This window comes from Citrobacter freundii complex sp. 2025EL-00176 (genome assembly GCF_053309355.1).
Genome location: NZ_JBRYHT010000002.1, coordinates 54699 through 285384, shown reverse-complemented (window position 1 = coordinate 285384; position 230686 = coordinate 54699). Strand labels below are relative to the sequence as shown.

At 51.6% G+C, this 230686-nt stretch carries 227 protein-coding genes, 1 pseudogene, 2 riboswitches and 1 other annotated feature (2 of these 231 only partly in view); of the genes and pseudogenes, 143 read left to right on the top strand and 85 right to left on the bottom strand.

What is annotated here, in order from left to right:
* The 3 genes from mglB to mglC all read left to right on the top strand — a co-directional run.
* Positions 1-522, top strand: partial view of a galactose/glucose ABC transporter substrate-binding protein MglB gene (mglB, locus tag ACVXHP_RS08465; RefSeq protein ID WP_003027399.1) — the 3' portion only. Its footprint begins 477 nt before the window's first position; the window shows 522 of its 999 coding nt (coding positions 478-999); the start codon falls outside the window, past its left edge; its stop codon occupies positions 520-522.
* Between the two features lie 70 nt (positions 523-592).
* Entirely contained in the window at positions 593-2113 is a 1521-nt protein-coding gene (mglA, locus tag ACVXHP_RS08460) for a galactose/methyl galactoside ABC transporter ATP-binding protein MglA (protein WP_005129207.1), read from the top strand.
* Between the two features lie 15 nt (positions 2114-2128).
* Positions 2129-3139, top strand: a complete 1011-nt coding sequence (mglC, locus tag ACVXHP_RS08455) for a galactose/methyl galactoside ABC transporter permease MglC (protein WP_003027393.1) — start codon at positions 2129-2131, stop codon at positions 3137-3139.
* A 58-nt stretch (positions 3140-3197) separates the two neighbouring features.
* On the opposite strand, the gene preA is transcribed toward mglC, so the two are convergent.
* The 8 genes from preA to ACVXHP_RS08415 all read right to left on the bottom strand — a co-directional run bounded on the left by preA (position 3198) and on the right by ACVXHP_RS08415 (position 10174).
* Positions 3198-4433 carry an NAD-dependent dihydropyrimidine dehydrogenase subunit PreA gene (gene preA, locus ACVXHP_RS08450; protein WP_447571274.1) on the bottom strand — a complete coding sequence of 412 codons (1236 nt, stop codon included), beginning with the start codon at positions 4431-4433 and terminating at the stop codon, positions 3198-3200.
* Positions 4427-5668, bottom strand: coding sequence for an NAD(P)-dependent oxidoreductase (locus ACVXHP_RS08445; protein ID WP_447571273.1), 1242 nt, complete (start codon positions 5666-5668; stop codon positions 4427-4429). The genes preA and ACVXHP_RS08445 overlap by 7 nt, the downstream gene beginning before the upstream one ends.
* A gap of 233 nt (positions 5669-5901) precedes the next feature.
* Entirely contained in the window at positions 5902-6141 is a 240-nt protein-coding gene (locus tag ACVXHP_RS08440) for a DUF2542 family protein (protein WP_200005846.1), read from the bottom strand.
* Positions 6142-6143: 2 nt separating this feature from the next.
* The gene (gene sanA / locus ACVXHP_RS08435; RefSeq protein WP_016153714.1) at positions 6144-6863 is read right to left on the bottom strand and encodes an outer membrane permeability protein SanA; all 720 of its coding nucleotides are present in this window, start codon (positions 6861-6863) and stop codon (positions 6144-6146) included.
* 157 nt (positions 6864-7020) lie between these two features.
* Positions 7021-7905, bottom strand: coding sequence for a cytidine deaminase (gene cdd / locus ACVXHP_RS08430; RefSeq protein WP_304700700.1), 885 nt, complete (start codon positions 7903-7905; stop codon positions 7021-7023).
* 148 nt (positions 7906-8053) lie between these two features.
* The gene (locus ACVXHP_RS08425) at positions 8054-8749 is read right to left on the bottom strand and encodes a CidB/LrgB family autolysis modulator (protein ID WP_038641977.1); all 696 of its coding nucleotides are present in this window, start codon (positions 8747-8749) and stop codon (positions 8054-8056) included.
* The gene (locus tag ACVXHP_RS08420) at positions 8746-9144 is read right to left on the bottom strand and encodes a CidA/LrgA family protein (RefSeq protein WP_038641975.1); all 399 of its coding nucleotides are present in this window, start codon (positions 9142-9144) and stop codon (positions 8746-8748) included. The genes ACVXHP_RS08425 and ACVXHP_RS08420 overlap by 4 nt, the downstream gene beginning before the upstream one ends.
* A 121-nt stretch (positions 9145-9265) precedes the next feature.
* A complete protein-coding gene (locus tag ACVXHP_RS08415; RefSeq protein WP_061382064.1) occupies positions 9266-10174 on the bottom strand; it encodes a LysR substrate-binding domain-containing protein in 909 nt (302 codons plus the stop codon).
* Positions 10175-10300: 126 nt separating this feature from the next.
* Here ACVXHP_RS08415 and mhbT point away from each other — a divergent pair, with 126 nt between their 5' ends.
* From mhbT to dusC, 6 genes are all read left to right on the top strand, one after another.
* The gene (gene mhbT, locus ACVXHP_RS08410; RefSeq protein WP_447571272.1) at positions 10301-11659 is read left to right on the top strand and encodes a 3-hydroxybenzoate transporter MhbT; all 1359 of its coding nucleotides are present in this window, start codon (positions 10301-10303) and stop codon (positions 11657-11659) included.
* Between the two features lie 11 nt (positions 11660-11670).
* Complete coding sequence (gene gtdA, locus ACVXHP_RS08405) at positions 11671-12708, top strand: gentisate 1,2-dioxygenase (RefSeq protein ID WP_200005850.1); 1038 nt, start codon at positions 11671-11673, stop codon at positions 12706-12708.
* A gap of 15 nt (positions 12709-12723) precedes the next feature.
* The gene (locus ACVXHP_RS08400; RefSeq protein ID WP_200005851.1) at positions 12724-13425 is read left to right on the top strand and encodes a fumarylacetoacetate hydrolase family protein; all 702 of its coding nucleotides are present in this window, start codon (positions 12724-12726) and stop codon (positions 13423-13425) included.
* Between the two features lie 8 nt (positions 13426-13433).
* Positions 13434-14078, top strand: coding sequence for a maleylacetoacetate isomerase (maiA, locus tag ACVXHP_RS08395; protein WP_447571310.1), 645 nt, complete (start codon positions 13434-13436; stop codon positions 14076-14078).
* 14 nt (positions 14079-14092) lie between these two features.
* Complete coding sequence (locus ACVXHP_RS08390) at positions 14093-15286, top strand: 3-hydroxybenzoate 6-monooxygenase (RefSeq protein WP_447571271.1); 1194 nt, start codon at positions 14093-14095, stop codon at positions 15284-15286.
* Between the two features lie 61 nt (positions 15287-15347).
* Positions 15348-16292 (top strand): tRNA dihydrouridine(16) synthase DusC, encoded by a 945-nt coding sequence (gene dusC, locus ACVXHP_RS08385; RefSeq protein ID WP_200005858.1) that lies wholly within the window; start codon positions 15348-15350, stop codon positions 16290-16292.
* Positions 16293-16395: 103 nt separating this feature from the next.
* On the opposite strand, the gene yohP is transcribed toward dusC, so the two are convergent.
* A complete protein-coding gene (gene yohP / locus ACVXHP_RS08380) occupies positions 16396-16479 on the bottom strand; it encodes a small membrane protein YohP (protein ID WP_087855921.1) in 84 nt (27 codons plus the stop codon).
* Positions 16480-16549: 70 nt separating this feature from the next.
* Entirely contained in the window at positions 16550-17284 is a 735-nt protein-coding gene (locus tag ACVXHP_RS08375; protein WP_447571270.1) for a class I SAM-dependent methyltransferase, read from the bottom strand.
* A gap of 169 nt (positions 17285-17453) precedes the next feature.
* Between ACVXHP_RS08375 and mdtQ the strand changes: the two genes are divergently transcribed.
* Complete coding sequence (mdtQ, locus tag ACVXHP_RS08370; protein ID WP_447571269.1) at positions 17454-18887, top strand: multidrug resistance outer membrane protein MdtQ; 1434 nt, start codon at positions 17454-17456, stop codon at positions 18885-18887.
* Between the two features lie 24 nt (positions 18888-18911).
* Here the strand turns inward: mdtQ and ACVXHP_RS08365 are convergent, their stop codons facing one another.
* A complete protein-coding gene (locus tag ACVXHP_RS08365) occupies positions 18912-19484 on the bottom strand; it encodes a DedA family protein (RefSeq protein WP_038641956.1) in 573 nt (190 codons plus the stop codon).
* 163 nt (positions 19485-19647) lie between these two features.
* On the opposite strand from ACVXHP_RS08365, the gene ACVXHP_RS08360 reads away from it, so the two are divergent.
* A complete protein-coding gene (locus ACVXHP_RS08360) occupies positions 19648-20235 on the top strand; it encodes a Yip1 family protein (protein ID WP_200005865.1) in 588 nt (195 codons plus the stop codon).
* Between the two features lie 181 nt (positions 20236-20416).
* Positions 20417-21364: a D-alanyl-D-alanine endopeptidase gene (gene pbpG, locus ACVXHP_RS08355; RefSeq protein ID WP_200005867.1), complete on the top strand. Its 948-nt coding sequence runs from the start codon at positions 20417-20419 to the stop codon at positions 21362-21364.
* Between the two features lie 64 nt (positions 21365-21428).
* On the opposite strand, the gene dld is transcribed toward pbpG, so the two are convergent.
* The gene (gene dld / locus ACVXHP_RS08350; RefSeq protein ID WP_447571268.1) at positions 21429-23138 is read right to left on the bottom strand and encodes a D-lactate dehydrogenase; all 1710 of its coding nucleotides are present in this window, start codon (positions 23136-23138) and stop codon (positions 21429-21431) included.
* 232 nt (positions 23139-23370) lie between these two features.
* Here dld and bglX point away from each other — a divergent pair, with 232 nt between their 5' ends.
* The 5 genes from bglX to ACVXHP_RS08325 all read left to right on the top strand — a co-directional run bounded on the left by bglX (position 23371) and on the right by ACVXHP_RS08325 (position 29646).
* Complete coding sequence (bglX, locus tag ACVXHP_RS08345; RefSeq protein WP_447571267.1) at positions 23371-25668, top strand: beta-glucosidase BglX; 2298 nt, start codon at positions 23371-23373, stop codon at positions 25666-25668.
* A 223-nt stretch (positions 25669-25891) separates the two neighbouring features.
* Entirely contained in the window at positions 25892-26809 is a 918-nt protein-coding gene (gene osmF, locus ACVXHP_RS08340) for a glycine betaine ABC transporter substrate-binding protein OsmF (protein ID WP_200005870.1), read from the top strand.
* Between the two features lie 15 nt (positions 26810-26824).
* A complete protein-coding gene (locus tag ACVXHP_RS08335) occupies positions 26825-27991 on the top strand; it encodes an ABC transporter permease (protein ID WP_316130630.1) in 1167 nt (388 codons plus the stop codon).
* Positions 27984-28931, top strand: coding sequence for an ABC transporter ATP-binding protein (locus ACVXHP_RS08330; protein ID WP_447571266.1), 948 nt, complete (start codon positions 27984-27986; stop codon positions 28929-28931). Before ACVXHP_RS08335 ends, ACVXHP_RS08330 begins: the two co-directional genes overlap by 8 nt.
* Positions 28915-29646, top strand: a complete 732-nt coding sequence (locus ACVXHP_RS08325; RefSeq protein WP_447571265.1) for an ABC transporter permease — start codon at positions 28915-28917, stop codon at positions 29644-29646. Before ACVXHP_RS08330 ends, ACVXHP_RS08325 begins: the two co-directional genes overlap by 17 nt.
* On the opposite strand, the gene ACVXHP_RS08320 is transcribed toward ACVXHP_RS08325, so the two are convergent.
* Complete coding sequence (locus ACVXHP_RS08320; protein ID WP_003027354.1) at positions 29627-29734, bottom strand: protein YohO; 108 nt, start codon at positions 29732-29734, stop codon at positions 29627-29629. The genes ACVXHP_RS08325 and ACVXHP_RS08320 overlap by 20 nt on opposite strands.
* A 199-nt stretch (positions 29735-29933) precedes the next feature.
* Positions 29934-30665: an HTH-type transcriptional regulator MlrA gene (mlrA, locus tag ACVXHP_RS08315; RefSeq protein WP_042307362.1), complete on the bottom strand. Its 732-nt coding sequence runs from the start codon at positions 30663-30665 to the stop codon at positions 29934-29936.
* Positions 30666-30890: 225 nt separating this feature from the next.
* On the opposite strand from mlrA, the gene ACVXHP_RS08310 reads away from it, so the two are divergent.
* Genes ACVXHP_RS08310 through ACVXHP_RS08300 form a run of 3 tightly spaced genes read left to right on the top strand, consistent with a single transcriptional unit; the run spans position 30891 to position 33809 of the window.
* The gene (locus ACVXHP_RS08310; protein ID WP_042307365.1) at positions 30891-32576 is read left to right on the top strand and encodes a sensor histidine kinase; all 1686 of its coding nucleotides are present in this window, start codon (positions 30891-30893) and stop codon (positions 32574-32576) included.
* Entirely contained in the window at positions 32573-33292 is a 720-nt protein-coding gene (gene btsR, locus ACVXHP_RS08305) for a two-component system response regulator BtsR (protein WP_200005875.1), read from the top strand. Before ACVXHP_RS08310 ends, btsR begins: the two co-directional genes overlap by 4 nt.
* Positions 33293-33338: 46 nt before the next feature.
* Complete coding sequence (locus ACVXHP_RS08300) at positions 33339-33809, top strand: YehS family protein (RefSeq protein WP_137397488.1); 471 nt, start codon at positions 33339-33341, stop codon at positions 33807-33809.
* Positions 33810-33853: 44 nt separating this feature from the next.
* Here ACVXHP_RS08300 and ACVXHP_RS08295 read toward each other — a convergent pair whose 3' ends face one another.
* Both ACVXHP_RS08295 and metG read right to left on the bottom strand, forming a co-directional pair.
* Positions 33854-34312, bottom strand: a complete 459-nt coding sequence (locus tag ACVXHP_RS08295) for a YehR family lipoprotein (protein WP_316130125.1) — start codon at positions 34310-34312, stop codon at positions 33854-33856.
* Between the two features lie 208 nt (positions 34313-34520).
* Complete coding sequence (gene metG / locus ACVXHP_RS08290) at positions 34521-36554, bottom strand: methionine--tRNA ligase (RefSeq protein ID WP_079223487.1); 2034 nt, start codon at positions 36552-36554, stop codon at positions 34521-34523.
* A 164-nt stretch (positions 36555-36718) separates the two neighbouring features.
* Here metG and apbC point away from each other — a divergent pair, with 164 nt between their 5' ends.
* From apbC to ACVXHP_RS08260, 6 genes are all read left to right on the top strand, one after another.
* Positions 36719-37828, top strand: coding sequence for an iron-sulfur cluster carrier protein ApbC (gene apbC / locus ACVXHP_RS08285; protein ID WP_200005878.1), 1110 nt, complete (start codon positions 36719-36721; stop codon positions 37826-37828).
* Between the two features lie 266 nt (positions 37829-38094).
* On the top strand, positions 38095-38376 hold the full coding sequence (locus tag ACVXHP_RS08280; protein ID WP_316130124.1) for a DUF2574 family protein: 282 nt from the start codon (positions 38095-38097) through the stop codon (positions 38374-38376).
* 278 nt (positions 38377-38654) lie between these two features.
* The gene (locus ACVXHP_RS08275) at positions 38655-39221 is read left to right on the top strand and encodes a fimbrial protein (protein WP_316130123.1); all 567 of its coding nucleotides are present in this window, start codon (positions 38655-38657) and stop codon (positions 39219-39221) included.
* Positions 39222-39266: 45 nt separating this feature from the next.
* Complete coding sequence (locus ACVXHP_RS08270; protein ID WP_304700657.1) at positions 39267-39950, top strand: fimbria/pilus periplasmic chaperone; 684 nt, start codon at positions 39267-39269, stop codon at positions 39948-39950.
* A gap of 12 nt (positions 39951-39962) precedes the next feature.
* Positions 39963-42443 (top strand): fimbrial biogenesis outer membrane usher protein, encoded by a 2481-nt coding sequence (locus tag ACVXHP_RS08265; RefSeq protein ID WP_316130122.1) that lies wholly within the window; start codon positions 39963-39965, stop codon positions 42441-42443.
* A gap of 73 nt (positions 42444-42516) precedes the next feature.
* A complete protein-coding gene (locus ACVXHP_RS08260) occupies positions 42517-43413 on the top strand; it encodes a fimbrial protein (RefSeq protein WP_316130121.1) in 897 nt (298 codons plus the stop codon).
* 46 nt (positions 43414-43459) lie between these two features.
* On the opposite strand, the gene ACVXHP_RS08255 is transcribed toward ACVXHP_RS08260, so the two are convergent.
* Complete coding sequence (locus tag ACVXHP_RS08255; RefSeq protein WP_032941982.1) at positions 43460-43786, bottom strand: RcnB family protein; 327 nt, start codon at positions 43784-43786, stop codon at positions 43460-43462.
* Positions 43787-44601: 815 nt separating this feature from the next.
* Between ACVXHP_RS08255 and ACVXHP_RS08250 the strand changes: the two genes are divergently transcribed.
* The 5 genes from ACVXHP_RS08250 (at position 44602) to ACVXHP_RS08230 (ending at position 51059) form a co-directional block, all read left to right on the top strand.
* Positions 44602-47727 (top strand): efflux RND transporter permease subunit, encoded by a 3126-nt coding sequence (locus ACVXHP_RS08250; RefSeq protein ID WP_447571264.1) that lies wholly within the window; start codon positions 44602-44604, stop codon positions 47725-47727.
* Positions 47720-48337, top strand: a complete 618-nt coding sequence (locus ACVXHP_RS08245; RefSeq protein ID WP_304700649.1) for a TetR/AcrR family transcriptional regulator — start codon at positions 47720-47722, stop codon at positions 48335-48337. Before ACVXHP_RS08250 ends, ACVXHP_RS08245 begins: the two co-directional genes overlap by 8 nt.
* Before the next feature lie 220 nt (positions 48338-48557).
* Positions 48558-48654, top strand: a riboswitch (TPP riboswitch).
* Positions 48655-48685: 31 nt separating this feature from the next.
* The gene (thiM, locus tag ACVXHP_RS08240; RefSeq protein ID WP_447571263.1) at positions 48686-49474 is read left to right on the top strand and encodes a hydroxyethylthiazole kinase; all 789 of its coding nucleotides are present in this window, start codon (positions 48686-48688) and stop codon (positions 49472-49474) included.
* Positions 49471-50271 carry a bifunctional hydroxymethylpyrimidine kinase/phosphomethylpyrimidine kinase gene (gene thiD, locus ACVXHP_RS08235; protein WP_447571262.1) on the top strand — a complete coding sequence of 267 codons (801 nt, stop codon included), beginning with the start codon at positions 49471-49473 and terminating at the stop codon, positions 50269-50271. The genes thiM and thiD overlap by 4 nt, the downstream gene beginning before the upstream one ends.
* A gap of 41 nt (positions 50272-50312) precedes the next feature.
* Complete coding sequence (locus ACVXHP_RS08230; RefSeq protein ID WP_447571261.1) at positions 50313-51059, top strand: GntR family transcriptional regulator; 747 nt, start codon at positions 50313-50315, stop codon at positions 51057-51059.
* Here the strand turns inward: ACVXHP_RS08230 and ACVXHP_RS08225 are convergent.
* From ACVXHP_RS08225 to ACVXHP_RS08215, 3 genes are read right to left on the bottom strand one after another with little or no spacing between them, the layout of a single operon-like run.
* Complete coding sequence (locus ACVXHP_RS08225; protein ID WP_447571260.1) at positions 51033-52001, bottom strand: PfkB family carbohydrate kinase; 969 nt, start codon at positions 51999-52001, stop codon at positions 51033-51035. The two genes, ACVXHP_RS08230 and ACVXHP_RS08225, sit on opposite strands and share 27 nt — an antisense overlap.
* Positions 51998-53002: an ADP-ribosylglycohydrolase family protein gene (locus ACVXHP_RS08220; protein ID WP_316130115.1), complete on the bottom strand. Its 1005-nt coding sequence runs from the start codon at positions 53000-53002 to the stop codon at positions 51998-52000. Before ACVXHP_RS08220 ends, ACVXHP_RS08225 begins: the two co-directional genes overlap by 4 nt.
* Positions 52999-54276 (bottom strand): nucleoside permease, encoded by a 1278-nt coding sequence (locus ACVXHP_RS08215; RefSeq protein ID WP_316130114.1) that lies wholly within the window; start codon positions 54274-54276, stop codon positions 52999-53001. The genes ACVXHP_RS08220 and ACVXHP_RS08215 overlap by 4 nt, the downstream gene beginning before the upstream one ends.
* A gap of 252 nt (positions 54277-54528) precedes the next feature.
* Between ACVXHP_RS08215 and fbaB the strand changes: the two genes are divergently transcribed.
* On the top strand, positions 54529-55581 hold the full coding sequence (fbaB, locus tag ACVXHP_RS08210) for a class I fructose-bisphosphate aldolase (RefSeq protein ID WP_316130113.1): 1053 nt from the start codon (positions 54529-54531) through the stop codon (positions 55579-55581).
* Positions 55582-55602: 21 nt separating this feature from the next.
* Here the strand turns inward: fbaB and yegS are convergent, their stop codons facing one another.
* The 7 genes from yegS to ACVXHP_RS08175 all read right to left on the bottom strand — a co-directional run bounded on the left by yegS (position 55603) and on the right by ACVXHP_RS08175 (position 61153).
* Positions 55603-56502, bottom strand: coding sequence for a lipid kinase YegS (yegS, locus tag ACVXHP_RS08205; RefSeq protein ID WP_447571259.1), 900 nt, complete (start codon positions 56500-56502; stop codon positions 55603-55605).
* Positions 56503-56632: 130 nt separating this feature from the next.
* Positions 56633-57364, bottom strand: coding sequence for an arginine ABC transporter substrate-binding protein ArtJ (gene artJ, locus ACVXHP_RS08200; RefSeq protein WP_042307394.1), 732 nt, complete (start codon positions 57362-57364; stop codon positions 56633-56635).
* A 178-nt stretch (positions 57365-57542) separates the two neighbouring features.
* A complete protein-coding gene (gene artM / locus ACVXHP_RS08195) occupies positions 57543-58211 on the bottom strand; it encodes an arginine ABC transporter permease ArtM (protein WP_447571258.1) in 669 nt (222 codons plus the stop codon).
* Positions 58211-58927: an arginine ABC transporter permease ArtQ gene (artQ, locus tag ACVXHP_RS08190; protein ID WP_316130111.1), complete on the bottom strand. Its 717-nt coding sequence runs from the start codon at positions 58925-58927 to the stop codon at positions 58211-58213. The genes artM and artQ overlap by 1 nt, the downstream gene beginning before the upstream one ends.
* 6 nt (positions 58928-58933) lie before the next feature.
* Complete coding sequence (gene artI, locus ACVXHP_RS08185; RefSeq protein WP_003027298.1) at positions 58934-59665, bottom strand: arginine ABC transporter substrate-binding protein ArtI; 732 nt, start codon at positions 59663-59665, stop codon at positions 58934-58936.
* A gap of 16 nt (positions 59666-59681) precedes the next feature.
* Positions 59682-60410 carry an arginine ABC transporter ATP-binding protein ArtP gene (artP, locus tag ACVXHP_RS08180; RefSeq protein ID WP_003027295.1) on the bottom strand — a complete coding sequence of 243 codons (729 nt, stop codon included), beginning with the start codon at positions 60408-60410 and terminating at the stop codon, positions 59682-59684.
* Positions 60411-60637: 227 nt separating this feature from the next.
* The gene (locus ACVXHP_RS08175) at positions 60638-61153 is read right to left on the bottom strand and encodes a lipoprotein (protein WP_447571257.1); all 516 of its coding nucleotides are present in this window, start codon (positions 61151-61153) and stop codon (positions 60638-60640) included.
* A 521-nt stretch (positions 61154-61674) separates the two neighbouring features.
* On the opposite strand from ACVXHP_RS08175, the gene cspE reads away from it, so the two are divergent.
* The 4 genes from cspE (at position 61675) to ACVXHP_RS08155 (ending at position 63442) form a co-directional block, all read left to right on the top strand.
* Positions 61675-61887 carry a transcription antiterminator/RNA stability regulator CspE gene (gene cspE / locus ACVXHP_RS08170; RefSeq protein ID WP_087855939.1) on the top strand — a complete coding sequence of 71 codons (213 nt, stop codon included), beginning with the start codon at positions 61675-61677 and terminating at the stop codon, positions 61885-61887.
* A gap of 10 nt (positions 61888-61897) precedes the next feature.
* Positions 61898-62086 (top strand): cold shock small protein YmcF, encoded by a 189-nt coding sequence (gene ymcF / locus ACVXHP_RS08165; RefSeq protein WP_071888153.1) that lies wholly within the window; start codon positions 61898-61900, stop codon positions 62084-62086.
* Positions 62087-62291: 205 nt separating this feature from the next.
* Complete coding sequence (locus ACVXHP_RS08160; RefSeq protein ID WP_001160725.1) at positions 62292-62615, top strand: heavy metal-binding domain-containing protein; 324 nt, start codon at positions 62292-62294, stop codon at positions 62613-62615.
* Positions 62612-63442, top strand: coding sequence for an N-acetylmuramoyl-L-alanine amidase (locus tag ACVXHP_RS08155; RefSeq protein ID WP_447571256.1), 831 nt, complete (start codon positions 62612-62614; stop codon positions 63440-63442). The genes ACVXHP_RS08160 and ACVXHP_RS08155 overlap by 4 nt, the downstream gene beginning before the upstream one ends.
* Here the strand turns inward: ACVXHP_RS08155 and ACVXHP_RS08150 are convergent.
* From ACVXHP_RS08150 to poxB, 4 genes are all read right to left on the bottom strand, one after another.
* On the bottom strand, positions 63439-64452 hold the full coding sequence (locus ACVXHP_RS08150) for an NAD-dependent epimerase/dehydratase family protein (RefSeq protein ID WP_079223497.1): 1014 nt from the start codon (positions 64450-64452) through the stop codon (positions 63439-63441). The genes ACVXHP_RS08155 and ACVXHP_RS08150 overlap by 4 nt on opposite strands.
* A 97-nt stretch (positions 64453-64549) precedes the next feature.
* Entirely contained in the window at positions 64550-65980 is a 1431-nt protein-coding gene (locus ACVXHP_RS08145; RefSeq protein WP_447571255.1) for a DUF2867 domain-containing protein, read from the bottom strand.
* 10 nt (positions 65981-65990) lie between these two features.
* Positions 65991-66992, bottom strand: a complete 1002-nt coding sequence (gene ltaE / locus ACVXHP_RS08140) for a low-specificity L-threonine aldolase (RefSeq protein ID WP_316128846.1) — start codon at positions 66990-66992, stop codon at positions 65991-65993.
* A 36-nt stretch (positions 66993-67028) separates the two neighbouring features.
* On the bottom strand, positions 67029-68747 hold the full coding sequence (gene poxB, locus ACVXHP_RS08135; RefSeq protein WP_447571254.1) for a ubiquinone-dependent pyruvate dehydrogenase: 1719 nt from the start codon (positions 68745-68747) through the stop codon (positions 67029-67031).
* A gap of 153 nt (positions 68748-68900) precedes the next feature.
* Here poxB and ACVXHP_RS08130 point away from each other — a divergent pair, with 153 nt between their 5' ends.
* Entirely contained in the window at positions 68901-69335 is a 435-nt protein-coding gene (locus ACVXHP_RS08130) for a DoxX family protein (RefSeq protein WP_447571253.1), read from the top strand.
* 67 nt (positions 69336-69402) lie between these two features.
* Here ACVXHP_RS08130 and hcr read toward each other — a convergent pair whose 3' ends face one another.
* The 4 genes from hcr to aqpZ form a co-directional block, all read right to left on the bottom strand.
* Positions 69403-70371 (bottom strand): NADH oxidoreductase, encoded by a 969-nt coding sequence (hcr, locus tag ACVXHP_RS08125; RefSeq protein ID WP_447571252.1) that lies wholly within the window; start codon positions 70369-70371, stop codon positions 69403-69405.
* Between the two features lie 10 nt (positions 70372-70381).
* Positions 70382-72034, bottom strand: a complete 1653-nt coding sequence (hcp, locus tag ACVXHP_RS08120) for a hydroxylamine reductase (protein ID WP_316128842.1) — start codon at positions 72032-72034, stop codon at positions 70382-70384.
* A gap of 155 nt (positions 72035-72189) precedes the next feature.
* Positions 72190-73089 (bottom strand): lysine exporter LysO family protein, encoded by a 900-nt coding sequence (locus ACVXHP_RS08115; RefSeq protein ID WP_316128841.1) that lies wholly within the window; start codon positions 73087-73089, stop codon positions 72190-72192.
* Between the two features lie 143 nt (positions 73090-73232).
* Complete coding sequence (gene aqpZ / locus ACVXHP_RS08110; protein ID WP_042307410.1) at positions 73233-73928, bottom strand: aquaporin Z; 696 nt, start codon at positions 73926-73928, stop codon at positions 73233-73235.
* 371 nt (positions 73929-74299) lie between these two features.
* On the opposite strand from aqpZ, the gene ACVXHP_RS08105 reads away from it, so the two are divergent.
* A complete protein-coding gene (locus tag ACVXHP_RS08105; protein ID WP_316128840.1) occupies positions 74300-75958 on the top strand; it encodes an ATP-dependent endonuclease in 1659 nt (552 codons plus the stop codon).
* Here the strand turns inward: ACVXHP_RS08105 and ACVXHP_RS08100 are convergent.
* Positions 75955-76902 carry a VirK/YbjX family protein gene (locus ACVXHP_RS08100; RefSeq protein WP_447571251.1) on the bottom strand — a complete coding sequence of 316 codons (948 nt, stop codon included), beginning with the start codon at positions 76900-76902 and terminating at the stop codon, positions 75955-75957. The two genes, ACVXHP_RS08105 and ACVXHP_RS08100, sit on opposite strands and share 4 nt — an antisense overlap.
* Before the next feature lie 160 nt (positions 76903-77062).
* Here ACVXHP_RS08100 and macA point away from each other — a divergent pair, with 160 nt between their 5' ends.
* Positions 77063-78178 carry a macrolide transporter subunit MacA gene (gene macA, locus ACVXHP_RS08095; RefSeq protein WP_447571250.1) on the top strand — a complete coding sequence of 372 codons (1116 nt, stop codon included), beginning with the start codon at positions 77063-77065 and terminating at the stop codon, positions 78176-78178.
* A complete protein-coding gene (macB, locus tag ACVXHP_RS08090; RefSeq protein WP_304700392.1) occupies positions 78175-80121 on the top strand; it encodes a macrolide ABC transporter ATP-binding protein/permease MacB in 1947 nt (648 codons plus the stop codon). Before macA ends, macB begins: the two co-directional genes overlap by 4 nt.
* Positions 80122-80195: 74 nt before the next feature.
* On the opposite strand, the gene cspD is transcribed toward macB, so the two are convergent.
* A complete protein-coding gene (gene cspD / locus ACVXHP_RS08085) occupies positions 80196-80420 on the bottom strand; it encodes a cold shock-like protein CspD (protein WP_003036813.1) in 225 nt (74 codons plus the stop codon).
* Between the two features lie 323 nt (positions 80421-80743).
* Here cspD and clpS point away from each other — a divergent pair, with 323 nt between their 5' ends.
* Together clpS and clpA are read left to right on the top strand one after the other, a co-directional pair.
* Complete coding sequence (clpS, locus tag ACVXHP_RS08080) at positions 80744-81064, top strand: ATP-dependent Clp protease adapter ClpS (protein ID WP_006683877.1); 321 nt, start codon at positions 80744-80746, stop codon at positions 81062-81064.
* Between the two features lie 30 nt (positions 81065-81094).
* A complete protein-coding gene (gene clpA, locus ACVXHP_RS08075) occupies positions 81095-83371 on the top strand; it encodes an ATP-dependent Clp protease ATP-binding subunit ClpA (protein ID WP_200005906.1) in 2277 nt (758 codons plus the stop codon).
* A 204-nt stretch (positions 83372-83575) separates the two neighbouring features.
* Here clpA and ACVXHP_RS08070 read toward each other — a convergent pair whose 3' ends face one another.
* Together ACVXHP_RS08070 and ACVXHP_RS08065 are read right to left on the bottom strand one after the other, a co-directional pair.
* On the bottom strand, positions 83576-84589 hold the full coding sequence (locus ACVXHP_RS08070) for a phage integrase (protein ID WP_447571249.1): 1014 nt from the start codon (positions 84587-84589) through the stop codon (positions 83576-83578).
* A gap of 145 nt (positions 84590-84734) precedes the next feature.
* Positions 84735-85034: a helix-turn-helix domain-containing protein gene (locus ACVXHP_RS08065; protein ID WP_000106734.1), complete on the bottom strand. Its 300-nt coding sequence runs from the start codon at positions 85032-85034 to the stop codon at positions 84735-84737.
* A gap of 123 nt (positions 85035-85157) precedes the next feature.
* Here ACVXHP_RS08065 and ACVXHP_RS08060 point away from each other — a divergent pair, with 123 nt between their 5' ends.
* From ACVXHP_RS08060 to ACVXHP_RS08040, 5 genes are read left to right on the top strand one after another with little or no spacing between them, the layout of a single operon-like run.
* Positions 85158-85433: a regulatory phage cox family protein gene (locus ACVXHP_RS08060; protein WP_313848826.1), complete on the top strand. Its 276-nt coding sequence runs from the start codon at positions 85158-85160 to the stop codon at positions 85431-85433.
* Positions 85430-85762: a hypothetical protein gene (locus ACVXHP_RS08055; RefSeq protein ID WP_447571248.1), complete on the top strand. Its 333-nt coding sequence runs from the start codon at positions 85430-85432 to the stop codon at positions 85760-85762. The genes ACVXHP_RS08060 and ACVXHP_RS08055 overlap by 4 nt, the downstream gene beginning before the upstream one ends.
* A 6-nt stretch (positions 85763-85768) precedes the next feature.
* Complete coding sequence (locus ACVXHP_RS08050) at positions 85769-86341, top strand: 3'-5' exonuclease (RefSeq protein ID WP_447571247.1); 573 nt, start codon at positions 85769-85771, stop codon at positions 86339-86341.
* A gap of 2 nt (positions 86342-86343) precedes the next feature.
* Positions 86344-86562: a ParE family toxin-like protein gene (locus ACVXHP_RS08045; RefSeq protein WP_044713224.1), complete on the top strand. Its 219-nt coding sequence runs from the start codon at positions 86344-86346 to the stop codon at positions 86560-86562.
* A 39-nt stretch (positions 86563-86601) separates the two neighbouring features.
* The gene (locus ACVXHP_RS08040) at positions 86602-89259 is read left to right on the top strand and encodes a toprim domain-containing protein (protein WP_447571246.1); all 2658 of its coding nucleotides are present in this window, start codon (positions 86602-86604) and stop codon (positions 89257-89259) included.
* A 66-nt stretch (positions 89260-89325) separates the two neighbouring features.
* Here ACVXHP_RS08040 and ACVXHP_RS08035 read toward each other — a convergent pair whose 3' ends face one another.
* The 4 genes from ACVXHP_RS08035 to ACVXHP_RS08020 form a co-directional block, all read right to left on the bottom strand.
* A complete protein-coding gene (locus tag ACVXHP_RS08035) occupies positions 89326-91086 on the bottom strand; it encodes an ATP-dependent nuclease (protein ID WP_447571245.1) in 1761 nt (586 codons plus the stop codon).
* 269 nt (positions 91087-91355) lie between these two features.
* The gene (locus tag ACVXHP_RS08030) at positions 91356-91685 is read right to left on the bottom strand and encodes an ogr/Delta-like zinc finger family protein (RefSeq protein WP_044713218.1); all 330 of its coding nucleotides are present in this window, start codon (positions 91683-91685) and stop codon (positions 91356-91358) included.
* Entirely contained in the window at positions 91685-92704 is a 1020-nt protein-coding gene (locus ACVXHP_RS08025; RefSeq protein ID WP_033574056.1) for a phage portal protein, read from the bottom strand. Before ACVXHP_RS08025 ends, ACVXHP_RS08030 begins: the two co-directional genes overlap by 1 nt.
* On the bottom strand, positions 92701-94485 hold the full coding sequence (locus ACVXHP_RS08020) for a terminase large subunit domain-containing protein (protein ID WP_447571244.1): 1785 nt from the start codon (positions 94483-94485) through the stop codon (positions 92701-92703). Before ACVXHP_RS08020 ends, ACVXHP_RS08025 begins: the two co-directional genes overlap by 4 nt.
* Before the next feature lie 143 nt (positions 94486-94628).
* On the opposite strand from ACVXHP_RS08020, the gene ACVXHP_RS08015 reads away from it, so the two are divergent.
* The 26 genes from ACVXHP_RS08015 (at position 94629) to ACVXHP_RS07890 (ending at position 114298) form a co-directional block, all read left to right on the top strand.
* Positions 94629-95447 (top strand): GPO family capsid scaffolding protein, encoded by an 819-nt coding sequence (locus ACVXHP_RS08015; RefSeq protein ID WP_447571243.1) that lies wholly within the window; start codon positions 94629-94631, stop codon positions 95445-95447.
* 34 nt (positions 95448-95481) lie between these two features.
* Positions 95482-96510 carry a phage major capsid protein, P2 family gene (locus ACVXHP_RS08010; protein WP_447571242.1) on the top strand — a complete coding sequence of 343 codons (1029 nt, stop codon included), beginning with the start codon at positions 95482-95484 and terminating at the stop codon, positions 96508-96510.
* 10 nt (positions 96511-96520) lie between these two features.
* Entirely contained in the window at positions 96521-97219 is a 699-nt protein-coding gene (gene gpM, locus ACVXHP_RS08005; RefSeq protein ID WP_044713213.1) for a phage terminase small subunit, read from the top strand.
* An 18-nt stretch (positions 97220-97237) separates the two neighbouring features.
* Positions 97238-97429: a hypothetical protein gene (locus tag ACVXHP_RS08000; protein WP_044713212.1), complete on the top strand. Its 192-nt coding sequence runs from the start codon at positions 97238-97240 to the stop codon at positions 97427-97429.
* Between the two features lie 93 nt (positions 97430-97522).
* Positions 97523-97975 (top strand): head completion/stabilization protein, encoded by a 453-nt coding sequence (locus ACVXHP_RS07995; RefSeq protein ID WP_000491223.1) that lies wholly within the window; start codon positions 97523-97525, stop codon positions 97973-97975.
* Entirely contained in the window at positions 97972-98454 is a 483-nt protein-coding gene (locus ACVXHP_RS07990; RefSeq protein WP_045719146.1) for a phage tail protein, read from the top strand. Before ACVXHP_RS07995 ends, ACVXHP_RS07990 begins: the two co-directional genes overlap by 4 nt.
* On the top strand, positions 98451-99155 hold the full coding sequence (locus ACVXHP_RS07985; RefSeq protein WP_367157440.1) for a hypothetical protein: 705 nt from the start codon (positions 98451-98453) through the stop codon (positions 99153-99155). The genes ACVXHP_RS07990 and ACVXHP_RS07985 overlap by 4 nt, the downstream gene beginning before the upstream one ends.
* Positions 99152-100279 carry a DUF2586 domain-containing protein gene (locus ACVXHP_RS07980; RefSeq protein ID WP_213168803.1) on the top strand — a complete coding sequence of 376 codons (1128 nt, stop codon included), beginning with the start codon at positions 99152-99154 and terminating at the stop codon, positions 100277-100279. The genes ACVXHP_RS07985 and ACVXHP_RS07980 overlap by 4 nt, the downstream gene beginning before the upstream one ends.
* Positions 100276-100731 carry a phage protein gene (locus ACVXHP_RS07975; protein ID WP_023185863.1) on the top strand — a complete coding sequence of 152 codons (456 nt, stop codon included), beginning with the start codon at positions 100276-100278 and terminating at the stop codon, positions 100729-100731. Before ACVXHP_RS07980 ends, ACVXHP_RS07975 begins: the two co-directional genes overlap by 4 nt.
* Positions 100732-100743: 12 nt before the next feature.
* A complete protein-coding gene (locus tag ACVXHP_RS07970) occupies positions 100744-101040 on the top strand; it encodes a phage holin family protein (protein ID WP_044713199.1) in 297 nt (98 codons plus the stop codon).
* Positions 101037-101378, top strand: coding sequence for a M15 family metallopeptidase (locus tag ACVXHP_RS07965; protein WP_044713197.1), 342 nt, complete (start codon positions 101037-101039; stop codon positions 101376-101378). Before ACVXHP_RS07970 ends, ACVXHP_RS07965 begins: the two co-directional genes overlap by 4 nt.
* Positions 101378-101710, top strand: a complete 333-nt coding sequence (locus ACVXHP_RS07960) for a hypothetical protein (protein ID WP_044713196.1) — start codon at positions 101378-101380, stop codon at positions 101708-101710. Before ACVXHP_RS07965 ends, ACVXHP_RS07960 begins: the two co-directional genes overlap by 1 nt.
* Complete coding sequence (locus ACVXHP_RS07955) at positions 101637-101870, top strand: hypothetical protein (protein ID WP_045719149.1); 234 nt, start codon at positions 101637-101639, stop codon at positions 101868-101870. The genes ACVXHP_RS07960 and ACVXHP_RS07955 overlap by 74 nt, the downstream gene beginning before the upstream one ends.
* Positions 101857-102114 (top strand): putative phage tail assembly chaperone, encoded by a 258-nt coding sequence (locus ACVXHP_RS07950; RefSeq protein WP_143759641.1) that lies wholly within the window; start codon positions 101857-101859, stop codon positions 102112-102114. Before ACVXHP_RS07955 ends, ACVXHP_RS07950 begins: the two co-directional genes overlap by 14 nt.
* The gene (locus tag ACVXHP_RS07945) at positions 102111-102305 is read left to right on the top strand and encodes a DUF6890 family protein (RefSeq protein WP_373688233.1); all 195 of its coding nucleotides are present in this window, start codon (positions 102111-102113) and stop codon (positions 102303-102305) included. Before ACVXHP_RS07950 ends, ACVXHP_RS07945 begins: the two co-directional genes overlap by 4 nt.
* A complete protein-coding gene (locus ACVXHP_RS07940; RefSeq protein WP_447571241.1) occupies positions 102302-104341 on the top strand; it encodes a phage tail tape measure protein in 2040 nt (679 codons plus the stop codon). Before ACVXHP_RS07945 ends, ACVXHP_RS07940 begins: the two co-directional genes overlap by 4 nt.
* Entirely contained in the window at positions 104338-104667 is a 330-nt protein-coding gene (locus tag ACVXHP_RS07935; protein WP_044713189.1) for a DUF2590 family protein, read from the top strand. The genes ACVXHP_RS07940 and ACVXHP_RS07935 overlap by 4 nt, the downstream gene beginning before the upstream one ends.
* The gene (locus tag ACVXHP_RS07930; protein WP_447571240.1) at positions 104664-105848 is read left to right on the top strand and encodes a baseplate J/gp47 family protein; all 1185 of its coding nucleotides are present in this window, start codon (positions 104664-104666) and stop codon (positions 105846-105848) included. Before ACVXHP_RS07935 ends, ACVXHP_RS07930 begins: the two co-directional genes overlap by 4 nt.
* Positions 105841-106428, top strand: coding sequence for a phage tail protein (locus tag ACVXHP_RS07925; RefSeq protein WP_071698597.1), 588 nt, complete (start codon positions 105841-105843; stop codon positions 106426-106428). Before ACVXHP_RS07930 ends, ACVXHP_RS07925 begins: the two co-directional genes overlap by 8 nt.
* Before the next feature lie 10 nt (positions 106429-106438).
* Positions 106439-108397 carry a phage tail-collar fiber domain-containing protein gene (locus ACVXHP_RS07920; protein ID WP_447571239.1) on the top strand — a complete coding sequence of 653 codons (1959 nt, stop codon included), beginning with the start codon at positions 106439-106441 and terminating at the stop codon, positions 108395-108397.
* Complete coding sequence (locus ACVXHP_RS07915) at positions 108397-108981, top strand: tail fiber assembly protein (RefSeq protein WP_447571238.1); 585 nt, start codon at positions 108397-108399, stop codon at positions 108979-108981. The genes ACVXHP_RS07920 and ACVXHP_RS07915 overlap by 1 nt, the downstream gene beginning before the upstream one ends.
* Complete coding sequence (locus tag ACVXHP_RS07910; RefSeq protein ID WP_447571237.1) at positions 108971-109696, top strand: hypothetical protein; 726 nt, start codon at positions 108971-108973, stop codon at positions 109694-109696. The genes ACVXHP_RS07915 and ACVXHP_RS07910 overlap by 11 nt, the downstream gene beginning before the upstream one ends.
* A complete protein-coding gene (locus tag ACVXHP_RS07905) occupies positions 109668-110213 on the top strand; it encodes a baseplate complex protein (RefSeq protein WP_044713177.1) in 546 nt (181 codons plus the stop codon). The genes ACVXHP_RS07910 and ACVXHP_RS07905 overlap by 29 nt, the downstream gene beginning before the upstream one ends.
* Entirely contained in the window at positions 110213-111916 is a 1704-nt protein-coding gene (locus ACVXHP_RS07900; protein ID WP_447571236.1) for a hypothetical protein, read from the top strand. The genes ACVXHP_RS07905 and ACVXHP_RS07900 overlap by 1 nt, the downstream gene beginning before the upstream one ends.
* 214 nt (positions 111917-112130) lie before the next feature.
* The gene (locus tag ACVXHP_RS07895; RefSeq protein ID WP_447571235.1) at positions 112131-112274 is read left to right on the top strand and encodes a hypothetical protein; all 144 of its coding nucleotides are present in this window, start codon (positions 112131-112133) and stop codon (positions 112272-112274) included.
* 671 nt (positions 112275-112945) lie between these two features.
* Positions 112946-114298 carry an FRG domain-containing protein gene (locus ACVXHP_RS07890; RefSeq protein WP_447571234.1) on the top strand — a complete coding sequence of 451 codons (1353 nt, stop codon included), beginning with the start codon at positions 112946-112948 and terminating at the stop codon, positions 114296-114298.
* Between the two features lie 281 nt (positions 114299-114579).
* Here the strand turns inward: ACVXHP_RS07890 and trhP are convergent, their stop codons facing one another.
* The 7 genes from trhP to ACVXHP_RS07855 form a co-directional block, all read right to left on the bottom strand.
* On the bottom strand, positions 114580-115941 hold the full coding sequence (gene trhP / locus ACVXHP_RS07885; RefSeq protein WP_200005907.1) for a prephenate-dependent tRNA uridine(34) hydroxylase TrhP: 1362 nt from the start codon (positions 115939-115941) through the stop codon (positions 114580-114582).
* Positions 115942-116107: 166 nt separating this feature from the next.
* The gene (gene baeR, locus ACVXHP_RS07880; RefSeq protein ID WP_200005908.1) at positions 116108-116830 is read right to left on the bottom strand and encodes an envelope stress response regulator BaeR; all 723 of its coding nucleotides are present in this window, start codon (positions 116828-116830) and stop codon (positions 116108-116110) included.
* Complete coding sequence (gene baeS / locus ACVXHP_RS07875; protein ID WP_200005909.1) at positions 116827-118230, bottom strand: envelope stress sensor histidine kinase BaeS; 1404 nt, start codon at positions 118228-118230, stop codon at positions 116827-116829. The genes baeR and baeS overlap by 4 nt, the downstream gene beginning before the upstream one ends.
* On the bottom strand, positions 118230-119642 hold the full coding sequence (gene mdtD / locus ACVXHP_RS07870; protein ID WP_200005910.1) for an MFS transporter: 1413 nt from the start codon (positions 119640-119642) through the stop codon (positions 118230-118232). Before mdtD ends, baeS begins: the two co-directional genes overlap by 1 nt.
* Entirely contained in the window at positions 119639-122719 is a 3081-nt protein-coding gene (gene mdtC, locus ACVXHP_RS07865) for a multidrug efflux RND transporter permease subunit MdtC (protein ID WP_447571233.1), read from the bottom strand. Before mdtC ends, mdtD begins: the two co-directional genes overlap by 4 nt.
* Positions 122720-125842, bottom strand: coding sequence for an MdtB/MuxB family multidrug efflux RND transporter permease subunit (locus ACVXHP_RS07860; RefSeq protein WP_447571232.1), 3123 nt, complete (start codon positions 125840-125842; stop codon positions 122720-122722). It lies immediately after the preceding gene.
* On the bottom strand, positions 125842-127089 hold the full coding sequence (locus ACVXHP_RS07855) for an MdtA/MuxA family multidrug efflux RND transporter periplasmic adaptor subunit (RefSeq protein WP_447571231.1): 1248 nt from the start codon (positions 127087-127089) through the stop codon (positions 125842-125844). The genes ACVXHP_RS07860 and ACVXHP_RS07855 overlap by 1 nt, the downstream gene beginning before the upstream one ends.
* A gap of 279 nt (positions 127090-127368) precedes the next feature.
* Between ACVXHP_RS07855 and ibsA the strand changes: the two genes are divergently transcribed.
* Positions 127369-127428, top strand: coding sequence for a type I toxin-antitoxin system Ibs family toxin (ibsA, locus tag ACVXHP_RS07850; RefSeq protein WP_103770573.1), 60 nt, complete (start codon positions 127369-127371; stop codon positions 127426-127428).
* A 99-nt stretch (positions 127429-127527) separates the two neighbouring features.
* Here ibsA and yegD read toward each other — a convergent pair whose 3' ends face one another.
* Positions 127528-128880 (bottom strand): molecular chaperone, encoded by a 1353-nt coding sequence (gene yegD / locus ACVXHP_RS07845; RefSeq protein ID WP_447571230.1) that lies wholly within the window; start codon positions 128878-128880, stop codon positions 127528-127530.
* A gap of 136 nt (positions 128881-129016) precedes the next feature.
* Here yegD and alkA point away from each other — a divergent pair, with 136 nt between their 5' ends.
* Positions 129017-129886 carry a DNA-3-methyladenine glycosylase 2 gene (gene alkA / locus ACVXHP_RS07840; protein WP_447571229.1) on the top strand — a complete coding sequence of 290 codons (870 nt, stop codon included), beginning with the start codon at positions 129017-129019 and terminating at the stop codon, positions 129884-129886.
* Here the strand turns inward: alkA and ACVXHP_RS07835 are convergent.
* Positions 129854-133183 carry a diguanylate cyclase gene (locus ACVXHP_RS07835; protein WP_447571228.1) on the bottom strand — a complete coding sequence of 1110 codons (3330 nt, stop codon included), beginning with the start codon at positions 133181-133183 and terminating at the stop codon, positions 129854-129856. The genes alkA and ACVXHP_RS07835 overlap by 33 nt on opposite strands.
* A 315-nt stretch (positions 133184-133498) precedes the next feature.
* Between ACVXHP_RS07835 and udk the strand changes: the two genes are divergently transcribed.
* The 3 genes from udk (at position 133499) to asmA (ending at position 136692) form a co-directional block, all read left to right on the top strand.
* A complete protein-coding gene (gene udk, locus ACVXHP_RS07830; protein WP_003036776.1) occupies positions 133499-134140 on the top strand; it encodes a uridine kinase in 642 nt (213 codons plus the stop codon).
* Between the two features lie 91 nt (positions 134141-134231).
* Complete coding sequence (gene dcd / locus ACVXHP_RS07825; protein WP_003834269.1) at positions 134232-134813, top strand: dCTP deaminase; 582 nt, start codon at positions 134232-134234, stop codon at positions 134811-134813.
* Positions 134814-134838: 25 nt separating this feature from the next.
* Complete coding sequence (gene asmA, locus ACVXHP_RS07820) at positions 134839-136692, top strand: outer membrane assembly protein AsmA (protein WP_447571227.1); 1854 nt, start codon at positions 134839-134841, stop codon at positions 136690-136692.
* A 44-nt stretch (positions 136693-136736) separates the two neighbouring features.
* Here asmA and ACVXHP_RS07815 read toward each other — a convergent pair whose 3' ends face one another.
* Entirely contained in the window at positions 136737-138320 is a 1584-nt protein-coding gene (locus ACVXHP_RS07815; protein ID WP_316128832.1) for a TerC family protein, read from the bottom strand.
* Positions 138321-138976: 656 nt separating this feature from the next.
* Here ACVXHP_RS07815 and ACVXHP_RS07810 point away from each other — a divergent pair.
* The 29 genes from ACVXHP_RS07810 (at position 138977) to ugd (ending at position 171109) form a co-directional block, all read left to right on the top strand.
* Positions 138977-140116 (top strand): polysaccharide export protein, encoded by a 1140-nt coding sequence (locus ACVXHP_RS07810; protein ID WP_447571226.1) that lies wholly within the window; start codon positions 138977-138979, stop codon positions 140114-140116.
* A gap of 5 nt (positions 140117-140121) precedes the next feature.
* Positions 140122-140571 (top strand): low molecular weight protein-tyrosine-phosphatase Wzb, encoded by a 450-nt coding sequence (gene wzb / locus ACVXHP_RS07805; RefSeq protein ID WP_447571225.1) that lies wholly within the window; start codon positions 140122-140124, stop codon positions 140569-140571.
* On the top strand, positions 140568-142730 hold the full coding sequence (gene wzc, locus ACVXHP_RS07800; RefSeq protein ID WP_447571224.1) for a tyrosine-protein kinase Wzc: 2163 nt from the start codon (positions 140568-140570) through the stop codon (positions 142728-142730). Before wzb ends, wzc begins: the two co-directional genes overlap by 4 nt.
* A 181-nt stretch (positions 142731-142911) precedes the next feature.
* Positions 142912-143754 carry a colanic acid biosynthesis glycosyltransferase WcaA gene (gene wcaA, locus ACVXHP_RS07795; protein WP_042307450.1) on the top strand — a complete coding sequence of 281 codons (843 nt, stop codon included), beginning with the start codon at positions 142912-142914 and terminating at the stop codon, positions 143752-143754.
* Between the two features lie 2 nt (positions 143755-143756).
* On the top strand, positions 143757-144245 hold the full coding sequence (gene wcaB, locus ACVXHP_RS07790) for a colanic acid biosynthesis acetyltransferase WcaB (RefSeq protein WP_304700347.1): 489 nt from the start codon (positions 143757-143759) through the stop codon (positions 144243-144245).
* Complete coding sequence (gene wcaC / locus ACVXHP_RS07785; protein ID WP_447571223.1) at positions 144242-145459, top strand: colanic acid biosynthesis glycosyltransferase WcaC; 1218 nt, start codon at positions 144242-144244, stop codon at positions 145457-145459. Before wcaB ends, wcaC begins: the two co-directional genes overlap by 4 nt.
* Complete coding sequence (gene wcaD, locus ACVXHP_RS07780) at positions 145434-146651, top strand: colanic acid polymerase WcaD (protein ID WP_447571222.1); 1218 nt, start codon at positions 145434-145436, stop codon at positions 146649-146651. The genes wcaC and wcaD overlap by 26 nt, the downstream gene beginning before the upstream one ends.
* Before the next feature lie 5 nt (positions 146652-146656).
* A complete protein-coding gene (gene wcaE / locus ACVXHP_RS07775; protein ID WP_447571221.1) occupies positions 146657-147403 on the top strand; it encodes a colanic acid biosynthesis glycosyltransferase WcaE in 747 nt (248 codons plus the stop codon).
* A 9-nt stretch (positions 147404-147412) separates the two neighbouring features.
* Entirely contained in the window at positions 147413-147967 is a 555-nt protein-coding gene (gene wcaF, locus ACVXHP_RS07770; RefSeq protein ID WP_199950553.1) for a colanic acid biosynthesis acetyltransferase WcaF, read from the top strand.
* 24 nt (positions 147968-147991) lie between these two features.
* Entirely contained in the window at positions 147992-149113 is a 1122-nt protein-coding gene (gene gmd, locus ACVXHP_RS07765; RefSeq protein ID WP_447571220.1) for a GDP-mannose 4,6-dehydratase, read from the top strand.
* A gap of 2 nt (positions 149114-149115) precedes the next feature.
* Entirely contained in the window at positions 149116-150081 is a 966-nt protein-coding gene (gene fcl / locus ACVXHP_RS07760; protein WP_447571219.1) for a GDP-L-fucose synthase, read from the top strand.
* Between the two features lie 2 nt (positions 150082-150083).
* Positions 150084-150563, top strand: a complete 480-nt coding sequence (locus tag ACVXHP_RS07755; protein ID WP_447571218.1) for a GDP-mannose mannosyl hydrolase — start codon at positions 150084-150086, stop codon at positions 150561-150563.
* Entirely contained in the window at positions 150560-151786 is a 1227-nt protein-coding gene (wcaI, locus tag ACVXHP_RS07750) for a colanic acid biosynthesis fucosyltransferase WcaI (protein ID WP_447571217.1), read from the top strand. The genes ACVXHP_RS07755 and wcaI overlap by 4 nt, the downstream gene beginning before the upstream one ends.
* Complete coding sequence (gene cpsB, locus ACVXHP_RS07745) at positions 151786-153222, top strand: mannose-1-phosphate guanyltransferase (protein WP_200005931.1); 1437 nt, start codon at positions 151786-151788, stop codon at positions 153220-153222. The genes wcaI and cpsB overlap by 1 nt, the downstream gene beginning before the upstream one ends.
* 98 nt (positions 153223-153320) lie before the next feature.
* The gene (gene cpsG, locus ACVXHP_RS07740; RefSeq protein WP_447571216.1) at positions 153321-154691 is read left to right on the top strand and encodes a colanic acid biosynthesis phosphomannomutase CpsG; all 1371 of its coding nucleotides are present in this window, start codon (positions 153321-153323) and stop codon (positions 154689-154691) included.
* 54 nt (positions 154692-154745) lie between these two features.
* Positions 154746-156140, top strand: a complete 1395-nt coding sequence (gene wcaJ / locus ACVXHP_RS07735) for an undecaprenyl-phosphate glucose phosphotransferase (RefSeq protein ID WP_200005933.1) — start codon at positions 154746-154748, stop codon at positions 156138-156140.
* Between the two features lies 1 nt (position 156141).
* On the top strand, positions 156142-157620 hold the full coding sequence (gene wzxC, locus ACVXHP_RS07730) for a colanic acid undecaprenyl disphosphate flippase WzxC (protein ID WP_447571215.1): 1479 nt from the start codon (positions 156142-156144) through the stop codon (positions 157618-157620).
* A 23-nt stretch (positions 157621-157643) separates the two neighbouring features.
* Positions 157644-158924, top strand: a complete 1281-nt coding sequence (wcaK, locus tag ACVXHP_RS07725) for a colanic acid biosynthesis pyruvyl transferase WcaK (RefSeq protein WP_447571214.1) — start codon at positions 157644-157646, stop codon at positions 158922-158924.
* Complete coding sequence (gene wcaL / locus ACVXHP_RS07720; RefSeq protein ID WP_447571213.1) at positions 158921-160141, top strand: colanic acid biosynthesis glycosyltransferase WcaL; 1221 nt, start codon at positions 158921-158923, stop codon at positions 160139-160141. The genes wcaK and wcaL overlap by 4 nt, the downstream gene beginning before the upstream one ends.
* An 11-nt stretch (positions 160142-160152) precedes the next feature.
* The gene (wcaM, locus tag ACVXHP_RS07715; RefSeq protein ID WP_447571212.1) at positions 160153-161547 is read left to right on the top strand and encodes a colanic acid biosynthesis protein WcaM; all 1395 of its coding nucleotides are present in this window, start codon (positions 160153-160155) and stop codon (positions 161545-161547) included.
* Positions 161548-161712: 165 nt separating this feature from the next.
* Positions 161713-162606 (top strand): UTP--glucose-1-phosphate uridylyltransferase GalF, encoded by an 894-nt coding sequence (gene galF, locus ACVXHP_RS07710; protein WP_447571211.1) that lies wholly within the window; start codon positions 161713-161715, stop codon positions 162604-162606.
* A 293-nt stretch (positions 162607-162899) separates the two neighbouring features.
* Positions 162900-163295 (top strand): adenylyltransferase/cytidyltransferase family protein, encoded by a 396-nt coding sequence (locus tag ACVXHP_RS07705; RefSeq protein WP_137360895.1) that lies wholly within the window; start codon positions 162900-162902, stop codon positions 163293-163295.
* A 101-nt stretch (positions 163296-163396) separates the two neighbouring features.
* Positions 163397-164488, top strand: a complete 1092-nt coding sequence (locus ACVXHP_RS07700; RefSeq protein WP_447571210.1) for a CDP-glycerol glycerophosphotransferase family protein — start codon at positions 163397-163399, stop codon at positions 164486-164488.
* Positions 164472-165254 (top strand): glycosyltransferase family 2 protein, encoded by a 783-nt coding sequence (locus tag ACVXHP_RS07695; protein ID WP_447571209.1) that lies wholly within the window; start codon positions 164472-164474, stop codon positions 165252-165254. Before ACVXHP_RS07700 ends, ACVXHP_RS07695 begins: the two co-directional genes overlap by 17 nt.
* A gap of 1 nt (position 165255) precedes the next feature.
* Positions 165256-166563, top strand: coding sequence for a hypothetical protein (locus ACVXHP_RS07690; RefSeq protein ID WP_447571208.1), 1308 nt, complete (start codon positions 165256-165258; stop codon positions 166561-166563).
* Positions 166560-167303 carry a lipid II flippase family protein gene (locus tag ACVXHP_RS07685; protein WP_447571207.1) on the top strand — a complete coding sequence of 248 codons (744 nt, stop codon included), beginning with the start codon at positions 166560-166562 and terminating at the stop codon, positions 167301-167303. The genes ACVXHP_RS07690 and ACVXHP_RS07685 overlap by 4 nt, the downstream gene beginning before the upstream one ends.
* Before the next feature lie 3 nt (positions 167304-167306).
* On the top strand, positions 167307-168242 hold the full coding sequence (locus ACVXHP_RS07680) for a glycosyltransferase family 2 protein (RefSeq protein WP_447571206.1): 936 nt from the start codon (positions 167307-167309) through the stop codon (positions 168240-168242).
* Positions 168243-168338: 96 nt separating this feature from the next.
* Complete coding sequence (gene gndA / locus ACVXHP_RS07675) at positions 168339-169745, top strand: NADP-dependent phosphogluconate dehydrogenase (RefSeq protein ID WP_447571205.1); 1407 nt, start codon at positions 168339-168341, stop codon at positions 169743-169745.
* Between the two features lie 197 nt (positions 169746-169942).
* Entirely contained in the window at positions 169943-171109 is a 1167-nt protein-coding gene (gene ugd, locus ACVXHP_RS07670; RefSeq protein WP_447571204.1) for a UDP-glucose 6-dehydrogenase, read from the top strand.
* A gap of 59 nt (positions 171110-171168) precedes the next feature.
* On the opposite strand, the gene ACVXHP_RS07665 is transcribed toward ugd, so the two are convergent.
* The gene (locus ACVXHP_RS07665; RefSeq protein WP_447571203.1) at positions 171169-172173 is read right to left on the bottom strand and encodes an NAD-dependent epimerase; all 1005 of its coding nucleotides are present in this window, start codon (positions 172171-172173) and stop codon (positions 171169-171171) included.
* A 395-nt stretch (positions 172174-172568) separates the two neighbouring features.
* Between ACVXHP_RS07665 and wzzB the strand changes: the two genes are divergently transcribed.
* Positions 172569-173549: an LPS O-antigen chain length determinant protein WzzB gene (gene wzzB / locus ACVXHP_RS07660; RefSeq protein ID WP_447571202.1), complete on the top strand. Its 981-nt coding sequence runs from the start codon at positions 172569-172571 to the stop codon at positions 173547-173549.
* A 75-nt stretch (positions 173550-173624) separates the two neighbouring features.
* Here the strand turns inward: wzzB and hisIE are convergent, their stop codons facing one another.
* The 9 genes from hisIE to hisL form a co-directional block, all read right to left on the bottom strand.
* Positions 173625-174236, bottom strand: coding sequence for a bifunctional phosphoribosyl-AMP cyclohydrolase/phosphoribosyl-ATP diphosphatase HisIE (hisIE, locus tag ACVXHP_RS07655; RefSeq protein WP_447571201.1), 612 nt, complete (start codon positions 174234-174236; stop codon positions 173625-173627).
* Positions 174230-175006 (bottom strand): imidazole glycerol phosphate synthase subunit HisF, encoded by a 777-nt coding sequence (gene hisF, locus ACVXHP_RS07650; RefSeq protein ID WP_061381996.1) that lies wholly within the window; start codon positions 175004-175006, stop codon positions 174230-174232. The genes hisIE and hisF overlap by 7 nt, the downstream gene beginning before the upstream one ends.
* Positions 174988-175725, bottom strand: coding sequence for a 1-(5-phosphoribosyl)-5-[(5-phosphoribosylamino)methylideneamino]imidazole-4-carboxamide isomerase (hisA, locus tag ACVXHP_RS07645; RefSeq protein WP_447571200.1), 738 nt, complete (start codon positions 175723-175725; stop codon positions 174988-174990). The genes hisF and hisA overlap by 19 nt, the downstream gene beginning before the upstream one ends.
* Entirely contained in the window at positions 175725-176315 is a 591-nt protein-coding gene (gene hisH, locus ACVXHP_RS07640; RefSeq protein WP_447571199.1) for an imidazole glycerol phosphate synthase subunit HisH, read from the bottom strand. Before hisH ends, hisA begins: the two co-directional genes overlap by 1 nt.
* Positions 176315-177382 carry a bifunctional histidinol-phosphatase/imidazoleglycerol-phosphate dehydratase HisB gene (hisB, locus tag ACVXHP_RS07635; RefSeq protein WP_447571198.1) on the bottom strand — a complete coding sequence of 356 codons (1068 nt, stop codon included), beginning with the start codon at positions 177380-177382 and terminating at the stop codon, positions 176315-176317. Before hisB ends, hisH begins: the two co-directional genes overlap by 1 nt.
* Complete coding sequence (gene hisC, locus ACVXHP_RS07630) at positions 177379-178458, bottom strand: histidinol-phosphate transaminase (protein WP_447571197.1); 1080 nt, start codon at positions 178456-178458, stop codon at positions 177379-177381. The genes hisB and hisC overlap by 4 nt, the downstream gene beginning before the upstream one ends.
* Positions 178455-179759, bottom strand: a complete 1305-nt coding sequence (hisD, locus tag ACVXHP_RS07625; protein ID WP_447571196.1) for a histidinol dehydrogenase — start codon at positions 179757-179759, stop codon at positions 178455-178457. Before hisD ends, hisC begins: the two co-directional genes overlap by 4 nt.
* Positions 179760-179764: 5 nt before the next feature.
* Entirely contained in the window at positions 179765-180664 is a 900-nt protein-coding gene (gene hisG / locus ACVXHP_RS07620) for an ATP phosphoribosyltransferase (protein WP_137360858.1), read from the bottom strand.
* Positions 180665-180709: 45 nt separating this feature from the next.
* Positions 180710-180832 (bottom strand) — a sequence feature (His leader region).
* Entirely contained in the window at positions 180808-180855 is a 48-nt protein-coding gene (gene hisL, locus ACVXHP_RS07615; RefSeq protein WP_100250077.1) for a his operon leader peptide, read from the bottom strand. It overlaps the preceding feature by 25 nt.
* Before the next feature lie 174 nt (positions 180856-181029).
* On the opposite strand from hisL, the gene ACVXHP_RS07610 reads away from it, so the two are divergent.
* The 6 genes and pseudogenes from ACVXHP_RS07610 to tsuB all read left to right on the top strand — a co-directional run bounded on the left by ACVXHP_RS07610 (position 181030) and on the right by tsuB (position 185935).
* Positions 181030-181854 (top strand): SDR family oxidoreductase, encoded by an 825-nt coding sequence (locus tag ACVXHP_RS07610; RefSeq protein WP_200005961.1) that lies wholly within the window; start codon positions 181030-181032, stop codon positions 181852-181854.
* A 41-nt stretch (positions 181855-181895) separates the two neighbouring features.
* Positions 181896-182880, top strand: a pseudogene (locus ACVXHP_RS07605) (LysR substrate-binding domain-containing protein).
* Between the two features lie 162 nt (positions 182881-183042).
* Positions 183043-183105: a membrane protein YoeI gene (gene yoeI, locus ACVXHP_RS07600; RefSeq protein ID WP_099045591.1), complete on the top strand. Its 63-nt coding sequence runs from the start codon at positions 183043-183045 to the stop codon at positions 183103-183105.
* Complete coding sequence (plaP, locus tag ACVXHP_RS07595; protein WP_181562106.1) at positions 183095-184456, top strand: putrescine/proton symporter PlaP; 1362 nt, start codon at positions 183095-183097, stop codon at positions 184454-184456. The genes yoeI and plaP overlap by 11 nt, the downstream gene beginning before the upstream one ends.
* 176 nt (positions 184457-184632) lie before the next feature.
* On the top strand, positions 184633-185691 hold the full coding sequence (tsuA, locus tag ACVXHP_RS07590) for a thiosulfate utilization transporter TsuA/YeeE (RefSeq protein ID WP_447571195.1): 1059 nt from the start codon (positions 184633-184635) through the stop codon (positions 185689-185691).
* Between the two features lie 16 nt (positions 185692-185707).
* Positions 185708-185935 (top strand): thiosulfate utilization sulfurtransferase TsuB/YeeD, encoded by a 228-nt coding sequence (gene tsuB, locus ACVXHP_RS07585; protein ID WP_200005963.1) that lies wholly within the window; start codon positions 185708-185710, stop codon positions 185933-185935.
* 39 nt (positions 185936-185974) lie between these two features.
* On the opposite strand, the gene sbcB is transcribed toward tsuB, so the two are convergent.
* Positions 185975-187399 (bottom strand): exodeoxyribonuclease I, encoded by a 1425-nt coding sequence (sbcB, locus tag ACVXHP_RS07580; protein WP_447571194.1) that lies wholly within the window; start codon positions 187397-187399, stop codon positions 185975-185977.
* Positions 187400-187797: 398 nt separating this feature from the next.
* Between sbcB and phsA the strand changes: the two genes are divergently transcribed.
* From phsA to ACVXHP_RS07545, 7 genes are all read left to right on the top strand, one after another.
* A complete protein-coding gene (gene phsA, locus ACVXHP_RS07575; RefSeq protein WP_447571193.1) occupies positions 187798-190071 on the top strand; it encodes a thiosulfate reductase PhsA in 2274 nt (757 codons plus the stop codon).
* Positions 190072-190085: 14 nt separating this feature from the next.
* A complete protein-coding gene (gene phsB, locus ACVXHP_RS07570; protein WP_200005966.1) occupies positions 190086-190664 on the top strand; it encodes a thiosulfate reductase electron transport protein PhsB in 579 nt (192 codons plus the stop codon).
* The gene (gene phsC / locus ACVXHP_RS07565; protein WP_447571192.1) at positions 190661-191428 is read left to right on the top strand and encodes a thiosulfate reductase cytochrome B subunit; all 768 of its coding nucleotides are present in this window, start codon (positions 190661-190663) and stop codon (positions 191426-191428) included. The genes phsB and phsC overlap by 4 nt, the downstream gene beginning before the upstream one ends.
* 139 nt (positions 191429-191567) lie before the next feature.
* Positions 191568-192740 carry a serine-type D-Ala-D-Ala carboxypeptidase DacD gene (gene dacD, locus ACVXHP_RS07560; protein WP_069323527.1) on the top strand — a complete coding sequence of 391 codons (1173 nt, stop codon included), beginning with the start codon at positions 191568-191570 and terminating at the stop codon, positions 192738-192740.
* A gap of 124 nt (positions 192741-192864) precedes the next feature.
* Positions 192865-193332, top strand: coding sequence for a DNA gyrase inhibitor SbmC (gene sbmC / locus ACVXHP_RS07555; RefSeq protein WP_316129955.1), 468 nt, complete (start codon positions 192865-192867; stop codon positions 193330-193332).
* Positions 193333-193418: 86 nt separating this feature from the next.
* Positions 193419-194477, top strand: coding sequence for an FUSC family protein (locus tag ACVXHP_RS07550; protein ID WP_447571191.1), 1059 nt, complete (start codon positions 193419-193421; stop codon positions 194475-194477).
* Between the two features lie 238 nt (positions 194478-194715).
* Positions 194716-195051, top strand: a complete 336-nt coding sequence (locus tag ACVXHP_RS07545; RefSeq protein WP_032939582.1) for a DUF496 family protein — start codon at positions 194716-194718, stop codon at positions 195049-195051.
* A 40-nt stretch (positions 195052-195091) separates the two neighbouring features.
* On the opposite strand, the gene ACVXHP_RS07540 is transcribed toward ACVXHP_RS07545, so the two are convergent.
* The 21 genes from ACVXHP_RS07540 to pduA all read right to left on the bottom strand — a co-directional run bounded on the left by ACVXHP_RS07540 (position 195092) and on the right by pduA (position 211852).
* Positions 195092-195958, bottom strand: a complete 867-nt coding sequence (locus ACVXHP_RS07540; RefSeq protein WP_447571190.1) for an L-threonine kinase — start codon at positions 195956-195958, stop codon at positions 195092-195094.
* Positions 195959-196050: 92 nt separating this feature from the next.
* On the bottom strand, positions 196051-197265 hold the full coding sequence (locus tag ACVXHP_RS07535; protein ID WP_447571189.1) for an acetate/propionate family kinase: 1215 nt from the start codon (positions 197263-197265) through the stop codon (positions 196051-196053).
* Positions 197250-197702, bottom strand: coding sequence for a propanediol utilization protein PduV (gene pduV / locus ACVXHP_RS07530; RefSeq protein ID WP_304700257.1), 453 nt, complete (start codon positions 197700-197702; stop codon positions 197250-197252). Before pduV ends, ACVXHP_RS07535 begins: the two co-directional genes overlap by 16 nt.
* Positions 197703-197706: 4 nt before the next feature.
* Positions 197707-198057: a propanediol utilization microcompartment protein PduU gene (gene pduU, locus ACVXHP_RS07525; protein WP_032939586.1), complete on the bottom strand. Its 351-nt coding sequence runs from the start codon at positions 198055-198057 to the stop codon at positions 197707-197709.
* Complete coding sequence (gene pduT, locus ACVXHP_RS07520; RefSeq protein ID WP_447571188.1) at positions 198057-198611, bottom strand: propanediol utilization microcompartment protein PduT; 555 nt, start codon at positions 198609-198611, stop codon at positions 198057-198059. The genes pduU and pduT overlap by 1 nt, the downstream gene beginning before the upstream one ends.
* 2 nt (positions 198612-198613) lie before the next feature.
* Complete coding sequence (pduS, locus tag ACVXHP_RS07515; protein ID WP_447571187.1) at positions 198614-199969, bottom strand: cobalamin reductase PduS; 1356 nt, start codon at positions 199967-199969, stop codon at positions 198614-198616.
* Entirely contained in the window at positions 199966-201078 is a 1113-nt protein-coding gene (locus ACVXHP_RS07510) for a 1-propanol dehydrogenase PduQ (protein WP_447571186.1), read from the bottom strand. The genes pduS and ACVXHP_RS07510 overlap by 4 nt, the downstream gene beginning before the upstream one ends.
* A gap of 10 nt (positions 201079-201088) precedes the next feature.
* A complete protein-coding gene (gene pduP, locus ACVXHP_RS07505) occupies positions 201089-202474 on the bottom strand; it encodes a CoA-acylating propionaldehyde dehydrogenase PduP (protein ID WP_447571185.1) in 1386 nt (461 codons plus the stop codon).
* Complete coding sequence (pduO, locus tag ACVXHP_RS07500; RefSeq protein WP_316129953.1) at positions 202471-203478, bottom strand: two-domain cob(I)yrinic acid a,c-diamide adenosyltransferase PduO; 1008 nt, start codon at positions 203476-203478, stop codon at positions 202471-202473. The genes pduP and pduO overlap by 4 nt, the downstream gene beginning before the upstream one ends.
* A gap of 8 nt (positions 203479-203486) precedes the next feature.
* Positions 203487-203762, bottom strand: a complete 276-nt coding sequence (locus ACVXHP_RS07495; protein ID WP_042307565.1) for a EutN/CcmL family microcompartment protein — start codon at positions 203760-203762, stop codon at positions 203487-203489.
* Between the two features lie 3 nt (positions 203763-203765).
* Positions 203766-204257 carry a microcompartment protein PduM gene (pduM, locus tag ACVXHP_RS07490; RefSeq protein ID WP_447571184.1) on the bottom strand — a complete coding sequence of 164 codons (492 nt, stop codon included), beginning with the start codon at positions 204255-204257 and terminating at the stop codon, positions 203766-203768.
* A complete protein-coding gene (locus tag ACVXHP_RS07485; protein ID WP_200005980.1) occupies positions 204254-204886 on the bottom strand; it encodes a phosphate propanoyltransferase in 633 nt (210 codons plus the stop codon). Before ACVXHP_RS07485 ends, pduM begins: the two co-directional genes overlap by 4 nt.
* Positions 204886-205350 (bottom strand): BMC domain-containing protein, encoded by a 465-nt coding sequence (locus tag ACVXHP_RS07480; protein WP_447571183.1) that lies wholly within the window; start codon positions 205348-205350, stop codon positions 204886-204888. The genes ACVXHP_RS07485 and ACVXHP_RS07480 overlap by 1 nt, the downstream gene beginning before the upstream one ends.
* Before the next feature lie 24 nt (positions 205351-205374).
* Complete coding sequence (gene pduJ / locus ACVXHP_RS07475) at positions 205375-205650, bottom strand: propanediol utilization microcompartment protein PduJ (RefSeq protein WP_181500258.1); 276 nt, start codon at positions 205648-205650, stop codon at positions 205375-205377.
* Positions 205651-205669: 19 nt separating this feature from the next.
* Positions 205670-206020, bottom strand: a complete 351-nt coding sequence (locus ACVXHP_RS07470) for a glycerol dehydratase reactivase beta/small subunit family protein (RefSeq protein ID WP_304700242.1) — start codon at positions 206018-206020, stop codon at positions 205670-205672.
* Positions 206010-207842, bottom strand: a complete 1833-nt coding sequence (locus ACVXHP_RS07465; RefSeq protein WP_447571182.1) for a diol dehydratase reactivase subunit alpha — start codon at positions 207840-207842, stop codon at positions 206010-206012. The genes ACVXHP_RS07470 and ACVXHP_RS07465 overlap by 11 nt, the downstream gene beginning before the upstream one ends.
* Positions 207843-207857: 15 nt before the next feature.
* The gene (gene pduE / locus ACVXHP_RS07460) at positions 207858-208376 is read right to left on the bottom strand and encodes a propanediol dehydratase small subunit PduE (RefSeq protein ID WP_016153529.1); all 519 of its coding nucleotides are present in this window, start codon (positions 208374-208376) and stop codon (positions 207858-207860) included.
* Positions 208377-208390: 14 nt separating this feature from the next.
* Positions 208391-209065 carry a propanediol dehydratase medium subunit PduD gene (gene pduD, locus ACVXHP_RS07455; RefSeq protein WP_200005984.1) on the bottom strand — a complete coding sequence of 225 codons (675 nt, stop codon included), beginning with the start codon at positions 209063-209065 and terminating at the stop codon, positions 208391-208393.
* Positions 209066-209075: 10 nt separating this feature from the next.
* Positions 209076-210740, bottom strand: coding sequence for a propanediol dehydratase large subunit PduC (pduC, locus tag ACVXHP_RS07450; RefSeq protein WP_262798680.1), 1665 nt, complete (start codon positions 210738-210740; stop codon positions 209076-209078).
* An 18-nt stretch (positions 210741-210758) separates the two neighbouring features.
* Positions 210759-211571, bottom strand: coding sequence for a propanediol utilization microcompartment protein PduB (pduB, locus tag ACVXHP_RS07445; RefSeq protein ID WP_003030252.1), 813 nt, complete (start codon positions 211569-211571; stop codon positions 210759-210761).
* A complete protein-coding gene (pduA, locus tag ACVXHP_RS07440) occupies positions 211571-211852 on the bottom strand; it encodes a propanediol utilization microcompartment protein PduA (protein WP_003030255.1) in 282 nt (93 codons plus the stop codon). The genes pduB and pduA overlap by 1 nt, the downstream gene beginning before the upstream one ends.
* 525 nt (positions 211853-212377) lie before the next feature.
* Here pduA and pduF point away from each other — a divergent pair.
* The 22 genes from pduF to cobT form a co-directional block, all read left to right on the top strand.
* A complete protein-coding gene (gene pduF / locus ACVXHP_RS07435) occupies positions 212378-213187 on the top strand; it encodes a propanediol diffusion facilitator PduF (RefSeq protein WP_006683983.1) in 810 nt (269 codons plus the stop codon).
* A 203-nt stretch (positions 213188-213390) separates the two neighbouring features.
* Positions 213391-214302, top strand: a complete 912-nt coding sequence (gene pocR, locus ACVXHP_RS07430; protein WP_006683984.1) for a transcriptional regulator PocR — start codon at positions 213391-213393, stop codon at positions 214300-214302.
* Positions 214303-214631: 329 nt separating this feature from the next.
* Positions 214632-214806: riboswitch (cobalamin riboswitch) on the top strand.
* 88 nt (positions 214807-214894) lie between these two features.
* Positions 214895-216274 carry a cobyrinate a,c-diamide synthase gene (locus ACVXHP_RS07425; protein ID WP_447571181.1) on the top strand — a complete coding sequence of 460 codons (1380 nt, stop codon included), beginning with the start codon at positions 214895-214897 and terminating at the stop codon, positions 216272-216274.
* Complete coding sequence (gene cbiB / locus ACVXHP_RS07420; RefSeq protein WP_447571180.1) at positions 216271-217230, top strand: adenosylcobinamide-phosphate synthase CbiB; 960 nt, start codon at positions 216271-216273, stop codon at positions 217228-217230. Before ACVXHP_RS07425 ends, cbiB begins: the two co-directional genes overlap by 4 nt.
* 10 nt (positions 217231-217240) lie before the next feature.
* A complete protein-coding gene (locus tag ACVXHP_RS07415) occupies positions 217241-217873 on the top strand; it encodes a cobalt-precorrin-8 methylmutase (protein WP_447571179.1) in 633 nt (210 codons plus the stop codon).
* Positions 217870-219006, top strand: a complete 1137-nt coding sequence (cbiD, locus tag ACVXHP_RS07410) for a cobalt-precorrin-5B (C(1))-methyltransferase CbiD (RefSeq protein WP_304700223.1) — start codon at positions 217870-217872, stop codon at positions 219004-219006. The genes ACVXHP_RS07415 and cbiD overlap by 4 nt, the downstream gene beginning before the upstream one ends.
* Positions 219000-219605, top strand: coding sequence for a cobalt-precorrin-7 (C(5))-methyltransferase (locus tag ACVXHP_RS07405; RefSeq protein ID WP_447571178.1), 606 nt, complete (start codon positions 219000-219002; stop codon positions 219603-219605). Before cbiD ends, ACVXHP_RS07405 begins: the two co-directional genes overlap by 7 nt.
* Positions 219595-220164, top strand: a complete 570-nt coding sequence (locus ACVXHP_RS07400) for a decarboxylating cobalt-precorrin-6B (C(15))-methyltransferase (protein ID WP_304700219.1) — start codon at positions 219595-219597, stop codon at positions 220162-220164. The genes ACVXHP_RS07405 and ACVXHP_RS07400 overlap by 11 nt, the downstream gene beginning before the upstream one ends.
* Positions 220157-220930 (top strand): cobalt-precorrin-4 methyltransferase, encoded by a 774-nt coding sequence (locus ACVXHP_RS07395; protein WP_042307599.1) that lies wholly within the window; start codon positions 220157-220159, stop codon positions 220928-220930. Before ACVXHP_RS07400 ends, ACVXHP_RS07395 begins: the two co-directional genes overlap by 8 nt.
* Positions 220911-221966: a cobalt-precorrin 5A hydrolase gene (cbiG, locus tag ACVXHP_RS07390; protein ID WP_304700216.1), complete on the top strand. Its 1056-nt coding sequence runs from the start codon at positions 220911-220913 to the stop codon at positions 221964-221966. Before ACVXHP_RS07395 ends, cbiG begins: the two co-directional genes overlap by 20 nt.
* On the top strand, positions 221966-222691 hold the full coding sequence (locus ACVXHP_RS07385; protein WP_003030278.1) for a precorrin-3B C(17)-methyltransferase: 726 nt from the start codon (positions 221966-221968) through the stop codon (positions 222689-222691). Before cbiG ends, ACVXHP_RS07385 begins: the two co-directional genes overlap by 1 nt.
* A complete protein-coding gene (locus ACVXHP_RS07380; RefSeq protein ID WP_204560780.1) occupies positions 222688-223473 on the top strand; it encodes a cobalt-precorrin-6A reductase in 786 nt (261 codons plus the stop codon). The genes ACVXHP_RS07385 and ACVXHP_RS07380 overlap by 4 nt, the downstream gene beginning before the upstream one ends.
* Before the next feature lie 10 nt (positions 223474-223483).
* Positions 223484-224278 carry a sirohydrochlorin cobaltochelatase gene (gene cbiK, locus ACVXHP_RS07375; RefSeq protein ID WP_447571177.1) on the top strand — a complete coding sequence of 265 codons (795 nt, stop codon included), beginning with the start codon at positions 223484-223486 and terminating at the stop codon, positions 224276-224278.
* Positions 224275-224988 (top strand): cobalt-factor II C(20)-methyltransferase, encoded by a 714-nt coding sequence (locus ACVXHP_RS07370; RefSeq protein ID WP_316130192.1) that lies wholly within the window; start codon positions 224275-224277, stop codon positions 224986-224988. Before cbiK ends, ACVXHP_RS07370 begins: the two co-directional genes overlap by 4 nt.
* On the top strand, positions 224985-225722 hold the full coding sequence (cbiM, locus tag ACVXHP_RS07365) for a cobalt ECF transporter S component CbiM (RefSeq protein WP_038641642.1): 738 nt from the start codon (positions 224985-224987) through the stop codon (positions 225720-225722). Before ACVXHP_RS07370 ends, cbiM begins: the two co-directional genes overlap by 4 nt.
* A 2-nt stretch (positions 225723-225724) precedes the next feature.
* The gene (locus ACVXHP_RS07360) at positions 225725-226006 is read left to right on the top strand and encodes an energy-coupling factor ABC transporter substrate-binding protein (RefSeq protein WP_006683999.1); all 282 of its coding nucleotides are present in this window, start codon (positions 225725-225727) and stop codon (positions 226004-226006) included.
* Entirely contained in the window at positions 225993-226670 is a 678-nt protein-coding gene (locus ACVXHP_RS07355) for an energy-coupling factor ABC transporter transmembrane protein (protein ID WP_304701279.1), read from the top strand. The genes ACVXHP_RS07360 and ACVXHP_RS07355 overlap by 14 nt, the downstream gene beginning before the upstream one ends.
* A gap of 8 nt (positions 226671-226678) precedes the next feature.
* Positions 226679-227494, top strand: a complete 816-nt coding sequence (locus ACVXHP_RS07350) for an energy-coupling factor ABC transporter ATP-binding protein (protein WP_200005997.1) — start codon at positions 226679-226681, stop codon at positions 227492-227494.
* A complete protein-coding gene (locus ACVXHP_RS07345; RefSeq protein ID WP_447571176.1) occupies positions 227491-229011 on the top strand; it encodes a cobyric acid synthase in 1521 nt (506 codons plus the stop codon). The genes ACVXHP_RS07350 and ACVXHP_RS07345 overlap by 4 nt, the downstream gene beginning before the upstream one ends.
* Complete coding sequence (cobU, locus tag ACVXHP_RS07340; RefSeq protein ID WP_262798689.1) at positions 229008-229553, top strand: bifunctional adenosylcobinamide kinase/adenosylcobinamide-phosphate guanylyltransferase; 546 nt, start codon at positions 229008-229010, stop codon at positions 229551-229553. The genes ACVXHP_RS07345 and cobU overlap by 4 nt, the downstream gene beginning before the upstream one ends.
* Positions 229550-230293, top strand: coding sequence for an adenosylcobinamide-GDP ribazoletransferase (gene cobS / locus ACVXHP_RS07335; protein ID WP_447571175.1), 744 nt, complete (start codon positions 229550-229552; stop codon positions 230291-230293). Before cobU ends, cobS begins: the two co-directional genes overlap by 4 nt.
* A 24-nt stretch (positions 230294-230317) precedes the next feature.
* Positions 230318-230686, top strand: the beginning of a protein-coding gene (cobT, locus tag ACVXHP_RS07330; protein WP_447571174.1) for a nicotinate-nucleotide--dimethylbenzimidazole phosphoribosyltransferase. Its footprint extends 696 nt past the window's final position; the window shows 369 of its 1065 coding nt (coding positions 1-369); its start codon is at positions 230318-230320; its stop codon lies beyond the right edge, outside the window.

Below are 230686 nucleotides of genomic sequence, written 5' to 3'. Positions count from 1 at the left end.
AAAGACGGTAAAATCCAGTTTGTTCTGCTGAAAGGCGAACCGGGACACCCGGATGCTGAAGCACGTACCACTTACGTGATCAAAGAGCTGAACGACAAGGGCATTAAAACTGAGCAACTGCAGTTAGATACCGCAATGTGGGATACCGCTCAGGCGAAAGATAAGATGGATGCGTGGATGTCCGGTCCTAACGCAAACAAAATTGAAGTGGTTATCGCCAACAACGATGCGATGGCAATGGGCGCAGTTGAAGCACTGAAAGCGCACAACAAAACCAGCGTACCGGTATTTGGCGTGGATGCGCTGCCTGAAGCGCTGGCCCTGGTGAAATCTGGCGCCATGGCCGGTACCGTGCTGAACGATGCCAACAACCAGGCGAAAGCGACCTTCGATTTGGCGAAAAACCTGGCTGATGGCAAAGGCGCAGCAGACGGCACTAACTGGAAAATTGAGAACAAAATTGTTCGCGTTCCGTACGTCGGTGTCGATAAAGATAATCTTGCTGAGTTTACTAATAAATAAATCTCCGTCTAAGGGCGCAATGTCATTGCGCCCTTAATAACGCGCTTTGCAAGGCCAACAAGGTATATTTATGGTCAGCACACATACTCAGTCGTCAGGCGAATACTTGTTGGAAATGACCGGCATCAACAAGTCTTTTCCCGGCGTTAAGGCTCTTGATAATGTTAATTTAAAAGTCCGTCCACATTCGATTCACGCCTTAATGGGCGAGAATGGTGCGGGGAAATCCACATTATTGAAATGTCTTTTCGGCATCTATCAAAAAGATTCCGGTAGTATTTTATTTCAGGGTAAAGAAATCGATTTTCATTCGGCGAAGGAAGCGCTTGAAAATGGTATTTCTATGGTACACCAGGAATTAAACCTGGTATTACAACGTTCCGTGATGGACAACATGTGGCTGGGGCGTTATCCCACCAAAGGTATGTTTGTCGATCAGGAAAAAATGTACCGTGATACCAAAGCGATATTTGATGAGCTGGATATTGATATCGATCCGCGGGCGCGCGTCGGTACATTATCCGTTTCACAAATGCAGATGATCGAAATTGCCAAAGCCTTTTCCTATGATGCCAAAATCGTCATTATGGATGAGCCGACTTCATCGTTAACCGAGAAAGAAGTTAATCATCTGTTCACCATCATTCGTAAGCTGAAAGAGCGTGGATGCGGTATCGTTTATATTTCTCATAAAATGGAAGAAATCTTCCAGCTGTGTGATGAAATTACCGTGCTGCGCGACGGGCAGTGGATCGCAACCCAGCCGCTGGAAGGGCTGGATATGGACAAGATCATCGCCATGATGGTTGGACGTTCGCTGAACCAACGTTTTCCCGATAAAGAAAACAAACCTGGTGAAGTGATTCTGCAAGTGCGTAACCTGACCTCGCTGCGTCAGCCGTCGATTCGTGATGTCTCGTTTGATTTGCACAAAGGAGAAATCCTCGGAATCGCCGGTCTGGTAGGCGCAAAACGCACTGATATCGTTGAAACGCTTTTTGGTATTCGTGAGAAATCATCGGGTACGATTACGTTACACGGCAAAAAAATTAATAACCACAGCGCGAATGAAGCCATCAACCATGGCTTTGCACTGGTCACGGAAGAGCGCCGCTCAACCGGTATTTATGCGTATCTGGACATTGGTTTTAACTCGTTAATCTCCAATATCCAAAACTATAAAAATAAAGTCGGTCTGCTGGATAATTCCCGCATGAAGAGCGATACCCAGTGGGTGATTGACTCCATGCGGGTGAAAACGCCGGGCCATCGTACACAAATCGGTTCACTTTCCGGGGGGAATCAGCAAAAGGTGGTTATTGGCCGCTGGCTATTAACGCAGCCAGAAATCCTGATGCTGGATGAGCCTACCCGTGGTATTGATGTCGGCGCAAAATTTGAAATTTATCAACTGATTGCCGAACTCGCGAAAAAAGATAAGGGGATTATTATTATTTCCTCTGAAATGCCGGAGCTGCTGGGTATTACCGATCGTATTCTGGTGATGAGCAATGGTCTCGTTGCCGGAATTGTTGACACTAAAACGACAACGCAAAACGAAATCCTCCGTCTTGCGTCTTTGCACCTTTAAGATTAGGGGCTCCTCATGAGTGCGTTAAATAAGAAAAGTTTTCTTACTTATCTGAAAGAAGGCGGAATATACGTTGTTCTTTTGGTTTTGCTGGCAATTATTATTTTCCAGGATCCCACTTTCTTAAGTTTACTCAACCTGAGTAATATTCTGACGCAATCCTCGGTGCGTATTATTATCGCATTGGGTGTTGCCGGACTGATTGTTACGCAAGGGACAGACCTGTCGGCAGGGCGTCAGGTTGGTCTGGCGGCTGTGGTGGCGGCAACCTTACTGCAGTCGATGGAGAACGCCAACAAGGTATTCCCGGAAATGGCGACGATGCCGATCATCGTGGTGGTGCTGATTGTCTGCGTCATCGGCGCGATTATCGGTCTGGTGAACGGTATCATCATCGCTTATCTGAACGTGACGCCGTTTATTACCACGTTGGGTACGATGATTATTGTCTACGGGATCAACTCCCTGTACTACGATTTTGTCGGCGCATCGCCTATTTCTGGCTTTGACAGCGGATTCTCAACCTTTGCGCAGGGCTTTATCGCGCTGGGCAGCTTCCGACTCTCTTACATCACCTTCTATGCGCTGATAGCCGTGGCCTTTGTGTGGGTGCTGTGGAACAAGACCCGCTTTGGTAAAAACATTTTCGCTATCGGCGGTAACCCAGAGGCGGCGAAAGTGTCTGGCGTAAACGTCGCGCTGAACCTGCTGATTATCTATGCGTTGTCTGGTGTGTTCTATGCCTTCGGTGGTTTGCTGGAAGCGGGACGTATCGGCTCGGCGACCAACAACCTCGGTTTTATGTATGAGCTGGATGCGATTGCGGCGTGTGTGGTTGGCGGCGTGTCGTTTAGCGGTGGGGTAGGGACCGTCTTCGGCGTGGTGACCGGTGTGATTATCTTTACCGTCATCAACTACGGTCTGACTTACATCGGCGTTAACCCATACTGGCAGTACATTATTAAGGGCGGCATCATCATCTTCGCGGTAGCGCTGGACTCACTGAAGTACGCGCGTAAGAAGTAACGATAAAAGGCTAAAAGGCCGGTGCAGCGCAATCTGCACCGGCCTTTTTTTGTCAGCGTTACAATGTTAACGCGTGCTCTTTCTCTCCGGGTTTAAATTTTACTTCACCCAGGTCGATACAGGCGACCGGGCAAACGTGGCCGCACAGCAAGCATCCCACACATTTTTCCGTGTCGCAGTGAGGGGTGCGGGTTTGCTCATTCCATTCCATCGCCTGATGCCCGCCGTCATAACAGGAAATGTAGCAGCGGCCACAGCCAACGCATTTATCGAGATGGATGTTTGGGTAGACGATGTAGCTACGGTCAAGGTCTTCAGCGGGGATGATATTGGCATTGGCAAGGCCCACCATCTCCTCCAGTGAGTCAAACCCTTGATCGGCGAGGTAATGCGACAGCCCGCTGGCCATGTCTTCCACAATCCGATAACCATACTGCATGATCCCGGTGGTCACCTGCAGCGTGGCTGCGCCTAACAGTAAAAACTCGGCGGCGTCTTCCCAGGTTTCAATTCCCCCGATGCCGCTAATCGGGAAATCGCGTAGTTCAGGGTGCATGCGCAGTTGCTGAATAAATCGCAGGGCGATAGGTTTAACGGCTTTGCCGGAGTAGCCGGAAATACTGGATTTGCCGTTGACGACCGGCATCCCAATTTTCCGGTTCAAATCGATGTTGGTGATGGATTTAACCGTATTGATGGTTGCGATACCGTCGGCGCCACCGCGTTTTGCCGCCAGCGCGACCTCACACATATCACCGATATTCGGTGTCATTTTAGCCAGCATCGGCAGGGAAGAGCCGCGTTTAACTGCCCGACAATATTTCTCGACCAGCTCAGGGCTTTGCCCAACATCGCTACCCATGGCATGTGAGGTCATTTGCGGGCAAGAGAAGTTGCATTCGATCATGTCTGCACCCGCCTCTTCGACCAGGCGTGCCAGCTCCTGCCACTGCTGTTCATTTTCTCCCATGATCGATGCAATCAGAACGTTGTCCGGGTAGTCCTGTTTCAGCCGGCGAATAGCGGCCAGATTTTCCTCCAGCGGATGCTCGGCAATTTGCTCCATATTTTTGAAGCCAACAAAGCCGGTATCTTCTTTGGTCAGATGGTCAAAGCGTGGGGAGACTTCATTCGCAATAAAGAAACCGATGGTTTTAAAAACAATACCGCCCCAGCCGGTATCATAGGCTTTGGCGCACATGTCATAGCAGTTGCCCACCGGAGAAGAAGAGAGGCAGAACGGGTTGGGGAATTTGACGCCGCAAAAAGTAATAGAAAGATCTTTCGTTAACATGAGCAAGCTCCCTCTAAATAGTGATGAATGGCCTGAGCGGCTTCTTTTCCGGTTTTCACGGCGTAAACCACCGTTTTATCGCCTTTTACAATATCGCCCGCGGCAAACAGAGCGGGATCGGCGGTTTGATAATTATGCGTGTCGATAAGATTGCGCTGTGGTTTTAACGCGGCGAAATGCTCAAGCTGAGCATGTTGGCCGACGGCGAGAATAATATGTTCGGCTTCAAGCGTCAGTTCTCCCGGCAGGCGAACGTGCTTAAACGTAACCCGATTTCCGCTAACCGCCACAGGCGTGAAACCGTCAATAATCGATACCCCTAACGCTTGTGTACTGCTGAACTCTTTATCGCTGGCTGGGAAATCGGCCAGCTCTTCACGGGCGACACAGGTAACTGACGGGCAGCCCAACAGTTTCAACGTACTGGCGACATCCATCGCGACATCGCCGCCGCCGATGATCAATGCGCTTTGCGCGACGGTAATATCGCCTTCTGACTGCCTGGCCCGCTGCAGGAAGTCGACGGCAATTTCAACGTGATTGGCTTTCTCAAACAGCGGTAACGTTGAACCGTAAGACATCCCTACGGTAACCAGTACGGCGCGGTATTCGGCTTTAAGTTGCTCAACGGAAAGGGCATTGCCGACTTCACAATTACATTTGATGGTTACGCCCATTTCAACGATACGAGCAATTTCGTTATCTAAAACAGAATGCGGCAAACGAAACTCTGGAATGCCATAGCGTAACCAGCCGCCAGGTTGGGCCTGCTTTTCATAGATAGTAACGTCATAGCCCAAATTGCTCAGCGTTACGCTGGCTTGTAATCCTGCCGGGCCTGCGCCAATGATGGCGATCTTGCCCCGTGTTTTTGTGGCAGGTTGGTAAATTTTCATTGCGGTCTGCTGCTCAAAGTCGGTAATAAAGCGTTGCAGACGTGCAATATCAATCGGCTTATCAATGCCTGAGCGCGTACACCCGCGTTGGCATAACTTTTCGGTTGGGCAAACCCGGGCGCAGACTGCCCCAAGTGCATTATTTTCTCGAATAGTTTCGGCCGCCCCCTTAAAATTACGAAAATAAATGGAGCGAATAAACTTTCCCGGGTCAGTTTGCGCCGGACAATCTTGGCTACAGGGGGCGTCGTGACATAATAAACAGCGGGAAGCCTCTTTTATGGCTAATAATGGGGTAAAAGCAGGCGTGAGCTCATCCAGGTAATTTTGTTGTGGCATATTTTCTTCCTTAATGCGTGAGTAAATTAAGGCAAACCGTTAATAACAAAATATAAAAAGTGAAAGGTTATTCTTAAGGCTAAGCACTGTAGGAAGAGTATTCTGTGAAAGGATTCACAAATAGAAGAGTGTTGGCGGGAAATGCTGGTGGGCAGCATTAATCCCTTACTTTGAAATGGTAACCGTTATCATAATATTATCTATTCTCAAGCGCTAATATAAAGAGAATATCTTTATCGATAAAAAACCAAGTAAATAACCATACCGAAGGATAAACATCCGCATCCGGCATAAACCAATACATAGGACCAAAATTGCAGGGGTTCTTGATGGCGATAAGCGTATACCGGTTCGCGCGCATTCTTCTTAATTTTATCTACGGCCCCGGTGCGCCAACCTTTCCAGGCCTCACGGAAACAAAACACAGGAATGAGCAGAAAAGCCAACACGACGAAGAGGGTTTGTACATCCATGCTTATTTTCCTTGTTTCTTTTGTAATTCGAGTAATTGTTCAGGCGTAACCGCCGGATACCCCTGCGCATCGTCGGGTACCTGATGCATGGTAGGGATGGGGACCAGGGGGCCTAAAAAACGGGGTTCACGTTTAAAAATGTAGAGATCGGCGAGTGCGCCAAAACGCGCGCCAAATTCGCGTACCCGCACGGTAAGCATATCTTTTGGTGAAGGCACCGCATAGCACTGGGCCTGAATGCCCATATGCAGCGCAATAAACAAGGCGCGTTCACAGTGGAATCGCTGCGTAATAATGATGAAATCGTTGGTATCGAATACCTTGCGGGTACGCACAATAGAATCAAGCGTACGAAAGCCGGCGTAATCAAGCACGATGTCAGCCGGATCGACGCCTGCGGCAATCAGATCCTTACGCATCGTCATGGGTTCGTTATAGCTTTGCTGCGCGTTGTCGCCGCTCAGCAGCAGATAGTTTACCTTGCCGCTGTTATAGGCGTTCAATGCGCCCTGAATACGGTAGCGGTAATACTGGTTGATAACGCCGGTTCGATAGTATTTTGCCGTACCCAGCACCACGCCGACCTGGCGGTAGGGTAAATCCTGTAATTCGTCGTAGATGTAGGGGGCAGTCTTCCAGCTCATCCATCTGTCGAGTCCAAGCACAGTCAACAGCAGCAAGCCTACCAGGACTAACAGGCTGTAAAACACGCGCTTTAACATGCAGAAAACTCGTTATTGGGATGGAATTTCAATCAGGCTACTGTACCCGAAGACGTAGCGCAAGAAACAGCAATCTGATTGAGGGGATTTTCAGCAATATTATTGCGGTTTTGTAGGCCAGATGGCGACGTTGCCCGACCCGGCCTACAAGACCCGTTTACGCTAACAAAACGCGCTCAATATTGTTGCAGCCCAGCGCCTTCAGGGTGGCGGAGGTCGCATCCCACTGGATTAACGGCGCATCGGCTTTTTCAGCCAGCACCGCGCGCTGAATGTCCGGATAGTCATAACCGTTCAGATTCAGCAGGTTTAACGCGCCTTGCAGCGGTGGGAGAGTTGGGTTAAAGGCGGCGTTCTCAGCATAGCTACCGCTAAAAATTTGCCCGTCTTTACACTCGAGCGCCACGCCGCTTGGCGATTTGCTGTACGGCATATGACATCTGTTGGCGGCGGTAATTGCCGCCTGGGTCAGCGCATCGCCCTGTAGCGCGAAGCCGTGATCCTGGTCGTCCATCAGCAGCGTTTTAATCTCCAGATCTTTCGGGCCGAAAGCATCTGGCAGATAATCGCGCAGCACGTGTGGTTCGCGCCCCGGCAGATGAATACGTAAATCCAACCCGCTGTTCAGTTCGTTCATAAACTGGCGGCAGTGGCCGCAAGGGGTGTAGTTAACGGTGATGGCGGCGAGGCCTTTTTCACCGCGCAGCCAGGCGTGGCTGATGGCGCTTTGCTCGGCATGAACGGTTTGCTGCATTGTTGCGCCCAGGAACTCCATGTTCCCACCGAAGTACCAGGTGCCGCTAATGCCGCGAGAGATCGCGCCCACGTTGAAGTTGGAAAGCGGGGTTCGTGCGCAGGCCGCAGCCAGCGGCAGCAGAGCGAATGCCAGCGCGTCTTCGTCCAGTCCCGATTCGCGTTTCAGCAAAGAGACCTGCTCAGCAGTCAGCATGGCGGGGAAATGCGCATCCGCCAGAACAGGAGCCAGGGCTGATTGCAAGTTATCCGCGAGTTGGGCAAAAGCAGTTTGAAAACGTGGATGCATGGCGATGCCTCATAACAATGTAATGGAATCGTAGTTTACGGGCCTGTTACGGCTTTATATGTGATCCAAATCTCATTGTGTGTGCAACTTATGAAACTTAAATGAAAAATGTGCAACGCATCGCAAATAAATAACCAAAAAGTGAAGGTTAGCCGACCACTGCCAGAATAACCGGGAACAGAAACGGGGCGACCAACGAGGTGATAATGCCGCAAATGACCAGCGCCAGAGAGCTAAACGCGCCTTCCTGATAATCCAGTTCTGCGCAACGCGCGGTACCCAGGGCGTGTGAAGCGGTACCCATTGCCAGTCCTCGCGCGGCCTTCGTGCGAATGCGCATGGCATTGAGCAAAGTATGACCAAACACCGCCCCGAGAATGCCGACGAAAATGACGCACACCGCGCTGATGGCCGGAATACCGCCAATACTGCCTCCCACCGCCATAGCGATAGGTGTGGTGACAGATTTCGGCATGATTGACGCAGCAATTTCCGGCGATGCGCCCATCAACAGGGCGATTGTTGTGCCGGTAACCATCGCCACGACGCTCCCGGCAAAGCAGATAGCGATAATCGATTTCCAGCGTGCGCGAATTTGGTGCAGCTGTTCGTATAACGGATAGGCCAGCGCGACCACGGCAGGTTGCAGTAAATCGTTTAGCACCTCACTGCCTTTGAAATAGTGATCGTAGGGAATTCCGGTCAGCATCAGAATGGGAATAATCACCACCATCGCGACCAGCAGTGGATTCAGCAACGGCATTTTAAAGCGTGCTGCCAGCTTACGTGCGCCAAAGAACACCGCGAGAGTAAGGGGTAACGACCACCAGATATACGTCATCATTCTTTAGACCCTTTTTGGCCAACGATTTTGCGTTCACCGTGTACAAGGTGCGAGCTCCAGCTCACCACGAGGAAAACAACCAGCGTACTGATGGTGCATGACACCACCACCGGGCCAAATTGTGCGCGGAGTAAATCAAAGTACTGCATGATTCCCACGCCAATCGGGACAAATAACAGGGCCATGTAGCGAATCAGGACGTAACAGCCAGGATTAACCCATTTTGCCGGTAATACCTGCAATGCCAGTAAGACAAACAGAATCAGCATGCCGATGATGCTGCCCGGAATAGTGATCGGCAGCAGCGAAGCGATAAAAATACCTGCATAGAGGCAGGCATAGATCAGGACGAATGCGCGCAAGTATTGCCAGATAATGTTCAGTGATTTGCTCATAATTGAAACCCTTGACGAGACTGATTCATCATACAATTAAACTTCAAAACGTGCTACCGATCACATCATGAATTCTAAGCATAGAGGAAATAGACATCTGGAACATTGCGCAAATGACCGCCTAAACCTGCGCCAGGTAATACAAAAAACGATTCAGGGCGGTGGTGGGCGTTTCATTGTTGCGCCAGAATACGCCTACGCTGCCTTTTTGTTCAATCTTCGGCAGATTCAGGATAGCCAGTTGTCCCTGGGCGGCATAACGCTGTGCCAGACGCAGAGAAAGAATAGAAACCATGTCGCTACTTTGCAGCAGGTTGGTGCTGACGTTTATCGACGCTGATTCAATGGTGTTTTCCGGCAGCATTACGCCATTATCGACCAGCGCGTTGTCAATGCTAATCCGAATGGGGGTGCCTGTCGGCCACACAATCCAGCGCCAGTTAGCCAGATCGTTCCAGGTGAGCAGGGGATATTTAGCCAGCGGATGGTCGGGGCGGGCGACAAAACAGACCGGCTCGGTATAGAGCACCTGGTAATTGAGCGGCAGTTGAAGCGCCCGGCCGCCAACGCGACCGACGACGACATCCACCGAACCCGCCAGCAGATCGTGCAGTAACGGGGTCATCACTTTCTCTTCAATATTGAGATGCAGAGTGGGTAGCTCCGTAAGCAAACCCAGTATTGCCTGTGAAACGCAGTCGGTCGCCACCGGCGAGCAGCCAATCTTCAGACTTCCCACCAGACCGCCTTGCTTGAAACGGGCAATTTCATACTGCGAACGCTCCATATCATTGATCAGGCGCTGAGCATGTTGCAGCAACAGCTTGCCACCTTCCGAGGGGCGTAAGCCTTTACTATGTCGTTCAAAGAGCGTGATGCCAATCTCATCTTCGAGCTGTGATAACCATTTGGACAACGCTGGCTGGGTGATATTCATCATCCGGGCGACGTGAGTCAAATTTCCCTGTTCCCCAAGCGCGACCAGCGTTTGCAGGTGTTGCAACTTCAGTTTCTGCGCCCAGTTAGCCATTTGCTATAACCTCCAGGTTATGCCTCTGCATGAAAAGCCATTGTACATTTCATCTCCAAAGATACAAAGTCGCAACATACCTAAAACAAAACAGACATCTACTCTACCTGCACTGAGGCATTCACTATGACTCAACAACGTGATCTACAAGCACTGATCGATTCCGCCCCCGTCGGCAAGACGCAGTGGCGCGTGATTATTTGCTGTTTCCTGGTCGTCATGCTCGACGGTTTTGATACCGCGGCGATTGGTTTTATCGCTCCCGATATACGCACTCACTGGCAATTGACTGCCGGGGATCTGGCGCCGCTTTTTGGCGCAGGACTGCTGGGGCTAACTGCGGGCGCGTTGCTCTGCGGCCCGCTGTCCGATCGTTTTGGCCGTAAACGAGTGATTGAGCTTTGCGTGGCGCTGTTTGGCGCGCTGAGTCTGATCTCCGCTTTTTCGCCCGATCTGCAAACGCTGGTTATTTTGCGTTTCCTTACCGGGTTAGGTCTGGGCGGCGCAATGCCTAATACCATCACCATGACGTCGGAATACCTGCCTGCCCGTCGACGTGGCGCCTTGGTCACCATGATGTTCTGCGGCTTTACGCTCGGATCGGCTATGGGCGGCATCGTCAGCGCTCAACTGGTGTCGGTTATTGGTTGGCACGGCATTCTGGTGCTGGGCGGCGTTTTGCCGCTCATGCTGTTTGTCGCCCTGCTGTTTGCGCTACCGGAATCCCCGCGCTGGCAGGTTCGTCGCCAGCTACCGCAAAACGTGATTGCCAGAACCGTCAGCGCGATTACCCGCGAACGTTATGACGATACCCATTTTTATCTCAACGAGGGCGCAGCGATTGCCAAAGGCAGTATCCGCCAGCTGTTCGTCGGGCGACAACTGCCCATTACCCTGATGTTATGGGTGGTGTTCTTTATGAGCCTGCTGATCATTTATCTGCTCTCCAGTTGGATGCCAACGCTGCTTAACCATCGCGGAATCGACCTGCAACACGCTTCCTGGGTAACCGCGGCCTTCCAGATTGGCGGAACGTTAGGCGCGCTGGCGCTGGGCGTACTGATGGATAAATACAATCCTTTTCGCGTGCTGGCAGTGAGCTATGCGCTGGGTGCGGTGTGTATCGTCATGATTGGCCTGAGCGAAAACGGTCTGTGGCTGATGGCGTTGGCGATTTTTGGCACCGGCATCGGGATTAGCGGTTCTCAGGTTGGTCTCAATGCGTTAACCGCCACCCTTTATCCGACGCAAAGCCGTGCGACGGGCGTCAGTTGGTCTAATGCCATTGGCCGCTGCGGCGCGATTGTCGGTTCGCTTTCTGGCGGCGTGATGATGGCGATGAATTTCTCGTTCGATAACCTGTTTTTCATTATTGCCGTTCCGGCGGCCATCAGCGCGGTGATGCTTACGCTGCTGACGGTTGTTGTTCGCCAGTCGGCCTCTGTCCCTGACGCCTTGCCACGCGCAGGCATCGTGAACGAATAAGGAGAATCCCTATGTCTGAACTGAATCAGGAAGTTAAGAACAGCCGCCAGCAGTTTTACCAGCATATTTCCGGGCAGAATCTGACCCCGCTGTGGGAGTCGCTGCATCGTCTGGTGCCGCCAACGCCGAACGCGCATTGCGCGCCTGCGTACTGGAACTATCAGGAGATCCGCCCGCTGCTGCTGGAAAGCGGCGATCTGATTGGCGCGAAAGAGGCGATTCGCCGCGTGCTGGTGCTGGAAAACCCAACGCTGCGCGGACAGTCATCAATCACCCCAACGCTGTATGCCGGGTTACAGCTGATTATGCCGGGTGAGGTTGCGCCGAGCCACCGTCATAATCAGTCTGCGCTGCGCTTTATTGTCGAAGGGAAAGGGGCATTTACCGCCGTGGATGGCGAGCGTACTCAGATGCATGAAGGCGATTTTATTCTGACGCCGCAGTGGCGCTGGCACGATCACGGCAATCCGGGTACGGAGCCGGTGGTGTGGCTGGATGGTCTGGATCTGCCGCTGGTGAATCTGCTGGGCTGTGGCTTTGCGGAAGACTACCCGGAGGATCAGCAGCCGGTCACGCGCAAGGAAGGGGATTACTTACCGCGCTATGCGGCCAATATGCTGCCGCTGCGTCATCAGAAGGGCAACTCATCGCCTATTTTCAACTATCGCTACGATCGTAGCCGTGAAGCACTGCATGACCTGACCCGCCTGGGTGAGGCCGATGAGTGGGACGGTTACAAGATGCGCTACGTTAACCCGGTAACCGGCGGTTATCCCATGCCGTCAATGGGGACCTTCCTGCAATTGTTGCCAAAAGGCTTTTCTTCACGGATGGCGCGTACCACTGACAGCACTATCTACCATGTGGTGGAAGGAAGCGGGCAGGTCACCATCGGCAACGAAACCTTCAATTTTTCGCCAAAAGATATCTTCGTGGTGCCGACCTGGCACGGTGTGTCGTTCCAGGCCAGCGAAGATGCCGTCTTATTCAGTTTTTCGGACAGACCGGTTCAGGAAGCGCTGGGGTTGTTCCGTGAAGCACGCTATTAATTTGGGAGAGAGAAAATGACGCAATACGTATTCGAACCACAAGCGCCTGTTACCGTTCCGGTGGTTGGCAGTGATGAACAATTTCCCGTGCGCCGCGTTTACTGCGTGGGCCGAAACTATGCCGCACACGCGCGTGAAATGGGCTTTGACCCGGATCGCGAACCGCCGTTCTTCTTCTGTAAACCTGCCGACGCGGTGGTTCCGGTGGCGGCTGGTCAAACCCTTGAACTGCCTTATCCATCGCAAACCGATAACTATCACTATGAGATAGAGCTGGTGGTGGCGATTGGTAAAAAGGGCAGCGATATACCGCTGGAAAACGCGCACGAATATATCTGGGGCTATGCCACCGGTCTGGATATGACCCGTCGCGACAGGCAGATGGAGATGCGCCAGATGGGGCGTCCGTGGGAAATCGGCAAAGCGTTTGATCTCTCTGCGCCCATCGCGCCGCTGCATAAAGCCAGTGAAAGCTTGGATGTTAACAATGCGCCTATCTGGCTGCAGGTTAACGGCGACGATCATCAGCGGAGCGATATTCGCCACCTTATCTGGTCTGTGAATGAAACCATCAGCTATCTGTCCGGATTTTTCGAACTGCAGCCGGGCGATTTGATCTACACCGGTACCCCGGAAGGCGTGGGGGCGGTAGTGAAAGGCGATGTGATCACCGGCAACGTAGACGGTTTAACCCCCATCGCCGTGAAGATTGTCTGAGGTGGATGATGAAGCTGTACAGTTTCTTTAATAGCTCTGCGTCATATCGCGTGCGTATTGCGCTGGCGCTGAAGGGGCTCGATTTCCAGACGGTGGGCGTCAACATTCGCATCGGTCAGCAGAACGAACTGGCCTATCGGCGGATGAATCCGCTGGGGCTGGTGCCGACGCTGGTAACCGACGACGGAGAATCGCTTGGACAATCGCTGGCGATAACCGACTGGCTGGATGGCCACTTTCCGCAGTCGCCGCTGCTGCCTGCTGACTTCCCGATGCGCAGTCGGGTGCTGGAAATTGTCTATGCCATCGCCTGTGATATCCATCCAGTGAATAACATGCGGGTGCTGCGCTACCTGAGCGACGAGTTAAAGATCAGTGAAGAGGATAAAAAACGCTGGTATGCGCACTGGATCCAGCAAGGGTTAAGCGCAGTGGAACAGATGCTGCGCCAGAGTCATTCGGGGGCGTTCTGCGTGGGGGATGCGCCGACGCTGGCGGATTGCTGCCTGATCCCGCAATGGGCGAACGCCCTGCGTATGGGCTGCGATTTGAGCGCATATCCACGCTGTAAGGCGGTCTATGATGCCTGTACCCAGCTTCCGACGTTTATCGCCGCCGCGCCCGAGAACCAACAAGACAAAATTCCAGCCTGATAAGGAGAACGACAATGGCTAAAGTGACACGCGCAATTATCGTGGGTGGTGGGATTGGCGGCGCGGCGACCGCGTTATCGCTGGCCCGTCAGGGAATCAAAGTGATGTTGCTGGAGAAAGCGCATGAGATTGGTGAAATTGGCGCGGGCATTCAGCTCGGACCAAACGCGTTCTCTGCGCTCGACAGCCTTGGTGTGGGAGAGGTTGCCCGCCAGCGCGCCGTTTTTACCGATCATATCACCATGATGGATGCGGTAAATGCGCAGGAAGTCGTGCGTATTGAAACCGGACAGGCGTTCCGCGATCACTTTGGCGGTCCTTATGCGGTTATCCATCGGGTGGATATTCATGCTTCTGTCTGGGAAGCGGCGCTGGTTCATCCCAACGTTGAGTATCGCACTTCAACTAACGTGGTTGATATTCGCCAGACCGAGAATGACGTGACGGTATTTGACGAGCAAGGCAACAGCTGGACGGCGGATATTTTGGTCGGCTGTGACGGTGTGAAGTCGGTTGTCCGTCAGTCTCTGATTGGCGATGCGCCACGCGTGACCGGGCACGTGGTCTATCGCGCTGTGATTGATTGCGATGATATGCCGGAAGATTTGCGCATTAACGCGCCGGTGCTGTGGGCCGGACCGCACTGTCACCTGGTGCACTATCCGCTGCGCGGCGGCAAACAATACAATCTGGTGGTGACCTTTCATAGTCGTCAGCAGGAAGAGTGGGGCGTGAAGGATGGCAGTAAAGAGGAGGTACTTTCCTATTTTGCCGGTGTTCATCCACGTCCGCGCCAGATGCTGGATAAACCGACGTCATGGCGGCGCTGGTCCACCGCTGACCGCGAGCCGGTAGAAAAATGGGGTACCGACCGCATTACGCTGGTGGGCGATGCCGCGCATCCGGTGGCGCAATATATGGCGCAGGGAGCCTGTATGGCGCTGGAAGATGCCGTCACGCTCGGGAAGGCGTTACAGCAGTGTGATGGCGATGCGGCTGATGCCTTTGCCCTGTATGAGTCGGTGCGCATTCCGCGTACGGCGCGGATTGTCTGGTCGACGCGCGAAATGGGCCGTGTCTACCACGCCGCGGGCGTCGAGCGCCAGGTGCGTAATCTGCTGTGGAAAGGTAAATCACAGGCGGAGTTTTATCGTGGTATGGAGTGGCTGTACGGCTGGAAAGAAGATAACTGCCTGTTGCCGCGCTGAGCCTCTTTAATCTCCCGAACGGAGGCGCTACCATAGCGCCTCTTTTTTTGCGGGTGACGATATGCGTGTTTTACTGGCGCCGATGGAAGGCGTGCTCGATTCCCTGGTGCGCGAGCTGCTGACCGAAGTGAATGATTACGATCTGTGCATCACCGAGTTTGTGCGCGTGGTGGATCAGCTCCTGCCGGCAAAAGTATTCCACCGGCTCTGCCCGGAACTGCATAACAACAGCCGCACGCCATCCGGCACGCGGGTGCGCATACAGCTGTTGGGCCAGTATCCGCAGTGGCTGGCGGAGAACGCCGCGCGCGCGGTAGAACTGGGATCTTACGGCGTCGATCTGAACTGCGGCTGTCCGTCGAAGCTGGTCAACGGCAGCGGCGGCGGTGCGACGTTATTGAAAGATCCTGAGCTTATCTACCGCGGCGCAAAAGCCATGCGCGAGGCGGTGCCGGACCATCTCCCCGTGACGGTGAAAGTGCGCCTGGGTTGGGACAACAGCGACCGGCAGTTTGAAATTGCCGATGCCGTCCAGCAGGCTGGTGCCAGTGAACTGGCGGTACATGGTCGTACAAAAGAGCAGGGCTATAAGGCCGAACATATTAACTGGCAGGCGATTGGCGAAATTCGCCAGCGACTGACTATTCCGGTTATCGCAAATGGTGAAATCTGGGACTGGCAGAGCGCTCAGGATTGTATGGCCATCAGCGGGTGCGATGCGGTGATGATCGGTCGTGGCGCGTTAAATATCCCGAACCTGAGTCGTGTGGTGAAGTACAACGAGCCGCGTATGCCGTGGCCTGATGTCGTGAAACTGCTGCAAAAATATACCCGTCTCGAAAAGCAGGGCGACACGGGGTTGTATCATGTGGCGCGTATTAAGCAGTGGTTAGGGTATTTGCGTAAAGAATATTCAGAGGCAACGGCGCTGTTTCAGGAGATTCGCGCGTTAAATAATTCACCGGATATCGCGCGGGCAATTCAGGCTATCGAGATTACCGCCTGACATCAGTTCCGGTAGGCCGGATAAGGCGTTTACGCCGCCATCCGGCATCAGAGAGAATGATAGCCTGACATTTCTGCTATCAGGCCAGGGCGAAATAACGACATCAGAAAATCATCTTAAACACGCCCGTTACCACCAACAGCCCAATCAGAAAAATAATTAGAATAATCCACAGCAGAATTTTCATTAACTTTCCTTTTTTTGGTAAATACAGATTGAGTATAGGAAAGTATCAATCATTCTGCCTGGTAGCGCTGTTATGCGGGTTTACGTGCGCTCAGCAGAAACACCATTGGCCGCTCTTTTTCTTCATCCAGCGCCGGGTTTTCAGCAATCTGTTGAGCAGAAGGGCCCCATTCATCAACACACACTATTTCGAATCCGGCGGCAATGAGCGCGTTAATCCAGGTCGCCAGCTTACGGTGCTGTTTTTTAACGCCTTCAGCAAACCAGTTACTGATACGCTCGCCTTCTTGTTGATAATGATTAACCGGCCAGGACAGTTGCCCGGTTTTGTCTTTTATCCAGCCCTGGTTAAGCGGTGCGGTATAAATCGGGTGCTCGGCAGAGAAAACCAACATGCCTCCCGGTGTTAATGCCTGGTAAATCGTTACGAATAATCGTTCAATATCGTGTAAATAGTGCAGGGCAAGGGAGCTATACGCCAGGTCGAAAGACGCCGGCTGAAGCGTAAGCGTTTCGGGATCTTCACGGCGATAGACGATGCCATTGCCGTGAGTCATATTGTGCGCCTGGGTCAGCATCTTTTGTGAGATATCCAGCCCCACTACGCTTGCGGCATGGTTTTCGCGCGCATAGCGGCAAAACCAGCCATATCCGCAGCCCAAATCGAGAATGTTTTTACCCTGCAGAGAGGGGAGCATAGCTTGTATCGCTGGCCATTCCGGTGCGCCATCAAGCCCTTTTACTGAACGATCCAGCGTGGCATAGCCGGCAAAGAATTCCGGGTCATCATAAATATTCTGTGACATAAGGTTTCCATCCATAAATTATTAAAATTATTTAAACTGTATTATTTGTGTGGCGTATATTTTTCTGATTATATATTTTTATTGCCAAAGATGTATTGCCACGCGTAACTAAAAAAGTAAAAGCGACAAGTCGTAATCTCTGCGCATCTTTTCTTACCTGTATATCTCCATGAATCGTAATTCTGTTTTTGCCGCGACGGCATTGTTGCCTCTTTTTATTCTGATGGCAGGCTGTGCACCTATGCATGATGACCGCCAGTCTCTGTCACAGCAGCCCCCTGCTGCGAATGTCGATTCCGCATTACCTGCGGCGTTAAAAAATGGCTGGCCGGACAGCCAATGGTGGAAGGCATACCACGATCCTCAGCTTAATGCGCTGATTGACAGCACGTTGCGAAACTCTCCTGATATGCAGGTAGCGGAACAGCGCATTCAACTGGCGGAGGCGCAGGCGAAGGCCGTTGAGGCGCAGGATGGTCCGGAGATCGATTTCTCTGCGGACGTTGAGCGTCAGAGAATGTCAGCTGAAGGGCTGATGGGACCGTTTGCTACTGATTTGGATGGAAATACAGGCCCGTGGTACACCAACGGTACCTTTGGTTTAACCGCCGGTTGGAATCTGGATCTGTGGGGGAAAAATCGGGCCGAAGTGACGGCGCGTATTGGGGCCGTTAAAGCGCGAGAAGCTGAGCGTGAACAAACCCGCCAACTGCTGGCGAGCGGTGTTTCACGTCTGTACTGGGAATGGCAGACGCAGGCGGCGCTGAAAAGCGTGCTGACGCAAATCGAAACCGAGCAGCAGAACGTGATAACCGTCGATCGTCAGTTGTATCAAAACGGTATTACCTCCTCGGTGGAAGGCGTTGAGACCGATATTGATTCCAGTAAAACGCAGCAGCAACTGAACGATGTTAACGGCAAAATGAAAGTGATTGAAGCGCGGCTGAGCGCCCTGACTAATTCACAGTCTACCGTTCTGAAACTGCATACCAGTAAGTTACCTACCGTAGAAAGCCAGCTCCCGTCCCAGTTAGGTTATTCGCTGCTGGCCCGTCGACCGGATTTACAGGCGGCGCACTGGTACATTGAGTCGTCGCTGAGCAGTATTGATGCGGCGAAAGCCGCGTTTTATCCGGACGTGAATTTGATGGCATTCTTACAACAGGATGCGTTACATCTGAGCGATCTGTTCCGCCATTCCGCGCAGCAAATGGGCGTCACAGCCGGGCTCACGCTGCCAATTTTCGACAGCGGCAGACTGAATGCCAATCTCGATATCACTAAAGCGCAAAACAACCTGACGGTGGCGAATTACAACAAAGCCGTGGTGGATGCGGTGAATGACGTGGCGCGAGCGGCATCGCAGGTGGAAACACTGGCGCAGAAGAATCAGCATCAGCAGCAGATCGAACATGATGCACAGCGAGTAGTGGGGTTAGCGCAGGCGCGATTTAACGCCGGTATTATTGCGGGTTCGCGGGTCAGCGAAGCAAAGATCCCGGCGTTACGTGAGCAGTGCAACGGTCTGGTACTGCAAGGCCAGTGGCTGGATGCTTCCATTCAGTTGACCAGCGCCCTGGGCGGCGGTTACCACGCGTCGTAACACACCTGCCCGGTAGACCCCGTTCTACCGGGCCGTCTTCTTGCTGCTGCGTTTTTTCAACCACCAGCGTGCGCCTACCACCAGAACAATCACCAGAACCAGCCATATCCAGTGCTTAATGTGCTGGTCGAGATTGTGCAGCCACGGCGCGATGACTTCTCCCCCCACATAACCCAGGGTGGTAAATATCAGCGCCCACACCAGTGCCCCGAGAATATTGAGCGGTAAAAAGATCTTCGGTGGCAGGTGACTGGCACCAATCAGCAAAGGGCCAATAACGCGAAAACCGTACATAAAACGCGTGCCGACCACGAACAGATAAGGACGCCGTTGGATCATCTTCTGCGCGTAATCAATTTTTGCCTGATGTCGCGAAAAACGGCGCAGAATTTTGCCGCCAAAACGACGTCCGAGTAAATAGAGCAACTGATCGCCAATCATCCCGCCCAGCGCGACGGAGAGCACCACCAGCGGAAATTTTAGTACTCCCTGATGTGCCGCGACGCCACCCAGCAGGGTAATGGTTTCCCCTTCAGCCAGACTGCCAATCACTAATGCGGCATAGCCGTATTGCGCAACATAATGATTTATATCCATACGATTGTATGACCTCCACCGCTTATAGCATACACCCTATGAATATTTGATGCCGGAAAAGCCGCGCCGTAGCGATCCGGTATTTTCTCTGTGTACATAAAATAATCAAAAGCTGAATTATACTTGAAGTGTTGAGGTCCGGAGCTGACAAGAAGGGGGCGGTATGAACCATGTCTGGGGGCTGTTTTCCCATCCCGATCGTGAAATGCACGTTATCAACAGCGAAAACGAAAGCGTTTCGCATCACTATACCCATCATGTACTGCTGATGGCGGCAATCCCGGTGGTTTGCGCGTTTATCGGTACCACACAAATCGGCTGGAATTTTGGCGACGGCAATATACTGCAGTTATCCCTGTTGACCGGACTGGCGATGGCCATTCTGTTTTACGGCGTGATGCTGGCGGGCGTGGCTGTAATGGGCCGGGTTATCTGGTGGATGGCGCGTAATTACCCGCAGCGTCCGTCGTTGGCGCACTGTATGGTCTTTGCCGGATATGTCGCGACTCCGCTGTTTTTAAGCGGTCTGGTCGCACTTTATCCGCTGGTCTGGCTATGTGCGTTGGTGGGAACTATCGCGCTGTTTTACACCGGTTATTTACTCTATCTCGGTATTCCGACGTTCCTGAATATCACTCGCGAGGAAGGGTTAAGTTTTTCCAGTTCCACACTGGCTATTGGTGTGCTGGTACTTGAGGTTCTGCTGGCGATTACGGTAATCCTGTGGGGGTACGGCTATCGCTTATTCTGACCTGTAAAAATCCTCTGCGCTGCGTTGTTGACGTAAAAGTCAGCAACGCAGCATTTCGAGACGATTCTCCTGTAGCGGCAAACCTGCCGGATCGCTATGATGCCTGAGCTAGCTTGAGAAAATACTTAATCTCGGGCGGTGTGCGTTGTGACGTGCGTGAACCCTTATCAGAAATCTCATCATGCTGAAATTCCGAGTTTCATTATTAAGCCTTGCCCTGGTGCTGGCTGTACCTTTTGCACCCCAAGCCGTGGCGAAAACGGCAACTACCGCAGCGGCTTCTCAACCTGAGATCGCGTCCGGTAGCGCGATGATTGTTGATCTGAATACCAACAAGGTTATCTATTCGAACCATCCGGACCTGGTGCGTCCGATTGCGTCGATTACCAAATTAATGACGGCGATGGTGGTGCTTGATGCGCGACTGCCGCTGGATGAAAAACTGAAAGTTGATATCAGTCAGACGCCTGAGATGAAAGGTATTTACTCTCGCGTACGGCTGAACAGTGAAATCAGCCGTAAAGATATGCTATTGCTGGCGCTGATGTCATCTGAAAACCGTGCGGCAGCCAGTCTGGCGCATCATTACCCTGGCGGCTATAACGCGTTTATCAAGGCGATGAATGCGAAAGCGAAAGCGCTGGGCATGACCCATACCCGTTTTGTTGAGCCAACCGGGTTATCGATTCATAACGTCTCAACCGCGCGTGATTTAACGAAGTTACTGATTGCCAGCAAACAGTATCCGCTGATTGGTCAGCTAAGTACCACGCGTGAAGATATGGCAACGTTTGCCAATCCGGCTTATACATTGCCGTTCCGTAATACCAACCATCTGGTGTATCGCGATAACTGGAATATTCAGTTGACTAAAACCGGGTTTACCAATGCGGCGGGCCACTGTCTGGTGATGCGCACGGTGATTAATAACAAACCGGTGGCGCTGGTGGTGATGGATGCCTTTGGGAAATATACCCACTTTGCCGATGCCAGCCGTTTACGCACCTGGATTGAAACCGGCAAGGTGATGCCGGTTCCGGCAGCGGCGCTGAGCTACAAAAAGCAAAAAGCGGCGCAGATGGCGGCGGCAGGTTCAGCTACGGGTGAGCAAACCGCGCAGAACGATTAAACCGTAGGCCGGGCAAGCGAAGCGCCCCCGGCAACGTGCCCGATGGCGCTTACGCTTATCGGGCCTAGGACTCTTTCCAGAACTTCCGCTTACTCGTTTTCCCAATACCCGGGTTCATACTGTTGGTTGGGTCATTCTCGCGGTAAAAGCGGGTCAAGGTTTCTGGTGCCTGGTATAGGTGCCCGACGTTATGCTCCGCCGGATACTGTGCCCCACGTTCGCGCAGTAACTCCAGCATCTGCTCTTTTAGCGCATGAGCATCCACGCCTTTTTTGACGATGTAATCCTGATGGAATACATAGCACATAAAGTGCCCGTAATAGAGCTTATGCACCAGCTGACTGTCGATTTCTGGCGGTAGATGTTCATACCATTCGGTGTCGTTACGACGCAGCGCGATATCCAGCGCCAGAATATCTTCCACTTCATCCGCATGAACGGCCTGATAACGAATAGCCGCGCCAGCCGCCGCAAAGCGGTGCAGGAACGCCTTGCTGCCTTCTTCCGGCGTACAGGCAAAGAAGTCACCCTCAGCCGTTTTGAAAAACTCGTTTAGCCAGTTTTGCGCTTCAGCCACGCCGCCACCGGCCATTTTTAACAGCAGGTGATGCTCGTACTTGTCGCGCCAGCTTTTCATACGCGCCGGTAAGTGGCTGGGGAATAAATGGCCAAACTTCTGCATCGCCCGGTCGGTGAAGTGCGGACGGAAAAATTTCACTTTTTCCAGCATCGCATCGGTGCGGCCTTTCAGGGTGAAGAAAAACGGCATTTTGTCGGTGCCGAGTTTGTCAATCATCAAAAACGTATCTTTGCCGTACTGCTCTGCGATGTCGTAAATATCGCGATGCATATATTCACCGGCAACCGGCAGATGTTCAAACTTCGCCAGAATATGACGGCGGATCTCCGTCAGCACCTCAGGCTGGTTGGTGCCGATATAAAAGACCTGCTGATTTTTCTCGGCTTCGAAGGTGTCCAGACGCACGGCGAAAACGGCGAGCTTTCCGGCACAACCGGACGATTCAAACAAGCGGTCCGGGTCGGCGTTATAGCGTGCGGGCGTATCCGCCTCAATATCTCTGACGCGGGTCACGTAGTCGTGATCGTGGGCATGACGTCCGTCGTGGCGAACATCGTCATCTTTGATACGCTCGTCATCAAGTTTGCTGAGGATCTGCTCTGGGGTTTGACCAAGATCGATGCCCAGATGGTTAACCAGCTGTAATTTGCCCTGTTCATCAATACGCGCAAACAGCGACATCTCTGTGTATGCCGGGCCTCGTTGCACCAGCGAGCCGCCGGAGTTGTTGCAAATGCCGCCAATCACGGAAGCACCGATGCAGGAAGAACCGATCACAGAATGCGGTTCACGACCAAAAGGTTTGAGCGCTTTTTCCAGCGAATAGAGCGTCGTTCCAGGCCAGGCCAGCACCTGTTCGCCTTTGCCGATAACGTGCAGTTTATCGAGACGCAGGGTGCTGATGATGACAATCTCACGGTCGTAATCATTGCCGCTTGGCGTAGAACCTTCGGTCAGGCCGGTATTGGCGGCCTGCATCAGAATGATTTTGTCTGCGGCGACGCAGGCGTTCAGGACGCGCCACAATTCTAAAAGCGAGCCCGGAAAAACGACGGCGAGCGCATCGCCTTGGCCGGAGCGGAATCCCTTGCGATAGCGGGCGGTTTTAGCGGGTTCAGTGAGCAGGTGCGAATGACCCACCAGGCGGGTCAGTTCATTCAGGAAAGCTTTATTATCTGTTGTAATGGAAGACATTCTCCACTCCTTGTGGTGGGACTCAATATCAGGAACAAGCATAGCGCTTTGTATGACAATACGCTTTCTCATTCATATTGTCTCTGGCTTGTCTTTCATTGATTCACGCTGGTTTTGAAAATTAGGAGAATAACCTTAGCTTTCTTTAGCGCTCCCGTTTAGTCTTACGGCAAATTGCGGTTTTTGTTATATTTTCGCTGACGCGTCAGGAAAAAATAAAGAGAGAATCAACATGAAATGGCTATGTTCTGTAGGTGTTGCGGTGAGTCTGGCGGTGCAACCTGCGCTGGCGGACACTCTGTTTGGTAACCATCCGCTGACGCCAGAAGCGCGGGATGCATTTGTTACCGATTTACTCAAACAGATGACCGTGGATGAGAAAATTGGTCAGTTACGCTTAATCAGCGTCGGGCCTGATAATCCGAAAGAAGCCATCCGCGAGATGATCAAAGACGGGCAGGTTGGGGCAATTTTTAACACCGTCACGCGCCAGGATATCCGCAAAATGCAGGATCAGGTGATGGAACTCAGCCGCCTGAAAATTCCTCTCTTTTTTGCCTACGACGTATTGCACGGTCAGCGTACCGTGTTCCCGATAAGCCTCGGTCTGGCGTCCTCCTTTAATCTCGATGCGGTCAGAACCGTCGGTCGCGTTTCAGCGTATGAAGCCGCCGATGATGGCCTGAATATGACCTGGGCGCCGATGGTTGATGTCTCCCGCGATCCGCGCTGGGGCCGGGCATCGGAAGGGTTTGGCGAAGACACGTATTTGACCGCCACGATGGGTAAAACCATGGTGGAAGCGATGCAGGGGAAAAGCCCGGCCGATCGCTATTCGGTGATGACCAGCGTCAAGCACTTCGCCGCCTATGGCGCGGTAGAGGGCGGGAAAGAGTACAACACCGTCGATATGAGCCCGCAGCGTCTGTTCAATGACTACATGCCGCCGTACAAAGCCGGGCTGGATGCCGGTAGCGGCGCGGTGATGGTAGGACTTAATTCACTCAACGGTACACCGGCGACGTCGGATGCCTGGCTGTTGAAAGACGTGCTGCGCGATGAGTGGGGCTTTAAAGGCATCACCGTTTCCGATCACGGCGCGATTAAGGAACTGATTAAACACGGCACCGCCTCCGATCCTGAGGATGCGGTACGCGTGGCGATCAAGTCCGGCATCAACATGAGTATGAGCGATGAGTATTACAGCAAATACCTGCCGGGGCTGATTAAATCAGGCAAAGTGACGATGGCGGAGCTGGACGACGCTGCGCGCCACGTGCTGAACGTGAAATATGATATGGGGCTGTTTAACGATCCGTACAGCCATCTGGGAGCCAAAGAATCTGACCCGGTGGATACCAATGCCGAAAGCCGTTTGCACCGCAAAGAAGCGCGTGAAGTGGCGCGTGAAAGCCTGGTGCTGCTGAAAAATCATCTGGAAACCTTGCCGCTGAAAAAATCCGCCACCGTGGCGGTTGTCGGGCCACTGGCCGACAGCAAGCGTGATGTGATGGGCAGTTGGTCCGCCGCCGGGGTTGCCGATCAGTCGGTAACGGTGCTGACGGGGATTAAAAATGCCATTGGCGAGCAGGGCAAAGTGGTATACGCCAAAGGGGCGAATATCACCAACGATAAAGGCATTGTCGATTTCCTGAATCTGTATGAAGAAGCGGTGAAAGTTGACCCGCGTTCGCCGCAGGCGATGATTGATGAAGCCGTTAACGCGGCAAAACAGTCTGACGTGGTGGTTGCGGTGGTCGGTGAAGCACAGGGAATGGCGCATGAAGCCTCCAGCCGTACGGATATCACCATTCCGCAGAGCCAACGCGATCTGATTGCCGCATTGAAAGCAACGGGCAAACCGCTGGTGCTGGTGTTGATGAACGGCCGTCCGTTGGCGCTGGTTAAGGAAGATCAACAGGCTGATGCGATCCTCGAAACCTGGTTTGCCGGGACGGAGGGCGGTAACGCCATCGCCGATGTATTGTTTGGCGATTACAACCCATCAGGCAAGCTGCCGATGTCTTTCCCACGCTCTGTCGGACAGATCCCGGTCTATTACAGCCATCTCAATACCGGTCGTCCGTATAACGCCGATAAGCCAAATAAGTACACCTCGCGTTATTTTGACGAGGCAAACGGTCCGTTGTATCCCTTTGGCTATGGCCTGAGCTACACCACCTTTACCGTTTCGGATGTGAAACTCTCTGCACCGACGATGAAACGTGACGGGACCGTGACGGCCAGCGTCCAGGTGACCAACACCGGCAAGCGCGAAGGTGCGACGGTGATTCAGATGTATTTGCAGGATGTGACCGCCTCCATGAGCCGTCCGGTAAAACAGTTGAAAGGCTTTGAGAAAGTGAACCTTAAACCGGGCGAAACGCAGACCGTTAGCTTCCCGATTGACATCGAAGCGCTGAAATTCTGGAACCAGCGTATGAAATACGATGCCGAGCCGGGTAAATTTAACGTCTTTATCGGCGTGGATTCCGCCAGAGTGAAACAGGGTGAATTTGAACTGCTGTAGTTGATGAAGAAAGCCACGCATCATGCCTGATGGCGCAATGCTTATCAGGTCTATGAAATAACGCTATCCGGCAAATTCACTTTGGGTTTGCCGGATTTTTTTATCGCCTTACTGCTAATAACCCACAGTGTTACTACCCAATTGCCAGGTTAAGGCCTGATTTTTCGACTATGCTTTTTCCTCAAGTCTCTGAAAAGGGCCGCAAAAGGATGAGGAGCACAGCATGATAATCTCAAAGTTTGGGGTAGGGTCGTTGGCATTGTTAGCCGCGATAAGTATGCCCTTGCAGGCCGCGTCACCTGTTACGGTTGGGTCAAAAATTGATACCGAAGGGGCGTTGCTCGGCAATATTATTTTGCAGGTGCTCGAAAGCCATGGCGTGAAAACCGTCAATAAAGTGCAACTGGGTACTACGCCAGTGGTGCGTGGCGCCATCACATCTGGTGAGCTGGATATTTACCCGGAATATACCGGCAATGGCGCCTTCTTCTTTAAAGATGAGAATGATCCGGCGTGGAAAAATGCGCAGGCTGGTTTCGACAAAGTGAAAAAGCTGGACGCAGAGAAAAATAAACTGGTCTGGCTAACGCCTGCGCCCGCCAACAATACGTGGACCATTGCGGTCCGCAAGGATGTTGCCGAAAAGAATAAACTGGTTTCGCTTGCCGACTTAGGGCGCTACCTGAAAGAGGGCGGCACCTTCAAACTGGCCGCCTCCGCGGAGTTTATCGAACGTGCGGACGCGCTGCCCGCGTTTGAAAAAGCTTATGATTTTAAACTGAATCAGAATCAGCTTTTATCACTGGCCGGAGGTGATACCGCCGTGACGATTAAAGCCGCAGCGCAGCAAACCTCCGGCGTCAATGCCGCGATGGCCTACGGTACCGATGGTCCGGTCGCCGCGCTGGGGCTGCAAACGCTAAGCGATCCGCAAGGCGTTCAGCCGATTTATGCGCCTGCGCCAGTGGTGCGTGAGTCGGTACTCAAAGCCTATCCGCAAATGGAAGAATGGCTGCAGCCTGTTTTTGCCAGTCTGGATGAGAAAACGCTCCAACAGCTCAACGCCAGCATTGCCGTAGAGGGGCTGGATGCAAAAAAAGTTGCAGCAGATTATCTGAAGCAAAAAGGATGGGTTAAGTAACGGAATTTACGGCGGGTGGGTGTTTTGTCCAATATCTCGGTTAATCGGGTGCTGTTGCTGCTGGTTCTTCTGACCTTCGCAGCAGCTGCGCTTCCTTTCATTAGCTATGCTCCCAATCGCCTGGTTTCCGGCGAAGGTCGCCAACTCTGGGATATCAGGCCCGACCTGGCGTGGGGACTGGCAGTGGCATGTCTGCTACTGTTTGTTCTGAGTTTTGTGTCGGGCAAATCCGGCAATATATTGACGCTTGTTATTAGCCAGCTGTTGGTGATTGCGGCGCTGGTAACCGCAGGTACAACGGCAACGTATCTGGCGCAGACGGGCAGTACGTTGGCCAGAACCAGTCTTGGGAGCGGGTTCTGGTTGGGACTCGGATTCATGTTGCTGGCTGCCAGTGACGCCATTCGTCGCATCACCCGTCAGATGTTGTGGCGATGGGTGCTGCATGCGCAACTTTTTGTTATGCCGATAGTGTTATTACTGTCCGGCACGTTTAACGATCTTTCTCTGCTTAAAGAGTATGCCAACCGCCAGGATGTCTTCAACGACGCACTGGCGCAGCATCTGACTATTCTGTTCGGCACCGTGATACCCGCGCTATTCCTTGGCGTGCCGCTGGGCGTTTGGTGCTCTTTTTCTGACTCGCGTCAGGGGCCCGTTTTCGCCGTACTGAACATTATCCAGACCATCCCCTCGGTGGCCTTGTTTGGCCTGTTGATTGCGCCGCTCGCTGGGCTGGTTAAGCATTTTCCTTGGTTAAGCTCACTCGGCGTTGCGGGAACCGGCCTGACCCCCGCGCTTATTGCGTTGGTACTGTATGCGCTCTTACCGTTGGTACGTGGCGTCGTGGCTGGACTGAATCAGGTTCCAGTGGATGTACTGGAAAGCGCCCGAGCGATGGGGATGAGCGCGCGTCAACGGTTTATCTCGGTGCAGTTGCCGCTGGCGCTGCCGGTCTTCTTGCGCAGTTTACGGGTGGTGATGATCCAGACGGTAGGGATGGCGGTGATTGCCGCGCTGATCGGCGCCGGGGGCTTTGGTGCGCTGGTCTTTCAGGGATTGCTCAGTAGCGCCGTTGATTTAGTGCTGCTGGGCGTGATCCCGGTAGTTGTGTTGGCAGTGTTGATTGATGCGCTGTTTGATTTAGGGCTAGCGCTGCTGAAGGGAACGAAGAATGATTGAATTTAGTCATGTCAGTAAAACCTACGGTCAGCAAAAAGCCGTCGATGACCTTAATCTGCATTTGGCGGAGGGGAGCTTTTCGGTGCTGATTGGCACGTCGGGTTCCGGGAAATCTACCACACTGAAGATGATCAACCGACTGGTCGAGCATGACAGCGGGCAGATTCGTTTTGCGGGGGAAGAGATCCGCAGTCTGCCGGTTCTGGAGTTAAGGCGGCGTATGGGGTACGCGATCCAGTCTATCGGTTTGTTCCCGCACTGGACCGTCGCGCAGAACATCTCCACCGTGCCGCACTTACAAAAGTGGTCGCGCTCGCGTATTGATGATCGCACAGATGAACTTATGGCGCTGTTGGGGCTGGAGGCGAATTTGCGTCACCGTTATCCGCATCAGCTTTCCGGTGGACAGCAGCAGCGGGTCGGGGTTGCGCGCGCCCTGGCGGCAGATCCGCAGGTGCTACTGATGGATGAGCCTTTTGGCGCGCTGGATCCCGTCACCCGCGGTGCGTTGCAGCAGGAGATGACCCGTATTCATCGTCTGCTGGGGCGTACCATCGTATTGGTGACGCATGATATTGATGAGGCGCTGAGGCTGGCGGAACATCTGGTCCTGATGGACGCGGGTAAGGTCGTGCAGCAAGGGACGCCGCTGTCGATGCTGACCGCGCCAGCGAACGATTTCGTACAAACGTTCTTTGGCCGCAGCGAACTGGGCGTGCGGTTACTGTCGCTGCGTACGGTGGGTGATTTTATCCGTCGCGGCGAACATTCAGACGGTGAGCCGCTGGTGGCTGAAATGACGCTGCGTGATGCGCTGTCGATGTTTGTGGCGCGCGGGTGCGATGTCCTGCCGGTTGTGACGCCGCAGGGCGTGTCCTGCGGTACGCTTCACTTTCGCGATCTGCTTTCGGAGATACCGCCCCGTGAAACGTCTTGCTGATCCACTGCTGTGGCTGGTTGTCCTGTTCCTGATCCTGTTGGTCGGGTTGCCGCACAGTCAGGCCCTGTTTAGTTCGCTGTTTCCAGAGTTACCGCGTCCCGTGTATCAGCAGGAAAGTTTTACGGCGCTGGCGCTGAGTCATTTTGCGCTGGTGGGAATATCGAGTCTTATTGCCGTACTCATCGGCACCGGGGCCGGGATTGCGGTAACCCGGCCCTGGGGGGCAGAGTTCAGGCCGATGGTGGAAACTATCGCCGCCGTGGGGCAGACTTTTCCTCCCGTCGCGGTGCTGGCGATTGCCGTGCCGGTGATGGGATTTGGTCTTGAGCCGGCGGTCATCGCGCTGATCCTGTATGGCGTGTTACCTATCCTGCAGGCAACCCTGGCGGGACTGGGAGGCATCTCTGCCAGCGTCATGGATATCGCCAGCGGAATGGGGATGAGTCGCGGGCAGCGCCTGCGTAAAGTGGAATTGCCGCTGGCGGCGCCGGTTATTCTGGCGGGGATCCGCACGTCGGTGATTATTAATATCGGCACCGCAACGATAGCCTCAACCGTCGGGGCGAACACGCTGGGTACGCCGATAATCATCGGACTTAGCGGATTCAATACCGCGTATGTGATTCAGGGGGCGCTGCTGGTCGCGTTGGCGGCAGTGATTGTCGATCGCGGATTTGAGCGATTAGCGAGCTACCTTACCCGGCACGTAAAATGAAGGTGTAGCCTGCCAGCATGACTCCGCCGATACCGCCGATAGCCATCAGCAGGAAGAGGGTTATGACACCGATTTTAGCTGCGCTCATTATGCACTCCTTATGTGAATCTAAGGATTGTACACGGTTGTTAATGAAATATTAAGAGCCTGGTGCAGTAGGTGTTATTGGCGCAGACAGTTTGAACACGGCCAGCGCGGAAGAACCGGAGCGTACATGTAGTACGTGAGGATTCTGAGCACTGCCCTGGTTCGAAATGGCAAGCAAAATAGCCCTAATGGGCCAGGCTCTAAATACCGAGTGGATAAATATCGTGACCTAACGCCCGCCATTCACTCAACTGTTGTTGCTGAGCGGGCGTTTGGTTCTCGCCGCACCAGACAAGTAAGGTTCGACCTTCGAACATTTCAGGTCGCAGTTGGTTCAGTGAGTGGGCCAAAACGTCAACGCGCCATCCCTGCTGACTGGCAACCCAACCCTCCAGCCATAAGCGGGTGGTGTCGTGAATGTTCCAGCCGACAACCAGCGCATCTTTACCCTGTTTCTTGCGCGCCGAGGCCAGACATATCGCGATGTAGTTGATGAGGACGCCGTCAAGGATCCCGAGTAACGCCTGGAGGATCGGCTGCTGACACTGCAGACGGCGGCGTAACGGTGTGAACAAATGGGTGTTGAGCGTTTGTGCGGGATAATCCTGGCCGCGCTCTTTGATCCACATTCTCAGACTATGCAAATTATTGCTTTGCAAATAGCTTAATAGCGTCTCTTGCTGTTCGCGCCAGCCGTTATGTACATCAATGTTCTCATTGCTGAGCAACATTTTCACCTTACTGACCTGAACGCCGTTGTTTATCCACCGTTTTATCTCACGGATCCTGTCGATATCCGCATCGTTAAACAGGCGATGTCCGCCGTCTGTCCGCTGTGGTTTGAGTAATCCGTAACGCCTCTGCCATGCACGTAAAGTGACAGGGTTGATATCACAAAGCAAAGCCACTTCACCGATTGTGTAAAGCGCCATCGTTGTCTCACTCTTGCTTGCGAGGTCCCAGTTTAACTTTAGACGCTCTTTTACGAACCAGGTAGTTTTGTCTGTTTTTTGATCAAGGAAGGGGTGAGATTGCCGTCATGCTCGCGCTTTCGAGTGATCGTTCTCACAAATTCCTGTTTTTTTGCAACACTTCAAAGAAAGTTACGCGCAGCCCATGTATGTTACGCGCTTTTAAGTGATGTGTGGTTGGCGCGTATGTACGAGTTTAATCTGGTGTTGCTGCTGCTTCAGCAGATGTGCGTGTTTCTCGTTATCGCGTGGCTGATGAGCAAAACGCGTTTGTTTATCCCGCTGATGCAGGTCACTATCCGGCTCCCGCACAAACTGCTGTGCTATGTCACCTTTTCCATTTTCTGCATTTTGGGCACCTATTTCGGGTTGCACATTGATGACTCTATTGCTAACACGCGTGCTATCGGCGCGGTGATGGGCGGACTGCTCGGCGGTCCCGTAGTCGGTGGTTTAGTCGGTCTGACCGGTGGCTTGCACCGTTATTCAATGGGCGGTATGACGGCGCTAAGCTGCATGATTTCGACCATTGTGGAGGGTTTACTCGGCGGGCTGGTGCACAGCGTGCTCACCCGTCGCGGTCGTACCGATAAAGTCTTTAGCCCCCTGACGGCGGGCGCCATTACCTTTGTGGCCGAACTGGTGCAGATGCTGATTATCTTATTAATTGCGCGTCCGTTTGATGATGCGTTTCGGTTGGTCAGCAATATTGCCGCGCCGATGATGGTCACCAATACCGTGGGTGCCGCCCTGTTTATGCGTATCTTGCTCGATAAACGAGCGATGTTTGAAAAATATACCTCGGCTTTTTCTGCCACCGCGCTCAAAGTTGCCGCCTCGACGGAAGGTATTTTGCGTCAGGGGTTCAACGAGGTTAATAGCATGAAGGTGGCTCAGGTGCTGTACGAAGAGCTGGATATCGGCGCGGTGGCGATTACCGATCGTGAGAAGCTGCTGGCATTTACCGGCATTGGTGACGATCACCACCTGCCTGGTAAACCGATTTCGTCGTCGTACACCCTACGGGCGATAGAAACCGGAGAGGTGGTGTATGCCGACGGGAATGAAGTTCCTTACCGTTGTTCTTTGCATCCGCAATGCAAATTAGGTTCAACGCTGGTGATTCCGCTGCGGGGTGAAAACCAGCGGGTGATGGGGACCATCAAATTGTATGAGGCAAAAAACCGCCTCTTTAGCTCGATCAACCGCACATTGGGGGAGGGGATCGCTCAGCTACTTTCGGCGCAAATTCTGGCCGGACAGTACGAGCGGCAAAAAGCGATGCTGACGCAGTCGGAAATAAAACTCCTGCATGCCCAGGTGAATCCCCATTTTCTGTTCAATGCGCTCAACACCATCAAAGCTGTGATCCGCCGCGATAGCGAGCAGGCCAGTCAACTGGTGCAGTACCTGTCGACCTTCTTTCGCAAAAACTTAAAACGCCCGTCGGAGATTGTCACACTGGCCGATGAAATTGAGCACGTGAACGCCTATTTGCAAATTGAAAAGGCGCGATTCCAGTCACGTCTGCAGGTGACCTTAACGGTGCCTGATGAACTTTCGTATCAGCAATTACCGGCTTTTACCCTGCAGCCCATCGTGGAGAATGCCATTAAGCACGGTACCTCTCAGCTACTGGATACCGGAGAGGTGTCGATTACCGCCCGTCGCGAAGGGCAGTATCTGATGCTGGATATTGAAGATAATGCCGGGCTGTATCAGCCAACGTCTGAGGCCAGCGGGTTGGGTATGAATCTGGTCGATAAGCGACTGCGCGAGCGGTTTGGCGATGATTTTGGCATCAGCGTAGCGTGCGAACCTGACCGCTTTACCCGAATTACTTTACGACTTCCTCTGGAGGAACAGGCATGATCAAAGTGCTGATTGTCGATGATGAACCGTTAGCGCGGGAGAATCTGCGGATCCTGTTGCAGGAGCAAAGCGACATCGAGATTGTCGGAGAATGTTCGAATGCGGTGGAAGCCATCGGCGCGGTACATAAACTGCACCCGGATGTCCTGTTTCTCGATATTCAGATGCCGCGTATCAGCGGTCTGGAAATGGTCGGTATGCTTGATCCCGAACATCGCCCATACATTGTTTTCCTGACCGCGTTTGATGAGTATGCGGTTAAAGCCTTTGAAGAACACGCGTTTGATTATCTGCTCAAGCCGATTGAAGAGGCGCGGCTGGAAAAAACGCTGAGCCGTTTACGTCAGGAACGCACGAAGCAAGATGTATCGCTACTGCCCGAGCATCAGCAGGCGCTGAAGTTTATTCCGTGCAGCGGTCATAGCCGTATTTATTTGCTGCAAATGGATGATGTGGCGTTTATCAGCAGCCGTATGAGCGGCGTGTATGTCACCAGTAGCGATGGCAAAGAAGGGTTCACAGAGTTGACGCTCAGAACGCTGGAAAGCCGTACGCCGCTACTGCGCTGCCACCGCCAATATCTGGTGAATATGGCGCAATTGCAGGAAATCCGACTGGAAGATAATGGCCAGGCCGAGCTGATTTTGCGTAACGGGCTGACCGTGCCGGTGAGTCGTCGTTATCTTAAAAGCCTAAAAGAGGCGATTGGACTGTAAAACTGATACACTGCGCGCCATTGCATCACCGACTGTTGAAGGCTCTATGCTAAGTAACGATATTCTTCGTAGCCTGCGCTACACCCTGAAAGCGAACAATAACGACATGGTGCGTATTCTTGCGCTTGCTGACATGGAATCCACCTCCGCGGGTTTTGATACCTGGATGACAAAAGAAGATGAAGACGGGTTTGTGCGCTGCCCGGATATCATTCTTTCCGGGTTTTTAAACGGCCTGATTTATCATCTGCGCGGGAAAGATGATTCAGCACCGGAACTGGCGCTTGAGCGTCGTGTTAATAACAATACGGTGTTGAAAAAGCTGCGTATCGCCTTTTCGCTGAAAACCGATGATATTCTGGCCATTATGACCGAGCAGAAATTTCGCGTGTCGATGCCGGAAATTACCGCCATGATGCGCGCGCCGGATCATAAAAACTATCGCGAATGCGGCGATCAGTTCCTGCGTTATTTCCTGCGCGGTTTGACCTCACGCGTGCATAGCGCGAAAGCATAACGAGAAAAACGGGCGACCACGATTAACGTCGGGTCGCCGACGGTTTACTTCACTTCTTTAAAACCCGCCGCTTCCATTACCGTTTGCATTTGCTTCATGCTGATGTTTTTATCGGCACTCTCAGACAGCTTCATACCGGAAATTGCCTGCAACGATTTTATATCGACTTTTTCCATATCGATAGTGACGTTTTCCTGCGCATAGGTGTCTGAATAGGTGAGCTTTTCTTCTATGCCAGGAATATTTTGATATTTAGCGCTTAAGGCGTCGAATACTTTTGCTGCTTCTTCTTTATTGCTGGCCCCGACTGACGCATAGCTGATTTTACTTTCTGATGTTTGTTTCAGAACTTTGTCACCTTTAAAGGTGTAAGAGACCGTAATATCAGAACCGTTAAGGTTGGCATTGAATGTTTTCGTCTCTTCTTTATCGCCACATCCCGCGAGGGAAAAAACCAGAATCGATGCCGCGATGAGTGAAAATAATTTTTGTAACGCTGTCATGTAAAACTCCATATTCATGAATATCTGATGCTAAATAATAGCGCCCATGAATTAGATGGGCCCGTACGACCTTAATAGCAAAGCAGTATAGAATAAATCTAATCAGCGATGGTTGAGCAGTCCGAAAATGGAGTGAAGGGACGAGTTTGAGATTAGGGGAATAGCTAACGCATAAAAAAAGCGCTGCCATTGCAGCGCTTGATCGGTCTTACTTCACCTGCTGACCAGGCTTTGCGCCTTCGTCAGGACTTAACAGGAAGATATCTTTCCCGCCAGGACCTGCCGCCATCACCATACCTTCGGAAATACCGAAGCGCATTTTGCGCGGTGCCAGGTTGGCGACCATGATGGTCTGGCGTCCAATCAGGACCTGCGGATCCGGATAAGCAGAACGAATACCGGAGAAGACGTTACGCTTCTCGCCACCGAGATCCAGCGTCAAACGCAGCAGTTTGTCAGACCCGTCTACGAACTCGGCGTTTTCAATCAACGCTACGCGCAGGTCAACTTTGGCGAAATCGTCAAAGGTGATGGTTTCCTGAATCGGATCGTCCGCCAGCGGGCCGGTAACCGGTGCGGCTGCGGCTTTCACCTCTTCTTTAGACGCTTCAACCAGCGCTTCAACTTGTTTCATGTCGATACGATTGTAGAGCGCCTTAAAGGTGTTGACCTTGTGACCGAGCAGCGGCTGCTCGATAGCATCCCAGTTCAGTTCGCTGTTCAGGAAGGCTTCAACGCGTTCAGCCAGCGTCGGCAGTACCGGTTTCAGGTAAGTCATCAGCACGCGGAACAGGTTGATGCCCATCGAGCAAATTGCCTGCAGGTCCGCGTCGCGGCCTTCCTGTTTAGCCACAACCCACGGGGCCTGTTCGTCAACGTAGCGGTTTGCCACGTCAGCCAGCGCCATGATTTCACGGATAGCTTTACCGAATTCACGGCTTTCCCACGCCTCGCCAATGACTGCAGCGGCATCGGTAAAGGTTTTATACAGTGCCGGATCGGCCAGTTCAGCCGCCAGCACGCCGTCAAAACGCTTGGCAATAAAACCAGCGTTACGGGAGGCCAGGTTAACCACCTTGTTGACGATATCGGCGTTAACGCGCTGGACAAAGTCTTCCAGGTTCAGGTCGATGTCATCAATACGTGAAGAGAGCTTCGCCGTGTAGTAGTAACGCAGGCTGTCGGCGTCAAAGTGCTTCAGCCAGGTGCTGGCCTTAATAAAGGTGCCGCGAGATTTGGACATCTTCGCGCCGTTCACCGTCACATAACCGTGTACGAACAGGTTGGTCGGCTTACGGAAGTTGCTGCCTTCCAGCATGGCAGGCCAGAACAGACTGTGGAAGTAGACGATGTCCTTGCCGATGAAGTGATACAGCTCGGCGTCGGAGTCTTTTTTCCAGTACTCATCAAAACTGGTGGTGTCGCCGCGCTTGTCGCACAGGTTTTTGAACGACCCCATATAGCCAATTGGCGCATCCAGCCAGACGTAGAAGTACTTGCCAGGCGCATTCGGGATTTCAAAACCGAAGTACGGTGAGTCGCGGGAGATATCCCACTGCTGCAGGCCGGATTCAAACCATTCCTGCATTTTGTTGGCGACCTGCTCCTGCAGCGCGCCGCTGCGCGTCCACGCCTGCAGCATTTCGCTGAATGACGGCAGGTCAAAGAAGAAGTGTTCTGAGTCACGCATCACTGGGGTTGCGCCAGAAACAACGGATTTCGGCTCGATAAGTTCGGTCGGGCTGTAGGTTGCGCCGCAGACTTCACAGTTATCGCCGTACTGATCCGGAGACTTACATTTCGGGCAGGTGCCTTTAACGAAACGGTCCGGCAGGAACATGCCTTTTTCCGGATCGTACAGCTGGGAGATAGTGCGGTTTTTAATAAAACCGTTCTCCTTCAGGCGTGTGTAAATCAGCTCAGACAGCTCGCGGTTCTCTTCGCTATGCGTAGAGTGGTAATTGTCGTAGCTGATGTCAAAACCTGCAAAATCAGTCTGATGCTCCTGACTCATTTCACCGATCATCTGCTCTGGCGTGATCCCAAGCTGCTGTGCTTTCAGCATGATTGGCGTACCGTGGGCGTCGTCGGCGCAGATGAAGTTTACCTGGTGGCCGCGCATTCGCTGGTAACGGACCCAGACATCAGCCTGGATGTGCTCCAGCATATGGCCGAGGTGGATAGAGCCGTTGGCGTACGGCAGCGCGCACGTTACCAGAATTTTCTTCGCGACTTGAGTCATAGTGGGCAATTACTTCTTTTGTAGTGAAAAGGGCTTTGATAGTACCAAAATGGTAATTACTGCGCCAAGCGATAAGGGCATTTATCCGTAAATGAATAATTGTTGCGGTTGGAGTAAACTACCTGGTGACTATTGTATTTTCAGAACAACAAAAAGGAGTCGGGATGAACCCACAATCCCAGGCCAAATCACCAGAAGCCCTGCGCGCGATGGTCGCCGGGACGCTGGCGAATTTTCAGCATTCAACCCTGAAGCATAATCTGACGACGCTTAAAGCGTTGCACCACGTCGCCTGGATGGATGACACGTTGCACGTTGAGCTGGTCATGCCGTTCGTCTGGCAGAGCGCGTTTGAAGAGCTAAAAGAGCAATGCAGTGCCGATCTACTGCGTATTACCGGCGCAAAAGCGATTGACTGGAAGTTGTCACATAACATCGCGACGCTGAAGCGCGTGAAAAACCAGCCGGGTATTAATGGTGTGAAGAACATCATTGCCGTTAGCTCGGGTAAAGGTGGCGTAGGCAAATCCTCGACCGCGGTGAACCTGGCGTTGGCGCTGGCCGCGGAAGGGGCGAAGGTGGGCATTCTTGACGCTGATATTTATGGCCCGTCCATCCCGACGATGCTCGGTGCGGAAAACCAGCGTCCCACTTCGCCGGACGGCACCCATATGGCGCCGATCATGTCTCACGGTCTGGCGACCAACTCCATTGGATATCTGGTCACCGACGATAACGCCATGGTGTGGCGCGGGCCGATGGCCAGTAAAGCGCTGTTGCAGATGCTGCAGGAAACCTTATGGCCGGATCTCGATTATCTGGTACTGGATATGCCGCCGGGCACCGGTGACATCCAACTGACGCTGGCGCAGAACATTCCGGTAACGGGGGCGGTTGTGGTGACCACGCCGCAGGATATCGCGCTGATCGATGCGAAAAAAGGCATTGTGATGTTCGAAAAAGTCGAAGTGCCGGTGTTGGGTATTGTTGAGAATATGAGTATGCATATTTGCAGCAACTGCGGACATCATGAGCCCATCTTTGGCACCGGTGGCGCGCAGAAACTGGCCGAGCAGTACCACACCCAGTTGCTGGGGCAAATGCCGCTGCATATTTCTCTGCGTGAAGACCTCGATCGCGGTACGCCGACGGTTATCAGCCGTCCAGACAGCGAATTTACCACCATTTACCGTGACCTTGCAGGGCGCGTAGCAGCGCAGCTGTACTGGCAGGGGGAAGTTATTCCGGGCGAGATTGCCTTCCGCGCGGTGTAATTTCTGGCGTTAAATATTATTCACCGCATTAATGATATATTGATGCGGTGAATATATAGAGTTAAAGATCTTTGCAGTATTTTTTATCCCGCCTGTATGATTCATGTCTTTTTCTGAATAATTCACCTCAATGCATCATTTGAATTGATCAAACCTATCTCATTAATCTACCATTTCAATTGGTTTTAGCAGGGATGTTAATACATAATTCAACGGACAAATAGCTTGTACGCTGTTTTCCACTTAAAACAGGAATAATGAACGCAATGAAGAAAGGTTTATTCTTGGGATTTATAACTCTGGCTTATGGAATGAGTTTACAGGCTTTGGCTTCTGATACGGCAACCTTAACCATTACCGGGAGAGTTGTTGAACTAACATGCAGTACTGATGTTGTGAATAATACGGTGGAGCATCGATGCGGTCAGACTCTTCATCATACAGATATCAACAATGTTAATTCCGCTTCTGTTCAAGGCATAGTTACTGAAATTGTCGCTGTTCCTGGGGATTCCACACGACAGATAGTGTTAAATCACTACGACTAAGAAAATGTATCACTTATTAAGCCTCTATCATTTTAATGAATGATGGAGGCTTTTTTATTTGCATAACAAATGATTTTTATCGATTAATTACGCTAATTTATTAAAATTAAAAATAGTACTTACCTTCACTTATTTGCTACAACTATATTGATATTTGTAACTTGTTTTAAATCAATAAAACAACGCGTTTACATTGCGGTAACGTTTCTGGTGTGCGAATTTAAATCCAAGAGTTAACTCTCTTAACAAATAGAAAATATTTTATTAAGGAAGATATTATGAAACGTTCAATTATTTCTGCTGCTGTACTGTCTGCTGTATTTATGAGTGCTGGGGCGTTTGCTGCTGGGGTTGAAGAAGGTACGTTAACAATTACCGGTATGGTGTCAGGTACCGCTTGTAAGTTCCTTGATACAGCAAATACCGCGACTATTACATTAGACGATATTCCCGCTACAATACTTACTCCACTGGCCGCGGGTCAGGATACGGGGTATGGTGAAAATGAAGCAGATAAGAATTTAATTCTTGAGTGTAATACTAGTGATAATGTCAAAATAAAAGTTGATGGTAGTGCTTTTGATTATAATAGTGTTATTGAAAATAAAGGTGCAGGTCCTGCAGAGGTCGGTTTTAAATTGTTTCACAAGAATGTTTTAATTACAAAAGATGGTCAGGATGAATTTAAGCTTTCGGATCTTGAACGGTTGGGAACAACTGAGGGTAATACTCAATACGGGCTTCGACTTTCGGCTCGTTATGCAAAAGCTATAGGTGCTGCAGGTGCTCCCGTTGGTACAGGTGAAGTAAAAGCAAATATAAAACTGATTGTTGTTCAGGAATAGTGTTATACCGGCAACCTTGGTTGCCGGTATAAAAAGGGAATAAAAATGAAAATATTAGGCGCGGTAATTACATTATCACTTATGACACCGGCTCAAGCAGGGATAGTGATTTATGGTACAAGAGTAATTTACCCTGCAGAAAAAAATGAAATAGTTATACAGTTGATGAACCAAGAAAAAAGCGCTTCTCTGATACAGGCCTGGATTGATGATGGTAATACAACACTGCCACCTGAGAAGATTCAGGTGCCTTTTTTGCTGACGCCTCCAGTAGCTAAGGTGCCGGGAAATTCAGGGCAGCAGCTTAAAATTAAGAAAATGCCTAATATGCTACCAAATAATAAAGAGAGTCTGTTTTATCTCAATGTGTTGGATATACCACCCAATAATCCGGCATATGATGGTAAAAATGTACTTAAATTTGCCATGCAGAACCGGATTAAGCTCTTTTATCGTCCTGCAGGTGTTGCGCCAGTTAATAAAGAAATTTTTAAAAAACTATCGTTAACCCATAGTGGAAAAAACTTCTCTATAAAAAATAGCAGTGCTAACTGGATAACGGTCACGGAAGTTAAAGCTGGCAGTATCAAGATAAATAATGACTCGGTGATGGTTGCGCCATTATCTAGCGAATCTTTTACAGTGAAAAATAGTAATGCCAGTCAATATAAATTAACTATTATTGATGATCATGGCAATTATATAAGTGATAACGTCAGCCTGAGATAACGGGAGCTGATTATGTTAAGGATGACCCCGCTTGCTTCTGCAATCTTATTGTCATTGTTGCCTTTTTCTGTCCTGTCGGCAGAAGAAACTTTTGATACACACTTTATGATGGGCGGGATGAAGGGCGAAAAAGTTTCTGCTTTACGCGTTGATGATAATCATCCTTTACCTGGCCAATATGACGTGGATATCTACGTTAATAAACAGTGGCGCGGCAAATATGAGATTACAGTTAAAGATACGGCTGCTGAAACCTGCCTGCCTCGCGACAGCATCACGCGTTTAGGGATTAATACCGATAAGCTTGATAAAACCAAAAACTGCCTTTCTCTAGAGCAAGCGGTGCAGGGTGGGAGTTATCGCTGGAACATAGGAAAATTTCAGTTAGATCTTAGCGTACCCCAAGCCTACGTTGACGAGCTGGAAAATGGCTATGTGCCGCCGGAAAGCTGGGATCGCGGTATCAATGCCCTTTATACCTCCTATTATCTCAACCAGTACTATAGCGACTATAAGAATTCTGGTAACAGCAAAAGTACCTATGCGCGCTTTACCAGTGGATTAAACCTGCTGGGCTGGCAGTTGCATTCCGATGCCAGCTACAACAAAACGGATGACAGCAGCGGGGAATGGAAAAGTAACACCCTTTATCTGGAGTACGGTATTCCACAAATTCTCGGCACGTTACGCGCCGGAGATATGTACACCTCATCTGATATTTTTGACTCGGTACGCTTTCGTGGGGTGCGTTTATACCGCGATATGCAGATGTTACCCAACTCAAAACAAAGCTTTACCCCGGTGGTGCAGGGGATTGCGCAGAGCAATGCGCTGGTCACTATTGAGCAGAACGGTTTTGTGGTGTATCAGAAAGAAGTACCACCAGGCCCGTTTTCTATCGCGGATTTGCAGTTAGCAGGGGGAGGTGCAGATCTTGATGTTAGCATCAAAGAAGCTGATGGATCGGTCACCACCTATCTGGTGCCATATGCAGCGGTACCCAACATGTTGCAACCGGGCGTCTCAAAATATGATTTTGTCGCTGGACGCAGCCATATTGAGGGTGCGCGTAATCAAACCGATTTTACGCAGATGAGCTATCAGTATGGGCTGAATAATTTATTAACGCTGTATGGCGGCACCATGCTGGCGCAAAATTATAATGCTTTTACTCTTGGTACCGGTTGGAACACACGCATCGGTGCTATTTCGGTGGATGCCACAAAATCGCATAGTAAGCAGGACAATGGCGATACCTTTGACGGTCAGAGCTATCAGATTGCCTATAACAAATATCTGACGCAGACGGCGACGCGTTTTGGTCTGGCAGCGTATCGCTACTCTTCCAAAGACTATCGCACGTTTAACGATCACGTCTGGGCCAATAACAAAGACAGCTATTATCGTGATGAAAATGATGTGTATGACATCGCGGATTATTATCAGAACGATTTTGGTCGTAAGAACAGTTTTTCGGCTAACGTTAGCCAATCTTTGCCACAGGGCTGGGGTTCATTCTCGCTCAGTACGCTGTGGCGAGACTACTGGGGGCGTAGCGGTAGCAGCAAAGATTATCAGTTGAGTTATACCAATAACTGGCAACGTATTAGCTATACCTTTTCGGCCAGCCAGACCTATGACGAGGATCATCGCGAGGATAAGCGTTTTAACCTTTTAATTTCTGTTCCGTTTGACTGGGGGGATGATATTACCTCAAGACGCCGCCAGATATATTTATCTAACTCAACGACCTTTAATAACGATGGGTTTTCCTCAAACAATACCGGACTTTCCGGGACGATGGGCGATCGCGACCAGTTTAACTATGGCGTTAACCTGAGCCATCAGCGCCAGGACAGCGAAACGACGGCAGGCGGTAACTTAACCTGGAACGCACCGCTTGCTAAACTAAGCGGCAGCTATAGCCAGTCTAATAAATACCGGCAGGCGGGCGGTAATATTTCGGGCGGGATAGTGGCCTGGTCTGGCGGGGTAAATCTGGCGAACCGACTTTCCGATACTTTTGCAGTAATGCAGGCGCCGGGACTGGAAGGCGCCTACGTCAACGGGCAACGTTACCGCACCACTAACCGCAGCGGTGTGGTGCTATATGATATGTTGACCCCGTACCGGGAAAATAGCCTGACGCTGGACGTTTCTAATACCGACAGTAAAACCGAGCTATTGGGTAACCGACACAGTGCCGCGCCTTATCGCGGCGCCGTGGTGCTGGTTAAATTTGAGACCGACCAACGGCAGCCCTGGTTTATTCGCGCCCAGCGCCCGGATGGTTCGCCCTTAACTTTTGGTTATGAGGTGGAAGATAACCAAGGGAATAATGTTGGCCTGGTCGGTCAGGGCAGCCAGCTCTTTATTCGTACCGACAGCGTGCCGCCGGAAATTAAAGTCGCAGTGGATAAACAACAGGGACTTTCATGCTCAATCTCCTTCGGTAAAACGATTGATGAAAGTAAAGTTTATATTTGTCGGTGAGGGGGGAAGTATGAAATTGTACATATGTATACCTATGTTATTTATTTCATTCTGTTCATTTGGCGCATGCAGAATGAGTACTGGAAATAACGAACGCATTGAATTAAATGTTGAGTTTGAACCTGTAGAGAATACAGCAGAGAAAAATGTAACATTGAATTTCAAAAATGACTTCAAGTGTCGATTATCTTCGGATCAAATGAATCTTCATAATAATATAAAAGGAAATACATATTCTGTTAATGGTATCCGTTTTAACATTGATACAGTCGATCCAACAGGTTTCCCTGTAACTGACCTTCAATATGAATTTTGGAATGGGAAGAATAACTCAGTGAGCAGCATAAATAAGACATTGACATTGTCATTTAATTATGAGTTAAGTGGTCGTAATACTCCTTCTATAAAACAAGAAAGTGAAACTCTTCTGATCAAAGATGCTTTCGTGATAAATTCAGAAAAATGTTCAACATTTGGATGTTGGCTTTTGGGATCCGAAAGTGATTATAACGTTGATCTTAATGTTTCTGTAAAACATAGAAAAACAACCTGTAAATTCTCTTCTTCGGACTACTTTATCAAAATGGAAGATGTTACGGTACAAGAATTAATATCAGGCAGCAAAAAAAGAAGCGGCATAGAAAATATTGTGCTTCAGTGTAATGATATAAATGGATTAGCAAGTAATCCAGTATCAGTGAAAATCGTTGATGGAGATTGGGATGCTGATGGTTTGGTATTGGTTAATACAATTTTATCAGGTGGAAAAAATGTAGGGTTTAAGTTATTTAGAGGCGCCGAATCAGCAAGCTTACATAAAAATGACTCATTATTATCTGTCAGTAAATACTCATCGTTGAGTTCTGAGTATACCTTTCCGATATCAGCAGAATATGTTTTGCTTGGCAGTGGAAAACCGACTATAGGAGAAATATCAAGCAAGGTTATTTTCAGAGTTGATTATCAATGACATATTGAAAACCAAGCACTCTCTTAATTAAGAGAGTGCTTGGTTTTTACCGGTGATAAAAAATCTCGCCGTCGTAGGCTTTAATGATCTTAGCATCGGCATCATTGACCAGCACATACGCGCCGCCCATGTAGGTCCAGTGGGTGCCTGCAGTCGGTGCGGGCAGGTTGCGCAGATTCCATTGTTTAATGGTGTATTCTTCGGTGAGATACAGTGGTGGAACCTTGTCACCGGGTTTGAAATGGGTAAAGTCAGCGATAAAACTTTTTAGCTCATATTGATCAATACCCTTTGCGGCAGCAGTAGCTGTAGGCGCGGCCCAGACGGTGCTGGTTACAAGCAACAGCGCGCCCAGCAACATTTTCTTCTTCATACCCATCCTCTCTACCTGTTCGGGTTATCGAAATCAGTCATCTATCATTCCAGGCTTACTGGACATCTGACAAGGACTTTTTTGTTATCACTCCAGTAATTTCGTAAAAAGTGTAAATGAATGTACAGGATTGCGACAATTTAGCGATGAGGTATCACGTTTTTGCATATCAACTCAGAGTACCGCTGTTATACAGCATACATGAGTTGCTCCGGTTTCTGTGACCCGGAACAATGGTCTTCAAGAAATCCCACTAATGGAATGGAGTAAAAAGTTGATGCTTGTTTAATCAATTTATTTACTTTACTGTAAAGTAAATAAATTGGCGAGGCTTTACTATGACGAACTTTAGTAAATGGGAAAAGTTATTAATTTTCATATTGTTAATGACTTTTTCATGTCAGCTTAACGCATCTCTGCCTGGAGGGGGGGCTGTAGAGCCAAAGACCGTTGATCACTGTCTTGTTACGCGGGACCGGGAGCAGGCTTGCTCTCAGTGTACTGATTTGAATTATCAGCACATGCAGTTACGACTCAGCTATTTACGTTTTTTACTACTCCAAAATAGTTTCACTATCCAAACCTATGACTATCTATGGCGTGAACATCAACGAACAATGTCTTGCCTCGAAATCAGCAGATACATTGTCGCAAAAGCAATCAATATTCTGCTATGCCCTGCAACGGTCACATTACCCAGGCCTCAACCTGTTTTTAGTTTGTGGCAAACATCGCATATGGCTTTTATTCAACGAGCCAGGCCTCCGCACGTGTTTTCACTGCGCGACCCCATTGACTAAACGGAGGAAAACACGATGCTGGCTCACTTCTTTATTTTCCGTCCTGTCTTCGCCGCGGTCATTGCTATTTGCATCGTTTCTGCTGGTATTCTGGCTCTTTTAACACTACCTGTTGAGCAGTATCCGGATATTGCGCCACCGGGGGTGAACGTTACGGCAAACTACCCCGGTGCTTCCGCGCAAAACGTTGAGGACAGCGTAACGCAGCTACTTGAACAGCAAATCAAAGGAATTGATGGCCTGCTTTATTTTTCTTCAACCAGCAGTTCTGCTGGTCAGTCACGTATTAGCCTTACTTTTGAACAAGGTATCAATCCCGATATAGCCCAGGTCCAGGTACAAAATGCTGTAAACCAGGCTATGACGCGGCTACCGCAGGAAGTGCAACAACAGGGGCTTTCTGTGACCAAATCACAGGGAGATAGCCTGATGGTTATCTCCTTATATGACCAGAACGATCGTTTAACCAGTGTCGATATTAGCGACTTCCTTATCAACACTTTGCAGGAGCCCTTAAGTCGAGTTAAGGGGGTGGGAGAAACAACTGTTTTTGGTGCGCAATATGCTATGCGGATTTGGCTCAACCCACATCAGCTCAATAATTATGGTTTGATGCCCTCTGATGTACAAACGGCTATCGAGGCACAAAATTCGCAAGTTACCAGCGGAGAGATTGGCTCTCTGCCTTCTCTCAACGATCAGTATCTGAATGCGACGGTGACTGCCCAGTCCCGCCTGGAAACAACGACGCAATTTGAAAGTATCATTCTTCGGACAAATAATGATGGCTCAGCTGTATATTTGCGAGATGTTGCTCGAGTCGAACTCGGGGCTGAAAACTATCAGAATCTGACCACACTGAATGGTCATCCTGCTGCTGGAATATCTATTCAACTCGCATCCGGCGCTAATGCTCTGGAAACTGCTGAAAAGGTTCGTGCTGAAGTTAACAGATTAAAAGATCGATTTCCGCAAGGCATTGTAGTTGCCTATCCTCGCGACAGTACACCGTTTGTGACGGTGTCCATCGAAAATGTTGTGCAGACGCTTATTGAAGCGATCGTTTTTGTTGTGGCGGTAATGTATCTGTTCTTACAAAACTGGAGAGCCACATTAATCCCTTCATTGACGGTGCCTGTCGTATTATTGGGCACATTCGGCATCCTCAGCTTGCTCGGTTATAGCATCAATACCTTAACACTCTTTGCCATGGTGCTTGCCATTGGACTACTTGTCGACGACGCGATTGTCGTAGTCGAGAATGTCGAACGCGTGATGGAAGAAGAACATCTCGATCCGCTGCAGGCTACGCTAAACTCCATGCGGGAAATAACCGGTGCATTAATAGGTATCGCGCTGGTCTTGTCCGCAGTTTTTATTCCCATTGCGTTTTTTGGTGGCTCAGTCGGCATTATTTACCGCCAGTTCACGGTCACCATTGTTTCTGCTATGGCGCTTTCCGTGCTGGTTGCACTCACTTTAACTCCTACGTTGTGCGCTCATTTGCTTAAAAGTCGAAATAAGAAGAAAGGGAAATTCTTCACTCATTTCAACAGGTATGTCGAAAAAAGTCAGCATCGCTATATGAATGTGCTCACGCAAATATCAGCACGTCCTGTGAGAATCATTATTCTCGCTTTTCTGATGTCGATTTTCATGGTTTGGCAATATCAAAAACTCGCGACCAGTTTTCTTCCGGAGGAGGACCAGGGGGCAATATCAATCCAGTTCACTCTTCCTCCAGGGGCGCCAATGTCAATGACTCAAAAGGTTGGAGATGAAATCACACGCTATTTTATGACTCAGGAGAATGCCAATCTTAACGCTATATTTACAGTCGCTGGACGAAATAACGCAGGTAGCGGGCAAAATGTGGGAATGTCCGTTGCTGAGTTAAAGCACTGGGACGAACGTCAGGGGGAAACTAACAGCGCTCAGGCTATTATCGCAAGAGCTACTCAATATTTTAATCAAACGTCTCAGAATGCCTCTATCAGCATTGTATCTCCACCCACAGTTCGTGGGTTAGGACAATCCAGCGGGTTCGAATTATGGCTTCAGGACATTTCAGACCGCGGTTACCATAGTCTTAATCAGGCGCAAACAATGTTACTTACGGCAGCCAGAGAAAACCAAAATCTGAGCGCTGTGCGAATGAACAGCCTTGCCGCGAAGGCGTTGCTGCAGGTAGATATTGACAGACAAAAAGCACAAGCTCACGGCCTTGAACAGGCGGATATCAACGAAACGCTTTCTGCTGCATGGGGAGGAATTTACGTTAATGACTTTATTGACCGTGGCCGTGTAAAAAGGGTTTATATACAAGGTGATGCGCCATGGCGTTCAATACCTGAAAACTTATCCACCTGGTTTGTACGCAACAGTAGCGATAATATGACCTCATTCGCCAGTTTTGCCTCCTTCCGCTGGACTACTGGTCCACAAATGCTTCAGCGATTCAATGGATTACCTGCTGTGCAATTTCAAGGAGCCGCAGTCCCGGGAATAAGTTCTGGGGTAGCAATGGCTGAAATGGCCAAGCTGATAGCGCCAATCGAAGGATTTGATCTGCAGTGGAGCGGCATATCATGGCAGGAACAGGCTTCATCGGCTCAGACACTATGGGTATATCTTGCCTCCGTTGCGTTTGTATTTTTGTGTCTGGCTGCCTTATATGAAAGCTGGTCTGTGCCCATTGCTGTGCTGCTGATTATCCCACTTGGGGTTCTCGGCGCAGTAAGTGCAGCCTTAATCGCCGGATTTGAAAATGATGTCTACTTCCAGGTGGGTATACTCACAACGATGGGGCTCTCAGCAAAAAATGCAATTCTCATTATTGAATTCGCTCTGGCGCAAATCCGCAAGGGTAAGCCGTTGACCCAGGCCGCTTTTGAAGGCGCAAGATTACGCTTACGTCCTGTCATCATGACGTCTCTGGCATTTGTTGTTGGTGTTATCCCTCTGGTACTCTCTACTGGCGCAGGGGCCTCCAGCCAAAAAGAGATTGGAACGTCGGTAATCGGCGGTATGCTCACAGGCACGTTACTGACGCTGCTCTTTGTCCCAATGTTTTTTATTCTCATTCAGCAGGGAATCTCGAGACTGAAAAAAGGCAAACGTAAGGAATGCAATAATGGTTAATCAACGCGGGCGGCCAATGAAGTCCCGCCCTCGCATTTTACAAACGGCATGTGAGCTGTTTCTCAAGCATGGCATTGATGTGTCTCTTGATACTATTGCCAGTGAAGCAGGGACAACGCGGCCGACACTTTATAGCCATTTCCCTGGGGGAAAGGATGCTCTCCTGCTGGCGACGTTTGAATTTCTGAATGACAAAATGCAGCCGCCTTTACGCCAGTTACTCCAGGAGCAACTGGATTTTCCCGATCTCCTGAGAGGGTTTGCCCGGGTTGTACAAAATCATTTCTACACTCCGGAGAATATCCATTTCCAGCGTTTATTGATTCAAGTGCTGGTTCAAAAGCCTGATTTACATTCCATGCTGGAGCAAAGAAACTCTGGACGCGTTTTGCAGGCGTTGACAGAAATTCTGCAACAGAAAAATGATGAAGGAATAGTAACGTTAGATAATCCGGAATTACAGGCTACTGCTTTCCTCGGGTCCATTATGGGATATCTGCTTCCTGGTGCAATAATTGCGCAAAAAGCAGTTGATCCCCATAAACTTGAGAAATTGGCTGAATGTTCAGTTGCAACGTTTCTGTCTGCCTGGGAATTTAAGCGGGGATGATCGTTGTGTCTCAGCAATGAGAGGCTATACGAAATGCCTGAGTGGATAACATCGCCTTCGGCAATGATCACCCTTTCCAGAATCAACCCCTGCTGTTCACTTCCCTCGCTGACTGGTAAAGTATGGGGTGTGGATACATTCCGCCATTCAGTAAATGGATAGCAGGGGCTCGAGTATGTAAGTTTCTCTCGCTATCCTTTAATATTATTGAGTTTTATGTAACAACGACTCGGGGTGCCCTTCCTGGTGAAGGCTGAGAAATACCCGTACCACCTGATCTGGATAATGCCAGCGTAGGGAAGTCTGACACTGCTCGTGTCCCTTCTTCGCGCGGGCAGGAGCTGAACCATGCAGCCTGACCTGCACAGCCGCGCGCTCGCGGCCCACGCCTTACACCAATTTAGAACGCTTTCCCCCCTTACGCACTGTATGACCAATGAGGTCGTGCAAAACTTTACCGCCAATGCGCTGTTGGCGTTAGGCGCATCACCTGCGATGGTGATTGAGCCCGAGGAAGCCAGCCAGTTTGCGGCTATCGCCAGCGCGTTGCTGGTTAACGTCGGCACGCTTACTCGTGACCGGGCCACGGCGATGCGCGCTGCCGTTGAGCAGGCACACCTTGCCAGAACTCCCTGGGCGCTCGATCCCGTTGCCGTGGGCGCACTCGATTTTCGCCGCCGCTTTTGTCTGGATTTACTGTCGCTACAGCCAGCCGTAATTCGCGGTAATGCCTCAGAAATACTGGCGCTGGCGGGGATTAATAGCGGGGGACGTGGCGTGGACACGACCGATACGCCAGCCGCTGCGCTTGGCGCTGCCCAAGCGCTGGCTCGTCGGGTTGGAACCATTGTCGTGGTGACCGGCGAAGTGGACTATGTTACCGATGGTCAGCGTACCGTCTGCGTGAATGGTGGCGATATATTGATGACGCGCGTAGTCGGCACAGGATGCGCGCTATCTGCGGTCGTTGCGGCCAGCTGTGCATTGCCCGGTGATCGGCTTGATAACGTCGCTTCCGCCTGCAGCTGGATGAAACAGGCCGGACAAATCGCCACGCAACAATCGACCGGACCGGGCAGTTTTGTCCCGGCATTTCTCGACGCCCTCTATAACCTGAACGCGCAGGAGCAAGCATGAAACGGATTAACGCATTAACGATCGCCGGAACCGATCCAAGCGGTGGCGCGGGTATTCAGGCTGATTTAAAAACTTTCTCCGCGCTTGGCGCTTATGGCTGTTCGGTGATCACCGCGTTGGTGGCGCAAAATACGCGTGGGGTGCAGTCGGTGTATCGCATTGAACCTGACTTTGTTGCCGCACAACTGGACTCGGTGTTCAGCGATGTACGTATCGATACCACCAAAATCGGTATGCTGGCGGAAGCGGATATTGTTGAAGCGGTCGCCGAACGTTTGCACCGCCATCGGATGCAAAATGTGGTGCTGGATACGGTGATGCTGGCGAAAAGCGGCGATCCATTACTGTCGCCCGCGGCGGTAGAAACGATGCGCACCCGTTTGCTGCCACAGGTTTCAATTATCACCCCAAATTTGCCGGAGGCAGCGGCATTGCTCGGCGCATCGCATGCGCAAACTGAGCAGGAGATGTTAGAACAGGGAAGGGCGCTGCGAGCGCTGGGCTGTGAGGCGGTGCTGATGAAAGGCGGTCATCTGGAAGATGCGCAAAGCCCGGACTGGCTGTTTACCCGTGATGGCGAACAGCGTTTTACTGCACCAAGGGTGTTGACCAAAAATACCCACGGTACCGGTTGTACTCTTTCCGCAGCGCTGGCGGCGCTACGTCCACGGCATAACAATTGGGCTGATACGGTACAGGAAGCCAAACTGTGGCTTTCGGCGGCGCTGGCACAGGCCGACACGCTGGAAGTGGGTGAGGGAATTGGTCCGGTGCATCATTTCCACGCGTGGTGGTAATGAGTATACTGGCTGCAGAAACGGCTGCAGGAAAAAGATAAATGGAACAAGCGCATACCCAGCTTATCGCGCAATTGAATGAACGCATTGCAGCGGCAGATAACACGCCGCTGTATATGAAATTTGCGCAAACGGTGAAGAACGCTGTGCGCAGCGGGATCCTTGAGCATGGCAATATCCTGCCCGGCGAGCGCGATCTCAGTCAGTTGACCGGCGTGTCGCGAATTACGGTACGCAAGGCGATGCAGGCTCTGGAGGAAGAAGGCGTGGTGACACGCGCCCGCGGTTACGGGACGCAGATCAACAACATCTTCGAGTATTCGCTCAAAGAAGCGCGGGGTTTTTCGCAGCAGGTCGTTTTACGCGGAAAAAAACCGGATACGCTGTGGGTCAACAAGCGCATAGTGCCTTGTCCGGAAGAGGTGGCACAGCAGTTGGCTGTTGCCGTCGGCAGTGAGGTCTTCCTGCTCAAACGTATTCGCTATGTTGATGAAGGCGCCGTTTCTATTGAAGAGTCATGGGTACCGGCCCAACTAATCCATGATGTGGATGCTATCGGCGTTTCGCTGTATGACTATTTCCGCAGCCAGCATATCTTCCCGCAGCGTACGCGTTCACGCGTCAGCGCGCGGATGCCAGACGCGGAGTTCCAGGCGCATATTCAAATGGACAGCAAAGTGCCGGTGCTGGTGATCAAGCAGGTAGCGCTTGACCAGCAGCAACGGCCCATTGAATACAGCATCAGCTATTGCCGAAGCGATCTATACGTGTTTGTGTGCGAGGAGTAACGTCTCTCGCGAGGGGGCGCAATCGCCGCCGCGATGCCCGACTACCCAGGACGCCACCGCATTGCCCAGAAGTACCGCATCAGCCAGCGCCCAGCCTGACGCCAGTCCGGCCAGCATGCCGCCGGCGTGACTGTCTCCTGCGCCAATGGTATCAACGACGGTGGTCTTAAATGCTGGCACACAACCGGATGTTTGTGCGCTGAAATACCACGCGCCGTCCTTATCGTGGCGTATCACCACCGGTGCGGCGAAACGGCGTACCCATTCTGCGCCGAAACCTTCTACATCCAGGCTTAATGCAAACCGCTCGGCGGCAATTTCGGCCTCCTGTCGATTGAGTGATACCAGTGGACGGCAGGCCATAATTCGCGCCATTAAGGCGTCTGAAATATCGCCGATTCGCGGACCAAAATCGATAAACGGCGTCACATCCTCCAGACCTTCCAGCCACTGTACCAGCAGCTCGCCACACCCGGAGGCTAACTGATAGCCTGACAGATAAACCAGGCTGTTACGCGGGATGTTCAGTCGTGCCAGCCAGTCGGCGTTCCACTGGTTTTCGACGCCGCTAAAAGACATAAAAGTACGTTCGCCATCCGGTTCCACCAGCGCCAGACACCAGCCGTTATCGCCTTCTGCGTTGTCGATCAGGCTATGCAAGCCCTCTTTTGCCATCCGGTTGCGGATAATATCGGCCCATACCCCCTGACCCAGCGGCAGCGCATTGCTGGCGCTGATCTCTAAACGCCTGAGCGCCACAGCAATATTGAGCGCACAGCCGCCAATGTTAACGCCTTGCTGTTTAAGCTCGATGTCACATCCGCGCCAGGGGAGGGCATACGCATCGGCAATCACATCAATGACCGCCGCCCCCACCACCGTGACCGGCCTGTGTGAACCTAACTGCGGGAGAAGGTGTTGCAGACGCGTGGTGCTGTTCATAGCGCCTCCCGCTGCCCGCGCAGTCGCAGTAATCCGCTGGCGTAGCGGGTAAAGTCCAGCTGATTTACCGCATCCAGTTCCTGTTTCAATGCCGGGTCAATCGCGCTTACCCCGTGCAATGCACCGCAAATGGCGGTCGCCATCGCCCCGATGGTGTCGGTATCGCCCCCAAGATTCGCGCACAGAATCGCGCAGCGGTTAGGATCGGTCTGCGCCAGTTCGACCATTGCGATGGCGCAAGGTACGGATTCAATGGTGCTGGTTCCGGCGCCCACCACCTGATACAGCTGCTCGCAGGCGGACTCAATGCCATCGGCATGACGGACGATTTTTAGCGCCAGTTCAAGGCGGGCAGAGAGCGATGCGCTAAAGGTGGTGATCCGTTTTTGCTGCGCATGTCGGGCAATGGCAGGCAGCGCGTCAACAATCTCCGACCATTTTCCTCCGTCGATAGCGCGCGACACCGCCCACGCGATGACGACTGCACCGGCGGTAGCCAGATCCGATTTATGCGTCGGGCTGGAGGCCAGTGCCACGTCATCAATAAAGGTATCGAGATCGCGCGCGGGCAGCAGACACCCCAGCGGCGAGACACGCATTGCGGCTCCGTTAGTGACGCCATTATTTTCCAGTTCGGCAACAGGTTTGCCGTTGCGAATGGCATTTAGCGCAATTTTTGACGTTGGGCCGAGCACGTTTTTATTAAAGGCATCGAAACGTTCGGCCCAGGCCAGAATATTGCGACCAATAACGTCTGGAACTATCTTTCCGTCACATTCAAGCAAGGCATCAGCCAGACACAGGGCCATTGATGTGTCATCGGTAAACTCCGCCTGGTTAAAATAGCAGGCGGCATTATTTTCCGCAGGTCCAGGCAAGAAACGGTCGATCCAACCGAAGTGTGCTTTTACCCGCGTTCTTGGCCACAGTTCCGACGGCATGCCCATCGCATCCCCTAACGCCTGCCCATAAAGAGCACCGAGAATACGTTCTGCTTTCATTTCACTTCCCCTTGTTTCAACGCTACATCGCGATCGTCCACCTTAATGGCGGTAATTTCTTTGTCTGATTCGCGAAAGAAAATCATAAACAGCACGGCAATGACGGCGATCATGATCGCGCCAAATCCCCACATGCCCGCCCAGTTGAAGGTGAGACCATTAACCGGTTCCTTATAGGCAAACATTTTTTCCATCATTACGCCGCCCAGACGGTAACCGAGCAGGCTACCGAACCCCTGGCAGCAGAGTGTAATAAGCCCTTGTGCTGCGGTGCGCATGTGTACCGGCGCTTTTTTATCGACATAGATATAGGCCGTAACGTAATAGAAGTCGTAACTGACGCCGTGTAGCAGAATGCCGAGAAACAGCAGGGCGTAAGTGAAATATTCTTCCGCGCCGCCGTATACGAAAAATCCGTAGCGGATCGCCGCAGTGATAAGACCAAGCAGTAATACCTTTTTGATGCCAAAGCGTTTGGTGAAGAACGGCAGCGCCAGCATAAAGAAGATTTCAGAGAACTGGCCCAGCGTCATCCAACCGGTGGCATTTTTCATTCCAACTTCTGTCAGGTAACCGTTGGCGAAGATGTAATAAAACGCCAGCGGCATGGCAAACAAGAATGAGCAAAAGAAAAAGACGAGGAAGTTCTTATCCCGCAGCAGGATCAACGCATCCAGCCCCAGCATGACTTTGAAATCCATCTTGCCGGTACTTTTCGGTGGCGTATCCGGTAAAAAGAACGCAAAGACGCCCAACAGCGCGGAACTTCCGGCCGTGATAAGCAGGGGGATATTGGTGGGGGAGATATCGTTATAGCCGAGCATTTGCGGTAGGAAACCGCAGGCTAAACCAGACGCAATCCAGCCAATGGTACCCATGACGCGGATGCGCGGGAAATCACGCTCAACGTCCGGTACGTTGGCAAAAGCGATACTGTTGGTTAACGCAATTGTCGGCATATAGGTCAGTGAATAGGCCAGCAGCAGCGGGAAGAATCCGCTGAAGGTGGTTTGCTGCGCGGCGAAGTACATCAGGATAGCGCCGACAAACATCAACACGGCGAGGACTTTTTGCGCTGAGAAGAAGCGGTCAGTGATAGAGCCGACCAGAATCGGCGACAGGATCGCCGCAATGGCGGTACAGGCGTAAGACCAACCAATTTCACCCGCGGTAAAGCCACTTTTGCTGAGCCACAGCCAAAGCGGGACAAACCAGGCGCCCCAGATAAACCACTCAACAAACATCATGAACGACAGCTTAACTGTAGTTTTCATCTTTAAATCCTTCATGACAGGTAAGGTACGCATTGATAGTACCACCTGATAATACCTTTAAAATACCTTTGCGCTCTAAATTTGACCGCCTTAACACTATTTCTTCCTGAATCGTTCCAGCGGAAATCGCTGAAAAGTGCGCTAAAGATGGAAAAAAAGCGCAGTCGGTACCAGGCTTATGGCTGCCCGCAAAAAAGCGGGTCAGGATAATTCACATTCCGATTATTAATCGGAACTTACGGGAGCATAGCTATGACTGATATTGCGCAGTTGCTTGGCAAAGATGCCGACAGCCTTTTACAGCATCGTTGTATGACCATTCCTTCTGACCAACTTTACCTGCCAGGACATGATTACGTCGATCGCGTAATGGTTGATAACAACCGTCCGCCAGCCGTACTGAGAAATATGCAGACGCTGTATAACACGGGGCGCCTGGCCGGAACAGGGTACCTGTCGATTCTTCCGGTGGACCAGGGCGTGGAGCACTCCGCCGGGGCATCGTTTGCGGCTAACCCGTTGTACTTTGATCCAAAGAATATCGTGGAACTGGCTATCGAAGCGGGGTGTAACTGCGTGGCATCGACCTATGGTGTGCTGGCTTCTGTTTCCCGCCGTTACGCGCACCGTATTCCGTTCCTTGTGAAGATTAACCACAACGAAACGCTCAGTTATCCCAATACGTTTGACCAGACGTTATACGCCAGCGTCGAGCAGGCGTTCAATATGGGCGCGGTTGCAGTCGGGGCGACAATCTATTTCGGTTCTGAGGAGTCTCGCCGTCAGATTGAAGAGATTTCCGCCGCGTTTGAGCGTGCCCATGAGCTGGGTATGGTCACCGTACTGTGGGCTTATCTGCGTAACCCCGCGTTTAAGAAAGACGGCGTGGATTATCATGTCTCCGCCGATCTCACTGGGCAGGCTAACCATCTGGCGGCCACGATTGGGGCGGATATCGTGAAGCAGAAAATGGCGGAAAATAACGGCGGATACAAAGCTGTTAACTTTGGTTACACCGACGATCGCGTCTACAGCAAGCTGGCCAGCGACAACCCGATTGACCTGGTACGTTATCAGTTGGCAAACTGCTATATGGGGCGCGCCGGATTAATTAACTCTGGCGGTGCGGCCGGTGGAGAAACCGATCTGAGCGATGCGGTACGTACGGCGGTCATTAATAAACGCGCAGGCGGTATGGGGCTGATCCTTGGACGTAAAGCATTCAAGAAAACCATGGCCGACGGCGTTAAGCTGATTAACGCCGTGCAGGATGTTTATCTGGACAGCAAAGTCACCATTGCCTGATTCCGGCCGGGTGCCGTTTTGTTAGCGCAACAACGGGCAACCTGGAGGCAGTCTGCAACGTAGCGCCGCGGGCAGGATTTCAATATGAAACTCCTGCCCGCTGAGCGGTTCGCCATCAAGATTAAAGGTAATTTCGTGTGGGGCGCGGATATCAAACCACGATGAAGCGCCATCAATTATATTAGGGTTGTCTTCGGATTGCGTTAACGCTGAAAGCAGCCCAGGCAACAACTCCTCGCCGGTAAAAATGCGCAGTTGCAGCAGACCGTCGTTAATCAGCGCAGTCGGGCAAAGCTGTTGTCCACCACCGGCCTGGCGGCCATTACCAATCCCAATCACCAGCGCTTTGCCCTGCCAGTGAAAATCATCTCCACGGATGTCGCAGACGTCGGGCTTAAGCGTATCCATGCGCATTAAACCGTGAATAAAATACGATACGCCGCCCAACGCCGCCTTGAGTTTTTCTGGCGTTTCGGTGGTGATACGCGTGCCAAAGCCGCCGGTCGCCATATTGATAAAACAGGTTTTATCATTGACCTGCACCATATCGATCTCTGTCGCATTTCCGGCGATAGCCAGTTTTAACGCTTTATCAAGGTCGTCGGGTATACCCACGCTGGTGGCAAAGTCATTCGCCGTTCCCAACGGTAAAATACCCAGGGCGGGAATATTGCCGCCCTGCGACTGGATTAGCGCTGTAGAGACTTCGTTGATCGTGCCGTCGCCGCCGCCGGCAATCACCGTTGCAACGCCTAATCGACGCGCTTCATCAACGTAACGTTGAGCGTCGCCTTTTTCCCAGGTGACGCGTACATGAATTTCCACGCCCTCATCGCGAAGTTGCGCAATAGTTTCACGCAGAGGGAGATTATCAGCACTTTTTCCATTGAGGATCAGCAAGCTGGCAGGAAACGCTATCATCCTTATGCCTCATTCTTTATCGTTTTAACTAGTGTATGCCATGAATGCATTTCTGGCGTAAGAACTGACTGAAAGCGCAGGCGAAGAGATAAAAAAAGCCGCGGTTGCGGCTTTTCAGATAAAGCGGAAATTACTGCGGGAACCACTGATCGCTGATCTTTTGGTAGGTGCCATCCGCTTTGATGGCGGCCAGCGCGTTATTCAGTTTTTCCAGCAGGGCTTTGTTATCCGGGCGAACCGCAATGCCAAGACCAGTACCGAAGTATTGTGGATCGGTCACTTTGTCGGTAGCCACGCCTAACTGCGGGTTAGTTTTCAGCCATTCGTTAACGACGGCGGTATCGCCAAATACGCCATCAATACGGCCATTTTTCAGGTCGATAATCGCATTCTGATAGCTATCGTAGGCCACGGTTTTCACTTCAGGATGTTTATCCTGCAGGTATTTTTGGTGCGTGGTGCCGTTTTCCATACCGATGCGTTTCCCTTTCAGATCGGCAAAGGTTTTATAGGTGTCTTTTTTGGCAATAACCAGCGCGGAGTTAGCATAGTAAGGTTGAGTGAACGCAACCTGTTTGCTGCGCTCTGGCGTGATATCCATTCCGGAAATCACTGCATCATATTTTTTGAATTTCAGCGCGGGGATCAGGCTGTCGAAAGCATGATTGGTAAAAGTACATTCCGCCTGCATTTGTTTGCACAGCGCCGTTGCCAGGTCAATGTCAAAACCGACAATTTTGTTGCTCGCGTCCAGCGATTCAAATGGCGGATAAGTCGCTGATACACCAAAGCTAATTTTATCAGCGGCTGAGGCGCCAGCGGCGAAAGTAGCCAGTAATGCGGCCAGTACTAACTTTTTCATGGTGGAACTCCCGTCTGTCAATCTTATGATGATTTACCGTGTCTGCGGCGTGAAGTAACAATGCCATTTAATGAATTTATATGCAATAAAAACGATTAAGTATTTTGTTGATATAAAAAAAGACGGGCGGTTGTTAGACTTGCCCGTCTTTTGTTTTTCGCTTTATGCAGTTATCGGCTTAATTTCGATGTTCAAACGCCAGCGCTTTACGTTCGATTAAGCGCATCATCAGCGTCAGCAAACCGTTGACGAGCAGGTAAATCACGCCCGCCGCGCCGAAGACCATGACGTCATAAGTGCGACCATACAGCAGCTGGCTGTAGCCCATGACTTCCATCAGCGTGATGGTGTAAGCCAGTGAGGTACTTTTAAACACCAGCACCACTTCGTTGGAATACGAGGAGAGGGCGCGTTTAAAGGCGTATGGCAACAGAATCGCCAGCGTATCCTTTTTGCTCATCCCCAATGCACCGCATGACTGCCACTGGCCTTCCGGGATGGCGCGGATAGCGCCGTAGAACAGCTGTGTGGTATAAGCCGCACTGTTCAGCGACAGCGCAATTAACGCGCACAGCCACGGTTCGGAGAGCAGATGCCACAGTACCGGATATTCCTGCAGCGTCGGGAACTGCCCTGGTCCGTAGTAGATCAGGAAGATTTGCACCAGCAATGGCGTACCGGTAAACAGCGTGATATAGGCGCGGACCAGCCAGACCAGTACCGGCGTTTTCAGCGTCAGGATGACGGTGAAAATCAGCGCCAGCACCAGAGCAACTACGATGGAGGCGACCGTCAGCGTCAGGCTGGTATGCAGCCCTTTCAACAATTCAGGTAAATACTCAAGCATCAGCCTGGTCTCCGCTCAAAACGTGTCGCGCGCAGGTCAATGCGTTTGAGAATGTACTGACTCACCAGCGTAATCACCAGGTAAATAGCCGCCGCCACAATGTACCAGGTAAATGGCTCCTGGGTACGCGTGGCAATGCTTTTGGTTTGCAGCATCAGATCGTTCACGCTGATCAGGCTGACCAGCGCGGTATCTTTCAGCAATACCAGCCACTGGTTACCCAGTCCCGGCAGAGCATGACGCCACATCTGTGGCATCACCAGGCGAAAGAAGATCGCGGCTTTAGATAAACCCAACGCCTGACCGGATTCCCATTGTCCGAGTGGAACGGCTTTCAATGCGCCACGCAGCGTTTGCGACGCATAGGCGGCGTACAGTAAAGACAGCGCAATCACACCGCACAGGAACGGACTGACGTCGAAGTTTTCGATCTGCATCTGTACCGGGATCTCTACAAACCCGAGATTGATCGTAAAACCATCGGCCAGCGTCAGCAGCAGTTGCGAGGAGCCGAAATAGATAAACAGAACCACCAGAATTTCTGGTAACCCGCGCAGAAGGGTGACCAGCGCTGAACCTGCCCATGCCACCGGACGCCATTTTACGGACTCCCAGACGGCAAAAAACATGGCGAGCGCGAGGCCGATGATCAGCGCACAAACCGCAAGGCCGACGGTCATCCCGGCGGCGCTTGCTAAAGGAAAAAATTCATTCATCAAATATTACTTCTGGAACCATTTGTTGTAGATGGTCTCGTAAGTCCCATCTTTCTTCACTTTTTCCAGCGCAGCGTTAAATTTCTGCTGCAGCTCAGTGTTGCCCTGACGCACCGCGATGCCCAGACCTGTTCCGAAGTAATCTTTATCCGTCACTTTGTCGCCAACTGCGGCCAGTTTCGGATTGTCTTTCAGCCATTCGGTTACGACTGCGGTATCACCGAAGACGCCGTCAATGCGACCGTTTTGCAGATCGAGTTTGGCATTCTGGTAGCTGTCATACGGCACGGTGGTCACTTCCGGATGCTTATCCATGATGAATTTCTGGTGCGTCGTCCCGTTTTGTACGCCAACTTTTTTGCCTTTCAGTTGATCAATGCTGGTGTATTTACCCTGCTGGCCAACAAAAAGTGCAGAGTTGTCGTAGTAAGGGGTAGTAAACAGGACCTGTTTTTCACGCTCAGGCGTGATGTCCATACCGGCCATCACCGCGTCAAAACGACGGAATTTCAGGCTCGGGATCAGGCTGTCGAATGCCTGATTGGTAAACGTACAGGTAGCATCGATCTCTTTACACAGCGCGTTCGCCAGATCAACGTCAAAACCCACGATCTTGTTATTAGCATCGATAGATTCAAACGGAGGATAAGACGCTTCGGTGGCGAAACGAATGGTTTGGGCTGCGGTAGCGGAAAGGCTAAAACCTGCGATTAGCGCGGCAATCAGAACTTTTTTCATTGTATTGTCCCGAATCTTAGTGAGAAAGATAGTTTTTAAACGCTTCGGTTTGCGGGTTGGCAAAGCAGCTCGCATCCCCAAACTCGACGATATGACCGTTTTCCATATACACCACACGACTTGCCGTTTTACGAGCAACTTCCACTTCGTGGGTGACGATCACCTGAGTAATGTTGGTTTCCGCCAGCTCACGAATGATGCTGACGATTTGCGCGGTAATTTCCGGATCAAGCGCGGCGGTCGGTTCATCAAACAGCAGCACCTGCGGTTCCATCATTAATGCGCGGGCAATGGCCACACGCTGCTGCTGGCCGCCGGAGAGATGCAGCGGATAACGATCGCTGTAGGGCTTCAGACGCAGACGTTCGAGCAGTTTCTCGGCGCGCGCCATTGCTTGCTCTTTTGTCAGACCAAGCACACGGCAGGGCGCTTCAATCAGATTCTGTACAACCGTGAGGTGCGGCCAAAGATTATATTGCTGAAAAACCATACCCACGTTCTGGCGCAGATCGCGAATAGCTTTATCTGACGGTGTTTTCGTGAAGTCGAAACGGTTACCCGCAATAGAGAGCGTGCCCGAGCGCGGCATCTCAAGCAGGTTGAGTACGCGCAGTAGCGAGCTTTTCCCGGCTCCACTAGGGCCAAGTAACACCAGTGTTTCACCCTGAGGGCAATCCAGCGTGATATCGAACAGCGCCTGATGTGCGCCGTAGAAGCAGTTAATGCCGTTTAATTGAATACTCATTGACACTCGTATGCTGGCAGTCTGATAGCTATTGAAGCCGCAGATACTACCTTTGACAGAATAGTTATGCAATATTTATGCGTTAAAAGTTAAATGCAAACCGCATTCTTATCTAAACATAGCACAAAATAGCGGGGCCACCAGCGGGCAAGAATAATTGTCGGCATTCTATGCAGAATGCCAGACAATTTATGGGGTTTATGAAACAGGCGGGTGAATGGGGGCGACTAGCGGTTTTCCACAGACTGGCGCAGCGTCCCGGCTGACGCGTGTACGCTGCCGCCCAGATAGCGGACGTCGTCCACTACCCAGCACTGGCCTTCGCGGATCATCAATACTTCATCACGCCAGCTCTGATCACCCTGTTTCAGCTCTACGCGCAGTGGAATGTTGCGTGCATCACTATTCGGAATGGTTGATGCGCTGGCGACGCTGGCGCTATCCGGTAAGGTCGTGCGACTGGAGAACGGATCGCTGTTAAACAGGTCGCGATGCGCGTTATCACGGCTGGCATCGGTCAGCAGTTTAGCCAGGTTGTCGCTAAGGTATGGACGAAGGGCGGTAATGTCATTGTTTCGATGCTGAATACGGTAATCATAGAATTGTTGAGCCACGCTGTCTGGCCCGCCTTCTACGCATGCACCGCTCCGCGTGCCGTTATCTTTATAGGCCGGAGTCACGGTAGTACAGGCGCTGAGAAGTAGTGCACATGGAACCAGCAGAGAGAGTTTCGAGTAGCGCATAATGATTTCCTTATAAGCTTCCTACTAATTGTGTTCTACGATGAACAATTCTGTCTCGTTAAAAATTGTATGATCGATTAACACATTGTTTTTGCTAAAGCAAATTCGCGGGCACCCCACCTGAAGCATGTTGGTGGCGCTCGTTGCCAGCTTCAGCTTCAGTATATCAACCTGCAACGGGGCGTTGGCGGCCATTCATGCTTCTTATACTGTATAGACCATATGAGCATTTGCATGTTCCATTTGCCGCGCTTTACGCTTGGGCAAACAAACCCCGTGCCGCGTTGTTGGCTATAAGGGACTCCGGACGGCTAAAATAACAGTTGCTTAATCTCAGTGCCCGTGCGTTAATGATCTGGTCGGTTTGAATAACAGACGATATACAAAGTAGTTTACTCAAGCAGTTCTCATTTTCAGGTGTAATCCATTTATCCCCTCTTTGAGTCTCTTCATTAAGCACTACGAAGTTTCTGTCATAAAAACCATGCTTGCCGAAAGGCTCAAATTAAGGAATAAAATATATGTCTACTAAAATGACTGGTTTAGTTAAATGGTTCAATCCTGAAAAAGGTTTTGGCTTCATCACGCCTGCAGATGGCAGCAAAGATGTCTTTGTCCATTTTTCAGCGATTCAAAGTAATGATTTCAAAACGCTGAATGAAAACCAGAAAGTTGAATTCGGTGTGGAGCAGGGGCCTAAAGGTCCATCCGCAGTTAATGTTGTGGCGCTGTGAGGTAACTATTATTACTAATCATATTCACTTTCGCTGCCCATGTTGCCATGGTTCCCAATACAGAACATCAACCTTTGATGTGACTGAAGGAAATCCATTCGGTGCAAAATGTATTTTTTGTAAATCTAAAATGATTACATTCGATAACGTTGCAATGTACATCCAGTCCGGTCAGACACCATTAGATTTCAGAAAATAATAACTTCAGGCCCCCAAAATCAGGGGGCTTTTTTATTTCTGGCGGAATGCCGGTCAAATAAAAATAAATAAAACGCGCCACCTGAAACCGCTACACATCGACACGGATAGCAGTTTTATTTGGCGGGTTCTCCTTTGAGTGTCATAGTATATTGGTTTGAAAACGTTGTTAAGGCAGCGTTGTTAGCACAATAAGGAGATGAATCATGCAGTTTTCAACTACCCCAACGCTTGAAGGGCAGAGCATCGTGGAATACTGCGGTGTGGTTACGGGTGAAGCCATTTTAGGCGCGAATATCTTCCGTGATTTCTTCGCTGGCATTCGCGATATTGTCGGCGGTCGCTCCGGCGCGTATGAAAAGGAGCTGCGCAAAGCGCGCGAAATTGCTTTTCAGGAGCTGGGTGAACAGGCGAAAGCGCTGGGTGCTGATGCGGTCGTCGGTATCGACATTGATTACGAAACCGTGGGTAAAGATGGCAGCATGTTGATGGTGAGCGTCAGCGGCACTGCGGTGAAAACTCGCCGATGAAGCGTCTGTTGTGGCTGCTGGCATTGACGCTGCTGCTGGCGGGCTGTGCTGGCGAAAAAGGGATAGTCGATAAAGACGGATATCAGTTGGATACCCGACGTCAGGCGCAGGCCGCTTATCCGCGTATTAAAGTGCTGGTTATCCATTACACGGCCGATGATTTTGACTCTTCTCTGGCTACGCTGACCGATAAAAACGTCAGTTCGCACTATCTGATCCCGGCTGTGCCGCCGCTCTACCACGGCAAGCCGCGTATCTGGCAACTGGTCCCGGAAAAAGATCTGGCCTGGCATGCCGGGATTAGCTTCTGGCGCGGCGCTACGAGGATTAACGATACCTCGATTGGCATTGAGCTGGAAAACCGCGGCTGGCAAAAATCGGCGGGAACGAAATATTTTGCCCCCTTTGAGCCAGCGCAAATTCAGGCGTTGATCCCACTGGCGAAGGACATTATTGCTCGCTACGATATCAAGCCGCAAAACGTGGTGGCCCATGCGGACGTCGCACCGCAGCGTAAGGACGATCCTGGCCCATTGTTTCCTTGGCAAGCGCTGGCAGCACAGGGAATAGGCGCATGGCCGGATGCGCAGCGTGTGGCGTTTTATCTTGGCGGTAGAGCGCCTCATACACCAGTAGACACCGCATCGTTACTCGATTTACTGTCGCGCTATGGCTATGAGGTCAAACCCGAAATGACGCCGCGTGAACAGCAGCGGGTGATTATGGCATTCCAGATGCACTTCCGCCCGACGTTGTGGAACGGCGTGGCGGATGCAGAAACGCAGGCGATTGCCGAAGCGTTACTGGAGAAATACGGGCAGGGTTAGCGCGGTAGCTTACCGTGGTCGCGCAGCCAGGCTGCGGTACGCTCAATCCCTTCATCCAGCGTGACGATGGGCTGATAACCTAACTCTTCCTGTGCGCGGCTGGTATCCAGCGTAAAGTCAAAATTCAGCTTCGAGACGCCGTAGTGCGTAAGCTTTGGCTCTTTTGCTGATTTATTGCCCAGACGCTCCATGCTGCGGGCAATCATGTCCAGCATCGGGTAGGGCACCGAGCGGATTCGGCAATCAATATTCAATTCGTCGATCAGCTTCTGCACGATACTGCGCAGCGTTCGATGCTCACCGTTAGTAATGTTGTATGCGCGGCCTGACGGCAGCTTATCGCAGGCTTCCTGGCTTACCAGCCACATTGCGTGTACCGCGTTCTCATAATAGGTCATATCCACCAACGCACTGCCACCGTGCGGCAACAGGATGCTGCCGTAGTGGTACATCATGTGGGCCAGGCGGGGGATAAAAACTTTATCATGAGGTCCGAACAGACTTTGTGGACGCAATACCGTGAAGCGTGTCTGCGGGTTAGCCTGCGCGAGCAGCGCAATCACATCTTCACCAGCCGCTTTACTGCGGGCGAATTCATTGGCGAAGCGATGTGGTCGGAAGTCTTCTTTGATATCCCGATGATGGTGATAGTCAAAATAGAGTGACGGAGAGGAGATATGGATAAAGTTACGTACGCCCCAGGCAACGGCCCATTCGCCCAGACGGCGGGTAGCACGAACGTTGGCCAGATCGAAGGCTTCCTGCGTTCCCCACGGCGAGGTAAAACTGGAGCAGTGCCACAGCGTGTCGATACCTGCGAGCATGACTTTTGCCTGCGAAGAGACCAGTTCAGTCAGATCCGCATGCACAAATTCTGCGCCCATTTTCTCCAGCAGCTTGCCCATCGCTTCGTTGCGACCGGTGGCTCTGACGCTGACGCCTTTGCTGCATAGAAACTCAACCGCGTTTCGGCCCAAGCCGCTGGTGGCTCCGGTAACCAGTACCTTCATATCAATCCACTGTGTTTAAAAAACATCGTGCGCATTCTTCCGTGAAATACGACTGTATGCAATGGGAAACGTGAAAGAATACAGTCTCTTTTTGTCATTAGTCTGTGATTTGTTCTGCAAGTTTGGCGATACGCTTCGCCATCCCTCTGAAAATGAACAGATGAGCCGGAATCATCAACAACCAGTAGAAAAGACCGGGCATGCCGTGCGGATGCCACCAGGCGCGGACATCGATGCGCCGATGATCGCCTTTATCTTCAAGCGTAAAGCTTAAACGGCCTAATCCCGGCGCTTTCATGCCAAATAGCAGCGTGAGCTGTTTTTCTGGCTCAACGATGATCACTTTCCAACTATCCACAGCATCGCCAACCTGCAATAACGGGTTATCCGGGCGGCCTTTTGCCAGCTTATGGCCGACCAGCAGGTCCAGCGCGGCGCGCGTCTTCCACAAAAAATTGCCAAAGAAATAGCCCTCTTTGCCGCCGAGTCTGTTCACCACCTGCCACAACGCTTTCAGACTGGCGGAGGTGTCGACGCTAAAGCCAGCCTGTTTGGCAAAATAGCCATATTCGGGACGCCAGCGGGCGAATGCCTGAGCGTCATACCCCCAGTCGCTGGAGTTAACCAGCTTCTCTTCTTCTTTCAGCGTGCTGCGCACTGCGTCATCAAAGGCGATCAGCTTTTGTGGGATCAGCTTGCGTAGCTCAGCGTCATCGGCCAGCAGGTCATGCTTTAAGCCTTGTATCAGCGCTTTTGCCGTAGTGGGCGGTACCGACGTAATAACATTCAAAAACCACACCGAAATCCAACTGGTCGGAAAGGGGACAGGGATCAACAAGCGGTGCTTGCCGCTGACTGCCATAAAATGTTCGAACTGTTCCTGATAGCTTAATACCTGCGGCCCTGCGGCTTCGAGTACGCGGTGATGGCTTGTGGGATGGTCCAACAGCGCCACCAGATAGTACATCAAATTTTCCAGCGCGATGGGCGTGGTACGCGAACGTACCCAGCGCGGAGGCGTAAGTACCGGCAGGTTGTAGACCATATCGCGCATCACTTCAAAGGCGGCGGAACCCGCCCCGACGATAATGCCTGCCCGCAATTCGGTCATTGGCGCGCCTGCTTCGCGCAGGATGTCTGCGGTTATCTGCCGCGCACGCAGATGATCGGATTGTTCATGTCGCGGAGCCTGTAATGAACTCAGGAAAATAAGCTGTGTGACGGGGATGCTACGTAGCGCATCACGCACGTTCATCGCGACCTGGCGCTCATGAGCGATAAAATCACCGCCTTCACCCATGCCATGGACCAGATAATAAACCGTATCAACATCCGTCAGCAGCGGCGTCAGGTTATCAGGCCAGGTTAAGTCGACTTTGTGGCAACTGACGTTGGCCAGTTGCAGTTTTTCCAGTCGTTCTATACGGCGTGCCGCCGCCAGCACCTGGTGCCCTTGCTGGCTGAGCGCCTGTACCAGATGCTGACCAATGTAGCCACTGGCGCCAAGAACCAAAATCCGTTGTGGCACGCCCATCTCCTTAGCGAGTTAAAAAAGCGCGCCAGTGGGCGGCGACTTCAGCAAGTTGTTCACGCGATACGTCCAGATGCATCACCAGGCGTACAATTGGGGAGGCGTTAATCAGTACCCCTTGCGCCTTCATGTACTCGCCCAGCGCAGCAGCGTGCTCTTCGCCAACGCGGACAAACAGCATGTTGGTATCGTGACGCATAACGTCTGCGCCTGCTGCCCGCAGTTGTTCCGCCATCCAGGCCGCGTTGTCATGGTCTTCCTGTAAACGCGCCACGTTATTTTTCAACGCATACAGTCCGGCCGCAGCCAGAATCCCGGCCTGACGCATTCCGCCGCCGGTCATCTTACGCCAGCGGATAGCACGTTTGATGTAGTCGTGACTACCGACCAGCAGTGAGCCTACCGGCGTCCCCAGACCTTTGGAGAGACAAATGGTGAACGAGTCGCAGTATTGCGTGATCTCTTTCAGCTCACAGCCGTAAGCGACGACGGCGTTAAAAATACGCGCACCATCAACATGCAGAGCCAGATTGCGCTCACGAGTGAATTCCCAGGCGTCTTTCAGATACTCGCGGGGTAGCACTTTGCCGTTGTGGGTGTTTTCCAGACTAAGCAGACGTGTGCGGGCGAAATGGATATCGTCCGCTTTGATTTTTGCCGCCACTTTGTCCAGCGGCAGAGAGCCATCCGGCGCGGCATCGATAGGCTGCGGCTGAATGCTGCCGAGCACCGCTGCGCCACCCGCTTCGTAGAGATAGTTATGTGCGCCCTGGCCTGCGATATACTCTTCACCGCGCTGGCAGTGGCTGAGCAGCGCAACCAGGTTAGCCTGAGTGCCGGTAGGTAAGAAAATAGCGGCTTCTTTGCCAGAAAGCTCTGCAGCGTATTGCTGGAGAGCGTTAACGGTAGGATCATCTCCGTACACGTCGTCCCCGACCGGGGCTGCCATCATCTCTTCCAGCATGGCGCGACTCGGCCGGGTTACGGTATCACTGCGTAAGTCAATCACGGGCATTCCTTTTTTAGTGAGGTAATGCCCTCTGTTTTACCTGAGCCAGTTTGTTTTCGCCAGTTCCATCACTTCATCACCGCGTCCACTGATGATGGCACGCAGCATATACAGGCTAAAACCTTTCGCTTGTTCGAGCTTGATCTGCGGCGGGATGGCTAATTCTTCTTTAGCCACCACCACATCGACCAGCACCGGACCGTCAATCGACATCGCCCTTTGCAGTGCTTCATCGACCTCAGAGGATTTCTCCACACGAATGCCCGTAATGCCGCAGGCTTCGGCAATCCGCGCGAAGTTGGTGTCGTGCAGCTCCGTGCCGTCGGTCAGATAACCGCCGGCCTTCATCTCCATCGCCACAAATCCCAGTACGCTGTTGTTGAAGACAATAATCTTCACCGGCAGCTTCATCTGGACAACTGACAGAAAATCGCCCATCAGCATGCTAAAACCGCCGTCACCGCACATGGCGATGACCTGGCGTCCCGGTTCGGTCGCTTGTGCGCCGAGTGCCTGTGGCATAGCGTTCGCCATCGACCCGTGGTTAAACGACCCGAGCAGGCGGCGTTTGCCGTTCATTTTCAGATAGCGTGCAGCCCAAACTGTCGGGGTGCCAACATCGCAGGTAAAGATCGCGTCGTCAGCGGCAAAATGGCTGATTTGCTGCGCTAGATACTGTGGATGAATGGCTTTTTCGCTCGGTTTGGCTAAATCATCCAGACCCTTGCGCGCCTCACGATAGTGCTCCAGCGCTTTGTCCAAAAACTTCCGCTCGGTTTTTTCCTCCACCACCGGCAGCAGGGCACGGAGAGTGGATTTAATATCGCCCACCAGCGCCATATCAACTTTACTGTGCGCGCCGATGCTCGCCGGATTGATATCAATCTGAATAATTTTGGCGTCGGTAGGATAGAACGGGCGATAGGGGAACTGGGTGCCGAGCAGGATCAGCGTATCGGCATTCATCATGGTGTGGAATCCGGATGAAAAGCCAATCAGCCCGGTCATGCCGACGTCGTACGGGTTGTCGTATTCGACGTGTTCTTTCCCCCGCAGGGCGTGGACAATCGGCGCTTTGATTTTTGCCGCAAACTCAACCAGTTCTTGATGCGCACCGGCACAGCCGCTGCCGCACATCAGGGCGATATTGCTGGAATAACGCAGCAGTTGCGCCAGTTTTTTTATCTCTTCTTCAGCCGGAGTGACTACCGGTAGCGGCGCATGATACCAGTGCGTGCTGGCGCTTTCCGGCGCGGGCTTCAGCGCGACGTCGCCAGGTAATACCACCACTGAGACACCACGATTTAATACGGCTTTACGCATGGCAATGGCGAGTACCTGCGGGATCTGTTCAGGGCTGGAAACCAGCTCGCAATAGTGGCTACATTCGCGGAACAACTCTTGCGGGTGGGTCTCCTGAAAATAACCGCTGCCGATCTCACTGGAAGGAATATGTGCGGCAATCGCCAGGACCGGAACATGGTTGCGGTGGCAATCAAACAGCCCATTAATCAGGTGCAGGTTGCCGGGTCCACATGAACCGGCACAGACGGCCAGTTCGCCGGTTAGCTGCGCTTCTGCGCCAGCGGCGAAGGCGGCAACCTCTTCATGACGGGTCGGCATCCAGTCAATCGTTCCCATACGATTGAGACTGTCACTGAGGCCATTTAATGAATCACCCGTTACGCCCCAAATGCGTTTAACGCCAGCTTGTTCGAGGGTTTTAGCAATAAAAGCGGCAACCGTTTGTTTCATGGTTTTCCATCTCCTTTAATGTGATACCGGTTACAAGTTTAGATGAAGATGATAGTTATGCTTCTCATTTCCCCCTTATTTTCGGCAGCTTATATTTCGAGCAGATAACGCGTAGTTTGATATCTGGCATGGTGAAACAAGGAATGAATTCAAATGGTTACTAAACTATTAAATGCAGTTAACCGAACGCTGACTCATGAAGACTTTGGCAAGTTTTTGTTACGCCTCGCCGTTGGCGGACTGATGCTGTTTCATGGCTTACATAAATTGTTCTCCGGTATTGATGGCATCAGCGGCATGCTGATAGCGAAAGGTTTTCCAGGCTTTATTGCTTACGGCGTTCTGTTGGGGGAAGTCGTTGCGCCCTGTCTAATTATTCTGGGGATCCTGACCCGTCCGGCGGCCTTGGGGCTGGCCTTTACGATGGTGGTGGCATGGCTGATGGTCGGGATGGGCGAAACCTGGTCACTGGACAAAACCGGCGCATGGGCGATTGAGAGTCTGGTGTACTTCTTTATCGGGGCATTGGCTGTCGCATTTTTAGGGGCGGGGCGTTTCTCGGTGGCAGAGAATTCGGCCTGGCGGTAAAATAAAGCCGGATATGGCGTAAACGCGTTATCCGGCCTGGAGCAGCTACGAAGGACTATTTTACAGATTAAGCAAGTACCAAATTGCCCTGCGGATGACAGGAACAAGCCAGGACATAGCCGTCGGCAATTTCTGCATCCGTCAGCGTCATGGTGCTGCTGACCGTGTAGTTACCGTCAACCACTTTGGTTTTGCAGCAGCCGCAAACGCCCGCACGGCATGCGGCAACGACCGGCACCTTGTTACTTTCCAGCGCGTCCAGCAGCGTAGTGCCCACCGGCGCATAAAACTCTTTTGCCGGTTGCAACTTGGTGAACTTCAGACCGCTGGTAGCGGCCTCGGCAACAGGCGTGAAGAACTGCTCTTTAAAAAAGCGCGTCACGCCCAGCGCTTTGACTTCTTTCTCGACCAGATCCATATACGGCGCCGGGCCGCAGGTCATCACGGTACGAGAGGTCAGATCCGGCACGCTTTTCAGCAGGTCGGTGGTCAGCCGGCCGGCGACAAAACCGTGGGTGGCATTGTTTTCAGCGACTAAGGTCACCGGATATTCGCGCCATTCGTCGGCAAAAATAACATCTTGCGGTGAACGCACGTTAAAGATCACCTGCACATCGGCCTGTGGGCGGTACTTTGCCAACCAGCGACGCATTGACATGATTGGCGTCACACCGCAACCGGCAGCCAGCATCAGGAACTTATTTTCCGCCTTATCTTCACAGGTAAATTCACCCATGGCATCGGACAGCCAGATATAGTCGCCGCGCTTCACGTCGCGGGTCAGCCACTGTGAGCCGGCACCATCGTCAATCCGACGAACGGTCAGCGTGATGTACTCGCTTACTCCCGGCGTAGATGAAATGGTGTAAGCACGCAGCGTCTGGGCTGAATTACGTACGCTGACCAGTGCATACTGCCCGGCGCGGTACGGATAATAGTCGTGGCACAGCAACGAAATTGTCCATACATCCGGCGTTTCCTGATGGATGTGATGAACCTGCATCCGCCATGGGCACTGATGAGTTGGCATTGTCATTCTTTACTCCTTACGCGCTCAGCAACTGCTTCATGTCTTCTTCAACGGTGGTCACGGAACGCAGACCGAATTTCTCGTTGAGCACAGCCAGCAGGTCCGGCGTGAAGAAGCCAGGCGCCGTCGGGCCAGTGACGATGTTTTTCACGCCCAGCGACAGCAGGGTCAGCAGAATCACAATCGCTTTCTGTTCAAACCAGGAGAGCACCAGAGACAGCGGCAGATCGTTCACGCCACAGCCCAGTTTCTCTGCCAGCGTGACCGCCAGAATGATGGCAGAGTAAGCATCGTTACACTGACCGGCATCGACCAGACGCGGCAGGCCTTCGATATCGCCGAACTCCAGTTTGTTGAAACGGTATTTACCGCACGCCAGGGTCAGGATCAGGCAGTCGTCCGGTACGCTGGTGGCGAAGTCGGTGAAGTAGTTACGTTCGCCGCGCGCGCCGTCGCAACCGCCGACCAGGAAGATGTGACGCAGTTTTTCACGGCTGACCAGGTCGATTAAGGTATCAGCAGCGCCCAGCAGAGTCTGACGACCGAAACCTACGGTGATCAGGTGCGGAATTTCGCTGTACGGGAAGCCTGCCATCTGCTGTGCCTGAGCGATAACCGGACCGAAGTTATCGCCTTCGAGGTGGCTCACACCCGGCCAGCCGACGATGCTACGGGTCCAGATACGGTCGTCGTACGCGCCCACGGTTGGGTCGATGATGCAGTTAGACGTCATCACGATTGGGCCAGGGAAGCGAGCGAATTCCACCTGCTGGTTCTGCCAGCCGCTGCCGTAGTTACCAATCAGATGTTTGAACTTGCGCAGTTCCGGGTAGCCGTGTGCTGGCAGCATTTCGCCGTGGGTATAAACGTTAACGCCGGTACCTTCGGTCTGCTCCAGCAGGTTGTAGAGATCTTTCAGGTCGTGACCGGAGATCAGGATGCATTTACCTTCGGTGGCTTTAACGTTGACCTGAGTCGGCGTCGGGTGACCGTATTTAGTGGTTTCACCGGCGTCCAGAATGCTCATCACTTTGAAGTTCATCTGGCCGATTTCCATAGAGCACTCCAGCAGAGCGTTCATATCGGCAGGCCAGGTACCCAGCCAGGCCATGATTTTGTGGTACTGAGCATAGATGTCGTTGTCGTACTGGCCGAGAACGTGCGCGTGCTCCATGTAAGCTGCCGCACCTTTCAGGCCGTACAGGCACAGCAGGCGCAGGCCGAGAATGTTCTCACCAATCGTCGCTTTGTCTTTGTTCGGGGTAAATTCCGCAGCCTGACGTTGCAGGTCGCCCAGATCGTCGCTCACCAGTTGCAGGTCGGCCATCGGGTTGTCGACCGCTGCGTTCGCATCAATGTTCAGACATTGCGCTTTCAGCGCGTCGCGCATGGCAATCGCTTCGCGGGCATAGCCAACAATACGCGGGGAGTCGAAGTTAACGTTGGTCAGCGTGGAGAAGAACGCACGCGGCGCAAAGTTATCAATTTCATGATCGATGATGCCGTATTCACGCGCTTTAACAGCCCATGCAGACAGACCTTGTAGGGAAGCAATCAGCAGATCCTGCAAATCGGAGGTTTCAGCCGTTTTACCGCACATACCCTGCGCGTAAGAGCAGCCGTTCCCTGCCGGAGTACGGATGGTTTGTTCACATTGCACACAAAACATGGTCACACCTTTTAAAGTTATATTTAATATACATGTTTAAGGTTATGCCTGTGCTCGCAGGGATAAAAGGGATTTCTGCTACAACTTGCAAGGAGATTGATTTAGCGCAATTTTGGCGGTAGCCGACTACCGCCAGAGAGGTATTTGTCTGAGTGTCAGGCGGAGAAAAATGCCATCAGCAGAGGGACTAACAGACTGAGGATAAAACCGTGCACGATGGCTGCCGGAACCATTTCCAGTCCGCCGCTACGCTGTAAAACCGGCAAGGTGAAATCCATTGATGTGGCCCCGCATAGCCCCAACGCGGTAGAACGACTGCGGCCCACCATGCCGGGAATCAGCATAATGGCAATCAGTTCACGCGCCAGGTCATTAAAAAAGGCGGCACTCCCAATCACCGGCCCGAACGATTCGGTTAACAGAATACCGGACAGCGAATACCAGCCAAAACCTGACGCCATCGCCAGCGCGGTTTTTATCGGCAGGCCGAGGATCAACGCATTGATAACCCCCCCTAGCATCGAACTGGCGACGACGACGACGGCCACAATCATGCCCCGGCGATTCAGCACGATTTGCTTGAGGGTCATGCCGCTGTTACGCAGCTGAATCCCCACCAGGAATAGTAAAAAGATTAAGGTATATTCGCTGGCTTCGGTGGCGTGCTGCAAAAAGGAAAGGCCAGTGAGACCCAGCAGGAAACCCACCACGACAACCCCGCAAAGCTGCAGCGACTCAAACGCCATCGCGATTCGCGACGGCAGTTTCTCTTGCTGGTGGTTATGCCGCCAGGGCAGTGAACGCTCCAGCCAGAACAGTGCGGCGATATTACACAGCAAAATGACCGTCACGCTGACAGCGGAATAATGAAGTATGGCTAACAGGTTGCTGGCGAGATTATCCAGAAACGCCAGGCTGATGCCCATAAAAAAGAGAATAAGGTAGACGATCCAACTCAACAGGCGATTGATGAGTTTTAATGCGCCCATATGCCGAAGTGGAATAAGGTAGCCCACAATAAGGGGAACCAGAATGATTAACAGCCCTGAAAACATGAAAACCCGATCCTTGCTGAGATGTAAGACGAAATGCGCCAGCACACACTACTCAATGCAAAGAGGGGAGTAAAGTTGCAAATTAAAGGAAATATAGAGAGGAAAAAAAAGACCTGACTTTCGCCAGGCCTTTTTGTTATCGATTAATCGCGTTTTTCCAGCAGAGTGCGGTAAATAAGACCGCCGAGAACCCCACCAATAATCGGCATAACCCAGAAGAACCACAATTGTTGCAACGCCCAGCCGCCCTGGAAGATGGCAACCGCGGTACTACGTGCCGGGTTTACGGAGGTATTAGTGACTGGAATGCTGATCAAGTGGATTAATGTTAACGCCAGACCAATCGCAATAGGCGCAAAACCTGCCGGAGCATGTTTGTCGGTCGCGCCGTGGATCACTAATAAGAAGCCAGCGGTCAGAATAATTTCAATTACAACAGCTGAAAGCATGGAATAGCCGCCTGGTGAATGATCACCAAACCCGTTCGAGGCAAAACCGCTGGCGGTTGCATCAAAACCTGCTTTACCGCTGGCAATAAGATACAGAGCCGCTGCTGCAACAATACCGCCCACAACCTGCGCAATAACATATCCAATAACGTCTTTCGCCGGGAAGCGACCGCCAGCCCATAAACCGAAGGTGACTGCCGGGTTAAAATGGCCACCTGAAATATGGCCTACGGCATAGGCCATAGTTAATACGGTCAGACCAAATGCCAATGCGACACCGGCAAATCCAATTCCCAATTCCGGGAATGCTGCGGCCAGTACTGCGCTACCGCATCCACCAAAGACGAGCCAAAACGTGCCGAAGAATTCGGCTGCTAATTTCCTGAACATAACCACCTCAATTAAAAGTTCCGGGTTCGTGTTCCTTGCCCGGTAATTCATCGCTTAAAGGGACGATGATGAAAGAGCGGGTATTTTAGAAAAAAACATCATCCCTTCGCCAGTTAAATTGATGAAAAAATTTGATTTAAGGCAATATGTCGTGATTCCTTTTTGAATATTGGATGAATGAAGCATAGTTCAATTAGCTAAAAATGATGATTGAGCTTAGAAATTATAATCACAGGAAAACATAAGAAGAATATTCTTAATTTTTTTGATTTCTGGGATTAACCTCCTGATGATATCGGGTGCCCTGAGCGCCCGGTTAACGTTATACTCCTGATAACTTGAAGGAAAAAGTTAGCATTTCCGGAGGCTATATGATTCTCGAACGCGTTGAGATTGTTGGATTTCGTGGTATTAACCGCCTGTCGTTGATGCTTGAGCAGAGTAACGTACTGATTGGGGAGAACGCGTGGGGTAAGTCCAGTCTGCTGGATGCTTTAACCTTGCTGCTGTCGCCGGAATCTGATTTATACCATTTTGACCGTGAGGATTTTTGGTTCCCGCCGGGGGATATACAAGGCCGGGAACATCATTTGCACATTATCCTGACGTTTCGTGAATCTCAACCGGGTCGTCATCGGGTTCGTCGGTATCGTCCTCTGGAATCCTGCTGGACGCCGTGCCACGATAGTTATCACCGTATATTCTATCGTCTGGAGGGCGAGTGTGCGGATGACGGGACCGTGCTGACGCTACGTAGTTTTCTTGATGGCGATGGTCATCCGTTAGAGCTCGACGACATTAACGATCTGGCGCGGCATCTCGTGCGCCTGATGCCTGTGTTGCGTCTGCGTGACGCGCGTTTTATGCGGCGCATTCGTAACGGTACGGTACCGGATTCGGCGGATGTTGAAGTGACCGCCCGCCAGCTGGATTTTCTGGCGCGTGAACTGGCTACCCGACCACAAAACCTCACTGATGGGCAGATTCGTCAGGGGCTGTCGGCCATGGTGCAGCTATTGGAGCACTATTTTTCTGAGCAGGGTTCTGGTCAGTCCCGCTATCGCCTGATGCGCCGCCGCTCCAATAACGAACAACGTAGCTGGCGCTATCTGGATATCATTAACCGCATGATTGATAAGCCCGGCGGACGAACGCATCGCGTTATCCTGTTGGGACTGTTCTCGACGCTGTTACAGGCCAAAGGCACGTTAAGGCTGGATAAAGATGCCCGGCCTTTATTGCTAATAGAAGATCCGGAAACGCGTTTACATCCCATCATGTTGTCGGTTGCCTGGCACTTACTGAATCTACTTCCTCTTCAGCGGGTGGCGACCACCAACTCCGGTGAGTTGCTGTCTCTCACGCCGGTGGAACATGTTGTCCGTCTGGTACGTGAATCATCCCGTGTCGCCGCATGGCGGCTGGGGCCGGGTGGGATCAGCGCGGAGGACGGTCGGCGTATCGCCTTCCATATTCGTTTCAATCGCGCATCTTCGCTGTTTGCCCGCTGCTGGCTGCTGGTGGAAGGCGAAACGGAAACCTGGGTTATTAACGAGCTGGCCCGCCAGTGCGGACACCACTTTGATGCGGAAGGTATTAAAGTCATTGAATTTGCTCAGTCAGGTCTCAAACCATTGGTTAAGTTTGCCCGCCGGATGGGAATTGAATGGCACGTGCTGGTCGATGGTGATGAAGCCGGGAAAAAGTATGCCGCCACGGTGCGCGGTTTATTGAATAACGACAGAGAGGAGGAGCGCGATCATTTAACCATGCTCCCCGCGCTGGATATGGAACACTTTATGTATCGCCAGGGGTTCGCCGATGTCTTTCATCGCGTCGCGCAGATCCCGGAAAACGTGCCAATGAATATGCGCAAAATTATCTCCAAGGCGATTCATCGGTCGTCAAAACCGGATCTGGCGATCGAGGTGGCGATGGAAGCAGGGCGACGTGGTGTAGACGCCGTCCCCACGTTGCTGCGTAAAATGTTTTCCCGCGTGCTGTGGCTGGCACGCGGCAGAGCGGATTAGTGGCGAAACATCGACGACAACTGCGCGTGGATGCTGTCCAGTAGCTGATAGCGACGGCGGTATTCTGCGCGTTTTTTACTGGCAATCTCCGCTTCGCTTTTTCGTGCCAGCGCACGCGGAATATGATAGTACCCGCGACTGTCGCACTCGCCGCCAAGCGACGCCCAAAATGCGTTGTAGTCGGAAAGAATCACTTTGTTTTGATCGTTATAACGCGGACTGCGAAAGATATGCTGTTCATTACTGACAGCCATTACCTTTTCAATATTCAATTGTTCTGCCAGACGACAAATGGCTTCCATAACAATGCGTTTGGGGAATATTCCGTGGCAGGATTTGGTCGCTTTTTGTGTTGCTTCGTGCGGAAGTTGTGAATTGCCCTGCATGCCGCCGATAAATAATGTACTGTTCCCATTATATTCGCAGAAGGTAAATGTCATTTTAGTCAGTTCGTCACCATCGCCATTTCGCACCAGAATGGTACTTTCACCCTCTTTATCGAGTACCGGAAACATCATCATGGTCACGGTAAATATCTCGTTATCTTTGCCTTCAATTTGCGCCAACTGTAAGCCGTCACTACTTAATAAGGCGTTAAATTCACCAGGCAAGAATGCCTGGCGGATAACATGATAATGAAAACGCACCGCATCTAATCGCATTCTACGATCGAAGTTGGCGGCAAGGTAAGGACGATGCAGACGAACGGGTAGCCGGGGTTGACGGGCGAGCAGATTTTCAAGCTCCGGCCACTTTGCCAGTTCAGTCATCCATTCCCGGGTAAGGCGAGGTATCAGTAATGAACGCCAGATAAACTTACGCCGAAAGCTCCGTTTATCCCAACACTGTGCAGGTCGTAACTGACCGCGGCTCAGGCTGTAAAAAAGACCAAGGCTGGTGATGGGTTTGGTGGAAAGAAAAGCGCTTTCAGTTAGTTGACTCATAATATAAATCCGATTGATACCCTGGCATTAATTTCAGCACAGTGGATCTTAACCATTCATCAATAACTCTGTTATTCTTGCGCTTTTCAACGGCTATTTATTTAACGTTGACGTTTAACACTCCACTCTGATGGACGTATTGGGGGAAATTGGGACATTTATGAAGCTCAAGGGAAAAATCAAAAAACGCTATTTTATCTTCGCCATCATCCTTATTGTGGCGATAATTGCGCTATGGCGAACGCTTAATGCGCCTTTACCTCAATATCAAACGTTAATTGTTCGTCCCGGCGATCTCCAGCAGAGTGTACTGGCTACCGGAAAACTGGATGCGCTGCGTAAAGTTGACGTCGGGGCGCAGGTTAGCGGGCAGTTAAAAACGCTGTCTGTCGCGATTGGCGATAAAGTAAAAAAAGATCAACTGCTTGGCGTTATCGATCCTGAACAGGCGCAAAACCAGATCAAAGAGGTTGAAGCGACGCTGATGGAATTACGCGCCCAGCGTTTACAGGCTGAAGCCGAGTGGAAGCTGGCGCGGGTGACGCTTTCCCGTCAGCAGCAGTTGGCGAAAACCCAGGCAGTTTCACAACAGGATCTCGATACCGCGGCTACCGAAATGGCGGTCAAACAGGCGCAAATCGGCACCATTGATGCACAGATTAAGCGTAATCAAGCCTCCCTTGATACAGCAAAGACCAACCTTGATTACACCCGCATTGTAGCGCCAATGGCAGGTGAGGTTACGCAAATAACCACCCTGCAAGGCCAAACCGTTATTGCCGCCCAGCAGGCGCCTAACATTCTGACGTTAGCAGACATGAGTACCATGCTGGTGAAAGCGCAGGTTTCCGAGGCGGATGTTATTCACCTGCATCCCGGACAAAAAGCCTGGTTCACTGTCCTTGGCGATCCGCAGACGCGCTACGAAGGTACGCTGAAAGATGTCCTCCCGACGCCGGAAAAAGTGAATGATGCGATTTTCTACTATGCCCGCTTTGAGGTGCCTAACCCGAAAGGGATCCTGCGTCTGGATATGACTGCACAGGTCCATATTCAACTTACGGATGTCAAAAATGTCCTGACCATCCCGCTGTCGGCGCTGGGCGATCCTATTGGTAATAATCGCTATAACGTCAGGTTACTGCGTAACGGCGAAACCCGCGAGCGTGAGGTGGTTATCGGCGCGCGCAATGATACCGATGTGGAGATTGTGAAAGGGCTGGAAGAGGGAGATGAAGTCATTACCGGCGAGGGCAATCCTGGAGCGGAAAAATGACGGCATTGCTTGAGCTGAGCAATATCCGCCGCAGTTACCCGTCAGGTGAAGGGCAGGTCGAGGTGTTAAAGGACGTTTCCTTGAGCATTCAGGCCGGTGAAATGGTGGCGATTGTCGGCGCGTCTGGTTCGGGTAAATCGACGCTGATGAACATTCTCGGCTGTCTTGATAAGCCTACCAGCGGCACGTATCGGGTGGCCGGGCGCGATGTCTCTACCCTCGATAGCGATGCGCTAGCGCAGCTGCGACGCGAGCATTTCGGTTTTATCTTCCAGCGTTATCATTTGCTGTCGCATTTAACCGCCGCGCAAAACGTTGAGGTGCCAGCGGTCTATGCCGGGACTGAACGTAAGCAACGTCTGGCTCGTGCGCAGGAATTACTCCAGCGATTGGGGCTGGGCGACAGGGTTGACTATCAGCCTTCCCAGCTTTCCGGTGGTCAGCAGCAGCGGGTCAGTATTGCGCGTGCGTTGATGAACGGTGGGCAGGTGATTCTTGCCGACGAACCCACCGGCGCGTTGGATAGTCATTCTGGCGAAGAGGTGATGGCGATTTTGCATCAACTGCGCGATCGCGGGCATACGGTGATTATCGTTACGCACGACCCGCAGGTTGCCGCGCAGGCCGAGCGCGTAATTGAAATTCGCGACGGAGAGATTGTACGCAATCCGCCGCCGCACAAATCCTCTGGCGGACGCGATATCTCCGAGCCGACAGTGAAAACTGTATCCGGCTGGAGCCAGTTTATCAGCGGTTTTCGCGAAGCGCTCACTATGGCCTGGCTGGCAATGGCTGCGAATAAGATGCGTACGCTGTTGACCATGCTGGGGATCATCATCGGTATTGCTTCGGTAGTTTCGATTGTGGTGGTGGGGGATGCGGCAAAACAGCTGGTGCTGGCAGACATTCGCGCTATCGGTACCAATACTATTGATATCTATCCCGGCAAAGATTTCGGCGATGACGATCCACAGTATCAACAGGCGCTGAAATATGACGATTTAACCGCGCTGCAGAAACAGCCCTGGGTGAGTTCGGTGACGCCTGCGGTGTCGAAGAACCTGCGGTTACGCTACGGTAATATTGACGTGGCTGCCAGTGCGAACGGCGTTAGCGGCGACTATTTCAATGTCTATGGCATGACATTTAGCGAAGGCACCACCTTTAACGCCGAACAGCTTGCTGGCCGGGCGCAGGTGGTGGTGCTCGACAGTAATACCCGACGACAGTTGTTCCCCAATAAAGCGAAGGTGGTGGGCGAGGTCATTTTGGTGGGAAATATGCCTGCTACGGTGATTGGCGTTGCAGAGGAGAAACAGTCGATGTTCGGCAGTAGTAAGATCCTGCGAGTCTGGCTGCCTTACAGCACCATGTCCGGGCGAATTATGGGGCAATCGTGGCTGAACTCAATCACTGTGCGGGTGAAGGACGGTTTTGATAGCGCTCAGGCTGAGCAGCAGCTTACCCGCCTGTTGTCGTTACGCCATGGGAAGAAAGATTTCTTTACCTGGAATATGGACGGCGTATTGAAAACCGCCGAAAAGACCACACGTACATTACAACTCTTCCTGACGCTGGTGGCGGTCATTTCGCTGGTGGTAGGTGGAATCGGCGTGATGAACATTATGCTGGTTTCGGTAACCGAACGAACGCGCGAGATTGGCATTCGTATGGCGGTTGGCGCGCGCGCCAGTGATGTGCTGCAACAGTTCCTCATTGAAGCGGTGCTGGTATGTCTGGTTGGCGGCGCGTTGGGCATCACGTTGTCGATGCTGATCGCCTTTACGCTACAGTTATTCCTGCCCGGCTGGGAAATTGGCTTCTCACCCGTTGCGCTGCTTACGGCATTCCTGTGCTCAACCGCTACCGGAATATTGTTTGGCTGGTTACCGGCGCGTAATGCGGCCCGGCTTGATCCGGTAGATGCTCTGGCGCGGGAATAATGCGGCAGAGATAAAAATGCCAGTCGCAAGGACTGGCATTTTGACTGCGGGATGTACACAATGAGACAGAAGGGTTATGCGACGGCTTCTGCTTCAATGACAGGCACGATGACACTGGCATGATTGCCTTTTGGCCCCTGGTGGACATCAAACTGGACAGACTGTCCGGCTTTTAGCGTTCTGTAACCATCCATCTGAATGGTGGAGTAATGGGCGAAAATGTCTTCGCCGCCGCCTTCAGGGCAGATGAAACCAAACCCTTTGGCGTTGTTGAACCACTTAACAGTACCCGTTTCCATACTTCGACATCCTTCGTAGATCTTATATAAGTAAGATGGAATGAACCGGTTGCGGAGTGGGGGCTGTTCAAAACCTCGCCAACTCTCGAAACTACAATTTAGAGAAATCAGGCGGGGCGTCAAGCGTCAGACGGATGGAATAGGGTAAAAATGCATCAAAATTTGAAGCAGTTAACGCTATTGTCGGTTCTGTGACAGATGTCGCGGATGACACTAATAGATGATAGTTATCTAATACTTGAGGTAGATTGATTGTGTGCATAGGCTGCTTGTCAGCGGCAACATTTTCTGCCGGAAACCGTAACTGAAGATGACGACTGACAATGAGTAAGACGAACGACTGGCTGGATTTCGATCTGCTGGCGGAAGACAAATTGCGCGACGCGCTAAAACCGCCATCTATGTATAAAGTGATATTAATCAATGATGACTACACTCCGATGGAGTTTGTTATTGACGTGTTACAAAAATTCTTTTCTTATGATGTAGAACGTGCAACGCAACTGATGCTTGCAGTTCACTATCAAGGTAAAGCTATCTGCGGCGTATTCACTGCCGAAGTGGCTGAAACCAAAGTCGCGATGGTGAACAAATATGCGAGGGAGAACGAGCATCCGTTGCTGTGTACGCTGGAAAAAGCCTGAATGCAGGCATAAATATTGGGGGAGGTGCCTATGCTCAATCAAGAACTGGAACTCAGTTTAAACATGGCTTTCGCCAGAGCGCGCGAGCACCGACATGAGTTTATGACCGTCGAGCACTTGTTACTGGCGTTGCTCAGTAACCCATCGGCCCGCGAAGCGCTGGAAGCGTGTTCTGTGGATCTGGTGGCGCTCCGTCAGGAACTCGAAGCCTTCATTGAACAAACCACACCCGTATTGCCTGCCAGTGAAGAAGAGCGCGACACGCAGCCAACGTTGAGTTTTCAGCGTGTACTGCAACGTGCGGTCTTTCATGTTCAGTCCTCCGGGCGCAATGAAGTTACCGGCGCAAATGTTCTGGTAGCCATCTTTAGCGAGCAGGAATCTCAGGCGGCCTATCTGCTGCGTAAGCATGAAGTGAGTCGTCTGGACGTGGTGAATTTTATTTCTCATGGCACGCGCAAAGACGAACCAAGTCAGTCTTCTGACTCTGGGAATCAGCCAAATAACGAAGAGCAAGCTGGCGGGGAGGACCGTATGGAGAACTTCACGACTAACCTTAACCAGCTTGCCCGTGTGGGCGGAATTGATCCGCTCATTGGCCGAGAAAAAGAGCTGGAGCGCGCCATTCAGGTACTGTGCCGCCGTAGAAAAAACAACCCGCTGTTGGTGGGTGAATCTGGCGTCGGTAAAACCGCGATTGCCGAAGGTCTTGCCTGGCGTATTGTCCAGGGCGACGTGCCGGAAGTCATGGCGGACTGCACCCTTTACTCTCTGGATATCGGGTCGCTGCTGGCGGGCACCAAATATCGCGGCGATTTTGAAAAACGCTTTAAAGCGCTGCTGAAACAGCTGGAACAGGATACCAACAGCATCCTGTTTATTGATGAGATCCACACCATTATCGGTGCGGGAGCGGCCTCGGGCGGCCAGGTGGATGCGGCGAACTTAATCAAGCCTCTGCTCTCCAGCGGTAAAATCCGTGTGATAGGTTCCACAACCTATCAGGAATTCAGCAATATTTTTGAGAAGGACCGTGCGTTAGCGCGCCGTTTCCAGAAAATTGATATCACTGAGCCGTCGGTAGAAGAGACCGTGCAGATCATCAACGGTCTGAAACCTAAATACGAAGCGCACCATGACGTTCGCTACACCGCTAAAGCAGTACGTGCCGCGGTCGAACTGGCGGTGAAATACATCAACGATCGTCATCTGCCGGATAAAGCCATTGACGTGATCGATGAAGCGGGCGCACGTGCGCGTCTGATGCCGGTCAGCAAGCGCAAGAAAACCGTCAACGTGGCAGATATCGAGTCCGTCGTGGCCCGCATCGCGCGGATCCCAGAGAAAAGCGTGTCGCAGAGCGACCGTGATACGCTGAAAAATCTGGGCAACCGTCTGAAAATGCTGGTATTCGGACAGGATAAAGCCATTGAGGCGCTGACTGAAGCGATCAAAATGAGCCGTGCCGGTCTCGGACATGAGCATAAACCGGTCGGGTCATTCCTGTTTGCCGGACCGACTGGCGTTGGTAAGACCGAAGTCACGGTGCAGCTGTCCAAAGCGCTCGGTATTGAGCTGCTGCGTTTTGATATGTCCGAGTATATGGAACGTCACACCGTCAGTCGTCTGATTGGCGCGCCTCCGGGATATGTCGGTTATGACCAGGGCGGTTTGCTGACCGACGCGGTCATTAAACACCCGCATGCGGTCCTGCTGTTGGATGAAATCGAAAAAGCGCATCCGGATGTCTTTAACCTGCTGCTGCAGGTGATGGATAACGGTACGCTGACCGACAATAATGGCCGTAAGGCGGACTTCCGTAACGTGGTGCTGGTCATGACTACCAACGCCGGGGTACGTGAGACCGAGCGTAAATCGATTGGGCTTATTCATCAGGACAACAGCACTGATGCGATGGGCGAAATCAAAAAAGTGTTTACGCCGGAATTCCGTAACCGTCTCGACAATATTATCTGGTTCGACCATCTCTCTACCGAGGTGATTCATCAGGTTGTGGATAAGTTTATTGTCGAGTTGCAGGTACAGCTGGATCAGAAAGGCGTCTCGCTGGAAGTAAGCCAGGAGGCACGTAACTGGCTGGCAGAGAAAGGCTATGACCGCGCGATGGGCGCACGTCCGATGACGCGTGTTGTTCAGGACAACCTGAAAAAACCATTGGCCAACGAACTGCTGTTCGGTTCGTTGGTGGATGGTGGTCAGGTAACCGTTGAGTTGGATAAAGAGAAAAATGAGCTGACCTATGGTTTCCAGAGTGCGCAAAAGCACAAGCCAGAAGCCGCACATTAAGTTCTAATCACCTCATAAGCCGGGCGTAATGCCCGGTTTTTTTTCGCCTGAATGTAGTGATTTGAATTGGGGGAACTCGGAGTGTTTAACCGGCAGGCAAAAAATAAGCCTGCGTAAGGGCGTTTTACGGGGTAGGTAACATGGGCTTTCAGCGGTGCAATGCGGGTTTGCGCGGCACATAAGACCACTGAAAGCCATAACAAACTACTCCACTGTGGACACTGTGTGGACGCTCTGGGCGTCAGCACCACCTCTCAACGGATTGAGCGAAACAGCATCCTGTAAATACTCCGGGGCAAAGTGCGCATAGACCATTGTCTGCTCTATTCGCGAGTGTCCCAGTATCCTTTGCAACGTGATAATGCTTCCCCCGTTAATCATAAAGTGAGTTGCAAAACTATGGCGCAATGCATGCGTTGCCTGCCCGGCTGGTAAGTCGGGCTTTACCTCTTTCAGGGTGCGCCTGAATTCCGGATAAGCAGCATCAGGAAACAGATAACCTCTCTTGTTTTCGGCAATCAATTTGGCCACCTCGTCAGATACGGGTACGGTGCGCGGCTTGTTCGTTTTGGTTTTAACGAATGTCACGCGGCTCTGTATTATGTGTTCCGCCTTAAGTTTTGCAGCTTCGCCCCACCTTGCGCCGGTACTCAGACAGAGAACGGCGATCTTTTTGTTATCCCCATTCAACCGGGAGAGCAGTAAGGCAATCTCATCCTGGGTGAGATAACCAGTTTCTGGCTTCTCTTCTTTTAGTCTTTTCGTTCCTCGTATGGGGTGTTCCCCGAAGAACAGCTCAGCCTCAATCAGCGCCGTAAACATTCCGCTGATACAGGTAAGATCGCGGTTAATGCTGGATGGCTTTATGCCCTGACCTCGCCTTGCCGCCGTGTACTGACTAATCAGAGATTTGGTTATCTGAAACGCACACGGATCGCTGGTAATCCTTGAGAAAATTTCAATTTTGCCCAGGTTGGATTTTCCATGCTCTTCGTGCTTACCTTTCAACTCCCACCAGATTTTTGTTAGCTCTGACAGATGCCGCTTATCTGTTGGCTTAGACAGCCACTCTTTATCGTGGTGGTTGTACTGTGTGTGCTTCTCAAAGGCTACCGCCTCACTTTTCTTGTCAAATTTCCTGCGGATGCGCTTTCCGTTGCGCCCTGCAGGTCTGATGTCCACTTCATAACGACCATCATCGAGTTTCTTAATTGTCATAAGACCCCCAAATGAATGGTGTTAGGTTGCGTTTTCTTTGCTGCTGTTAATTTTCCCTTGCGCTTAGACTTCACAAACTTGTTGTGCTTGTCGTATTTGGCAACAAGTAAACAAATTTTGTAATAAAGATGCGCCTGGTGAATGGTTAACCAATCTTTTGGTCTGAGTGCTGCGATGTTGTTACATCTTGCCCAAAGTGTGCGAGGGCCGGTGCTATTTGACCGGCTTCGGGAGCAACCTGATCGGTCATAAACCACAACGTGTATTTGCTAAATCTGGGGTGCTGGAGAATTTTCATCGTTACGTCAGTGGGTGGCGTAGTTCTTCCGCTCTCATAATAAGTTAGAGAACTGTAAGGAACTCCAGTTATTTCAGCGAATTGCTTCCGGTTTAGTCGCTCTGACTCACGAACTAACGCCAGTTTTTCGCTTATGGGCGTTGACATGTTATCAAGATCCTCTAATATTATCGTAAATCTCTAATGTGGTTTTAGATGTTGTCAATGTGCATCAAAGCCCATTAAAGAACTTTGAAACCCATTGGTTAGATCTAGATACGAGGTTAGCAGATGAGCAAACAAGTTGTCAGTATTAGTGATGCTGTCCCGTACCAGGAGTTTGCAAAACTGATCGGCAAAACACCGGCAGCAGTAAGGGGAATGATTGAGAAAGGAAAGCTACCAGTTGTTGAGATGACCGATCCGCAATCAACTTCCGGGCGGGCAGGTGAGTATTGGGTGTACCTTCCAGCCTGGAACAACGGAATGAAGTTGGCGTATGAAAGTCGACCAAAAGAGATCCGCGATGGGTGGTTAATGTGGTTGGGGTTGGGAGAACCACAATGAAAAATAAATACGCCACTCTTATTCGTAGTCTGTTACGAACATATCGTGAACAGGCAAGCACTATTGAGAAAGAATCATTCTCCATTCATAGCGATGGTATCCAGATAATGGAACTAAATTTAAAACTGGCTAAGTGTCTCGAAGGTATGACGTTAATGGCCAGATTCAATAATGAGTTTGATGATTATTGCGAACTACATGAAATTACTTTGATGGCTTTTAATGGGAATATTCCTTCAGAAGATAATATTCCTGGTCTTGTCTCACTTGTCTCATGTTCTGTAAAAGAAAATAAATCCGCTGTGCAACTTACTGCCGTTCAACGTTAAGGATATATGATGAAACATTTAATGATTGATCTTGAAACAATGGATAACAAACCGACAGCGGCCATTACTTCTATAGGTGCGGTATTTTTTGACCCTGCATCAGGGCAAATGGGTGCAACATTTTATCGTAATATTATGTTGGAGAGCAGTGTTGCTCATGGCTGTACTATAGGTGCTGAGACAGTTTTGTGGTGGATGCGGCAAGAACCGGAGGCTAGCCGTGCATGGCTTTATGGTGGAAGTCAGGACTTGCGTGATGTAATTGAGGATTTTTTAACCTTTATTAATAATAATTGTGATACACATACTCTACAGGTGTGGGGAAAGGGACCAAGTTTTGATAATGTAATTCTTAGGCATGCAATCGAAAAGTGCGGCTATCGTTTTCCGTTCTGGAATTTCTGGAATGACCGTGATGTAAGAACAGTTGAACAATTGGCTATAACATTAGGTCTGAATATCAATAAAATTATCAAGTTTGAAGGGGTTCCTCACCATTCGCTAGATGACGCTGTTCACCAAGTGAAGGTTGTCTCTTATGTCTGGATGTATTTATTAAAAATATCCAGTGTGAAATAACTATGCTGAAGGTGACCTCTCATGCAAGTGAAAGTGTCATTAACAAGGCATTTTCAGCGCTGACAGAATATTACAACGGCAAAAAGATTTATCAGGTTATAAAACCAAATCATTATTTCTCTGTTCATGTCTCCTATCGCTGGCGTTTGCTTAGTAAGGATAAGGGCAGAAGCTGGGAGTTAATGACGCATGAAAGATATAACAAGCAGTACAGAATATAGTTTTTGCCTTTTATTCATCATTTCACACATGGATTATATATGAACGCAACGATACAACAGGACGTTGTGCGCCGTCTTGTTCCGGATTTTGAGTTTAAAGAGCGGGATAAGTATTTGCAGCAGGGTGTATGCCCTAAGTGTCGTAAGCGCGAATTATTCACCAGCATAGATAAGCCCTGGATTCTGAAGTGTGGCCGCGAAAATAACTGCGGCCATCAGGTCGTTGTTAAAGAGCTGTACCCGGATATTTTTGAGGACTGGTCTAAGCGGTATCAGGACACGCCGGAAACCCCACACGCAGCTGCTGAGGCGTATTTGCGTGAGGCCAGAGGGCTGGATACAGAACCACTGAAAGGCATTTTCACCCAGGGCGCGTTTGTTAAAGATGGCATGGGATCGGCAACAGTCAAATTTAAGCTGTCATGTGGTGCTACGTGGGAGCGCATTATTGACCAGCCCCAACGCTTTGGTAAGCAAAAAGCCAATATTAAAGGGAGCTATGTCGGTCACTGGTGGGTGCCACCTTCTGTCAATCTGCTGGAAGTGAACGAAATCTGGATCACTGAGGGGATATTTAATGCGCTGAGTCTTTGCCAGGCAGGTTTACCCGCGGTTGCCACACTGAGCAGTAACAACTACCCGCTGGCCGCACTGGATATGCTGGCCAAAGAACTGGGCGAAAAACCGCGCCCACGCCTTGTATGGGCATTTGATGGTGATAAAGCCGGCACAAAGCATACGCTGGCGTTCGCCGCCCGTAGTGAGGATGCCGGCTGGAAAGTTCGCGCGGCGCAGCCGGTGAAATCATCCTCCAGCCTGGACTGGAATGACTTGTTGCTGCGTGGCCGGTTCAGCAAATCGGACATCAAAAATTATCGCTACTATGGCGATATTCTGCTGGCGAAAAGCCCGACTGAAAAAGCGCTGCTCATGCATCAACATAATGAGTGGCATTCGTTCTATTTTGAACACAATTCCCGCATGTACTGGTTTGAACTGGATCTGGACAGGTACATGCGAGCCTATGAACGAATCAGTAATACCGGTACCGAAGTTATCCAGGACTGGGAAGCCAAAGAACGGGCTGTGAAAGAATCTGGCGGCGTGACAGAAATAGCTAACTGCTGGCTGACTCCGCTCTATTTCCAGCGTTCTGAACCTACTGACGAGTCCTGGTATTACGTTAAGGTCAATATGCCGAACCGGCCAGCGGTGAAAGATACCTTTACGGCGAACCAGCTCACCAGCTCCGCCGAGTTTAAGAAACGTTTGCTGCATATCGCCAAAGGGGCGGTATACACCGGCAGCACCAAGCAACTGGATAAGTTCATCCAGATGCGGCTTCCTGAAATAAAAGAGGTTAAGACACAGAACTTTATTGGCTACAACAAAGATTATTCAGCGTGGCTGTTTAACCGTGTGGCCGTGTGCGATGGCCGGCTGTATGAGATGAACGATGAAGACTATTTTGAAATCAATCACGCCAGTGTAAAAAGCCTGAGCCTGACACCATCGCTGGATCTGAATCCAAAGCTGAATGAATTTACCACGGGCTGGATTGACGATATCTGGACGGCATTTGGTGAAAAGGGGTACGTGGCGCTGGCATTCTGGCTGGGGTCGCTTTTTGCTGAACAAATCCGGGAGCGCGATAAGTCATTCCCGTTTCTGGAAATCGTGGGTGAACCGGGGACAGGTAAATCCACACTGATTGAATTTCTGTGGAAGCTCGCCGGCCGTGAAGAATACGAAGGTTTTGATCCTTCTAAATCCACGGCCGCAGCGCGTGGGCGTAACTTTGCCCAGGTCGGCAACTTGCCGGTTGTGTTAATCGAAGGCGATCGTACCACGGATAACGCCAAGCAACGCGCTTTTGACTGGGATGAACTGAAATCATTGTATAACGGCCGTGCTTCCCGTGCTGTGGGGATAAAATCCAACAATAACGAGACATACGAACCACCTTTCAGGGGCAGTATTGTGATTGCACAGAACGCTGATACAGACGGCAGCAAGGCGTTTCTGGAGCGTATTATCCATATATATACCGACAAACGCGGGCAGTCTATTCAGACGCGCCACGCTGCTGAGCGGTTGGAACAACTCCCAGTTAGCCAGGTATCCGGATTCACACTGCTGGCCACCATGCGTGAAAAAGAAATCATGCAAACTTTTGGCAAGGGGTATGAGCGTGCTAGGAATGCGCTGGAGTCTAACAGCAATATTCGTCATATCCGTATTGCAAAGAATCACGCTCAGCTTGTGGGCTTGCTGGAGGCGCTTGCGCTTGTTGTGCCGGTACCGGTAGAACGCATAGAAAAAACGCGCGAAGCCATCACCGCGCTGGCCATTGAACGTTGTCAGGCGCTTAAAAAGGATCACCCGATGGTACAGGAGTTTTGGGAGCTGTTTGATTACCTGGATGAACTGGCACCCTATGGTGTCAATCACTCCTCAGATGAAAATGAAATTGCGGTTAACTTTAACCATCTTGAGGAAGTCGCCGCAGCTCACCGGCAGCGGATTTCGTTCACTTTAACGGAAATTAAAAAGCTGCTTAAAAACGGTAATGAACGCCGGTTCATCAGACAAAGCACCACGCGCAGCGCAGTAAGTGAGCGTCATAATCGTGGTAAAGGGGATATGCAAAGAATGCCAGAAACATTTCGATGTTGGATTTTTAGAAGAGAAAATTAGCAATTTAAAAGTTTTATCCCGGCACATAAAACATTAAGTTTATGTGTCGGGATAAATTATAATAAATTAAATCCAGTTTATAAAATCTTCCATTTCGTCATAATTTTTGATAACTCCCCTCGCATCTTTAGTGTCATCACATAAACAATCTAAAAGATTATCCCATTCACTTTGCTTTTTACCAAATCCATACACTTGTTCGATATCGCCAGATTTCCAAATATATATCCCTTCATCTTTTAGTTTTTGATGGATGGCGTGGATATATTCTTTGGTTTCTTCATGATTGCATATCGAAATGAAATCTTTACTTGAACTGGATTTAAATGATTCAATTGATGTTATTGGGTTTTTTAGTTGAAGTGAAGCCGGGTTTTTAATTGAGTTTAAGGCAGTTAATAGATTGTCACATTCAGCCCTGAGTTTTTCAGTGTGAGTGGTTGGAAGGACGATAGATAGAAAATCACAATCAGCAAGTATTCGAGTCTTGATTCCAATTGAATTTATCACGTCAGCCATTTTAAAGAGACTCCCTTTCCCATCAACAGCAACTATACAAGTTCTACTTGGGTTAAGTTCACTTTCTCTTATTTTCTTGTATAAAGCATATAAGACATTTGTTTCAGTTTTTCCTTCAACTAATAATACTTCTTCAGAGAATAAGAAAAGAGATGAATTTGATAAAGTGAATGCTGAATGTAACTGCGGAGAAGAAGTTTTATATAGTTCTTCTATCTTTTCTGAAATGGTTTTTCTAGCAATGGTTCCATCAGCATCTTTACACACCTGGATCGCATTTGGCGCATGTTTAGCTGAAAGCATACTTGCTGAGTGAGTGGATATAATTACTTGATAACCTGAGTCACTTAATGAAACAAGTGACTCTCTCACAGAATCTATTGCTGATGGGTGTAAGTAAAGTTCAGGTTCATCAATAAAAATCAACGTATTTGACTTTTTAGTGTCTTCACTTTTTTTCTTTATTTCTGCAAGGTATTGTATTAAAGCCATTTGAATAGAACGTTGTGTCCCATGTCCAAATCTACTTATGTCTCGCATGACAGAGCCATCTTCACGGTTCTCAAATACTTTTAACGTTCCTGATTTAAATATGTCATCGAGTGTAGGGGTTGGGAAGTGTAGTTTTACGCTTACATCTGGAAAGAATTTATTAACTTTATTATTAACACCAGAATCTATGGTATTTAGACCATCTAACCTATTTTCGCCATCATGTGCAAGGTACTTTCCTATTTCGGAAATGTTTTTAGAGAATTTCTCCTCATGCTCTTTTTTTATTTCAGAGACTATTGCTAATAGGATTTTGCCTATAGTAGTGGATGTTTTGTATTTGGTTGCATCTTCAACAGCATCAGACATTGCAGGGATGTGTATAGGTTCAGGGAATATGTTGGATATTGCTCCATCAATCCCACCCGGATTCTTTTTCCAGTTAGTACCATCAAATACATCAAGGCTTTTTTTTGTCTTCCCTGTTTTTTCGTCAATTTCTTGTGCTCTTAAGAAATTCAATTTCCCATCAATGATAAAAGGTGCTATCTTTTGTTGGTTTTCTTCAGTCAGTAACGTTAGAGTTTCTTCAGTTATACCTTCTATAACTCCTTCAACAAAAACAGGTTTTCTTGGGTCATACATGTCTTCACTGGAAATTGTTGAACCTTCTAAAAGCCACTTTATTGCTAAAATAATATTTGATTTTCCTGCGTTATTATAACCAACTAATGCAGTGAAAGGTCGCAGAACAGCGGTTGTTGACTTGCAAGACCTAAAGTTATTTATATTTACTTTTGTAAGACGTACAGTCATTTATATTTCCTTAAGCACTGTGTGATTGTAATCTTGAAACTTGAAAGGTAATTGTATTACAAACTTAGGAAATATAAATAGGGATGTAAAGAGAAGTGTGATGTGCAATGGTTTTTGATAAGTTAAAGTAATGAATGTAATTATGTCTTGCTTTATAATAACTGTACGAAAGAGTTTTCGTTGTAAAAGTGAATATGAAAGATAAATTTTGATGCTGGATTTATGTTAGATAAAAAGATAACAAATGGCACCGGTATCGGTGCCATTTGTTATGCCAGTGCAGTACCGTCCTGACTCAGAAACTTGAGCATCAGCTGTTTTTGTTGCATATCAAGGCTGTTACAGATAGTGGCGATCAACGCATCGCTGGATTTGGCGCTGGGGCTGATGGTATGTGAGAACGTCATATTCATCACAAAAGTGTGACCGCATTCAACATCAGTACAGGCGCAATATAAATCAGACAGCTCCTTGTGTTTTCTGGCTGTTTTTTTGATAACAGCCCTTGCCTCACATACCGGACAGTAAACCTTCATTACCCGCATATCCATCGCTCCGGAAGTTGGAAAACGATGATATTTTAGCCTTTTTGCAGACATTAATCACCTTCCAGCTCACTGTCTTTCAGGAAATTAAGGTACAGGTGGGGTGGTACATCACTTTCCTGTTCCACTGCGGCGGTGAACATGCGCTGAATAGGTAAAATCTCCGCTTTGCGGTATGTTTTGGCCGCTTTCTCAATATCCCCCATTACTGCCCCGTTCGTGGGGATAATTCCGGCCAGACCGGCCGGGAAACGGTGCGCGGTCAGTACATCCTGAGCGCTGATGCTTTTCACGTTCTGAAACTCATCTTTGGCGCTGATATCACCAATCGGGATAAATTTGATGGCATCCGGATCACCTTTGGGGATATTCACAAACATGGTGCTGAAATTCCCGATCCCCTTTGACTGCTCCAGCTTCTGAATAATTTCTTCTTCCACTTCATCGGTCATATTCGGGTCATTGGAATAGAGCACACCGCCCGTGTGAGCACCGTTGTGATAGTAACGCCGGCGAAAAATCGTGGCTTCACCGTTGAGCAGGGCGGAGTGGATGCCGCTGATGTAATCCGGAAGACCATAAATAGCCTGTTGCGGGTCGTACTGCCTGAGAAAAATAATATCTTCAGGCGGATAAATCACCGGTTCACCCTGCTGAAGTACAACAAATTCCCCGGTCTTACGCTGGCGGGTATAGAGCGCCGGCAGCGGGTACAGTGCAACCACATCCCCCCAGCCGTTACGTACTTTGAGAATGGCCACATCACCGAACGTCAGCCAGTCAAATACGGCCGCGCCCAGTTGCTCATGTGTCAGGCCGCCGCCATCATAATTTGCTGTCACCATATTGCGACGGGCATACAGCACGCCGCCGTGCTGCGCGTTCAGGTTCACCAGTTGTGCCAGTGCCAGCCTGTCAATCGGGAGCGTCCAGTGTTCCGCCTCATTGTCATACCAGACGTCTGTATAGTTCGTGCCGGTCGTCAGAATGGGTTCTGGCTTGCCCAGCGTGATAAGGCTCATATGGCGCTGTTTGGTAACGGTGCGGCGTTCCCTGTATTTCCGTTTTTTCATGCTGCTTTCCCTAAGTTACCCCAGCGTGATTTGCGCTGGTTTTCAAAGTTTAATGGTTCGTTGTCTATGGCATGGGCGATAGCCCAGAAACTGTCAGCGTGGCCGGTTTCAGCTGTACGGTCGGCAACAAACGTCATGGCGTTACCGCTGGCCGTGGACGTTCTGCGGATGGTCATAAAGCTGGCGGCGATTTCAGTTTTCTCCTTGTCCCACTCCACGCGGTTGTCTTCGATAACGTCGATCATCTTCATCACCAGGCGGTTTTTGGTTTCCACGCCATAGCGGATAGCCACCGCCTGACGCATGGCAAAGTGCTGCACATCTTCAAAGACACCACTCCCCAGCCCGGTGATATCAATCCCGATGTAAGTCATGTTGTACTGGCTAAACAGTTTTTTGATTTGTGCCGCCTGCCATTTCCAGTTCATTCCCTGCCAGTGGAATACGCGTAGTACGCGAAATTTTTCAACGGCCACTATCGGCGGGGCGACAATGACAAAGGTTGAGGTGTCGCCGCTGCGAGCCGGGTCATAGCCTGCCCATACTTCACGATTGCCGAATGGCCGGGGCAGGTCTTCGTCATGATCCTCCCAGATATCCGGATCAATACAGCAGCGTTCCACATGGGAGAACGAAAAAACGCTGTCTTTGCTGTCCACGAAAACGCACATGTACAGCATGTTGAAGGTGTCGCGGTTGTAACGATTACGCAGTTTTTCGATGCTGGCCAGATTGAACCCGCCCGCAATCGCGTCTTCCAGTGTGATGATGTAGCGCCACTGGCCATCAGGACATAACCGTCCACCGTCACGCAGCTCCTTCTCTGTTGGAAACGCCACGCGTGCGCGTTTTTTGTCGCCGCGCTTCCATTCTTCACCTGTCCAGAACGGGTAAGCCTGGTGTGTTTTGCTGCTGGGAGTTGAAAAGTAGGTGGTGCGCCATTTGTCGTGTGTGGCCATTGCGCTGGCCACTTCGTTTAATTTTGTAAAGTTGGGTACCCAGAAATATTCATCACAATACAGATGACCACTGTATGACTGGGCTGTGTTCTTATTAGTGGACAGGAAGCGCAACTCCGCGCCGTTGGACAGGCGGATGGGGTTGCCTGTCAGCTCCACGCCGAAATACTGCTCCGCAATGTTGACGATATAGCTGCGGAACACTTCAGCCTGAGCCTTTGACGCGGACAGGAAGATTTGCGGATCGCCTGTCATAACCGCATTTTCAAAGGCTTCTATTGAGAAATACCAGGTTGCGCCAATCTGGCGACTTTTCAGGATGTTCCTGATTTGCTGATTGAGATTGGCGCGAAGGTGTTTCTGGTAGCCGAAAAGGTGCTCGAGCGCGAACCGGTCGAAATCTTCCTGCGTCAGCCCGCTGATATCATTTTTTTTGTACTTGCCACGTTTACGGGGCTTTTCGTCGCCACCGGACTGACGGGACGCCGGCGCATCACTTTCGCTGTGCTTAATTTCTGCCAGCTTTTCCTGATGCTTATTGTGTTGTGCACGCAGTTTCACCAGGTGAGAAACGAGGCTGTCCAGCTCCCGCAACTCCAGCTCCGATTTCCCCTCACGTAATGTCAGCGACTGAATACGGCGGTTTAATGCGTCTTCGGTTGATTCGTGGCTGAGTAATTCCGCCCAGCAATATTTCTCCGCCCAGTAATAGACTATGCGTCTGTTAGGCAGATTTAATTCACTGGCAATTTCCTGCGGGGTATAACGTTTTAAATAAAGCGCCCGCGCAACGCCTTTTAATTCTTCTGAGTATTTAGCCATGCACACATTATGCACGGGCGTTTCTTTATTAAATCCTGCTTTGTTTCTGATGTGTTCGGCTAATTATTTATATCCGAAATGAAGTGAATGCGGCGGTTAATTTAATTGGCGATACTGAAAACCGCAGCAGGAAGGGAGGCAATATGTCAGGTTCACAGCTGGCAACAAACTGGATTTGTATCGCCACTGCGGGTGAAACGGTGGATAAGAGAACCATTGAGGAACAATGGTTACTTGATGCCGCAGAATTATATGACCCCAATTTATATACCGCGCTGTTATGGCCGGAACATACCCGTAATTTTGGGAATATGGGGGAAGTGCTGGAAGTAAAAGCCGAACGGGATGATGAAGGTATTTTGCGTTTGTATGCCCGTCTGTGTCCGGCTATTGCATTGCTTCAGGCAAATGCAAAAGGTCAGCTTTTATTTTTATCACCGGAGTTTACACCGGACGGAAATTTCAGAAATACCGGCAAAACCTATCTTGAGGGGCTGGCCATTACTGACAGCCCGGCCGGCGTAAGCACCACCCGGCTACGTTTCAGCCGCACCAAAGGAAAACGCATCGGACCATATAAGCCGCTGGCGTTTGATGAAGTCAGGGAATTTAAAAAGGAAAAGGGAATGTCAAAGACAGCGAAAAAGGGCTGGCGCCATTTTTTTAGCATTGAAGAACCGGAGCAGACTCCACCAGAAGAAGCCGCACCGTCTGATGCCATGCAGGCGCTGGCTGATGCGCTGGCCGCGCTGGAAGACCGTGTGGCGGCAATTGAAACCGCCATGTCTAATGTACAGGACGATGTGGACACCGTTAAGGAAGTCGTGGATACCGAAGATTTTGCACGTCTGGTCGGGAATCTGCCGGAGTTGGTGAAAAATTTCAGCAAGCTGAATAACAAAGTCACCCAGTTGCCGGACAAGAAATTCAGCAAGGGCAATAAAGGCTTCAATTTCCTGTAAGGGATAACACTACTTTTCTTTAAGGAAAAAGAATATGCACTTAAATGTAAAAGCCCGTGAGTATCTGAACAATTATCACTTTGGGCTTCAGGTGGCATACGGTGGACCGGGTTCTGGCCCGGATAGTCGCTGGTATGCACTTACCGACCCCAAAGAAACCAGTCTGCGCAATGCGCTGCTGGAAGAATCATCTTTCCTGAATCTGTTGACGGTTGCTGATGTTGACCAGTTACAGGGGCAGGTGGTACCGGTCGGCAGTTCTGGCCTGTATACCGGACGTGTGCTGGATGGCCGTTTCCGTAAAAAAGTGGGCGTCAGCGGTAATGATTACAAGCTGGTTGAGACGGATTCATGCGCTGCAATGACCTGGCAGTTGCTTTCTGTCTGGGCAAACGCCGGCGATGAAAACGAGTTTTTCCAGCGCGTTCAGGAGTTCACCAATCAGGCGTTTGCTCTGGATATGCTGCGTATCGGCTTCAACGGTAAATCTGTTGCAGACACCACGGATGCCGAAAAGAACCCGAACGGCGAAGATGTGAACAAAGGCTGGCACCAGATCGTTAAAGAATGGGATGGCGGTAAGCAGATTGTCACTGATGCGGTTGTGCTTGATGGTGACGGTAAAGGCGATTATGTGTCACTCGATGCAATGGCATCCGACCTTATCAACGCCAAAATCCCGGCACAGTTCCGTAATGACCCGCGTCTGGTGGTTCTGGTGGGGGCTGACCTGGTAGCTGCTGAATCTTTCCGTCTGTACCAGAAAGCCGATAAACCCACTGAAAAGATTGCCGCACAGCTGCTGTCTGACAGTATCGCCGGCCGTACGGCTTATGTTCCGCCGTTTATGCCTGGCAAGCGCATGATTGTTACCACACTGCCTAACCTGCACATCTACACCCAGCGCGGCACACGTCAGCGTAAAGCGGAGTTTGTGGAAGACCGCAAGCAGTATGAAAACAAATATCTGCGTAATGAAGGTTATGCCGTGGAATATCCGGAACTGTATGCCGCATTTGATGAAAGCGCGGTGACAATCGGCGCGGTTTCAGCGGGCGCATAAGGGGGAACTGATGCAACTGTCACCGGCACAGCGACACAGTGCACGTATAGAGGCGGAGCGGTTACTGCGTCAGCAGCAGTCGCTTGACAGCGAAACCAGTCTGCATGTCCAGATTGCCGCGCTGGAAAAGGATGTGGCAGCGGCCGCAGCGATTAGCAACCGTGCAGAGCGTATGGAGTTCAAACGTGATGTGTTGTTGCCCCGCTGGATGCCGACCGCACAAACCTGGCTGGAAAGTGACAGTACGCATCAGAATCCCGTTTTTGCCTGGTGTGTCGTCTGGCTGTTTGATACCGGCCAGTTCGATCAGGCGCTGGACTGGGCGGATGTGGCCATCGAACGGGGGCAGGAAACCCCGGCCGCGTTCGGCAGTGCGTTCCCGGTGTTTGTGGCCGATACGGTACTGGCCTGGGCGGAGACGGAAGCCGCACAGGGGCAGGATGTGGAGCCGTATTTCAGCCGTACGCTGGGAAACGTTATGCAGCACTGGAATGTGTATGAGGTCATTAAGGCCAAATACGTGAAGTTTGCCGGTCTGCACCTGCTACGCGATGAGAACGGAGAGCCACGCGCAGCGGCAACGGAAGACAGGGATGTATTGCTCCGGGCGAAGGATTTGCTGGAGCAGGCGAAGGGATTCGACCCTAAATGTGGCGTTGGCACGATGTTGCAGCGTATCGCTGCCCGTCTGCGGGCGCTTGAAAAATAGTCATCGGAGAGTTCAAAAATGGGGTTTAAACATTCACTTGGGCAAGCAGTGAAGATTTCTGTCAGCGGTGAGAAAGGGCATGTGAAAGCCCGTGCCGAATACACCCACTGCTGCAATCAGTATCTGATCCACTATCAGGCTGCTGATGGCCGTGCGGTTGATTCGTGGTTTGAAGAAGGCGAGATTCAGGCCGCAGCCAGCGGCGAATAAGACTACCGACCCGAAAGCGGGCGCGGTGGAGGGGATCGCATCAGCGTATCGCCCGTGGAAACCGGCCAGCCCGCTTTTTTCCGGAGGAACAGGATGTTCAGCGGAACCGCAATTGATTTTGATGATGCCATTCTGACGAATGATGGCTTCTGGCCAGACCTGAGCGTGAAGGATTTTCAGTCCCAGCGTGCTATTCCTGCCGATATCGACGCAGCCACCATCCGTCAGGCGCTGCTGACCGCAGCCGGTGAAATCAATGATGATCTGGTCAGGGTAGTGGCAGATTGTCGCCTCAGTGGCCATGCAAGCGCGGCGGACGTTCCAGGCGTTGAAATTGACGGTGAAAATCTGTTGTGCGCCCGTTACCGCAAGGCTGTTTTTGCCCGCGCCAAAGCTGACCTGATGGGCGAATTTGCGTCTGTTGGTCGCCGTGAAAGCCATCCGGGGCAGGAAAGCGATGAAACCCGATCCAGTCTGATAGCGGAATCCACGCTGGCAGTACGGCGTATTAAAGGGCTGAAACGCATCACGGTGGCCATGATATGAGCCAGCTCACCGAGTTAACGGATTTTCTCATTGCGAACATGCCCAAACGGGCAATGCAGGGATTTGACAGCCAGATGGATGAAATCGCATTCATCCCGGCACAGCGTGACACCGGGCTGGGGCAGTATCGCATTGCCATCATTCGCTATAACGCCGTGCTGACGTGGGAGCGTTATCCCTACCGAGAGTACGATCCCAAAATCCTGATGGCGCTGTTTATGTCGTGGCTTTGCCAGGATGAGCGGGCGCTCTTTGAGGAAACCGGCATTGATGCCGAATTGCCGGAATTTGATATCGAAACCATCGACCAGGAAACCGCCATCATGGTGGTGACGCTGCCAATGGTGGAGGAACTGAATCTGATCCCCGATCCCAAAGGTCAGATCCCGTTTGATGGCCAGCGCTGGAAGCTGGCAAATCCCGAAGTCTGGACGGCGGATGAGGTGACGGTGATCCCCGTCAATGAGGGGCAGGAATGATAAATGGCGAACTGAACCACGAACAGTTCCGCCAGTTACAGGAGGCGCTGAAAAAGCTGGATTTGCCTCCTGCCAAACGTCGCCGGCTGCTGTGGCGAATGGCGAAATACGGCGTGGAAGCCGCAGCAAAGCGCAATGTGCGCAATCAGCAGTCACCGGAGGGGGATAAGTGGCAGGGGAGACAGACCCGGCGTAAAGGCAAAATGTTGCGCAATATGCCGAAACTTATCCGCATCCGTGAAATGCCGGAAACGGAGTCTGTCAGGCTGTATCTGACCGGTGGTAATTACCGGAATGCGAAGGGAAATCTGCCTGCCGGCGTGGTGGGTTATGTCCAGCAAAATGGCATGAGCGTGACCGTCAACCGCAAGCAGGTGGAAGGCCGTGAACAGGGGGATAAACCTGCATCACTGCGACAGGCGAAACGTCTGCGTAAGGCCGGGTATAAAGTCAGGCGCGGCAAGCGCTGGCGCAAGCCCGGATATAAGGAAATACAGGAAAAAATGACCGCCAGACAGGCAGGTTTGCTTATCCGGATACTGGAGGACAAGCCGGTCAAAACATCCTGGCAGATTGATTTACCTGCCAGGGGATTTCTGGGGATCGGTCAGGATGATTTTAACAAAGCGCTGGCGCGACAGCTTCAGGCTATCGGGTTCGGCTGGGATGTTAACGCGCAGGATATCAGGGGGAGATCATGACCTGGCCAATTGTGACCGTAAACCAGGTAAATCAGCTGCTGGGTGAAACCACGGAAGTGGAACGCACGCTGCTGTTTATCGGTACGGGAACCAAAAATGTAGGGAAAACACAGGCAGTTAATGCACAGAGCGATTTTGATGCGCTGCTGGGTGAGGGGGACAGCCCGTTAAAAAGCGATGTTCTGGCCGCACTGGCGAACGCCGGGCAGAACTGGTGGGGATTTATCCATGTGCTGGCCGCTGACAGTGAGCCGGGGGCGTGGGTTGATGCCGTCAAAGCTGCACAGGTTTCCTGTTCGGTGGAAGGTGTGGTGCTGTCTGATGATGTGGCGGCAAAAGAGCAGATTAATCAGGCGGTAACGCTGCGATCTGAACTGATTGCAAAATACGGTCGCTGGGTGTGGTTCATTCTGGCCGTACAGGGAATGCAGAAAGACGAAACACAGGCGGATTACCTGACACGTTTATCCACGCTCCAGCAGGGGATCGCGGAAAAAGCGGTGAAGCTGGTTCCCCGCCTCTGGGGGAATGAGCCGGGTGTGCTTGCCGGTCGCCTCTGTAACCGCGCTGTTACCATCGCTGACAGTCCGGCGCGGGTAAAAACCGGACCATTACTGAGCCTGGGCAGTGACGAACTGCCGAAAGATGGAGCAGGGGCAACGCTGGAGCTGGCGACCCTTCAGGCGCTGGAGGCACAGCGCTACAGCGTGCCGATGTGGTACCCGGACTATGACGGCTTTTACTGGTCTGACGGTCGCACGCTGGACGTTGAGGGCGGTGATTATCAGTCCATTGAGACGCTGCGTATTGTGGATAAGGCTGCACGTCGTGTCCGTCTGCTGGCCATCGGTAAGATTGCCGATCGCTCACTGAACAGTACACCGGGCAGTATTGCCGCACACCAGACGCTGTTTGCCCGTCCGCTGCGTGAAATGTCCACGGCGGCCAGTATTAACGGCGTGTCATTTCCGGGCGAAGTGAAGCCACCGCAGGACGGTGACGTGACCATTGTCTGGAAGAACAAAAAGGCGGTGGATATCTACATTGTGGTGCGTACGTATGAAGTACCACTGCAAATCACCATCAGTCTGTTACTGGATGCGAGTCTGGAGGCCAGCGCATGACCAAACGTATTTCAGGGATGTCCTTTGACGTCTACGTGGACGGCGACCTGATCCACATTGAAAAAATTTCTCTGGATATCACCGACAACAGCGCCGCAGCCCAGACACGCGGTGTCCCGGACGGTTATGTTGACGGCGATGTTGCCGCCGAAGGGGAAATTGAAGTCAGCTCAAAAGTGCTTCAGGTACTGACGGCCAAAGCCCGTTCAGCGGGTTCATGGAGGGGCATTCCCCCGGTGGATTTCCTTTTTTACGCCAAAGCCGGCAGCGAAGAAATGAAGGTGGAAACCTTCGGGAACAAGCTCCAGCTCAACAGCGTTCTGGATGGTGATCCGAAGGGTGGCAGCGTGTCCACGCACAAAATCAAATATTTCGTGACCAGTCCGAAGTTTGTCAACATCAACGGGGTGCCGTATCTGGAAGCGGAAGCCACGGAAAACCTGATTGGATAAGAGGCAGCAGGGATGCAGGAGTATGAAAAAGGGTTCATTGCACTGGCAGTCATGGGGGCGATGATTGCACTGGGGAAATTACTCAACAGCGACGAGCCGATCACCCTTCGGCTGGTTACTGGGCGTGTCATTGTCGGCAGCGGATTGTCACTGATTGCCGGCGTGGCACTGTATTTTGTCCCGGATATTCACCCACTTGCGCTGGCCGGCTTTGGTTCCGCGCTGGGCATTCTGGGGCAGAACGTGGTGGAAGCCTGGCTGCGCAAACGTGGCTTTACAGGGATTTTTGATAAAGGGGCAGGGAAATGACGCTGAGCGAGAAACAACAACGGTTTACATCAATGATTGCTTTGTTGATCCAGTATGCCAACGCCAATGGGATGTGGCTGACGTTCGGTGAGGCGTACCGGACGCCTGAACAGGCGGCACTGAACGCGAAGAAGGGCAGCGGCATTTCCAACAGTCTGCACACCCAGCGTCTGGCCGTGGATTTTAATCTGTTTGTGAAGGGCGAATATAAAACCCGCACGGAGGATTATCTGCCGCTGGGGGAATACTGGGAATCGCTGGGCGGGAGCTGGGGCGGACGCTTTAAAACCCGTCCTGATGGTAATCATTTCAGCCTGGAACACAACGGGGTGCGCTGATGGATCGCGTGGTGTCAGGCTGGTTATTCACCCTTGTTCTGGCATTTTTAGCCGGCTGGAAAACGGCCGGCTGGCAACGGGACAGCATCGATCTGACCGTCTCAAAAGCGGCCACCGCGACCGGGGAACGGCTGGCTGATATTGCCGGCATTTCTGGTCGCCGGCTGGAAGACAAACTGGAGGCACTGAAAAATGCGCCACCGCGTGAAATCCGTACGGAAGTGGTTAAGCCGGTGTTTACCAATAAGTGCCTGTCTGATGATTTTGTCAGCATGTACAACGATGCCGTCACCAGTACCGAACGTACGTTATCAGGAAAACCTGAAAACTAAATGTGCCACGCAGCTGCCGCGTCTGAATGGCACGCAGGGAAAAGATGCGGCGGAATTACTGACACTTTATCTGGAGTTATACGGGCAATGTGCTGCACGTCATAACACGCTGGTTGATGAAATTAATTTAAGAGAGAATATTATTTATGGAAAAAATTAATCTGGTTGTATGTAAAAAAGATATTGCCTTTGAACCAAATCAGACGGCTTATAATAAATTCATCAACGAAATGGCGATGGATAATAAAGTGGCTCCAGCCCATAGTTATCTGATGCGCATTGTTGTACCCGAATGTAAAGAAGCACTGGAAGATATTCTTAAACGTCCGGGGGCAGCACTTCAGCTTGCCGGGAAAATTAATGAGATTTATGCGCCCGAACTGGAAATTGAAGTAAAAAACTGACAAAGCGAGTCCGGGCAATTGAACAGAACGGACTCGAACAATATCTGATTTTACGGCGTCATTATTTACCGCACGGTCAGGATTCAGTGGATGATATTTCTGCCGCTATCTGGCTGGATAATCGCCACTGGGAAAATACGCGTATAGCGGTTGCTAACGGAATAAGCACCGCTTTTAAAGGTTCAGGATGAAACAGTTAGATTTTACATTAAGCCTGATTGATAAACTGACGCGCCCGTTAAAGCAGGTGCAGAGCAGTGTCACAGGCTTTGCTGAAAAATCGAAAGCGGCCTTTACGCAGATTGGGGGCGGTGCGCTGGCTTTAGCCGGCACAGGGATGGCCATCAAAGGGGCGTTATCGCCGGCTATTGAGATGTATGACGCGCTGAATGACGCAGCCGCAAAAGGCATTGATGATCAGGCTTTAAAGGCCGTCCAGCGTGATGCGCTGCGGTTCAGTATGACCTACGGTGCCAGCGCGGTGGAGTTTGTCCAGTCCACGGAAAGTATTAACACCGCCATTGCCGGCCTGACCGGGAATGAACTGCCGAAGGTGACGAAAGTCGCCAACACGCTGGCGTTTGCACTGAAATCAACATCCGCCGACACCGCCGAGTTTATGGGGCAGATGTACGGCAACTTTTCCGCCGAGGCGGCACGGCTGGGTAAAGTCCAGTTTGCTGAACAACTGGCCGGAAAAATGGTGTACATGCGTAAGGTCTTCGGTACTGAAATGGGCGTCATCAAAGACCTGATGGAAGGTGCGCGCGGCGTGGGTACCAACTACGGTGTGGGGCTGGATGAACAACTGGCCGTATTGGGGCAGCTTAACCGAACGCTGGGAACGGAAGCCAGCAGCGCTTACGAAGGCTTCATGACCGGAGCCATTGAAGGTGGTAAAAAGCTGGGGCTGTCCTTTACGGATGCCACCGGCAAAATGCTGTCCATGCCTGAAATGTTGATCAAGTTACAGGGCAAGTATGGCAAAAGCCTGGAAGGGAACCTGAAAGCCCAGGCGGAGCTGGATGCGGCATTTGGTGACAGTTCGGCGGTGGTGAAGCACCTGTACGGCAATGTGGCCTTACTGCAACGTAATATCACTGAGCTGGGCGGTTCTGACGGACTGAAGCGTACACAGGAGATGGCCGGGAAACTGGTGAAACCGTGGGATCGCTTTGTTCAGATCCTGAAGTCGATTCAGACCGTCATTGGACTGACGTTGATCCCTGTCCTGTATCCGGTGTTGAATCGCCTGGCCGACATGGGGCAGACCTTTGCCCGCTGGATGCAGTTGTTTCCCAACATTGCGCGTGTTATCGGTTATGCGGCTATGGCGTTGTTGGGGTTTGCTGCTGCCGGCGCGGTAGCGAATATCGTTCTGGGCGTCTCAAAACTTATCAAGCTGGGCGCGATTGCTCTCTGGAAGACGCTGACTTCAGTCACGAAGATATACACCGCCACTGTCTGGATTGCCTCAAAAGCCGTCGCGGCATGGAACATCACGCTTAAATTCCTTCGTGGCACGCTGCTGGCCGTACGCATGGCGGCGATTATGGCCGGTATTGGTATCAATCTGATGAGCTGGCCGGTGCTGCTGGTCATCGGGGCGATAGCCCTGCTGGCTGCGGGCTGTTACCTGCTGATTAAACACTGGGATGATGTGAAAGCGGCGGTGATGAATACCGCAGCGTTTACGGCGGTGGCGGGCGTGGTGGAATGGCTTGCCGGCGTGTTCTCCGCTGCATGGCAGTGGATTAAAGACGGCTGGAACAGTTTTATTGCGCTACTGGCCGGGTTCTCACCCTCACAGGCATTAAGCGGGATGGCCAGCGGGATTGTTTCCCTGTTTGATAACGTCTGGCAGACCATTAAAAGCGGATTTCTGAAGTCGTGGAACTGGATTGTAGAAAAACTGAATAAAATTCCGGGCGTCAATATTGACCTGTCCACAACCGTTTCGCCGGAAATAAATAAAATTACAGGTGGGGTGGCACCTTCATTAATACAGAACAACCATACTGCAAATACCCGTGAAACATTGACTGCCAATACACTTTCAACAGGTGGAAAGTTAAAGGATGTGGATCGCGGTGGTATCAGTAAAACGATAAACAGTAACTCTAAATCAGTGACGGATAACAGCCGTAAAATTGGTGAAGTGCATTTTCATACCAAAGAAGCACTTTCACCCTCCCAGCTAATGGAATGGCAGGAGCTTAATGCGTGAGTGAAATTCTTTATATTGACCTGCTTATTAATAATGGTGATTTCTCACTGAATGCAGGTCATGAGCCTGAATTATGCAATAACCGTAAAAGTATCGGGCAGGACATTGTGCACGCCATTATTGAAAGCGGACTGGCAACGCAATTAATTGCGGAGCGAAGCCCGACGTTGAGGGCAGATATTTTTACCCAGCTTGAATTACTGGTTGAAAATGATGAACGCATAGTGCCTGGCACAGTTGAAATCAATGAAGAAAGTCAGAAACGCCTTTGGGTGACTGCCAGTACATACGACTTTGGCACGCTTTCATATCAGGTGGATTTATGACGGAAAAACCGCAGGTTGATTTTGAAGACGTGGTGAAAACCAGCGGGATGCCGGTGACGGAATCTGAAGTGCGGGATCGCTTTAATGCGATTGCGGCTGAGGAGGGCATTATCACCAACACATCCCGTATGTCACCGTTCTGGCGCTTAATCACAGCCATTGTGACTGCACCGGTGATGTGGCTGAAAGAGGTTCTGGTGTCCACGGTACTGGCCAATATGTTTGTGGCCACGGCCAGCGGGAGCATGTTGCGTCTGCTGGCCTGGGCGGTGAACGTGACGGCGAAACCCGCCAGCGCTGCACAGGGTGTGATCCGCTTCTTTAAGGAGGATACCAAAGCCGTTGTGACGGTGAAGGCCGGGACGGTTATCCAGACCGAACGTATTAACGGCAGGGTGTACGAACTGGCGACCACGGTCGATGTGGTGATCCCTTCTGGCACGGCCAGTGCCTTGCTACCGGTGAAAGCCACCGGCACCGGGGGAGCCTATAACCTTGCGCCAGGGTATTACCGCATTTTGCCTGTGGCTGTGGATGGTATCAGCCATGTGGCCAGTGAGGAAAACTGGCTGACAGTGCCGGGTGCCGATGAGGAAAGTGATGATGAACTGCGTGAACGCTGCCGCAACCAGTTCAACCTGGTGGGCAATTACCACACGGATGCGGTTTACCGTTCAATGATTGCCGGCGTTGCCGGGCTGAGTATTGACCGGATTTTCTTTGAGCATGAAGCGCCGAGGGGACCGGGTACCGCAAACGCCTATTTATTGCTGGACAGCGGGGTGACTTCCGCGCCGTTTGTGAATGCGGTGAATGATTACATCAACACGCAGGGGCATCACGGCCACGGCGACGATATGCAGTGTTACGCCATGCCGGAAACCCGTCACGATCTGGTCGTGACGGTGTATGTCAGAAATCTGGCCAACCTGACAGACGATGAACGGAACAGCCTGAAGGCCGGCATTGAAAACATGATCCGCTGTGCTTTCCGTGAAAACGCTGATTTTGACGTCAGAAAGACGTGGCCGTATTCGCGCTTCTCGTTTTCTCAGCTGGGGCGGGAGATCCACAAAACGTTTTCACTGGCGGATTCGTTGTCCTTTTCACTGGGTGACATTACCAGTGAGCTGAATGTGCCACGTCTGAAGTCACTGGTAGTGAGTCTTGAGAATGAATGAGTTCATGAAAAAGCTGGCCGGGATGGTGCTTCCTTCCTGGATGAATCAGGGGGAGCCGAACAAGCTGCTGAAAACAGCGCGGCGATTCTGGGCGGAGGTTTACGGCTGGATAACCTGGCCACTGAACCAGTTTGATCCGCTGACCTGCACACCGGCATTACTTAACCTGCTGGCGTATGACCGGGACATAACCCGCTTTGATGGTGAGCCACTGAGCCTGTTTCGTAAGCGTGTGGCGTATGCCTTTGTAAATGCCCGTGATGCCGGTTCCGTTGAGGGATTTATCAACATCTTTGAACGGCTGGGTATTGGGTATGTGGAGCTGCGGGAGCGCCAGCCAGATATTGACTGGGATGTGATCCTGGTACGTGTGACAGACAGCCAGATAGCGGACAACACGCAGCTGCTTATCCAGATAATCCGGCAGTACGGGAGAACATGCCGCCGCTATCAGTTTGAGGTGATCACATCGGAAAAAATGGCCATCAGAGCCGGATGGGATCAGGGGGAATATGTGGTTTATCCGGCTTCGTTAGCAGGGACGGAAACCCGAAGCGCGACATTCAGCGCAGGTTTGTAAGGAGTTTTTTATGTCACAGACAGCTATCACGCTGGCGTTTGAACACTGGAAAGCGCAGCAGGGTGCGACCGGCGAGCCGGTGTTACTGGATGAATTTGTGTTTGCGAATGCGCCAGGGCTGAACCCGGATATTCCCGTTGATCGCAGTGAAGCACTGCCGCCAGTGGAGCAGATTGTGCACCGGCAGCCTGTTACCCGCACTGGCGTGGTGAATGAAAACGGCGTGGTGTATTCCGCCGTGCTGGGCGCGGATGTGGGCGATTTCAGTTTTAACTGGATCGGGCTGCTGAACAAGGCCAGCGGCACCCTGGCCATGATTGTTCATGCGCCCTTACAGCAAAAACTGAAAACAGCAGAAGGGCAACAGGGGAACGTGCTTACCCGTTCGTTTCTGATGGAGTACAACGGCGCACAGACCGAAACCGGGATTAATACACCGGCTGAGACCTGGCAGATTGATTTCACGGCGCGTATGGCCGGAATGGATGAGCGTCAGCGCCTGGAAAATGCGGATATTTACGGCGCTGCGGCATTCTTTGGCGATGGCTGGCTGGTCGGTAAAACGGGCAATCAGTTCTTTGTGACCAAAGGCACCGGCTATGTGGCAGGGCTGCGTACATCACTGGCTGACAATCAGAATATCACCGTGACAACAAAACCGGTCAAAGTCTGGCTGGATGTGTGCTGGACGGGATCGCTTACCAGTGTCTGGAATGCCCAGTGCAAAATCACCGTGGCGGAAAACCTGACGGATTACGTGCAGAACGGCGTTCAGCATTATGTGTTTGCCGTGGCCAGCATTGATGTGAATGGCAATATCACGGATTTACGGCCAAAAGGGACGCTGAACGAACAACAGGCCAGTGATGCATTGAGAAAGCATGAACAGTCCAGAAATCATCCTGATGCCTCAACCACTGAAAAAGGGTTTGTGCAGTTAAGCAGTGCAACAGACAGCGATTCCGAAAAGCTGGCCACCACGCCAAAGGCATTAAAAGCAGTGAATGAGAATGCAAATGGTCGCGTTCCGTCAGAAAGGAAGGTTAACGGACATCCGTTGACCGGTGATATCAGTGTCACGGCACAGGATATTTTTGATGGTCAGTGTGTTGAAATTGGTCCGGGTCAGGATCTGGATAATTACCAGTCACCGGGACTGTATTTTCAGTCAGCAAATGCAAATACCAGCGCAGCATTGCATTACCCGGAAAATAACGCCGGTTCCCTGATGGTTTTAAGAAGCGCAGGGATAACGCAGGTTTATCGCGTGTACGGCAGTTCGCGAAGCTATTCGCGGAGCAAATATTCTACGCAACCCTGGACGACGTGGACGCCCGATGATGCTTTTCCTGTCGGCGCGCCGATTCCGTGGCCATCCGATACCGTTCCGCCCGCTCACGCCTTAATGCAGGGACAGCCTTTTGATAAATCAGTCTATCCGTTGCTGGCAGTGGCGTATCCATCCGGCGTTATCCCTGATATGCGAGGCCAGACAATAAAGGGCAGGCCTGATGGCCGCGCGGTTTTGTCTCAGGAACTGGACGGTATCAAGTCACACGACCACGGCGCAACGGTCGCAGCTACCGACCTCGGAAGCCGTGACACCACCGGATTTGATTACGGTACTAAATCTGTTTCGGCTTTTGACTATGGCACGAAAACAACAAACAACGGAGGCAACCACGCCCACGCAGTAGATGTTTATTATCTCAATACTTCACAGCAGTTTGCGAAAGTGGGGGCAGGTGGTCAGTGGGCTGGCGGAGCGGGAACTCAGGCAACTTATGCCGGTGGGGATCATGCTCATTCTGTTGGTATTGGTGCGCACGACCACGTTGTTGGTATCGGATCACATGCCCACTCTGTCTACATTGGTGCGCACAGCCACGGCGTAACTGTTTCGCCGTCTGGTCATGCAGAAAACACCGTAAAAAACACCGCATTTAATTACTTAGTGAGGCTTGCATAATGGCTTTTAAAATGACCGATTCCAACCGCGTAATTACAATCTATAACCTTTCATCTTCGACGAATGAATTTATTGGTCAGGGTGATGGTTATATTCCGGCAAATACCGGATTGCCTGCTTTCAGTACCGATATTGCTCCGCCGTCAGCGCCGGAGGGGTTTATTGCAGTATTTAATTCTGATTCTAATAAATGGTCACTGGTTGAAGACCATCGCGGGAAGATTGTCTACAGCATCCACACGGGGGAAGCAACCACAATTAACCAGTTAGGCGCACTACCGGATGATGTTGTTTCCGTTGCCCCAGAAGGCCATTTTATGAAATGGGACGGGAAAAAATGGGTGCATGATGCTGACGCAGAAAAAACAGCGCAGATTACGCAGGTGACGCAGCAAAAAGAAAGTCTTCTGACGCTGGCGGCATCAAAAATCGCCCCCCTACAGGACGCAGTTGATCTTGATATTGCAACAGAAGCAGAAGCGGCACTTTTGCTGGCGTGGAAAAAATACCGCGTTTTACTTAACCGCATAAATCCAGATGATGCGCCTGATATTAGCTGGCCGGAGGTGCCTGATGTGGCGTGAAGCGCGTCTGGCGTTTACTGACTCACTGGCCGCGCTGAATTGTTCCATTGTTCCGGCGCATCCGTGGATAAATGGTCTGGGGCAGCAGACGGATAACGGGGCATATCTCAGCCCGGTGAATGCCGTCCGCTATCTTGCTGAAAGGCTGGCCGGAACGGGCGGGAAGGCCGATGTGATGATCATGATGGTGACAGGCCAGACGCATGAGAATTTTATGACCCGCCTCAACGGTCTGGTGGATGTTTTCCCGGCACCTGCATTCACGCAGGTCAAGCGCCTGGCACAATCCGCTGCGGCGCTGGCCATCGAAAAAATGCAAATCCCCGCTAAAGCCGGGGCGGGGTTGCCGGTGGCTATTCCGCTGTCTGTGCCAACCAGCAGGGCGGCATTGTCTGCGGCGGCTGTCAGCCAGGCACAAAAAGCGGCCAGTGCGGGATTCAGCCTGGACGGATTAAAGCAGCAAATGGGGGAGTTCGCGCAGCTGCGTGACAGCCTGATCAGTGATGTGGCCAGCGGGCTGAATGATTTGCAGGGAAAAAGTGCCAGGGCGTGGGTGTTCACCAGCACCGGCGATACGGCCACCACGCTGCTGGAACTGGTAAAGGATATCCCGCAACCGTCAGCCGTCTACACTGCGGCGGTGATGCTGGTCGGTGACAATCTGGATGGAATAAAGGGAATGATTCATGACTTCGATCCCAACGCTGGCGCTTAATGGAGAGGCTATCCAGCTGAAAAACATGCGCGTGACCGTATCGCAGCAGTTTCAGGATAAAGACCAGTCCGGCCAGACAAGCGCCACAACCAAATCAGAACAGGGGGCAAAAGGGAAAGAGCTGCGTATCAGTGGCGAAATTCCGTTTAAAAGCCCGGAGATCCTGAAGCGTATTTTTGAACTGGCCAGCGCCACGGATGCCGGAGGCAACCGCCAGAAATACCGCGTGGCGCATGAAGTGGCCAGAGCCGTGAATTTTCGCGAGGCAACATTCAGCGGGACGCTTGATGCCCCGCAGCAGGACGGGAAAATGGCCTGGCTGGTCACGTTTACGCTGGCAGAACATATCAGCGTGCAGGAAAAGCGGGAAGCCCGGGCAACAGGCAAAACGTCAGCCAAAAAACAGACGGCCGGTAATGCGGGACAGCCTGGTGGCCAGAGTGCCGGGGAAGATGAAGAAAAACTGACGTGGTTTGAAAAACGTGTGCTTAAACCCGTCAATGATGCTTTGGGTTAATGATGAAACCAGTTAAACGCCTGTACCTTTCAACGGATGAAGTTCACCTGGCGGATGCCAGCCTGGTACTGGAGCTGAACAGCTGCGGCCGGGGGTTTATCACCGCACAGACCGCCACGGATTACACCGGGAAACTGGTGCGGCTGGATGTGGGATACTCCGATCTCCTTTTGCGCTGGTTTACCGGCTACGTGGAACGCGCACAACCCGCCGAAAACGGTTTTCAGCGTCTGTTTGTGCGCGAGCTGGTCGGCGTATTTGAAAGGATGTGGCCATGTTCATTTCAGCATCCCACTTTGCGCAAGGTAGCCAGCTGGCTGGAGGAAAACAGCGGAATAGCTGTCAGTGTGCCGGATGCTCCTTACAGCGATAAACCGATCCCCCATTTCACCCATAACGGCACGGGTTATCAGCTGCTGAATAATCTGGGCAGGGCGTTCAGTATACCGGATTACATCTGGTACCAGCTGCCGGATGGTTCCCTGTATGTGGGCGGCGCGGAAAAAGCGATGTTTGCCGGTCGTCCGGTCGATATCCCGGCAGAGTTCAGCCAGGAGGCGGCTGGCGGTAATTCCATTACGCTGCCGGTGATCCAGAGTCTGCGGCCGGGTGTCGAGCTGAACGGGGAGCGCGTGACCAAAGTTCATCTGACCAATGACACAATGACCGTCACCTGGACACCCAGAAACTGCGCAACAGGTCAGCCATTACAGAAAACCCCGGCACAACGCCAGATTGAAAGCCATTACCCGGAACTGGCTTCCGGGCTGCATCTGCCAAAACTGGCCAGAGTGGTGGCACCCAGCGAGGCCGTGAAAAGTGGTAATTTTTCCGATCCGTTCCGGCCGCGCTATGCCGTTGATGTGCAGCTGCTTGATGCAGACGGCAACCCGGATAACCAGACGCCGGTATATTCTGCGGTGCCGTTGCCGGTACCTATGGCCGGTAATGATTCGGGTATGTTTCAGTTCCCGCCTGAAGGGACGCTGGTTGAAGTTGCGTTTACCGGTGGACGCCCGGATAAACCGTTTATCAGGCAGACGCTGCCGGATGGTACCAGCCTGCCGGATGTTAAACCCGGCGAGCAGCTGCAACAGCAGCGGGCGGAAGTGTCGCAACGTGTTACCCAGGCTGGCAACTGGGTGAGGCAGACCGATCAGACCATCAGCGAAACATCGATGGCGCGGACGGTCAAAGCCGATACGGAACAGCGCGAGCTGGTCAGCCGTGAAACAACGGTTAAAGCCACGGATAAGACCACGGTTCTGGGTACCTCCACCCTGATGGCCGGAGCCATTCAGCAGGTCAGTGCCGGTGATTATAGCCAGGCCGTGAAAGGCAACAGGCTGGCCAGCATTGAAGGAAATGACGAAACCGATATTACCGGCAAACAATCCACGAAAGTAGCCGGTGCCGTGGATGTTGATGTGGGGGGAACCCTGACTGAAAAGATTGCCGCATTACGTAAATCTGTGGCGGCGGGCGGTCAGCAGATCATGGGACCAACCGTCCATATTGGCAGTGAGAGCGTCAACACGCTGGCCATGATGCTGGACACCATTGATTTACTGGCAGAGCTGGCGCAGCAATGTGCGAGCCATTCACACCCCAGCGTAGGTACGCCAACTAATGCCGGCGCATTCACACAGACGGCAGAGAAGGCCGGACAGACCCGGCGTAAGTACCAGAAAATAATCGCTTGATCATCCCATCAGCCCGCGCATAATGCGGGCTTTTTTGTACCCACTCCCAGACCTCACCAGACGCATCCTGAGCGCCGCAATTATCTGCACCCGTTCATCCCAACCTGATTAACTTCAGAAGCGCAGCAAGGCGCTGACGCAGCCTGCCGCGACGAAATAACGGAGGAAGTGACGAAAACGGCGCTACACCGCACCCGCCTGCGGTTTTCGTGTTGTGAATGATTTCAGTTTTTCCGGCGGTACAAAACACATCGGCAGACCGCGCCAGCGCTGGGGCTTTGGCAGTGGTTCGCCAACTGAAATGTGTGAAACAGATTTCAAGGATTTCATTTTTTGTGCGATTGCCGGCTATGGGTGAGAAATATCGGAGCCTGATTACATGCGGGATTAACAGCGATCACGCGACTTTTTACGTAACGACCGCAGCGGGATCACGTAAGAGCGTGTAAGTATCCAGGCCTTAACTGGCGTACTCTGGCGTGGAATGGCAGTGGAATGCGGAACTGAAATACTTTGCACAGCCCTGAACCATTGCCATACCTGCACTAACGTAGACGCTCCAGTGCTCAAGTCACTAACAGTTAGATATACAAAACCACCAACAAATCAGGGTGATTTCTGACCGATTCTGATTTTTTCAAAAATTTAGGGGGGGCATCGGAAAACCATCACAAACGTCACAAGATTTAAAAATAGTATCTATCTATATGATATATATAAGTAAATAGTGGTATTGAAAACCATCACGAAACCATCACAACAGCATCACAGTGTGACGGTCTTAAATCATCACAACTCTGTTTTATAACTTACTGAATTTATTGGGTGTGACGGTTTACGTTACGTTTTGTGATGGTTTTACCATCACAAGATTTATTTAGCTAAATCATATGGATAAGTGTTGTTTTTGTGGGGTGTGATGGTTGTGACGGTTTTCCGATGGCTAAATCAAATGATAGGGGAAGCTTCTGATACATTTGTTAACATAGTACTAGAGTCGGTGTTCATAAATTTTGCGTGCAAGATGCCATGATTGCGAATTCAGGGGAGAGGGAAGAATTGGAACAATTTGAGGTCAGAACTATTAGTGAGCTGGAAGCTGTAATTGCACAGTTTGGTAACAATGTATTATTTCGAGGTCAAAACTCTCTCTATGGTAAGCAGGAGGTGCCATCCGTACTTGCTTCTTTTGATCGCGATGAATGTAACAAGTCAAAGATGATAAAGTGGATTAGCTATGCTGCAAGTGTGCTTGAGGGAGTAATTGGTAGCCACGCAAATGATCTGGAATATGTACAGGCACTGTTACAACACTATGGATGGAGATCATTCTATGTTGACTGTACCACTAACCCAGCAGTTGCCGCTTGGTTTGCGAGCCATAAATTTTCACTATCAATAAAACCATCTCCACCGCCAAAGATAGACATGTGCGAAGACTGTCATGAAAACCCCATATGGCTGATAAAAAAAGCGGTATGGTATTATTATGAAGATGGAGATGGATATCTCTACATTCTAGATAAATCACTAGCATCTCGTCTTGGTTTGGTTGATCTTTCTGATATTGAAATTGAGGGTTTCCGACCCAGAATGCAGGCCCAAGATGCTTGGTTACTGGGGCCGCTATATGGAAAGCCAGTTCCAGAAAATTGCTTTATTGCACAGATAAAAGCTAGTCGTTCACTTTTAAAACAATATGCCGCATTGAATGCAATCACTGATACAAACTCCTTATTTCCGTCAGTTACGGAGGATCCTATCCTCAAGGAGTTATTAGACTTACCTTGGCGGGAAATTGAACAATTAAGAGATCCAAATATAGATATTCCTGTATTCAAGCGGTCACTTGAATTACCTGAATATCATGATAGTTATGTGAAAAAAGTTTGCCCTAGTGTTGCTTTCTATCGTGGTGGGAAAATAGCTGAGCTATTTGACTCTATTGAAACGATGAGAGGCGAATTAACAGGCGGCGTTACGATAAGTTCACCCAGCATAATTCTCTTTGGTAAAGATAATGACAATTCTCCATTGCGCTTGCCAAAGATAGAGCGGCTTCTTAAAGGAAAAAATTACGTCGCTTTTGAGATAGATGAACTAATAAAACATGTCAATAAAGACTTTCAGGCCGTGTATCAGAAGGGAATTGGAATCATATGCCATGAGACTGACCTGATTGAAGTATGCGAATTAGTTGTCGTTCACCCAGGGATGTACATGCAAAACGTAGGTTTTCGTCCTGGGTGGTTCTACCGAAAAAATAGCGATGGTGTATGGGTACGAGAACCATGTGAGAATGAATGCGGATGCGGGAACGACATGATCCATGAAAAGCACATTTCAGCGCTTCGAATTGCCGAGTATTACCTCCGTCCATAAACTCACCATTACAGTATTCAAACCCCGTTAAGACGGGGTTTGAATAGTCGATGTGGTCGATATGTGGACATTGATCGAAATAAATCCATTTATTTCAGTGAATTACAGGCAAAAAATAAGCCTGCGTAAGGGAGATTACGCAGGCTAAGGAGGTGGTTCCTGGTACAGCTAGCATTTATGGGTTATGTTTTTCAGCGGGTGGGATAATACCCTTAATGAACGAAACGGTATGTGATCGATTTCTAAGAATCTTCCGATCGCTGAAAAATAACCGTAATTAACTACTTAGCATGCGGGTTACGTGTGGACTCACCGGCAAAATTACGCATTAACAAGGCATAATTCAGATCGATATCCTCAGGTACCGGCATCCACACGGTGTAACCATCGCCCGGAGCAACCGGCATGGCTTCGCCTTTCGCGTTTTCCATCTGCTCAAGGGTAAAGTTGATATTGCCCTGTGGGGTCATCAATTCAAGGCTGTCGCCGACGGTGAATTTGTTCTTCACCAGCACGGCTGCCAGTTCGCCTTTACGTTCGCCGGTAAATTCGCCAACAAACTGCTGGCGTTCGGAAACGGAGAAACCGTATTCGTAGTTCTGATAGTCGTCATGCGTATGGCGGCGCAGGAATCCTTCGGTGTAACCCCGATGCGCCAGACCTTCCAGCGTTTCCAGCAGTTGCGGGTCGAACGGTTTGCCGGCAGCGGCATCATCAATGGCTTTGCGATAAACCTGCGCAGTACGTGCACAGTAATAGTATGACTTGGTACGGCCTTCGATCTTCAGCGAATGCACGCCCATCTGCGTCAGACGTTCAACGTGGGCAATAGCACGCAAATCCTTCGAGTTCATGATGTAAGTGCCGTGTTCGTCTTCGAACGCGGTCATGTACTCACCTGGTCGCTGGGCTTCTTCAATCATAAAGACTTTATCTGTCGGCGCACCAATACCCAGCGTGGGTTCGACGTTTTGTACCGGGATCGGCTCGTACTTATGTACGATATTGCCCACCACATCTTCTTTTCCTTCCTGCACGTTGTATTCCCAGCGGCAGGCATTGGTACAGGTGCCCTGGTTCGGATCGCGCTTGTTGATGTAACCAGAGAGCAGGCAGCGCCCGGAATAGGCCATACACAATGCGCCGTGAACGAAGATCTCAATCTCCATATCAGGCACCTGGATACGGATCTCTTCAATTTCTTCCAGCGACAACTCGCGAGACAGGATCACGCGGGTCAGCCCCATCTGCTTCCAGAATTTGACCGTCGCCCAGTTGACGGCGTTAGCCTGCACTGACAGGTGAATATCCATGTCAGGGAAGTTTTCGCGCACCAGCATAATCAGTCCCGGGTCCGACATAATCAGCGCATCCGGCCCCATTTCCACCACCGGTTTCAGATCACGAATGAAGGTTTTCAGCTTGGCGTTGTGCGGGGCGATGTTAACCACCACATAGAATTTTTTGCCCAGTGCATGGGCTTCATTTATGCCGAGCTGCAGGTTTTCGTGGTTGAATTCGTTGTTGCGTACGCGCAGTGAATAACGCGGTTGGCCCGCATAGACAGCATCTGCGCCATAGGCGAAAGCGTAACGCATATTTTTCAGCGTTCCCGCCGGGGAAAGGAGTTCCGGTTTAAACATAATTATCTCGTTCTGATGACAGGTCAGACTCGCCTCACTCAATGAGGCGGTTAGGGGAGTGCCCCCATATTAAGGGCGGGCATTGTAGCGCTGAGGGGCGGGCAGGTAAAGTCATTGTACCTGGTGGTCGCTCCACCTTATCTGATATCGCTTGGGCTATCGCTGATTACATAATTCGGCACGCATCGGCTTCCCAGCGATACCCTACGCCATATACCGCGCGGATAAATGACTGCTCCGCATCCAGTGACTCCAGCTTGCGTCTCAGGTTCTTAATATGGCTGTCGATGGTTCGATCGGTCACAACGCGATAGTCGTCATACAGATGGTTAAGCAACTGCTCGCGGGAGAACACTTTTCCCGGCTCATGTGACAGCGTTTTGAGTAAGCGGAATTCCGCAGGCGTTAAGTCGAGCATTTTCCCCCGCCACGACGCCTGAAAACGACCTTCGTCGACGATCAGCGGGCTTTCCGCATCCATTTGTTGCAGTTCGCGCTGTGGTTTACAACGACGCAGGATCGTCTTCACGCGAGCGACGACTTCGCGCGGACTGTAGGGTTTACAAATATAATCATCCGCACCAATCTCCAGTCCCAGCAGACGGTCAATTTCTTCGATTTTTGCGGTTACCATCATGATAGGGACTTCAGAGAAACGGCGAATTTCCCGACACAGGGTCAGGCCATCGGTGCCGGGCAGCATCAGATCCAACAAGATCAGATCGGGCGGCGTTTGACGCACGTAAGGCAGCACCAGATCGCCATGGCTGATGAGCGTAGGTGCGTAGCTTGCCGCTCGCAGATAGTCGATAAGCAGTTGTCCCAGCTTGGGTTCGTCTTCCACGATAAGAATACGCGGCGTGTTTTCATCAATGGGTAACTCTGTCATACATCTCTCTGTAAATCGCGTTCAAGCGGTAGCTCTACTGTAATGCTAACCCCGCCAAAAGGCGAATGGGCGGCGCGGATCAGGCCATTATGCGCCTGTACGATATTGACGCAAATCGCCAGCCCCAAGCCGGAACCTCCGCTGGCGCGGTTACGCGAGCCTTCGGTGCGATAAAACCGTTCAAACAGCTTCTGCAACTGCTCTTCACTCACGCCTGGAGCGGAATCAGCGAAGGTTAATAACACCATGCGTTCACGTTGTTCAGCGCTGATATGCAGCCCGCCGCCGCTATCGGTGTAGCGCAGACTGTTTTCCAGCAAATTGTTGAACAGTTGCATCAGACGATCCCGGTCGCCGAAGACCGTCATGCTGTCCGGGAGAGAAAGTTGTATCGTCAATCCCCGGCTGGCAAAGCGTTCACGAAATGCGCCGCTTGCCACTTCCAGCAGGGGAATAAGATCCAGCGATGTTTTCTGGTAGGCCAGCGCGCCTTCATCGGACATGGAGAGCTGATGAAGATCGTCCACCAGTTTGGTGAGCGTTGCGACTTCGGCCTGTAAAGAGGTTACGGAGTCAGGGGTAAACTGGCGGACGCCATCCTGAATGGCTTCCAGCTCGCCACGTAACACCGCCAACGGTGTACGCAGTTCGTGAGAAATATCGGCCATAAAGTCTCGCCGCATCTGCTGGTTTTTTTCCAATGTACTGGCAAGCTGGTTAAAGTCTTGCGCCAGTTTGCCCAGCTCATCGGTACTGGTCGGCGCAACGCGGGTGGTGAAATCGCCTGCCGCCAGTTTATGCGTGCCTTCCACCAGTCGTTTGACCGGGGCCAACAGGCTGCGTGCCAGCGTAAACGTTGCCAGCGCTGCCAGGATCGTAGAAAGCGCGACGATAAGCCAGCTGGAGCGTCTTTGCTGCATGTCGAAATTGATATCCGTATTACGCGTTAAGCGCTCTACGGGAGAGGCAATCACGGCGCCCACTTCGCTACCATTGACGCGGATAGGATGGCGCATACCGTCGTGAGGGACCGGAGCGCGCGGGCCGACCAACACGCGAGCGTTTTGATCAACAACCCAAAACTGTGTACGCCAGCCGTGCGGCGGCATGCCGGGACCGGGTTTATCATCGTCGTTGTCGTGTTCAAACGAGCGCAGGATCTGAAACACAAAACGATCGTTATTGCGTAAGAACCGCCAGTTGCCATGCTGCTCATACTGCTCGCTCAACGCGTCGCTGAGCATTTGCAGACGCTGCTCGTTACCGTGTTTGATATAGTCAATAAAGCCCCGTTCGAAGCTAATGCGTACGGCCCAGTGCATACTGATCAGCAACACAATGCAGGTGGCGAAAATCGCCAGAAACAGTTTGCCGGTGATACCGGGCCGCCAGAACTTCATCAGGTGCTCCTTTTGCGCCGTGAGATCACCGCGTTAGTTTGCGTGTCGTTCGGCACGCGGGCAAAAATAATGGCGGGCAGCGCAATAATGAATGCAATGCACAGCCAGGTATACATAAAGACGGTATGCGTACTGCCGCTGTCGATAGCGATATGCTGCTGACCAAACATACCTAACAGCAGGCCAGCGATAGTCACCCCGATACTCATCGACAATTGCATGATCATCGACAGCAGGCTGTTGCCGCTGCTGGCGAGATCGTCTGGCAGATCTTTTAGCGTCAGGGTATTCATGGATGAAAAACGCGTTGAGTTGACCATTCCCTGTAAGAACAGCACAAAGGGTAGGGCGTAATACCAGCCGAGCAGCGCGGTGGTCATCAGCAACAGGCTGACCAGCGACAGGCCAAGCGTTGTGGCAACCAGTACGCGACGGTAGCCAAAGCGGTTAACGACCTGCACCACAATGCGCTTCATGCCCATACTGCCGAGCACCATCGGGACCATCATCAGCCCGGCATGAAAAGGTGAAAAACCGAGGCCAATCTGTAAAAACACCGGTGTCATAAACGGCAGCATACCGCTGCCGATACGTCCGGCAAAACTGCCGAGCAGGCCTAACGAGAAGGTTGGTGTGTGAAACAGATTCAGGCTAAACAGCGCGCGCGGATTACGATGGGCGTGTTTCAGATACAGCGCAATAGCCAACACCCCGCAGATAACCAGCGCTGCCAGCGTGATACCGGAGATGCCGGTTCCTTTACTGCCATCGAGCGCCAGCGTTAGCACCGCCATGCCGACCGCCAGCATTGCGAATCCCGAAAGATCGAAGCGTCGCGTTTGCATGGTGTAGTTGGGCATCAGCATTAACGTTGCTATCGCGCCGACAATGCCAACCGGAATGTTCAGCAAAAATATCCAGTGCCAGGAGGCATACTCAACCAGAACGCCGCCTAACGCCGGACCCAGCAATGGGCCAATCTGGCCGGGTAACGTGACAAACGTCATCGCCGCCATATATTGCTCACGCGGGACGATTTTCATCACCGTTAGCCTGCCAACCGGCACCATCATCGCGCCGCCAACGCCTTGTAAGACGCGCGCCATCACCAGTTCGTTGAGCGTGCCGGACCAGGCGCAAAACAGCGAGCCAAGCGTAAACAGGATGATGGCGGTGAAGAAGATATTGCGCACGCCGACTTTGTCCGCCAGCCATCCGCTGGCAGGCAGCATTACGGCAACGGTTAATACATATGACACAATGACCATATGCATATGTAACGGGCTTTCTCCGAGGCTGGCGGCCATCGAAGGAAGCGCAGTATTGACGATGGTGGTATCCAGCGACTGCATAAAAAAGCCAAATGCCACAATCCAAAGTTGCCAGCGGGTGCTGTCGGGAAGTTCTGTCATAACTCGGCTACCGGTTTGCTATTTTTACGCGAAAAACGCAGACGCAGACGGTCGAAAAAGAGATAGACCACGGGCGTGGTGTACAGCGTCAGGAGCTGACTCACCACCAGCCCGCCGACGATGGTGATCCCCAAAGGCTGGCGCAGTTCGGAGCCATCACCTGCGGATAACACCAGCGGCAGCGCGCCAAACAGCGCCGCCAGCGTGGTCATCATTATTGGGCGAAAGCGTAACAGGCAGGCCTGGAAAATGGCTTCCTCCGGCTGTAACTTACCGTTTCTCTGCGCTTCCAGCGCAAAATCGACCATCATGATGGCGTTTTTCTTCACAATGCCAATTAATAGCATGATCCCTATCAGGGCGATTAGGCTGAACGGGGCATTGAACAGCTCCAGTGCCATTAAGGCCCCAACCCCCGCCGAAGGAAGTGTGGACAGAATAGTCAGAGGGTGAACATAACTTTCATACAACATGCCCAATACGATGTAGACCGTTGCGATGGCGGCGATAATCAGGATCACCTGCGAGTTCATGGTGTCCTGAAATACCTGCGCCGTACCGGCAAAACTGCCGCGAACCGTCGAGGGAACGCCAAGCTGGGTCATCGTTCTATTGATGGCCTCCGTTGCTTCAGAAAGTGAAGAGCCCGTCGGCAGGTTAAACGACACGGTTGAAGCGGCAGACAAGCCCTGATGATTCACCGACAGCGGGGCATTCGCCGGTTGCCATTTGGCAAAGTACGATAACGGGATCGCCTTACCGTCATTGTTGATGACGAACATTTTGTCCAGCGCGCTGATGTCCTGGGTGTAACGTCGATCAACCTCCATCACCACTTTGTACTGGTTCATGGGCTGATAGATTGTCGAAATCTGCCGTTGTCCGAAAGCGTTATTCAACAGGCTGTTGGCGGCGGCAACATCGATTCCCAGACGCGACATGGTGTCGCGATCGTAGATCAGGTTCATTTCCGCACCATTGTCCTGCTGATCGGAGTTGACGTCCGCCAGTTGGGGCAGGGCAGCTAACGCCTTGCGAATTTTAGGTTCCCATTCACGCAGCGCCGCCAGATCGTCGGACAGTAGTGTGTACTGATAGCTGGCGTTGGCCTGGCGTCCGCCAACGCGAATGTCCTGCACCGCCATCAGAAACAGATTCGCGCCCGGTTCTTTTGCCAGCGCGACGCGCAGGCGGTCGATCACCTGCTGAGCGCTTTCATGGCGTTCACCGCGTGGCTTGAGGGTAATAAACATCATCCCGCTATTGACCCGGGAACCGCCGGTGAAGCCGGTGACGTTATTCACTGCCGGATCGTCGCGGATGATCTGCATAAAGTCCTGCAGTTTGCCGCGCATCGCCTGGAAAGAGATGCTTTGGTCAGCCTGGATCCCGCCCATCAATACGCCTGTATCCTGCTCAGGGAAGAAGGTTTTTGGGATGGAAATGTAGAGCCAAATGTTCAGCGCAATGGTGCCGAGTAATACCACGCCCACCAGCCGCGTATGGCGCAGCACCCATTTAAGCGATGTGCCGTAGCCCTGTTGCAGCGCCACTAACATGCGACCAAATCCCCGCTTACGCGTTTGTTCGCGCGGGGCGCTGGATTTGAGCATCCAGCCGCACATCATCGGCGTTAATGTCAGCGACACCAGCAGTGAAATGCCGATGGCAACCGACAGCGTGACGGCAAATTCGCGCAGTAATCGCCCCGGCAGGCCGTCCATCAGCAGCAGCGGCAGAAACACCGCCACTAGCGACAGACTCATGGAGAGCACCGTAAAACCGACTTCGCGCGTGCCTTGTAACGCTGCCTGAAGGGGTTTCATTCCGGCTTCCAGATGGCGGGCTATGTTTTCCAGTACCACGATGGCGTCATCGACGACAAAACCCGTGGCAATGGTTAGCGCCATTAACGACAGGTTGTTCAGACTGAATCCGCACAGATACATGGCGGCAAATGTGCCGATTAGCGAGACCGGAACTGCGACGGCGGGGATGAGGGTTGCGCGTCCGGAACGCAGGAAGACAAAGACCACCAGGATAACCAGCGCCACAGAGATAATCAGCGTCTGTTCAACTTCCTCCAGCGAGGCACGAATGGTCGGCGAGCGGTCCTGGGCGATTTGCAGATCGATGGCGGCCGGGACCAGGGTTTGCAATTCCGGTAATTTAGCCCGGATGCTGTCTACCGTCTGAATGATATTGGCTTCCGGCAGCTTGCGGATCATCAGCAGGATGGCCGGTTTGGCATTGGTCATCCCCGCATTACGCACGTCCTGCACCGAGTCGCTCACAGATGCAACGTCACCCAACCGCACCGCAGCGCCGTTATTGTAGTGGATGATAATGGGTTGGTATTCGGCTGCCGTTTTCAGCTCATCGTTGGTTTGTACCTGCCAACGATGGGTTTCACTCTCGATAGCTCCCTGCGGCTTACGCACGTTGGCGTTGTCGATTGCGCTACGCACGTCGTCCAGCGATACGCCCTGGTTAAACAGCGCTTGTGGGTTGAGGCCTACGCGCACGGCAGGCAGAGAACTCCCTCCCACATCCACGTCACCCACGCCGTCGATTTGCGCGATGGTTTGCGCCAACTGGGTTGACGCGAAATCGTACAGCTCACCCTGGGAATACGTATCAGAGGTGAGCGTCAGGATCATAATCGGCGCGTCGGAAAGGTTGGCTTTGCGGTACGTTGGGCGACTGGGCATTCCGCTTGGTAGCAGGCTTTGTGCGGCGTTAATCGCGGCCTGAACGTCTCGCGCAGCGCCGTTGATGTCACGGTCGAATTTAAATTCGAGAATAATGCGTGTGCTGCCAAGCGAGCTGCTTGAGGTCATTTCATTCACGCCCGCGATGCGGCCCAGAGAGCGCTCCAGCGGGGTGGCGACGGAGGAGGCCATCGTTTCAGGAGATGCGCCGGGTAATGAGGCGCTGACCATAATCACCGGGAAATCCACCTGCGGCAGCGGAGCCACTGGCAGCAGACGAAAGCCCAGTATGCCGCACAGAGTGATGGCCACAGAGATGAGAATGGTTGCCACCGGACGATGAATGAAAAGCGCGAAAAATTTCATTTACGCTTCCTCTTCCTGACGTGGGAAGCGGCTTTTCACATACAGCGACAAACGGTCAAACAGCAGATAAATCACCGGGGTGGTGAACAGGGTTAATACCTGGCTTACCAGCAGACCGCCGACCATACCAATCCCTAATGGACGGCGTAATTCAGCACCTACGCCGGTACTTAACATCAGGGGCAATGCGCCCAGCAGCGCCGCCAGCGTGGTCATCAGGATCGGGCGAAAACGCAGCAGGCAGGCCTGGAAAATGGCTTCACGCGGCGCCATACCCTGTTCGCGCTCTGCGGCCAGGGCAAAGTCGATCATCATGATGGCGTTTTTCTTGACGATACCGATGAGCAAAATAATGCCGATAATCGCAATGACGTCCAGTTCGCTGCCGGCAATCATTAACGCCAGCAGTGCGCCAACGCCCGCCGTGGGCAGCGTGGAGAGTATGGTAATCGGGTGAATAAAGCTTTCATACAGCACGCCGAGCACGATATACATCGCGACAACCGCCGCCACAATCAGCCAGATAGTGTTACCCAGCGCGGCCTGGAAGGCCAACGTACTGCCCTGGAACTGGGTGGTAATGTTCGCTGGCAGGTTAAGCGTTTTTTCAGCGTCCAGAATCGCCTGTACCGCGTCGCCCAGCGAATGGTCGTCTGGCACATTGAACGAGATGGTGGTAACCGGGAACTGATCGAGATGGTTAATCGAGAGCGGGGCGAAGCGCTGTTCAATGCTGGCGATAGCGCTGAGCGGCAGCACGCCGCCGTCGCTACTGGTCAGACGAATCGTATCCATAGCCGCAAGCCCGGGCGTCGTGTCGGTGTCATGTTCTAACACGACGCGATACTGGTTAGCCTGTGTATAGATGGTTGAAATCAGGCGTTGGCCGAAGGCGTTGTACAGGGCGTTATCGACATCCGCCATGCTGATGCCTAAACGGCTGGCGCTGTCGCGATTGACGTTCACATAGGCTACCAGCCCTTTGTCCTGCCAGTCGCTGCTGACATCAGACACCTGCGGTAGTTGTTGTAGCTTTTCCAACAGTAGGGGAACCCAGGTGCTGAGGGCATCAAGGGAAGTCGCTTGCAACGTGAACTGATATTGCGTCCGGCTGACCTGAGTATCAATCGTCAGGTCCTGCGTAGGCTGAAGATAGAGGTCGACGCCGGGAACGTTGTTTACTGCTTCCTGTAACCGCGCGATCACTTTCTGCACGCGATCGTCGCGTTCATCCAGTGGCTTAAGGTTGATTTGCAAACGAGCGCTGTTTAACGCCGGATTGGTACCATCCACGCCAACAAAAGCGGTCAGGCTCTCAACCGCCGGATCTTGCAGGATGACATCTGAAACCTGACGCTGACGCTGAGCCATGCTGGCAAACGAACTGGACTGCGGCGCCTGCAGCGTGCCCTGGATGATGCCGTTATCCTGTATCGGGAAGAACCCTTTTGGAATAAACACCCACAGCATGACGCTCAGCGCCAGCGTACCAAGCGCCACGCTGAGCGTCAGCCACGGATGGTTGAGCACTTTTGCCAGCCAGTGCCCGTACCCGGCGATGATGCGATCAAACATCCGTTCAGAGGCGCGCGAGAAGCGGTTCTGTTTACGTAACGATGCCTGACTGAGCATACGGGCGCACATCATCGGCGTGAGGGTGAGCGACACCACCGCAGAAATCAGGATCGCCACGGCCAGCGTTACGGCAAACTCGCGGAACAATCGCCCGACAATATCTCCCATAAACAACAGTGGGATCAGCACGGCGATCAGCGAAAATGTCAGAGAGATGATGGTAAAACCAATCTCGCCCGCACCTTTCAGGGCGGCGGTCAGCGGTTTTTCGCCTTTTTCGATATAACGTGAAATATTCTCAATCACCACGATGGCGTCGTCCACCACAAAGCCGGTGGCGATGGTGAGCGCCATTAAGGTCAGGTTATTGATAGAGAAATCAAGAAATACCATTACCGCAAAGGTGCCGATTAGCGACAGCGGTACGGCGACTGCGGGTATAATCGTCGCCGGAATGTTGCGCAGAAACAGGTAGATAATCATAACAACCAGCGCAATCGCTAGCATCAGCTCAAACTGGGTGTCGGCTACGGATGCACGAATATTGGTTGTACGATCCGAAAGCACGCTGACTTTTACTGATTTAGGCAGGCTTTCAGTGAGCTGCGGCAGCATTTGGCGGATGCTGTCAGCAGTGGAAATGATGTTTGCCCCAGGCTGGCGCTGAACATTCATTACAATGGCTTGTTGCTTATTGGCCCATGCGCCGAGCCAGCTATTTTCTGCCCCTTGCTCAACGGTCGCAACATCGCCCAGGCGTACCGGTGCGCCGTTTTTATAGGCAATAATCAGCTGACGATATTCATCCGCAGACTGCATCTGGTCGTTAGCTGAGAGGGTGACGGCGCGCGTTGGGCCATCAAGACTGCCTTTAGCCGAGTTGACGTTGGCGCCGGTAATGGCCGTACGGATGGTTTCGCTGGTCAGACCGAGCGCGGCAATGGCCTGCGCATTAAGCTTCACGCGGACAGCCGGACGTTGCCCACCGGAAAGCGTCACCAGACCCACGCCGGAAACCTGAGAGATTTTCTGGGCGACGCGGGTTTCGACCATATCTTCCACCTGCGTCATCGGCATCGCGCTGGAGGTGACGGCCAGCGTCATGATCGGTGGATCCGCCGGGTTTACCTTACTGTAGACCGGTGGATTGGGCAGATCGCCCGGTAATAAATTGGTGGCGGCATTAATGGCAGCCTGAACTTCCTGCTCGGCGACATCCAACGGGAGCGTCAGTTGAAACTGCAACGTGACGACCGAAGCGCCGCCGGAGCTTTGCGAGGACATCTGTTTTAAGCCGGACATTTGTCCAAACTGACGCTCAAGCGGTGCTGTCACCGCCGAAGTCATAACGTCCGGGCTGGCGCCGGGGTAGAGCGTTACGACCTGAATCGTGGGGTAATCCACTTCCGGTAAAGCGGCGATCGGCAGGAAGCGATAACCGATAATACCGGCCAACAAAATGGCGACCATCAGCAGCGTGGTGGCGACGGGGCGCAGAATAAACAGGCGCGATGGGCCGCCTGAGTTGCCTGGAGGTAACACCTGCATCAGGAGTTAGCTCCTTTTTTGCCGTAGCCGCGCGGCGTGGTTTTATCGTCTGTTACAGTTGCGTCGTGTGCCTCCACGACTTCAACTTTGGCCCCTTCTGTCAGGCGGTCAATACCGTCAGTCACCACGCGATCGCCTACGGACAGTCCGGCGGTAATCACCACTTTCTGGCTATCCTGGATACCCGGTTTAACCAGGTGTTTACTGACGTTGTTGTCGCTATTCAGCACCCAGACAAAGTGACCTTCGTTACCCATTTGCAGGGCGGCAGTGGGGATGACAACGGCATTTTGTTCCGTGTCGACCAGCATGCGGGCGTTAACGAACTGGTTCGGGAATAAGGCATCATCCTGATTGTTAAACCTGGCCTTAACTTTGATGGTTCCGGTGGTCGCGTCGATTTGATTGTCGAGGCTCAGCAGGAGACCTTCGCTGAGTTTTTGCGAATTAGTACGGTCCCAGGCTTCGACCTTCAGCGGGTTCCCCGATTTTTGCGCCCGCAACACGGTGGCAATGTCGTTTTCAGGTAAGGTGAAAATCAGGTCGATGGGGTGGGTTTGTGTAATAACGACGATGCCGGTGGTATCACCGCTGGAAATCTGGTTGCCAACATCCACCTGTTTCAGACCGACCCGCCCATCGACAGGCGCGGTTATCCGGCTCCAGTCGAGCTGTAATTGGGCGCTGGCGACGCTGGCTTCATCCGCTTTGATTGTCCCTAACGTCTCATTTACCAGCGCCTGTTGGGCATCCAGTTCCTGGCGGGAGACCAGATTGGTTTTTACCAACTGCTGATAACGCGCAAGGTCGCGACGGGCATTCGCCAGCGTGGCTTTATCTTTTGCCAATTGCCCCTGCGCCTGAGCCAGAGCAACTTTAAACTGGCTGGGGTCTATCTCTGCCAGCAGGTCGCCAGCTTTTACCTGTTGCCCTTCCTCGAAGTGTAACGCGATAAGCTGACCCTCTACCCGGCTTCGCACCGTAGCGGTATTGGCGGCAGTAACGGTGCCCAGTCCCGTCAGGTAACGCGGAACAGCTTCCACGGTGGCGGTGGCAGCCTGAACGGGGGCCAACGGCCCGGAACGCATACCACGACGCCCAGCCCCTGGCGAGTGCTGCGCTTGTTTGGTCGCGCCTGGTGCGGTTCCCTGGGGTTCACTGCGGCTATGCCAGAACCAGAATGCGGCGATGGCGGCCACGACGATCACAGTTGCTATCACCCAGCGGGATTTGTTACTGCCTTTCATTGTTATGAGTTTCTCATCCTGAAACGATTCGCGGAATGATACTAGTTTAGCCAGCGAACAAGGGAGAAAAATGGAGGAATTATGAAACACTGTCGGGATTCGTCTGAATGCCGATGCGGCTTTGCGAGGCGTTACGCAACATTTAGCGCTGAAAACGGCGAAGAAGAAATAGTGCGCTAGAGTGCGTTCAAGGCAAAAAGGAGGTAAGCCAGAGATTTCAGCGGGACGCTGGAACGGGAAAGCCCCTCCCGAGGAAGGGGCCAAAATAAGGAAAGGGTTATGATGAAGCACGTCATCATACTGGTGATACTCTTAGTCATTAGCTTCGCGGCTTACTAAGACACCAGGGGGAGGGGAAACCCTCCCTAACCCTCACTCCTGAAAATAAGCCACAGCAACGGTGATGTCAATACACACACCTTTCAGCTTGCGAGCGGCTTAGCGGAAAACAACCTCAGCCCAGCGGGCCAATCCTGCGGTAACGGAACCGAAATCATCGCCACCGGCAATTGGGATGCCCGGAAGCTGCGCTGCGAGAGCTTTTTTGATCAGTGGCGAACGCGCGCTGCCGCCGGTCAGGTAAATCACGTCCGGTTTTTCCTGCGCGTTTTCCAGCGCCAGTTGCACCTGCTCGAGAATACGCGCCAGGGGCTGATTGAGCGCAGTTTCCAGTCCGTGTTGACTGATATCGGTGGCCAGCGTTTCGCTGATAAACGGTATCGCCGCCGTAACTATGTTCTGGTCGGACAGCGCAATTTTGCTCTCTTCTGCGTTGCGCACCAGGCGGTAACTCAGACGCTCGCGCCAGACTTTGAGCAACAGCGCGACTTTATCGGCTTCCCGGGCGTCGCGCACAAGATCGTTCAGTAAGCGTCCGTTGGCGCTACTGTAGAACTCACTTTGCGCGGGGACATCGTTAATCGCGACCGCGTTCCACCAGGGCAGAATAGGTAAGGCGATGCCTTTTTCCGTTTCTCCACCCATGCCGAGGAGCGGCATCAAGTGTTTAAAGGCCAGCGCAATATCCAGATCGTTCCCGCCTACGCGACAGCCGCTGTGCCCCAGCAGACTGTTTTCGCGATCGGCGCGTTGATGCCATTGCGGTCCCATCAGCAACAATGAACAGTCAGTCGTACCCCCGCCGATGTCCACGACCAATACGCGTTTTTCTTCCTGCAGCGTGGCTTCGTAATCCAGGCCAGCCGCTACCGGTTCGTACTGAAAGACGACATCCTGAAAACCCGCGCGTTTTGCGGCGCGTTCAAGAATACCTTGCGCCTGGGTATTGGCGTCATCGCCACCTAAACCCTGAAAGTTGATTGGACGACCAATAACGGCCTGGGTGATGGCTTCCGGCAACTGGCTTTGTGCCTGATTACGAATATGCAGCATCATGGCGCAGACCAGATCCTCAAACAGTGCAACCTGCTGTGGTTTCAGACCGCTGGCGCCGAGAAAGGATTTTGGTGATTTAACGAAATACACCTCTTCCGGATCGTCAATATAGTGACCCAGCGAAGCCAGACCGAACTGCACGCTGTTGGCATTAACCTCGATATCTTCTTCGCGGTTATAGCGCATCGCACGGCGCAGCAGCGCCTGTGTTTCATCATCCGTGGTTGCAACGTCGTGATGGCGATACAGCCATTCGCTGACCGCTTCGCGCGTTGGCGCACAAAGCATTGAGGGCAGAAGCGTGCTGTTATTTTCCATTTTGAGCAAGTGTGGCTGCCCGTCTCGCATAACGGCCACTGAACAGTTTGCCGTACCGTAGTCAAAACCAATAAACACCGTAAAAATCCCCATGCCAGTGAAGAAGGGGCGTGACTTTAACGAAATGTTGACGTCCCGACAACTGGAATATGAAAGCAAGGCGTATCGTTTGAATACCGTTTATGCTGTAGGTTTGTTTGAAAAGGAAAACGCAATGTTCACGTTGAGTTGGCAACCGCCTTACGACTGGCCCTGGATGCTGGGGTTCCTGGCCGCCCGTGCGGTGGAAGGGGTAGAAACGGTGGGGGATCTGCATTATGTCAGAAGCCTGTCCGTCGGGAATCATCGTGGTCTGGTGCGCGTGATACCGGATCTACACACCCATCAACTACACGTGACGTTGAGTCAGGGGCTACAGCCGGTTGCCGCAGAGTGTCTGGCTAAAATGACGCGTTTATTCGATCTTACCTGTTGCCCGCAGCAAATCCTCAGTGCGCTGGGAAGTCTCGGGACAGCGCGTCCGGGACTGCGTTTGCCAGGCAGTGTTGATGCTTTTGAACAAGGTGTACGAGCTATTTTAGGGCAGTTAGTCAGCGTGGCTATGGCGGCGAAACTGACGGCGAAAGTGGCGCATACTTATGGGGAAACGCTGGAGGAGGCGCCAGAATATGTCTGTTTCCCCACCCCTGAAGCGCTCGCTGATGCCGATCCATTACACCTGAAAGCGTTAGGGATGCCGCTCAAACGTGCTGAAGCGTTAATTCATCTGGCTCGTGCGACGCTGGACGGAACGCTTGCGACGCAAGCGCCTGCCGATATCGAGCAAGGCGTCAAACATCTGCAAACGTTCCCCGGAATAGGGCGCTGGACCGCCAACTACTTTGCGTTGCGCGGCTGGCAGGCGAAAGATGTTTTTCTGCCGGATGACTATCTGATCAAACAACGTTTTGCCGGCATGACGCCCGCCCAGATACGGCGGTATGCAGAGCGCTGGAAACCCTGGCGCTCCTATGCGTTATTACATATCTGGTATACGGATGGCTGGCAGCCGTTAGTTGATGGCGAAATTACTGGTATTCAGTAGCAGATCCAGCGGTTGGGCGTCGGCAATGATATCGCCATAAATCATATCAATCCCGATGCCAGAAAGCGCATCCATGATCAGCGGCAACTGCACCGGGCCGGCGATGGTTTTAATGTCCAGACGCTGAGCATGGCCCTGGATAATGGACACCCACATTTCGTCAATCACGTTACCGTGGGCGCTGGCGCTTAGCTCGCTGTCGAGCAGAAGGTAATCAACCATGCGATACTTCAGGTTGTCAAACAGCTCTAAATCGCGACCGACATGACTTAAAATAATTCGACATCCGCACTGACGCAGTCGATGTAATGTGGATATAGCCTGAGTTGGGTTTGTTTTTATCACGTTAGACGGAACGGTCAGGTGCAGCAGTCGTGGTGGTAACGGACTTCTTTGCAGTTGCCCCAGCAGTTCGTCAACAAGTTCTGTATTCAGCAGCCCGGCGGCGGAAAGGGGCAGGGCAATGCTGAGTCCCTTACTGGCGACGGCCGGGGCAGCACTCTGGAAGAACTCGGTGAATACCCGGCGGTCAAGCGCCTGATTTAATGTAGGATCGACCAGCCCGGCACGGAAAGCGTGTTCTTCAATAATCTCCCCTTCAGCTGTCCCTAAACGCAGCGAGAGAAGCCAGAAGCTAAACGTCTCTGGTATACGCGGGGAGGCCACGCCCCTGGCGATGATTAACATTGGGTTGTGGGTAATGGTGTGTCTTTGTTCATCCAATGACAGTTGGCTTCGCGCAGCATGAGCCTCGCTTTGCTGGGGTTCATACACGCAGACTCGCCCACGTCCACTGTTCTTCGCCGCATAACAGGCAATATCCGCCTGAGACATGACGTCGCTGGCGACATGGTTTTTTTCATCAATTAGCGTAATCCCCGCACTGGCGCCAATACGGTGCAAGCGGCCTTCCCACATGAAATGATAATCGTTGATGGCGCTGATGATGCGACCTGAGATAAAGCGGGCGCTTTCGATATTACAATCCGGCAGCAACAGACCAAACTCGTCGCCGCCAAGGCGCGCCAGCATGTCGCTGGAACGCAGCATGCTCAGCATAAGTGAAGAGAGTTCGCGTAGCAGGGCATCGCCTGCCGCGTGACCGGCGCTATCGTTTACGGCTTTAAAACGATCGAGATCGATAAAAACCAAAGCATGCCGTTGGTGCGTGTCGTGAACCGTATGCAGTAACTGTTTGAGATGATTTTCGAAGCTGACCCGGTTTGCCAATTGCGTCAGATCATCATGCGAGGCGCTGTAGCTAAGTTGGCGCAGCATTTTACGTGACTCGGTGACATCCTGAATCACCAGCACCGAGCCAATGCTGCCGCCATCGAGAGTACTAAGGGGGGTGATGCTGTACTGAATATCATAACTGCTGCCGTTGCGACAATGCAGAACGACTTCCTGCTCGATGGCAGTACGCGACATGTCAGCACTGTAGATATTTTCCATCAGCGGACCGTTATCGCCAAAGGTAATACGCAATACCGTCAGCAGCGGAATGCCGATCGCACTTTCCTGCTGCCAGCCGCTCATCTTCTCGGCGACCGGATTCATAAAGGTCACGTTCATATCGACATCAATACAAATCACCGCTTCGCCAATCGAATCCAGCGTAATGTGCAGCCGTTCTTTTTCCTGATACAGCGCTTCGTTAAGCTGCTTCACCTCGGTCATATCCATATTGATGCCAAGGAAGCGTTCAACTTCACCGTCTTTATTCAGTACCCGGTTTGCCAGTGAGCGGATGTGCCGCACGCCATCTTTGACCGCAATACGAAACTCGAGCTTAAAGGGAGCACGAGCGGCCAGCGAATCGCGAATGACATTTTTAGCATGTTCACGATCTTCGGGCACAACGCAGTCATACCAGACTTGCCAACTGGGTTTGATATGCGCGGGGACTTCATAGAGATCAAACATGCGTTTATCCCAACTGATTACGTCAGGCTGCAGCTCCCATTCCCAGATGCCAATTCCCCCGGCTTCATTGGCGAGGGTAATGCGCTCCATCAGCCGTTTGTTAATCCACTCGGTATGCTTCAGATCGTTAATATCCTCAACCTGTGCAATAAAGTAGAGGGGGGTATTGTCGCTATGACGCACCAACGAAACGGCCAGCAAGGCCCAGACGACATCACCGGAACGCGTGTAATAGCGTTTTTCCATGGAGTAGCTGTTGATTTCCCCACGTGCCAGCATATCCAACTGTTCGAGATCATTATTCAGATCTTCCGGCCAGGTTAATTGCTGGAAGGTTAGCGAACGTAGCTCATCCTGGCTGTAGCCCAGAAACTGGCACAACGCTTTATTCGCCTGGAGCCATTGCCCCTCCGTCCCTACCAGCGCCATGCCAATCGCGGAATATTCCATGGCATTGCGAAAGCGCGTTTCGCTTTCAGAGATATGTTTGCGTTCGGCCCGAAACGCGTACATCACCATCGTCATCATATTGGCCGGCAGCAGGATCATCAAAAACGGCAGCCACGGCAGGCTGGTCATCAAGTTGGGTTTGGGGATGTAGAGCAGAGAAGGGTCTGCGGCCAACATCATCGAGACCATCATCACAGTGCTGAGGAAAATTAAAAATGCCTCCATTCGCGGCAACCGAACGGCGCTCCACATCAACAGGACGATAACGCAGGTAAAAGGCCATGGAAGATACATCATGGACAGCCAACTGAACGTTAAGGTCACCAGAAGTGTGATGACGGTTTCCAGCAGTAACCGCGGGTTGCGGTGGCGAAGCAGATAATGGGGCTTAAACAGCAAACCTAGCGGCACCAGCGCCAGCGCGCCGATGGATTCTGACAGCACCCAAATAAGGAAGGTATTTAACGAGGTTTCCTTTGGCAGCAATAACCACAGTAACAAGCCGCCCAACACTGGGGGAACCACGGCGCTACCAAATGCCAGGCGCGCCCAGTCGTTAAGATTTTGTAAGGGGTTGTACCAGGGCAGCAGTTTTCGCAATAGCATTGCGCCAACGACAGCCTCAATAATGTTGATAGCCGTATAGGTGAAGCTAAGCGATTCACCGGGGAAGAAGAGTAAGGACGCGCCGATATTACCAAATGAACAAGCCAGCGCGATTCCCGGCCACATCTTTCCCGCATGACGGTAAAAAGCCACCATCATGATTGACGTTGGGAACCAAAGCGGCGCCAGCTGCGCGCCGAAACGCGACAGTTCCAACGAGAATAGCGTAAAAATGAAAGCCACCAGACCTAAACTGGCCATGCGCAGTAGAGGATGAGGTAAGGTAACTAAAACATGTTGGGATTGTTTACTCATTACCACTCTACCCAAATAGCCGATGTCGCCCGGGAGATATGCCGGATACATCATGTTTAATCTGCGATTATGCTAGTACAAACAATTTACAATTTATACGCCAGCTGCTCATAAATTAACACTCTCAAGCTATTAATTCCTAAGGCTGATAGATAAATTTAGCACCTGCTTTAAAACTGATCATTTTAATTTGCGACAAGGAAAGCATTGGTGCAGGCTGGACTGGCATCGCGCCGCTGAAATCCCTATAATTGCCGCGTTTGGCGTTTCGACGCCGCCCTTCCTTACATCCAGGTTAATCAGGTCGCTAAATTTATGACTGATCAGTCCCATCAGTGCGTCATTATCGGCATCGCCGGCGCATCGGCTTCCGGCAAGAGTCTTATTGCCAGCACGCTTTATCGCGAATTACGTGAACAAGTCGGTGACGAACATATTGGCGTTATTCCCGAAGACAGCTATTACAAAGATCAAAGCCATCTGTCGATGGAAGAACGTGTAAAAACCAACTACGACCATCCGAACGCGATGGATCACAGCCTGCTGTTTCAACATCTGCAAACGCTTAAACGCGGAAGTGCCATTGAACTCCCCGTTTACAGCTATGTTGAGCATACGCGCACGCAAGACACTATTCATATTGAACCTAAGAAAGTGATCATCCTGGAAGGCATTCTGCTGCTGACAGACGCGCGTTTGCGTGACGAGATGAACTTCTCTATTTTTGTTGATACGCCGCTGGATATTTGCCTGATGCGCCGTATTAAACGGGATGTGAACGAGCGTGGTCGTTCTATGGATTCGGTGATGGCGCAATACCAAAAAACCGTACGTCCAATGTTCCTGCAATTTATTGAGCCTTCAAAACAATACGCCGACATCATCGTGCCGCGCGGGGGTAAAAACCGCATCGCCATCGATATTCTGAAGGCTAAAATCAGTCAGTTCTTTGAATAAGTTCAGCGAATTGTGTACCGTTCAGTGATAACCTGGTTCACCCTTAACGCACCTGGCATTAAGGGGTTGAAGCACGAAAGGAGAAAGTGCCATGCGTTTATGTGACCGAGATATTGAAGCCTGGTTGGATGAAGGTCGCCTGTCGATCACTCCACGCCCTCCTGTCGAGCGAATCAATGGCGCCACGGTAGATGTGCGTCTTGGTAACAAATTCCGTACGTTCCGCGGTCATACGGCGGCGTATATCGATTTGAGTGGACCGAAAGATGAAGTCAGCGCCGCGTTGGATCGCGTGATGAGCGATGAAATTGTCCTTAAGGACGGCGAGGCATTTTTCCTGCATCCGGGTGAACTTGCGCTGGCGGTAACGTTCGAATCCGTGACATTGCCTTCCGATCTCGTCGGTTGGTTAGATGGACGTTCTTCATTAGCGCGTCTGGGACTGATGGTACACGTTACCGCACACCGTATCGATCCGGGCTGGTCAGGGTGCATCGTACTGGAATTTTATAACTCCGGAAAATTACCGCTGGCCCTGCGTCCAGGCATGCCGATTGGCGCGTTGAGTTTCGAACCGCTTTCCGGTCCGGCTGCGCGACCTTACAACCGTCGTCAGGATGCAAAGTATCGCGATCAGCAGGGCGCCGTCGCCAGCCGGATCGATAAAGACTGAATGTTTTCAGTCCATTGGGGATAGCATGAGACGATTTCTGACAACGCTGATGATCCTTCTGGTCGTGCTGGTGGCCGGTTTTTCTGCGTTAGTACTGTTGGTGAATCCGAATGATTTCCGCGCGTATATGGTTAAGCAGGTTGCTGTGCGTAGCGGATATCAGCTGCAGTTGGATGGTCCTCTGCGTTGGCACGTATGGCCTCAGCTGAGTATCCTCTCGGGGCGCATGGTATTGACGGCTGAAGGTGCCAGCGAACCCCTGATTCGTGCCGACAATATGCGCCTCGACGTCGCGTTGTGGCCGTTGTTGAGCCATCAGCTCAGCGTGAAGCAGGTGATGCTCAAGGGAGCGGTGATTCAACTGACCCCGCAAACTGAGGCGGTGCGTGGACAAGATGCGCCCGTTGCCCCCAAAGACAATACGTTGCCCGATCTGGCGGAAGATAAAGGATGGTCATTTGATATCGCCAGTCTGCGCGTTGCCGACAGCGTTCTGGTATTCCAGCATGAAGACGACGAGCAGGTGACTGTTCGCGATATTCGTCTGGAGATGGAACAGGATAACCAGCACCGCGGTACGTTTGATTTCTCCGGGCGCGTGAACCGCGATCAGCGTGACCTTGCATTATCCTTAAACGGCACCGTCGACGCCTCCGACTACCCGCATAATTTGTCCGCTAATATCGAGCAGTTAAGCTGGCAACTGCAGGGAGCCGATCTACCGTCGCAGGGAATTAAAGGTGAGGGGCAGCTTCAGGCGCAGTGGCTGGAAGAGAAAAAACAGCTCTCGTTTAGCCAGATTCATTTGACCGCTAACGACAGCTCTCTCTCCGGACAAGCCCAGGTGTCGTTGTTAGATAAACCAGAATGGCTCGTCGATCTGAAATTTGGTCAGCTCAATCTGGACAATCTGCTTGTGCAACGCGATGCCGTGGCGGCGACAAACGGTGAGGTTCAGCAAGGTCAGAGTCAGGCGACGCTGGCGCGTCCCGTCATTGCTTCGCAGGTTGATGCCGTCTCTTACCAGGGACTCAAGGGATTCTCGGCAGACATCACGTTACAGGCTGACAAGGTATTGTGGCGTAAAATGGCCTTTGAGAATGTCTCGGCAAAAATAGACAACCAGTTCGGCTTACTGAAGGTCGTGCAACTGGAAGGGAAAAATGACGGGGGACATGTTTCGCTTCCCGGTACGTTGGACGCCAGAAAAGATGCACCGCGCGCAGTCTTTCATCCGCGGCTGGAAGGTGTGGAAATTGGCACAATCCTGAAAGCCTTCAACTACCCTATCGCGCTGACCGGCAAGCTGTCACTGGCGGGAGATTTTTCTGGCTCTGATATTGACGCCCAGGCGTTTCGTCATAGCTGGCAAGGACAGGCCCATGTCGATATGAGCGATACGCGAATGGAAGGGATGAACTTCCAGCAGATGATACAACAAGCCGTAGAACGCAGCGGGGGGGATGTTAAAACCCAGCAAAATCTGGATAACGTCACCCGACTGGATCGCTTTGTAACCGATCTGACGCTGGATAACGGCGAGCTTACGCTGGATAACATGGCCGGTGAGTCTGCGATGCTTGCGCTGACTGGCAAGGGGACGTTAGATCTGGTGAAGCAGAATTGCGACACGCAGTTTAACATTCGCGTGCTGGGCGGCTGGGATGGCGAAAGCAAGCTGATTAAGTTCCTGAAAGCCACGCCGGTTCCTCTCAGGGTTTATGGCCAGTGGCAGGCGCTGAACTATAACTTGCAGGTTGATCAGTTGCTGCGTAAGCATCTGCAGGATGAAGCGAAACGTCGTCTGAACGACTGGGCCGATCGCAATAAAGACTCCCGCAACGGTAAAGATGTTAAAAAGTTGCTGGATAAACTCTGATTCGAATTGCCGGATGGCGGCTAATGCGCCATCCGGCGGGTGATTTACACCTCGTAATCCATCTCTTCTTCACCGTGTAGCGGTATCAACTGGACTTTTTGCACGCGATGGTTTTCCACCTGCAAGGTTTTTAGCCGGTAGTCGCCAACCTGAACTTCCTCCCCGGTTTTCGGGATACGCTGTAAATATTCCATCAATAGCCCGGCAATGGTGTGATACTCACGTTTTTCATCTAACGGAATAGGGACGTACTGCACCAGATCTTCCAGCGGCATGTGACCGTTAGCCGTCCAAGAACCATCGGCATTTTTCTGAATATCATGGCGGGCATCAATCTCTTCTACCTCATTCGGCAGATTACCGGCGATGGTTTCCATCACGTCACTGAGCGTTACGATCCCTTCGACAGAACCAAATTCATCAGCAATAAAAGCGAAGTGCGTGCGGGCATTACGGAACTGCTCCAGCGCCGGAAGCAGCGGCAGGGTTTCCGGGAACACCAGCGGCTGACGAATCAGGACGCGTAAGTCGAGCGGCTCACCGCGCAGAGACTGCTGCAGCAGATCGATGACATGCACTACGCCCAGCAGCTCTTCCTGCTCGTCTTCGCCGGTAACGACCAGACGCGTATGCTGGTTTTTTTCCAGTAAAGCGCGAATTTCTGCTTCGGGTGCGTTGAGATCGACGTGCTCAATGTCGTGACGCGAGGTCATGATGCTGCTGACGGTACGCTGATTAAGATTCAGTACGCGCTCAATCATCCGCCGTTCCTGAGGCGCAAAAATCTGACCCTCCTGGTGATCCGCCAGCATAGCTGCGGTTTCGGCATCCAGTTCGGCATCTTCTTTTTGGCCGCTCAGCAGCCTCATCACCGCCTCGGCGGTGCGCTGGCGCAGGGTATGGTTAGCTGACAGGAAGCGACGGCGGTTAAAGATTGCCAACTGGTTTAAGGCTTCGATCATGACCGAGAAGCCGATAGCGGCGTACAGGTAACCTTTCGGGATACGGAAACCGAACCCTTCGGCGACCAGGCTGAAACCAATCATCAGCAGGAAGCTCAGGCACAGAATAACGATGGTTGGGTGGCTATTGACAAAGCGAGTCAACGACTTGCTGGCGAGCATCATCAGGCTGATGGCAATAATCACCGCCGCCATCATCACCGCCAGGTGATCGACCATCCCTACGGCTGTAATAACGGAATCCAGAGAGAAGATGGCGTCCAGCACCACAATTTGCGCAACCACCCCCCAGAACTTAGCGCCTTTACGCTGGGTGGGATTATCACTGTCTTTTCCTTCCAGCCGTTCGTTTAGCTCCATTGTGGCTTTAAACAACAGGAAGAAACCGCCGAACAGCATGATCAGATCGCGTGCGCTAAAGCTGAGGCCGCGAATGCTGAACAATGGCGTAGTCAGCGTCACCAGCCAGGATATTGATGCCAGCAGCAACAGTCGCATGACCATCGCCAGCAGGAGCCCGGTAATACGCGCCTTATCCCGCTGGGCAGGAGGGAGTTTCTCCGCGAGGATGGCAATAAAAACAAGATTATCAATGCCAAGAACAAGTTCGATCACGATTAGCGTGACGAGTCCGGCCCAGATTGACGGATCGGCAATCCATTCCATAGTAAATGCTATACCCATAGTTGTATGACAATTGTCACAATTCGATCATGGGTAAAACTGGCGGAAAATGCAATGCCGGAAAGGGATTTCTCTGGCGGTTATATCAGGGGAACTGCGGGATAATAGCCGTAATGTAACTACAGGAAATAATTTTCTTCAGCCAATTATATTTAGGAAATATCGCAGGTGGTGTATTTATTTAGTAATGCTGTCAATATCGAGAAAATCCTAAAAATATATAAATTCCACTCTTAATATTAATCTTAAAAGCAAGTGAGCGGAGGCTTGTTATCTTGCCTGCTATTCACTTAGCTGCAACAATTCTTGCGGTAATAATCAAAAGATAAATATTTGTTCATCAACCAGTGGCGTTATTCCCAATGCGTTGCTGTTCTGAATGTGATGAAAATAAAGGAGAAGATAAAAATTTAAATTAATCAGTGCATTGGTAGCTAATGAAGCCAGGGGCGGTAGCGTGTCTGGTCGCCTGAAGACAAGCCTAAATTATTCTGTCAAGAGATCGCAGATGAATCCATTATTTTTAGGACTGATGCCAGTTAAATTTCTTTTCAATTAACGGCAAGGTAAATATGTACAGGCGAGGCCGCTATTTAGATCGCACGTGATAATTACTCTGCCAAAGTGATAAATAATCAATGATGAAATCCAAACTTAAATTGATACCGGTCCTGGTATCGGTAATCTTGATAAACGGTTGTACCGTGCTTCCGGGCAGCAATATGTCTTCCATGGGCAAAGATGTGATTAAACAGCAGGACGCTGATTTTGATATCAATCGGATGGTGAATGTTTATCCACTGACCCCGCGGCTGGTCGAGCAATTACGTCCTCGTCCGAATGTTGCGCAGCCTAACATGTCGCTGGAGCAGGAGATCGCAGGATATCAGTATCAGGTCGGTCCAGGCGATGTCCTGAATGTGACCGTCTGGGATCATCCTGAACTCACGACTCCGGCCGGGCAGTATCGTAGCTCAAGCGATACCGGCAACTGGGTGCAGCCGGATGGCACCATGTTTTACCCCTATATTGGCAAAGTCAGCGTGGTGGGAAAAACGTTGGCAGAAATTCGTAGTGATATTACCGGGCGCTTAGCGAAGTACATCGCTGACCCGCAGGTGGACGTTAATATCGCCGCTTTCCGCTCGCAGAAGGCTTATGTATCCGGGCAGGTAAACAAATCTGGCCAGCAGGCCATCACCAACGTACCGCTTACCATTCTTGATGCCATTAACGCCGCAGGCGGTCTCACCGAGGCGGCTGACTGGCGCAATGTTGTACTGACTCACAACGGGCAGGAGCAACGTATTTCACTGCAAGCGCTGATGCAAAATGGCGACCTGAGCCAGAACCGTCTGCTCTATCCTGGCGACATTCTGTTTGTGCCGCGTAATGACGATCTGAAAGTCTTCGTGATGGGGGAAGTGAAAAAACAGAGCACCCTCAAAATGGACTTCAGCGGCATGACGCTCACCGAAGCGCTAGGCAATGCGGAAGGTATCGATCTGACCACCTCCAACGCCAGCGGCATTTTCGTTATTCGTCCGTTGAAAGGCGAAAGCGGGCACAACGGCAAGATCGCCAATATCTATCAGCTTGATATGTCCGATGCGACTTCGCTGGTGATGGCGACGTCATTCCGACTCCAGCCTTACGATGTGGTGTATGTCACGACCGCGCCGGTTGCTCGCTGGAACCGTTTGATCAATCAGTTGCTGCCGACCATTAGCGGTGTTCGCTATATGACGGACACGGCCAGCGACCTTCACAACTGGTAATCGTCATGTTTAACAAAATATTAGTTGTCTGTGTGGGGAACATTTGCCGTTCCCCAACGGCGGAACGCTTGTTAAGGAAGTTTCATCCAGCGTTGACGGTCTCTTCTGCGGGTCTCGGGGCGCTGGTGGGTAAAGGTGCAGATCCCTGCGCTATCAGCGTCGCGCAGGCGCATAACCTGTCACTGGAAAATCATTGTGCCCGGCAGATCTCAGGACGCATGTGCCGGGAGTATGACCTGATCCTGACTATGGAAAAACGCCATATCTCAGCCCTGTGCGAAATGGTGCCGGAGATGCGCGGCAAAGTGATGCTCTTTGGTCACTGGGACAGCGAACGTGAAATTCCCGACCCATACCGTAAAAGTCGGGATGCGTTTGACGCGGTGTACGCATTACTTGAACGATCTGCCCGCCAATGGGCTCAGGCATTGAACGCGGAGCAGGTAAAACAATGACAGAAAAAGTAAAACAGTCCGCCGTGCCGGTTACGGGCAATGATGAAATCGATATTGGCCGTCTGGTAGGGACGGTGGTGGAAGCTCGCTGGTGGGTACTCGGCATTACCGCAGCTTTTGCCGTGTGTGCGGCGGTTTACACGCTGTTTGCCACGCCGATCTACAGTGCGGATGCGCTGGTGCAAATTGAACAAAATACCGGGAATTCCCTGGTGCAAGATATTGGCTCGGCGTTGTCGAATAAGCCGCCGGCTTCTGAAGCGGAAATTCAGCTTATTCAGTCACGGCTGGTACTGGGAAAAACGGTAGACGATCTCAACCTGGATATCGCGGTGACGAAAGATACGTTTCCGATTTTTGGCGCCGGCTGGGATCGGTTGATGGGCCGCCAGAATGAAACCGTTAATGTCACCACATTCACGCTGCCAAAGGCGATGAAAGAACAGACCTTTACGCTAAGCGTGCTGAACGATAAAAGTTATCAATTAGTCAGTGACGGAGGATTTAGCGCCCGCGGTCAGGTTGGGCAATTGTTGAATCACGATGGCGTGACGATGCTGGTTGAGGCGATTCATGCCAGTCCAGAGAGCCAATTTACCGTCAGCAAATTTTCCACATTGGGCATGATTAACACCCTGCAAAATAACCTGATGGTGACAGAAACCGGCAAAGATACTGGCGTATTGAGCCTGACTTTTACCGGCGAAGACCGCGAACAAATCCGCCAGATCCTTGACAGTATTACCCGCAACTACCTGCAACAAAACGTAGAGCGTAAGTCAGAAGAGGCCGCTAAAAGTCTGGCGTTTCTGGCAAAACAGTTGCCCGAGGTGCGTAACCGTCTGGACGTTGCCGAAAATAAGCTGAATGCCTTCCGCCAGGATAAAGACTCCGTGGATTTGCCGCTGGAAGCTAAAGCGGTGCTGGATTCCATGGTAAATATCGATGCGCAGCTCAACGAACTGACCTTTAAAGAAGCGGAGATTTCCAAGTTATTCACCAAAGCTCACCCGGCGTACCGCACGTTGCTGGAAAAACGCCAGGCGCTGGAAGATGAAAAAAGTAAGCTGAACGGGCGTGTGACGGCAATGCCGAAAACGCAGCAGGAAATTGTCCGGTTGACCCGTGATGTGGAGTCCGGTCAGCAGGTCTATATGCAGCTGTTAAATAAGCAACAGGAACTGAAGATCACCGAGGCAAGTACGGTCGGAGATGTGCGCATCGTCGATCCCGCGATTGCCCAGCCTGGTGTGCTGAAGCCGAAAACGACACTGATTATTCTCGGCAGCATTATTCTTGGTTTGATGCTTTCGGTAGTAGGCGTACTGCTGCGTTCCCTGTTCAATCGCGGTATTGAAAGCCCGCAGGCGCTGGAAGAGCATGGAATCAGCGTGTATGCCAGCATCCCGCTTTCAGAATGGCAAAAAGCGCGCGATAACGTCCAGACGATTAAAGGTGTGAAGCGCTACAAACAAACCCAGTTACTGGCGGTGGGGAATCCAACGGATCTCGCCATAGAAGCGGTCCGTAGCCTGCGTACCAGTCTGCACTTCGCCATGATGCAGTCGCGCAACAACGTGTTGATGCTGACCGGCGTCAGTCCGTCGATAGGTAAAACATTTGTCTGCGCCAACCTGGCGGCGGTCATTAGCCAGACCCACAAGCGCGTGCTGTTGATCGACTGTGACATGCGTAAAGGCTATACCCACGAACTGCTGGGGACCAATAACGTCAACGGTCTGTCTGAGATCCTCGTCGGTAAGGGGGATATCTCCTCCAGTGCGAAACCGACCTCCATTGCGAATTTTGATCTGATCCCTCGCGGCCAAATCCCCCCTAATCCTTCAGAGCTTCTGATGAGTGAACGCTTTGGCGAACTGATTACGTGGGCCAGCGAGCACTATGACCTGGTGCTGATAGATACACCGCCAATACTGGCGGTGACCGATGCGGCGATTGTTGGGCGTCATGTTGGTACCACGCTGATGGTGGCGCGTTATGCAGTCAATACGCTGAAAGAGGTGGAAACCAGCCTGAGCCGGTTTGAGCAAAACGGCATTCAGGTGAAAGGGGTGATCCTGAACTCTATCTTCCGCCGCGCCAGTGGCTATCAGGATTACGGTTACTACGAATACGAATACACGTCGGATTCGAAATAGATAACGCACATTGCCGGATAGCGGCCCACAAAAACATATTTATACCCTAAATAATTCGAGTTGCAGGAAGGCGGCGACGCAGCGAATCCCCAGGAGCTTACTTAAGTAAGTGACTGGGGTGAGTGAGTATAGCCAACGCACATGCAACTTGAAGTATGACGGGGATATATGGGAAACGAAAATGACGACAGAAAACCCACTCATTTCAATTTACATGCCAACCTGGAACCGCCAACAGTTGGCCATTCGGGCGATTAAATCGGTGTTGCGGCAGGACTATCCTCACTGGGAGATGATCATCGTCGATGACTGTTCTTCTTCATATGAGCAACTACAGCAGTTCGTTGAAGAACTCAACGACCCACGCGTGTGCTATACGCATAACGCGACGAACTCCGGGGCCTGTGCGGTGCGCAATCAGGCCATCATGCAGGCCAGTGGGCAATATATTACGGGTATTGATGATGATGATGAATGGACGCCGAATCGCCTGAGCGTGTTTCTGCAACATCGTCATCAGCTGGTCACGCACGCGTTTCTGTACGCCAATGATTATGTTTGCGAAGGCGAAGTGTATTCGCAACCAACCAGTCTGCCGCTCTATCCGAAGTCAGTTTACTCCAGACGCAAGTTTTATAAGCGCAATATTATTGGTAATCAGGTGTTTACATGGGCATGGCGTTTTAAAGCATGCCTGTTCGATACCACACTGAAAGCCGCGCAGGATTATGACATTTTCCTCAGGATGGTGGTGGCGTACGGCAAACCGTGGAAGGTGAAAGAGGCGACGCAGATCCTGCATGTGAACCACGGTGAAATGCGCATTACCTCATCGCCGCATAAATTCTCCGGCTACTTTCAGTTCTATCGCAAGCACAAAGGTAAGTTTGACCGGGCGAGTAAGAAATATCAGCTGTTTACGCTCTACCAGATCCGCAATAAACGAATGAACTGGCGCACGCTGCTGACGTTGCTTTCCATTCGCAACAGTAAGCGTCTGGCCGACGGACTGCGAGGACGCTAAATATGCTGGAAGATTTACGCGCGAACGGCTGGAGTCTGCGTCCCTGCTGCATGGTAGTGGCCTATCGGATTGCCCATTTTTGCTCCGTCTGGCGTAAAAAAAATATCTTGAACAACCTGTGGGCTGCGCCGGTGCTGGTGCTGTATCGCCTGATCACTGAATGTCTGTTTGGCTATGAAATTCAGGCTGCTGCATCTATCGGTCGTCGTTTGACCATCCATCATGGTTATGGCGTGGTGATCAATAAACACGTGGTGGCAGGGGACGATTTAACCCTGCGCCACGGTGTCACCATCGGCAATCTTGGCGACAAAGATCCGTCCTGTCCGGTCATCGGCAACGGTGTCGAGCTGGGGGCCAACGTCACTCTGCTCGGCGATGTCGCGATTGGCGATAACGTGACCATTGGCGCCGGGAGCGTGGTGGTGGATAGCATCCCCGACAACACGCTGGTGGTGGGCGAGAAAGCACGAGTCAAGGTAACAAAATGAATATCTTACAATTTAATGTGCGACTCGCAGAAGGTGGAGCCGCAGGCGTGGCGTTAGATCTGCATCTTCGCGCGTTGGAGAAAGGACTGTCGTCGCGCTTTGTGTACGGCTATGGCAAAGGTGGCAAGAAAAGCGCCAGCCACGGGAATTATCCGCATGTTATCAAACATACGCCGCGTCTGACATCGGTGGCGAATATTGCGCTATTTCGTTTCGCTAACCGCGACCTGTTTGGCAATCTCAACAATTTATACCGAACGGTGACCCGCACTTCCGGCCCACTGGTGCTGCATTTTCATGTGCTGCACAGCTACTGGTTGAACCTGGAAGAGGTCGTGACCTTTTGCCAAAAGGTGAAGGCGCATAAACCGGACATCACCTTTGTCTGGACGCTGCACGATCACTGGAGCGTGACCGGGCGCTGTGCTTTCACCGACGGTTGCGAAAGCTGGAAAACGGGCTGCCAGAAATGCCCGACACTGAGTAACTATCCGCCGGTCAAAATTGACAAAGCCCATCAGCAATTGCCCGGGAAACGGCAGATGTTTCGCGACATGTTAGCGCTTGGCTGCCAGTTTATCTCTCCTAGCCAGCATGTGGCCGACGCGTTCAACAGCCTGTATGGCGTGGGGCGCTGCCGCATTATTAACAATGGTATTGATGTGGCAACTGAAGCCATTCTTGCCGACCTGCCCGCCAAACATGAGCCACAGGGCAGACCGAAAATCGCTGTGGTGGCTCATGACCTGCGCTATGACGGTAAAACCAATCAGCAGTTGGTGCAGGAGATGATGGCGATGGGAGAAAAAATTGAGTTGCATACCTTCGGCAAATTTTCGCCCTTTGTTGGCGATAACGTCATCAATCATGGCTTCGAAAGCGACAAGCGCACGTTGATGAGCGCGCTTAACGAGATGGATGGCCTGGTGTTTAGCTCCCGCGTTGATAATTACCCACTGATTCTGTGCGAAGCGCTTTCCATCGGCGTTCCGGTGATTGCTACGCACAGCGAGGCGGCACGGGAGGTGCTGGCGAAAGCGGGCGGCAAAACGTTCAGTGAAGCGGATGTATTGCGGCTGGTACAACTGAAAAAATCAGACATCGCGCAGGCGGTATTCGACACCTCACTTGCCGCGTTCAGCCAGCGCAGTCGGGTGGCATACAGTGGGCAACAGATGCTGGAGGAGTATGTCTCGTTCTATCAGAATCTGTAGCTATCTGCTGCTACCGCTACTTTATCTGCTGGTTAACGTCAAACTTGCCCAGCTTGGCGAGAGCTTCCCGGTAACGATCGTCACCTTCTTGCCCGTTCTACTGTTGCTGTTTGTCGAGCGCATCAATATTAAAAAGTTAATGATTGCGCTGGGCGTGGGGGGAGGGTTGACGGCGTTTAACTACCTGTTCGGTCAATCGCTGGATGCCAGTAAGTACGTAACGTCCGCGATGCTGTTTGTCTATACCGTGGTGATTATTGGCATGGTGTGGAGCATTCGCTTCAAAACCATTTCGCCGCATAACTACATTAAGATCCTGCGCTTTTTCTGGCTGGTCGTCGGGCTGGTGGTGGGGTTAGCGGCAGTTGAAATGGCGCAGATCATTCTCAGCGGCGGCAGCAGCTTAATGGAAGTTATTTCGAAATATCTTATTTACAGTAACAGCTATGTTCTGAACTTTATTAAGTTTGGCGGGAAACGCACCACCGCGCTTTATTTCGAACCGGCATTCTTCGCTCTGGCGTTAATCTCAATTTGGCTCAGCATCAAACAGTTTGGTATCAAAACGCCTAAGTCCGATGCTATGATTCTGGCAGGGATAATATTATCAGGTTCGTTTTCAGGGGTAATGACGTTTATTTTGTTTTATCTCCTGGAGTGGGCATTCCAGTACCTGAATAAGGATGCGATAAAAAAGAAGATGCCGCTGGCGATAATCTCATTAAGCGTGTTTTTAGTCGGTGTGATATTTGCGTTTCCGTACATCGCAACGCGCCTTGGCGATTTAGGTACCGAGGGGTCATCATCGTATTATCGAATCGTAGGGCCGTTAGTGATGGTCGGTTATTCGCTAATGCATGTTGATGGAGTAGTAAGATTCGGTTCGCTTTATGAATATGTTGCATCATTCGGAATTTTTAACGGTGCGGATGTGGGTAAAACGATAGACAATGGTTTGTATCTGCTGATTATTTATTTTTCGTGGTTCGCCGTCATATTAGCCCTGTGGTACATGGGGAAAGTCATCAAGATGATGATCAATGCTTTTGGTGATAATCAGAATTATCGGGTGCAGCTTTATCTTTTTACGCCGTTGTCACTGTTTTTTACAGGGTCAGTATTTAGTCCGGAATACGCATTTTTAATTGTATGTCCGTTTATTTTGCGCAAGGCGCTGAATATCGCGAGGTAAATCACATGCTGCTCAGTATTATTACCGTCGCCTTTCGCAATCTGGAAGGGATCGTCAAAACTCACGCCTCGCTGGCACACCTGGCGCAGGCAGGCGAGATCAGTTTTGAGTGGATTGTTGTTGATGGCGGCTCCTCTGACGGTACGTCGGCGTTTCTTGAAGGTCTCGGTGATGAACACCGGCTACGGTTTGTCAGCGAACCGGATAACGGCATTTATGATGCGATGAACAAAGGCATCGCCATGGCGCGCGGACGCTTTGCGCTGTTCCTCAACTCCGGGGATATTCTGCATGCCGATGCGGCTCAGTTTATCCGCCAGTTAAAAACGCAGAGTGATAAAGCCATGGTTATCGGCGACGCATTGCTGGATTTTGGCAATGGCAACAAAATTAAGCGCCGGGCAAAGCCGGGTTGGTATATTTATCACAGCCTGCCCGCCAGTCATCAGGCCATTTTTTTCCCGCTCTCCGGACTGAATGTCTGGCGTTATGATTTGCAATATAAAATATCCTCCGATTACGCGCTGGCCGCCAGGCTATATAAATCTGGTTACGCTTTCAAAAAACTGGAAGGGCTGGTGTCGGAGTTTTCGATGGGCGGGGTGTCAACGACGAATAATCTGGAATTATGCCGCGATGCAAAAAAAGTTCAGCGGCAGATATTACATATGCCAGGTTTTTTGACTGGGGTTTCTGAATATTTACGGTTGCGTACAACTGGTAAAACAAAAACCTTATATGGCAAAACGTAAGGGCACATTATGCAGGATTTAAGCGGCTTCAATGTGCCGAAAGGTTTTCGCGGTAGCGGTGTCATTAAAGTGCAATTATGGTGGGCTGTACAAGCAACACTGTTTCGCTGGTCACCCCAGGTAATGTATCGCTGGCGTGCATTTTTATTAAGAATGTTCGGCGCGAAAATAGGAAAAAACGTAGTTATTCGACCTTCAGTAAAAATTACTTATCCGTGGAAATTAACCCTGGGAGATTATGCCTGGGTGGGTGATGACGCGGTCTTATATACGTTGGGGAATATTACGATTGGCGCACACGCGGTTATTTCGCAGAAGAGTTATTTATGTACCGGAAGTCATGATTACGCCAGCCAACATTTTGATATTAACGCCACACCGATTGTGGTTGGCGATAAATGCTGGCTAGCGACAGATGTCTTTGTCGCGCCAGGCGTGACGATTGGCGATGGCACCGTCGTCGGAGCACGAAGCAGCGTATTTAAATCGCTGCCAGCAAATGTCGTTTGTCGGGGAAACCCCGCGGTAGTCACGCGCGAACGCGTCGAGAAAGTTACTCCCTGAGGGGATCATTGAAGAGGTAATAACATGTCAAAAGTCGCTCTCATCACTGGCGTAACCGGGCAGGATGGTTCTTACCTGGCAGAATTCCTGCTGGAAAAAGGGTATGAAGTACACGGCATTAAGCGTCGCGCTTCATCATTCAACACCGAACGTGTGGACCATATCTATCAGGACCCACACTCAAGCAATCCCAAATTCCATCTGCACTATGGCGATTTGACGGATTCATCCAACCTGACCCGTATTTTAAAAGAGGTCCAACCGGACGAGGTCTATAACCTGGGCGCCATGAGTCATGTCGCGGTGTCGTTTGACTCACCGGAATACACCGCGGACGTTGATGCGATCGGTACGTTGCGTTTGCTGGAGGCTATCCGCTTCCTCGGTCTGGAAAAGAAGACCCGTTTCTATCAGGCCTCCACTTCAGAACTCTACGGCCTGGTGCAGGAAATCCCGCAGAAAGAGACCACGCCGTTCTACCCGCGCTCGCCTTATGCGGTAGCTAAGCTCTACGCCTACTGGATTACCGTTAACTACCGCGAATCCTACGGTATGTATGCCTGTAACGGCATTCTGTTTAACCACGAATCTCCACGCCGTGGTGAAACTTTCGTCACCCGTAAAATCACCCGCGCCATTGCCAATATCGCTCAGGGTCTGGAGTCGTGCCTGTACCTGGGCAACATGGATTCGCTGCGTGACTGGGGGCATGCCAAAGATTACGTCAGGATGCAGTGGATGATGCTGCAGCAGGAGCAGCCGGAAGATTTCGTCATTGCTACCGGCGTGCAGTATTCCGTGCGTCAGTTTGTAGAAATGGCGGCGGCGCAACTGGGTATCAAACTGCGTTTTGAAGGTGAGGGCGTGAATGAAAAAGGCATTGTGGTTTCCGTGACCGGACACGATGCGCCGGGTGTGAAACCTGGGGACGTGATAATCGCCGTCGATCCGCGCTATTTCCGTCCGGCAGAAGTAGAAACGCTACTGGGTGACCCGGCTAAAGCACATGAAAAACTCGGCTGGAAACCGGAAATTACGCTGCGTCAGATGATCTCTGAAATGGTCGCAAACGACCTTGAAGCGGCGAAGAAACATTCCCTGCTGAAGTCGCACGGTTACGAGGTCGCCATCGCGCTGGAGTACTGAGGATGAACAGACAACGTATTTTTGTGGCGGGCCATCGCGGGATGGTGGGGGCCGCCATCGTAAGACAGCTGGCCCAACGAGATAATGTCGAACTGGTGCTGCGTACCCGCGATGAGCTTAACCTGCTGGACGGAGCCGCGGTGCGTCAGTTCTTCGCCGCTGAACGTATTGACCAGGTGTACCTGGCGGCGGCAAAAGTGGGTGGGATCGTAGCCAATAACACTTATCCCGCTGATTTTATTTACGAAAATATGATGATTGAGAGCAACATCATTCATGCGGCGCATTTGCATAACGTGAATAAACTGCTGTTTCTCGGATCATCCTGTATTTATCCCAAACATGCCACCCAGCCAATAGCCGAAAGCGAGCTCTTGCAGGGGCAACTGGAGCCGACCAACGAACCGTATGCGATTGCCAAAATAGCCGGCATCAAGCTGTGTGAATCGTATAACCGTCAGTATGGCCGTGATTATCGCTCGGTGATGCCGACGAATTTGTACGGGCCGCATGACAACTTTCATCCGAGCAATTCGCATGTGATCCCGGCGCTGCTGCGCCGCTTTCACGAAGCCTGCGAGCAAAATGCGCCGGATGTGGTGGTGTGGGGAAGCGGTACGCCGATGCGCGAGTTTCTGCATGTCGATGATATGGCGGCAGCCAGTATCCACGTAATGGAGCTGGCTCATGAAGTCTGGCAGGAATATACCCAACCGATGCTGTCGCATATCAACGTGGGTACCGGCGTGGACTGCACCATCCGTGAACTGGCCCAGACCATCGCCAAGGTAGTGGGTTACAAGGGGCGCGTGGTGTTTGACGCCAGCAAACCGGACGGCACGCCGCGCAAATTACTCGACGTTACGCGTTTGCATCAGTTGGGCTGGTATCACGAGATATCGCTTGAGGCGGGGCTTGCCAGCACCTGGCAGTGGTTCCTTGAAAACCAGCAGCGTTATCGGGGGTAAGCATGTTTTTACGTCATGAGGATTTTGCCACCGTTGTACGCTCAACCCCGCTGATTTCTGTCGATTTGATCGTGGAAAACGCCGAGGGAGAATTTCTGCTTGGTAAGCGTCTCAATCGTCCGGCTCAGGGCTACTGGTTCGTTCCCGGCGGTCGTGTGCTAAAAGATGAATCGCTCCACGCGGCTTTTGAACGGCTGACTGAAGCTGAGTTGGGGTTGCGTCTATCGCTGTCCGCCGCTGAGTTTTATGGTGTCTGGCAGCACTTCTATGACGACAACTTTTCCGGGGATGATTTCTCAACGCATTACATCGTGCTGGGATTTCGTCTGCGCGTATCAGAAAACGATCTGCAATTGCCTGATGCCCAACATGATGCCTACCGCTGGCTGGCGGTAACGCAGATTCTGTCCAGTGACAGCGTGCACGCCAACAGCCGGGCTTACTTCTGCGAAGCAAGTCAGACCGGAGTGCCTGGGCTATGAAGATCCTGGTGTATGGCATCAACTACTCGCCGGAGCTGACCGGTATCGGTAAATACACCGGTGAAATGGTGGAGTGGATGGTGCAACAAGGTCATGACGTTCGGGTGATCACCGCGCCGCCTTATTATCCGCAATGGAAAGTTAATGGTCGCTATTCATCCTGGCGCTATCGTCGCGAGGAGGGGGAGGCCACCGTCTGGCGTTGTCCGCTGTATGTGCCTGAGCAACCCTCAACGCTCAAGCGCCTGCTGCATCTGGGCAGTTTCGCCCTGAGCAGTTTCTTCCCGCTGCTGGCGCAACGTCGCTGGAAGCCGGATCGCATCATCGGCGTGGTGCCGACGCTGTTTTGTACGCCGGGTATGCGCTTGCTGGCAAAACTCAGCGGCGCACGCACGCTGCTTCACATTCAGGATTATGAAGTCGATGCCATGTTGGGACTTGGCATGGCGGGCAAAGGCAAGCGCGGTATGGTGGCGAAACTGGCCAGCGCCTTTGAACGCAGTGGTTTACATAACATGGACACTATTTCGACGATTTCCCGTTCCATGATGCACAAAGCCATGGAAAAAGGCGTTGCGCCACACAAGGTTATTTTCTTCCCGAACTGGTCGGAAGTGGCGCGCTTTCGTGACGTGACCGATGCCGATGCTTTGGCGTTGCGCCAGAAACTGGGATTGCCCGCAGATCAAAAAATCATTCTCTACTCGGGCAATATCGGTGAAAAGCAGGGGCTGGAGAGCGTCATCGAGGCGGCGGCCCGGTTGAGTGAGCAACCCTGGCTGTTTGCGATCGTCGGGCAGGGCGGGGGAAAAGCGCGGCTGGAGACCATGGTCAGCGAACGCGACCTGCGTAACGTGATGTTCTTTCCGCTGCAATCTTATGACGCGCTGCCTGCGTTGCTCAAGCTCGCGGACTGTCATCTGGTCGTACAAAAGCGCGGCGCGGCGGATGCGGTACTGCCGTCCAAACTGACTAATATCCTCGCCGTTGGCGGTAACGCGGTGATTACCGCCGAGCCTGAGACCGAGTTGGGTCAGTTGTGTGACGCTCACCCAGACATCGCGGTGTGTGTTGAGCCGGAATCAGTGAATGCGCTGGTTGGCGGGATTCAACAGGCGCTAACCATGCCAAAAGTTAACACGGTGGCACGTGAGTATGCCGAACGCACGCTGGATAAAGAAAACGTGCTGAGTCAATTTATTGCTGATATTCGGGGTACATGATGAGTCAAAACAAACTCTTTCCGGTAGTGATGGCCGGTGGCTCGGGGAGCCGTTTATGGCCGCTGTCCCGCGTACTGTATCCAAAGCAGTTCCTGTGTCTGAAAGGCGATCTCACCATGTTGCAGACGACGATTTGCCGTCTGAACGGTGTGGAGTGCGAAAGCCCGGTAGTTATCTGTAATGAACAACACCGTTTTATCGTTGCGGAACAGTTACGGCAACTGCACAAACTGACCGAGAACATTATTCTCGAACCTGCCGGACGTAACACGGCACCGGCGATAGCGCTGGCTGCGCTGGCGGCAAAACGTCAGTGTCCAGGTGACGATCCGCTGCTGCTGGTACTGGCGGCGGATCACATGATTGCCGACGAAGAGGCATTTCGCGAAGCGGTTCGCAATGCGATGCCATATGCCAGTGCGGGTAAGCTGGTAACGTTTGGTATCGTTCCTGACCAGCCGGAGACCGGTTATGGCTATATTCGTCGAGGCGAGGTTTCTCCAGCGAATACTGACGCCGTGGCCTTTGAGGTGGCGCAGTTTGTTGAAAAACCGAATCTGGAAACCGCACAGGCGTATGTGGCAAGCGGCGACTATTACTGGAACAGCGGTATGTTCCTGTTCCGGGCTGGTCGCTACCTGGAGGAACTGAAAAAGTATCGTCCCGACATCCTTGAGGCCTGCGAAAACGCCATGAGCACCGTCGACCCCGATCTCGATTTTATTCGCGTTGATGAACAGGCGTTTCTCGCCTGCCCGGAAGAGTCTGTGGACTATGCGGTAATGGAACGTACGGCCGATGCGGTGGTGATGCCGATGAATGCAGGCTGGAGCGATGTTGGTTCCTGGTCATCGCTGTGGGAAATCAGCGCCCATACTGCCGAAGGTAATGTGCATCACGGCGATGTCATTAGCCACAAAACGGAAAACAGCTACGTCTATGCCGAATCCGGGCTGGTAACGACCGTCGGGGTGAAAGATCTGGTGGTGGTGCAGACCAAAGATGCGGTACTGATTGCCGATCGCAACGCGGTACAGGATGTCAAAAAAGTGGTGGAGCAAATTAAAGCTGATGGACGCCATGAGCACCACATTCACCGCGAAGTTTATCGTCCGTGGGGCAAATATGACTCCATTGATGCCGGAGACCGTTATCAGGTTAAGCGAATTACCGTCAAGCCTGGCGAGGGATTGTCCGTGCAGATGCATCATCATCGGGCCGAGCACTGGGTTGTCGTCGCTGGCACCGCGAAAGTGACAATTAATGATGATATCAAACTGCTCGCTGAAAACGAGTCTGTCTATATTCCGCTGGGGGCGACCCATTGTCTGGAGAACCCTGGGAAAATCCCGCTCGATCTGATTGAAGTGCGCTCCGGATCTTACCTCGATGAGGATGATGTGGTGCGGTTTGCCGACAGATACGGGCGCGCCTGATGCCTGATGCGCTGATGCGCACCGGGCAATGCATTTAACACTCATAAAAAAGGCTCATTAAGAGTCAGGGCCTCCTGTTGCCTGAAAAAGGGTAAATCATGACAAAACTGACCTGTTTTAAAGCGTATGACATCCGCGGCCGACTGGGCGAAGAGTTAAATGAAGAGATTGCGTGGCGTATTGGCCGCGCTTACGGCGAGTTCCTGAAGCCGAAAACCATCGTCCTCGGCGGTGACGTCCGCCTGACCAGCGAGACGCTAAAGCTGGCGCTGGCGAAAGGACTGCAGGATGCAGGCGTGGATGTGCTGGATATTGGTATGTCGGGCACCGAAGAGATTTATTTCGCCACTTTCCATCTTGGCGTTGATGGCGGCATCGAAGTGACCGCCAGCCATAATCCGCTGGATTACAACGGCATGAAGCTGGTGCGGGAAGGGGCACGGCCCATCAGCGGCGATACCGGTCTGCGCGACGTGCAGCGACTGGCGGAAGCGAATGACTTCCCGGCGGTTGATGAGAGCAAACGTGGCCGCTACCAGCGGATTAATTCTCGCGATGCTTACATCGACCACCTGCTGGGTTACATCAATCCCGGCAACCTGAAACCGATGAAGCTGGTGCTCAATTCCGGCAACGGTGCGGCAGGTCCGGTGGTGGACGCCATTGAAACCCGTTTTAAGACGCTGGGCGTGCCGGTCGAGTTCATCAAAATTCACAACACGCCGGATGGCAATTTCCCCAACGGTATTCCCAACCCTCTGCTGCCGGAGTGTCGGGCAGACACGCGTAACGCGGTGATTGAACACGGTGCGGATATGGGGATTGCCTTCGACGGGGATTTTGACCGCTGCTTCCTGTTCGATGAAAAGGGCCAGTTTATTGAGGGGTACTACATTGTCGGCCTGCTGGCGGAAGCGTTTCTGGAGAAGAATCCGGGGGCGAAAATTATCCACGACCCGCGCCTGTCCTGGAACACCGTGGATGTGGTGACGGCGGCAGGCGGTAAACCGGTGATGTCAAAAACCGGACATGCGTTTATCAAAGAGCGGATGCGCCATGAAGATGCCATTTACGGCGGCGAGATGAGCGCGCATCACTATTTCCGCGATTTCGCTTACTGTGACAGCGGGATGATCCCGTGGCTGCTGGTGGCGGAGCTGCTGTGTCTGAAAGGACAGTCGCTTGGCGAACTGGTTCGTGACCGGATGGCGGCGTACCCGGCGAGTGGAGAAATAAACAGCACGCTGGCAGAGCCGACGGCAGCCATTGCAAGGGTGGAGCAGCACTTTTCCCGTGAGGCGCTGACGGTGGACAGAACGGATGGCATCAGCATGTCGTTTGTCGACTGGCGCTTCAATTTACGCTCTTCCAATACCGAACCGGTGGTGCGCCTGAACGTGGAATCGCGCGGAGATATTCCGTTGATGGAAGCGCGAACGCGCACTCTTCTGGCGTTGCTGAATCAGTAATGCCGGTGCTTCCTTTGCCCGATGATGGGCCAAAGGCGACTAACAGGAACCACGATGACACATCTAAAGAAGCGCGAACGCGCCAAAACCAATGCGTCGTTAATTTCGATGGTGCAACGTTTTTCGGATATCACCATCATGTTTGGCGGGCTATGGGTAATCTGCGAATTAAGCGGTTTACCTTTCCTGTACATGCACCTGCTGGTGGCGTTGATCACGCTGGTGGTTTTTCAGATGCTCGGCGGGATAACGGATTTTTATCGCTCCTGGCGCGGCGTCAAAATATCCACCGAGCTGGTGCTGTTGCTGCAAAACTGGACGCTAAGCCTGATTTTTAGCGCAGGTTTAATTGCCTTTAATAACGATTTCGATAACCGTCTTGCGGTCTGGCTGGCGTGGTATCTGCTGTCAAGCGTAGGTCTGGTGTTGAGCCGTTCGTTTATTCGCTACGGGGCGGGATGGCTGCGTAATCGCGGTTACAACACCCGCCGGGTCGCGGTGGCAGGCGACCTGCCCGCCGGACAAATGCTGCTGGATAGCTTTCGCCATGAACCGTGGCTGGGGTTTGAAGTGGCCGGTGTTTATCACGATCCTATCCCCGGCAAAAACTCCCGCGACTGGGCCGGGAACCTGCAACAGCTGGTGGATGACGCCAAAGCCTCACGCATTCATAACGTCTATATCGCCATGTCGATGAGCGATGGCGCCAGCGTAAAAAAACTGGTACGTGATCTGGCCGACACCACCTGCTCAGTGATCCTCATCCCCGATGTCTTTACCTTCAACATCCTGCATTCACGGATTGAAGAGATGAATGGTGTTCCGGTGGTGCCGCTGTATGACACGCCGCTCTCGGGAATTAATCGTCTGTTAAAGCGCGCGGAAGATATCGTGCTGGCCACGCTGATCCTGCTGCTGATTTCCCCGGTGCTGTGCGGTATTGCGCTACTGGTGAAACTGACCTCAAAAGGACCGGTAATTTTTCGCCAGACCCGTTACGGCATGGATGGGAAGCCGATCAAAGTCTGGAAGTTTCGCTCAATGAAAGTGATGGAAAACGACGCGGTGGTGACGCAGGCGACGCAAAACGATCCGCGCGTGACGCCGGTGGGTAATTTTCTGCGCCGAACATCGCTGGATGAGTTACCACAGTTTATTAACGTACTGACGGGAGGGATGTCTATCGTCGGGCCACGTCCGCATGCGGTGGCGCATAACGAACAGTACCGCCAACTGATTGAAGGGTACATGTTACGCCATAAGGTGAAGCCGGGCATTACCGGTTGGGCGCAAATCAACGGCTGGCGGGGGGAAACCGATACGCTGGAAAAAATGGAGAAACGTGTGGAGTTTGACCTCGAATATATTCGCGAGTGGAGCGTATGGTTCGATATCAAAATTGTTTTTCTGACGATATTTAAAGGCTTTGTGAACAAAGCGGCGTATTAACATGAGCTTACGAGAAAAAACGCTGAATGGCGCGAAGTGGTCAGCCATTGCCACGGTGATCATTATAGGTCTGGGGCTTATCCAGATGACCGTGCTGGCGCGGATTATAGATAATCACCAGTTCGGGTTGTTAACCGTGGCGCTGGTGATCATTGCGCTGGCCGATACGCTGTCTGACTTTGGCATTGCCAACTCCATTATTCAGCGTAAAGAGATTGGCTACCTTGAGCTGACCACCCTGTACTGGCTCAATGTCGGACTCGGTATTGTGGTATGCGTGACGATGTTTCTGCTTAGCGAGACGATTGCCAGCGTTCTCAATAATCCTGAACTGGCGCCGCTCATCAAAGCGTTATCACTGGCGTTTGTGGTAATCCCGCACGGGCAGCAGTTTCGCGCGCTGATGCAAAAAGAGCTGGCCTTTAACAAAATCGGCATGATTGAGACCAGTTCGGTGCTGGCCGGTTTTACCTTTACCGTGGTCAGCGCCCATTTCTGGCCGCTCGCACTGACGGCGATTCTTGGGTATCTGGTGAACAGTACGCTACGTACGCTGCTGTTCGGCTATTTTGGTCGCCAGATTTACCGTCCGGGGCTGCATTTCTCGCTGGCTTCCGTTTCGTCAAACCTACGTTTCGGCGCATGGCTGACGGCGGATAGCATTATTAATTACATCAATACCAACCTTTCTACGCTGCTCTTAGCGAGAACGTTGGGGGCAGGCGTCGCGGGGGGATTCAATCTTGCCTGGAACGTGGCGGTTGTACCCCCGATTAAACTAAACCCGATCATTACCCGCGTTCTGTTTCCGGCGTTTGCCAAAATTCAGGACGACAGCGAAAAACTGCGGGTGAATTTTTACAAGCTGCTGTCGGTGGTCGGGATCATCAATTTTCCGGCGCTGCTGGGATTAATGGTGGTATCGAACAATCTGGTGCCGCTGGTATTCGGCGAGAAGTGGAACGGTATTGTCCCCGTCCTGCAACTGTTGTGCATTGTCGGGCTACTGCGCTCTGTCGGGAATCCGATCGGTTCGCTGCTGATGGCGAAGGCTCGGGTTGATATCAGTTTCAAATTCAATGTGTTCAAAACCTTTCTGTTTATTCCGGCCATTTTCATCGGTGGACATCTGGCGGGGGCCATTGGCGTGACGCTGGGCTTTTTGCTGGTGCAGGTGATTAACACCATCCTCAGTTATTTCGTGATGATCAAACCTGTCCTGGGCTCCAGTTACCGTCAGTACATGCTCAGTCTGTGGCTACCGTTGTATCTCTCCTTGCCAACCGTTGTTGTGAGCTATGCGCTGGGTTATACGCTGCACAACCAAATGCCGTTAAGCGCGGTGCTGGGGTTGCAAATCGCGGCGGGTGCGCTGGCGTTTGCGGTGATGATTGTGCTGTCGCGCCATCCGCTGGTGGTGGAAATAAAACGCCAACTCTGTCGCAGTGAAAAAATGAAAACCTTGCTCCGTGCAGGATAAGAACAACGCTTTAAGAGGTCATAATGAAACTATTAATTTTGGGCAACCATACCTGCGGGAACCGAGGGGATAGCGCTATTCTGCGCGGTTTGCTGGATGCCATTAACGCGCAGCGTCCCGAGACTGAAGTCGATGTTATGAGCCGCTATCCGATAAGCTCCTCATGGTTACTCAACCGTCCGGTGATGGGCGATCCGTTATATTCGCAGATGAAGCAACACAACAACGCTGCGGGCGTCATGGGACGGGTGAAGAAGGTCTTGCGCCGCCGCTATCAGCACCAGGTGTTGCTCTCACGCGTTACTGACTCCGGTAATCTGCGTAACATCGCTATCGCCCAGGGATTTACCGATTTTGTCCGTTTACTGTCGCGTTATGACGCCATTATCCAGGTCGGCGGATCGTTTTTTGTCGATTTGTATGGTGTGCCGCAGTTCGAACATGCCCTGTGTTCATTTATGGCAAAAAAACCGCTGTACATGATTGGGCACAGCGTGGGGCCATTCCAGGATGAGCAGTTTAATCAACTGGCTAACTACGTTTTTGGTCACTGTAACGCGCTGATTTTGCGCGAATCCGTCAGTCTGGATCTAATGAAACGCAGCGCAATAACCACTGAAAAAGTGGAAGCAGGTGTGGATACCGCCTGGCTGGTCGACAACCATCATGAGGATTTTGAGCCGGGCTACGCCGTACAGCACTGGTTGAACATGGCGGCAAAGCAGAAGACTGTGGCCATTACTTTGCGTGAACTGGCGCCCTTTGATAAGCGTCTGGGAACCACGCAACAGGCCTATGAACAAGCCTTTGCCGGGGTAGTGAACCGCATTCTCGATGAAGGATACCAGGTGATTGCGCTGTCAACCTGTACCGGTATTGATAGTTACAACAAAGATGACCGTATGGTGGCGTTGAACCTGCGTCAGTATGTTAACGATCCAGCCCGTTATCACGTTGTCATGGATGAACTCAACGATCTTGAGATGGGAAAAATTCTCGGGGCATGCGACCTGACGGTGGGCACTCGCCTGCACTCTGCCATCATTTCGATGAATTTTATGACGCCCGCTATCGCCATTAACTACGAGCATAAGTCGGCAGGGATCATGCAGCAACTGGGATTACCGGAGATGGCCGTCGATATTCGTCATTTACTGGATGGCAGTCTGGAGGGCAAGGTCGCCGATACTCTCGGACAGCTACCCGAACTGAACATACGGGTAGGGGATGCGGTTATGCGTGAACGCGAACGTGGGGTGCGTATGGTGCAGTCGGTATTAACGCGCATTGAGGGCGAAAAATGAAGATTGGTTTTTTCCTGCTTAAATTTCCGCTCTCCTCAGAGACCTTCGTGTTAAATCAGATCACTGCGTTTATCGATATGGGCTATGAGGTGGAGATTGTTGCGATGCATAAGGGCGATCTTGAAAATACGCATGCCTCATTTAATACCTATCAATTGGGCGACAAAACGCGCTGGCTGCTGAATGAACCAGACGGCAAACTGGCAAAGCTGAAATTCAGGGCGGGGGCTGCATTGCAGGGCATCACTCGTGCAGCCACCTGGAAAGCGCTGAATGTCTCTCGCTATGGTGACGAAGCGCGCAATCTGATTTTGGCGGCTATTTGCGGCGGGAATCCGCAGGCGTTTCAGGCAGATGTCTTTATTGCGCACTTTGGTCCTGCAGGCGTGACGGCTGCCAAACTGCGTGAACTTGGGATGATCCGCGGGAAAATAGCCACGGTATTTCATGGGGTTGATGTTTCGCACCGGGACGTTTTGGCCCGCTATACCCCCGAATATCAGCAGCTGTTTCAGCGCGGTGATTTAATGTTGCCCATCAGCAATCTCTGGGCCGGACGTTTAAAAAACATGGGATGTCCGCCACAGAAAATTGCCGTCTCGCGTATGGGAATCGATATGACGCGCTTTACCCCCCGTCAACTGAAATCGCCGGCCGCGCCGTTGGAGATTATTTCTGTCGCGCGCTTAACCGAGAAAAAAGGGCTGCACGTCGCCATCGAAGCCTGCCGGCAGTTGAAAGAGCAGGGCGTATTATTTCGCTATCGCATTCTTGGCATTGGTCCCTGGGAGCGTCGTCTGCGCACGCTGATCGAACAATACCAACTTGATGATGTGATTGAGATGCCTGGCTTTAAACCCAGTCATCAGGTGAAGGAGATGCTTGAGCAGGCAGATGTTTTTCTGTTGCCTTCCATCACCGGCAGGGATGGCGATATGGAGGGGATCCCGGTGGCGCTGATGGAGGCGATGGCGGTGGGGATCCCGGTTATTTCGACGGTTCACAGCGGGATCCCTGAGCTGGTGGAATCGGGTAAATCTGGCTGGCTGGCACCGGAAAACGATGCCCAGGCGCTGGCTGAACGGTTAGCGGCATTCAGCCTGCTCGACAGTGAGCAGGTGCAGCCGATTGTGCAATGTGCTCGAGAAAAAATTGAAACTGAATTTAATCAGTTAGCGATCAATAAACAGTTAGCCAGCCTGCTGCAAACGATGTAAATCGAGGTTGTATGTCAGAGAAAAAACTCTCACGTCGTACTTTTCTGACGGCAAGCTCTGCGCTTGTCGTGCTGCACTCTCCCGTTGGTCGGGCGCTTGAATCACCTGACCGCGTCAATATTCAGGATTACAACCCAAAGGATTGGGTCGCATCTTTCAGGCAGGCATTCAAAGAAGGGCAAACGGTAGTCGTACCACAAGGGCTGGAATGTAAGAATATCAATACTGCGATTGTTATTCCGCCAGGTAAAACGCTGTCCGTTCAAGGTCGAATAAGCGGCAATGGTCGTGGGCGCTTTGTTCTGCAGGATGGATGCAAGGTGATGGGCGGGCAGGGCGGGAGCCTGAGGAATGTTATCCTCGATGTACGGGGTTCGGACTGCGTGATAAAAGGGATTGCCATGAGTGGTTTTGCTCCAGTAACGCAAATCTATATTGGCGGCAAAACCTCAAGGCTGATGCGCAATCTGACGATCGATGATATTACCGTTACGCGCGCTAACTATGGGATCCTGCGTCAGGGATTTCATAACCGCATGGACGGCGTAAAGATCACGAACAGCCGTTTTAGCGATTTGCAGGGTGACGCTATAGAGTGGAATGTGGCGATAAACGACAGCAATATCCTCATTTCTGACCATGTTATCGAACGTATCAACTGTACCAACGGCAATGTGAACTGGGGCATCGGTATCGGGCTGGCGGGGAGTACTTATGACAATAGCTATCCAGAGGAACTGGCGGTAAAAAACTTTGTGGTGGCGAACATCACCGGTTCCGACTGTCGACAGCTAGTGCATGTGGAGAACGGCAAACACTTTATCATCCGTAATATTACCGCGCGAAATATCACCCCAGATTATAGTAAGAAGGCGGGCATTGATAATGCGACGGTCGCGATTTATGGATGTGATAATTTCGTTATTGATAATATCAATATGGAGAATAGCGCAGGTATGCTCATTGGCTACGGTGTCATCAAAGGACGCTATTTATCCATTCCGCAAAACTTTAAATTAAATAATATTCATCTGGATAACTCGAAACGGGAATACAAATTACGCGGTATCCAGATATCCTCCGGTAATGCCACGTCATTTGTGGCTATCACCAATGTAGAGATGAAGCGCGCCACGCTTGAGTTGCACAACCAACCGCAGCACCTTTTCTTACGCAACATCAAAGTCATGCAGCAATCCACGACGGGAACTGCGCTCAAGATGCACTTCGATCTGCGCCAGGATGTACGCGGTAAATTTATGGCTAAACAGAACACTTTGCTATCGCTGGCGAATATCCATGCGGTAAACGAAACCGGGCAAAGTTCAGTTGACATCGACCGTGTAAATCATCAGGTGGTGAATGTAGAAGCCGTGAATTTCCGACTGCCGGGGCAGGGGAGGTAACTTTGCGACCATTCCTGGCTCGAATTGAACCTACTTGAGCTTAAGATTACTGCATTCTGCAGATAAGCGGCGTAACATGCGCTGTATTGGTGCAATGTAATTCATACTGGCTAAAACAAGCTAAAAAGCTATAATTCAGCAACAATTGAATAGGTGAATGACTTAATGACTAATTTGAAAGCAGTTATTCCGGTAGCGGGTCTCGGGATGCACATGTTGCCTGCCACGAAGGCAATCCCGAAAGAGATGCTGCCGATCGTAGACAAGCCGATGATTCAATACATTGTCGACGAGATTGTAGCTGCTGGTATTAAAGAAATCGTTCTGGTAACGCATGCGTCCAAGAACGCAGTTGAGAACCACTTCGACACCTCTTACGAACTCGAATCGTTACTTGAGCAGCGTGTTAAGCGCCAGTTATTAGCTGAGGTGCAGTCCATCTGCCCTCCTGGCGTAACTATCATGAACGTTCGTCAGGCGCAATTACTCGGCCTGGGTCATTCAATTCTTTGTGCTCGCCCAATTGTTGGGGACAATCCGTTCGTCGTGGTGCTGCCGGATGTCGTTCTTGATACCGCGAGTGCGGACCCTCTGCGCTACAACCTGGCTGCCATGGTTGCTCGCTTTAATGAAACCGGGCGTAGTCAGGTGCTGGCAAAACGTATGGATGGCGATCTGTCTGAGTACTCGGTTATTCAGACCAAAGAGCCTTTGGACAACGAAGGTAAAGTCAGCCGTATTGTTGAATTCATCGAGAAACCCGATCAACCACAAACGCTGGATTCCGATCTGATGGCTGTGGGGCGCTATGTGCTGTCTGCTGATATTTGGGCAGAACTGGAGCATACGCAGCCAGGTGCCTGGGGACGTATCCAGTTGACGGATGCGATTGCTGAGCTGGCGAAAAAACAGTCTGTTGACGCCATGCTGATGACGGGTGACAGCTACGACTGTGGTAAAAAAATGGGCTACATGCAGGCATTTGTGAAGTACGGGCTGCGTAACCTGAAGGAAGGGGCGAAGTTCCGTAAGAGCATTGAGAATTTGCTTAGCGAATAATTAACACACTTGACATACATAGCATTTTAATAAAAATGGACGGTGATCTATATCGAAAACGTAGAGCATTATAGTCGCGATATGGTTGCCGTTTGTTATAAATTTTCAGAAAAAACGCTAACCCAATAAAAACCTCGGAATTTTCATGTTTTCCTTGTTTCTCTTCTCATTTGGTAAGAGAATTAGTAATGAAATTCGAGGCCTGTGATGGGGGCAGTAAAATTCTTTTGTATTAAGTGCACTGGTAGCTGTTGAGCCAGGGGCGGTAGCTTTCATAACCACGAGATTTAATGATGAAAAAGATTATAACTTTTGGCACATTTGATGTTTTCCATATTGGCCATGTTAATATTTTAGAGCGGGCAGCTACTTATGGTGATTACTTAATAGTAGGTGTGAGCTCTGATAAGCTTAACTTTAAGAAAAAAGGACGTAATCCAATTTATAATCAAAGTGAACGGTGCAAAATTATAAACTCTCTTAAATTCGTTAATGAGGTTTTTATTGAAGAATCATTGGAGCTAAAAAAAGAGTATATTGTAAAATATAATGCAGATGTTCTAATTATGGGCGATGATTGGGAAGGGCGATTTGACTGGGTAAAAGATGTATGTGATGTTGTTTATCTTCCAAGAACCCCATCAATATCTACAACTGAAATAATTGAAGTTGTGCGATCTATCAGATAATAACTTGTTGAGATATATATGGCTTATATATTCTTTAACAACTATTAAGTACTTTAATCTATATGTTATAATGCAAAATTCTTTTATTTACTAGTGTTTTTATGAATATTAAAAATGTTTCTTATGCTTTTATTTCAATGATCTTATTGCCGATTTGTTTAATACTCCGTTTTTTTTCTAAAAATAATCGTTGTTTTTTTTATTCCCCTCTGGGATTGAAAGGAAACATAAAATATCTTCATGAGTTTTATAAAAGGAAAGGTGAAGAATGTTATTTTATAGATCCGAAAAAATTAAACCTCAAAGGGTTTTTAAAGCTTAACATTGAACTTTCACGAGCTAAAGTAATATTTTTAACCCATGGTATAGGAAAACTACCATTAATTTGTTTTTTAATTCCTCGAATTCAGTTATGGCATGGGTTTCCTCTAAAAAAAATACTTTTAAACAGTGATGTAGATACTAAGAAATTCAAAAACGGGCTGCTTAATTATATTTTTAAAGTGATTTATCGATTCCGAATATACATCAGTTATACTTACTTGGTCACGTCTGATTCGTTGCTCGGCCATGAACTGATAGATAGCTTTGGTTTTAATAAACAAAAGGTTTTACTTTTAGGTAGTCCTAGCCAGGAACGTGCTGAGATTGTAAAGTGTAAAAAAAATAACTCCAGCTTAAGGATTCTTTACTTACCAACATGGAGGGATGGAAGTGATAGAATTTTTGATATCTTATCTGAATTTATTTCTGAGATTGATGACTGTTTTTGTAAGGAAAATAGAATAGAAATGGATATCAAACTACATCCTTATGATATGCAAAAAAATAAATACAAGGCTCTTAATAATAGTGAATGTATTACTATTATTAATGACGATATTGAAGATATGATAGATTTTTACTCCAATTATCAATGTCTTATTACCGACTATTCTAGCGCATGTTTTGAATTTGCTCCCGTCAGTAATAAAGTGATATTTTACGTTCCTGATTTTCAGCAATACATAAATGATAGAGGTTTTACTGTTGATATAAATTTATTATTTAATGGTAGGGAGGTTACAAATATTGAACAGCTTAAAATGGCATTGCTAGAAGTAAATAATAATGATAGATATACATTCGATTATGTTAATTACGTTGGCAAAAGTAATGAATGCAACGAGTTGATTTATGAAAAATTTCACTAACCCCATGATTAGTATTATAATGCCTGCATATAATGGGGGGGAGTATATAACCCAGGCTATACAATCAGTAATTGATCAAACCTATAAAAATTGGGAACTTATCATTATAGATGACCATTCTGTAGATGATAGCTATTCTATTGCCCAGCATTTCATGGTCAATCACCCAAATATCAAACTTTATCAGACAGAACATAAAGGTAGTGGGGCTGCTGTAGCGAGGAATATAGGTATAGCTGCGGCAACTGGACGGTTTATTGCTTTTTTGGATTGTGATGATTTCTGGTTGCCTAAAAAATTAAGCAAGCAAATAAATTTGTTACTCTCTACTGATGCTCATTTCTGCTACAGTGCTTATGCTATCTTTAATGCTAAAGATAATAAAAAAACAGGAGAATTTAAACCATCAGCAAAAATCAGCTATGATAAATTGCTTAGAGGTTGTGATATAGGTTGTTTAACTGTTATATATGATACTGAATTTTTAGGGAAAAAATTTTTCCCGATGGTTGAAAAAGAAGATTATGCTTTATGGTTAGACATAATAAAAACGGAAGGTGTGAAGTTCACTGTTTGCAATGAAATTACTGCGTATTACCGTCTTTCAGAACAGTCAATTTCATCTAACAAATGGAAGGAGTTAAGTAGACAATTACGAATTTACAGAAATGTTGAACAAATGAGTATATTTAAATCTTTTTTTTATCTTATTCGATACGCCCTTTATGGTATACAAAAGCATTATTTCAGCTATAGAAGGGGGTAATGTGGAACGTGTAAGCTTCAGGTCTAATAAAAGTTTTGTTTTTTGTCTTGTTTTATTTTTTTCAATTTTTTGCTCATTTAACTTTTTCCCTTTTATAACAGCAGAAGTCCAGCCTGTGATTGGTGTATTTATTTTACTATATGGGGTGGTGTATTTTTCTACCACGCTGAAAATTAATTATCCAAGTTTATTTATTCTTATTTTTTTCCTGGCATTATTACCATCTTTGGTTTTGGGTATTTCGGTTAAGGCCGTAAATGGGGTTTCTTATTTATTCTATTTAATTGGTCCAGCCATATTTTGTTATTTCTATAAGTATTTTTATCTACTGACAAGATCGCATTTGAAATTTTTTATTGTTATTTTTTTTATAATATCTTTATTGCAAGCTCTCTCACCGGAAACAATAAATAGTATTATCAACCCATACTTTGAAATGCTAATTAAACGAGCTCGATTTGGTTTTTATGGAGATATGAGAGGTGTTGGGATACTTTACTCTGAACCAGCTCATGCTGCTAAATATATATTTGTACTTACGGTATTATTAATTTCTTTTAAATTGACACCGTTTTTCTTTAGCGAACTAAATTCGGGAGAAACAAAATCTTCTTTTTGGTTAGCTCTCATGTTATTTATCTGTATTCTGTTAAATAAGAGTGCTTCATTATATGGAACTTATGTTTTATTAATGTTTTTTTATTTGTTTTTTTATGTTATAAAACCCACGCCGATACGATTGATTATAATTCTAAGTAGCATCCCAGTATTGGCTGGCCTAATATATATTGGTGCATTGCTTGAATTATATACTTACCTTCCAGAACGCTTAGCTAGTTTAGTATCATCCTATAATTCAGTGAAAGACAATTTCACTTTAAATGATCTACAATATTTTGGCAGTATTAGACTTATCTCTGTAATAGCAGGTTATGCGGGACCATTTATACAACCCTTAGGAGTTGGCATTGGTAATGGAGGAACTGAAATATTCAATATAATGCAAGTGGTTGGTTTTGACCTCAATAGCATCAACTTTCTGACTAAACAAGATGTGGAATTCCTGAAACCTAATGCCTATGGGGCTCAAATTGCTATCGAGGCAGGAGTTTTGGGGTTGTTGGCGATTATTGTATTTTTAATATATTTTATTTTCTGTATAAGAGTTAAGACTAAAATTGAATGTTTCTATAGCTCTTTACTGGCACTTTCTTTATTCCAAATATTATTTTTTAGTACAACTACAGTGACTGCTCCTTGGATGACATTGGCATTAAGTTTATATTCTTTAAAAAGGTTAAAATCATGAAATTTCTTATGGCAAATTGGTATATTTTTTCGATTCCATTTCTATACGGAATGATGCTTTTAATTGAATTTATTTCACAGTATAGCAGAGTTGCTGGTTATTTTTTAGATAGGAATGCTATTGCATATTCTTTGCAAAATACAACTTTTACATTGACTCGTTTTTTTTCTGTATTGTTAATGCCTTTGATTGGTCTCATGGTTGACAGTAATTACACGCCAGGGATATTTATTGCATGTGTATTAATATCATACTTCTTTGTTTCTATTCTAGGTATCATGGTATTTATTAATCGAATGCATATTTGCGCCTTTTATATAAGATTTATTCGCTCTTATATAAACGGCGGTGGGATAATAAAATCATTTATTAACACCATTCGAAATAAGCATGAAGAGTTAGGTTGTGATATACAAGAAGTAAAGAGTTATAAGATTGATTTTAAATATTTTTACATATCTTCCTTTGTTTATTCTATCCATGCCATAGGCGTTTTTATGACGTTTTATCTTGCACTTATATCACCAACTAATAAGATAATGATCACCCAAATGTCAGGTGTAATAAATGCGTTTGCGACATTGCTATTAACTTTTAAGATCGATCCAGCCTTATCTGTTGCGATTGAAAGAAGGTACAATTTTATCTCGGCATTTATGTCCATTTTTTACGCAAGAATTTTTGTTTTCCTCTTTATCGCACCTTTTATATTTATAATTTTATATATTACTACGGCGTAGCTTATGAGATTCTCAATAATTATACCTCTTTATAATAAAGGTCAATATATTTCAAAAACATTGGAGTCCCTATTCAAGCAGACATTTCAAGATTTTGAAGTAATAGTTGTTAATGATGGTTCTACAGACAATGGACCTTCATTGGTTAATCAGGTTGCTGATGAACGTGTCAAATTAATATGCCAAGGAAACCAAGGTGTTTCAGTTGCTAGGAATACTGGAGCTAAACATGCTGTTGGTGATTTTTTGGTGTTTCTTGATGCCGATGATGTTTATCTGGATAATGCTTTAGCGCATTTCTCCTTTTTAATTGATCGCTTCCCCGAACATGACTACTTTTGCGCAAACTATTATCGTGTTTCAAATGGGGTTAGAAAAACAGCCATCGATGTAGACAAGATTCTAGGAAAAGACTTTAAATATGGTATCGTAGACAATTTTTTCTATATCGCATCATTTCATCCGGGATCCTTTCCATGTAATGTTTCGACTTTTACTATTAGAAGAGAAAGGTTGATTGAGAGAAATATTTATTTCCCTGAAGGTGTTTCACATACTGAAGATGTCTATTTTTGCTCTGTTTTGGCTTTAAATTTCTTTCCTGTATTTTCAAGGGAATGTGTTCATGAGTATTATATAAATAATATAGGTAATTCACGATCTTCTCGACCTACTGACACTCGTTTTGTTATTGATGAATTAAGAAAGAAAACTGATGAGGACAAGTATATTAGCTCATTCATTGCAAAGAACATTATCCACTTATTATATAATTGTATTGAGTTTGACGATTTTTCTAATTATAAGAAGCATAAGAATGATAGTTTTTTTTCGTTGCAATATATGTTGGGAAAATATAAGTATCATTATCTTATTCTTAAATTGCTTCCCTATGCAGTAGCAAAGAAATTATATTCTTTGGCTAAGAAAAAAAGATAAAAATTATTGTTCATCAATTTAATTCGAATAAGCTATCATAAGGTATTTAAAGCCGTGCACACGTCGCGCGGTGACCACACCTGACAGGAGTATGTAATGTCTAAGCAACAGATCGGCGTCGTCGGTATGGCTGTGATGGGGCGCAACCTGGCGCTCAACATTGAAAGCCGCGGTTATACCGTCTCCATCTTCAACCGTTCCCGCGAAAAAACTGAAGAAGTTGTTGCCGAGAACCCGGGTAAGAAACTGGTTCCTTATTACACGGTGAAAGAGTTCGTCGAGTCTCTTGAAACCCCACGTCGTATCCTGTTAATGGTGAAAGCGGGTGCTGGCACAGATGCTGCCATCGATTCCCTGAAACCGTACCTTGATAAAGGTGACATCATCATTGATGGCGGTAACACTTTCTTCCAGGACACTATTCGTCGTAATCGCGAACTGTCTGCTGAAGGCTTTAACTTCATCGGTACCGGTGTTTCCGGCGGTGAAGAGGGGGCCCTTAAAGGTCCTTCCATCATGCCTGGTGGACAGAAAGAAGCGTATGAGCTGGTTGCGCCGATCCTGACCAAAATCGCTGCTGTGGCGGAAGATGGTGAACCGTGCGTGACCTATATCGGCGCTGACGGTGCAGGTCATTACGTGAAGATGGTTCACAACGGTATCGAATACGGTGATATGCAGCTGATTGCTGAAGCCTATTCTCTGCTGAAAGGCGGCCTGAACCTGTCTAACGAAGAGCTGGCAACCACCTTCACCGAGTGGAACGAAGGCGAGTTGAGCAGCTACCTGATCGACATCACCAAAGATATCTTCACCAAAAAAGATGAAGACGGTAAATACCTGGTTGACGTGATTCTGGATGAAGCAGCGAACAAAGGCACCGGTAAATGGACCAGCCAAAGCTCTCTGGATCTGGGCGAACCGCTGTCGCTGATCACTGAGTCTGTCTTCGCGCGTTATATCTCTTCTCTGAAAGATCAGCGCGTTGCTGCATCTAAAGTGCTGTCCGGCCCGCAGGCCAAACTGGCTGGCGATAAAGCTGAGTTTGTTGAGAAAGTGCGTCGCGCGCTGTATCTGGGCAAAATCGTTTCCTACGCGCAGGGTTTCTCTCAGCTGCGTGCCGCGTCTGACGAATATCACTGGGATCTGAACTACGGCGAAATCGCGAAGATTTTCCGCGCGGGCTGCATCATTCGTGCGCAGTTCCTGCAGAAAATCACCGACGCTTACGCTGAAAATGCGAGCATCGCAAACCTGCTGCTGGCGCCGTACTTCAAAAATATCGCTGATGAATACCAGCAGGCGCTGCGTGACGTCGTGGCTTACGCGGTACAGAACGGTATTCCGGTACCGACCTTCTCTGCTGCAGTGGCCTACTACGACAGCTACCGCGCAGCGGTACTGCCGGCGAACCTGATTCAGGCTCAGCGTGACTACTTCGGTGCGCACACCTATAAACGCACTGATAAAGAAGGTGTGTTCCATACCGAATGGCTGGATTAATCTGATTTAGCCTAACTGTAAAGCCAGGCCCGGAGCGCTCCTCCGGGCTTTTTTATTGTCAAAAAATGGGATTCGGTCAGGTCTGATAGTCGGTGCAGTAGCAAATCACGATATACTCATTCAATGCAAAGCCGATACGCCACAATGCTGGCGGTGTGCTTAACCTTAATGTTTAACTGGAAGAAGTTACAGAGCGAATGAAGATAACTATCTCAGGAACAGGTTATGTAGGTCTATCGAACGGTATTCTGATTGCCCAGCACCATGAAGTGGTGGCTCTGGATATCGTCCCGGCGAAGGTCGAGATGCTGAACCAGAAAAAATCGCCGATTGTTGACAAAGAGATCGAAGAGTATCTGGCGACAAAACAGCTGAATTTTCGTGCAACGACTGATAAGTATGATGCTTATCGTAATGCGGATTACGTGATTATCGCCACGCCTACTGATTACGATCCGAAGACGAACTACTTCAACACCTCAAGCGTCGAGTCTGTTATCCGCGATGTGGTCGAAATTAACCCCAGTGCAGTAATGGTCATCAAATCCACCATTCCGGTCGGTTTTACCAATTCAATTAAAGAACGGTTTGGCATTGATAATATTTTCTTCTCGCCTGAGTTTCTGCGTGAAGGTCGTGCACTCTACGATAATTTGCATCCGTCGCGTATCGTTATAGGTGAACGCTCCGAACGCGCTGAGCGCTTTGGTGCGCTGTTGCAGGAAGGGGCGGTGAAGAAAGATATTCCGACACTTTTTACTGACTCAACCGAAGCGGAAGCCATCAAGCTGTTTGCTAATACCTATCTGGCGTTACGCGTGGCCTATTTTAACGAGCTGGATAGCTATGCAGAAAGCCTTGGTCTGAACTCCCGGCAGATTATTGAAGGCGTATGTCTGGATCCGCGGATTGGTAATCACTACAACAATCCGTCCTTTGGCTACGGTGGCTACTGCTTACCGAAAGATACTAAGCAACTGTTGGCGAACTACGCGTCTGTGCCGAATAACATTATCGGCGCGATCGTCGACGCTAACCGTACGCGTAAAGACTTTATTGCAGATTCCATCCTGGCCCGTAAGCCCAAAGTGGTGGGCGTGTACCGATTGATCATGAAAAGTGGCTCTGATAACTTCCGCGCGTCTTCTATTCAGGGGATCATGAAGCGTATTAAAGCCAAGGGCGTACCCGTTATTATTTATGAACCGGTCATGGAAGAGGATGAATTTTTCCACTCTCGGGTAATTCGCGATCTTAACGCGTTTAAAAATGAAGCAGATGTTATTATTTCAAACCGTATGACGTCTGAGTTGGCTGATGTTGCAGAAAAAGTGTATACCCGCGATTTGTTCGGCAGTGATTAATTATCATCTCAACAAAAAAGGCCTTATTAAAGGCCTTTTTATTTTAAACAGCTAACTCATTAAACGTTGTAGAAGTCACGGTACCAGTCGACAAAGTTCCTCACTCCATCCTTAACCGTAGTCTCTGGTTTAAAACCAATGACATCATATAGCGCTTTAGTATTCGCGCTGGTTTCCAGCACGTCACCTGGCTGAAGTGGTAGCATGTTTTTCTTCGCTTCCATACCCAGAGCATCTTCCAAAGCCTGGATATAGTCCATTAGCTCAACCGGTGAACTATTGCCGATATTGTAGACGCGATACGGCGCGGAGCTGGTTGCTGGGGAACCGCTTTCGACAGTCCACTCCCCGTTGGGCTCAGGAATGACATCCTGCAGGCGAATGATTGCTTCTGCGATATCACCAATATAGGTAAAGTCACGCTTCATTTTGCCGTGGTTATAGACGTCAATACTCTTTCCTTCCAGCATCGCTTTGGTGAATTTGAACAACGCCATATCCGGGCGACCCCACGGACCATACACGGTAAAAAATCGCAGGCCAGTTGTGGGTAATCCGTACAGATGGGAATAGGTATGGGCTATCAGTTCGTTGGCTTTTTTGGTTGCCGCATACAGGGATACGGGGTGATCGACGGAATCGTCCGTTGAAAAGGGCATTTTTCGATTCAGACCGTATACCGAGCTGGAAGAAGCATAAAGTAAATGCTGAATTTTATTATGCCGACAACCTTCCAGTATGTTCAGAAAACCTGTGAGGTTGGAGTCTGCGTAAGCGTGCGGGTTCTCGAGTGAATAGCGTACGCCAGCCTGTGCAGCGAGATGAATCACACGATCAAAATGCCCGGATGAGAAAAGAGTCGACATAGCTTCGCGGTCGGCTAAATCAATCTTATGAAAATGGAAGTCGGGGTGTACCAGCAGCTCCAGACGGGCCTGCTTAAGACTCACGTCGTAGTAATCGTTGAGATTATCGATACCGACGACTTGATGGCCAGCCTCAAGGAGGCGTTTGCTAACATAGAAGCCGATGAAACCAGCAGCCCCCGTAACTAGGTATTTCATGTTCGTTCCTCTTTTCGGCTAAAAAGCAGCCAGGCACTATCTGGTGTAACGAAAACAGGAATAATACCGTCAGATGGCAAAAAAGCTAATGGTTATCCTTTTTACGCATGCCATTTTTAGTGGTAAGTTAATAAATATTCATGTAGCGAATATATTGACGTGAGCGTTCGGCATTTACGCTTACTGACATTTAACCCTCTGAACAACGCTTTTCCTACAAAGAATGACCTTTCAGTATTGACAGTTATTTTAAATTTCTTCCGTTTTTCTCCAGTGACTAAAATGCCAATCAAAATCTCTCAATTAATTTGTTTTTTTATCATTAATCCTATGGAATTGCTTCAATTTATAGCTAAACTAATTCGAGTTTAAGTCCTTCATTAATTAAGGTAACTATGTCTGTAAGTGATAACAACATGTCCGGGCGTGGTAACGATCCGGAACAGATTGATCTGATTGATTTGCTGATGCAATTATGGCGTGGGAAAGTCACCATCGTTGTTGCGATTGTCGTTGCCATTGCACTGGCGGTGGGCTATCTGGCGATTGCTAAAGAGAAATGGACCTCTACTGCAATTATTACTCAACCTGATGTCGGACAGATTGCCACCTATAACAACGCGCTTAACGTGATGTATGGTGCCAGCGCACCTAAGGTGACTGAACTGCAGACAAACGTTATTAGTCGTTTCAGTACTTCTTTCTCTGCATTGGCTGAAGCGCTTGATAATCAAGAAAAACCAGAGAAATTGTCAATTGAGCAGTCTGTTAAAGGCCAACAGTTGCCGTTATCTGTCTCTTATGTTGACGGATCACCAGAAGAAGCTCAGCGTCAGCTTGCTGAATACATTCAACAAACAGATGAAAAGGTTGCCAAAGAGCTGGAGCTTGACCTGACTGATAACATCAAGCTGCAAACCAGTACTCTTGAAGATTCTCTGAAGACTCAGGAAGTGGTCGCTCAGGAGCAAAAAGATTTGCGCATCAAGCAAATCCAGGAAGCGTTGCGTTATGCTGAACAGGCCGGTGTGATTAAGCCGCAAATTCAGCAAACTCAGGATGTTACGCAGGACAGTATGTTCCTGTTGGGTAGCGATGCTCTGAAATCCATGATTGAGCACGAGTCTACGCGTCCTTTGATCTTGTCTGATAACTATTTTCAGACCAAACAAAAACTGTTGGATATCAAAAATCTTAAGCTTGAAGGAGCCGAGTTGCACTCCTACCGCTACGTGATGAAACCAACGTTACCGATTCGTCGTGACAGTCCGAAAAAAGCAATTACCCTCGTACTGGCAGTCTTACTCGGTGGGATGATTGGTGCAGGTATCGTGCTGGGACGAAATGCGTTGCGCGGTTACAAAGCCAGAGCGTAGTAAGCCGAAAGCAGTTTTACTCTGAGTACAAAAAACCGGGCAGTTCACGGCGCCCGGTTTTTTTACGTCTGCAGATTACTGATGACGCTTACGTAAGTTCTCAATCACGGTGGTCAGGTCAAGATCCTGATCCTGTAGCAGCACCAACAGGTGGTACATCAGGTCAGAGGCTTCATTCGTCAGTTCGAAACGATCGTTCACGGTGGCGGCCAGCGCGGTTTCCACGCCTTCTTCACCCACTTTCTGCGCAATGCGTTTGGTGCCGCTGGCATAAAGCTTCGCGGTATAAGAGCTTGCCGGGTCAGCGGTTTTACGCTCAGCCAATAGTTGTTCTAATTGATACAGGAACAGCCACTGATGACTGGTATCAGCAAAGCAGCTTGAGGTGCCTTTGTGGCAGGTTGGCCCAATCGGGTTGACCAGCACCAGCAGGGTGTCATTGTCGCAGTCAGGCGCGATGTTAACCACATTAAGAAAGTTGCCAGAGGTTTCACCTTTGGTCCACAAGCGTTGCTTGGTTCGCGAGAAAAAGGTCACTTTGCCGGTTTCGAGTGTTTTATCCAGTGCCTCCGGGTTCATATAACCCAGCATCAATACTTCGCCGGAGACAGCATGCTGCACCACAACCGGCATCAATCCATCGGTTTTTTCCCAGTCCAGCTCGCGGCATTGTTGCTTCGTTAACATATCCTGATCTCCACGCCCTGTGTTGCCAGGTACGCTTTTAATTCACCAATATTGATAATTTGCTTATGGAAGACGGAAGCGGCAAGCGCGCCGTCAACGTCAGCATCCCGGAAGGCTTCGAGGAAGTGTTCCATGGTGCCCGCGCCACCGGAGGCAATCAGCGGTACGTGGCAAACGTCGCGCACTTTTCTCAGCTGTTCCAGATCGTAGCCATTACGCACGCCGTCCTGATTCATCATGTTCAGCACGATTTCGCCTGCGCCACGTTTTTGCACTTCCTGCACCCAATCTAGTGTTTCCCACTGCGTGATGCGGGTACGACTCTCATCCCCGGTGTACTGGTTAACGTGATATTTACCGGTTTCGGCGTCATACCAGGTATCGATACCCACCACGATGCACTGTACGCCAAAGCGGTCCGCCAGACGGGTGATAAGTTCCGGGTCAGCCAGCGCCGGGGAGTTGATCGAGATTTTATCCGCCCCAAAGGAGAGGATACGCGCCGCATCATCGATGGACTTAATCCCACCGGCAACGCAGAACGGAATGTCGATCACTTCCGCCACGCGCGATACCCAGCTTTTATCGACTACGCGGCCATCGCTGGAGGCGGTGATATCGTAGAACACCAGTTCATCTGCGCCTTCATCGGCATAGCGTTTTGCCAGCGGAACGATGTCGCCAATAATTTCGTGATTGCGAAACTGGACGCCTTTTACCACCTGTCCATCGCGAACGTCCAGACAAGGAATTATGCGTTTTGCCAGCATTGGATGGCCTCCTCAACGGTGAACTTACCTTCCAGCAGGGCTCGTCCGACGATCACGCCGCCAACCCCAGTCCCGCGCAGGGCTGCTACGTCCTCAATTCCACCTATACCGCCAGATGACTGAAACGCCACCTGCGGATATTTGGCGCACACTTCTTCATAAAGCGCGACGTTTGAACCCGCCAGCGTACCGTCGCGGGAGATATCGGTGCACAGCACATGCTTCAGACCCACGGGCAAATAGGTTTCCACCAGTTCTTCCAGCGAAACCCCGGAATCTTCCTGCCAGCCGCTGACCGCAACCTGTTTATTACCTTGCTCGTCAATCCGTACGTCCAGCGCCAGCACCAGCGCGTCGGCACCAAAACGGGTAAACCAGCTCTTAACTTCCTCAGGAGATTTAACCGCCGTTGAACCGACCACCACACGCGCCACGCCAGCGTCAAGCAGTGCCGCAACGTCCGCTTCAGTACGCACACCGCCGCCCACCTGCACTGGAACATTGACGCCCGCGACCAGCGTTTTAATCAGTGGTATTTGTCGTTTCTGCGGATCTTTAGCCCCGGTCAGATCGACCAGGTGCAGGACCTGCGCGCCTTGTGCCGCATAATCCTGCAAGCGGGGCAGAGGATCGTTGCCGTAATCACGTTGCTGTGCGTAATTGCCCTGATGAAGACGCACCACCGTGCCGTCGATTAAATCTAATGCCGGAATAATCATTACATCTCCAGAAAGTTTTTCAGCAACTGCGCCCCAGCCGCACCTGAACGTTCCGGGTGGAACTGCACGCCAAAGAAATTGTCCTTTTGCACTGCCGCGGTAAACGGTTCGCCGTAATGACACTGGGCAATGGTCCATGGGTTCACTGGCATTGCGTAGCTGTGGACAAAGTAAAAATACGCCCCATCGTCAATCCCCTGGAACAGACGATTCCCCGCCTGCGGATAGACGCGATTCCAGCCCATATGCGGCAGTGGCAGGCCAAAGTCGGTCATTTTAGGGACGTCCTGCTCAATAATGCCCAGCAGGGAGACACCGTTACTCTCTTCGCTGCGGCGACCCAGCAGTTGCATGCCTAAGCAGATCCCCAGCACCGGCTGCGTACAGGCCTTAATCAGCTCAATAAGTTCACGCTCGTGCAACTGGTCCATCGCCGCCTGCGCGGTACCCACGCCGGGTAGAAACAGCTTATCGGCACGGAGCACCACATCCGCATCGCGGCTGACAAGCGGGTCGTATCCATGGCGCGCGACGGCGGATTTCACCGAGTTCAGATTGGCGCAGCCGGTATCCAGGATCACTACGTTCATTACAACACTCCTTTTGAGGAGGGCAGCGTGTCGCCTTCTACGCGAATCGCCTGACGCAGCGTGCGGCCAAAGGCTTTAAACAGGCTTTCCACGCGGTGGTGGTCATTTTTCCCTTTGGTCTTCAGATGCAGGGTGACGCCCATGGTGTAAGAGAGTGAGCGGAAGAAGTGTTCAATCATCTCCGTGCTCAGATCGCCCACGCGCTGGTAGGTAAACTCAGCGCGGTATTCCAGGTGCGGACGCCCGGAGATATCCAGCGCGCAACGTGCCAGGCACTCGTCCATCGGCAGCACAAAACCAAAACGGTTGATACCGCGTTTATCACCTAATGCCAGCTTTAAGGCCTCACCCAGCGCCAGACCGGTATCTTCTACGGTGTGGTGATCGTCAATATACAGATCGCCCTTAACGGCAATCTCCATGCGAAAACCGCCGTGGGTGGCGATTTGATCCAGCATATGATCAAAGAAGCCAACGCCGGTATTGATTTTGCTTTGACCTTCGCGGTCCAGCCAGACTTTGACGTCAATCTGCGTTTCTTTGGTATTGCGCTCAACGTGCGCGTAGCGGTCACGCTTGGTCAACTGTTCGCCGATCATCGCCCAGTTCAGGGTGTCACGGTGATAGCGTAATCCGCTAATCCCCATGTTTTCAGCCAGCTGAATATCTGTTGCACGATCACCAATGACGTAGCTGTTTGCCATGTCCATGGCCTGTTCAACCAGGTACTGCTCAACCAGCTTCACTTTTGGCTTCCGGCAAGCGCATTCGTCCGCCGGCAGGTGCGGGCAAATCAGCACTTCATCAAATGCCACGCCCTGAGAGGTGAATATTTGCATCATCAGATTATGCGGGCCGTCAAAATCGGCCTGCGGGAAACTCTGCGTTCCCAGTCCATCCTGGTTGGTAATCATCACCAGCTTATAGCCTGCTTTTTGCAGTTTCAGCAAAACAGGAACGACTTCCGGCTCAAAAGCCAGTTTGTCAAAGCGATCGACCTGAAAGTCACTTGGCGGTTCAGAAATCAGGGTTCCATCGCGGTCGATAAAAAGATACTTCTGGCTCATACTTGCTCCGCACGTAAGGCGTCAATGACGCGCTGGCTCTCTTCACGGGTTCCGACAGTAATTCGCAGGCAGCCGCTTAACGAGGGTTGTTTGTTCTGGTCTCGTAAGATAATGCCCTGATCCCACAAAGATTTAAATACGCTGCTGGAAGCGATGAAGCGCGCCAGAACATAGTTGGTTTCAGAAGCGAAAACCTGTTCTACACAGCGAATTGTTTTCAGGTTATCTACCAGATACTGACGCTCTTGCAGGATCTGCTCTACGCGTTGACGCATGGTGGCAACCCCTTGCGGTGTTAGCGCCTGGGCGGCGATATCCGCCACCGGCGTAGAGAGCGGGTAAGGGGCGATCACTTTTAACAGCAGATTGATAATCTCTTCATTGGCCAGCGTAAACCCGCAACGTAAACCGGCGAGAGCAAACGCTTTGGACAGCGTGCGTAAAATCACCAGGTGCGGATATTCAGACAGCCAGCCTGCCAGCGTGGCCTGCGGGCAAAACTCGATATACGCTTCATCGGCAACCACGATAGCTTTACCCCGCGTCATGTCGAGCAGCGAACGCAGATCCTGTGGCTTAATCAACTGGCCCGTTGGGTTATTTGGGCTGCATACGTAGACCACCTTCACGCCATCAAGTTTGTCCGAGATACCTTGTAAATCCAGTTGCCAGTCGTCAAGTGTCGGGACGGTACGACATTCAACGCCAATCGTTTCGGCGCTGACGCTGTACATGCCGTAAGTCGGCGGGCAGTACAGAATCGCATCTTTACCGGGTTCGCAAAAAGCGCGCACCAGCAGTTCGATCCCTTCATCTGCGCCGCGGCTGACCAGCACCTGCTCCGGCTTGACGCCTGCATACTGCGCGTAATTCTCAATCACGGCTTTCGGCTGGCACTCCGGGTAGCGGTTCAGCGTTTGCTGACTGAGCTGAAACTCAACGGCGGTGGGGTATTCATTCGCGTTGAGCCAGACATCGCCGTTACCGCCAAGACGGCGGGCAGACTGATAAGGCGTTAACTCGCGGACATTCTTACGGGCTAAATCAGTGACGCTGAGAACGTTGTCAGTGCTCATGCTTGCTCCTTCAGGGCGTTAACGCGCAGGGTGACGGCATTTTTGTGGGCGGTCAGCAGCTCAGCCGCGGCCAGGGTTTCAATGGTGGCGGCCAGCGCAGAGAAACCTTGTGGTGTTAATTCCTGTACGGTCATCCGTTTCTGGAAATCAGCCAGCCCCAGACTGGAACAGGTTGCGGTGTAGCCGTAGGTTGGCAGCACGTGGTTAGTGCCGGAAGCGTAATCGCCTGCGGATTCCGGCGACCAGTCACCCAGGAACACCGAACCGGCGCTGGTAATGTCGTCAACCAGCTCACGTGCGTTGCGGGTCTGAATGATCAGGTGCTCCGGCCCGTAGGCGTTGGAGATTTCAACGCACTGCGCCAGATCTTTCGCTACGATTAAGCGGCTGGCGGAGAGCGCCTGGCGCGCGGTGTCGGCGCGGGACAGCTCGGCGAGCTGGCGTTCAACGGCTTCCGCAACGCCCTCGGCAAGCCTAGCGTCCGGCGTCAGCAGGATCACCTGCGAGTCCGGGCCATGCTCGGCCTGAGAGAGCAGGTCGGAGGCGACAAAATCCGGCGTTGCGCCGCTGTCGGCGATAACCAATACTTCGGACGGTCCGGCAGGCATGTCGATGGCGGCGCCGTCAAGACGCTGGCTGACCTGGCGTTTGGCTTCGGTCACATACGCATTGCCCGGCCCGAATATTTTTTCGACTTTTGGAATAGACTCCGTACCCAGCGCCAGCGCGGCAATAGCCTGCGCGCCACCCACGTTAAACACCTCTTTCACGCCACATAGCTGCGCAGCGTAGAGGATTTCATCGGCAATTGGCGGCGGCGAGCACAGCACCACTTTTTTGCAGCCCGCGATACGCGCCGGGGTCGCCAGCATTAATACGGTAGAGAACAGCGGTGCCGATCCCCCAGGAATATACAGGCCCACGGAAGCGATAGGGCGGGTAACCTGTTGGCAGCGTACGCCCGGCTGGGTTTCGATATCCACCGGCGGCAGAATTTGCGCGCTGTGGAAAGTCTCAATATTACGCACCGCCACCTGCATGGCTTGTTTTAGCTCGTCGCTCAGGCGACTGCTGGCCTGCTGAATTTCTTCCTCGGTGACGCGCAGCGCGCCGACCTCAGTTTTATCAAACTTCGCGCTGTATTCGCGCAGTGCCTGGTCGCCGTTGTTTTTGACGTTTTCAAGAATCTCGGCCACCGTGCGGCTGATGCTCTCAGAGGCGGAGATCGCCGGGCGCATCAGCAGTTCGCGCTGCTGCTCAGGGCTACAGCTATTCCAGTCAATCAGGGTATTGAAGCTCATGGTCGTTACTCCATCATCTTCTCAATCGGCAGCACCAGAATTGAGCTGGCACCGAGCGCTTTCAGTTTTTCCATTGTTTCCCAGAACAGGGTTTCGCTGCTGACCATGTGCATGGCCACGCGCTGCTGGTCACCCGCCAGTGGCAGAATGGTAGGGCGCTCAGCGCCAGGCAGCAGGGCGATGACTTCGTCCAGACGCTCGCTCGGGGCGTGCATCATGATGTATTTGGATTCACGAGCCTGAATAACCCCCTGGATGCGGGTCAGTAGTTTGTCGATCAACTGCTGCTTGGCTGCGGCCATTTCGCCGTCGCGCTGAATCAGACACGCTTTAGAGCGATAAATCACTTCCACTTCACGCAGACCATTTGCTTCAAGCGTCGCACCGGTTGAGACCAGATCGCAGATCGCATCGGCCAGGCCCGCGCGGGGTGCGACTTCGACAGAACCGTTTAACAGACAGGATTTAAATGACACCCCTTTTTGATCGAGATAACGCTTGAGCAGGTGCGGGTAAGAGGTGGCGATACGCTTCCCGTTCAGCGCGGCCGGGCCATCCCACGCTTCGTCAACCGGGGTTGCCAGCGAAAGACGGCAGCCGCCGAAGTCCAGACGACGTAGAGTGAAATAGCGAGGATCTTCACCCTGTGCCCGACGGTTGAGCAACTCTTCTTCCAGAACGTTTTCCCCAATGATGCCCAGATCAACGACGCCGTCCATCACCAGACCCGGGATATCGTCATCACGCACGCGCAGAATATCAATCGGCATATTCTCTGCCATCGCAATTAAGCGCTGGGTGTGAAGATTAATTTTAATGCCGCAACGGGCCAGTAATTCGCGTGAATCGTCGCTTAAACGGCCTGATTTCTGCATAGCTATGCGTAAACGGGTGTTGTCTAACATTGTTTGTTCCTTGTTATCCTGTCTGAATCAGTTTGGGTCACGCACAAAAAAAAGCCCCCGGAAGAAATCTTCCGGGGGCTTTCTCATACGCTCATGCACCGCTGGAAGATTTAAATGTCTCCCAGCACACATCGCCTGAAAGACTAGTCAGGATGATGGTGATGATGGTGTTTAAATTGAGCGCGTGTCATAAATTTTCTCGATGAATGTTTATTCATTTGATGTCTTTTAACCTAAACCACTTTAGCTACGGAAAGCAAGGGCTTTTTTTGATCATTAATTCATTTCATATTGATACTATGAATTGTCAGCCACCGTGGGCTGGCGTAGCCTTGCGTTATAGGCCAAAAGTCAGGAGAGAAGGCATGAAAAAGGTCGCAATTGTCGGGTTAGGTTGGTTAGGCATGCCGTTAGCCATGTCGCTGGCGGCGAGAGGCTGGCAGGTGACCGGCAGCAAAACCACATTAGATGGGGTGGAAGCGGCCCGCATGAGCGGTATCGAGAGTTACTCGCTGCGCCTGGAGCCTGAACTGGTCTGTGAAGCCGACGATCTCGACGCACTGATGGACGCTGATGCACTGGTTATTACGCTACCTGCGCGCCGCAGCGGGCCGGGGGAGGCATTTTACCTGCAGGCCATGCAGGAGCTGGTTGACAGTGCGCTGGCGTACCGTATCCCGCGGATTATTTTTACCAGCTCGACGTCGGTCTATGGCGATGTCCAGGGCATCGTAAAAGAGGGAACACCGCGTAACCCGGTCACCGCCAGCGGGCGTGTGCTGAAAGAACTTGAAGACTGGCTGCACAACTTGCCAGGCACTTCGGTAGATATTCTGCGCCTGGCCGGGCTGGTTGGCCCGGGAAGACATCCCGGCCGCTTTTTCGCGGGTAAGACGGCGCCGGATGGAAACCATGGCGTCAATCTGGTGCATCTGGATGATGTCGTTTCTGCCATCACCTTGCTGCTGCAAGCGCCTAAAGGGGGACACATCTATAATATATGTGCGCCTTTGCATCCGGCGCGTAACGTGTTCTATCCACAGATGGCCCGCCAGTTGGGGATGGAACCACCAGAATTTCGCGGCGGTGCGGATAACGGTAAAGGTAAAGTCATTGATGGCAGCCGTATTTGTAATGAGCTTGGATTTGAGTACCAGTATCCCGATCCGCTGGTGATGCCGATGGAGTGACAGGCCAGCAGAGTGTCGCTGTATACCGCCAGGGGGCGAGTATGAAACCACTGCTGGACGTTCTTATCATTCTCGATGCGTTAGAAAAAGAGGGCAGTTTCGCGGCGGCGTCGGCAAAATTGTATAAGACGCCGTCTGCGCTTAGCTACACCGTCCATAAACTGGAAAGCGATCTTAATATTCAGTTATTAGATCGCAGTGGACACCGGGCTAAGTTTACCCGCACCGGCCAAATGCTGCTGGAAAAGGGGCGAGAGGTATTGCACTCCGTTCGCGAACTCGAAAAGCAAGCCATTAAGCTGCATGAAGGCTGGGAAAATGAACTGGTTATCGGCGTCGATGATACGTTTCCCTTTTCACTGCTGGCCCCCCTCATCGAATCGTTCTATCAACGTCACAGTGTGACGCGTCTGAAATTTATTAACGGCGTGCTGGGGGGCTCCTGGGATGCACTGACTCAGGGGCGGGCGGATATTATTGTCGGCGCTATGCATGAACCGCCGGCGGGGAGTGAATTTGGCTTTGCGCGGCTGGGCGCTCTGGAACAGGTGTTTGTTGTTGCGCCGCATCACCCCCTGGCGCAGGAACAGGAACCGTTAAATCGTCGCACTATTCGACGATTTCGCGCCATCGTGGTGGGAGAGAATGCGCATCAAGTGAACATATCCGGTGTTCAGGTGTTGGACGATCAGGAAGCGATTACCGTTTTTGACTTCAAAACCAAGCTGGAGCTGCAAATCAGTGGTCTCGGATGCGGATATATTCCACGTTATCTGGCGCAACGATTTTTGGACAGCGGCGCGCTGATTGAGAAGAACGTGGTCGGACAAATTCTGTTTGAACCCGTATGGATAGGGTGGAATGAACAGACCGCCGGGCTTGCCAGCGCCTGGTGGCGGGATGAGATTTTAGCAAATAGTGCTATTGCCGGGGTGTACGTTAAAACGGATGCTGATAAATCAATCAGTTGAGAAAAAATATTTTTTTACAGTGGCTTCAATCTCTTGTTATTTCTCTCCAAATTAGTGCAAAATACGCCGCTTGCAAAAAATGACATTAACCGACGTTTTAATACGCGTCGGTTATTTTTTTGCATCAAACCAATCATTCATAAAAGAGGCCGGGCTTCGTACCGGATAGATACTTACTTAAAAATCGACAGTTGTTGTCGCTGAGGATTAACAAAAAATGGGGCAATTTTTTGCTTACGCGACGGTTTTCGCCGTAATGGGGGATAACCATGTCGCATAACGCTACTCCAAACACCTCTCGCGTGGAATTACGTAAAACGCTTACGCTGGTTCCGGTTGTCATGATGGGCCTTGCCTATATGCAGCCGATGACGCTGTTCGATACATTCGGTATCGTCTCAGGAATGACCGATGGTCACGTCCCGACAGCTTACGCCTTTGCACTGATCGCCATCCTCTTTACCGCACTAAGCTACGGTAAACTGGTACGCCGCTATCCGTCTGCAGGCTCTGCCTACACTTACGCTCAGAAATCCATTAGCCCGACCGTTGGCTTTATGGTTGGCTGGTCATCGCTGCTGGACTACCTGTTCGCCCCGATGATCAACATTCTGTTGGCGAAAATATATTTTGAAGCGCTGGTGCCTTCGATTCCATCGTGGATATTCGTGGTGGCGCTGGTGGCCTTTATGACCGCCTTCAACCTGCGTAGCCTCAAATCCGTCGCCAATTTCAACACCGTGATCGTGTTGTTGCAGGTGGTGCTGATTGCGGTGATCCTCGGCATGGTCGTTTATGGCGTGTTCGAAGGGGAAGGTGCCGGTACGCTGGCGAGCAGCCGTCCGTTCTGGTCCGGTGATGCGCACGTGATCCCGATGATCACCGGTGCGACCATCCTGTGCTTCTCGTTCACCGGTTTTGACGGTATCAGCAACCTGTCAGAAGAAACCAAAGACGCTGAGCGCGTGATCCCGCGTGCGATTTTCCTGACCGCGCTGATTGGTGGCCTGATCTTTATCGTCTCCACCTATCTGCTGCAGTTGTACTTCCCGGATATTTCGCGCTTTAAGGATCCGGACGCTTCGCAGCCAGAAATCATGCTGTATGTTGCGGGTAAGTTCTTCCAGGTCGGCGCGCTGATTTTCTCTACCATTACCGTACTGGCGTCCGGTATGGCGGCGCATGCAGGCGTTGCGCGTCTGATGTACGTGATGGGTCGTGATGGCGTATTCCCGAAAAGTTTCTTCGGTTATGTACACCCGAAATGGCGTACTCCGTCCATGAACATCATTCTGGTGGGGGCGATTGCTCTGCTGGCAATCAACTTCGACCTGGTGATGGCGACGGCGCTGATTAACTTTGGTGCGCTGGTGGCATTTACCTTCGTTAACCTGTCGGTAATCTCCCAGTTCTGGATCCGTGAGAAGCGTAACAAGACGCTGAAAGATCACTTCCAGTACCTGTTCCTGCCAATGTGCGGTGCGCTGACCGTTGGCGCGCTGTGGGTGAACCTGGAAGAAAGCTCCATGGTTCTGGGCCTGATCTGGGCGGGTATCGGTCTGATCTACCTGGCGTGCGTGACCAAAAGCTTCCGCAACCCGGTCCCGCAGTACGACGAAGATATTGCGTAATAACCTAATCTGACATTGAAAAACCGGAGACATGTTCTCCGGTTTTTTTATTCCCCTGCTTTGTTTCCAGACAATATTAATAACCGTTAGTTCTAAATTAGAGAATTTGGTTATTGGTTCTGAACCAGTTAGTCATGAATAATTTCCTGACTAATATACTTCTGGCTAATTAATTTATGTTTTCAATGATGTTAAGCGGGCTCATCTGTGGCGCGCTATTTGGCTTTGTCATGCAACGTGGACGATTTTGTCTGACGGGCGGTTTTCGCGATATGTATATTGCGAAAAATAATCGTATGTTTTATGCGCTGCTGATAGCCATCTCTGTGCAAAGTGTGGGTGTCTTTGCGCTGATCCAGGCGGGTGTACTTAGCTATGATGCCGGCACCTTCCCGTGGCTGGGAACCGTTGTTGGTGGTTATGTCTTTGGTATCGGAATTGTTTATGCGGGCGGGTGTGCTACCGGAACCTGGTACCGTGCAGGAGAAGGGCTTATCGGTAGCTGGATTGCGTTGTTTACCTACATGGTGATGAGTGCGGTGATGCGCTCTACACATGCGAGTGGGCTGAATCAGGCGCTGAAAACCTACAGTACTGAGCATAATTCCATTGCAGACACGTTGAACCTGTCCGTATGGCCACTGATCGCTATTCTGCTGATGGTTACATTGTGGGTGGTGGCGAAAGAGCTGAGAAAACCAAAATTGAAAGTTGCTATGCTACCGCCTCGTCGCACCGGCCTTGCACATATTTTATTTGAGAAACGCTGGCATCCATTTGTTACTGCGGTTCTGATCGGGTTGATTGCGCTGTTGGCATGGCCGCTGAGTGAAGCAACCGGACGAATGTTTGGTCTGGGGATCACATCACCAACCGCCAATATTCTGCAATTCCTTGTCGCAGGCGACAGTAAGTTTATTAACTGGGGAGTGTTCCTGGTACTGGGCATTTTTCTCGGCTCATTTATTGCCGCGAAAGCCAGTCGCGAATTTCGCGTTCGTGCAGCCGACGCACCCACCACGCTGCGTAGCGGTTTTGGCGGTCTGTTAATGGGCTTTGGTGCCAGCATCGCGGGTGGCTGTTCGATTGGCAACGGTCTGGTTATGACGGCGATGATGACCTGGCAGGGATGGGTTGGCCTGGTCTTTATGATTCTCGGCGTCTGGACCGCGTCATGGATTGTGTATATCAGACCGCAGCGTAAGGCAAAACTAACCGCTGCTGCGGCAAATTAAGCGTAAGGATTTGATGATGGCAATTAAAAAACTGGATGTGGTCACGCAGGTTTGTCCGTTTCCACTGATTGAAGCAAAAGCGGCACTAGCAGAAATGGCAAGTGGTGATGAACTGGTGATCGCGTTTGACTGTACCCAGGCAACTGAGGCAATCCCGCAATGGGCCGCCGAAGAGGGGCACGTGATTACTGATTATCAACAGGTGGGTGACGCCGCCTGGAGCATTACGGTGCAGAAAGCGTAAACACGAGCCCTCCGCCGTCTGGCGGAGGGCATCTCATCTTCAGACTATTTCTTGTGCATATTGCCAGAGTGCTTTCAGCAGCGTCAGCTTCTCTTTGTTATCCGCATATTGCTGACTCAGCATCTGTAATTCATTGGCGTAATTTTGCAAAAACTCCGGCGTAAATACCTGACGACGATGGTCCAGCCAGCGCTGTTGTTCGGCTTCATCCAGCGTGCCGGGGAAGTTACGTGCGCGGTAGTTAAACAGCAGCTTTTCAATGCGTTTATCGACAAAGGTGATATCCAGCGCCGGTAAATTGCGCGGTTCGGTTTCCAGAACGATTTTCATCGCAGCGCGGTCGGCATCGCTGAAAAAGCCGTTGTACAGCTGGGCGTCTACGTTATCGGATGGCGCAAAGGGTTCCGCTTCGGCGAAGATAGCCACGACTTTGTCGCGTACCTGTGGGTTTTCGCGCAGAACCTTGAGATTATCAAGACAATGCTGGCGGTTAATACCGAGACGATCGGCATCTTCCGGGCGCAGGGTGTTCGCCTGTGCCAGTACCGGACATTTGTTGATGTGCACCAGTTTAACCGGAACCGCTGGGCTATCTCCCAGATCTGCCTTAGCGGTGTAGAGTCGCTCACGCAGCGCGTCGCTGTCCAGTTCGAGCAGCGGCGAAATATCACCGGCTAAGTCGACCATGATAACCGCGTTGCGATTTTCCGGATGCCAGGCCAGTGGTGCCACCCAACTGGTGTTACCGCGCCATGCGCCGAACATGCCCGAGACATGGACCAGCGGCTTCATCTGCGGGACATCAATTAGCGCCGCCAGCTTGTGCTTATTACGATGGCTATAGAGATATTCAAACAAACGCGGCTGGCGTGACTTGACTAATTGCGCCATCGCAATCGTGGCATACACGTCGGCCATCGCATCGTGGGCATTGGTATGCTCAATCCCATTCGCTTTGGTCAAATGTTCCAGGCGAAAGCTGGGCAAGCCATCGTCGTTTTCTGGCCAGTTAATACCTTCAGGACGCAGGGCATAGCAGGCACGCATTACATCCAGCAGATCCCAGCGCGAATTATCGTTCTGCCAGCTCCAGGCATAGGGATCGTAGAAATTGCGATACAGGATATTTCGCGTCACTTCATCATCGAAGCGCACATTGTTATAGCCCAAAATACAGGTTTTCGGCACGGTAAACAGGGCGTGAATACGCGCAGCAAAAGCAGCTTCATTTTCTCCCTTTTCACGTGCTTCCTGCGGGGTGATACCGGTAATCAGCACCGCTTCTGGCTGTGGCAGATAGTCGTCTGCAGGTTTGCAATAAAAGACTTCAGGTTCACCGATAATGTTGAAATCGTTATCTGTGCGGATAGCCGCAAATTGCGCGGGTCTGTCCAGCGCCGGATGGGTACCAAAGGTCTCGTAATCGTGGAAGAGAAAACCAGGTTGCTGCTTGCCGTCATTCATTGTTCAGTTATGTCCGGGATCAATTTAGCGCTTATCTAAGAATACCAAAAAATAGCGAGGTAATCAGCAAGAGGATTATCGATGCGGAATGACCTACGCAAGAAAATTGCGCTGAACGAGGCTTTGCACGAATGGTTAATTATTTTTTCACCGTTAAAGGAAATTACTGGAATAAATTTTCTTAAAATGAGAATTTGGGAAATAAGTTAACTGATAACCATTATTGTTATTTCCATTTTGTTTTCTGTGTTTTGGAAGCTTTAAAACTCTTTTATAAACAAAGGTTTTTTATTTTGTCCGATTAGCTACTCTACATTGTAATAAAATGTGAGTGAGGTTAAAAATTAATAATATAAATTCCATATAATAATTGGATATATCTAATAACAGGAGGTTATATGAGTATTAGTCGGCGTAATTTTTTACGAGGGGTGGGGATAGGTTGCTCAGCCTGTGCGATAGGAAGTTTTCCACCAGGCGCACTGGCGCGAAATTCTCCCGAGCAGATAAAAGGGAAAACATCCCTGACGCCAAGTTTGTGCGAAATGTGTTCTTTTCGCTGCCCAATTCAGGCTCAGGTAATTAATAATAAGACTGTTTTTATTCAAGGAAACCCTAATGCGCCTCAGCAGGGCACGCGTGTCTGCGCGCGCGGAGGCAGCGGTGTTAGCCTGGTTAACGACCCGCATCGTATTGTTAAACCGATGAAACGCACAGGACCTCGCGGGAGCGGGGAGTGGCAGGTAATTAGCTGGCAGCAGGCATATAAAGAAATTGCCGAAAAAATGACGGCAATTAAAGCGCAGCATGGTCCCGAGGGGGTCGTATTCTCTTCCAAGTCCGGTTCGCTTTCCGGCCATTTATTTCACCTCGCGACGGCTTTTGGATCGCCGAACACGTTTACTCACGCCTCGACATGCCCCGCAGGAAAAGCGATTGCCGCTAAGGTTATGATGGGCGGCGATTTAGCCATGGATATCGTCAACACTCGTTATATGGTCTCTTTTGGCCATAACCTCTATGAAGGCATTGAAGTCGCCGACACGCATGAACTGATGACCGCGCAGGAAAAAGGCGCGAAGATGGTCAGCTTTGATCCCCGTTTGTCCGTCTTCTCCAGCAAAGCGGATGAATGGCATGCGCTTAAGCCTGGCGGTGACTTACCGGTGCTGATGGCCATGTGTCACGTCATGATCAAAGAAAATCTGTATGACGCAGACTTTGTTGCACGCTACACCACCGGGTTTGACCAACTGGCTGAGGCGGTACAAGAGACCACGCCGGAATGGGCGCAAAAGCTCGCTGATGTGCCTGCAGATGTGATTATCCGGGTTACCCGCGAAATGGCCGCCAGCGCGCCTCACGCCATCGTCAGTCCGGGTCATCGTGCGACGTTTTCGCAAGAAGAAATTGATATGCGGCGCATGATTTTCACCCTCAATGTGTTACTTGGAAATATTGAGCGTGAGGGTGGGTTGTATCAGAAAAAAGCGGCGGCAACGTACAATAAGCTGGCCGGAGAGAAAGTCGCTCCCGTGCTGGCAAAACCCGATGCTAAATTACCCAAGCCAACGGCACAGCGTATCGATCTGGTTGCCCCGCAGTTCAAGTACATCGCGGCTGGCGGCGGCGTGGTGCAGAGCATTATCGATGCCGTCTTAAATCAAACGCCGTATCCGGTGAAGGGATGGATTATGTCCCGACACAATCCTTTCCAGACCGTGACCTGTCGACCAGACCTGGTCAAGACCGTTGAACAACTCGACCTGGTGGTTAGTTGTGATGTCTATTTAAGCGAAAGCGCGGCGTATGCCGATTATCTGTTGCCTGAATGTACTTACCTTGAGCGCGATGAAGAAGTTTCTGATATGTCAGGGCTGAATCCAGCCTATGCCCTGCGTCAGCAGGTTGTAGAGCCTATCGGTGACGCGCGTCCGAGCTGGCAAATCTGGAAAGAGCTGGCTGTTCAGTTAGGCCTTGGGCAATTTTACCCATGGCAGGATATGCAAACGCGTCAGCTGTACCAGCTTAATGGCGATCATGCGTTATCTGCTGAGCTACGTCAGAAAGGGTATCGCGAGTGGGGTGTTCCGCTATTGCTGCGCGAACCCGAAGCGGTGCGTCAGTTTGTGGCGCGCTACCCGGGCGCGGTTGCGGTTGATAGCGACGGCACCTATGGTGAACAACTGCGCTTTAAATCCCCGTCAGGAAAAATCGAACTCTACTCTGAAGAGCTGGAAACACTCCTGCCTGGCTACGGTGTTCCTCGCGCCCGCAATTTTGCGCTCAAAGGCGATAATGAACTCTATTTTATTCAGGGGAAAGTGGCGGTTCATACCAATGGCGCAACGCAATATGTGCCACTGCTGAGTGAGCTGATGTGGGACAACGCGGTGTGGATCCACCCGCAAACGGCCCGTGAAAAAGGCATCAAAAGCGGCGATGACATCTGGCTGGAAAATGCAACTGGTAAGGAAAAAGGCAAAGCGTTGGTCACCGCCGGTATTCGACCCGATACGCTATTCGTTTATATGGGATTTGGCGCCAAGGCAGGAGCCAAAACAGCCGCGACGACGCACGGTATTCATTGCGGTAATTTGCTTCCGCATGTCACCAGTCCGGTGTCCGGTACGGTGGTCCACACCGCTGGCGTTACGCTTCGTCGGGCATGAGAAAGGAGTACATCATGAATCAATCAACAAACCCTTATGTCATGCTGCATGACGAAAAACGCTGCATTGGTTGTCAGGCATGTACGGTTGCCTGCAAGGTACTGAATGACGTGCCTGAAGGTTTTAGTCGCTTACAGGTGCAGATCCGTTCACCGGAACAGGAACCCGAGGCACTGTCCCACTTCCAGTTTGTTCGTGTTTCCTGCCAGCATTGTGAAGATGCGCCGTGCGTCAGCGTTTGTCCAACCGGTGCTTCATTCCGCGATGAAAATGGCATTGTGCAGGTGGATAAATCCCGCTGTATTGGCTGTGACTACTGCGTTGCTGCTTGTCCGTTCCATGTACGCTATCTCAATCCACAAACGGGAATCGCAGACAAATGTAATTTCTGCGCGGATACCCGCCTGGAGGTGGGGCAGTCCCCCGCCTGCGTTTCCGTTTGTCCTACGGATGCGTTGAAGTTTGGTCGTCGCGATGACCCGGAAATTCAACACTGGATCAATCAAAAAGAGGTTTATCGCCAGCAGGATACGCGTAGTGGCCCGGTGAGTGTTTATCGGCGTAAAGAGATCCATCAGGAGGGTAACGTATGAATTCTATCTGGGGAGCGGAACTTAACTATGCGCCGGACTACTGGCCGCTGTGGCTCATTTATGCGGGCGTTATTGTGGTGCTGATGATTGCGGGCCTGGTCACGCACGCGCTGTTACGTCGGATGCTGGCGCCGAAAACGGCAACCGGAGAGGAGCACCGGGAGTACCTTTATTCGCTGGCTGTTCGCCGTTGGCACTGGGGAAATGCGCTGCTCTTTATTCTGCTTATGCTGAGCGGACTGTTTGGCCACTTCTCTGTCGGACCGGTAGCGTTGATGGTACAGGTGCATACCTGGTGCGGCTTCGCATTGCTGGCCTTCTGGATCGGCTTTGTGTTAATAAACGCAACCAGCGGCAACGGCTGCCATTATCGCGTGAAATTAAACGGGTTGATATCACGCTGCCTGCTGCAAACGCGCTTTTATCTGTATGGCATCATGAAAGGTGAGCCGCACCCGTTTGCCGCAACGGCAAACGACAAATTTAACCCGCTGCAACAGTTGGCCTACCTGGCCATCATGTACGCGCTGGTTCCGCTGTTGATCATTACCGGCTTGTTATGTCTCTACCCGCAGGTGATGGGGGCGGGGCCGGTAATACTGGTGCTGCATATGGCGTTAGCGATTGTGGGCTTACTGTTCATCTGCGCACATATTTACCTGTGCACGCTGGGCGACACGCCAGGGCAAATTTTCCGCAGTATGATCGACGGCTACCATCGCCATCGCAGCCATCACGCAGAGACTGCGCCACGCAAAGGATAATTTCGCGCGTGGTTTGTCTCTGACAGCCTTATATAACAGCAAGAAAATGTGCCTTATGTCACATTTTCTTGCAATTTATTCAAGTTTGTTCGACAGAACTTCCGTAAAAAGAACGGCTATTTCTCCCTTTTCTGAGGACATGCTGTTGAAACGCCGTTTGTTTATTGCCGCTTCACTATTCACGATGAGTTTTACGTCCGCCTGGGCGACCGATGCCGCCAGCTTCGCCCCTCAGCCGCCTGCGATAAATGCCGGGGCGTGGGTATTAATGGATTACACCACGGGCCAAATTCTGACAGCCGGTAATGAACACCAGCAACGTAACCCCGCCAGTCTGACCAAGCTGATGACCGGCTATGTTGTTGATCGCGCAATCGACAGTAAGCGCATTAGTCCAACCGATATTGTCACCGTTGGGCGCGATGCCTGGGCGAAAGACAATCCGGTATTCGTCGGTTCATCCCTGATGTTCCTGAAACAAGGCGATCGCGTTTCGGTGCGCGACCTCAGCCGCGGGCTAATTGTTGATTCCGGTAATGATGCCTGCGTGGCGCTGGCTGATTACATCGCCGGGGGACAACCGCAGTTTGTCGCGATGATGAACAACTATGCGCAAAAGTTGAACCTGCAGGACACCCATTTTGAAACGGTCCACGGTCTGGATGCGCCGGGTCAGCATAGTTCTGCCTACGACCTGGCCGTGTTGTCGAGAGCTATCATCCATGGTGAACCGGATTTCTACCATATGTACAGTGAGAAAAGCCTTACCTGGAACGGCATCACGCAGCAAAACCGTAATGGCCTGTTGTGGGATAAAACCATGAACGTTGATGGTCTGAAGACCGGGCATACGTCCGGGGCCGGATTCAACCTGATCGCTTCCGCCGTTGATGGACAACGTCGACTGATTGCGGTTGTGATGGGGGCTGAGAGTGCGAAAGGGCGTGAAGACCAGGCGCGTAAGCTGCTGCAATGGGGACAACAAAACTTCGATACGGTACAGGTTTTGCGTAGCGGTAAGCAGGTCGGTACCGAGCGGATCTGGTATGGCGACAAAGAAAAAATCAGCCTCGGCACCGAGCAGGATTTCTGGATGGCCCTGCCTAAAGCGGAAGTCGCTAACATTAAAGCAAAATATGTCCTTGATAAGAAAGAACTGGTTGCTCCAATCGCGGCACATCAGCGTGTGGGCGAAATTGAACTCTACGATCGGGATAAGCTGGTGGCGCACTGGCCTCTGGTTACGCTGGAGTCCGTCAGCGAAGGTGGCGTTTTCTCGCGTCTGAGCGATTATTTCCACCACAAGGCCTAGTTATTTCCTGGAATGCCTGACTGGCAAGAGTGCGAATCTGCTCACATAATAATCACTATTTGCTTGTGGCCGTAATACCTAAAAATTACACTGTATATAAATACAGTGTAATCGCGGAGGTTATATGGAGTACGAGATTAAGCAGGTCGATAAACGCAGGATTGCCGGTTTTCACATGGTGGGTCCGTGGGAACAAACGGTAAAGCAGGGCTTTGAGCAGTTAATGAAGTGGGTCGACGGGAAGCAAATTGTTCCGCTGGAATGGATAGCCGTTTATTACGACAATCCTGACGTTGTCCCGGCGGAGAAACTGCGTTGCGATACCGTGGTATCCGTGCCTGAAGATTTTGCGATCCCGGAAAATAGCGAAGGGGTGATCCTGACCGAAGTGGCGGGGGGCGACTATGCTGTTGCCGTTGCGCGTGTTGAAAACCATGATTTTGCGACGCCCTGGTATCAGTTCTTTGACCGCCTGATGCAGGATACGACTTACGAAATAGCCGCTAAACCCTGCTTTGAAGTGTACATGAACAATGGCATGGAGGATGGCTACTGGGACATTGAAATGTACATACCGGTGCAGTCGAAGTAACTGTTTTTGATGCAAAACAGGATGATATTTTCAGGCAAAAAACGAGTACAATTTTGTTCTTTGCTATTCGCTGACGGAGTGCATGAGTGCGTGCCAATAAGTCACTGAGTCATTTTGAAATTCGTTTGTATCGTCATTATCGTGTAGTGCACGGTATTCGCATTGCGCTTGCGTTTATTCTCACTTTTCTGTTGGTACGCCTGTTAAACATTCCTGAAGGTACATGGCCTCTGATCACGCTGGTGGTGATCATGGGGCCTATTTCTTTTTGGGGTAACGTTGTTCCCAGAGCTTTTGAACGGATTGGCGGCACGATCCTGGGATCGGTGCTTGGGCTGGTGGCCCTGCGTCTGGAGCTCTTTTCGCTTCCGCTAATGCTGATATGGTGCGCGGTGGCGATGTTTCTCTGCGGTTGGCTGGCATTGGGCAAAAAACCGTATCAGGCTCTGCTGATTGGTATTACGCTTGCCGTTGTAGTGGGCGCTCCCGCGGGGGATATGAATACGGCGTTATGGCGCGGCGGCGATGTTATTCTGGGATCGTTGCTGGCGATGCTGTTTACCGGCGTGTGGCCACAACGGGCATTTATACACTGGCGTATTCAGCTGGCGCATTGCGTAACGGGGTACAATCGGGTGTACCAGGCGGCGCTCTCCCCCAATCTGCTTGAACAACCGCGACTGGAGAAGCATTTACAACAGCTGTTGAGCGAGGTTGTCAAAATGCGCGGGCTCATCGCCCCTGCCAGTAAAGAAACCCACATTCAAAAATCCATTTTTGAGGCTATTCAGACGGTTAATCGTAACCTCGTCTGCATGCTTGAGTTACAAATCAATGCGCTCTGGGCCAGCCGTACCAGTCACTTTGTTATGTTGAATGCGCATACGCTGCGTGAAACCCAGCTCAGGACGCAACAGGCGCTACTGACGATAACGCATGCGTTGTATGAAGGTAATCCGCAGCCAGTACTTGCCAATACGGAGAAGCTCAACGATACCGTGGTGGAGTTACGGCAGCTTATCGCTGAGCATAAAGGTGATAATGTCGCGGAAACGCCTATCCACGGCTACGTTTGGTTGAATATGGAGATGGCGCGACAGCTGGAGTTACTTTCGCATTTAATCTGTCGCGTGCTGCGCAAATAAAGAGCAGATGAGGGGATTGGTTCTACTGCTGCTTCGATTCAGCAAAGATTAGAGGTATGATACTGAAAAAGGCTAAAACCATTGGTAACTGCAATGGCTTTACCCTCGATAATTCAGGTTTCAACCATGCATTGTCGATGCAGATGCAACTTGAAGTATGGCGGGCATGAAAGTAATGTTGACCCACTTTAGCCGTTGTTTAAACGAATCCGAATCTCACATTATCAGGGGTGTAAAAATGGAAACTACCAAGCCTTCTTTCCAGGACGTGCTGGAATTTGTTCGTCTGTTCCGTCGTAAAAACAAACTGCAACGTGAAATCCAGGACGTTGAGAAAAAGATCCGTGACAACCAGAAACGTGTCCTGCTGTTGGACAACCTGAGCGACTACATCAAGCCTGGTATGAGTGTCGAAGCGATCCAGGGCATTATCGCCAGCATGAAAAGCGATTACGAAGATCGCGTTGATGATTACATCATCAAAAATGCTGAGATCTCAAAAGAGCGCCGCGATATTTCTAAGAAACTGAAAGCCATGGGCGAACTGAAAAACGGCGAAGCGAAAGCTGAGTAACGATTTCATGCTTGTCCGGGTCGCTGCTGTGCGGCGACCCTTATTGCAGTTCAACCCCGCCTGCGACCATCCGCAATAAATGCTGTTCCGGCCAGTGAACCGTCAGTCTTTTCTGTGTCAGCATCCATTTTATGTAATCCACATCATGACGCGTTCTGTCCAGCATCAGGCCGACAACGCTGCCGCTGTGTGCGACGTTAACGCCGTATAAATCACACTCCTCTACCAGCGCTAAGAGTGAATCAAAATCTGGTTTCGGTAACAGCAACTGGCTGGCGATCGCGCTAAGCGTGGCGGCTTCGCCCATCCGGTAAGGATTTTGGCTGATACAGGCTTCCTGTACCTTTTCCCATGCTCGTTTGAGGGCCGGAGCACCTGCCTGTAACCCGGAATGACGCGGAATACGGTGATAATCCGCAGTGCGCAATGTTTCCGGGCTTTCGAGAACCAGCAGATCGAGTTGAGGCTGGGCTTCGCAGGCAATTTGCGTGGAGGCGTCATTATGATCGAAAAGGGTAAGCTTACGAAAAACGGTGCTGTCGGTAGGCTCCAGCGAAACGCAAAGTTGCGCCAGCGTAGGCTCATCCAGGTGATGGCCCAGATGATATGCCGTGGCGACAGCCGTAGCGGCAATATCTGCAGTGCTGCTGGCCATTCCTTTAGCGATGGGAATAGTTGACTGGACATCAATTCGGATATCCTGACTCATCTGCGCCGGGTACTGCCAGTGCTGCAATAGTCGATTAACCATCGCCCGTGAAAGTGGACGTTCCTCTTCCAGCGGCGAGCCTGAAGTGACCTCCACGGTGCTATACCATTCGACCGGGCAGGAGACTAATTTCTCACTGCCCAGAATCCAGCCCTGGATAAGTTCTCCGCATGATGCGGGACATTGCGCAACAGCCACGTCTTCACCTTTGTGATCAGCAATCCTCGGCGCATAGTGTCATGGCGATCGCGCTATTACCATGATTTGCCGCAATTTGCGGTGCGGCAGGATTAAGCTGGAATGCCCAACCTCACAGTTTCCGCTATCGCTAAACGCATAACGTCCTGTGCTATCATCAGCTCTTCATTGGTATTGATCACCGCCACTTTGACCAGCGAATTTTCTGTCTGAATAAACGTGGCGTTTCGCTGATTTTTTTCCTCATCAACGGCCAGTCCCAAGAAATTCAGGTTGTGACAAATTGCCCCGCGCGCCCGCGCTGAGTTTTCGCCTATGCCACCGGTAAAGACCAGCGCATCCAGACCGCCCATCTGCATAATATAGCTGCCGATGGTGGCGCGAATTCGCTCGGCAAATAGCGTCAACGCCAGCGCAGCCTGATGATTGCCCGTATCTGCCGCATGTTCAACATCGCGATAGTCAGGTGAGATACCAGAAACGCCGAGTAAGCCGGATTCATTGTTGAGCAATTGGTTGAGCTGCTGCGGTGTTTTGCCTTCGCGCAGGGCAATCCACGGTAAAATAGACGGATCAATATCGCCACTTCGCGTGCCCATCATCACGCCAGACTGTGGCGTAAAGCCCATCGAGGTATTAACTGATTGCCCACCTTTGATGGCGCAGATGCTGCTGCCGTTGCCAAGATGACAACATACGACGCGCAGGGCGCTGAGGGGCACCCCTAACTTTTCAGCAAGCTGGGCGCTGACGTATTTGTGGCTGGTGCCATGAAATCCGTAACGACGAATACCCAGCTCTGAATAGTAGCGCCAGGGCAGGGGATAGATGAAAGAGGGTTCATCAAGCGTCTGATGAAAAGCGGTGTCAAAAACCGCAACGGCCGGGGTATTTGGCAATAGCTGGCGAAATACTGCAATCCCCAACGCATTTACCGGGTTATGAAGCGGGGCCAGTTCCGCAAGGCGTTCGATTTCCGCCAGCGTTTCATCGGTTACCAGTGCGGAATCTTTAAAAGATTCCCCGCCGTGTGCGACGCGATGCCCCACGCCGTCGATCTCCTGCAGACTGCTGATAATATTGTGACTGAGCAGTTTTTCCAGTAACAGCGTCACTGCTTCACGGTGATCGGCGATGGGCAATGTTTCCTGCCATTTTTGCGCAGGCGTTTTCAGGGTGACCTGCGCATCAGACATACCGATACGCTCGATCAACCCCTGACAAATCATTTCACCTTGTGGCATTGCCAGTAGCTGAAACTTGAGCGAGGAACTCCCCGCATTAATGGCCATTATTTTGTGAGACATGAAAGTTCCTTGTCATTCAGAAAAATGAACATCTCATCGACCCCAGTATTCTCCAGCGCGCTGGTGACAAACACTTTTTGCGCGCCAGCCTCGATTAACCAGCTCTCAACGAGGGAAATGCGCTGCGGGTTGGCTAAATCGGCTTTAGTGACGAGGCCAATAACGGGTCGGTTCATTGGGCCGGTGAAACCGGGAGAAAATGGTGACCACGGCGCGTCAGCATTAAGGACCAGCGCGATGATGTCTGCTTCACAGGCGCTGGCCAGCAGCGCACTGTACAGACAGCGGTTTTCAAGATATTCGCCCGGTGTGTCTATCGCCATGGGAGACCAGACTATGGCCTGGGTCTTCTGATAGTGAAGCGCTTCTCCGCGCATGCACTGTGTAAGCGACGTTTTTCCGCACTGGCTGGGTCCGATTAGCATGATGCGTTTCATGAGATTACGTCCGGGTGATGGGGCAAGCGGTAAAACGCATCATTTCGCCCAGCGTTCGGGTTACCTGTTTCAGCGCGTACTCAACGGCGGAGACATCCCCCGTCAGTACCACTGCGCCGGTAAAGCGGTCGAGAAAACCAATCTCTACCGCCCCGGATTTCGTGGCGATATCGCAGGCGATAATTGAGGCTTCGCTAGGGGTAATCGTCAAAATCCCGATTGCGGATACTGAATCCTGTAATCCCAGTTTCTTGAACAAATCTTTCCCGGGATTGGCGATAAGATGCGCCAGCGTGACCTGTTTGCCAGGAACATATTCCTGAATCATACGATCCGTGGTGGGTTGCCTTTCCATTATCCCTCCACCATCTGTCGCCACATGCTTTCATGCGGACGAGGTATAACGGAGCGATAAACCAACAGGCCTTTTTCACCCGCGCTTTCACTGGCAACCGTTACTGCGTTATTCACATCGGATACATCGCCAGCGACAACCATGTAGCACTTGCCGCCAATACCAAATGCCATGTGCACGCGTACCAATGTGACATTGGAAGCTTTAACAGCGCGGTCCGCAGCACAGATACAAGCCGCCACGCTCCATGTTTCAACAATACCGACGGCCTGACGCTTATCCACGCTATTTAACCCGCTGATCGCCGAGAGTACGCTGGCATGGATATTAGGCAATACCAGACTGTCAACGAGCATATCGCCAGCAAGAGATGTACCAGTGGCTATTGCCTGTTGTACTGCGCCTACGTCCCCACCGAGCATAAGCAGGAATTTTCCCGGGCAGATGGTCTTGCTGACCAGTAAATTCACATTCGCGCTTTTTAGCATGGCATCGCCAGCTTCCATTCCTTTGGCAATGCTGGTGAGTTCTAAGATCCCTATAGCCTGAGACATGATTAACCTCTTATTACCGTGATGGATTGCTCAGTGATTTCGCTGACAATACCGTCAATACTGGCGTGGACTGGTGCGCCTAATGCGCCTGTCGGCACATCGGCAACGCATTGACCGCGAACAACGCGATCGCCTTGCTGCACACATGGGATGGCGCTGGCGCCAATATGCTGGCGTAGCAACAGCGTCGTTTTATCGGTGGAATAATCAGTCTCAGCCAGTGGCGCATCGTGATACCAGTCGCTAAGACCCAGTTTGGTAATAAGGCGCTTAACCGGGATCAACCGGTACTTCGCCATTTCATCCTCAGGATTTAGCGGCCCTTCATAACGATGGTTGAGCGCCCGTAGTTCGCGTTTAAGCATGCGGTTGATGCGCATCGGTGAAATCCCAACCGGACAGGCTACGCTTTCACAGACATTGCATTCTGAGCAGGTCAGGGCCGTGAGCAGCAGCTGTGGTGTGGCCGCCTGCTGATAATTCACCGCACGAACCAGCAGATGCGGTGATAATTCATGGCCGATTAAGTGCCTTGGGCACAAATCCGTACATAAACGGCACTGCTCGCATACGGTTTTTGCGACGGAAAGCACGGTACGTTCATCCTGCAATCGCCGCTGAATCAGCGCATGAGATTTTGGTAAAACCAGCAACCCTCCGGTAGTTTTGCTGACGGGGGTATCCAGGGAGGTAATCAGACCGCCCATCATCGGGCCGCCATTAATAAATCCAGGATCGTCAACGGTTGCGCCACCCGCCAGCGCCAGCACCTCGCGAAGTGACATCCCGATAGGGACAGTGAGAGTGATGGGGTTGGCGACTGCGCCGTTGACGGTCAGCGTGCGACGGGTAACGGGGTATTGCTGTTCAACCGCTCTGGCGATGTTGAGTACGGTCTGGACGTTATTGACCACCACGCCGACGCTAACCGGCAGTGCGGCAGGTGGGACCCTCCGGCCTGTTGCCATCCAGATGGTCAGCACCTCGTCACCGGCCGGATAGACATCAGGTAAAATGTGTAACCGGATATTGGCAGGTAGCAGGGGGGTTAACGCATTGATAGCCTTCTGGTATTTTTCTTTGAGCGCAATAATACCGGCACTGGCTCCGGTAGCCGTCATGGCATATTTAACGCCGCGAATAAGTCGACCTGCCTGGACGCTCATCAATTGCTGGTCAACTTTCAACATCGGTTCACATTCGGCGGCATTCACCAGAAAGGTATCGACCTGCGCCTGTAATTTTACGTGTGCAGGAAAGCCCGCACCGCCGGCCCCGACAACGCCAGCAGCCCGAACGCGTTCGCGTATCGTCTGCGCATCATAAAGCGTGGACTCTGCCGTCATGGCTGTATTCATAATAATTCCTCAAGCAGTTCCTGCATGGCACTGGCGTCGGCAACACGAGGATTGGTTTGCAGCGTGACATCAGCCAGCGCGGCCTGAACCATCGACGGTATACGCTGTGACCAGATTTGCTTTCCGTCTTTGAGCGCGTCAACGAAAGAAGGTAACGCACACTGTTTTTTGAGAAGCTCAATGTGATGAATGAGCGCATTCAGCGCGGCCGTATCGTTCGCGTTATCCGGGCATAAATGGCAGGCTTTAGCGAAACGGGCATAGCGCTTCGCGGCCCTGGGGTCGTGGGCATTAAAATGAATGACAGGGGTCAGCAGCAGCGCATTGGCAAGTCCGTGGGGCAGATGAAATTGGCCGCCTAACTGATGGGCTATCGCATGGTTTATCCCCAACCCCGCCTGACTAAATGCCATTCCCGCGAGCGTTGACGCGTTGTGCATTTTCCCCCTGGTTGCCAGACACTCGCCTTTGCTGACGGCGACGGGAAGGTACTGGAAGACGATTTGTGCCGCTTTTTCCGCCAGCGCATCGGTGAAGTCGCTGGCCTTCGTGGACACGTAAGCCTCAAGCGCGTGCGTCAGGACATCCATGCCGGTATTCGCGGTGATGGCTGGAGGTACGCTGACAACCAGCGTTGGATCGAGGATGGCCATATCCGGGTAAAGCGCATTATTAAATAAGGGATATTTAATGCCTTTATCCGGATCGCTAATCACGCAGGCGCTGGTCACTTCCGAGCCTGTGCCGCTGGTGGTTGGAATAGCAACACAGGTTTCGATTTCAATACCGAACTGTCGGCTGAACCAAACGATGGCTTTCGCGGCATCCAGCGCTGAGCCTCCGCCAAAACCAATGACAACATCTGGTCGCAGGGACTGCATTTGCGCAATCCCTTGCACCACCGTGCTAATGGTTGGATCGGGGGTAATATCGCTGAAAATGCTGATGCGATTATCCGCAGGAAGCGTGTTGCGCAGCTTTTCAATCAAAGGAGAACGCGCGAGAAAACCATCGCAGATAATCCAGATATGCTTATTCGTGAAACGCTTGAGCACATCCAGGCTTCCCTGACCGCTGTACAATCGAGTTTGCAGTGAAAAGCTTTTCATAACGGCCCCATTAGCGAATAGAAAAACCGTTTGTCAGCACGCAACGACGAGAGCGTGCGAAAGTACGTGCCGATGTTGTTCCTTCACCGGTTGGCGTCGCAATCGTGAAGGTGGTAAAACCTTCACCACCCACGCCAATCCCGGCGTAAGAGGGGCCATTTTTCACAAAAATGGAGGTCTGAAGCGTGCGTGCGGCAAGATTCAAACGCGACACATTTTGTGAATGCATAATGGCGGTGTGATGCAATCCCTCTTCAACTTTCAGGGCCAACGTTAACGCACTGTCAAAATCGCTCACCGTGACGACGGGGAGCATTGGCATCAGTTGCTCGCTGGTAACCCACGGGTCGTCAGCCTTGACGATACCTATCAGTAATCGAGGTGCTTTTGCCGGAACAGGTATTCCTGCGGCTTCCAGTAAGGTTGCCGGGCTTTTCCCTACCAGCTTTTTATTGGCCATGCCTTCGGGCAGACAGACTGCGCGCAGTTTGTCTACCTCTTCGCTATTCAGAAGCAGCGCGCCAAAAGACTGCATTTGTTGAACCAGGCGTTCGGCAACGGCACCAACAACAATCAGGCTCTTCTCAGCAATGCAGGGGAGGTTGTAATCAAAGGATGCGCCGTTGATGATATCTTCCGCCGCCTTAACCAGGTCGGCTGTTTCATCGACAATACAGGGAGGGTTTCCTGCGCCTGCGCCAATGACTTTTTTCCCGCTTTTCATGCCCATAGCAACAATGCCAGGACCACCGGTAATCGCCAGAACTGCGATTTTAGGGTGTGCCATCATCTGCTGGGTAGCTTCAAAAGTGGGTTCTGTGACCGTGACAACAAGATTCCGGATCCCGCAGCAGCGGAAAGCAATATCTTCAATCATGGCAATCAGTTTGAGTGAGACCGCTTTAGCGCCCGGATGCGGGCTAAAATAAACGCTATTTCCCGCAGCCAGCATACTGATGCTGTTATTAATAATGGTTTCCGTCGGGTTGGTACTGGGGGCGACGGAGCCAATCACGCCAAACGGTGAATACTCGAATAATACCATGCCGCCATCACCAGTCAGTGCCGTGGTGGTGAGATCTTCGATCCCTGGAGTGTTGTCCAGCGCAGCTTTATTCTTAAGGAATTTATCCTCTTTGTTGCCCATTCCCGTTTCGGCTGCGCTCTCAGCGGCCAGGGAAGCAAGATGAGGCGTCAGTTCTTCTCGCAGGGCGTGAATGATGGCGCTGCGGGTTTTTAATGGAGATTGCTGGTAACGTAAAAAAGCCTGATGAGCTGCATCGATAGCTTCACCAACGGACGGAAATATTCCGTTTCCTTTGGTTTCTGTTTTTGCCGGGGCGAGTTGTTCACTCAAAATGTTACGGATGAGGGTTTCAAGTTCTGAAGTATTCATTGATGTGTTCTCACGTTAATCGCCGCAATGGCCGTTTCTGCAATGTCCATATCCTGTTCAACGCTTCCCCCGCTGATGCCAAGACCCCCAAGAAGTAAACCTTCACGCCATAATGCGAACCCGCCGCCAAAAGTGACGACTTTTCCCTGCATATGGCTTTCCAGGCCGTAAAGCGCTGCGCCTGGTTGCACCGCAGACGTTAATTCATGCGTGGCGGTTTTCATCGCCACGGCGGTCCAGGCTTTTTTGGGTGCCAGTTCGCTACTGACGAGCAATGCGTCAGGCATGCGCCAGGTCACCGTTTGGGTCCCGTTGGCATCAACAATGCTGATGACGACCGGGACCTGAAGTTCTTCTGCTCTTGTTACCGCAGCGCGAGTCAGTTGGTGGAGCTCCTGAAAAGACAGAGACATCGACTGCTCCTTTATGGCTGATGTACGGATGGCGGAGAGATAGCGCTCAGCCACTTTCTGAATAATGTCGTTTTGATGGGCGTCATGATCTTCTGCCCGTGCGAGCGCATATAAGCAGTCGGACAGACGATTGATATAACGCATCAGTACGTGTCTGACGGCGATATCGGCGGAGAGCTCGACCAGTCGCCTCTCTGCGCGGCGAGCCAGTGTGCGGGCAAAGTGCAGACGGCTGGCGGCTTCACTGCGGCCAGGTAAAATAAAACTGTGCAGCGGCGGTACTCTCCCCATCGCGTTATCGATAGCGGCTTCCAGCGCTGCAATTTCTTCTGAGCTGATGTAGCGCTGCTCTGGGTTTGGTTGTTCGCTCTCGCTGGCGAGTTCGGCGCTGAACCAAAAAAGCTGCAATTGAATGTTTTCAAGTAACTGGCGGTGCTGTGGGCTTTTCGACGCGCAAACGCACAGGCTAAGCGCCGCATTGAGTTCGTCCAGCGTCCCGTAAGCCTCGACGCGCGGATGCGTTTTGCTTACGCGTTGCCCGGTAAAGAGGGCCGTTGTACCGGCATCGCCAGTACGGGTATAAATCGCCATAGTTCCTCCTAACGAGAAAGCGTGTCGACAATGCCGACAATAGCCAGATCGATGGCCTCGTTTGGGCCGGAGAAAACGTGCCTGGCGCTGGAGCCGCTGCTGAGTAAAACCAGTTCTCCGGTTCCCGCGCCGACAGAATCAACCGCGACTTCGTCCCCGGTCGTCGGGGAGGCTGGCAGCTCTCCGTCAGCACTCACGCGACGTACCAGTAACAGCTTCTTCCCGACCAGGGATGGGGACTTTTGCGTGGAGACAACAACGCCTGTAACCCGTGCCAGATGCATAGCTCACTCCTGCTTAATTAATTGGACATTTCGCGTACTGACAGTTTCCTGAGCCAGCGCAGTTACGACACATCGACGGCGTAGCACTAAAACCGCATCCTGCAATTGGGCAACGTTGGCGTAACTGAGAAGTTTTTCAGGATGCAGAACGATGGCTCGCCCCAGTTCGTCACCAAATTCCAGCGGCAGACGCGCGAGTTTTTTCACGGGTACTGCGGGTAACAATTGGTGATGTAGTGAAATTTTCACGCGGACTCCACATGCCAGCGCTTCGTGGATCGTGACCACCGACCTGGTGGCAGGGCTGCTTTCGGCAATTTGTTCCAGCAGGAGCAGGTCAGCCTGCAAAATGTGCAGCGACGAGTACTGGCAGCATAGTATCCGTGGGTCTATTTCCCGTAACTGCGCGACGCTAAGGGAGATCGTGCTTTCCGCGCGTTTTTTTAATCGGGAAACAACCTCCTCGATAATGCGTTGCAGCAGTTCATTGTTCATCGTGAAGTCACCAGTGTGGCGAATGCCTGCGGATTATCCGCACCCGCGGCATTGGCTTCGTCGGTATCAATATGCATCTCAAGGCGCATGTCCGGTGAAACGCGTACGGCGACGTTATCGAAAATCAGCCGGCGTTCATCGCCATTAATGGCGACCGAAACTTTATCGCCATGAGAAACGCGCAGGATCAGGGCATCGAGCGGCGACATATGGATATGCCGTTGAGCAACGATGACGCCGGATGTTAAGTCCAGTTCAGCAAATGGACTGACAAGGCGAATACCCGGCGTGCCCTGAATATTGCCCGACATACGCAGCGGGGCAGCAATACCTAACGTGCGTGCATCGGTACGTGAAATTTCAACCTGACTGGCGCTACGTAGCGGGCCGAGTAAACGCACATTTTTTAACTGGCCTTTAGGTCCAACCAGCGTGACGGTCTGCTCGGCAGCGTATTGTCCTGGCTGCAACAGCCCTTTTTTCTCGCTGATAGGCTGATTGGGAAACAAACGGACGTAATCTTCAGTACAAAGATGAATATGACGATTCGAGATCCCCAGCGGAATAGGGCGCTCGCGCATTTCATCCAGAACTTTGGTGACCGTTGACTTGAGTTGCTGTTTATCCATCACGCTTCACCTCGTTTGCCAGAGTGCAGGCAGAGAGAGCGTGGCTCGCCCTTTTGACGGGGACAGGCTGGGTCAAGACACAGATTGCAGCTAATCAGCTCAGCATGTTGTGGTGCTTCCGGTGATGAACTTTCCACAGACAACTCTTCTTGCGGCACTGCTGGTATAGATTCGGATACAGGCTCTGGCTGGACGGTGACGCTGTGGGAAAGAATACCCTCCCCAGGTCTGGAGATGACTTTCTGCGCCACCAGACCATTTTTTTGATCGGCCAGACTCGCACCGGTGGAAATGGCCGCCTGCACGGAGGCCACATCCCCGATAATCTTGATCACCGTCCAGCCTGAGCCGTTGGTTTTTTCGAGGCCCACCAGCGTGATGGAGGCGGCTTTCGCCATGACGTCCGCGCAACTGATAGCTAATGCCAGACCACTAACTTCAAGTAATCCCAGTGATTGCTTCACGCTGTGCTCCTTGGTTGCAACGACTTATGCGGATTTAGGTAAAATGGCTTCAACGTCGCTGTGCGGACGCGGGATAACGTGGCAGGATTTCACCTCGCCAACGGCGTTTGCTGCTGCGCTTCCTGCATCTACGGCAGCTTTCACTGCGCCGACATCGCCGCGAACCATAACGGTGATCAGGCCTGAGCCGATTTTTTCGTAACCAACCAACTGCACGTTTGCGGATTTCACCATGGCATCAGCGGCTTCAATAGCGCCGACAAGCCCTTTTGTTTCAACCAGTCCCAGTGCGTTATTCATACTGCTTGTCTCCTGTGGGTTATGAGTGGCATTCCCGGAATGGAATGCCTTTAACCAGCCGCGCAGCGTTATTACCAATGCTGCGGCGAGCGTGGTTATCTTGTTGATACATCAGCGTAAAAAGCGGAGCTGATGCGGGTAGATTTTTGTAGTGCACGACCAGTTTTTCGCGACTGCAGCCAATGCCAACCAGCAGCGGCGACTGGCATGCCGCGAGCCATGCGTTGTGGATAACATCGGTTGAATGGCTCTCCTGAATCACAAACGGGATCCCTTCTTCTTCAATTCCCAGCAGCACGTCGCTCCAGGCGTCAGTGCAGTCACCGGTGGTGAAGATAACGATGGCGGGCGTGGTGAGATTACTTTCCATGAGCGAACGCCTTGTGCCAGGAGAGAATCAGCCCGGTTGCGACCGCATTGCGCGGACCTTCGGTGCCACGAATGTTGCCGCGCCCGGCAACCAGGCGATAATGCGCCAGCGCATCGGTGACCAGTTGCGGTACTTCGAAATCCAGGGATGAGCCGCCAACCAGCACCACAAAGGGAATATCCCGAATGTTCCCGGTCGGACTCACCTGACGTAACGCTCTGAGCGCGTTGGTGACAAAAACGCGCTCCTTGGCGCTGCGGCGAATGGCCCGTACTTTCTCCAGCGCCAGTTCGCCTGGCAGGGGCACCAGCTCATCGGGTTTTACTACGCATACGCGGGCAAAGACTGTGGGCGGAAGAGGCCCAGGGAAGAACTGGACGCTGCCATCTTCGTGGCGAAGATGGAACAAGCTCTCAACTTTCGCCAGCGGGTACTTTTTGATCTCTTCAGCGAGATAACGGTCATCCAGCCCCAGTTCCCGGGCAATGATCATCGTGACCATATCGCCCGCCCCCGCCAGGTGTGTGGCAATAATTTCGCCTTTCGGGTTTATGATGGAAGCGTCGGTCGATCCCGCGCCGAGATCCAGAATAGCCAGCGGGCGCGTCGTGCCAGGAGTGGTTAAGGCCCCGAGAATGGCAGCTTCGGCTTCAGCGCCGCCAACCTGGACATCAATGTTGAGCTTTTGCGTGATTTCCTGAGCAATCATCGCCATTTGCAGGCGATCTGATTTCACCATCGAGGCAATGCCGACAGCCTGTTCCAGGGAAAATTCACCAGCAAGTCCACCGGTCACGCTGACGGGAACCGAGGTATCGACCGCCAGTAGATCCTGAATAAAGATTTCCTGACTGGGTTTGTTGGTTAATTCAGCCATTGTCTGGCGTACATGCTCCAGCATGCCGCCAATATTGGTCCCCGCTTCGCCGGTGACGTTATCCAGTTTCGGGCACTCACCAACGGCTTTCATAATCGCGTCAGCGCCAGCTGCAACGTCGACGCGTACGGTACGCCCTTGTGACTGTAGCTCCAGATTTCCGGCAGGAATGGCTCGCGCTTTCACATCGCCTGACGGCGTTTTCACCACCACGGCAGAGCGGTTGCCGATCAGCGCCCGCGCCATTGGGACAATGTTTTTAGTCTCGTCGGGATTGAGACCAAAAACGGTCGCAATCCCGTAGGGGTTAGAAAGCGTTTCGATAACCTTTCCTGGAACCGCGACCTCAATGGCCGCTAACATACCCAATGGGATACGGTCGATATGAAGCACTTCATCAACGATGGGCAGGGGGTGAGTCAGACGATTGCTGACCAACACGCCATCGTCTTGCTGCAAAATTACGCCCGTTAACTGGTATCCGGCGCGTACGGAGGCATTAATCATCGTGGCGACATCGGCGAAATCAAATGCCGATGACACCACCAGAATATAAGGTGTATCCGCCGGACGGCTGAGCAGCTCTTCCGGCGTAATAGTAATGCCAACACCCAGCCCGACACCGCCAGGCGTTTTAGGGTTATGGCCGATCATAGTGGATTCAGTGATGATGGTTTCAGTGATCGTTTCCATCGCCACGTCGCCAATGACCGGAGTGGCTTCGTTAATACGGATGAGCGAAATATCGCTGACATTGATGCCGGCGTTTTTTGCTGCCAGCGTAAGTGCCTCCTGAATGCCAAACACATTACGCAATGTGCCCTTGATCCCGGTGGTTTCCGCCAGGGCGCTGTTGGTAATACACAGTGCCCCAGACTCATCCAGGGTAGCCAGAGCGACTTCCGTTGATGAGTTACCTATGTCAATGCCAGCTATATATCGCATGATCCTGTCCCTGAGTTAGTCGTCGCCTTTGAGTTTTTTACGCTCAACGTACAGCGCTGCCGCTTCACGAACGAAAGCCGCACAGATCTTTGCCTGATAACGATTTTCGAGATCGTCAGCGATGGCCATCAGCTCATCTTTAGTTGAGCGATACGGGCGTAGCGCGTTGTAGATCTCAAGGATGCGATCGTCAGGTACAGCGGTTAGCTCGGCGGCGCGCTCAAAGTTCATCGCCAGCCTGTCGCGCCCGGCATCTTTGGCGATTTCCGCCTGCAGGCGCAGCGTTTCAGGGGTGATGCGCATGTCCTGTGCCGTCACCTTGTTACTCAGAACATTTTCGAGCGTGAAGTCATCCAGGGTTTTGTTGGTCGCGGTTTTTACCCACTCAGGATGTTTATTCGCGAGAGGGTAATCCGTGACTTTCGCGGTATGTGCAGATGAACTTGCCGCAACCGGAGTAGCAGACTCGCCTTGCAGGCTGTTCATCCGGCTCAGCACATCCCGAACCATCGATTCAATTGCGTCGGTATTCATGGAGTTATCCTTTATCAAAGCGCCACGCGCAGTTCCTGCGGGTTTTTGCCCGTCACGACGTATTTGGTCTCTTTAATGTGCAGAATGGCCGATTTCGCCTGGTACTTAGGTCGGGCCATCTGGTCATTCAGGGTAGGGACCGGTTGCGGAGATTCACGCTTGGCATATCGCGCGGCGTTTTTACCGATCTGACGATAGGTTTCCAGCGTCAGAAGCGGCGCCTGAGGGAACAGTTCCAGGTTAGAAAGCGGCGGTAACCCCTGTTGGTGGATAACCGTGGTGCCTTTTGACTGGATGCCGATAGAGATCCCGGAACCACTCAGGCGGTTGCCTTCCACGGCGACAAACGCGACATCGGAGGATTTAAAGCAGCGGATTACTCGTGCTTTAATGCCTTCCTCTTCAATCCCGGCAATCACTTCGCGCAAGATATTCTTATGCGGGATGCCGACGATATTGACGGTTTGTGAGAGCCCGAACGCCGGACCTACGGCAATAATCACTTCGTCCTGCTGCTGGCCCTGTTTAGCTTCGCCAATCTCGGTCAGAAAACTGTCGCCTTGTACCGCTGCGGCCTGTGGCGCGCTTGCCGCTGACGATGCGCGGAATGAGACGGGTTTGTCGCTGGTCTGCATTTCAGACAGTACGTCTTCAATTATCTGGCGCAGCAGCTTTTCATTAATTTCCATTTTTCACCCCTTAGCCAAGTTCGTTGGGATCAAGTGCGCCAGGGATGTTTTTGATCTCTTCCCAGCGTTCGCCTTGCAGGCGATAACCTGTTGCCGGACCGGCATAGTCATTGACGTCATTCACTGCGGACAGCACCTGTCCGTCGCCAACGATAATGGCGGAGGTATGCAGATAATCCCCGGTTAACTTGGCTTTCTGGATGTTGAGCATGTCCTGTGCGACATCGGTAAACCCGCCCTGAGCAAGCGCTTTTACCACTTCCAGGCCGTTACGGTTTTTATTGATGATCTCTTGTGCAAACTTGATGTCTTCAACGATGTTGCGCTCCGGCATATCTTTCGAACCATGGGCGTAAGTCGCAGCTTCCACTTCTTCATCTGTGATTGGTGGTAATCCCATCCCGGCAAATACAGCCTGTAGCGCTCGCGCCGCTTTGTTACGAATGGCGATAACATCTTCTTCTCGAACCGGACGCAGACCACCGTCCACTTTCAGGTCACGCTGGATAACGTTGTAGTCGTCAAAGTCTTCAGCATCTTCGTTGGAGCCGGCGAACATGTTGTCGTAGTTCGGCACCGCGGAATACCCGGAAGAGATGAAGTCAGTACCTGGCAGGAACTGCATCAGCAGACGCGCGGTACGACGCATATCCGAGTGGGTAAAGGTCTGGTCGTTGCTGGAAGCACATTCCAGATCCAGAGAAGAACAGATCAGGTTTTCAGCCAGGACAGCACGAATACCGGACGGCACAGCGGAAGGCACCCCGATGCAGCTTACTGAACCGTTTTGCAAACCCTGTACGCCAGCGGCTTTGGTGATGTAAATGCAGCGGGCTTCCAGATAAAGCATCGATTTGCCTTCGGCGTAACCCATCTGAACTTCTGAGCCCGAGCCGGAGGTAAAGCGCATTTTCAGGCCGCGAGAGGCGTAGGAAGAGGCGAGGAAGCCTTTCGACCATGGCGTGTCGTCACCGTCGGTAAAGACGGGTTCTGTACCATAGACGGAGATAGTTTCCGCGTAGCAAGTGTGGCCTAACATACCGAGCTTAAGTTCGGTCGCTTCCTCCAGCGAGCACTGCGTTAACACGCCAGGGCGTCCAACCTGTGAACCGACTAACAGGGCAATGGCGTTAAATGGCGCGTAGCGTGCGACGGCAACGGTCGTTTCCTGTTCGTCAAATCCGCGCCATGCGCCTTCTGCGGCGTCTGCGGCAATCTGTACCGGGTTATCTTTAACGTTAGTGACGTGCGCCTGTTGAGACGGAGTACGGCGAGCACGCATTTTCTGCATGGCCATCATCATCTCGACGACGTTCATATGGGACACCACTTCGACAATTTTTGCTGGTGTCATAGCGGTGGTCAGCGGCACGATGTCTTTGCGCTTCACGTTAGGATCGCAAAGCATATTGGCCAGTTTGACCGAGTCCATCGCCATGACTTCTTCAGCGCGAGCCAGGTTAATGCCGTAGCGGGCAATGAAATGGTCAATTAAATCAAAGTCACTGGCGGATTTGCCATCCAGTTCAGTCACTGTTCCGTTGACGATTTTAATCGATGGTTTCGGGTCGTTCGGGCTTTCCATCGCAATGAAGCCTTCTTCGATCCACTCCTTAACGAAACCATCCTGATTCACAGGGCGTTTCGCCAGTGCTTCAAATCTTTTCGATCTCATGAATCAGCCTCACTGATATCAGATGTAGGACGGACGATCGTTTTTCGGTTCTGAGCCGAGGGTCCCGAGTACGGTTTTACCGATTTCACGGGCGGAGATAACGGCCTGACGAACTGCGCCGGAATCACCAGAGATGACCAGAATGGCTTCGTTGCTGAAGCTGGTGCCATGGGCTGGTGAGCTGTAGGCTACGACTTCGACATTGGCGGATTTCAGCGCAGTATCAGCCATCAGGACACCCACGGAGGCTGGTGCGCCGACAATCACGCCACAGGCGCGGCCAATCGGTGCGCCAAAGGCTTTTTCCAGTGCGTAGCTGGCGCGCGCGGTGTATTGCATCTCGATGTGACCGGCTTCGTTGGCATAAACATCGCCAAAGGTGCGATCCAGCTCTTTCAGCGCAACCTCAATTCCGCGTTTCACGTCGGAAACATCGTTGCCGCCGAGGATAATTAGCGAGCCGTGGCCCGCGCCGCCTTTGGTATCTCGTGGTAATTCAATACTGACGACTTCCGTATTTGTTGCTTTTACCGCTTCATCGGCGGCCATAATGTGCGGACCTGCGCCAGTACGGGCGCCAAGGATGCCAATGGAGCGATAACGCTTTTCAAGTTTCATCGCGTCCAGTAAGGCGCTGTCTACGTTGGCGATTACCAGACCGACGGTGTCGCCAATCGCGGTACCGACAAACTCCGTTAAACTGCAGCTTTTCTCTGCCATAGCCGTTTCTCGTGTTGGGTGATTATTTTCAGGGATAGCCTGCTGTTCTGGGGTTGCCACGCGAGCAATCACCTGCGCCATGATCTGTTCAACCAGCTCATTGCTGCTCATTAGCTAATTCCCTTCGGTAAGATTTTTTCTACATCGGTATGAGGGCGTGGGATAACGTGTACGGCTTTCACTTCTCCCACATTACGGGCTGCGGCGGCACCGGCATCTGTTGCTGCTTTGACTGCGCCGACATCGCCGCGGACAATAACGGTTACCAGCCCCGAACCAATTTTTTCGTAGCCGACCAGCATTACATTGGCTGACTTCACCATTGCATCTGCGGCCTCTATGGCTGCAGTTAAGCCTTTGGTTTCTACCATTCCTAACGCTTCTTGTTGCATAAAGACCTCGCCTGGGTTGTCCCGATTTTCATGACTATAAAAAGAAGCGAGGAAAAAGAATGGCTGAGTTGAAACTATGAATGAAAAAATAGTGAGGTTATGGTGATATAAAATTGCTATGATTTATTTTATGTGTTTGTTTTTATTGGGTATTTTTGAATTTTCTGATATGAATATTTGGTTATGTTAATTCCATATTTACACTTTTGTTAGTGACATTAAAAATAGCATTTGCTATGCGGAAAAAATGAAATTGTGATGATTGTCTGAAAACATAATTCTGCTAATAGCAATATTTTATTGTTTTACAAATGTACTCTTAATAGTGCTTTCTCCTGTGTTCTCGCCTGTTTTAATAAAAGTGATAGCAAGAATTTGCTATCTCAACACGATTTTGAGGGGCATGCCGCCTTCAGATTGCCAACAATTTGCCGACACGGCTTTTTATAGTAAGCCTCGAAGTATTCTACGTGCCAGCAAGGAGTCCGCTGGTAAAGACACGAACTCTGCTTAGAAGGTGTCACAATGAACGATTCACTAAAAGCGCAATGTATTGCTGAGTTTTTGGGTACCGGGCTGTTTTTGTTTTTTGGCATCGGATGCCTGAGCGCACTTAAAGTCGCGGGTGCCAGTTTGGGGTTATGGGAGATCTGTATCATATGGGGGCTGGGGATCTCGCTTGCCGTTTACCTGACGGCGGGGATTTCTGGCGCGCATCTCAATCCTGCTATCACCATCGCACTGTGGTTATTTGCCTGTTTTCCGGGGCGCAAAGTATTGCCATACACCGTTGCGCAGGTTGCGGGGGCTTTTGGCGGCGCGTTACTAGCCTATCTGCTGTACGGAAGTTTATTTACCGAGTATGAGTCGGCACATCAAATGGTGCGCGGCAGCCTTGAAAGCCTGCAACTGGCCAGTATTTTTAGTACCTATCCAGCGGCGGCGCTCAGCGTCTGGCAGGCTGCGCTGGTCGAAGTGGTGATCACTTCCATTCTGATGGGTATGATCATGGCGCTTACCGATGATGGTAACGGCGTCCCCAGAGGGCCGTTAGCACCCTTGCTGATTGGCATTCTGGTGGCTGTGCTCGGCGCATCTACCGGGCCGCTCACCGGATTTGCGATGAACCCGGCACGTGATTTTGGTCCAAAACTGTTTGCATGGATGGCCGGGTGGGGCGATGTGGCAATGACCGGCGGGCGTGATATTCCTTATTTCATCGTACCGATTGTCGCCCCTATCATCGGTGCTTGCGCGGGCGCAGCAATTTATCGTTATTTTATTGGCAAAAATTTACCGTGTAATACGTGTAAGCTGGAGGAAAATGAGAGCTAGCTTCACGGAAGATGTTTATTTTTGAAGCGTAAAAACTGTTTTCGTGATCCGCTTTCCTGAACCGCTGAAAAAGTCTCCCCACAATGGGAGACTTTTGTTATGTTCGATGATGACTTTCATCAGCGCCCAGGAATGCGGGATGAAAATGAATGTGTAAATAGTATGTTTTATTTATAACAATAAATTAACTGAGAGGTTTTATCATGATTTCTGCGAGTGCCCTGAACTCAGAACTCATTAATAAAATCGCACAGGATTTTGCGCAGGCCACCAGTCTGGCTGTTGTGGTTGTCAATATTCACGGTGATGAAATTTCTGAGCTTTTTAATTTCACCCCTTTTTGTCAGTTGATGCGCCAGCATCCTCAGCACAGTACCCGTTGTCGTATGAGCGATCGCTGTGGAGGACTGGAAGCTTCAAAATCCGATCAACCCTGCATCTACCGCTGCCACGCGGGACTTACCGACTTCTCTATTCCGCTGGTCATAGCGGGTCATCTGGTTGGGTTTGTATTGTGTGGTCAGGTGCGTTTAAGTAACGATGTCGGCCTGGTTGATATCCTGAACGTCGATGACCGCTGGCAAGCCGATCCCGAACTGCTAAGTGAATTTCGGAATGTGCCGGAGATGGACTATTCGCGAGTCATCGCCTCGGCGGACCTGCTAAAGCTCATCGTAGAAAATTGTCTTAAGAAACAACTTAATTTTGTGGTTATCAAGGATAACCCACAGCAGGCAGAGCCGGTACGTGCTAACCGAACGCCGAATCCTCACGACAGCAAAATGAAAAAAGCGCTGCGCTATATTGATGCGCATTTGTCAGATGAGTTACGCCTGGAAGATGTTGCGTCTCATGTTTACCTTAGCCCTTACTATTTCAGTAAATTGTTCAAAAAATATCAGGGTATCGGGTTTAACGCTTGGGTAAATCAACAGCGAATGGCGAGTGCCAAAGAGTTGCTCTGTCATAGTGACTGGAGCATCGCCAGCATTGCACGTAATTTAGGCTTTTCACAAACCAGTTATTTTTGCAAAGTATTCCGCCAGACGTATCAGGTTACGCCGCAGGCATTTCGCCAGCAAATAAATGTCATTTCACGCGGTGAGTCCGCTTAAATAGCAATATTTTACTATTGCCGATTTTTGATATAGGGCGCTATGTCAGTCATTATAAAATGAAAAGTAACAACAGCAGTCAATAAATTGTCATAGCGCAACAAAATAATAGTATTAGAGGGATAAACTGCACCAGTTTTTATTTTTGTGATGAGATACAGTGTCTGCGTGCATGACTTTCTTTATTCTTTGCAGACACTTTCATTCAAAATGTGAAGATGTGAATAAGTGGGTTTACGCCAGAAAATTGACTGAATGAACCCGGAAAGATATTAAATTGAATTATTGTCATGAGGTCGTGAATTTACCTCATAACAGAGAGCTTAATTAAGGCTCTTGAACTGACAGGTTTGCCACATTTGTGGTAGGGAAGGGGGTGAGAATCCCCCGCAGCCCCCGCTGCTGTGATGCTGACGACCCCGTATGGACCACTGATCGCAAGATTGGGAAGGACGGGTGAGGATGACGCTAAGCCAGAAGACCTGCCTGTCAGTGACTACCAACAACTTCGGTGGGAAGTGGGTGGTTCAGATGCATACAGTCGAGAGACTGGGTATCTCTACACCCCTACCACCCTGAACAGGATCAGGGTATGGCGGCCAATTTTCACGCATTTGTTCTTGCAGGTACCGGAAGCGGCTGTGGTAAAACCACGGTGACGCTGGGCTTGTTGAGCTTGTTGAAAAAACGCGGTTTACGCGTCCAGCCTTGCAAAGTGGGTCCCGATTACCTTGATACCGGCTGGCATACAGCGGTATGCGGTACCGCTTCCCGCAATCTTGATAGCTTCATGCTTCCCGCTTCCACTCTCAATGCGTTGTTCCGCGAGCAGATGCAACATGCCGATATCGCCGTGATTGAAGGCGTGATGGGGCTGTATGACGGTTATGGTACGGACCCGAACTACTGCAGCACCGCCGCGATGGCCAAACAGTTAGGTTGCCCGGTCATCTTACTGGTTGATGGTAAAGCTGTTTCCACCTCGATAGCCGCAACGGTAATGGGTTTTCAGCATTTCGATCCCACGCTGAACATCGCCGGGGTGATCGTTAATCGGGTCAACAGCGAAACGCATTATCAGCTGCTGAAGGTGGCGATTGAGCGTTACTGTTCCGTTCCTGTATTAGGCTACGTTCCCCGTATGGAAGGCGTTGCGCTTCCAGAGCGGCATCTGGGGCTGGTTACTGCACGTGAGTCTGTTATCAACCAGCAACCGTGGCAGGCCTTTGCCGCGACGCTGGAGCAAACGCTGGATATTGATGCTCTACTGAAATTGAGCCAGCTAAACACCCTTCCTGCGGGTGAATGGCCCGCGCTTCCCGCTACTGACGCCGGAGAAGGGCTAACGCTTGCGATCGCTGATGACGAAGCGTTCAACTTTTATTACCCGGACAATATTACTTTGCTTGAACGCACGGGGCTAAAGATTGTCCGTTTTAGTCCATTGCACGACACCTGTTTACCCGATTGTCAGATGATCTGGCTGGGGGGCGGATACCCTGAGTTACATGCTGCGGCGCTGGCCCGCAATGTCTTGATGCTCAAGCAATTGCGAGCCGCACATCAGCGCGGCGTCGCGATTTACGCCGAGTGCGGCGGGCTGATGTATCTCGGCAGTTCGCTGGAGGACAGCCACGGTGATAGCTGGCTGATGGCGGATATCATTCCCGGCCACAGCAAAATGGGTAAACGTTTGACCCGATTTGGTTACTGTGAAGCGCAGGCGGCGCAGCAAACCTTGTTAGCTGCAAAAGACGAAGTACTGCGTGGACATGAATTCCACTATTCCGATTTCACTCCTGAAACACCCGCGGTGATGCACTGTCGCAAAGTGCGCGATGGCAAAACGCTGCAGGCCTGGTCCGGCGGCTGGCAGGTCGGAAACACCTTCGCCAGCTACCTGCACGTTCATTTTGCCCAACGTCCGCAGATGCTTAACCATTGGTTGGCAGCCGCGAGGAATGCGCTATGACGATCCTTGCGTGGTGTGTTGCCTGGCTGCTTGATTTTATTATCGGCGATCCGCAGAACTGGCCGCATCCGGTGCGCTGGATTGGCAATCTGATTTCTGCGGTGCAGCGAATTGTGCGGCGTTACTGCCATAGCGATCGTGCGTTGCGCATGGGTGGCGCGGTGATGTGGGTAGTGGTGGTTGGCCTGACGTGGGCTGTCTCCTGGGGCGTACTGGCGCTGGCGCAATCTATTCATCCCTGGCTTGGTTGGGCGGTGGAGGTTTGGATGATCTTTACCGTGCTGGCTGGGCGCTGCCTGGCGAACGCCGCGCAGGATGTTGAACGCCCGCTACGTGCCGGTAACCTTGCCGCAAGTCGGGAAAAGTTGTCATGGATCGTGGGGCGCGATACCTCGCAATTACAACCTCAGCAGATCAATCGCGCCGTGGTGGAAACCGTGGCCGAAAACACCGTTGACGGCATCATCGCACCGCTGTTTTTCCTGCTTCTCGGCGGCGCGCCTTTGGCTATGGCCTACAAAGCGGTAAATACCCTTGACTCCATGGTGGGTTACAAACATGAAAAATACCGCGCTATCGGTATGGTCAGCGCGCGTCTGGATGATGTCGCAAATTATATTCCTGCGCGACTGAGCTGGCTGCTGTTGGGCGTAGCTGCATTTTTATGCCGTCAGGACGGTTTGCGTGCTTTGCAGATCGGCTGGCGCGATCGCTACAACCACAGTAGCCCAAACTGTGCGTGGTCGGAGGCCTCCGTTGCCGGGGCATTAGGTATTCGTCTGGGTGGCCCTAATGACTACTTTGGCGAGCGCGTTGAGAAACCGTGGATAGGTGATGCACAACGCGACATTTCGGTAGACGACATTTCCCATACGATTCGATTGATGTGGGTGGCATCGACGCTGGCACTGGCGCTGTTTATCGCGCTGCGGTGGCTGCTGGTCGGTGTAGCCTGAGGACAACACTATGCAATATATCCAGCAACCCCAGGCTATTGAGGCCAAAAGTTTCGACATTATTGGTGAGATTATCCGTGAAACCCGTCCGGACTATCAGTTTGCCAGTCCGTTGCATGAAGCCATTATCAAGCGGGTTATTCACACCACGGCGGATTTCGACTGGCTGGACATTCTGTGGTTTTCCAGTGATGTGCTGGAGCAGTTCTGCGCGGCGCTTAGCCGTTCGAGCGTGATTTATACCGATACCACGATGGCCCTTTCCGGGATCAATAAAACGCTGCTGGCAAAATTTGGCGGCGAGTGCCGCTGCTATATCAGCGATCCACGGGTCGTGCGAACGGCAAAAGAGCAAGGGATCACCCGTTCAATGGCGGCTGTCGATATTGCGGTGAAAGAAGAGGGGGAAAAGCTGTTTGTCTTTGGCAATGCGCCGACAGCGCTGTTCCGCCTACTTGAGCATGATGTTGCCGTCAGCGGTGTGGTTGGTGTACCGGTCGGGTTCGTGGGTGCTGAGGAGTCGAAAGATGCACTGACCCAAAGCAACCTGCCGGCCATTGCTGCGTTAGGACGCAAAGGGGGAAGTAACGTCGCCGCTGCTATCGTCAACGCCATGCTTTATCACCTGCAGGGGGCGCGATGAGCGAGGCTTTTGATACACCGGTGTGGCACAACGGTAAAGCGCTGCGTAAAGGATATACCACGGGATCGTGTGCGACGGCGGCTGCAAAAGTGGCGGCGCTGATGGTATTGCGCCAGCACCTGATCCATCAGGTTTCCATCGTGACGCCTTCCGGGGTGACGCTGTGCCTGAACGTCGAATCGCCGCATATCGAAGGGCAGCAGGCGATAGCCGCGATCCGTAAAGACGGTGGCGATGATGTGGATGCCACGCATGGCATGCTGATTTTTGCCCGCGTGACGTTAGATGATAGTGGCGTGATCGCCTTACAGGGCGGGGAAGGGGTCGGTACGGTCACCCGCAAAGGGATCGGTCTGCCGGTGGGGAGTTCGGCGATTAACCGGACACCTCGCCAGACCATTGAGTCTGCGGTACGAGAGGCGATCGGTCCGAATCGCGGGGCGCAGATTGAAATCTTCGCGCCAGAAGGTGAAGAGCGGGCGCAAAAAACCTACAACTCGCGTCTTGGCATTCTGGGCGGTATTTCGATTATTGGCACCACGGGGATCGTCACGCCAATGTCGGAAGAGAGCTGGAAGCGTTCGCTGTCGCTGGAGCTGGAAATTAAACGCGCGGCGGGTCTGGATCGTGTAGTACTGGTGCCCGGAAACCACGGTGAACGTTTTGTGCGCGAGCAGATGGGCATCGATACGCAGGTTGTGGTCACCATGAGCAACTTTGTCGGCTACATGATTGAAGAAGCCGTCCGTCTTGGATTCCGACAAATTGTGCTGGTGGGGCATCCTGGTAAGCTCGTCAAAATTGCAGCGGGTATCTTCCACACCCACAGCCATATTGCCGATGCCCGCATGGAAACGCTGGTGGCCCATCTCGCGTTGCTTGGCGCACCGCTGGAACTACTAAAACTGGTCAGCGACTGCGATACCACCGAAGCCGCGATGGAACACATCGATGCGTACGGTTTTCAGCATATTTATAACCATCTGGCGGAGCGGATCTGTCTGCGCGTTCTGCAAACGTTGCGCTTTACCAAAAATCCCCCGACCTGCGACGCCATCATGTTTTCGTTTGACAATCAGGTGCTTGGCAGCAATCGCCCGATCGCTGAAATTGCTGAGGAGATGCAATGTTAACCGTTGTGGGAATGGGACCCGCGGGTTTGCATTTGATGACGCCTGCGGCGCGTGAAGCGGTCGCAACGGCTGATGTGCTGGTCGGCGGAAAGCGGCATTTGCAGCAATTCCCGGATTTTACCGGTGACAGGTTTGCTCTTGGCGCCAATATCGCGGAACTCCTGAGCTGGGTAACTGCGCACCAGGATAAGCATGTCGTTGTGCTGGCGTCTGGCGATCCGCTGTTCTACGGCATTGGGACGCGCATGGTGGCGCATTTTGGCATCGGGCAGGTACGCATTATTCCCGGTATTAGCGCGGTGCAGTATCTGTGCGCGCAGTCCGGTATCGATATGAATGATATGTGGCTGACCAGTAGCCACGGGCGCAGCGTCTGTTTCGATGAGCTGGCCCGACATAACAAGGTGGGGATGGTAACCGATGCGTTGTGCGGCCCACGTGAAATCGCGCAGCAGCTCATCACTCGAGGCAAGGGGCATCGCTGGATGGTCATTGGCGAAAACCTGGCAATGGAAAACGAGCGGATCCATGTCCTGCCTGTGAGTGAAATTAACGCCGACTATGACATGAATGCAGTGGTGATCCTTGATGAAAGATGAGCTGTTTCTGCGTGGAGAGAAAGTGCCGATGACCAAAGAAGCGGTACGCGCACTTGCCCTCTCAAAACTTGAATTACACCGCGCCAGTCACCTGATTGATATTGGGGCGGGAACCGGCAGCGTATCGATAGAAGCGGCGCTGCAATATCCAGGATTGCGCGTGACGGCTATCGAACGTAACCCTGCGGCGCTCCGATTGCTGGATGAAAATCGCCAGCATTTTGCCTGCGCAAATATCGACATTTTTCCAGGCGTTGCGCCAATGACCATCACCGAAAAAGCCGATGCCATTTTTATGGGCGGCAGCGGTGGTCATCTGACCGACCTCATTGACTGGTCGATGCGTCAACTGCATCCCGCCGGGCGGCTGGTCATGACGTTTATCCTCCAGGAAAACCTCAATACCGCGCTGGCTCATCTGGACCATCTTGGCGTACAGGGAGTGGATTGCCTGCAGCTGCAGGTTTCCTCACTTACCACGCTTGGCAGTGGTCATTATTTCAAACCGAATAACCCCGTATTTGTTATCGCCTGTCAGAAGGAAGGAAACCATGTCTGAGATTTTTGATCCCCGTAGCGTGTGGTTCGTTGGCGCAGGTCCTGGCGATCGCGAGCTGATCACCCTCAAAGGTTACCGTTTGCTACAGCAGGCGCAGGTGGTTATCTACGCTGGATCGCTGATTAACACCGAACTGCTGGAATATTGCCCCGCCGATGCTGAATGCCACGACAGCGCTGAACTGCATCTGGAGCAGATCCTCGATCTGATGGAAGCTGGCGTGAAGGCTGGCAAGACCGTGGTGCGTCTGCAAACTGGCGATGTCTCACTGTACGGTTCCGTCCGTGAGCAGGGCGAAGAGTTAACCAAGCGCGGGATCGACTGGCAGGTGGTGCCTGGCGTCAGCGCCTTCCTCGGTGCGGCGGCAGAACTCGGCGTGGAGTACACCGTGCCTGAAGTCTCACAAAGCCTGATTATTACCCGTCTGGAAGGGCGCACGCCGGTCCCCGAGCGCGAACAACTGGAGTCGTTTGCCAGTCACCAGACATCTATGGCGATTTATCTGTCCGTCCAGCGTATTCATCGGGTGGCCGAGCGTTTGATTGAAGGCGGTTATCCGGCGACCACGCCAGTGGCGGTGATCTACAAGGCGACCTGGCCGGAAAGCCAGACCGTGCGCGGTACCCTGGCGGATATTGGCGACAAGGTTCGCGATGCGGGCATCCGCAAAACGGCCCTGATTCTGGTCGGTAATTTCCTGGGATCGGAGTATCACTACTCCAAACTCTATGCGGCGGACTTTAGCCATGAATACCGTAAAGCCTGAGTCAATAGCGCTTTTTTGCCTGACTCCTGGCGGCGTTGTGCTGGCGAAACGTCTGGCGGCTATGTTGCCGGTCACCTGTTTTACCAGTGAAAAGCTGCTGGAGGAGGGTTTTATTCCCTTTGAAAACGGCTTTGCCAATACCGCCCGCGATGCGTTTATGAATTACTCGGCGCTGATTTTTATCGGGGCGACCGGCATTGCGGTGCGCGTGTTAGCCCCGCTGGTCAACGACAAATTTTGCGATCCGGCGGTGGTGGTCATTGATGAACGTGCCCAGCATGTCATCAGCCTGCTCTCCGGTCATGCTGGGGGCGCGAATGCGCTGGCGCGTTATCTGGCAGGCATGTTGGGCGCCGACCCGGTTATCACCACGGCGACGGATGTCAACGATATGGCGGCGCTGGATACGCTGGCATTCCAGTTGAATGCGCGGATGAGTGATTTTCGTTCGGCGGTGAAGATCGTTAATCAGATGCTGGTCAGCAACAAGCGGGTTGGCCTGTGGTGGGATGATGAACTGACCCAGGATGTCAGCCATTGCGATCGGCGCGGTTTTATTACGGTAACCGATCTTAATCAGCTTCCCGAACTGGATGCGTTGGTGTGTATCACCTTACGCACCAACTTACCCGAACTGCCTGTTCCTCACTGGAAGTTAGTGCCGCAGCGGGTCGTGGCCGGAATTGGTTGTCGCCGCGACACACCGTTTCCGCTGCTGGCCGCGCTGCTTGCCCGCCAACTTGAAGCCCAGCAGCTCGACCCGCTGGCGTTAAAAGCTATTGGCAGCATCACGCTAAAAAAAGATGAACAGGGACTCATCCAACTGGCTTCGTGCTGTCGCGTGCCTTTCGAGACCTTTACTGCTGACGCGCTGCGTGAGCATGAACACCGTTTTCCAGCCTCATCGTTTGTTCGCAAAACGGTGGGGACAGGAAGCGTTTCTGGTCCTGCAGCCTGGCTGCTGAGCCATGGACAACTGTTAGGCGAGACCCTGCGAGAACAGGGCGTCACTATCACTTTGGGAGTTTCACACTGATGTTAAGCGTAATTGGAATTGGCCCTGGCTCGCAGGCAATGATGACCATGGAAGCTGTTGAAGCACTGCAGGCAGCGGAAATCATCGTTGGCTATAAAACCTACACCCATCTGGTAAAGGCCTTCACTGGCGACAAACAGGTGATCAAAACCGGGATGTGCAAAGAGATTGAACGCTGTCAGGCGGCGATCGAACTGGCGCAGGCGGGTCACAATGTGGCACTCATCAGCAGCGGTGATGCGGGGATTTACGGGATGGCCGGGCTGGTGCTGGAGCTGGTCAGTAAACAAAAGCTGGATGTTGAGGTCAGGCTGATCCCTGGCATGACAGCCAGTATTGCCGCTGCTTCTTTGTTGGGTGCGCCGTTAATGCACGACTTCTGCCACATCAGCTTAAGCGATCTGCTGACGCCATGGCCGGTTATCGAAAAACGCATCGTTGCCGCTGGCGAGGCAGACTTTGTTATCTGTTTCTACAACCCGCGCAGTCGGGGTCGCGAAGGACACCTGGCGCGCGCATTTGAACTGCTTTCCGCCAGCAAGAGCGCGCAAACGCCGGTCGGTATTGTGAAGTCAGCCGGACGTAAAAAGCAGGAAAAATGGCTGACCACTCTCGGTGAAATGGACTTTGAGCCGGTTGATATGACCAGTCTGGTGATCGTTGGCAACAAAACAACCTACGTGCAGGACGGCCTGATGATCACGCCACGAGGTTATGTGCTGTGAATTACGGTGACGTGTTGGTCATGGGCGGTACCAGCGATGCGCGCATGCTGTGCCAGCAACTGGATGCGGCAAACGTGGCCTACACCCTGTCCGTGGCGACTCCAACGGGGAAACAGCTGGCGGGAGACATTAAAGGCCAGGTGCGCTGCGGACGTCTGGAACGCGAGCAAATGATAGCCTGGCTGCAGGAAAATCGGACGCGCTGGGTGATTGACGCCTCGCATCCGTATGCCGAGGTGGTGAGCCGCAACATCATGAGCGCCTGCGAAGCGGCAGGCGTGCTGCTGAGCCGCTACCAGCGTCCAGAGCAGTTGAGCGGTTTAACCCACCCGCATCTGTTTACCGTACAGAGTATTCAGCAAGCCTGCGAGGTGGCGCGACGCTTCGGTGAACGCGTGCTGCTAACAACCGGCAGTAAAGATCTGGCCATCTGGCGCGAAGGGTTGCCTGAAAAAACGCTGCTGGCGCGCGTGCTGCCTGTACCTGAGGTTATTCAGCAGTGCGCGGATCTGGGGTTTGGCGTCGGCGAGATCTTCGCCTTGTGCGGGCCGTTTAGCGCTGAGTTCAACGCCGCGTTTTATCGTCAGTGTCAGGCTGATGTGGTGATCACCAAAGCATCCGGTGCGGAAGGTGGTTATCAGGAAAAAGTTCAACCCTGTCTGGATGCCGGTATCCCCTGCATCGTGATTACACGTCCGGCACCGTTGGTGACGGGAGAAGAGTTACTGGAAAGTCAGGCCGCATTTGGGGCGCGTTTAACGCGCTGGCTGGCCGCTGCTTAAGGAGTTAGAGATGAAAAAGGCGCTTCTGGTGGTCAGCTTTGGCACCAGCTATCACGACACCTGTGAGAAAAATATTGTGGCCTGTGAGCGCGATCTCGCGGCCAGTTGCCCGGATCGTGACCTGTTCCGGGCGTTTACCTCCGGGATGATTATCCGCAAGCTCAAGCAGCGTGACGGCATTGACATCGACACGCCGTTGCAGGCGCTGCAAAAGCTGGCAGAGCAGGGGTATCAGGATGTGGCTATTCAGTCTTTGCACATTATCAACGGCGACGAATACGAAAAAATTGTCCGCGAAGTGCAAAGTATGCGTCCGCTGTTTTCTCGCCTGACGCTCGGCGTACCGCTGCTGAGCAGCCATGAGGATTACGCACAGCTGATGCTGGCGCTGCAACAGCAGATGCCGCCGCTTGGCGAAAAGGAAAAAGTGGTGTTTATGGGGCACGGCGCCAGCCATCATGCCTTTGCCGCTTATGCCTGTCTCGACCATATGATGACAGCGCAGCGCTACCCGGCGCGGGTCGGCGCGGTGGAAAGCTACCCGGAAGTAGATGTGTTAATTGCAAGTTTGTCTCAGGAAGGGGTGACGGAGGTGCATCTGATGCCGCTGATGTTAGTTGCTGGCGACCATGCCATTAATGATATGGCCTCCGACGAAGATGATTCGTGGAAGACATTGTTCAATGCGGCCGGGATACGGGCTACGCCGTGGCTCAGTGGGTTGGGTGAAAATCCAGCGGTGCGCGCTATGTTTGTGGCGCATTTACAGCAGGCGCTGAATGTGGCGCTGGAGGAAGCGGCATGAGCGGCAAACTGTACGCATTAAGCACCGGGCCAGGTGCTTCCGATCTGATTACCGTAAGGGCTGCGCGCACGCTGGGTCATCTCGATATCCTCTATGCGCCTGCCGGGCGGAAAGGCGGCGATAGCCTGGCGCTGTCGATCGTGCGGGAGTATATCGGCAAGCAGACCGAAGTCCGCTGCTGCCATTTTCCGATGAGTGCCGACAGCGCTGAAAAAGAGGCGGTGTGGGATGAGGTTGCTGCCGCGCTGGTGCAGGAAGTCGAAGCGGGTAAGCAGGTAGGTTTTATCACTCTCGGCGACGCCATGCTGTTCAGTACATGGGTCTTTTTACTCCAGCGTATTGGCTGTCCTGACTGGTTGGAAATCGTTCCGGGCGTGACCTCTTTTGCCGCGATTGCCGCGCGTTCAAAAACGCCGCTCGCTATGGAGCAACAGTCGCTGGCAGTGGTCTCCTGTACAGCGCCGGAAGCGGAAATCCAGCAGGCGTTAAAGCAGCATGACAGCCTGGTGCTGATGAAGGTGTACGGTCGTTTTGCGCGCATCAAAGCGTTGCTGCAACAAGAGGGCTTGTTGGATTGCGCGTTGATGATGTCTGAAGCCACGCTGCCGGGTGAGCAGTGCTGGCGTCATCTTAACGAAGTCAGCGACGATCGGCCGCTGCCTTATTTCTCGACCATTCTGGTTAATAAACAGTGGGAGTATGCACAATGAAGCTTGAACAACAGCTAAAACAGCTGTCTTTCAGCGGGTTGGCTGCGGCGCTATTACTGATGATTGTTCCTGAGCAAGCGTTCGCCATGCACATTATGGAAGGTTTCTTGCCGCCAATGTGGGCGCTGGCCTGGTGGCTGCTGTTTTTACCTTGCCTGTGGTACGGATTAGTGCGCTTGCGTCAAATCGTACAGGAAGACAGTCACCAAAAAGTGTTACTGGCTCTGTGTGGTGCCTTTATTTTTGTGCTGTCGGCGCTGAAAATTCCTTCCGTTACCGGAAGCTGCTCGCATCCGACCGGTGTCGGCCTGGCGGTTATCCTGTTCGGACCGGGTGTGGTCGCTATTCTCGGTGCAATCGTCCTGCTGTTCCAGGCACTATTGCTGGCGCACGGTGGTTTAACGACGCTCGGCGCTAACGGCATGTCGATGGCGGTGATTGGCCCGGTAGTGGGTTACATGGTGTGGAAAATGGCCTGCCGCGCGGGGCTGCGCCGGGATGTTTGCGTCTTCCTGTGCGCCATGTTGGCGGATCTCGTCACCTATTTTGTTACCTCGGTGCAACTGGGCGTTGCATTCCCGGATCCGTCCGCTGGTGCTATGGGGTCGATTGTGAAATTCATGGGCATTTTCTGCCTGACGCAGATCCCCATCGCGATTGCGGAAGGTCTGCTCACCGTAATGATTTATGACCAGCTAACCAAACGCCAGTTGATAACCGCACAAGGACATTAACGATGAAAAAGACGCTGATTTTGTTAGGCATGGTGGTGGCGCTGGTGATCCTACCGTTCTTTATCAACCACGGTGGAGAGTACGGTGGTTCAGATGGTGAGGCGGAAAGCCAGATTCAGGCTATCGCACCGCATTATGAGCCATGGTTCCAGCCGTTGTACGAACCGGCAAGTGGCGAAATTGAAAGCCTGCTGTTTACGCTCCAGGGTTCGCTGGGTGCGGCCGTAATTTTCTACATTCTGGGTTACACCAAGGGCAGGCAACGCCGTGATGACCGGGCTTGACAGGCTTAGCTATCAAAGCCGCTGGTTTCATGTCTCACCGGTGCGGAAATTTCTGCTCTGGCTGATGATGATGATTCTGGCGTTCACTCTGCCCCCGCTGGGGCAGGGTATTGAGCTGTTACTGATTGCCGCGCTGAGCTGCTGGCTGCTACGCATTTCCTTCTGGCGTTGGTGCCGCTGGATGGCATTACCGTTTGGTTTCCTGACGGTCGGCGTCGTAACTATCCTGTTTAGTTTTAGCCGCGACCCGCAGACCTTGCTGGTAAGCCTACCTGTAGGAAGCTACTGGTTGGGAATAAGCGCCCCTGGACTTCTGACCGCCAATGAAACCTTCTGGCGCAGCCTTGCGGCGCTGGCGGCAACCTTCTGGTTAGTGCTGAATCTGCCGTTTCCGCAGTTGATTATCTTACTCAAACGCGCACACGTTCCTCGCCTGCTGACTGAACAGATCCTGCTGACCTGGCGGTTTATTTTTATCCTGTTAGACGAGGCGCTGGCTATTCATCGCGCACAAACGCTGCGTTTTGGTTATCGTAGTTTGCCGCTGGGCTACCGCTCGCTGGCGATGCTGGTGGGATTGTTGTTTACCCGTGTGTTGATCCGCTACCAGCAAATGACCACCACACTGGATATCAAACTGTATCAGGGTGATTTTCACCTGTAAGGAAAAGTATGCTTGCCACTTCAGCGCTTTGGTTTCGCTATCAGGATGACCCGATCCTCAAAGGGCTAACGCTGGACTTTTCTACGCATGCCGTCACCGGGCTGGTAGGGGCCAATGGCTGCGGGAAATCCACGCTGTTTATGAATCTGAGCGGGTTATTGCGACCGCAGCAAGGCGCGGTGATGTGGCAGGGCAAACCGCTGGATTACAGCAAGCGTGGCCTGCTGGCGCTACGTCAGCAGGTGGCAACCGTATTTCAGGATCCCGATCAGCAAATCTTTTATACCGATATCGACAGCGATATTGCGTTCAGCCTGCGCAACCTTGGGGTGGATGAAGCTGAAATCTCACGCCGGGTGGAAGATGCGCTCACGCTGGTTGATGCCCAGCATTTTCGCCAGCAGCCTATTCAGTGTTTAAGCCACGGGCAAAAAAAACGCGTGGCGATTGCCGGGGCGCTGGTGTTGCAGGCGCAATATCTGCTACTGGATGAACCTACGGCAGGCCTTGACCCATCAGGTCGCACGCAGATGATTGAGATAATCAAACGCATCGTAGCGCAAGGAAACCACGTGGTTATCTCCAGCCATGATATCGATCTTATCTATGAAGTCAGCGATGCAGTTTACGTTTTACGCCGGGGTGAGGTGCTGACGCATGGCACGCCGGGTGAGGTTTTCGCCCGGACGGATCTTATTGAACAAGCGGGATTAACTCAGCCCTGGCTGGTGAAGCTGCACACTGAGCTGGGTTTCCCGCTGTGTAAAACAGAGGCTGAATTTTTTAGTCGTATGCGAGAGAACGCACTGAAGGAGGCGTCATGACGCAGGCAATAATGTTGCAGGGAACGGCATCTGATGTGGGTAAAAGCGTGTTGGTCGCCGGGCTGTGTCGTATTTTTTATCAGGACGGACTGCGTACCGCGCCGTTCAAATCGCAGAATATGGCGCTGAACTCGGGCATTACCCCAGAGGGTAAAGAGATGGGCCGGGCGCAAATTTTTCAGGCGGAAGCCGCCGGCATTACACCGGATGTGCGTATGAACCCGGTGCTGCTTAAGCCGACCAGCGATCGTAAAGCGCAGGTTGTGTTGATGGGCAAGGTGGCGACCGATATGGATGCGGTGAGTTATCACGAGTATAAGCCGCGCCTGCGGGAGCAGATCCTGTCAGTGTATAACAGCCTGGCGCAGGAGTTCGATGTGCTGGTGCTGGAAGGGGCGGGAAGCCCCGCTGAGATTAACCTGCGCGATCGCGATATCGTCAATATGGGCATGGCTGAGATGGCGCAATGCCCGGTCATTCTGGTGGCAGATATCGATCGTGGCGGCGTGTTTGCCTCTATTTACGGCACGCTGGCGTTACTGCATGACCATGAACGCGCCAGGGTAAAAGGGGTGATCATCAATAAGTTTCGCGGTGATGTGGCGCTACTGTACTCCGGTATTGAGCAGATTGAAGCGCTGACTGGCGTTCCGGTACTGGGCGTCATGCCGTGGCTGGATGTTGATCTGGAAGACGAAGATGGCGTGGCGCTGCAAAGGGGCAAGTATCTGCGTACTGATAAACGCGACATCGACATTGCCGTTGTTCAACTCCCGCACATTTCTAACTTTACTGATTTCAATGCGCTTGCGGCACAGCCGGACGTGCGCGTGCGCTATGTTCGCCAGCCAGAAGAACTGGCGGGGGCCGATCTGGTGATTCTGCCAGGCAGCAAAAACACGCTGGGCGATCTGGTGTGGCTGCGTGAAAGCGGAATGGCGCATGGCGTCGTGCAATTGCATCGTAATAATGTTCCGGTGGTGGGGATTTGCGGTGGCTATCAAATGCTCGGCGATACCATCATTGATGAGGTGGAATCGGGACTCGGTACGCTGCCGGGTCTGGGCTTGCTTAATACGGTGACCCATTTTGCCCAGCATAAAACCACGACCCTGGTTGAGGGGCAAATGTCTTCTTCGCTGCCTGCCTGGCTGGCGGGCGCGGCAGGGTTATCCGTTCGCGGTTATGAAATCCATATGGGCGAAACGGCATTAACCGAAGCATGCCAGTCGGTGATGACGCTGCGCAAAGACGGCGGCAATGTGGCTGACGGCGCGGTAACGCCGGATGGCCTGGCGTTCGGCACCTATCTTCATGGTCTGTTCGACAGCGATGAATTTACCCGTGCGCTGGTGAATGGCCTGCGCGTACGTAAAGGATTAGCACCGCTGGATTCCACCTTCCATTACGCGCAATATAAATCGCAGCAGTTTGATCTGCTGGCGGATGCGATGCGGCAACACATCGATATTGAGAAAATTTATACCATCATGCAGCAACACCGGGAGCCCGTATGATGATTTTGGTTACGGGCGGCGCACGAAGCGGCAAGAGTCGGCATGCGGAAGCGCTGATCGCTGATTCCCCAAATGTTCTGTATATCGCGACTTCGCAGATTTTTGATGAGGAGATGGCGGCCCGAATTCAGCACCATCGCGATGGACGCCCCGCGCACTGGCGTACTGCCGAGCGCTGGCAACATCTTGATGAACTGATAACGGCAGCAAACGATCCTCAGGAAGCCATTTTGCTGGAATGCATTACCACCATGGTAACCAATCTGCTATTTGCACTGGGCGGTGACAGCGATCCGGATAGCTGGGATTACGCGGCGATGGAGCAGTCCATTGAGGATGAGATCCGTTCGCTGATTGCTGCCTGTCAGCGTTGCCCGGCAACGGTCGTACTGGTGACTAACGAAGTCGGAATGGGGATTGTTCCGGAAAACCGTCTGGCCCGTCATTTTCGCGATATTGCAGGGCGCGTGAACCAGCGGCTGGCGGCGGCAGCTGATGAGGTGTGGCTGGTGGTATCAGGAATTGGAGTCAAAATTAAATGAGTAAGTTGTTCTGGGCAATGCTGTCTTTCATCAGCCGCTTGCCCGTTCCTGCTCGCTGGTCGCAAGGACTGGATTTCGAGCACTATTCGCGCGGTATCGTGATGTTTCCCCTGATTGGCGTGGTGCTTGGCGGGCTGATGGGGCTGGTCTTTATGGCGCTGCAGCCCTGGTGTGGTATTCCACTGGCGGCCTTGTTTGCCGTCTTGACGCTGGCGTTGTTGACCGGCGGTTTTCATCTGGACGGTCTGGCGGATACCTGCGACGGTATTTTTTCTGCCCGTCGACGCGAGCGGATGCTGGAAATCATGCGCGACAGCCGCCTGGGAACCCATGGCGGGCTGGCGTTAATTTTCGTTTTGCTGGCCAAAGTGCTGGTGGTGAGCGAACTGGCTTTACGCGGCACGCCCATGCTGGCGGCGTTGGCGGCGGCATGTGTCGCCGGGCGGGGTACCGCTGTTTTGTTGATGTATCGACATCGCTACGCCCGCGAAGAAGGGCTGGGCAATGTCTTCATCGGCAAAGTTACCGGGCGTCAAACCGCCGTCACACTCGGGTTGGCGGCGATCCTGGCCGCCGTGCTGCTTCCGGGCATGCGCGGCGTGGCGGCACTGCTTGTCACGATGGTAGCGATTTTCATTCTTGGGCAGTTATTAAAACGCACGTTGGGTGGGCAAACCGGCGATACGCTGGGCGCAGCCATTGAACTTGGCGAGTTGATATTCTTGCTGGCTCTGCTTTGAGTCAGCCAACATACTGGAACCCTTATGCAGACTTTAACCTCTTTACTCCACACAATCCCTTCACCTGACAGCGCCGCGATGCTGCGTGCTCAGCAGCATATTGATGGCTTACTAAAGCCGCCGGGCAGTCTTGGTCGCCTCGAATCGCTCGCCGTGCAACTGGCTGGTATGCCTGGCCTGAAAGGCACGCCGCATGTGAACGGCAAAGCGATGCTGGTGATGTGCGCCGATCACGGCGTCTGGGATGAAGGGGTTGCTGTTTCGCCTAAAGTGGTCACGGCTATTCAGGCTGCCAATATGACGCGTGGCACCACCGGCGTTTGCGTTCTGGCCGCTCAGGCTGGAGCAAAGGTGCATGTCATTGACGTGGGGATTGACGCGGAGCTTATCCCC

Bases quoted from the DNA above. Each gene is read 5' to 3' on its own strand.
- pduA (WP_003030255.1), bottom strand. From the start codon at position 211,852: ATGCAACAAGAAGCGTTAGGAATGGTAGAAACCAAAGGCTTAACTGCA.
- ACVXHP_RS07985 (WP_367157440.1), top strand. From the start codon at position 98,451: ATGATAAATGGCGAACTGAACCACGAACAGTTCCGCCAGTTACAGGAG.
- ACVXHP_RS08160 (WP_001160725.1), top strand. From the start codon at position 62,292: ATGCAGTTTTCAACTACCCCAACGCTTGAAGGGCAGAGCATCGTGGAA.
- ACVXHP_RS07405 (WP_447571178.1), top strand. From the start codon at position 219,000: ATGTTAACCGTTGTGGGAATGGGACCCGCGGGTTTGCATTTGATGACG.
- pduB (WP_003030252.1), bottom strand. From the start codon at position 211,571: ATGAGCAGCAATGAGCTGGTTGAACAGATCATGGCGCAGGTGATTGCT.
- alkA (WP_447571229.1), top strand. From the start codon at position 129,017: ATGTTCACGTTGAGTTGGCAACCGCCTTACGACTGGCCCTGGATGCTG.
- bglX (WP_447571267.1), top strand. From the start codon at position 23,371: ATGAAATGGCTATGTTCTGTAGGTGTTGCGGTGAGTCTGGCGGTGCAA.
- ACVXHP_RS08020 (WP_447571244.1), bottom strand. From the start codon at position 94,485: ATGGCTAAATACTCAGAAGAATTAAAAGGCGTTGCGCGGGCGCTTTAT.
- ACVXHP_RS07350 (WP_200005997.1), top strand. From the start codon at position 226,679: ATGCTTGCCACTTCAGCGCTTTGGTTTCGCTATCAGGATGACCCGATC.
- wcaE (WP_447571221.1), top strand. From the start codon at position 146,657: ATGCTGCTCAGTATTATTACCGTCGCCTTTCGCAATCTGGAAGGGATC.
- mglA (WP_005129207.1), top strand. From the start codon at position 593: ATGGTCAGCACACATACTCAGTCGTCAGGCGAATACTTGTTGGAAATG.
- hisC (WP_447571197.1), bottom strand. From the start codon at position 178,458: ATGAGCACTGACAACGTTCTCAGCGTCACTGATTTAGCCCGTAAGAAT.
- wzzB (WP_447571202.1), top strand. From the start codon at position 172,569: ATGTCTGTAAGTGATAACAACATGTCCGGGCGTGGTAACGATCCGGAA.
- pduD (WP_200005984.1), bottom strand. From the start codon at position 209,065: ATGGAAATTAATGAAAAGCTGCTGCGCCAGATAATTGAAGACGTACTG.
- cbiK (WP_447571177.1), top strand. From the start codon at position 223,484: ATGAAAAAGGCGCTTCTGGTGGTCAGCTTTGGCACCAGCTATCACGAC.
- ACVXHP_RS08265 (WP_316130122.1), top strand. From the start codon at position 39,963: ATGTTAAGGATGACCCCGCTTGCTTCTGCAATCTTATTGTCATTGTTG.
- cobU (WP_262798689.1), top strand. From the start codon at position 229,008: ATGATGATTTTGGTTACGGGCGGCGCACGAAGCGGCAAGAGTCGGCAT.
- ACVXHP_RS07975 (WP_023185863.1), top strand. From the start codon at position 100,276: ATGACCAAACGTATTTCAGGGATGTCCTTTGACGTCTACGTGGACGGC.
- ACVXHP_RS07705 (WP_137360895.1), top strand. From the start codon at position 162,900: ATGAAAAAGATTATAACTTTTGGCACATTTGATGTTTTCCATATTGGC.
- gtdA (WP_200005850.1), top strand. From the start codon at position 11,671: ATGTCTGAACTGAATCAGGAAGTTAAGAACAGCCGCCAGCAGTTTTAC.
- ACVXHP_RS08365 (WP_038641956.1), bottom strand. From the start codon at position 19,484: ATGGATATAAATCATTATGTTGCGCAATACGGCTATGCCGCATTAGTG.
- mhbT (WP_447571272.1), top strand. From the start codon at position 10,301: ATGACTCAACAACGTGATCTACAAGCACTGATCGATTCCGCCCCCGTC.
- wcaL (WP_447571213.1), top strand. From the start codon at position 158,921: ATGAAGATTGGTTTTTTCCTGCTTAAATTTCCGCTCTCCTCAGAGACC.
- ACVXHP_RS07860 (WP_447571232.1), bottom strand. From the start codon at position 125,842: ATGCAGGTGTTACCTCCAGGCAACTCAGGCGGCCCATCGCGCCTGTTT.
- ACVXHP_RS07680 (WP_447571206.1), top strand. From the start codon at position 167,307: ATGAGATTCTCAATAATTATACCTCTTTATAATAAAGGTCAATATATT.
- ACVXHP_RS08320 (WP_003027354.1), bottom strand. From the start codon at position 29,734: ATGAGCGCAGCTAAAATCGGTGTCATAACCCTCTTCCTGCTGATGGCT.
- btsR (WP_200005875.1), top strand. From the start codon at position 32,573: ATGATCAAAGTGCTGATTGTCGATGATGAACCGTTAGCGCGGGAGAAT.
- ACVXHP_RS07535 (WP_447571189.1), bottom strand. From the start codon at position 197,265: ATGTCTCACAAAATAATGGCCATTAATGCGGGGAGTTCCTCGCTCAAG.
- ACVXHP_RS08415 (WP_061382064.1), bottom strand. From the start codon at position 10,174: ATGGCTAACTGGGCGCAGAAACTGAAGTTGCAACACCTGCAAACGCTG.
- ACVXHP_RS07910 (WP_447571237.1), top strand. From the start codon at position 108,971: ATGTGGCGTGAAGCGCGTCTGGCGTTTACTGACTCACTGGCCGCGCTG.
- ACVXHP_RS08150 (WP_079223497.1), bottom strand. From the start codon at position 64,452: ATGAAGGTACTGGTTACCGGAGCCACCAGCGGCTTGGGCCGAAACGCG.
- ACVXHP_RS08360 (WP_200005865.1), top strand. From the start codon at position 19,648: ATGAACCATGTCTGGGGGCTGTTTTCCCATCCCGATCGTGAAATGCAC.
- cbiD (WP_304700223.1), top strand. From the start codon at position 217,870: ATGAGCGAGGCTTTTGATACACCGGTGTGGCACAACGGTAAAGCGCTG.
- tsuA (WP_447571195.1), top strand. From the start codon at position 184,633: ATGTTTTCAATGATGTTAAGCGGGCTCATCTGTGGCGCGCTATTTGGC.
- ACVXHP_RS07905 (WP_044713177.1), top strand. From the start codon at position 109,668: ATGACTTCGATCCCAACGCTGGCGCTTAATGGAGAGGCTATCCAGCTG.
- ACVXHP_RS07915 (WP_447571238.1), top strand. From the start codon at position 108,397: ATGGCTTTTAAAATGACCGATTCCAACCGCGTAATTACAATCTATAAC.
- preA (WP_447571274.1), bottom strand. From the start codon at position 4,433: ATGTTAACGAAAGATCTTTCTATTACTTTTTGCGGCGTCAAATTCCCC.
- ACVXHP_RS08040 (WP_447571246.1), top strand. From the start codon at position 86,602: ATGAACGCAACGATACAACAGGACGTTGTGCGCCGTCTTGTTCCGGAT.
- ACVXHP_RS08045 (WP_044713224.1), top strand. From the start codon at position 86,344: ATGCTGAAGGTGACCTCTCATGCAAGTGAAAGTGTCATTAACAAGGCA.
- ACVXHP_RS08215 (WP_316130114.1), bottom strand. From the start codon at position 54,276: ATGAAAACTACAGTTAAGCTGTCGTTCATGATGTTTGTTGAGTGGTTT.
- ACVXHP_RS07855 (WP_447571231.1), bottom strand. From the start codon at position 127,089: ATGAAAGGCAGTAACAAATCCCGCTGGGTGATAGCAACTGTGATCGTC.
- ACVXHP_RS08230 (WP_447571261.1), top strand. From the start codon at position 50,313: ATGGAACAAGCGCATACCCAGCTTATCGCGCAATTGAATGAACGCATT.
- wcaI (WP_447571217.1), top strand. From the start codon at position 150,560: ATGAAGATCCTGGTGTATGGCATCAACTACTCGCCGGAGCTGACCGGT.
- ACVXHP_RS07980 (WP_213168803.1), top strand. From the start codon at position 99,152: ATGACCTGGCCAATTGTGACCGTAAACCAGGTAAATCAGCTGCTGGGT.
- ACVXHP_RS08400 (WP_200005851.1), top strand. From the start codon at position 12,724: ATGACGCAATACGTATTCGAACCACAAGCGCCTGTTACCGTTCCGGTG.
- pduU (WP_032939586.1), bottom strand. From the start codon at position 198,057: ATGGAAAGGCAACCCACCACGGATCGTATGATTCAGGAATATGTTCCT.
- ACVXHP_RS07965 (WP_044713197.1), top strand. From the start codon at position 101,037: ATGACGCTGAGCGAGAAACAACAACGGTTTACATCAATGATTGCTTTG.
- wcaA (WP_042307450.1), top strand. From the start codon at position 142,912: ATGACGACAGAAAACCCACTCATTTCAATTTACATGCCAACCTGGAAC.
- thiD (WP_447571262.1), top strand. From the start codon at position 49,471: ATGAAACGGATTAACGCATTAACGATCGCCGGAACCGATCCAAGCGGT.
- phsC (WP_447571192.1), top strand. From the start codon at position 190,661: ATGAATTCTATCTGGGGAGCGGAACTTAACTATGCGCCGGACTACTGG.
- ACVXHP_RS07545 (WP_032939582.1), top strand. From the start codon at position 194,716: ATGGAAACTACCAAGCCTTCTTTCCAGGACGTGCTGGAATTTGTTCGT.
- mlrA (WP_042307362.1), bottom strand. From the start codon at position 30,665: ATGGCGCTTTACACAATCGGTGAAGTGGCTTTGCTTTGTGATATCAAC.
- ACVXHP_RS08255 (WP_032941982.1), bottom strand. From the start codon at position 43,786: ATGAAGAAGAAAATGTTGCTGGGCGCGCTGTTGCTTGTAACCAGCACC.
- dacD (WP_069323527.1), top strand. From the start codon at position 191,568: ATGCTGTTGAAACGCCGTTTGTTTATTGCCGCTTCACTATTCACGATG.
- ACVXHP_RS07920 (WP_447571239.1), top strand. From the start codon at position 106,439: ATGTCACAGACAGCTATCACGCTGGCGTTTGAACACTGGAAAGCGCAG.
- ACVXHP_RS07815 (WP_316128832.1), bottom strand. From the start codon at position 138,320: ATGGAATGGATTGCCGATCCGTCAATCTGGGCCGGACTCGTCACGCTA.
- ACVXHP_RS08065 (WP_000106734.1), bottom strand. From the start codon at position 85,034: ATGTCAACGCCCATAAGCGAAAAACTGGCGTTAGTTCGTGAGTCAGAG.
- ACVXHP_RS07345 (WP_447571176.1), top strand. From the start codon at position 227,491: ATGACGCAGGCAATAATGTTGCAGGGAACGGCATCTGATGTGGGTAAA.
- pduV (WP_304700257.1), bottom strand. From the start codon at position 197,702: ATGAAACGCATCATGCTAATCGGACCCAGCCAGTGCGGAAAAACGTCG.
- fbaB (WP_316130113.1), top strand. From the start codon at position 54,529: ATGACTGATATTGCGCAGTTGCTTGGCAAAGATGCCGACAGCCTTTTA.
- pduT (WP_447571188.1), bottom strand. From the start codon at position 198,611: ATGTCTCAGGCTATAGGGATCTTAGAACTCACCAGCATTGCCAAAGGA.
- ugd (WP_447571204.1), top strand. From the start codon at position 169,943: ATGAAGATAACTATCTCAGGAACAGGTTATGTAGGTCTATCGAACGGT.
- ACVXHP_RS07930 (WP_447571240.1), top strand. From the start codon at position 104,664: ATGACGGAAAAACCGCAGGTTGATTTTGAAGACGTGGTGAAAACCAGC.
- ACVXHP_RS08280 (WP_316130124.1), top strand. From the start codon at position 38,095: ATGAAGAAAGGTTTATTCTTGGGATTTATAACTCTGGCTTATGGAATG.
- trhP (WP_200005907.1), bottom strand. From the start codon at position 115,941: ATGTTTAAACCGGAACTCCTTTCCCCGGCGGGAACGCTGAAAAATATG.
- cdd (WP_304700700.1), bottom strand. From the start codon at position 7,905: ATGCATCCACGTTTTCAAACTGCTTTTGCCCAACTCGCGGATAACTTG.
- cbiM (WP_038641642.1), top strand. From the start codon at position 224,985: ATGAAGCTTGAACAACAGCTAAAACAGCTGTCTTTCAGCGGGTTGGCT.
- gmd (WP_447571220.1), top strand. From the start codon at position 147,992: ATGTCAAAAGTCGCTCTCATCACTGGCGTAACCGGGCAGGATGGTTCT.
- hisH (WP_447571199.1), bottom strand. From the start codon at position 176,315: ATGAACGTAGTGATCCTGGATACCGGCTGCGCCAATCTGAACTCGGTG.
- dusC (WP_200005858.1), top strand. From the start codon at position 15,348: ATGCGTGTTTTACTGGCGCCGATGGAAGGCGTGCTCGATTCCCTGGTG.
- baeS (WP_200005909.1), bottom strand. From the start codon at position 118,230: ATGAAGTTCTGGCGGCCCGGTATCACCGGCAAACTGTTTCTGGCGATT.
- hisF (WP_061381996.1), bottom strand. From the start codon at position 175,006: ATGCTGGCAAAACGCATAATTCCTTGTCTGGACGTTCGCGATGGACAG.
- asmA (WP_447571227.1), top strand. From the start codon at position 134,839: ATGAGACGATTTCTGACAACGCTGATGATCCTTCTGGTCGTGCTGGTG.
- thiM (WP_447571263.1), top strand. From the start codon at position 48,686: ATGCAGCCTGACCTGCACAGCCGCGCGCTCGCGGCCCACGCCTTACAC.
- phsA (WP_447571193.1), top strand. From the start codon at position 187,798: ATGAGTATTAGTCGGCGTAATTTTTTACGAGGGGTGGGGATAGGTTGC.
- wcaC (WP_447571223.1), top strand. From the start codon at position 144,242: ATGAATATCTTACAATTTAATGTGCGACTCGCAGAAGGTGGAGCCGCA.
- ACVXHP_RS07950 (WP_143759641.1), top strand. From the start codon at position 101,857: ATGGAAAAAATTAATCTGGTTGTATGTAAAAAAGATATTGCCTTTGAA.
- ACVXHP_RS07665 (WP_447571203.1), bottom strand. From the start codon at position 172,173: ATGAAATACCTAGTTACGGGGGCTGCTGGTTTCATCGGCTTCTATGTT.
- ACVXHP_RS07835 (WP_447571228.1), bottom strand. From the start codon at position 133,183: ATGAGTAAACAATCCCAACATGTTTTAGTTACCTTACCTCATCCTCTA.
- sbmC (WP_316129955.1), top strand. From the start codon at position 192,865: ATGGAGTACGAGATTAAGCAGGTCGATAAACGCAGGATTGCCGGTTTT.
- fcl (WP_447571219.1), top strand. From the start codon at position 149,116: ATGAACAGACAACGTATTTTTGTGGCGGGCCATCGCGGGATGGTGGGG.
- wcaF (WP_199950553.1), top strand. From the start codon at position 147,413: ATGCAGGATTTAAGCGGCTTCAATGTGCCGAAAGGTTTTCGCGGTAGC.
- ACVXHP_RS08060 (WP_313848826.1), top strand. From the start codon at position 85,158: ATGAGCAAACAAGTTGTCAGTATTAGTGATGCTGTCCCGTACCAGGAG.
- yegS (WP_447571259.1), bottom strand. From the start codon at position 56,502: ATGATAGCGTTTCCTGCCAGCTTGCTGATCCTCAATGGAAAAAGTGCT.
- ACVXHP_RS08100 (WP_447571251.1), bottom strand. From the start codon at position 76,902: ATGAGTCAACTAACTGAAAGCGCTTTTCTTTCCACCAAACCCATCACC.
- ACVXHP_RS08105 (WP_316128840.1), top strand. From the start codon at position 74,300: ATGATTCTCGAACGCGTTGAGATTGTTGGATTTCGTGGTATTAACCGC.
- ACVXHP_RS08220 (WP_316130115.1), bottom strand. From the start codon at position 53,002: ATGAAAGCAGAACGTATTCTCGGTGCTCTTTATGGGCAGGCGTTAGGG.
- ACVXHP_RS08130 (WP_447571253.1), top strand. From the start codon at position 68,901: ATGGTTACTAAACTATTAAATGCAGTTAACCGAACGCTGACTCATGAA.
- pduF (WP_006683983.1), top strand. From the start codon at position 212,378: ATGAACGATTCACTAAAAGCGCAATGTATTGCTGAGTTTTTGGGTACC.
- mglC (WP_003027393.1), top strand. From the start codon at position 2,129: ATGAGTGCGTTAAATAAGAAAAGTTTTCTTACTTATCTGAAAGAAGGC.
- metG (WP_079223487.1), bottom strand. From the start codon at position 36,554: ATGACTCAAGTCGCGAAGAAAATTCTGGTAACGTGCGCGCTGCCGTAC.
- artI (WP_003027298.1), bottom strand. From the start codon at position 59,665: ATGAAAAAAGTTCTGATTGCCGCGCTAATCGCAGGTTTTAGCCTTTCC.
- ACVXHP_RS07465 (WP_447571182.1), bottom strand. From the start codon at position 207,842: ATGCGATATATAGCTGGCATTGACATAGGTAACTCATCAACGGAAGTC.
- ACVXHP_RS08225 (WP_447571260.1), bottom strand. From the start codon at position 52,001: ATGAACAGCACCACGCGTCTGCAACACCTTCTCCCGCAGTTAGGTTCA.
- cspE (WP_087855939.1), top strand. From the start codon at position 61,675: ATGTCTACTAAAATGACTGGTTTAGTTAAATGGTTCAATCCTGAAAAA.
- wcaM (WP_447571212.1), top strand. From the start codon at position 160,153: ATGTCAGAGAAAAAACTCTCACGTCGTACTTTTCTGACGGCAAGCTCT.
- ACVXHP_RS08250 (WP_447571264.1), top strand. From the start codon at position 44,602: ATGCTGGCTCACTTCTTTATTTTCCGTCCTGTCTTCGCCGCGGTCATT.
- mdtC (WP_447571233.1), bottom strand. From the start codon at position 122,719: ATGAAATTTTTCGCGCTTTTCATTCATCGTCCGGTGGCAACCATTCTC.
- ACVXHP_RS07510 (WP_447571186.1), bottom strand. From the start codon at position 201,078: ATGAAAAGCTTTTCACTGCAAACTCGATTGTACAGCGGTCAGGGAAGC.
- ACVXHP_RS08055 (WP_447571248.1), top strand. From the start codon at position 85,430: ATGAAAAATAAATACGCCACTCTTATTCGTAGTCTGTTACGAACATAT.
- ACVXHP_RS07610 (WP_200005961.1), top strand. From the start codon at position 181,030: ATGAAAAAGGTCGCAATTGTCGGGTTAGGTTGGTTAGGCATGCCGTTA.
- hisIE (WP_447571201.1), bottom strand. From the start codon at position 174,236: ATGTTAACGAAGCAACAATGCCGCGAGCTGGACTGGGAAAAAACCGAT.
- sbcB (WP_447571194.1), bottom strand. From the start codon at position 187,399: ATGAATGACGGCAAGCAGCAACCTGGTTTTCTCTTCCACGATTACGAG.
- ACVXHP_RS07900 (WP_447571236.1), top strand. From the start codon at position 110,213: ATGATGAAACCAGTTAAACGCCTGTACCTTTCAACGGATGAAGTTCAC.
- ACVXHP_RS07485 (WP_200005980.1), bottom strand. From the start codon at position 204,886: ATGGATAAACAGCAACTCAAGTCAACGGTCACCAAAGTTCTGGATGAA.
- ACVXHP_RS07395 (WP_042307599.1), top strand. From the start codon at position 220,157: ATGTCTGAGATTTTTGATCCCCGTAGCGTGTGGTTCGTTGGCGCAGGT.
- ACVXHP_RS08420 (WP_038641975.1), bottom strand. From the start codon at position 9,144: ATGAGCAAATCACTGAACATTATCTGGCAATACTTGCGCGCATTCGTC.
- cobS (WP_447571175.1), top strand. From the start codon at position 229,550: ATGAGTAAGTTGTTCTGGGCAATGCTGTCTTTCATCAGCCGCTTGCCC.
- plaP (WP_181562106.1), top strand. From the start codon at position 183,095: ATGTCGCATAACGCTACTCCAAACACCTCTCGCGTGGAATTACGTAAA.
- wcaK (WP_447571214.1), top strand. From the start codon at position 157,644: ATGAAACTATTAATTTTGGGCAACCATACCTGCGGGAACCGAGGGGAT.
- hisB (WP_447571198.1), bottom strand. From the start codon at position 177,382: ATGAGCCAGAAGTATCTTTTTATCGACCGCGATGGAACCCTGATTTCT.
- ACVXHP_RS07925 (WP_071698597.1), top strand. From the start codon at position 105,841: ATGAATGAGTTCATGAAAAAGCTGGCCGGGATGGTGCTTCCTTCCTGG.
- ACVXHP_RS08175 (WP_447571257.1), bottom strand. From the start codon at position 61,153: ATGCGCTACTCGAAACTCTCTCTGCTGGTTCCATGTGCACTACTTCTC.
- cspD (WP_003036813.1), bottom strand. From the start codon at position 80,420: ATGGAAACGGGTACTGTTAAGTGGTTCAACAACGCCAAAGGGTTTGGT.
- gpM (WP_044713213.1), top strand. From the start codon at position 96,521: ATGCAACTGTCACCGGCACAGCGACACAGTGCACGTATAGAGGCGGAG.
- dld (WP_447571268.1), bottom strand. From the start codon at position 23,138: ATGTCTTCCATTACAACAGATAATAAAGCTTTCCTGAATGAACTGACC.
- ACVXHP_RS07385 (WP_003030278.1), top strand. From the start codon at position 221,966: ATGTTAAGCGTAATTGGAATTGGCCCTGGCTCGCAGGCAATGATGACC.
- tsuB (WP_200005963.1), top strand. From the start codon at position 185,708: ATGGCAATTAAAAAACTGGATGTGGTCACGCAGGTTTGTCCGTTTCCA.
- sanA (WP_016153714.1), bottom strand. From the start codon at position 6,863: ATGTTAAAGCGCGTGTTTTACAGCCTGTTAGTCCTGGTAGGCTTGCTG.
- wzxC (WP_447571215.1), top strand. From the start codon at position 156,142: ATGAGCTTACGAGAAAAAACGCTGAATGGCGCGAAGTGGTCAGCCATT.
- pduS (WP_447571187.1), bottom strand. From the start codon at position 199,969: ATGAATACAGCCATGACGGCAGAGTCCACGCTTTATGATGCGCAGACG.
- ACVXHP_RS08440 (WP_200005846.1), bottom strand. From the start codon at position 6,141: ATGGATGTACAAACCCTCTTCGTCGTGTTGGCTTTTCTGCTCATTCCT.
- ACVXHP_RS08300 (WP_137397488.1), top strand. From the start codon at position 33,339: ATGCTAAGTAACGATATTCTTCGTAGCCTGCGCTACACCCTGAAAGCG.
- ACVXHP_RS08155 (WP_447571256.1), top strand. From the start codon at position 62,612: ATGAAGCGTCTGTTGTGGCTGCTGGCATTGACGCTGCTGCTGGCGGGC.
- ACVXHP_RS07360 (WP_006683999.1), top strand. From the start codon at position 225,725: ATGAAAAAGACGCTGATTTTGTTAGGCATGGTGGTGGCGCTGGTGATC.
- hisG (WP_137360858.1), bottom strand. From the start codon at position 180,664: ATGTTAGACAACACCCGTTTACGCATAGCTATGCAGAAATCAGGCCGT.
- ACVXHP_RS08375 (WP_447571270.1), bottom strand. From the start codon at position 17,284: ATGTCACAGAATATTTATGATGACCCGGAATTCTTTGCCGGCTATGCC.
- ACVXHP_RS08000 (WP_044713212.1), top strand. From the start codon at position 97,238: ATGGGGTTTAAACATTCACTTGGGCAAGCAGTGAAGATTTCTGTCAGC.
- udk (WP_003036776.1), top strand. From the start codon at position 133,499: ATGACTGATCAGTCCCATCAGTGCGTCATTATCGGCATCGCCGGCGCA.
- ACVXHP_RS07955 (WP_045719149.1), top strand. From the start codon at position 101,637: ATGATTTTGTCAGCATGTACAACGATGCCGTCACCAGTACCGAACGTA.
- artM (WP_447571258.1), bottom strand. From the start codon at position 58,211: ATGCTTGAGTATTTACCTGAATTGTTGAAAGGGCTGCATACCAGCCTG.
- cpsG (WP_447571216.1), top strand. From the start codon at position 153,321: ATGACAAAACTGACCTGTTTTAAAGCGTATGACATCCGCGGCCGACTG.
- cbiB (WP_447571180.1), top strand. From the start codon at position 216,271: ATGACGATCCTTGCGTGGTGTGTTGCCTGGCTGCTTGATTTTATTATC.
- apbC (WP_200005878.1), top strand. From the start codon at position 36,719: ATGAACCCACAATCCCAGGCCAAATCACCAGAAGCCCTGCGCGCGATG.
- hcr (WP_447571252.1), bottom strand. From the start codon at position 70,371: ATGACAATGCCAACTCATCAGTGCCCATGGCGGATGCAGGTTCATCAC.
- pbpG (WP_200005867.1), top strand. From the start codon at position 20,417: ATGCTGAAATTCCGAGTTTCATTATTAAGCCTTGCCCTGGTGCTGGCT.
- cbiG (WP_304700216.1), top strand. From the start codon at position 220,911: ATGAATACCGTAAAGCCTGAGTCAATAGCGCTTTTTTGCCTGACTCCT.
- ACVXHP_RS08310 (WP_042307365.1), top strand. From the start codon at position 30,891: ATGTACGAGTTTAATCTGGTGTTGCTGCTGCTTCAGCAGATGTGCGTG.
- pduC (WP_262798680.1), bottom strand. From the start codon at position 210,740: ATGAGATCGAAAAGATTTGAAGCACTGGCGAAACGCCCTGTGAATCAG.
- pduO (WP_316129953.1), bottom strand. From the start codon at position 203,478: ATGGCGATTTATACCCGTACTGGCGATGCCGGTACAACGGCCCTCTTT.
- mdtQ (WP_447571269.1), top strand. From the start codon at position 17,454: ATGAATCGTAATTCTGTTTTTGCCGCGACGGCATTGTTGCCTCTTTTT.
- ACVXHP_RS08010 (WP_447571242.1), top strand. From the start codon at position 95,482: ATGCACTTAAATGTAAAAGCCCGTGAGTATCTGAACAATTATCACTTT.
- ACVXHP_RS08025 (WP_033574056.1), bottom strand. From the start codon at position 92,704: ATGAAAAAACGGAAATACAGGGAACGCCGCACCGTTACCAAACAGCGC.
- phsB (WP_200005966.1), top strand. From the start codon at position 190,086: ATGAATCAATCAACAAACCCTTATGTCATGCTGCATGACGAAAAACGC.
- pocR (WP_006683984.1), top strand. From the start codon at position 213,391: ATGATTTCTGCGAGTGCCCTGAACTCAGAACTCATTAATAAAATCGCA.
- artJ (WP_042307394.1), bottom strand. From the start codon at position 57,364: ATGAAAAAGTTAGTACTGGCCGCATTACTGGCTACTTTCGCCGCTGGC.
- ACVXHP_RS07415 (WP_447571179.1), top strand. From the start codon at position 217,241: ATGCAATATATCCAGCAACCCCAGGCTATTGAGGCCAAAAGTTTCGAC.
- ACVXHP_RS08295 (WP_316130125.1), bottom strand. From the start codon at position 34,312: ATGACAGCGTTACAAAAATTATTTTCACTCATCGCGGCATCGATTCTG.
- cpsB (WP_200005931.1), top strand. From the start codon at position 151,786: ATGAGTCAAAACAAACTCTTTCCGGTAGTGATGGCCGGTGGCTCGGGG.
- ACVXHP_RS07370 (WP_316130192.1), top strand. From the start codon at position 224,275: ATGAGCGGCAAACTGTACGCATTAAGCACCGGGCCAGGTGCTTCCGAT.
- pduJ (WP_181500258.1), bottom strand. From the start codon at position 205,650: ATGAATAACGCACTGGGACTGGTTGAAACAAAAGGGCTTGTCGGCGCT.
- gndA (WP_447571205.1), top strand. From the start codon at position 168,339: ATGTCTAAGCAACAGATCGGCGTCGTCGGTATGGCTGTGATGGGGCGC.
- ACVXHP_RS07960 (WP_044713196.1), top strand. From the start codon at position 101,378: ATGGATCGCGTGGTGTCAGGCTGGTTATTCACCCTTGTTCTGGCATTT.
- ACVXHP_RS07700 (WP_447571210.1), top strand. From the start codon at position 163,397: ATGAATATTAAAAATGTTTCTTATGCTTTTATTTCAATGATCTTATTG.
- ACVXHP_RS07810 (WP_447571226.1), top strand. From the start codon at position 138,977: ATGATGAAATCCAAACTTAAATTGATACCGGTCCTGGTATCGGTAATC.
- ACVXHP_RS08260 (WP_316130121.1), top strand. From the start codon at position 42,517: ATGAGTACTGGAAATAACGAACGCATTGAATTAAATGTTGAGTTTGAA.
- wcaB (WP_304700347.1), top strand. From the start codon at position 143,757: ATGCTGGAAGATTTACGCGCGAACGGCTGGAGTCTGCGTCCCTGCTGC.
- ACVXHP_RS07425 (WP_447571181.1), top strand. From the start codon at position 214,895: ATGGCGGCCAATTTTCACGCATTTGTTCTTGCAGGTACCGGAAGCGGC.
- ACVXHP_RS07970 (WP_044713199.1), top strand. From the start codon at position 100,744: ATGCAGGAGTATGAAAAAGGGTTCATTGCACTGGCAGTCATGGGGGCG.
- ACVXHP_RS08330 (WP_447571266.1), top strand. From the start codon at position 27,984: ATGATTGAATTTAGTCATGTCAGTAAAACCTACGGTCAGCAAAAAGCC.
- ACVXHP_RS07940 (WP_447571241.1), top strand. From the start codon at position 102,302: ATGAAACAGTTAGATTTTACATTAAGCCTGATTGATAAACTGACGCGC.
- ACVXHP_RS07695 (WP_447571209.1), top strand. From the start codon at position 164,472: ATGAAAAATTTCACTAACCCCATGATTAGTATTATAATGCCTGCATAT.
- ACVXHP_RS07685 (WP_447571207.1), top strand. From the start codon at position 166,560: ATGAAATTTCTTATGGCAAATTGGTATATTTTTTCGATTCCATTTCTA.
- ACVXHP_RS07495 (WP_042307565.1), bottom strand. From the start codon at position 203,762: ATGCATCTGGCACGGGTTACAGGCGTTGTTGTCTCCACGCAAAAGTCC.
- dcd (WP_003834269.1), top strand. From the start codon at position 134,232: ATGCGTTTATGTGACCGAGATATTGAAGCCTGGTTGGATGAAGGTCGC.
- ACVXHP_RS08275 (WP_316130123.1), top strand. From the start codon at position 38,655: ATGAAACGTTCAATTATTTCTGCTGCTGTACTGTCTGCTGTATTTATG.
- ACVXHP_RS07995 (WP_000491223.1), top strand. From the start codon at position 97,523: ATGTTCAGCGGAACCGCAATTGATTTTGATGATGCCATTCTGACGAAT.
- yohP (WP_087855921.1), bottom strand. From the start codon at position 16,479: ATGAAAATTCTGCTGTGGATTATTCTAATTATTTTTCTGATTGGGCTG.
- ACVXHP_RS08115 (WP_316128841.1), bottom strand. From the start codon at position 73,089: ATGTTTTCAGGGCTGTTAATCATTCTGGTTCCCCTTATTGTGGGCTAC.
- ACVXHP_RS08445 (WP_447571273.1), bottom strand. From the start codon at position 5,668: ATGCCACAACAAAATTACCTGGATGAGCTCACGCCTGCTTTTACCCCA.
- artP (WP_003027295.1), bottom strand. From the start codon at position 60,410: ATGAGTATTCAATTAAACGGCATTAACTGCTTCTACGGCGCACATCAG.
- wcaJ (WP_200005933.1), top strand. From the start codon at position 154,746: ATGACACATCTAAAGAAGCGCGAACGCGCCAAAACCAATGCGTCGTTA.
- ACVXHP_RS07990 (WP_045719146.1), top strand. From the start codon at position 97,972: ATGAGCCAGCTCACCGAGTTAACGGATTTTCTCATTGCGAACATGCCC.
- ACVXHP_RS08270 (WP_304700657.1), top strand. From the start codon at position 39,267: ATGAAAATATTAGGCGCGGTAATTACATTATCACTTATGACACCGGCT.
- ACVXHP_RS08030 (WP_044713218.1), bottom strand. From the start codon at position 91,685: ATGTCTGCAAAAAGGCTAAAATATCATCGTTTTCCAACTTCCGGAGCG.
- ACVXHP_RS08015 (WP_447571243.1), top strand. From the start codon at position 94,629: ATGTCAGGTTCACAGCTGGCAACAAACTGGATTTGTATCGCCACTGCG.
- ACVXHP_RS08050 (WP_447571247.1), top strand. From the start codon at position 85,769: ATGATGAAACATTTAATGATTGATCTTGAAACAATGGATAACAAACCG.
- ACVXHP_RS08070 (WP_447571249.1), bottom strand. From the start codon at position 84,589: ATGACAATTAAGAAACTCGATGATGGTCGTTATGAAGTGGACATCAGA.
- maiA (WP_447571310.1), top strand. From the start codon at position 13,434: ATGAAGCTGTACAGTTTCTTTAATAGCTCTGCGTCATATCGCGTGCGT.
- galF (WP_447571211.1), top strand. From the start codon at position 161,713: ATGACTAATTTGAAAGCAGTTATTCCGGTAGCGGGTCTCGGGATGCAC.
- pduE (WP_016153529.1), bottom strand. From the start codon at position 208,376: ATGAATACCGACGCAATTGAATCGATGGTTCGGGATGTGCTGAGCCGG.
- hisD (WP_447571196.1), bottom strand. From the start codon at position 179,759: ATGAGCTTCAATACCCTGATTGACTGGAATAGCTGTAGCCCTGAGCAG.
- osmF (WP_200005870.1), top strand. From the start codon at position 25,892: ATGATAATCTCAAAGTTTGGGGTAGGGTCGTTGGCATTGTTAGCCGCG.
- baeR (WP_200005908.1), bottom strand. From the start codon at position 116,830: ATGACAGAGTTACCCATTGATGAAAACACGCCGCGTATTCTTATCGTG.
- clpS (WP_006683877.1), top strand. From the start codon at position 80,744: ATGAGTAAGACGAACGACTGGCTGGATTTCGATCTGCTGGCGGAAGAC.
- ACVXHP_RS08425 (WP_038641977.1), bottom strand. From the start codon at position 8,749: ATGATGACGTATATCTGGTGGTCGTTACCCCTTACTCTCGCGGTGTTC.
- poxB (WP_447571254.1), bottom strand. From the start codon at position 68,747: ATGAAACAAACGGTTGCCGCTTTTATTGCTAAAACCCTCGAACAAGCT.
- macA (WP_447571250.1), top strand. From the start codon at position 77,063: ATGAAGCTCAAGGGAAAAATCAAAAAACGCTATTTTATCTTCGCCATC.
- artQ (WP_316130111.1), bottom strand. From the start codon at position 58,927: ATGAATGAATTTTTTCCTTTAGCAAGCGCCGCCGGGATGACCGTCGGC.
- ACVXHP_RS07400 (WP_304700219.1), top strand. From the start codon at position 219,595: ATGAAAGATGAGCTGTTTCTGCGTGGAGAGAAAGTGCCGATGACCAAA.
- mdtD (WP_200005910.1), bottom strand. From the start codon at position 119,642: ATGACAGAACTTCCCGACAGCACCCGCTGGCAACTTTGGATTGTGGCA.
- hisA (WP_447571200.1), bottom strand. From the start codon at position 175,725: ATGATTATTCCGGCATTAGATTTAATCGACGGCACGGTGGTGCGTCTT.
- macB (WP_304700392.1), top strand. From the start codon at position 78,175: ATGACGGCATTGCTTGAGCTGAGCAATATCCGCCGCAGTTACCCGTCA.
- ACVXHP_RS07755 (WP_447571218.1), top strand. From the start codon at position 150,084: ATGTTTTTACGTCATGAGGATTTTGCCACCGTTGTACGCTCAACCCCG.
- wzb (WP_447571225.1), top strand. From the start codon at position 140,122: ATGTTTAACAAAATATTAGTTGTCTGTGTGGGGAACATTTGCCGTTCC.
- ACVXHP_RS07890 (WP_447571234.1), top strand. From the start codon at position 112,946: ATGATTGCGAATTCAGGGGAGAGGGAAGAATTGGAACAATTTGAGGTC.
- ACVXHP_RS07355 (WP_304701279.1), top strand. From the start codon at position 225,993: ATGACCGGGCTTGACAGGCTTAGCTATCAAAGCCGCTGGTTTCATGTC.
- pduP (WP_447571185.1), bottom strand. From the start codon at position 202,474: ATGAATACTTCAGAACTTGAAACCCTCATCCGTAACATTTTGAGTGAA.
- hcp (WP_316128842.1), bottom strand. From the start codon at position 72,034: ATGTTTTGTGTGCAATGTGAACAAACCATCCGTACTCCGGCAGGGAAC.
- aqpZ (WP_042307410.1), bottom strand. From the start codon at position 73,928: ATGTTCAGGAAATTAGCAGCCGAATTCTTCGGCACGTTTTGGCTCGTC.
- ACVXHP_RS08035 (WP_447571245.1), bottom strand. From the start codon at position 91,086: ATGACTGTACGTCTTACAAAAGTAAATATAAATAACTTTAGGTCTTGC.
- pduM (WP_447571184.1), bottom strand. From the start codon at position 204,257: ATGAACAATGAACTGCTGCAACGCATTATCGAGGAGGTTGTTTCCCGA.
- ACVXHP_RS07470 (WP_304700242.1), bottom strand. From the start codon at position 206,020: ATGGAAAGTAATCTCACCACGCCCGCCATCGTTATCTTCACCACCGGT.
- clpA (WP_200005906.1), top strand. From the start codon at position 81,095: ATGCTCAATCAAGAACTGGAACTCAGTTTAAACATGGCTTTCGCCAGA.
- wcaD (WP_447571222.1), top strand. From the start codon at position 145,434: ATGTCTCGTTCTATCAGAATCTGTAGCTATCTGCTGCTACCGCTACTT.
- ACVXHP_RS08245 (WP_304700649.1), top strand. From the start codon at position 47,720: ATGGTTAATCAACGCGGGCGGCCAATGAAGTCCCGCCCTCGCATTTTA.
- ACVXHP_RS08390 (WP_447571271.1), top strand. From the start codon at position 14,093: ATGGCTAAAGTGACACGCGCAATTATCGTGGGTGGTGGGATTGGCGGC.
- wzc (WP_447571224.1), top strand. From the start codon at position 140,568: ATGACAGAAAAAGTAAAACAGTCCGCCGTGCCGGTTACGGGCAATGAT.